This window comes from Agrobacterium sp. 6Ca8, from assembly GCF_055382765.1.
Map to the genome: position 1 here is coordinate 342456 of NZ_AP026434.1, position 227850 is coordinate 570305.

Annotated in this window: 217 protein-coding genes, 1 tRNA gene and 1 riboswitch (2 of these 219 running past the window's edge); of the genes, 111 read left to right on the top strand and 107 right to left on the bottom strand. The window is 58.9% G+C overall.

Annotated features, from left to right (window positions below; translation table 11 throughout):
- A protein-coding gene (locus ACZ5A6_RS15750; RefSeq protein ID WP_113048834.1) for a glycosyltransferase family 4 protein crosses the window boundary here: on the top strand, positions 1–956 show its 3' portion. It extends 262 nt beyond the left edge of the window; only the last 956 of its 1218 coding nucleotides appear in the window; its start codon lies beyond the left edge, outside the window; it ends in the stop codon at positions 954–956.
- A 54-nt stretch (positions 957–1010) separates the two neighbouring features.
- On the opposite strand, the gene ACZ5A6_RS15755 is transcribed toward ACZ5A6_RS15750, so the two are convergent.
- Positions 1011–1802 carry a metallophosphoesterase family protein gene (locus tag ACZ5A6_RS15755; protein ID WP_003511251.1) on the bottom strand — a complete coding sequence of 264 codons (792 nt, stop codon included), beginning with the start codon at positions 1800–1802 and terminating at the stop codon, positions 1011–1013.
- Positions 1803–2042: 240 nt separating this feature from the next.
- Complete coding sequence (locus tag ACZ5A6_RS15760) at positions 2043–2648, bottom strand: transglutaminase-like cysteine peptidase (protein WP_111801064.1); 606 nt, start codon at positions 2646–2648, stop codon at positions 2043–2045.
- Between the two features lie 772 nt (positions 2649–3420).
- Here ACZ5A6_RS15760 and ACZ5A6_RS15765 point away from each other — a divergent pair.
- Positions 3421–3978 carry an HNH endonuclease gene (locus tag ACZ5A6_RS15765; protein ID WP_111801065.1) on the top strand — a complete coding sequence of 186 codons (558 nt, stop codon included), beginning with the start codon at positions 3421–3423 and terminating at the stop codon, positions 3976–3978.
- A gap of 31 nt (positions 3979–4009) precedes the next feature.
- On the opposite strand, the gene ACZ5A6_RS15770 is transcribed toward ACZ5A6_RS15765, so the two are convergent.
- Positions 4010–4525: a disulfide bond formation protein B gene (locus ACZ5A6_RS15770; RefSeq protein ID WP_013761732.1), complete on the bottom strand. Its 516-nt coding sequence runs from the start codon at positions 4523–4525 to the stop codon at positions 4010–4012.
- Positions 4526–5172: 647 nt separating this feature from the next.
- Between ACZ5A6_RS15770 and ACZ5A6_RS15775 the strand changes: the two genes are divergently transcribed.
- From ACZ5A6_RS15775 to ACZ5A6_RS15800, 6 genes are all read left to right on the top strand, one after another.
- Positions 5173–6591: a hypothetical protein gene (locus ACZ5A6_RS15775; RefSeq protein ID WP_464111109.1), complete on the top strand. Its 1419-nt coding sequence runs from the start codon at positions 5173–5175 to the stop codon at positions 6589–6591.
- Positions 6592–6736: 145 nt separating this feature from the next.
- Positions 6737–6886 (top strand): hypothetical protein, encoded by a 150-nt coding sequence (locus tag ACZ5A6_RS15780; protein WP_464111110.1) that lies wholly within the window; start codon positions 6737–6739, stop codon positions 6884–6886.
- A 6-nt stretch (positions 6887–6892) separates the two neighbouring features.
- Entirely contained in the window at positions 6893–8257 is a 1365-nt protein-coding gene (dgt, locus tag ACZ5A6_RS15785) for a dGTP triphosphohydrolase (RefSeq protein WP_464111111.1), read from the top strand.
- A 162-nt stretch (positions 8258–8419) separates the two neighbouring features.
- A complete protein-coding gene (locus ACZ5A6_RS15790) occupies positions 8420–8947 on the top strand; it encodes a hypothetical protein (RefSeq protein ID WP_464111112.1) in 528 nt (175 codons plus the stop codon).
- A 207-nt stretch (positions 8948–9154) separates the two neighbouring features.
- Entirely contained in the window at positions 9155–10510 is a 1356-nt protein-coding gene (locus tag ACZ5A6_RS15795) for an SIR2 family protein (RefSeq protein ID WP_464111113.1), read from the top strand.
- The gene (locus ACZ5A6_RS15800; RefSeq protein ID WP_464111114.1) at positions 10507–12309 is read left to right on the top strand and encodes an ATP-binding protein; all 1803 of its coding nucleotides are present in this window, start codon (positions 10507–10509) and stop codon (positions 12307–12309) included. The genes ACZ5A6_RS15795 and ACZ5A6_RS15800 overlap by 4 nt, the downstream gene beginning before the upstream one ends.
- 84 nt (positions 12310–12393) lie before the next feature.
- Here ACZ5A6_RS15800 and ACZ5A6_RS15805 read toward each other — a convergent pair whose 3' ends face one another.
- The 8 genes from ACZ5A6_RS15805 to ACZ5A6_RS15840 all read right to left on the bottom strand — a co-directional run bounded on the left by ACZ5A6_RS15805 (position 12394) and on the right by ACZ5A6_RS15840 (position 17633).
- Complete coding sequence (locus ACZ5A6_RS15805; protein ID WP_464111115.1) at positions 12394–13815, bottom strand: hypothetical protein; 1422 nt, start codon at positions 13813–13815, stop codon at positions 12394–12396.
- A gap of 207 nt (positions 13816–14022) precedes the next feature.
- Entirely contained in the window at positions 14023–14346 is a 324-nt protein-coding gene (locus ACZ5A6_RS15810; protein WP_464111116.1) for a phage holin family protein, read from the bottom strand.
- Position 14347: 1 nt separating this feature from the next.
- The gene (locus ACZ5A6_RS15815; protein WP_464111426.1) at positions 14348–14542 is read right to left on the bottom strand and encodes a hypothetical protein; all 195 of its coding nucleotides are present in this window, start codon (positions 14540–14542) and stop codon (positions 14348–14350) included.
- A complete protein-coding gene (locus tag ACZ5A6_RS15820; RefSeq protein WP_464111437.1) occupies positions 14475–14723 on the bottom strand; it encodes a hypothetical protein in 249 nt (82 codons plus the stop codon). The genes ACZ5A6_RS15815 and ACZ5A6_RS15820 overlap by 68 nt, the downstream gene beginning before the upstream one ends.
- Entirely contained in the window at positions 14720–15628 is a 909-nt protein-coding gene (locus tag ACZ5A6_RS15825; RefSeq protein ID WP_464111117.1) for a glycoside hydrolase family 19 protein, read from the bottom strand. Before ACZ5A6_RS15825 ends, ACZ5A6_RS15820 begins: the two co-directional genes overlap by 4 nt.
- A 151-nt stretch (positions 15629–15779) precedes the next feature.
- Positions 15780–16946: a phage late control D family protein gene (locus ACZ5A6_RS15830; protein ID WP_464111118.1), complete on the bottom strand. Its 1167-nt coding sequence runs from the start codon at positions 16944–16946 to the stop codon at positions 15780–15782.
- A 3-nt stretch (positions 16947–16949) separates the two neighbouring features.
- Entirely contained in the window at positions 16950–17162 is a 213-nt protein-coding gene (locus ACZ5A6_RS15835) for a tail protein X (RefSeq protein ID WP_020811263.1), read from the bottom strand.
- 6 nt (positions 17163–17168) lie between these two features.
- Positions 17169–17633 carry a phage tail protein gene (locus ACZ5A6_RS15840; RefSeq protein WP_464111119.1) on the bottom strand — a complete coding sequence of 155 codons (465 nt, stop codon included), beginning with the start codon at positions 17631–17633 and terminating at the stop codon, positions 17169–17171.
- A gap of 44 nt (positions 17634–17677) precedes the next feature.
- Between ACZ5A6_RS15840 and ACZ5A6_RS15845 the strand changes: the two genes are divergently transcribed.
- Complete coding sequence (locus ACZ5A6_RS15845; protein WP_112157552.1) at positions 17678–18001, top strand: signal recognition particle; 324 nt, start codon at positions 17678–17680, stop codon at positions 17999–18001.
- Here the strand turns inward: ACZ5A6_RS15845 and ACZ5A6_RS15850 are convergent.
- From ACZ5A6_RS15850 to ACZ5A6_RS16010, 33 genes are all read right to left on the bottom strand, one after another.
- Complete coding sequence (locus ACZ5A6_RS15850; RefSeq protein ID WP_464111120.1) at positions 17998–20148, bottom strand: phage tail tape measure protein; 2151 nt, start codon at positions 20146–20148, stop codon at positions 17998–18000. The genes ACZ5A6_RS15845 and ACZ5A6_RS15850 overlap by 4 nt on opposite strands.
- A gap of 122 nt (positions 20149–20270) precedes the next feature.
- Complete coding sequence (locus ACZ5A6_RS15855; protein ID WP_464111121.1) at positions 20271–20576, bottom strand: phage tail assembly protein; 306 nt, start codon at positions 20574–20576, stop codon at positions 20271–20273.
- Positions 20577–20651: 75 nt separating this feature from the next.
- Positions 20652–21164 (bottom strand): phage major tail tube protein, encoded by a 513-nt coding sequence (locus ACZ5A6_RS15860; protein WP_464111122.1) that lies wholly within the window; start codon positions 21162–21164, stop codon positions 20652–20654.
- A gap of 13 nt (positions 21165–21177) precedes the next feature.
- Complete coding sequence (locus ACZ5A6_RS15865) at positions 21178–22647, bottom strand: phage tail sheath protein (protein ID WP_464111123.1); 1470 nt, start codon at positions 22645–22647, stop codon at positions 21178–21180.
- 120 nt (positions 22648–22767) lie between these two features.
- Entirely contained in the window at positions 22768–23403 is a 636-nt protein-coding gene (locus ACZ5A6_RS15870; protein WP_464111124.1) for an XkdW family protein, read from the bottom strand.
- Positions 23403–24380: a hypothetical protein gene (locus ACZ5A6_RS15875; RefSeq protein ID WP_464111125.1), complete on the bottom strand. Its 978-nt coding sequence runs from the start codon at positions 24378–24380 to the stop codon at positions 23403–23405. Before ACZ5A6_RS15875 ends, ACZ5A6_RS15870 begins: the two co-directional genes overlap by 1 nt.
- Positions 24381–24441: 61 nt before the next feature.
- On the bottom strand, positions 24442–24615 hold the full coding sequence (locus ACZ5A6_RS15880; RefSeq protein ID WP_269842234.1) for a hypothetical protein: 174 nt from the start codon (positions 24613–24615) through the stop codon (positions 24442–24444).
- 9 nt (positions 24616–24624) lie between these two features.
- The gene (locus tag ACZ5A6_RS15885; protein WP_464111126.1) at positions 24625–26889 is read right to left on the bottom strand and encodes a hypothetical protein; all 2265 of its coding nucleotides are present in this window, start codon (positions 26887–26889) and stop codon (positions 24625–24627) included.
- A gap of 11 nt (positions 26890–26900) precedes the next feature.
- Positions 26901–27566 carry a phage tail protein I gene (locus tag ACZ5A6_RS15890; RefSeq protein WP_464111127.1) on the bottom strand — a complete coding sequence of 222 codons (666 nt, stop codon included), beginning with the start codon at positions 27564–27566 and terminating at the stop codon, positions 26901–26903.
- Complete coding sequence (locus ACZ5A6_RS15895; protein ID WP_464111128.1) at positions 27563–28516, bottom strand: baseplate J/gp47 family protein; 954 nt, start codon at positions 28514–28516, stop codon at positions 27563–27565. The genes ACZ5A6_RS15890 and ACZ5A6_RS15895 overlap by 4 nt, the downstream gene beginning before the upstream one ends.
- Entirely contained in the window at positions 28513–28896 is a 384-nt protein-coding gene (locus tag ACZ5A6_RS15900) for a GPW/gp25 family protein (RefSeq protein ID WP_078053395.1), read from the bottom strand. Before ACZ5A6_RS15900 ends, ACZ5A6_RS15895 begins: the two co-directional genes overlap by 4 nt.
- Positions 28847–29047 (bottom strand): hypothetical protein, encoded by a 201-nt coding sequence (locus ACZ5A6_RS15905; protein ID WP_464111129.1) that lies wholly within the window; start codon positions 29045–29047, stop codon positions 28847–28849. Before ACZ5A6_RS15905 ends, ACZ5A6_RS15900 begins: the two co-directional genes overlap by 50 nt.
- 9 nt (positions 29048–29056) lie before the next feature.
- Entirely contained in the window at positions 29057–29617 is a 561-nt protein-coding gene (locus ACZ5A6_RS15910; RefSeq protein ID WP_464111130.1) for a phage baseplate assembly protein V, read from the bottom strand.
- A complete protein-coding gene (locus ACZ5A6_RS15915; RefSeq protein ID WP_464111131.1) occupies positions 29614–30366 on the bottom strand; it encodes a hypothetical protein in 753 nt (250 codons plus the stop codon). The genes ACZ5A6_RS15910 and ACZ5A6_RS15915 overlap by 4 nt, the downstream gene beginning before the upstream one ends.
- Positions 30367–30380: 14 nt before the next feature.
- Positions 30381–30674, bottom strand: coding sequence for a hypothetical protein (locus ACZ5A6_RS15920; protein ID WP_464111132.1), 294 nt, complete (start codon positions 30672–30674; stop codon positions 30381–30383).
- Positions 30675–30822: 148 nt separating this feature from the next.
- Positions 30823–31878 carry a major capsid protein gene (locus ACZ5A6_RS15925; RefSeq protein ID WP_464111133.1) on the bottom strand — a complete coding sequence of 352 codons (1056 nt, stop codon included), beginning with the start codon at positions 31876–31878 and terminating at the stop codon, positions 30823–30825.
- Between the two features lie 89 nt (positions 31879–31967).
- Positions 31968–32405, bottom strand: coding sequence for a head decoration protein (locus tag ACZ5A6_RS15930; RefSeq protein WP_464111134.1), 438 nt, complete (start codon positions 32403–32405; stop codon positions 31968–31970).
- A gap of 53 nt (positions 32406–32458) precedes the next feature.
- A complete protein-coding gene (locus ACZ5A6_RS15935; protein ID WP_464111135.1) occupies positions 32459–33502 on the bottom strand; it encodes a head maturation protease, ClpP-related in 1044 nt (347 codons plus the stop codon).
- An 11-nt stretch (positions 33503–33513) separates the two neighbouring features.
- Positions 33514–33771, bottom strand: a complete 258-nt coding sequence (locus ACZ5A6_RS15940) for a hypothetical protein (RefSeq protein WP_464111136.1) — start codon at positions 33769–33771, stop codon at positions 33514–33516.
- Positions 33771–35426, bottom strand: coding sequence for a phage portal protein (locus ACZ5A6_RS15945; protein ID WP_464111137.1), 1656 nt, complete (start codon positions 35424–35426; stop codon positions 33771–33773). Before ACZ5A6_RS15945 ends, ACZ5A6_RS15940 begins: the two co-directional genes overlap by 1 nt.
- A complete protein-coding gene (locus ACZ5A6_RS15950) occupies positions 35423–37537 on the bottom strand; it encodes a terminase gpA endonuclease subunit (protein ID WP_464111138.1) in 2115 nt (704 codons plus the stop codon). The genes ACZ5A6_RS15945 and ACZ5A6_RS15950 overlap by 4 nt, the downstream gene beginning before the upstream one ends.
- Before the next feature lie 17 nt (positions 37538–37554).
- Positions 37555–38157: a hypothetical protein gene (locus tag ACZ5A6_RS15955; protein WP_245316644.1), complete on the bottom strand. Its 603-nt coding sequence runs from the start codon at positions 38155–38157 to the stop codon at positions 37555–37557.
- A gap of 176 nt (positions 38158–38333) precedes the next feature.
- Complete coding sequence (locus ACZ5A6_RS15960) at positions 38334–38906, bottom strand: hypothetical protein (RefSeq protein ID WP_464111139.1); 573 nt, start codon at positions 38904–38906, stop codon at positions 38334–38336.
- 237 nt (positions 38907–39143) lie between these two features.
- A complete protein-coding gene (nusG, locus tag ACZ5A6_RS15965; RefSeq protein WP_464111140.1) occupies positions 39144–39830 on the bottom strand; it encodes a transcription termination/antitermination protein NusG in 687 nt (228 codons plus the stop codon).
- Positions 39820–41088 carry a helix-turn-helix domain-containing protein gene (locus ACZ5A6_RS15970; protein WP_464111427.1) on the bottom strand — a complete coding sequence of 423 codons (1269 nt, stop codon included), beginning with the start codon at positions 41086–41088 and terminating at the stop codon, positions 39820–39822. The genes nusG and ACZ5A6_RS15970 overlap by 11 nt, the downstream gene beginning before the upstream one ends.
- Positions 41088–41381, bottom strand: coding sequence for a hypothetical protein (locus ACZ5A6_RS15975; protein WP_464111141.1), 294 nt, complete (start codon positions 41379–41381; stop codon positions 41088–41090). The genes ACZ5A6_RS15970 and ACZ5A6_RS15975 overlap by 1 nt, the downstream gene beginning before the upstream one ends.
- The gene (locus ACZ5A6_RS15980) at positions 41378–42019 is read right to left on the bottom strand and encodes a hypothetical protein (protein ID WP_464111142.1); all 642 of its coding nucleotides are present in this window, start codon (positions 42017–42019) and stop codon (positions 41378–41380) included. Before ACZ5A6_RS15980 ends, ACZ5A6_RS15975 begins: the two co-directional genes overlap by 4 nt.
- Positions 42016–42582 (bottom strand): hypothetical protein, encoded by a 567-nt coding sequence (locus ACZ5A6_RS15985; protein ID WP_464111143.1) that lies wholly within the window; start codon positions 42580–42582, stop codon positions 42016–42018. The genes ACZ5A6_RS15980 and ACZ5A6_RS15985 overlap by 4 nt, the downstream gene beginning before the upstream one ends.
- Positions 42579–43325 (bottom strand): hypothetical protein, encoded by a 747-nt coding sequence (locus ACZ5A6_RS15990; protein ID WP_464111144.1) that lies wholly within the window; start codon positions 43323–43325, stop codon positions 42579–42581. Before ACZ5A6_RS15990 ends, ACZ5A6_RS15985 begins: the two co-directional genes overlap by 4 nt.
- Positions 43322–44707, bottom strand: a complete 1386-nt coding sequence (locus tag ACZ5A6_RS15995) for an SAM-dependent methyltransferase (protein WP_464111145.1) — start codon at positions 44705–44707, stop codon at positions 43322–43324. The genes ACZ5A6_RS15990 and ACZ5A6_RS15995 overlap by 4 nt, the downstream gene beginning before the upstream one ends.
- On the bottom strand, positions 44707–44952 hold the full coding sequence (locus ACZ5A6_RS16000) for a hypothetical protein (protein ID WP_464111146.1): 246 nt from the start codon (positions 44950–44952) through the stop codon (positions 44707–44709). The genes ACZ5A6_RS15995 and ACZ5A6_RS16000 overlap by 1 nt, the downstream gene beginning before the upstream one ends.
- Positions 44949–45446 (bottom strand): hypothetical protein, encoded by a 498-nt coding sequence (locus ACZ5A6_RS16005; RefSeq protein ID WP_113012651.1) that lies wholly within the window; start codon positions 45444–45446, stop codon positions 44949–44951. The genes ACZ5A6_RS16000 and ACZ5A6_RS16005 overlap by 4 nt, the downstream gene beginning before the upstream one ends.
- 209 nt (positions 45447–45655) lie before the next feature.
- On the bottom strand, positions 45656–45874 hold the full coding sequence (locus tag ACZ5A6_RS16010) for a helix-turn-helix domain-containing protein (protein ID WP_211379245.1): 219 nt from the start codon (positions 45872–45874) through the stop codon (positions 45656–45658).
- Between the two features lie 82 nt (positions 45875–45956).
- Between ACZ5A6_RS16010 and ACZ5A6_RS16015 the strand changes: the two genes are divergently transcribed.
- From ACZ5A6_RS16015 to ACZ5A6_RS16035, 5 genes are all read left to right on the top strand, one after another.
- Positions 45957–46538: a S24 family peptidase gene (locus ACZ5A6_RS16015; RefSeq protein ID WP_464111147.1), complete on the top strand. Its 582-nt coding sequence runs from the start codon at positions 45957–45959 to the stop codon at positions 46536–46538.
- A 189-nt stretch (positions 46539–46727) separates the two neighbouring features.
- On the top strand, positions 46728–46919 hold the full coding sequence (locus tag ACZ5A6_RS16020; protein WP_078053414.1) for a hypothetical protein: 192 nt from the start codon (positions 46728–46730) through the stop codon (positions 46917–46919).
- A 59-nt stretch (positions 46920–46978) separates the two neighbouring features.
- On the top strand, positions 46979–47206 hold the full coding sequence (locus tag ACZ5A6_RS16025) for a hypothetical protein (RefSeq protein WP_162728972.1): 228 nt from the start codon (positions 46979–46981) through the stop codon (positions 47204–47206).
- Positions 47203–47457: a helix-turn-helix transcriptional regulator gene (locus tag ACZ5A6_RS16030; RefSeq protein WP_112161850.1), complete on the top strand. Its 255-nt coding sequence runs from the start codon at positions 47203–47205 to the stop codon at positions 47455–47457. Before ACZ5A6_RS16025 ends, ACZ5A6_RS16030 begins: the two co-directional genes overlap by 4 nt.
- On the top strand, positions 47458–48546 hold the full coding sequence (locus ACZ5A6_RS16035) for a site-specific integrase (protein ID WP_464111148.1): 1089 nt from the start codon (positions 47458–47460) through the stop codon (positions 48544–48546).
- A 100-nt stretch (positions 48547–48646) separates the two neighbouring features.
- Here ACZ5A6_RS16035 and ACZ5A6_RS16040 read toward each other — a convergent pair.
- Positions 48647–48731 (bottom strand) — tRNA-Leu (locus ACZ5A6_RS16040).
- A gap of 296 nt (positions 48732–49027) precedes the next feature.
- On the opposite strand from ACZ5A6_RS16040, the gene uppQ reads away from it, so the two are divergent.
- Entirely contained in the window at positions 49028–49669 is a 642-nt protein-coding gene (uppQ, locus tag ACZ5A6_RS16045) for a polysaccharide biosynthesis GNAT family N-acetyltransferase UppQ (protein WP_003511246.1), read from the top strand.
- A gap of 63 nt (positions 49670–49732) precedes the next feature.
- Here the strand turns inward: uppQ and ACZ5A6_RS16050 are convergent, their stop codons facing one another.
- From ACZ5A6_RS16050 to secA, 5 genes are all read right to left on the bottom strand, one after another.
- Positions 49733–51004, bottom strand: a complete 1272-nt coding sequence (locus tag ACZ5A6_RS16050) for a GNAT family N-acetyltransferase (RefSeq protein WP_464111149.1) — start codon at positions 51002–51004, stop codon at positions 49733–49735.
- Between the two features lie 8 nt (positions 51005–51012).
- Positions 51013–52428 carry a Wzx-type polysaccharide biosynthesis protein UppV gene (uppV, locus tag ACZ5A6_RS16055; RefSeq protein ID WP_112292018.1) on the bottom strand — a complete coding sequence of 472 codons (1416 nt, stop codon included), beginning with the start codon at positions 52426–52428 and terminating at the stop codon, positions 51013–51015.
- 57 nt (positions 52429–52485) lie between these two features.
- On the bottom strand, positions 52486–53688 hold the full coding sequence (locus tag ACZ5A6_RS16060; protein WP_081308484.1) for an acyltransferase family protein: 1203 nt from the start codon (positions 53686–53688) through the stop codon (positions 52486–52488).
- 81 nt (positions 53689–53769) lie between these two features.
- The gene (locus ACZ5A6_RS16065) at positions 53770–54663 is read right to left on the bottom strand and encodes a DMT family transporter (protein ID WP_013761727.1); all 894 of its coding nucleotides are present in this window, start codon (positions 54661–54663) and stop codon (positions 53770–53772) included.
- Positions 54664–54812: 149 nt separating this feature from the next.
- Entirely contained in the window at positions 54813–57521 is a 2709-nt protein-coding gene (secA, locus tag ACZ5A6_RS16070) for a preprotein translocase subunit SecA (protein ID WP_464111150.1), read from the bottom strand.
- A gap of 243 nt (positions 57522–57764) precedes the next feature.
- Between secA and ACZ5A6_RS16075 the strand changes: the two genes are divergently transcribed.
- From ACZ5A6_RS16075 to ACZ5A6_RS16100, 6 genes are all read left to right on the top strand, one after another.
- Positions 57765–58628 (top strand): peptidylprolyl isomerase, encoded by an 864-nt coding sequence (locus ACZ5A6_RS16075; RefSeq protein ID WP_013761725.1) that lies wholly within the window; start codon positions 57765–57767, stop codon positions 58626–58628.
- Positions 58629–58720: 92 nt separating this feature from the next.
- Complete coding sequence (argJ, locus tag ACZ5A6_RS16080; RefSeq protein ID WP_003511237.1) at positions 58721–59962, top strand: bifunctional glutamate N-acetyltransferase/amino-acid acetyltransferase ArgJ; 1242 nt, start codon at positions 58721–58723, stop codon at positions 59960–59962.
- A gap of 18 nt (positions 59963–59980) precedes the next feature.
- Positions 59981–60757 (top strand): GNAT family N-acetyltransferase, encoded by a 777-nt coding sequence (locus tag ACZ5A6_RS16085; protein WP_113472754.1) that lies wholly within the window; start codon positions 59981–59983, stop codon positions 60755–60757.
- The gene (mutT, locus tag ACZ5A6_RS16090) at positions 60754–61167 is read left to right on the top strand and encodes an 8-oxo-dGTP diphosphatase MutT (protein ID WP_003511235.1); all 414 of its coding nucleotides are present in this window, start codon (positions 60754–60756) and stop codon (positions 61165–61167) included. Before ACZ5A6_RS16085 ends, mutT begins: the two co-directional genes overlap by 4 nt.
- A gap of 162 nt (positions 61168–61329) precedes the next feature.
- Entirely contained in the window at positions 61330–61644 is a 315-nt protein-coding gene (locus ACZ5A6_RS16095; protein ID WP_003511234.1) for a hypothetical protein, read from the top strand.
- A 94-nt stretch (positions 61645–61738) separates the two neighbouring features.
- A complete protein-coding gene (locus ACZ5A6_RS16100; protein WP_026330706.1) occupies positions 61739–61930 on the top strand; it encodes a Flp family type IVb pilin in 192 nt (63 codons plus the stop codon).
- 17 nt (positions 61931–61947) lie between these two features.
- Here the strand turns inward: ACZ5A6_RS16100 and ACZ5A6_RS16105 are convergent, their stop codons facing one another.
- The gene (locus ACZ5A6_RS16105) at positions 61948–62829 is read right to left on the bottom strand and encodes a methyltransferase domain-containing protein (protein WP_111803509.1); all 882 of its coding nucleotides are present in this window, start codon (positions 62827–62829) and stop codon (positions 61948–61950) included.
- Positions 62830–62973: 144 nt separating this feature from the next.
- Here ACZ5A6_RS16105 and ACZ5A6_RS16110 point away from each other — a divergent pair, with 144 nt between their 5' ends.
- The 4 genes from ACZ5A6_RS16110 to ACZ5A6_RS16125 are packed head-to-tail and all read left to right on the top strand — an operon-like array spanning position 62974 to position 65386.
- Positions 62974–63765: a ComF family protein gene (locus ACZ5A6_RS16110; RefSeq protein WP_111803431.1), complete on the top strand. Its 792-nt coding sequence runs from the start codon at positions 62974–62976 to the stop codon at positions 63763–63765.
- Between the two features lie 60 nt (positions 63766–63825).
- Positions 63826–64080, top strand: coding sequence for a glutaredoxin 3 (gene grxC, locus ACZ5A6_RS16115; protein WP_003511229.1), 255 nt, complete (start codon positions 63826–63828; stop codon positions 64078–64080).
- A gap of 29 nt (positions 64081–64109) precedes the next feature.
- On the top strand, positions 64110–64961 hold the full coding sequence (locus ACZ5A6_RS16120) for a carbon-nitrogen hydrolase family protein (protein ID WP_113472753.1): 852 nt from the start codon (positions 64110–64112) through the stop codon (positions 64959–64961).
- Positions 64958–65386: a DUF1178 family protein gene (locus ACZ5A6_RS16125; RefSeq protein ID WP_464111151.1), complete on the top strand. Its 429-nt coding sequence runs from the start codon at positions 64958–64960 to the stop codon at positions 65384–65386. Before ACZ5A6_RS16120 ends, ACZ5A6_RS16125 begins: the two co-directional genes overlap by 4 nt.
- 82 nt (positions 65387–65468) lie before the next feature.
- On the opposite strand, the gene ubiG is transcribed toward ACZ5A6_RS16125, so the two are convergent.
- On the bottom strand, positions 65469–66215 hold the full coding sequence (gene ubiG / locus ACZ5A6_RS16130; protein ID WP_026330704.1) for a bifunctional 2-polyprenyl-6-hydroxyphenol methylase/3-demethylubiquinol 3-O-methyltransferase UbiG: 747 nt from the start codon (positions 66213–66215) through the stop codon (positions 65469–65471).
- Between the two features lie 39 nt (positions 66216–66254).
- Between ubiG and ACZ5A6_RS16135 the strand changes: the two genes are divergently transcribed.
- The gene (locus tag ACZ5A6_RS16135; protein ID WP_127966124.1) at positions 66255–66473 is read left to right on the top strand and encodes a hypothetical protein; all 219 of its coding nucleotides are present in this window, start codon (positions 66255–66257) and stop codon (positions 66471–66473) included.
- Entirely contained in the window at positions 66474–67277 is an 804-nt protein-coding gene (locus ACZ5A6_RS16140) for an SH3 domain-containing protein (RefSeq protein WP_003511225.1), read from the top strand.
- 68 nt (positions 67278–67345) lie between these two features.
- On the opposite strand, the gene ACZ5A6_RS16145 is transcribed toward ACZ5A6_RS16140, so the two are convergent.
- Positions 67346–67597: a DUF2934 domain-containing protein gene (locus ACZ5A6_RS16145; RefSeq protein ID WP_003511224.1), complete on the bottom strand. Its 252-nt coding sequence runs from the start codon at positions 67595–67597 to the stop codon at positions 67346–67348.
- A gap of 281 nt (positions 67598–67878) precedes the next feature.
- Between ACZ5A6_RS16145 and ACZ5A6_RS16150 the strand changes: the two genes are divergently transcribed.
- From ACZ5A6_RS16150 to ACZ5A6_RS16170, 5 genes are all read left to right on the top strand, one after another.
- A complete protein-coding gene (locus tag ACZ5A6_RS16150) occupies positions 67879–68949 on the top strand; it encodes an enoyl-CoA hydratase/isomerase family protein (RefSeq protein ID WP_065659634.1) in 1071 nt (356 codons plus the stop codon).
- A gap of 173 nt (positions 68950–69122) precedes the next feature.
- Entirely contained in the window at positions 69123–70109 is a 987-nt protein-coding gene (gene cysP / locus ACZ5A6_RS16155; RefSeq protein WP_065659633.1) for a thiosulfate ABC transporter substrate-binding protein CysP, read from the top strand.
- 54 nt (positions 70110–70163) lie between these two features.
- Positions 70164–71006 (top strand): sulfate ABC transporter permease subunit CysT, encoded by an 843-nt coding sequence (cysT, locus tag ACZ5A6_RS16160; protein WP_013761717.1) that lies wholly within the window; start codon positions 70164–70166, stop codon positions 71004–71006.
- A 3-nt stretch (positions 71007–71009) separates the two neighbouring features.
- On the top strand, positions 71010–71897 hold the full coding sequence (gene cysW, locus ACZ5A6_RS16165) for a sulfate ABC transporter permease subunit CysW (RefSeq protein ID WP_003511217.1): 888 nt from the start codon (positions 71010–71012) through the stop codon (positions 71895–71897).
- A 5-nt stretch (positions 71898–71902) separates the two neighbouring features.
- Positions 71903–72928: a sulfate/molybdate ABC transporter ATP-binding protein gene (locus ACZ5A6_RS16170; protein WP_013761716.1), complete on the top strand. Its 1026-nt coding sequence runs from the start codon at positions 71903–71905 to the stop codon at positions 72926–72928.
- 18 nt (positions 72929–72946) lie between these two features.
- Here the strand turns inward: ACZ5A6_RS16170 and ACZ5A6_RS16175 are convergent, their stop codons facing one another.
- Together ACZ5A6_RS16175 and ACZ5A6_RS16180 are read right to left on the bottom strand one after the other, a co-directional pair.
- Positions 72947–74044 carry a DNA alkylation repair protein gene (locus ACZ5A6_RS16175; RefSeq protein WP_464111152.1) on the bottom strand — a complete coding sequence of 366 codons (1098 nt, stop codon included), beginning with the start codon at positions 74042–74044 and terminating at the stop codon, positions 72947–72949.
- 332 nt (positions 74045–74376) lie between these two features.
- Positions 74377–75813 (bottom strand): NAD-dependent succinate-semialdehyde dehydrogenase, encoded by a 1437-nt coding sequence (locus tag ACZ5A6_RS16180; protein ID WP_464111153.1) that lies wholly within the window; start codon positions 75811–75813, stop codon positions 74377–74379.
- A gap of 625 nt (positions 75814–76438) precedes the next feature.
- Here ACZ5A6_RS16180 and ACZ5A6_RS16185 point away from each other — a divergent pair.
- The 4 genes from ACZ5A6_RS16185 to ACZ5A6_RS16200 all read left to right on the top strand — a co-directional run bounded on the left by ACZ5A6_RS16185 (position 76439) and on the right by ACZ5A6_RS16200 (position 80921).
- On the top strand, positions 76439–76945 hold the full coding sequence (locus tag ACZ5A6_RS16185; RefSeq protein WP_003511212.1) for a putative pterin-binding protein: 507 nt from the start codon (positions 76439–76441) through the stop codon (positions 76943–76945).
- Between the two features lie 9 nt (positions 76946–76954).
- Complete coding sequence (locus tag ACZ5A6_RS16190; RefSeq protein WP_003511211.1) at positions 76955–78889, top strand: putative bifunctional diguanylate cyclase/phosphodiesterase; 1935 nt, start codon at positions 76955–76957, stop codon at positions 78887–78889.
- Between the two features lie 164 nt (positions 78890–79053).
- The gene (locus tag ACZ5A6_RS16195) at positions 79054–79749 is read left to right on the top strand and encodes an FkbM family methyltransferase (RefSeq protein ID WP_112391297.1); all 696 of its coding nucleotides are present in this window, start codon (positions 79054–79056) and stop codon (positions 79747–79749) included.
- 335 nt (positions 79750–80084) lie between these two features.
- Positions 80085–80921 carry an alpha/beta fold hydrolase gene (locus ACZ5A6_RS16200; RefSeq protein ID WP_065659631.1) on the top strand — a complete coding sequence of 279 codons (837 nt, stop codon included), beginning with the start codon at positions 80085–80087 and terminating at the stop codon, positions 80919–80921.
- Between the two features lie 55 nt (positions 80922–80976).
- On the opposite strand, the gene ACZ5A6_RS16205 is transcribed toward ACZ5A6_RS16200, so the two are convergent.
- From ACZ5A6_RS16205 to ACZ5A6_RS16235, 7 genes are all read right to left on the bottom strand, one after another.
- Positions 80977–82359, bottom strand: coding sequence for an FGGY-family carbohydrate kinase (locus tag ACZ5A6_RS16205; RefSeq protein ID WP_113472752.1), 1383 nt, complete (start codon positions 82357–82359; stop codon positions 80977–80979).
- On the bottom strand, positions 82356–82679 hold the full coding sequence (gene rhaM / locus ACZ5A6_RS16210; protein ID WP_003511206.1) for an L-rhamnose mutarotase: 324 nt from the start codon (positions 82677–82679) through the stop codon (positions 82356–82358). The genes ACZ5A6_RS16205 and rhaM overlap by 4 nt, the downstream gene beginning before the upstream one ends.
- A gap of 3 nt (positions 82680–82682) precedes the next feature.
- Positions 82683–83693: an ABC transporter permease gene (locus ACZ5A6_RS16215; RefSeq protein WP_003511205.1), complete on the bottom strand. Its 1011-nt coding sequence runs from the start codon at positions 83691–83693 to the stop codon at positions 82683–82685.
- The gene (locus ACZ5A6_RS16220) at positions 83690–84691 is read right to left on the bottom strand and encodes an ABC transporter permease (RefSeq protein ID WP_464111154.1); all 1002 of its coding nucleotides are present in this window, start codon (positions 84689–84691) and stop codon (positions 83690–83692) included. The genes ACZ5A6_RS16215 and ACZ5A6_RS16220 overlap by 4 nt, the downstream gene beginning before the upstream one ends.
- Positions 84692–84704: 13 nt before the next feature.
- Complete coding sequence (locus ACZ5A6_RS16225; protein ID WP_162760761.1) at positions 84705–86240, bottom strand: sugar ABC transporter ATP-binding protein; 1536 nt, start codon at positions 86238–86240, stop codon at positions 84705–84707.
- A gap of 209 nt (positions 86241–86449) precedes the next feature.
- A complete protein-coding gene (rhaS, locus tag ACZ5A6_RS16230) occupies positions 86450–87460 on the bottom strand; it encodes a rhamnose ABC transporter substrate-binding protein (RefSeq protein WP_003511200.1) in 1011 nt (336 codons plus the stop codon).
- A 48-nt stretch (positions 87461–87508) separates the two neighbouring features.
- Complete coding sequence (locus ACZ5A6_RS16235; RefSeq protein ID WP_464111155.1) at positions 87509–88339, bottom strand: DeoR/GlpR family DNA-binding transcription regulator; 831 nt, start codon at positions 88337–88339, stop codon at positions 87509–87511.
- Between the two features lie 201 nt (positions 88340–88540).
- On the opposite strand from ACZ5A6_RS16235, the gene ACZ5A6_RS16240 reads away from it, so the two are divergent.
- Both ACZ5A6_RS16240 and rhaI read left to right on the top strand, forming a co-directional pair.
- Positions 88541–90637 carry a bifunctional rhamnulose-1-phosphate aldolase/short-chain dehydrogenase gene (locus tag ACZ5A6_RS16240; protein ID WP_464111156.1) on the top strand — a complete coding sequence of 699 codons (2097 nt, stop codon included), beginning with the start codon at positions 88541–88543 and terminating at the stop codon, positions 90635–90637.
- A 100-nt stretch (positions 90638–90737) separates the two neighbouring features.
- Positions 90738–92030 carry an L-rhamnose catabolism isomerase gene (gene rhaI, locus ACZ5A6_RS16245; RefSeq protein ID WP_464111157.1) on the top strand — a complete coding sequence of 431 codons (1293 nt, stop codon included), beginning with the start codon at positions 90738–90740 and terminating at the stop codon, positions 92028–92030.
- Positions 92031–92224: 194 nt separating this feature from the next.
- Here the strand turns inward: rhaI and panB are convergent, their stop codons facing one another.
- The 8 genes from panB to ACZ5A6_RS16285 all read right to left on the bottom strand — a co-directional run bounded on the left by panB (position 92225) and on the right by ACZ5A6_RS16285 (position 101082).
- Positions 92225–93064, bottom strand: a complete 840-nt coding sequence (gene panB / locus ACZ5A6_RS16250) for a 3-methyl-2-oxobutanoate hydroxymethyltransferase (protein ID WP_464111158.1) — start codon at positions 93062–93064, stop codon at positions 92225–92227.
- On the bottom strand, positions 93061–93939 hold the full coding sequence (gene panC, locus ACZ5A6_RS16255) for a pantoate--beta-alanine ligase (protein ID WP_464111159.1): 879 nt from the start codon (positions 93937–93939) through the stop codon (positions 93061–93063). The genes panB and panC overlap by 4 nt, the downstream gene beginning before the upstream one ends.
- Before the next feature lie 118 nt (positions 93940–94057).
- Entirely contained in the window at positions 94058–94834 is a 777-nt protein-coding gene (locus ACZ5A6_RS16260; protein WP_019564791.1) for an enoyl-CoA hydratase-related protein, read from the bottom strand.
- Positions 94824–95750 (bottom strand): hydroxymethylglutaryl-CoA lyase, encoded by a 927-nt coding sequence (locus ACZ5A6_RS16265; RefSeq protein ID WP_019564790.1) that lies wholly within the window; start codon positions 95748–95750, stop codon positions 94824–94826. The genes ACZ5A6_RS16260 and ACZ5A6_RS16265 overlap by 11 nt, the downstream gene beginning before the upstream one ends.
- Before the next feature lies 1 nt (position 95751).
- Positions 95752–97737 (bottom strand): acetyl/propionyl/methylcrotonyl-CoA carboxylase subunit alpha, encoded by a 1986-nt coding sequence (locus ACZ5A6_RS16270; protein WP_464111160.1) that lies wholly within the window; start codon positions 97735–97737, stop codon positions 95752–95754.
- A gap of 7 nt (positions 97738–97744) precedes the next feature.
- On the bottom strand, positions 97745–99346 hold the full coding sequence (locus ACZ5A6_RS16275) for a carboxyl transferase domain-containing protein (RefSeq protein ID WP_464111161.1): 1602 nt from the start codon (positions 99344–99346) through the stop codon (positions 97745–97747).
- Between the two features lie 8 nt (positions 99347–99354).
- Entirely contained in the window at positions 99355–100527 is a 1173-nt protein-coding gene (locus ACZ5A6_RS16280) for an isovaleryl-CoA dehydrogenase (protein WP_464111162.1), read from the bottom strand.
- 81 nt (positions 100528–100608) lie between these two features.
- Complete coding sequence (locus tag ACZ5A6_RS16285; RefSeq protein WP_003500312.1) at positions 100609–101082, bottom strand: Lrp/AsnC family transcriptional regulator; 474 nt, start codon at positions 101080–101082, stop codon at positions 100609–100611.
- A 182-nt stretch (positions 101083–101264) separates the two neighbouring features.
- Here ACZ5A6_RS16285 and ACZ5A6_RS16290 point away from each other — a divergent pair, with 182 nt between their 5' ends.
- The 6 genes from ACZ5A6_RS16290 (at position 101265) to gpmI (ending at position 108854) form a co-directional block, all read left to right on the top strand.
- Positions 101265–102428: an acetyl-CoA C-acyltransferase gene (locus ACZ5A6_RS16290; RefSeq protein WP_464111163.1), complete on the top strand. Its 1164-nt coding sequence runs from the start codon at positions 101265–101267 to the stop codon at positions 102426–102428.
- Between the two features lie 12 nt (positions 102429–102440).
- Positions 102441–103568: an acyl-CoA dehydrogenase family protein gene (locus ACZ5A6_RS16295; RefSeq protein WP_003511179.1), complete on the top strand. Its 1128-nt coding sequence runs from the start codon at positions 102441–102443 to the stop codon at positions 103566–103568.
- Positions 103569–103612: 44 nt separating this feature from the next.
- Positions 103613–104851: a 3-methyl-2-oxobutanoate dehydrogenase (2-methylpropanoyl-transferring) subunit alpha gene (locus ACZ5A6_RS16300; RefSeq protein WP_003511177.1), complete on the top strand. Its 1239-nt coding sequence runs from the start codon at positions 103613–103615 to the stop codon at positions 104849–104851.
- Between the two features lie 3 nt (positions 104852–104854).
- Positions 104855–105868 (top strand): alpha-ketoacid dehydrogenase subunit beta, encoded by a 1014-nt coding sequence (locus tag ACZ5A6_RS16305; protein WP_080801423.1) that lies wholly within the window; start codon positions 104855–104857, stop codon positions 105866–105868.
- 2 nt (positions 105869–105870) lie between these two features.
- Positions 105871–107124: a dihydrolipoamide acetyltransferase family protein gene (locus ACZ5A6_RS16310; protein ID WP_464111164.1), complete on the top strand. Its 1254-nt coding sequence runs from the start codon at positions 105871–105873 to the stop codon at positions 107122–107124.
- A 212-nt stretch (positions 107125–107336) separates the two neighbouring features.
- Positions 107337–108854: a 2,3-bisphosphoglycerate-independent phosphoglycerate mutase gene (gene gpmI / locus ACZ5A6_RS16315; RefSeq protein ID WP_080801418.1), complete on the top strand. Its 1518-nt coding sequence runs from the start codon at positions 107337–107339 to the stop codon at positions 108852–108854.
- A gap of 60 nt (positions 108855–108914) precedes the next feature.
- Here gpmI and ACZ5A6_RS16320 read toward each other — a convergent pair whose 3' ends face one another.
- The 7 genes from ACZ5A6_RS16320 to ACZ5A6_RS16350 form a co-directional block, all read right to left on the bottom strand.
- Entirely contained in the window at positions 108915–109349 is a 435-nt protein-coding gene (locus tag ACZ5A6_RS16320; protein ID WP_013761694.1) for a YeeE/YedE family protein, read from the bottom strand.
- Positions 109346–109753: a YeeE/YedE family protein gene (locus ACZ5A6_RS16325; protein ID WP_003511172.1), complete on the bottom strand. Its 408-nt coding sequence runs from the start codon at positions 109751–109753 to the stop codon at positions 109346–109348. The genes ACZ5A6_RS16320 and ACZ5A6_RS16325 overlap by 4 nt, the downstream gene beginning before the upstream one ends.
- The gene (bigR, locus tag ACZ5A6_RS16330) at positions 109750–110103 is read right to left on the bottom strand and encodes a sulfite-sensing transcriptional repressor BigR (RefSeq protein ID WP_080801415.1); all 354 of its coding nucleotides are present in this window, start codon (positions 110101–110103) and stop codon (positions 109750–109752) included. Before bigR ends, ACZ5A6_RS16325 begins: the two co-directional genes overlap by 4 nt.
- Positions 110097–111392 carry a bifunctional sulfur transferase/dioxygenase Blh gene (gene blh, locus ACZ5A6_RS16335; RefSeq protein ID WP_112391286.1) on the bottom strand — a complete coding sequence of 432 codons (1296 nt, stop codon included), beginning with the start codon at positions 111390–111392 and terminating at the stop codon, positions 110097–110099. Before blh ends, bigR begins: the two co-directional genes overlap by 7 nt.
- Before the next feature lie 194 nt (positions 111393–111586).
- Positions 111587–112072: a hypothetical protein gene (locus tag ACZ5A6_RS16340; protein WP_003511169.1), complete on the bottom strand. Its 486-nt coding sequence runs from the start codon at positions 112070–112072 to the stop codon at positions 111587–111589.
- A gap of 13 nt (positions 112073–112085) precedes the next feature.
- Positions 112086–112877, bottom strand: coding sequence for an SDR family NAD(P)-dependent oxidoreductase (locus tag ACZ5A6_RS16345; RefSeq protein WP_464111165.1), 792 nt, complete (start codon positions 112875–112877; stop codon positions 112086–112088).
- 27 nt (positions 112878–112904) lie between these two features.
- Positions 112905–113732: an alpha/beta fold hydrolase gene (locus tag ACZ5A6_RS16350; protein ID WP_013761690.1), complete on the bottom strand. Its 828-nt coding sequence runs from the start codon at positions 113730–113732 to the stop codon at positions 112905–112907.
- A 129-nt stretch (positions 113733–113861) separates the two neighbouring features.
- Here ACZ5A6_RS16350 and ACZ5A6_RS16355 point away from each other — a divergent pair, with 129 nt between their 5' ends.
- Both ACZ5A6_RS16355 and ACZ5A6_RS16360 read left to right on the top strand, forming a co-directional pair.
- Positions 113862–114848 (top strand): GlxA family transcriptional regulator, encoded by a 987-nt coding sequence (locus ACZ5A6_RS16355; RefSeq protein WP_464111166.1) that lies wholly within the window; start codon positions 113862–113864, stop codon positions 114846–114848.
- Between the two features lie 121 nt (positions 114849–114969).
- Complete coding sequence (locus ACZ5A6_RS16360) at positions 114970–115701, top strand: FadR/GntR family transcriptional regulator (protein WP_003511162.1); 732 nt, start codon at positions 114970–114972, stop codon at positions 115699–115701.
- Positions 115702–115728: 27 nt separating this feature from the next.
- Here ACZ5A6_RS16360 and ACZ5A6_RS16365 read toward each other — a convergent pair whose 3' ends face one another.
- Positions 115729–116364 carry a LysE family translocator gene (locus ACZ5A6_RS16365; protein WP_464111167.1) on the bottom strand — a complete coding sequence of 212 codons (636 nt, stop codon included), beginning with the start codon at positions 116362–116364 and terminating at the stop codon, positions 115729–115731.
- Between the two features lie 331 nt (positions 116365–116695).
- Between ACZ5A6_RS16365 and ACZ5A6_RS16370 the strand changes: the two genes are divergently transcribed.
- From ACZ5A6_RS16370 to ACZ5A6_RS16385, 4 genes are read left to right on the top strand one after another with little or no spacing between them, the layout of a single operon-like run.
- Complete coding sequence (locus ACZ5A6_RS16370; protein WP_003500347.1) at positions 116696–117718, top strand: ABC transporter permease; 1023 nt, start codon at positions 116696–116698, stop codon at positions 117716–117718.
- Positions 117718–118605: an ABC transporter permease gene (locus ACZ5A6_RS16375; protein ID WP_003511156.1), complete on the top strand. Its 888-nt coding sequence runs from the start codon at positions 117718–117720 to the stop codon at positions 118603–118605. Before ACZ5A6_RS16370 ends, ACZ5A6_RS16375 begins: the two co-directional genes overlap by 1 nt.
- Positions 118606–118609: 4 nt before the next feature.
- Positions 118610–119446, top strand: coding sequence for an ABC transporter ATP-binding protein (locus ACZ5A6_RS16380; protein ID WP_080801408.1), 837 nt, complete (start codon positions 118610–118612; stop codon positions 119444–119446).
- On the top strand, positions 119446–120204 hold the full coding sequence (locus ACZ5A6_RS16385; protein WP_003511153.1) for an ABC transporter ATP-binding protein: 759 nt from the start codon (positions 119446–119448) through the stop codon (positions 120202–120204). The genes ACZ5A6_RS16380 and ACZ5A6_RS16385 overlap by 1 nt, the downstream gene beginning before the upstream one ends.
- Positions 120205–120487: 283 nt before the next feature.
- Here the strand turns inward: ACZ5A6_RS16385 and ACZ5A6_RS16390 are convergent, their stop codons facing one another.
- The 3 genes from ACZ5A6_RS16390 to ACZ5A6_RS16400 form a co-directional block, all read right to left on the bottom strand.
- Positions 120488–122086: an ABC transporter substrate-binding protein gene (locus ACZ5A6_RS16390; protein WP_003511152.1), complete on the bottom strand. Its 1599-nt coding sequence runs from the start codon at positions 122084–122086 to the stop codon at positions 120488–120490.
- 78 nt (positions 122087–122164) lie between these two features.
- A complete protein-coding gene (locus ACZ5A6_RS16395; protein WP_019564774.1) occupies positions 122165–122794 on the bottom strand; it encodes an SGNH/GDSL hydrolase family protein in 630 nt (209 codons plus the stop codon).
- 4 nt (positions 122795–122798) lie between these two features.
- A complete protein-coding gene (locus tag ACZ5A6_RS16400; protein ID WP_080801404.1) occupies positions 122799–123947 on the bottom strand; it encodes a mandelate racemase family protein in 1149 nt (382 codons plus the stop codon).
- A gap of 385 nt (positions 123948–124332) precedes the next feature.
- Here ACZ5A6_RS16400 and ACZ5A6_RS16405 point away from each other — a divergent pair, with 385 nt between their 5' ends.
- Positions 124333–125361 (top strand): LLM class flavin-dependent oxidoreductase, encoded by a 1029-nt coding sequence (locus ACZ5A6_RS16405; RefSeq protein WP_112650856.1) that lies wholly within the window; start codon positions 124333–124335, stop codon positions 125359–125361.
- Positions 125362–125422: 61 nt separating this feature from the next.
- On the opposite strand, the gene ACZ5A6_RS16410 is transcribed toward ACZ5A6_RS16405, so the two are convergent.
- A complete protein-coding gene (locus ACZ5A6_RS16410; RefSeq protein ID WP_035199544.1) occupies positions 125423–126730 on the bottom strand; it encodes an NtaA/DmoA family FMN-dependent monooxygenase in 1308 nt (435 codons plus the stop codon).
- A 359-nt stretch (positions 126731–127089) separates the two neighbouring features.
- On the opposite strand from ACZ5A6_RS16410, the gene ACZ5A6_RS16415 reads away from it, so the two are divergent.
- From ACZ5A6_RS16415 to ACZ5A6_RS16450, 8 genes are all read left to right on the top strand, one after another.
- Positions 127090–128145 (top strand): ABC transporter substrate-binding protein, encoded by a 1056-nt coding sequence (locus ACZ5A6_RS16415; protein WP_464111168.1) that lies wholly within the window; start codon positions 127090–127092, stop codon positions 128143–128145.
- A gap of 7 nt (positions 128146–128152) precedes the next feature.
- A complete protein-coding gene (locus tag ACZ5A6_RS16420) occupies positions 128153–129049 on the top strand; it encodes an NmrA family NAD(P)-binding protein (protein ID WP_464111169.1) in 897 nt (298 codons plus the stop codon).
- Complete coding sequence (locus ACZ5A6_RS16425) at positions 129040–130209, top strand: LLM class flavin-dependent oxidoreductase (RefSeq protein WP_464111170.1); 1170 nt, start codon at positions 129040–129042, stop codon at positions 130207–130209. Before ACZ5A6_RS16420 ends, ACZ5A6_RS16425 begins: the two co-directional genes overlap by 10 nt.
- A gap of 93 nt (positions 130210–130302) precedes the next feature.
- Complete coding sequence (locus ACZ5A6_RS16430; protein ID WP_333717361.1) at positions 130303–131502, top strand: M20 aminoacylase family protein; 1200 nt, start codon at positions 130303–130305, stop codon at positions 131500–131502.
- A 33-nt stretch (positions 131503–131535) separates the two neighbouring features.
- The gene (locus ACZ5A6_RS16435; protein WP_333717360.1) at positions 131536–133125 is read left to right on the top strand and encodes an ABC transporter substrate-binding protein; all 1590 of its coding nucleotides are present in this window, start codon (positions 131536–131538) and stop codon (positions 133123–133125) included.
- Positions 133126–133421: 296 nt separating this feature from the next.
- A complete protein-coding gene (locus tag ACZ5A6_RS16440; protein ID WP_026330699.1) occupies positions 133422–133760 on the top strand; it encodes a DUF3088 domain-containing protein in 339 nt (112 codons plus the stop codon).
- A 41-nt stretch (positions 133761–133801) separates the two neighbouring features.
- The gene (locus tag ACZ5A6_RS16445) at positions 133802–135397 is read left to right on the top strand and encodes an ABC transporter substrate-binding protein (RefSeq protein ID WP_333717359.1); all 1596 of its coding nucleotides are present in this window, start codon (positions 133802–133804) and stop codon (positions 135395–135397) included.
- Between the two features lie 55 nt (positions 135398–135452).
- Positions 135453–136805: an LLM class flavin-dependent oxidoreductase gene (locus ACZ5A6_RS16450; protein ID WP_333717358.1), complete on the top strand. Its 1353-nt coding sequence runs from the start codon at positions 135453–135455 to the stop codon at positions 136803–136805.
- Between the two features lie 16 nt (positions 136806–136821).
- Here the strand turns inward: ACZ5A6_RS16450 and ACZ5A6_RS16455 are convergent, their stop codons facing one another.
- The 7 genes from ACZ5A6_RS16455 to ACZ5A6_RS16485 form a co-directional block, all read right to left on the bottom strand.
- Positions 136822–137793, bottom strand: coding sequence for a LysR substrate-binding domain-containing protein (locus ACZ5A6_RS16455; RefSeq protein WP_464111171.1), 972 nt, complete (start codon positions 137791–137793; stop codon positions 136822–136824).
- A gap of 19 nt (positions 137794–137812) precedes the next feature.
- Positions 137813–139051: an acyl-CoA dehydrogenase family protein gene (locus tag ACZ5A6_RS16460; RefSeq protein ID WP_111801096.1), complete on the bottom strand. Its 1239-nt coding sequence runs from the start codon at positions 139049–139051 to the stop codon at positions 137813–137815.
- 70 nt (positions 139052–139121) lie between these two features.
- Positions 139122–140177 carry an aldo/keto reductase gene (locus ACZ5A6_RS16465; protein WP_003511118.1) on the bottom strand — a complete coding sequence of 352 codons (1056 nt, stop codon included), beginning with the start codon at positions 140175–140177 and terminating at the stop codon, positions 139122–139124.
- A gap of 18 nt (positions 140178–140195) precedes the next feature.
- Complete coding sequence (locus ACZ5A6_RS16470; RefSeq protein ID WP_003511116.1) at positions 140196–141131, bottom strand: ABC transporter ATP-binding protein; 936 nt, start codon at positions 141129–141131, stop codon at positions 140196–140198.
- Complete coding sequence (locus ACZ5A6_RS16475) at positions 141109–142107, bottom strand: ABC transporter ATP-binding protein (RefSeq protein WP_013761673.1); 999 nt, start codon at positions 142105–142107, stop codon at positions 141109–141111. The genes ACZ5A6_RS16470 and ACZ5A6_RS16475 overlap by 23 nt, the downstream gene beginning before the upstream one ends.
- The gene (locus ACZ5A6_RS16480) at positions 142104–143099 is read right to left on the bottom strand and encodes an ABC transporter permease (RefSeq protein WP_003511114.1); all 996 of its coding nucleotides are present in this window, start codon (positions 143097–143099) and stop codon (positions 142104–142106) included. Before ACZ5A6_RS16480 ends, ACZ5A6_RS16475 begins: the two co-directional genes overlap by 4 nt.
- Positions 143096–144085 (bottom strand): ABC transporter permease, encoded by a 990-nt coding sequence (locus ACZ5A6_RS16485; RefSeq protein WP_065687801.1) that lies wholly within the window; start codon positions 144083–144085, stop codon positions 143096–143098. Before ACZ5A6_RS16485 ends, ACZ5A6_RS16480 begins: the two co-directional genes overlap by 4 nt.
- 269 nt (positions 144086–144354) lie before the next feature.
- On the opposite strand from ACZ5A6_RS16485, the gene ACZ5A6_RS16490 reads away from it, so the two are divergent.
- From ACZ5A6_RS16490 to ACZ5A6_RS16500, 3 genes are all read left to right on the top strand, one after another.
- Positions 144355–145962 carry an ABC transporter substrate-binding protein gene (locus tag ACZ5A6_RS16490; protein WP_464111172.1) on the top strand — a complete coding sequence of 536 codons (1608 nt, stop codon included), beginning with the start codon at positions 144355–144357 and terminating at the stop codon, positions 145960–145962.
- Between the two features lie 112 nt (positions 145963–146074).
- Complete coding sequence (locus ACZ5A6_RS16495; protein ID WP_464111173.1) at positions 146075–147106, top strand: ABC transporter substrate-binding protein; 1032 nt, start codon at positions 146075–146077, stop codon at positions 147104–147106.
- Positions 147103–148278 (top strand): acyl-CoA dehydrogenase family protein, encoded by a 1176-nt coding sequence (locus tag ACZ5A6_RS16500; RefSeq protein WP_065659598.1) that lies wholly within the window; start codon positions 147103–147105, stop codon positions 148276–148278. Before ACZ5A6_RS16495 ends, ACZ5A6_RS16500 begins: the two co-directional genes overlap by 4 nt.
- A gap of 57 nt (positions 148279–148335) precedes the next feature.
- On the opposite strand, the gene ACZ5A6_RS16505 is transcribed toward ACZ5A6_RS16500, so the two are convergent.
- Entirely contained in the window at positions 148336–149406 is a 1071-nt protein-coding gene (locus ACZ5A6_RS16505; RefSeq protein ID WP_464111174.1) for an LLM class flavin-dependent oxidoreductase, read from the bottom strand.
- A gap of 399 nt (positions 149407–149805) precedes the next feature.
- Here ACZ5A6_RS16505 and ACZ5A6_RS16510 point away from each other — a divergent pair, with 399 nt between their 5' ends.
- The 5 genes from ACZ5A6_RS16510 to ACZ5A6_RS16530 all read left to right on the top strand — a co-directional run bounded on the left by ACZ5A6_RS16510 (position 149806) and on the right by ACZ5A6_RS16530 (position 153916).
- On the top strand, positions 149806–150423 hold the full coding sequence (locus ACZ5A6_RS16510; RefSeq protein ID WP_464111175.1) for an alpha/beta hydrolase: 618 nt from the start codon (positions 149806–149808) through the stop codon (positions 150421–150423).
- 217 nt (positions 150424–150640) lie between these two features.
- Positions 150641–150838, top strand: coding sequence for a hypothetical protein (locus tag ACZ5A6_RS16515; RefSeq protein ID WP_464111176.1), 198 nt, complete (start codon positions 150641–150643; stop codon positions 150836–150838).
- 171 nt (positions 150839–151009) lie between these two features.
- Positions 151010–152179, top strand: coding sequence for an FMNH2-dependent alkanesulfonate monooxygenase (ssuD, locus tag ACZ5A6_RS16520; RefSeq protein ID WP_003511099.1), 1170 nt, complete (start codon positions 151010–151012; stop codon positions 152177–152179).
- Between the two features lie 195 nt (positions 152180–152374).
- The gene (locus tag ACZ5A6_RS16525; RefSeq protein ID WP_174068852.1) at positions 152375–152920 is read left to right on the top strand and encodes a flavin reductase family protein; all 546 of its coding nucleotides are present in this window, start codon (positions 152375–152377) and stop codon (positions 152918–152920) included.
- Between the two features lie 51 nt (positions 152921–152971).
- The gene (locus ACZ5A6_RS16530; protein WP_464111177.1) at positions 152972–153916 is read left to right on the top strand and encodes an acyl-CoA dehydrogenase family protein; all 945 of its coding nucleotides are present in this window, start codon (positions 152972–152974) and stop codon (positions 153914–153916) included.
- A gap of 7 nt (positions 153917–153923) precedes the next feature.
- Here ACZ5A6_RS16530 and ACZ5A6_RS16535 read toward each other — a convergent pair whose 3' ends face one another.
- Positions 153924–154373 carry an RrF2 family transcriptional regulator gene (locus ACZ5A6_RS16535; protein WP_003511094.1) on the bottom strand — a complete coding sequence of 150 codons (450 nt, stop codon included), beginning with the start codon at positions 154371–154373 and terminating at the stop codon, positions 153924–153926.
- Positions 154374–154678: 305 nt separating this feature from the next.
- Here ACZ5A6_RS16535 and ACZ5A6_RS16540 point away from each other — a divergent pair, with 305 nt between their 5' ends.
- The 7 genes from ACZ5A6_RS16540 (at position 154679) to ACZ5A6_RS16570 (ending at position 162753) form a co-directional block, all read left to right on the top strand.
- Entirely contained in the window at positions 154679–155683 is a 1005-nt protein-coding gene (locus ACZ5A6_RS16540) for an LLM class flavin-dependent oxidoreductase (RefSeq protein ID WP_065687796.1), read from the top strand.
- Positions 155684–155706: 23 nt separating this feature from the next.
- Positions 155707–157047 carry an LLM class flavin-dependent oxidoreductase gene (locus ACZ5A6_RS16545; RefSeq protein ID WP_080801366.1) on the top strand — a complete coding sequence of 447 codons (1341 nt, stop codon included), beginning with the start codon at positions 155707–155709 and terminating at the stop codon, positions 157045–157047.
- An 85-nt stretch (positions 157048–157132) separates the two neighbouring features.
- Entirely contained in the window at positions 157133–158320 is a 1188-nt protein-coding gene (locus ACZ5A6_RS16550) for a M20 aminoacylase family protein (RefSeq protein WP_464111178.1), read from the top strand.
- Positions 158321–158343: 23 nt separating this feature from the next.
- A complete protein-coding gene (locus ACZ5A6_RS16555) occupies positions 158344–158901 on the top strand; it encodes a GNAT family N-acetyltransferase (RefSeq protein WP_464111179.1) in 558 nt (185 codons plus the stop codon).
- Positions 158902–158914: 13 nt separating this feature from the next.
- Positions 158915–160720, top strand: coding sequence for an amino acid ABC transporter permease/ATP-binding protein (locus ACZ5A6_RS16560; RefSeq protein ID WP_081308480.1), 1806 nt, complete (start codon positions 158915–158917; stop codon positions 160718–160720).
- Positions 160721–160745: 25 nt separating this feature from the next.
- Entirely contained in the window at positions 160746–161684 is a 939-nt protein-coding gene (locus ACZ5A6_RS16565; RefSeq protein WP_065662550.1) for an ABC transporter substrate-binding protein, read from the top strand.
- 133 nt (positions 161685–161817) lie between these two features.
- A complete protein-coding gene (locus ACZ5A6_RS16570) occupies positions 161818–162753 on the top strand; it encodes an ABC transporter substrate-binding protein (RefSeq protein ID WP_464111180.1) in 936 nt (311 codons plus the stop codon).
- A gap of 87 nt (positions 162754–162840) precedes the next feature.
- Here ACZ5A6_RS16570 and ACZ5A6_RS16575 read toward each other — a convergent pair whose 3' ends face one another.
- Positions 162841–164166, bottom strand: coding sequence for an NAD(P)/FAD-dependent oxidoreductase (locus ACZ5A6_RS16575; RefSeq protein WP_060642327.1), 1326 nt, complete (start codon positions 164164–164166; stop codon positions 162841–162843).
- Between the two features lie 231 nt (positions 164167–164397).
- Between ACZ5A6_RS16575 and ACZ5A6_RS16580 the strand changes: the two genes are divergently transcribed.
- The gene (locus ACZ5A6_RS16580; protein ID WP_013761655.1) at positions 164398–164874 is read left to right on the top strand and encodes an Lrp/AsnC family transcriptional regulator; all 477 of its coding nucleotides are present in this window, start codon (positions 164398–164400) and stop codon (positions 164872–164874) included.
- A gap of 103 nt (positions 164875–164977) precedes the next feature.
- Here ACZ5A6_RS16580 and ACZ5A6_RS16585 read toward each other — a convergent pair whose 3' ends face one another.
- From ACZ5A6_RS16585 to ACZ5A6_RS16615, 7 genes are all read right to left on the bottom strand, one after another.
- Complete coding sequence (locus tag ACZ5A6_RS16585) at positions 164978–166633, bottom strand: ABC transporter ATP-binding protein (RefSeq protein ID WP_464111181.1); 1656 nt, start codon at positions 166631–166633, stop codon at positions 164978–164980.
- Positions 166633–167484, bottom strand: coding sequence for an ABC transporter permease (locus tag ACZ5A6_RS16590; protein WP_013761653.1), 852 nt, complete (start codon positions 167482–167484; stop codon positions 166633–166635). The genes ACZ5A6_RS16585 and ACZ5A6_RS16590 overlap by 1 nt, the downstream gene beginning before the upstream one ends.
- Complete coding sequence (locus tag ACZ5A6_RS16595; RefSeq protein WP_003511075.1) at positions 167484–168434, bottom strand: ABC transporter permease; 951 nt, start codon at positions 168432–168434, stop codon at positions 167484–167486. Before ACZ5A6_RS16595 ends, ACZ5A6_RS16590 begins: the two co-directional genes overlap by 1 nt.
- A 198-nt stretch (positions 168435–168632) precedes the next feature.
- Positions 168633–170243, bottom strand: coding sequence for an ABC transporter substrate-binding protein (locus ACZ5A6_RS16600; protein ID WP_464111182.1), 1611 nt, complete (start codon positions 170241–170243; stop codon positions 168633–168635).
- 88 nt (positions 170244–170331) lie between these two features.
- Positions 170332–171045, bottom strand: coding sequence for an HAD-IA family hydrolase (locus ACZ5A6_RS16605; RefSeq protein WP_019564741.1), 714 nt, complete (start codon positions 171043–171045; stop codon positions 170332–170334).
- Positions 171046–171301: 256 nt separating this feature from the next.
- Positions 171302–172675, bottom strand: coding sequence for an aminotransferase class III-fold pyridoxal phosphate-dependent enzyme (locus ACZ5A6_RS16610; protein ID WP_464111183.1), 1374 nt, complete (start codon positions 172673–172675; stop codon positions 171302–171304).
- Between the two features lie 14 nt (positions 172676–172689).
- Positions 172690–173526, bottom strand: coding sequence for a GNAT family N-acetyltransferase (locus tag ACZ5A6_RS16615; protein WP_065687792.1), 837 nt, complete (start codon positions 173524–173526; stop codon positions 172690–172692).
- A 324-nt stretch (positions 173527–173850) separates the two neighbouring features.
- Between ACZ5A6_RS16615 and ACZ5A6_RS16620 the strand changes: the two genes are divergently transcribed.
- Both ACZ5A6_RS16620 and ACZ5A6_RS16625 read left to right on the top strand, forming a co-directional pair.
- Positions 173851–174519, top strand: a complete 669-nt coding sequence (locus ACZ5A6_RS16620) for a haloacid dehalogenase type II (protein ID WP_003511068.1) — start codon at positions 173851–173853, stop codon at positions 174517–174519.
- A gap of 14 nt (positions 174520–174533) precedes the next feature.
- The gene (locus ACZ5A6_RS16625; protein WP_464111184.1) at positions 174534–175808 is read left to right on the top strand and encodes an NAD(P)/FAD-dependent oxidoreductase; all 1275 of its coding nucleotides are present in this window, start codon (positions 174534–174536) and stop codon (positions 175806–175808) included.
- Positions 175809–176078: 270 nt separating this feature from the next.
- Here the strand turns inward: ACZ5A6_RS16625 and ACZ5A6_RS16630 are convergent, their stop codons facing one another.
- The 6 genes from ACZ5A6_RS16630 to argE all read right to left on the bottom strand — a co-directional run bounded on the left by ACZ5A6_RS16630 (position 176079) and on the right by argE (position 182835).
- Complete coding sequence (locus tag ACZ5A6_RS16630) at positions 176079–177536, bottom strand: NAD-dependent succinate-semialdehyde dehydrogenase (RefSeq protein ID WP_464111185.1); 1458 nt, start codon at positions 177534–177536, stop codon at positions 176079–176081.
- A 15-nt stretch (positions 177537–177551) separates the two neighbouring features.
- A complete protein-coding gene (locus ACZ5A6_RS16635) occupies positions 177552–178595 on the bottom strand; it encodes a tartrate dehydrogenase (protein ID WP_464111186.1) in 1044 nt (347 codons plus the stop codon).
- 13 nt (positions 178596–178608) lie between these two features.
- Entirely contained in the window at positions 178609–180072 is a 1464-nt protein-coding gene (locus ACZ5A6_RS16640; protein ID WP_112285798.1) for an aldehyde dehydrogenase family protein, read from the bottom strand.
- A 307-nt stretch (positions 180073–180379) separates the two neighbouring features.
- Positions 180380–180736 (bottom strand): cupin domain-containing protein, encoded by a 357-nt coding sequence (locus ACZ5A6_RS16645; protein ID WP_013761644.1) that lies wholly within the window; start codon positions 180734–180736, stop codon positions 180380–180382.
- A gap of 26 nt (positions 180737–180762) precedes the next feature.
- Entirely contained in the window at positions 180763–181686 is a 924-nt protein-coding gene (locus ACZ5A6_RS16650) for a 2-hydroxyacid dehydrogenase (protein WP_464111187.1), read from the bottom strand.
- 24 nt (positions 181687–181710) lie between these two features.
- Positions 181711–182835 (bottom strand): acetylornithine deacetylase, encoded by a 1125-nt coding sequence (argE, locus tag ACZ5A6_RS16655; RefSeq protein WP_464111188.1) that lies wholly within the window; start codon positions 182833–182835, stop codon positions 181711–181713.
- Positions 182836–183046: 211 nt separating this feature from the next.
- Between argE and ACZ5A6_RS16660 the strand changes: the two genes are divergently transcribed.
- The 5 genes from ACZ5A6_RS16660 (at position 183047) to ACZ5A6_RS16680 (ending at position 187698) form a co-directional block, all read left to right on the top strand.
- Entirely contained in the window at positions 183047–183925 is an 879-nt protein-coding gene (locus tag ACZ5A6_RS16660) for a GNAT family N-acetyltransferase (protein ID WP_464111189.1), read from the top strand.
- A gap of 39 nt (positions 183926–183964) precedes the next feature.
- Positions 183965–184200: riboswitch (cobalamin riboswitch) on the top strand.
- 165 nt (positions 184201–184365) lie between these two features.
- Positions 184366–185397 (top strand): ABC transporter substrate-binding protein, encoded by a 1032-nt coding sequence (locus ACZ5A6_RS16665; protein ID WP_019564729.1) that lies wholly within the window; start codon positions 184366–184368, stop codon positions 185395–185397.
- Complete coding sequence (locus ACZ5A6_RS16670; protein ID WP_003511052.1) at positions 185394–186422, top strand: FecCD family ABC transporter permease; 1029 nt, start codon at positions 185394–185396, stop codon at positions 186420–186422. The genes ACZ5A6_RS16665 and ACZ5A6_RS16670 overlap by 4 nt, the downstream gene beginning before the upstream one ends.
- Positions 186419–187219: an ABC transporter ATP-binding protein gene (locus tag ACZ5A6_RS16675; protein ID WP_013761639.1), complete on the top strand. Its 801-nt coding sequence runs from the start codon at positions 186419–186421 to the stop codon at positions 187217–187219. The genes ACZ5A6_RS16670 and ACZ5A6_RS16675 overlap by 4 nt, the downstream gene beginning before the upstream one ends.
- The gene (locus ACZ5A6_RS16680) at positions 187216–187698 is read left to right on the top strand and encodes a pseudoazurin (protein WP_035199502.1); all 483 of its coding nucleotides are present in this window, start codon (positions 187216–187218) and stop codon (positions 187696–187698) included. Before ACZ5A6_RS16675 ends, ACZ5A6_RS16680 begins: the two co-directional genes overlap by 4 nt.
- A 173-nt stretch (positions 187699–187871) precedes the next feature.
- Here ACZ5A6_RS16680 and ACZ5A6_RS16685 read toward each other — a convergent pair whose 3' ends face one another.
- Positions 187872–188696: a class I SAM-dependent methyltransferase gene (locus ACZ5A6_RS16685; RefSeq protein ID WP_013761637.1), complete on the bottom strand. Its 825-nt coding sequence runs from the start codon at positions 188694–188696 to the stop codon at positions 187872–187874.
- A gap of 113 nt (positions 188697–188809) precedes the next feature.
- Between ACZ5A6_RS16685 and ACZ5A6_RS16690 the strand changes: the two genes are divergently transcribed.
- The 10 genes from ACZ5A6_RS16690 to ACZ5A6_RS16735 all read left to right on the top strand — a co-directional run bounded on the left by ACZ5A6_RS16690 (position 188810) and on the right by ACZ5A6_RS16735 (position 201810).
- Positions 188810–189943: an ABC transporter substrate-binding protein gene (locus ACZ5A6_RS16690; protein WP_060642314.1), complete on the top strand. Its 1134-nt coding sequence runs from the start codon at positions 188810–188812 to the stop codon at positions 189941–189943.
- 94 nt (positions 189944–190037) lie between these two features.
- Positions 190038–191177, top strand: coding sequence for an ABC transporter substrate-binding protein (locus ACZ5A6_RS16695; protein ID WP_464111190.1), 1140 nt, complete (start codon positions 190038–190040; stop codon positions 191175–191177).
- Complete coding sequence (locus ACZ5A6_RS16700; protein ID WP_013761635.1) at positions 191174–192241, top strand: FecCD family ABC transporter permease; 1068 nt, start codon at positions 191174–191176, stop codon at positions 192239–192241. Before ACZ5A6_RS16695 ends, ACZ5A6_RS16700 begins: the two co-directional genes overlap by 4 nt.
- Positions 192235–192987: an ABC transporter ATP-binding protein gene (locus ACZ5A6_RS16705; protein WP_003511038.1), complete on the top strand. Its 753-nt coding sequence runs from the start codon at positions 192235–192237 to the stop codon at positions 192985–192987. Before ACZ5A6_RS16700 ends, ACZ5A6_RS16705 begins: the two co-directional genes overlap by 7 nt.
- Before the next feature lie 209 nt (positions 192988–193196).
- Entirely contained in the window at positions 193197–193697 is a 501-nt protein-coding gene (locus ACZ5A6_RS16710) for an RNA polymerase sigma factor (RefSeq protein ID WP_076845558.1), read from the top strand.
- 111 nt (positions 193698–193808) lie between these two features.
- Positions 193809–194804, top strand: coding sequence for a FecR family protein (locus ACZ5A6_RS16715; RefSeq protein ID WP_003511034.1), 996 nt, complete (start codon positions 193809–193811; stop codon positions 194802–194804).
- A gap of 148 nt (positions 194805–194952) precedes the next feature.
- Positions 194953–197787, top strand: a complete 2835-nt coding sequence (locus ACZ5A6_RS16720) for a TonB-dependent receptor (protein ID WP_464111191.1) — start codon at positions 194953–194955, stop codon at positions 197785–197787.
- Between the two features lie 105 nt (positions 197788–197892).
- Positions 197893–198648 (top strand): calcium-binding protein, encoded by a 756-nt coding sequence (locus ACZ5A6_RS16725; RefSeq protein WP_013761630.1) that lies wholly within the window; start codon positions 197893–197895, stop codon positions 198646–198648.
- 14 nt (positions 198649–198662) lie between these two features.
- Positions 198663–200510, top strand: coding sequence for a type I secretion system permease/ATPase (locus ACZ5A6_RS16730; protein ID WP_174060870.1), 1848 nt, complete (start codon positions 198663–198665; stop codon positions 200508–200510).
- On the top strand, positions 200497–201810 hold the full coding sequence (locus ACZ5A6_RS16735) for an HlyD family type I secretion periplasmic adaptor subunit (RefSeq protein WP_013761628.1): 1314 nt from the start codon (positions 200497–200499) through the stop codon (positions 201808–201810). Before ACZ5A6_RS16730 ends, ACZ5A6_RS16735 begins: the two co-directional genes overlap by 14 nt.
- A gap of 33 nt (positions 201811–201843) precedes the next feature.
- Here the strand turns inward: ACZ5A6_RS16735 and ACZ5A6_RS16740 are convergent, their stop codons facing one another.
- The gene (locus ACZ5A6_RS16740; RefSeq protein ID WP_065662569.1) at positions 201844–204195 is read right to left on the bottom strand and encodes a helix-turn-helix transcriptional regulator; all 2352 of its coding nucleotides are present in this window, start codon (positions 204193–204195) and stop codon (positions 201844–201846) included.
- Between the two features lie 136 nt (positions 204196–204331).
- On the opposite strand from ACZ5A6_RS16740, the gene ACZ5A6_RS16745 reads away from it, so the two are divergent.
- The 19 genes from ACZ5A6_RS16745 to ACZ5A6_RS16835 form a co-directional block, all read left to right on the top strand.
- On the top strand, positions 204332–205360 hold the full coding sequence (locus ACZ5A6_RS16745) for an ABC transporter permease (RefSeq protein ID WP_174068839.1): 1029 nt from the start codon (positions 204332–204334) through the stop codon (positions 205358–205360).
- The gene (locus ACZ5A6_RS16750; RefSeq protein WP_464111192.1) at positions 205360–206241 is read left to right on the top strand and encodes an ABC transporter permease; all 882 of its coding nucleotides are present in this window, start codon (positions 205360–205362) and stop codon (positions 206239–206241) included. Before ACZ5A6_RS16745 ends, ACZ5A6_RS16750 begins: the two co-directional genes overlap by 1 nt.
- Before the next feature lie 4 nt (positions 206242–206245).
- The gene (locus ACZ5A6_RS16755; RefSeq protein WP_174068838.1) at positions 206246–207892 is read left to right on the top strand and encodes an ATP-binding cassette domain-containing protein; all 1647 of its coding nucleotides are present in this window, start codon (positions 206246–206248) and stop codon (positions 207890–207892) included.
- A 17-nt stretch (positions 207893–207909) separates the two neighbouring features.
- Positions 207910–209466, top strand: coding sequence for a hydantoinase/oxoprolinase N-terminal domain-containing protein (locus ACZ5A6_RS16760; RefSeq protein WP_026330690.1), 1557 nt, complete (start codon positions 207910–207912; stop codon positions 209464–209466).
- Positions 209459–210592: a DUF917 domain-containing protein gene (locus tag ACZ5A6_RS16765; protein ID WP_013761623.1), complete on the top strand. Its 1134-nt coding sequence runs from the start codon at positions 209459–209461 to the stop codon at positions 210590–210592. The genes ACZ5A6_RS16760 and ACZ5A6_RS16765 overlap by 8 nt, the downstream gene beginning before the upstream one ends.
- A 43-nt stretch (positions 210593–210635) precedes the next feature.
- The gene (locus tag ACZ5A6_RS16770) at positions 210636–212231 is read left to right on the top strand and encodes an ABC transporter substrate-binding protein (protein WP_162696581.1); all 1596 of its coding nucleotides are present in this window, start codon (positions 210636–210638) and stop codon (positions 212229–212231) included.
- Positions 212232–212346: 115 nt separating this feature from the next.
- Positions 212347–213423: a DUF917 domain-containing protein gene (locus ACZ5A6_RS16775; protein WP_112292086.1), complete on the top strand. Its 1077-nt coding sequence runs from the start codon at positions 212347–212349 to the stop codon at positions 213421–213423.
- The gene (locus ACZ5A6_RS16780) at positions 213420–214958 is read left to right on the top strand and encodes a hydantoinase/oxoprolinase N-terminal domain-containing protein (protein WP_013761620.1); all 1539 of its coding nucleotides are present in this window, start codon (positions 213420–213422) and stop codon (positions 214956–214958) included. Before ACZ5A6_RS16775 ends, ACZ5A6_RS16780 begins: the two co-directional genes overlap by 4 nt.
- A 45-nt stretch (positions 214959–215003) precedes the next feature.
- Complete coding sequence (locus ACZ5A6_RS16785) at positions 215004–215948, top strand: isoaspartyl peptidase/L-asparaginase family protein (protein WP_112292088.1); 945 nt, start codon at positions 215004–215006, stop codon at positions 215946–215948.
- 117 nt (positions 215949–216065) lie between these two features.
- Complete coding sequence (locus ACZ5A6_RS16790) at positions 216066–216971, top strand: LysR family transcriptional regulator (protein ID WP_003511007.1); 906 nt, start codon at positions 216066–216068, stop codon at positions 216969–216971.
- Between the two features lie 180 nt (positions 216972–217151).
- Positions 217152–218096 (top strand): ABC transporter permease, encoded by a 945-nt coding sequence (locus ACZ5A6_RS16795; RefSeq protein WP_003511005.1) that lies wholly within the window; start codon positions 217152–217154, stop codon positions 218094–218096.
- Positions 218093–218911 carry an ABC transporter permease gene (locus tag ACZ5A6_RS16800; RefSeq protein WP_003511004.1) on the top strand — a complete coding sequence of 273 codons (819 nt, stop codon included), beginning with the start codon at positions 218093–218095 and terminating at the stop codon, positions 218909–218911. The genes ACZ5A6_RS16795 and ACZ5A6_RS16800 overlap by 4 nt, the downstream gene beginning before the upstream one ends.
- Positions 218908–220542 (top strand): ABC transporter ATP-binding protein, encoded by a 1635-nt coding sequence (locus ACZ5A6_RS16805; RefSeq protein WP_464111193.1) that lies wholly within the window; start codon positions 218908–218910, stop codon positions 220540–220542. The genes ACZ5A6_RS16800 and ACZ5A6_RS16805 overlap by 4 nt, the downstream gene beginning before the upstream one ends.
- Before the next feature lie 13 nt (positions 220543–220555).
- Positions 220556–221398 carry a serine hydrolase gene (locus ACZ5A6_RS16810; protein WP_026330689.1) on the top strand — a complete coding sequence of 281 codons (843 nt, stop codon included), beginning with the start codon at positions 220556–220558 and terminating at the stop codon, positions 221396–221398.
- Positions 221399–221427: 29 nt separating this feature from the next.
- The gene (locus ACZ5A6_RS16815) at positions 221428–222972 is read left to right on the top strand and encodes an ABC transporter substrate-binding protein (protein WP_026330688.1); all 1545 of its coding nucleotides are present in this window, start codon (positions 221428–221430) and stop codon (positions 222970–222972) included.
- Between the two features lie 127 nt (positions 222973–223099).
- Entirely contained in the window at positions 223100–224542 is a 1443-nt protein-coding gene (locus ACZ5A6_RS16820; RefSeq protein ID WP_112292091.1) for a M20 family metallopeptidase, read from the top strand.
- 362 nt (positions 224543–224904) lie between these two features.
- On the top strand, positions 224905–225834 hold the full coding sequence (locus ACZ5A6_RS16825; RefSeq protein WP_003510994.1) for a sugar ABC transporter substrate-binding protein: 930 nt from the start codon (positions 224905–224907) through the stop codon (positions 225832–225834).
- Between the two features lie 242 nt (positions 225835–226076).
- On the top strand, positions 226077–227618 hold the full coding sequence (locus ACZ5A6_RS16830; RefSeq protein ID WP_003510992.1) for a sugar ABC transporter ATP-binding protein: 1542 nt from the start codon (positions 226077–226079) through the stop codon (positions 227616–227618).
- A 32-nt stretch (positions 227619–227650) separates the two neighbouring features.
- Positions 227651–227850: the 5' end (the start) of an ABC transporter permease gene (locus tag ACZ5A6_RS16835; protein ID WP_003510990.1), read on the top strand. 832 nt of this gene lie beyond the right edge of the window; the window shows 200 of its 1032 coding nt (coding positions 1–200); the start codon lies at positions 227651–227653; its stop codon lies off the right edge, out of view.

The following is a 227850-nucleotide window of genomic DNA, read 5'->3' on the forward strand; positions in this document are numbered from 1 at the left end:
CCGCATTTCGAACCCGTCGGAAAATTCAACGGCTCCTTGGCCGCGACAGCGGTTTCTACAATTACCTCGACGAGTTCTATTATCCGGAAATAGGCAGGCAGGTTCTGGATCTTCAGCGTCGACTCGGGATTAACGCCGTTATCGTCGAATATGCCTTTCATTCGAGAGCTTTTCTTGGGCTGCCGGATGATGTGCTTCGCATTCTCGACACCCACGATTCCTTCGCCGATCGTCACAAGGCGTTCGTGAACACGGCCAACAGATTTGGGTACTGGTTCTCGGTTCCGCCGGACGTGGAATGCAAGGCATTCCGCCGCGCCGATGTCGTTGTCGCCATACAGGAAGAAGAGGAACGTTCGTTCAAGCAGCGGCTGGCAGGAGAGCCGCCGGTGGTTGAAACGGTGAGCCATATTCTGGATCTCGGCCAGAGAGTGGAAGACTTCACTTCCGCTGATTTTCTGTTTCTCGGTTCAGGCAACGACGCGAACGTCATTTCCCTCAATAGTTTCCTTCACAATGTCCTGCCTTTGGTGAGGGCGGCCCGTCCGGACATTCGCCTGGTGCTGGCAGGTAGCATATGTGGCAAGGTCGAGGACATGGAGGGGGTTCTCAAGCTTGGCCGGGTGGAGAATTTGAAGGATGCGTTCACACGCGCGCCACTTTCCATCAATCCAATCACGCTTGGCACGGGCATCAATATAAAACTGCTTGATGCTCTGGCTGCGGGTGTCCCAACGATCAGCACCCAGACGGGTGTGAGGGGGCTTTCAGAAGGATATCGTGGTGGCGTGATTGTCGTTGAAGATGGAGATAATCAGGCCTTTGCCAATGCCATTGTGCGGCTCTCTTCCAATCGGGAGCAGCGGCAGGCATTGGGAAACAATGCGTTCCTTGACGCTGTCGAATGGAACCGCCGGCAAATGACGGTGCTCGCCAATATTCTGAAGGGCAAATAAATCGCGATTGTGATGCTCCTGGCTGGTGCAACCTGATCCAACGATGGCAAGCCATCAGGCAATAAGTCGCGGCCCCGCATCCGTGAGCTTTAAAATGGTAAGCCTGCCCGTCGTAAACGCGCCGGTGTCAATGCCGATCCGTTGCGGACCTGTCTGTGGTTCCGGCGCCGGCGTATGGCCGTGGATGATGAGAAGGTCCAGTCCCGCCCCTTCCGACAGGAAGGGTTCCCTGATCCACAACATGTCCTCATCGGTCTGCGCCTCGAGCGGCACCCCGGGTTTAAGGCCGGCATGAACGAAAAAATAGGGTCCCATGCGGACGCAGATAGGCAGGCTGACTAGAAGTTGCCGATGGGCCTGCGGGATCGCGCCAATCAGCGCATCCCTGAACGGCTGGAGCCGCAGGCGGCCGTTGTTCATGAAGTAGCTGATATCGACCCCGTAGGATAAAAGCGTCTGGCGGCCGCCGAAATCCAGCCAGTGCATGTTGTCCTGCGGATTTTCGAGGAAATCGCTGAAGAGTTGTTCGTGATTGCCGCAAAGCGAGATGCGGCGCAGGGGCGCCGGCGGTGGTTGCAGCAGATGCTGGAGAACACCGCAGGAATCCCGGCCACGATCGACATAGTCGCCCAGAAGAATAACCAGAGCGGGGGATGGATTGCTTGCGAGATCGGCAAGAATTTTCTGTTCCGCCTGCAAAAGCAGATCGAGGCTGCCATGGACGTCGCCAATGGCATAGATCGGAAAAGACGGAGATTTGTCGCCGAGGTCTATTCTGCGCCGCCTCCGGTCGTCGCGGGGGGCTGGCTGTTTACGACCGCGAATCCAGTTGAGCACTTTAGGCATAGATGCCGATACTGTCTCTCTTGCACGAGGTCAAGAGTGTTGAAAGCCAATGCCACAGAGCCCGTAAAACCCGGGTCCATGCAACGGCTGCGGCATCCGCCAAAGCCCTGTCGGACAAAGCTATCCGGGGCAGGGAATTGCGAAAGCCGGTGTCGATTTTCGCAAGGCGCGCCGCGCCAATTGAAGAGGAACGGAGCGCCCCCTTCCTGTTCGAAGATGACTATCCTGTGCGAGATAGACCTAGAGTTTCAGCCAGACACGCGGGTTTTCGTGTGACTGGATCTTGATCCATTTCAGGTCAACCGCTTTCCAAGGTTTGACGACGTTGGTGCGGTTGTCCAGCACCAGATCGCCCTGGCTGGTGCTGACGACCAGAACGGCGTGGCCTATGCCGGTGGAGGTGCGGGCGGTGGCAATGCGCAGGGCGCCCGAGGGCCAGCCGGCGCGCAGAAGGCGTTGCCGCTTGGTCACCGCGTAGTCGTCACAGTCACCGCTTGCGGGGTTCAGATTCCATTCGTCCTGTCCGTCCGCTTCGCTTGTATAGATTATCGATGTGTTGATCTCGGCGTTGATGCGCTGGAGTTCCGTGCGCTTCTGCTTGGTTAGTTCGACCGTGTCGCGATCACCAATCCGGATACATTGGTCGGCGGCGTCGTCGCAAAATTTTGCGAAGGCGATTGGGGCAATTGTCGGGCGGCTTGTCGTCATGAACAGGCCGGGGCGCGATGCGGTCGGGTTCTGCGCCAGGCCCGCAAGCGGGGCGGCCGATGCCATTGTCGCGATGCTTGCCGCCACACTGACGGCAACTGCCAAAGTCTTTGCCAGACGGATTTGTCTCTTCGCCATGTCTCTGCCTCTGCCCGGTTGTTGTCTCTTGTGCATGGCAACATAGCGACCCTTCGTTGCGGGCCGTTTAAGTCGATAGATTGCTTTTTAGCGAAATCCAATTTTATTAAAGCGAGATAGAACAGCGGGGAAACCGGTGCGATTGCGCTTACTTGCAGCGGGTGCGGCCCTCGGCATCTATGATACATGTCTGCTGTGGCACAGCGTTTCGGTACTCACGCCGCGTATCGGTTGAGTTGCTCCGACTTGCCGGCGGCCGGTCGTAATTGCGGTAGACCTCGAAATTGCGCCCGCCGATCGTTCCCTGCGCACCGCCACGGCCATCCGGCGTGACTTCGAAATTCTGGTATTGCTAGGCAGAAGCGGAAGCGGGCAGGCCCATCAGCACGGCAAAGGCGCCAGCCGCCAGGCCCTTCCATAACGCTGCCGTTTGGTGCCTGCGCAAGATCATGGCCGTTTCCTTCCCTCGACAGAACGACAGATACGCATTCTGCTTTCCCAATCGTTCGTCGCGTTGACTATATCACTGATCTCGCATTGAGGGTGAGAACGAATATAGCGTTCGTCGGCAGGCGAATCGCTTCGGTACCGCTGGGGGCATCACCAGATAGTGGCCAGACGACTATCTCGCCGCCCGATTGTCCGGAACGCAAAAAAGACGTTTTTAGAGCTGAAAAATTAAGCTCTTCTCCGCTGCATTTATGGGCTTCACAATCCTGTAACAACGGACCTAATATACAAGTGCAGATGCCGAATCGATCAGGAGAAGCCCTTGACGATTGCAGTTTCACCACAGGCCCTGCCGGCGCTCGTTCTGAACGCAGACTACAGGCCACTGAGTTATTATCCCTTGTCGTTATGGTCCTGGCAGGACGCGATCAAGGCCGTCTTTCTAGACCGTGTGAACATCATTGCAGAATATGATCACGCGGTGTCGTCACCCAGCTTTTCCATGCGGTTGCCGAGCGTCGTCAGCCTCAAGACCTATGTCCAGCCCACCCGCAACCCCGCCTTCACACGCTTCAACGTGTTCCTTCGGGACAAGTTCGAATGCCAGTATTGTGGCACGCGGGACGACCTGACCTTCGATCACGTTATTCCCCGCGCCCATGGCGGCGAAACCACGTGGCACAATGTCGTGGCGGCCTGCTCTCCCTGCAATCTTAGAAAAGGCAGCAAACTTCCCACGCAGGCGGGCATGTTCCCTGCGCAGAAGCCCTTCCAGCCGACGGTTCAGGACTTGCACAATAACGGGCGGCTGTTCCCGCCCAACTACCTGCACGAAAGCTGGATGGACTATCTTTACTGGGATACCGAGCTGCAGCCCTGATCCTTTGAGGACTGCAACGCGGCTTTTCGGTTTAACGGCTTTTCCGGCTAGCGCCAAAAAAGGCAACCGCCGCAAGCGCAACGCTTGCAATGACATTCCAACCGGCAAACGAAAGGCCGAGCACCCGAAGTGCAGCGTCGTTGCAGGAGGGTGCCTTGATGGCATTCAGATTGCCAAGCAGGTCACCGGCATTGGTGGTGATGGATGGAGCACCTGTGGCGCAGGTGATAGGCCCCGCCCAGAAACCCCATTCCACACCAGCGTGATAAACACCAAGCCCGGCGCCGATCAGCATCGCCACGCCAATGAGGGCTAGAAGCAGCCGCGTGATCTGAACCGGCAGCTTGAAGATGCTGGTCGCTATGGCCAGAATACCCAACGGAATGGCGTAGTAGTAGGGATCGCGCTGCAAAAGGCACAATGCGCAGGGCGTATAACCGCCAATATGCTGGAAACCGAGGGCGGAGCCGACAGTAAAGATCATTCCCGCCGTTACGCCAAGAGCGGCGAGCGTGCGGCTGTTGTCGGCGGTTGTTGCAGTGGCCATGATGTTTTCCCCAAACTTCACGAAGAAGCAGATATCCCGAACGGGCTTTCAAAAAGGCGGGCGTGATGGCGAAATTAAGTCGCCGGTTCAACGGTGTATTCCCGGATTCGTCTAATCCAGTCCTTTGCATCTGGCAAATGAAAGCCCGGTAATATTCGAGGGGCGAATGAGCAAAGTTTCGTGAGTGTCTTGATGGCCGCGAAGCAATCGACAGGTCTTTTGTGAAGACCCGGATAAAGCGAAGAAAATCAATGCGGTTTTGGAAATGGTACCCCAAGCCGGGCCGCTGATTTTCAAATAAATCAGCGGCTTAGTTCATTTTCAGACTTTTCGTCTTCCTGTACGAACATTACGTTTTTTCCAAATGTGTCCAGCAGTGTATTGTTGCTTTCGAATGGTTCGCTGAATTCGATAGGTTCCGTGAGCGCAATAGCGCAATTCAAATCAACCAATATCTGGTTGCCTCGCTCAAATTCCGTTGATTGCCTGATGGTCGCAGCCTTGCCGGGTTTTCCTTTTTGATAGGGTCAGCTATTGAGCTGCACCGTCGCTTAGTTGCCCTAAATTTGCGTTCGTCGCAGATTGTCATTTGCAATTTGGGTTACGTGTGTGAAGGTGAACTTGATTGCAGAGAGGTGAAGTGCAACATGGCGAAAGGCGAATGGCTGGCTGTTCCGATGCCCTTTGAACTCGATGACGTCGATAGCTTCCGTAAAGATCAGAAACTTGATCGCCTTGCGGAACGTTTTAATGTTGCGCAGTTTGTGAGCTTCGCTCCATCTCCAACGGGACCGAAACAAGAATTTTCTAGACTCGCTAATTTTGAGCCAAACCTCAGGTTCGAAACGCCTGCTATCGCCGTTGCTCAACTCTTGAACCGGAGCGCTGATGGCGCGATCAACATACGCAGCTTTAGCAGGTTCCAATCTCAGAGCCGCGAATTTATTTACGGACTTCGGTCCGTCGATGACGCTTTGTCAGCTCTAGTGCGCATTTCCGCTGAGGGTGCTTTTACGATCGTTAACGAAACGGTAGACGTATCTGATGGCGGCGTGTCAGGTGTGGCAATGGGTGGCCTTGTGGAGTTTCGCCCGGATGCAACACCAAGAGGCGTCGAGAAGCAAGGCTTTGCATCTCTGCCTCTTGATCTGGCAAGCCGAGTTCTAAATGCTGTGTACGGGTTCGAAGTTGACCTGAAAGACAGCTGTAATGCCAGAATTGAGTTCAGCCTCCACCCGGTTCGGAGGGGTTGGAAGCAGAGCCACATTCTCTTCTGGGAATATGGAGAGCTCTCGGCATTGCCGCGGCCTGTATCTGTATCTTGGCCGAACGATTTTAGCAGGCTCTTAGGCGATAAAGTTTATGGGCTGCTAATCGCTCATTGTCTTGGCTTTAGGGTGCCTAAGACCGTTGTTATCAATCGACGCGTAGCACCGTTCACATTCGGGACCGATACAGGGCAGTACGATCACTGGATCAGGACAAGTCCAAATGTGCAGGTTCCAGGTAAGTTCACCACTGTCCACGGGTGGCGCGATCCCTTCAAGCTTGTCCAAGCTGAAGACTCGGGCGGAGAATTTTTATCTTCTATTCTCTCTCAGCAAGCTGTGTTTGCGCTTTTTTCAGGTGCCGCAATCGAGAGCGCTGATGGGGCTGTCATAATAGAAGGGACGCGTGGAGTTGGCGACCGCTTTATGGTTGGGGAGAAGCCCCCTGAGATCCTCCCACCTGACGTCACGGCCGCAGTGGAACGCTACTTCCATGCAATACGGGCAAAACTCGGCAGTATTCGGTTCGAGTGGGTATATGATGGCGATAGCGTCTGGATCGTCCAGCTCCACGTTGGGGCCTCTCACTCGCTAGGAGACGTCATAGTTCCGGGTGAGTCCACCAATTGGGTCGACTTCGACGTTACTAGTGGCTTGGAAGCCCTCCGTTCTTTAATAGAAAGCCTCGCTCCAGATTGCGGTATTTATCTGAGCGGAGCGGTGGGACTCACGAGTCATATCGCTGACGTAGTAAGAAAAGCAAATGTTCCAACGCGCATAAAAAAAGACCGGAACTAGACGATATGTTCATTCCTTTTACTGACAATGAGCGTCACCAAGTTCTTCCTGTAGATTACAAATAGTGAACATAACGGAAACAAAAAAGGTACAAATCAGGTCGCATTTGTGCTAGATACGCCCGATAAACTAAACGGAGGTCAAAATGGCTTACACAGCAGTACTCGAGGCACGCGCTATCGGAAAAAAAGATATGGAGGTGGTTCGCGAAGCAATAAAACTGCGCGAAGAACGAGCTAAGATCCAAGCCAAGGCCAGTGCGGCTGCCCAAACGCAGAAAAAGACCACTGAGTGAGGCCATATGTACGACAAGGGGGATTATGAGCGGCAAGTAATGTCGCAGTCAGATGGTCAGGCAAAAAAATGGAGGGACAAGTTCAAGCGTGACTACGGGCGAATTATACACAGTGCGAGTTTTAGGCGGCAACAAGGTAAGACCCAAGTCTTTCCGGGGCATGAGTCCGACTTCTTTAGAAATCGCCTAACTCATTCGCTGGAGGTGGCGCAAATTGCGGAAGGTATCGCCGACCGTATCAACTATGTATACGAGCTAGGGGAAGAGCGGTCGATTGATGAAAGGCTTTGCGCTACGGCTGGCCTGATCCATGATATTGGTCACCCTCCATTTGGTCACAATGGAGAGCGGGCACTTGATGAGAAGATGCGCGAATTTGGCGGCTTCGAAGGGAACGCGCAAACGCTCCGCATATTGTGCCGTATAGACAAGAAAACGCGTTATGACGAACCTCTCTGGGGTGACGATCGAGCCGGGATGAATCTTTGCTGGCGTACTTTGGCAGCAATTTTGAAATATGACCGCGTTATACCTGAAACTCGGCCGGCAGGCGCTAAGTTGGCGAAGGGATACTACGCCACAGAAAAGCCTATAGTAGACAAAATCAAAGAAAAAGTTCTGCGGGGCAAAGAAATACCCAGTGGCGAAATCAAGACTATCGAATGCGCAATAATGGATTTGGCAGACGATATTGCATATTCCGTTTATGATTTGGAAGATAGTCTGAAAGCAGGCTTTCTGACTCCAGCCGGCATCCTCTCGAAAGATCAGAAAATCTTTCTAGAGGTTGCCCAAGGAGTATCGGAGGAGATCGGACGCCCGGTGAGCAGCGCCGAGGTTATGAGTACATTTGTGGAGATTTTTGAAAACCTTGTCCCGGATAACAATCAAGGCGGAGGCGTTGAGGGTTTCATTGAGGCTACTAAAAGCTCCAATGCTCTGAGCGCTAATGGCTATCTTCGGACAAAGCTTTCTTCACAGTTGGTGCACGAGTTCATAAACGGCGTTGAGTTTGAGTATAACGACGAGTACCCAGCACTATCTCGAGCTAGCTTCAAGGCTGATACGAAGATGAAAGTCGAGGTGCTGAAACAATTTACCTACAAAGCCATTATCTCATCCTATAGGGTAAAATTGGGTGAATACAGGGGCACTGCATTGGTCGGCGATTTGTTCGATGTGCTGATGGAGAAGAGAGGTGACCTGTTGATGCCTGATGACGTTCGAGAAAGCTTCAATGTTGCTGAAGACAAAATCAAAAAGGCTCGAATCGTTAGCGACTTCATCGCCGGTATGACTGACCGATATGCGGTTGAGTTTTGGTCGAGGCTGAAGTCAGATACCGCTGAGAGCATCTTTAAATCGATATAACTTTAATAATGCGGAAGCCGCCGAATTAGATCAGCGGCTTCCCTTAGGGATATATTTCGGAATCCCAACAGTGCGATCTTTCCCGCGATAGTTATTCCGAGGCCTGTTTACCTCGTTGCAAGTGCAATTTGCTAGCCCGTATACGCACGCCGTACTTGTATAATGGAACTCAGCCTGCTCTTATCGGCCGGAGCGCTTCAGGAGTGGAGTGAGATGGACGGACATAGTTTCGAGCGGCTCAAAGAGCACATAGTGCCGCGCTCATTAGCCCGCGTATTTGAAGTAGCGCGTTTCGAATGGGACCTAGTCTATGTAGAGATCAGTGACCAACCTGATCACTGTCCGTGTGGACAACAAATCTTCGAGCACTGCTACATTCGAAACCGGTTGACGCATTCGGAAACCTATGTCGGGAACGTGTGCATTAATCGATTTCTCGGAATAAGCACTGGAAACCTTTTCGATGGATTGAAGCGCATCCGCGACGACCTTTCTGCCAATGCCAACGAGGCTGTGATAGATTATGCGCTGAAGAATGGCTTTCTTTACGAGAATGAATACAAGTTTCTTCAGAGTACAAAGCTGAAAAGAAAGCTCTCCGCCCGGCAAATTGCGTGGAAGATTAAGATCAATCGTCGAATTCTTGAAAGAACCGTAGTGTTTCGCCGGACAATCAAGCCGGTTGGTTAGTGTTGATTGCCCGAGGGCTTGAAGGCGCGCATAAGAAGCATTTGTAGAAAGCCTAGGGAGATCCGAGGTCCTGTAGATTTGAGATGACGACGAGAAGCGTCGAGCCGCTATCTGCAGTGTCTTTATGACATTGTGATTGCACTCAGTCCGCAATCCGGCGATAACTCAGTCTACAACCACATGTTGATTTGGTTTTCGGAGATTTAATTGGGCGATTACTGGACGGGGAAGACGGGTGACGCAAAATACCTCCGGCTTTTGGTCAAGAACGAAGGATGGTTGGCTTGGGAGGATAAGGAAGCGGACCCGACAGATGCCTCTTCCAGGCAAACTACTGGCGCTCGATCGCGGGTGACGGAAACTCTTCTCCAGTCAATCCATTCCACAAACCTTGTCGTAATTTTGGGTTCCGGAGCGTCATTTTGCGCGAAAAATGCGACGGGTTCAGGAGCACCAAGTATGGCTATGCTGTGGCATGCTGTGCGCGGAAAGTTCATCGAAGATGATCCGCTCGACGGCTCGGATGACTTTGACAACATGGTACAAGAAATCGTTGGGAAAGCGCCCACGAAGGACGCCGAGGGAAACGTTGAGGCTGGGGACATCGAGACTCTCCTCAGTCTCTGTAAGATGAAGCTTGAGCTCGTCACAGCAAGCGCGGCTGAAGCAGAAAAAAAAGAAACCAAGGGGCCGTTCCGCAAGCTGACGAATTTTATCCAGAAGGCGGAGAAAGCGATCCTTAGCAAGGTGGATTTCGTGAGCGGCAATACGGAGCTGACCACCCACAAATCAATAATTCAAAAACTCGCCAAACGCGCTGTTGAAAAACCGCGGGTCAAGCTGTTCACGACGAACTACGATCTCTGCCTAGAAGAGGCTGCATCGCGATTGGGAGTGATCCTCATCGATGGGTTTTCACACAGCGCAGAGCAGCGATTCAATCGTGACTACTTTCATCATGATCTGGTTAGGCGGCCAATCTCCGGGACGAGGGCCGATTATATCGACGGTGTATTCCATCTCTACAAGCTACATGGTTCTATCGACTGGCGACGTCGCGCGGACAGCGTAGTTATTCGCTCTCGATCGCCAGATAACTCCGTCCTGAAACCCGTATTGATTTATCCGCGGTCAACTAAGTATCAGGAAGCTTTCGAAACGCCGTACCTGGACATGTTTGCGGCCCTTCAGGGCGCGTTGAGAGAGCCAGACACAACTGTCATAGTAAGTGGTTTCGGCTTCGCTGACGACCATATCAGTTCGCCAATTTGGTCTGCGTTGGAGTCAAATCTCAGCCTTCGGTTCATCATGGTTGACCCGTCTTACATTCCGCCGCAGGAGCTAGATGCGATCGAGCCGGCACATTTTATCAAGGCCAACATTTCCGGGCAGAAGGCGTACCAAAATAAGATCATGAGGTTGGTACAAGAGGGTGACTCTAGGATCACAGTAATGAATGGCCGGTTCGAGGATTTGGTAGACGCGTTGCCAACGATAGCTGGAGAGACCGATCGCCAGCGCCTTGAAAACCGGCTCGATCAGATACGGGGATCTTCCGTATGATTGATCCAGCCGCATCACTGATCGATGTCGATAAACGCGTCGGTACCGTTACGCGTGTTAATGCCTCGTCACTAGAGCTAACTATCCCAAAAGCTTTGGCTGCTAGCGGTCAACGTGGGTTGGCGAGAGGAACCGCCGGCGATTTTATTTTTGTCGACTGTGATCAGGAATGCATCCTAGGTCGAATAACGGACGTCTCTATTCCTGAACGCCAGAGATCAAATTTAGAGCGTCAGTTGGAGCATGATGCGACAGCTGAACCTCAAGGTCGAGCCCAACTTTTAGCTACCATCAGCAAGTCGACGCACAAGGTGGTGCGTGGCATTAATATCAAGCCAAGAGTGGGCGATGGCGTTTACCTCGCCGACGGCGATTCACTCGCATCAGCAATCCGCGAAGCGCTGCAAGGTGAGTTGATTGAAGGTCGAGACGAAAGATTATTGATAAATTTGGGCAGGCTTTCCGGAATCGCAGATGCCACAATATCAATGCCACCCGAGAAACTATTCGGGAGGCACTGCGGGATATTCGGGGCCACGGGCGGCGGGAAAAGCTGGACATTATCGAAACTGCTGAATGAAGTTGTCAGGCTCGGTGGCAAATGCATCCTATTCGATCCAACGGGCGAATTTTCTGGAAAAGTATCTGGCGCTAAAGAGTTTTCGTTTTCGAAGGAAGGACGCGGCCAACCTTTAGCACGCTTTCCCTACCGACAATTGTCTGAGATTGATCTCTATGCCCTTCTGACGCCGTCGGCTCAAATGCAAGGACCAAACCTACGCAGCGCGATTAAAAGCCTCCGATTGGCGAAGTTGCTCCTTTCCGACCCTCATCGCTTCGCGTCGCGTCAGATGGAAGACGGTAGTAAGCGTTTTGACTTTGGGGGAAGAGGTGGCTTTGTGGACATTCGGCGAAAAGGTGTTCTCCGGAAGACACAGCGGAGTCGAGACGCTCACTCTGTCGCGCTAATTGAACTGGCATCCGAGCTAGACTCACATATGTGCGACTTTGACATTCGCCTACTGTCCGACCAGTTAAAAGAAGAGTGCGTCAAGCAACACAACAACCAGAACAAGGGGGCTTTCGGCGACGTTGATGATTTCGCCTTGAGCAGTTGTAACTCTCTGATGGTTAGGATTGAGAATTATCTTTCATCGCCTGAAATGGGATGCATATTTTCGGATAAAGGTGTCGACATCTGTGCGGAAATAGATGCCTTCATTCTAGATGACGAGCAACACGCGATGGTGCTATCGTTTGAACATGTCAGTTTCAAATATAACACTCGCGAGCTTCTGCTGAACACTCTCGGCCGTTATTTACTAGCACTTGCCCGATCAAACACTTTCCAAAATAGACCCTTGGTGACTTTCTTGGACGAAGCTCACCAATTTATTGGCCGAACCATCGGAGACGAAACCAACAATGTTTCATTAGATGCTTTCGGGCTTATCGCAAAAGAAGGTAGGAAATATGGACTGACCGCCGCAATCGCAACACAGCGACCACGGGACGTACCAACTGACGTTCTCAGTCAGCTTGGCACGCTTTTCGTTCATCGCTTGACTAATGAGCGTGATCGAGAGACCATTGAACGGGCGTGTGGCGATCTTGACCGTGATGCAGCTGCGTTCATCCCCACGCTCGCGCAAGGTGAGGTAATAGTTGTCGGGCCAGAGCTACCAGCGCCGTTACCTCTCATTATAGACGCCCCAGAAAAAGGGCAGCAGCCTGAGTCGCATGGACCAAGATACCAGAAGCATTGGGGTGGCGCCGGCTGCACGAAAATATCTAGCTAGTAGCCATGAGTTCAAAACTTCCTTGATTTTGCTGCCACGCGAGGCTGAGCCCTTACAGCGCAAAAAAACCTGCCTGCAGAACGCTTAGAGGGTCAACGCGAAATATAAGAGTCCCGATAATAGTATCAAAGGTAAGGAGACAATGGTGACGGGATGCTCTTCGAAATTTGCAAATCTGACCAGGGGCGTCGAAAATCGACCTGCTGCGAGCCAGAGCATCCTCAATATATATATAGATAAATAAAACATATAAATCACAAATGTGAGCGAAAGGGATGTAAAGAAGAAAGTGTATAAAGGCAACTTCCCGCCGATAACCGCTGCGCCTGCGAGCGTAGCGCTGAGTGCAGGAATATTAGAAGACAGCAGAACAAATCCATCTTCGCAAGTCGTATCATTTTTATCTCGCGCCGTTTGATCGCTGGGACACCAGCTTACAACGATGTCTCGAAGAGACAGCTCCGAGGCCCGCCGATTTGCATCATTCCGCAAGCTGTCGATCTTTTGAAAGCCCGGAGATAACCCAGCTACGGCGAAGAAATTATCTTGAACGTCGTCGGTCAAAAGGTAAGCGGCTGAGAACCATTGGCTCCAATATGTGAGCGGGCTCAAGTCGAACTCGATTTCGCCTCTAAAACTGTATTCGACTTTTGTATCCGGAAATTCGTCGTACGGTGTTAAGGTTCCGCTTTCTTGATGTAGGCTTACTGCGGAAGCTGGAAATTCCGACTTCAGAATACTATTGATTAAAGGGAATACTTGCGGTGGTCCCACTGGTTTCACAGCGAGAATGTAAGCGGTAGCGAGGCCGGAAAACGGTTTACCTTCTGCGTCTAACACTCGAAGTACGGAGACGCTTTTATATCGTTCTGGGTTGGAGAACTCTAACGACTTCATCATCTCGGAGATTTGGGGTGACGGTTTGCTTTCTTCAATGCTAACAAGAATATGAGTTCTCTCATGGAAATTTAGTAGAGTAGTTACTCCCACCACGAGGAAAAATGCGTATGCGAACGTGAATATATTTATGGAAGCAAGAAAATCCGTAAAAAGAAGAACTATAAGTGATCCTTTTGAATCTGTCTTATTGATGAGTCTAATTATAACCAAAGTCTGGGTGAAGGATAGATAGTCGACTATTATATTTGCGGCGATCATGTAGACAATAAAAGAAACATAAGTATTTATGTGGTCTCTCGATACGCCTGAAACTGTTTCAGAAAAGTCATAATTCAGCGCGAAGTATTGTATGTAAATAACCATTATGAAGGAGGCGACCGAGAATGCCCCCGATACCAAGGCAGATTTTAAACTAAATGGCTTTATTCGTTCAATAAAACCAATCGGATTATTGACGGCAGCCACATCGTATTTGCGACCAGTAATAAGGTTTTTGATCGAGTGCCCAAGCAGCTTTTTCGCGTCTTTATCCATGACTCTGTCGACTGCTGACACAAGGCCGATAAGTAACGCCATGAATCCAAGCGTTGGTATAAACTGCTGCAATTGGATTCTCCGATTTCACAATACTCGTTTTACGAGAAATATCGCACATACTAACTTCAAAAGGAAAAGGGCTTGGAGTCGTTACCCGTGTAGTTCTCCACTGTTTTTTGCGAACCTGCCGGTAATTGGCGGTACATCGATCGCACCCGCTACCCTGACGGACCGGCATGATGATTTTGCCGGTCCGTCTAGTTGGGGCGGGAATCGTCAGACTGCAGTGTTTCGGCTGATCCATTTTTGAAGTATAACCTCTGTCCCTCGAGGTCCGAGATAGGACAACACCGCAATCAAGCCGGTTGACGCTGGCTGGGGAACCCCGAAATACGAGGCGAAACCCTCACCGATAAACGCCATGCCGAAGGCAACCGGGATTTCCCATATCAGCTCAGGGCCGAAGAACCTGCGTCGGCCCTTGCGCGCCTCGTTGCCGTGCCACATGGCCCGGCCGAGGAAGGCGACGAACAGGGTGGCAAACGCCCCGCCGAACCATGTGCTTAGAACCTCATAAAGCGAGGTGTATTTTTCCGGCATGTCACTTTCCGTTCCCGTGTCTTGCGCATTCCGCGCGTGTCCAGATGCCGTCAACGGCGCAGATGCCGACCACGGTCAAATCGATCTTCCTTTGATCTTGAGGTGTTGCCCCGCGAGCGCCGATAAGGTCAGCGCCGACCACCCGGCGCAGGCCCGACACACTTGCGGGTGCCGTAGTGCCACACGCCGCCCCCATCGAGACAATCGCTAAAGCTGCTGCGGTCGCGATCCGATAAATCACCCGACGCATTGTTTTGCCTTTCGATGCTGGCCCGCACGCGATCCACGGCGTTACGGTCCACGATTAAAATAAAGGCGGCGACGAAACCCACCGCCGCCGCGACAAGGGCGAGATAAGGGCCGAACCGGGCAATCATGTCGTCTTGCTCCGATTGATCGTGATGCGGCCGGAACCGATCAGCCAGAACAGCACGCCGGCCGCTACGATGATGAAAACCAGACTGCCGAACGACCACGGATTGGAGATCGCACCGACCAGCGTTGCGCCACTATCGACAAAGCCTTTCGCGTCACCCATCGCGCCAAGGCCGAAGGCACCGAAGAAGCTGCCGATGATCGTCCAGAGCGAACGACTTTGCGCCACCGGCACGTTATCCGGCTGGGCATCGCGCTCGGCAACATCGTCCGGCAGGCCCTGATAATAGGCAAGGGTCGCCGCTTCCAAGGCGTCGAGGAAAGATTTGTAATAACCGGCGATCAACTTTGCCTTGTCCCTGCCGTTAACGACCGCGCGCGCGCCGACCGGATCATCCTTCTTGAGATTGAAGTAATCGGTCAGCTTCTTGCCGGTAAACAGGCCTTCAATCATGCCCACGATGGCAATCTCTGCGCTGATATCGAGATCGAGGGCGAGCGAAGGATTTCCAACCAGGTCAACACCGATCCGCTCGCCGAGGACTTTATAGTTTTCTTCGTGCGTGAGCTGGATATCGCCCCGGCCGAAATAGGCTTTACCGTTCGCGCCTTTGCGCCAGTAGGGCTTGCTGACCTGTCCGAGCCGGCCGGCTTTGTATGCCTTGTCCAAAGCAGCGATTGCGCCGGCGTCCGTCGAGGCGAAAGTTTCGCGCACCGGCACCATTCGGCCGCCCGTTTCGTGAAACACCGAAGCCAGAATGTAGGCGAGGTGGCGTTTATCCGGAGCGGGAATTTTATGAGAGTCCCAGCACCGGAACAGTGCATTCATGCCATCAATCTGGCCCTGCGTAAGACGGCCGCCAAAAGGCGCGCGCCTCGCATATGCGAAGAACGTTGTCGCATCCATAAGGATAACTCCGATTTTAATGAGGATTGCCCGAAGGCGAGGGGAGGGATTGAACCTTTGTGGTTCAAGCGCCCGGCAAGGCCGGACTTTGCCAAGTCACGCGATGCGACCAGACAGGAGAGGCCGACGCATCGCGCCGGCGATCAGTCATTTAGTTTTCGTCTGTACGCCCCAGCCGAGGCGTCAGGAAGTGGGCCGGCGTTGCGGGTGTACCAGGTGCACTGTCCGGCGCGACCTTGCCTCCACCTTCCGAACCGCCCTTCGAGCCGCCATCGCCGCCAGAGGAACCGCCGCCATCATCATCGTCGCCTTCTGTCGATGATTTGCCATCGTACAGCTTGCCGGAAATGTCGGTGGTGAAGGTGCCTTTCGCGACATATTTGTGCGTGGCCGTGTCGATGATGTAGGGCACGCCATCAAGGCCCGGCCGAATGCCGGCGTAGAGCAGGGGAGCGCCGGCGCAGATCGAGGTATCGCCAATCACCGTGACCGATGTGCTACCCTCGCCACGCTTCAGGCTTTTGGCTTTCGCCTGCGCCGCCTTGTCGGCCTCATCAGGCGAGGAAAACGGCTCCGGAATGCGGTAGACGCTTTCGCCATCCGCATCCGCGTCCGCTTCGATTTCGACGCGTTGCGCCTTGTCGCTGTCCTGATAGTAGGCAACCACCTTGTTGTATTTGGTGCGGTCACCAATATCGAATTTCAGGCTACCGAGCTGCACCATTTCAGGGGTGACGATGACACTACCGATATTGTTGCCGCTGGCCGATCTGCCCGAACCCAGCTTCGAGAACAGCAATCGGCCCTGCTTAATCGAGAACAGCCCGTTATGGCGCTGGGCGAGCCGGCGCAGGAAATGCAGATTGCTTTCATCCTGCTGTCCGATCCAATCATAGACGAACTTCGCCAGATCGGAATCAATCGCCGGCTTCAGGCCGCTCTCATCGGCGATCTGCGAGACGATATCGCCAAGGGATTTCTTATCCCATGCCCGCTCTTGCCGTTCCTTCAGCTTGCCGCTTCGGAAGTCCACGGCCTTTCCGGAGATCGACAGGCCATAGGGCAGACAAGAACCGTTGATCTTGTCGGCCGTGAAGGTGCCGAGCGAACCGAGGTTTTGGCCGTAGCCCATCCGGACCGCAATGATTGCACCCTTGCGGGGCAGGGCCAGAAAGTCGGGCGAGCCATCGTTCAACTCGATATCAACAGTATCGGATTTCAAGCCTTCCTTATCGGTCACTGTGATGGATTTCAGACGCTCATAGAACGTGCCGGCCACGGGCTGGCCGTCAATGGTGACTTCGACGCGTGGATGCATGGTTCAATCCCAAAGGCTGACGAGGCGCGGTTGCGTCGTGGTGGACGGCATGGCCGGCATGATGATCGTGGTGCCGAGCGGCAGCACCACGCCCAGCGCCGCGAGGCCCGGATTTGCTTCAAGCACGGCCTCGACGACTTTTTCAGTCCGGCCGTAATGTGCGAGGCAGGCGAGATCGACGGTTTCACCCTGCCGCGTGATGTATGTGTTCGACATGGAAAATCACCGGAGGAGATTGGAAAGAAAGCTTGTGGCGCGATCCAGAATGGAGCCACCGGGCAGAGGCATGGTGTCCGGCTGGCGCTTGAGCTTTATGGTGTAGGCGTTGCGCGCAGCCTCGCCACGCGCGTTGTGGTGGGACTTATCTTCCTCAATGCCCTGCACCGTGAAAATGCCTCGAATGACACCCTCGACCGCATCACCCGTCACCAGCATCATGGGCACGCCGGCGAGCGCTTCAGCGGCGATTCCATCGAGCTGCGATTGCCCGCCGAATTCTTCGGTGAAGATCACGCCGGCGATGGTGATTTCGTCTGACGTTGGGCCGGTCCATTGCTGGGGGTTGAGGGTTTGCCCCACGGCCACTTCAGTCCATTGGGTATTTAGGGAGCGTTTGACACCCTGATAGCCGAAGCCCAGCGCCTCGAAACCGAAGCCGCCGAGCATCATTGACGTGTAACCGGACATATTTTACCTCTGGCGACGCATGATGAATAAGAGGGGGAACAGCGGTGAAGCCAACGCTGATACTTGCACCGCTGCTGATATTCGCGACCGTCGCGCTCGCTGCACCTAAGAGGAATTCCACTCAGGTTGCGCTTGAGCTGGGAACGGTGCTGGCGGCCGAAGACTTTTGCGGCCTAAGCTACGATCAAGAGATGATCGCGTCATACATTGAGAAAAATGTCGCGGCCGACGACATGGGCTTTCCCTCGACACTTCAGCTTTTAACAGCGGGAAAGCAGTCGGAACACAAAGACATGTCGGCGACCGCGAAAGCGGCCCATTGCACACAGATACGCAGGGCCGCCAAGGCGAACGGTTTCATTCGCTAGTCGCTGAAAGCGCTCTCGACATTCTGCCGCACCTTTTCGCCTATCTGTGAGGCGGCAGCAATACCCGCCGCCTGCGGATCGGAAACGCCAGTGATACTGAACTGGTTGTTCACACTCACAACAACGGGCTGCTGGTTTGTGACTCTGACATCCTGCGTGCCGTTTGGCTTGATCATTTCGGCAATCGAGCCAGCGTCGATACGAGCCAAAACCGGCTGACCGGAGGCGCTTGCCGTGGCCGGCGCACCGCTCGCTGGTCCACCGACGCCAGAAATACCGGCGTGTTCGCGAAAGCTGAAGTCCGGTTTGGCTGCGTCGCCATACCAGAAGCGGTCCCAACCCGAGACGCCCGAAGCGTCCTTGTCAAGGCCGAAGAGCTTCTGCAAACCTTCCTTGTACTTTTGCTGGTTCTTGACCTGATCGTCAAACGTGTCGCCGGGGGTGTCGCCCAAACTCTGGACGGACAGGCCGAAGCCCAGCTGCGAACCGAAACCCTTCAGCCACTGGCCAGCTTGGCTGTACCATGGCAGAACGTCAGGGACATTGCCGCCCCCGCCTTTGGGGGCTTTCCCGCCCGGTTTTCCACCATCGCCACCCAGCCCCGGAAACTCACTCAGGGTTCCTATCGTCTTGAGGATTGAAAGCGCGGTACTCGCGCCGGAAAGAAGCATCAGCGCCCCCGCAAGCTTGCGAACCGTGCCGGCCAACATCGCTATGCCCGACGCATACAGAAAGAGCTGAAACCCGTAGCCGGACATTTCCGCTAGGAATTTGGCAAGCGGGTTATCCTTGATTGCGTCATTCAGTTCCCGGAGCGATGCGCCCCACTCTTTTGCCCTCATGAAAATGCTTCCGATGCGGTCGGCCGCATTTGGATCAACCGGTCCGACCAGCAAATCGCCCAAATCATTGACCAGTTCTTTTACACCGCCGTCATAGCCGAGGCCCTGCGCGAAGCCCCTTATCGACGCTTTCACCGTATCCAGAATTGTGACTCGATTCCCGAGAGTGTCGATGATTTCGCCGATGGCGAGCGCACCCTCATGTATCGACGGCAACATGCCGTCACCCATCTCGGAAAAGACATTAGAAATCTTGTTGCCCAAGAGATCGAGAACGTTACGCGTGGTGTTGGCGCGCTGGACATACTCGGCAAAGGCCGAGCCGGAATATTTCGTCCGGTCGGCCACGGATGCGAGGGCCTGGTCGAGCAGCTTGATATTCCCGACCAGCGGCATGAAGGCGCTGGCTTCGTCGCCGAAAAATTCAGACAGGAGCGCAGTCTGTTGATGCTTCGGAGCCTTGGCGATGGCCGTGAGAACCTTGCGCAAGGTGCCCTTCGCATCTTTCTGCATGTCTTTTGCGATGGTGGGCAAATGCAGGCCGAGGGCTTTTGCCGCGCCCTTTTGTGACCTCTTGGCAAAGTCGCCACGTGCCATTGCGCGGATAACGTTCTTCATCGCCGTGCCGGCCGTGCTGGCATCCGCGCCGGCCGCGATCATGGCGCTACCCATGGCTGCAACGTCTTCTTTCACAAAGCCGCTCATCTCGCCGATGGCGCCAACGCGCAGCATGAATTCGGTGACATCCTTGGCCTTGGACGCCATGTTGTTTGACAGATGGTTGATGGCGTCGGCCATATCGCCCGTTTCAGCGACATTCAATCCGAGCTGGGTTTTGAGCTTGGCTAGGCTTTCGCCGGCGTCGGCCGCCGTCATATCGAAGGCAACGCCGACACGCGCGGCCATTTCGGCAAAACTTTGTAGATCCTCAGTCGCCACGCCGGACTCGCCGGCCGCCGCGAACAGGGCTGCAATGTCGGTTGCGGCCAGAGGGATTTCGCCCGACATGCGCCGGATGCTACGGCGCATGTATTCAAACTGTTCGTCAGTCGCCTCGACAACCTTTTTCACGTCAGCGAAAGCGGTTTCGAACTCGATGGCAGCGCCGGCCGTCGCCGAGATACCTTCGGTCGCGCCGAGGTAGCCGGCACCCAGCGCGATGGCCTGCCCCATCAGCCCGCGCATCGGCGCGAACGCCTTCATCTGCTGGCCTTGCAGCCGGTCGAGAGTGCGGAAGATTGGCGCGGATTTTGCGACGACATCTTCCAGAAGGGAGATGCGCAGGGTGCTTTGCACGACAGACATTTACTGCCTCATGATCTGGTTCAGCTCGCCGACCTTCGTGTAATAGGCCAGCAACTTTTTCGGTGACCATCGCTCGATGGCGTCGAGCGATGTGTGGGCGAAGCGCGCGACAAAAACGGCGATTAGCCGCCAGTCGTGTCCTTCTTCTTCTCGTTTCCCAAGAGGCCGCTCGTTGCGGTGACGATCTTGGAAAAATCCTTTGCGCCAATCTTCTTGAACGCCGGCAGAGGCGTGTCAGAGATAGAGGCAAGGATGGCGGTCATCTTCGCAAGCTGGCCGGGGAACTGGTCGCCCACGATCAAATCGCCCACGGTAGGCTCGCGGAATGTCAGAACCGGATAACGGTCCTCACCGTGGGTGACAGGCTTGGACAGAGTAACGACAACGGTTTCGTTATCGGTGGCGGTATTGGTATCGGTATCGGTCATGGTGAAACCTCAAAGAAATGGCCCGCACGAAGCGGGCCTGATGAAGGAAGAATTTCGGGAGGGAGTGACGCGCCCTTAGAGCAAGAGCGCGCGTCGAATGTCGCCGTTCTGAAGAACGCCACCCACTCGGAATTCGAAGTCGGTCATCTCGTAGATTTCCTCCTCGTCAATTTCGAGTTTGTAATAGTTCACGTCCACGGCGTAGTCGTTTGCCGACAGATCGCCACCCTTCCAGGTGCCGGCATCGGGCTTGTAGAGCTTGCCGCGAATGGACATGACCGCGCTGTGCGTGGTGCCATCTTCATCGACGTGTGCGCCCGTGACGAGGAAAGGCGTGTCAGCGCCGGGCTTCAGGCCGAAGAGCTTCAGGATTTGCGGATCGAGACCCGGCATCTTGAAGCTGAATTCCAGCGCATTGTATCCAAGGTGAACGTTGCGTTCCTTGATCATGCCGGAATTGCGCATCCCCTCGCGCTTGGCTTCGGGAACAGGCGGCGTAATGTCGCCAATCTGGCCCAGCTTGCTTTCGCGGTCTGCCCACAGCATGCAGTCGCGAAGGATATATCGGGGTAAAGTATTTGCTGCCATTTCAGCCTACTCCTTAAGCGGCAATCGGTACCGGGAAGATTTCGATGGTCCCATTGTCGTTCGCCGCATTGAGCAAGAGGCGGTAGTAGACAATGTTACGATGCGTCGTGATGTGGATTTGCTCCATGATGCCGACCGGCTCGAATTCCACATCAAGGAAGATTTTGCCCTGCGCCATGAGGGTGGGGGTGTTGAGGTCAGGCAACCAGCAGCGACCGCCGAGCAGGTCTTCATTCAGGACGAAGGCGCGAATTGCTTCGTTACCATCCTCAAGCATCATCTTCAGGTTGGCCTTTGTGAATTTGCGATCCACGTACAGGAAGTAGATATCCTCCAGAGACTCGTTGACCATGTCAGCGGTCGCGCGGACGCTATCGAACTGCCAAAGCGGATCATCCGTCGCCAGACGGCTACCCCAGGTGCGGAAGCCGCCACGTTCGTTGATGATGGTGGCCACCTGATTTTCGTTCAGGTAGTTGGCATCATCCGGATACATGATCGAGCGGGCAACGCCGTCGATGGTGCGGATGATCTTGTTCGAAACAGAACCCGACACACCCTCGCTGGAAGCCACCACGCGGGAGCGCACGCCGGCGAACACAGCCGCGACCGGCTTTGTCACCGGAACGCCATTCACGTTCTTGATGACCTTGGGATCAATCGGCAGGATGCGACCGCCATTGATCGTGCGACGGAAACGCAACGCTTCCGCGCTGGTCGTATTCGGGCCGTTGATATAGGCGCGGGCGCGAATTTTGGGGGTGACGGTGTCCAGCGCCGACACAAACGGGTTTGCAACATCACCGACGTTCGCCGTCGCCTGCGGCAGCACTTTTGCCGCGTCCGTGCCGCCACCTTCAAAGGTGATCGCGGGCGGTTCCGAAAGCTTCTTGCCGGGTTTGACGACGCGGACAGCCACAACCTTATCCGCGTTCACGCCTTCACCCATGACGGCTTCCAGCGTTGGCAACTCCTTGCCCTGATCGTCTCCGCCGCCCGTCGCTTTTACAATTGGCGGCTCCGTCAGCTTGGAGCCTTCGGCAACAACGGAAATCGACACGACGCCGGCTTCTATCCACGCACCGGTATTGCCGGCCGTGATGATGACGCGCGGCTGATAACCGGTCAAAGCTTTTGCACGCAGAGCGGCATAAATGCCGGTCCGCGCGACCGGATCGCCAATCAGGTTCGCTTGAAGCTGTGCAGGATCGTCGCTGTGCTCAACACGATTGATGATGCACCACGATCCGCCCTCGCCGAAAATCGTCTGCACGTCTTCGAGAAGCGTGCCATCAGCACGAAGGCCGGCCGCCTGCGTCAGAGAGGTGACGAGCGTCGGATAGTTCAGCGGAAATGCGGCCGGATCGGCATCAGGTGCAGTACCGTTGACGAAGGTAATGCCTTGGCGCTGAACACGAAGAAGAGAGGGCGTCACCGCGCTTTCAACCAAGGTCACGCCATGCGCATAGGCCAGGTCAGCCATTTATAGACTCCTTTGAAAGTTTCAGATTTTGAAGGGGGGCAGGGTCCGGTTTCACGACCGGACAGGGAGATGCGTCCCGCCACGAATGGCGGGACGGAGTTTGTCAAAGCGTGAGAGGCGTCACGGCCAGTAAGCCGGCTCCGTTGCAAAGTCGGCAGGGATCGGGCTCATGTTCTTTAGCTCGCGAGCCGCCAGAATATGAGCCTGCTTGTGGCCGAGCGCGGCGTATCCGAAGCGCATGACGGTTTGAGCATCCATCGGCTGGGTCGTGTTGTCGGCCGCGATCCACCTGAATTCAGGTGGCGCATTAGGGTCTAGCAGGCGCTGCCATCCGAAATCACCGGGCGCAGCTCCGAGAGCAACCGCGTCTGTTGCGGCCTTAACCGCCCCGGCGATATTCTCACGGTCCTCCGGACGGGACTGGTAGAGAATTCCATCGAACACGAAACCCGCCTCAACGCGACGGTCGCGCTCGATATCGACATCGAGTGCGGTCACCCCGCGAAGCGCTACCAGCTCGGCGGCATATGTGGCCGCCAGTGCTTCGATTTCGGCGGGAGTTGGTTTTTCAGCCGCCAAATCCCATTTGACAATAATGGCCGTGCTGGTCCTGTCGGGGCTGTTTGGCTTCACCTTATGGGCACACCAGAAGTCCGCGCCGTGGATTGCCGCAGGATGAAGCTTGCGAATGAGGAAAGCCAGTTCGTCTGATGAGAGATCGTAGGGCAATCCTTCAGTGCTGTAAGGGTCGCTCATCAGTTATTCCTCAACAGTTCGGCACGCAGGTTGATGACATTCGTGCCGTTCGAGCTGCGCAGCCCGACCAGAACGTAAGGCGCTGGGGCATCGGTAGTGCGGGCGTTGTAATTCGGGTCAATGGAGCCGAACTCCCAAACACCCCCCTCTCGCTGAACGCGCGCGCCCCGATCCGCGAAGCGGTCGGACAGCCAACCGAGATAGGCCGTCCAGAGATTGCCATCGCTGTTGACGCGGAAAAGATGAACCCCGTTGCGAAGGAAATCGAATTCTGCGTTGTTCGGCTGTGCGATAATCCGCCAGTTGAAATCACCGCCGTAGCCGTTGGGCGAGAAGTCGATAAGGCATGCACCGCTCGCGGCAGCACGCATTTCCAGCATAGCCGCATTGGCTGAGGGCTGGATCGTGATCGAGCCATTGACGACACCGCCAATCAGCCGCAGATAACGCCCATCGAACAAGGCCGTCAGCGCGGCCTTGATGTTCCCCCATGTCGTCCGGAACATGGTGGACGTGCCGGATTTCACACCTGCGAAGGTGTCACCGTCATCTGGCGTTGCCAGTCCGTTTGCGCCTGCAATGGCCGCGCCCACCGTAGCGGTTGTGGTCAACGCGGGCAGGTTAGCCAACGGCACCTTGCCATCGACCCCAAGGGGAGCCACGCCTTCCGGCTGGTTCAGCAGGTCGTTGCGCATGTACTCGGAGAGGCTTGCCTGAAGGCTCTCCAAGCCTTCTGTAGTCGCATAGTAGGCCGGCAACTGCCCGCCAAACTTCAGCGTGTCGGGTGCCTTTCCGCCGACGATGATCTGGTCGATCTGTTCCTGCGCCAAAGTGATTTTGGTTTGCAGGGTGGCAATTTGTGGCGCGACATTGACCTGAATGTAATCGAGCGAGGCTTGAATGCCCCGCTCTTCGAGTTCTGTGAACGATGCTGCGCGCGCCTCAACTACCCGAAGGCGCTCATCGACATCCCCCATGGTAAAGTTCCACAGAATGCGGTCGATGAGTGTCTTGGGGTATGAGGGCACCTGATAGCCGTTAGACCTCTCTGGCATAGTCAAGCACCTCGTCGCCTTCCTGCGCGATGATTGCCGCCACCAGCTCACCGCGCATGTTGATTTCGTTCAGGGGGTAGAAGGTGAAACGCCCCCACTTCACGATGCGAGAGAGTTTCACATCGTAGGATTTCTCCGTGTCGATCTTGAAGGCCATGGGAGCTCCTTAAAGTGCGGCAATGAATGCGTCCTGCACGAAGGGCACGGTCGCAACATTGTTTGTGGTGGCAGCAGGGCGCATGCGGGCGGCTGTTGTCGACGCGCCGAGCATGTAGGTGGAAAGATACGTCCGGCGCGCAGGCATCTGCGGATCGATCGTGATTTCGGTTGTGGTTGGATTAACCACCGCGTTGCCCACCATGATGGCAGGCGTAAACGTGTGGCGGTCTGGATCGAAGCTATCCAGCGTGTATTGCGTCTGGATGCTTGTTGTCGCGAAACCGAACGGAAAGCTTTTCGTGACGGCTCGCATGGCGTTGCGATTGCGGGCAACCCGCGAAACCGCTTTCTGGTCGAGCTGGATCATCGGCTGCAAATCTGCCGTGCCCATCATGACCATGCGCAGCTCTACCGAGGCCGGCAGACCAACAAGCGGGTTTTTCGAAGGGTCGCCGTCATCAAGCTCCGTCCAGACTGCCGAGCCGGACGGCCGGATTTCCCATCCAAGCTTGCAGCCGCCAGGCACCCAACCGGCAAACAGCATGTCGATTTGCGTCATGCCGTCCGCAAGGTTCAAAGCCTGCATCGGAATAACCGTGCGCGGGCTGCGGTAGCGAGCTGCATTCAGCCGGAAGCAGATATCTGTTTCCGTTGACCCCTGCGCGAATGCGCCGTCCGTCGTCAGAAACTGCGTTCCACCCGTATACTTGTTCGCAGCGGAAACATGCAGCGCGTGCGCGCCTGTCGTCACCGTTATGAACGCATATCGCTTGCCGCTTTCGAGCAATGTGATCGGCAGGACAACCCTGTTCCAGCCGACGACTAGATCGGCGTGTTTCAATTTGCCCTGCGCCAGCACCGCATCGAAACGTGGCGCACCGCCAGTCGTGGTTTCCACGATGAACACATGCACATCACCGTCAGTATCGACGCGAGCGAATGACAGATCGAGACTCGTGATCTGCATCGGCTGAGCCACAAGGAAGGTTTGTCCGTAGATGGAGCCATTGATGCCCACATCCTCAGTCACGTACTCCCAATAAGGTTCGCTGTAGATTTCTTGGCGAATTTGCCGCACGCCATAGGTCTGGTGCCCCGGCCCATAGTTCGCATCGCGATAGACCACTTCGAAAGTTTCTCCGCCAACATTGAGCATCTGCCCGACGCGCGCATCGCCGCCGAGGCCAGCCCAACCCGCCGCGTTTTCGCAAGCGTGCATCGTCGGGCCGTAGGTGACCCGGATACGCGATACTTCCTTTCTGACGAGCGTGGTCTCCGTGTGCACCAACTGCGAGATATTGAGCGATCCATCCAGCGCCGTATTGGCTATGCGCGTCACCTCGTCAAAGGCCGGCACCATGCGGCGATCACGAAAGGCAATCTTCGGATCGTCTTCCGCCTGCACTTCGAGGCGGGCCTGCACTTCAGCAGCAAAGCCGAAGCGGATACCCTCCTCGACGCGCGCCAGCCAATCGACATGGGCCATGTCCCAACGGTCCTTGATCAGACCGTCATCGAAGACATAAGCGCGGGCCTCGTCAGGCAAATCGACTTTGAGCCGTGCAGCCCCGATATCGCGTTGCATCTGGCGGATCACTTCACGACGCGGAATTTGCGTCAGCTCGGCCGTGATATTGACGATCTGCGTTTCAATCGTCTCGGTCCTCATGAAGAGGCCATCGAGATCGACTTCCAGCGCCGTGACGCGGCCCTCTACTTCAAAGAGCGTTTTCACGCGCGAACTGTTGCCCGGTTCTATGGCGTCGATACCGGTCGATTTCAGCAGAACGAACGCAATACAGGCATCCGTGGAATCAACGAGCGGCTTGACCGGAACCGGGTTTGCTTCGCCCGGCTGCACAATCAGGTCAACGACGCGGCGGATGGTTTTAGGCGTTGTGCGGTTGACGATGACACTGGTTTCAGGATCGTCGGATGTTTCGAAGGGCCGCGTTGCAGTATCGGTGATTTCGCGGCCGCGCAGAAGGACGGCAACCCAGCGCTGGTCCGATGCAGCGGCGGGAATATGAAGCTGCAGATTCATATTGGCTGGCGCTTCGTGCGCGTAAACGATCTTGCCGGCGACATAGCGGCCGGCCGAAACCGTGATTTCCTGCGCGGATTTCTTCGCCACCGTGAAGGCGGCCCAATGAGCGGGATAGCCGATGGCATCAAGCCAAAGGTTGTCCGTGGCCTCCTGCCCCTGCAAACCGATGGCTTCGAAATCGGCGTGATCAGCGATTTCGGCTTCAGAAAAAGCGGTTCTCTGCATGTCTGTTTCCCTCAATCCAGCCGCTTGCGGTCCATGTAACCGCCGAGGGCATGGCTTCCGTCGATGAAGATGTTGTCGTCAAAGGTGATGCCGCGCCGCCATGCGAAGGAAACTGAGTAGAGCGTTTCCGGCGTTTTGGCGGTGGTCATGGCCAGCTTGGCGCGGCGGATGGGTTCAAGGTTGACCGGCGTCATTGCGGCCCGCCCGAAGGCGCTACGGCCGATCTGGAAGCGGTTCTTCGGGGCGGTCAGCGTGACGCGCACCAGGTAGTGCGCGACAAATGGCTTATGCGCGATGGGCGTTCGCCCGATCACCGCCCGGCCGAAGGTGAAACGGCTCGGATGTGCGATGCGATCCACAATCTCCGCATCGACAAAGGCGAGATAGCGTTTCAGTCCGGCGAGGGTGCCTTTCAGCGCCGCCAAAGGTGACGCCGGGTAAAGCGTGGAAACGCCGGCGCATTGCGCGATCATTTCCCGCTTTCGCTCTTCGGTCCAATCGTCAAACCAGAGATCGACCGAATGATGCACGGCAAGCCATGGGAGGAACCGCGCCGGCGTCTGGTATGGGTCCATCAGCACGGCGTAAGGGATCGGCAAGTCATCCGACATTGCGGCGGCAAGCGCCTTTTCGAATTCCTCCGACGATGGCGGAAGCAAAACGCCTACATCGCTCATGCCCGCACCTCAATCTGAACATCAAGGCTGGTCATGACGGGCACCTTGTACGGGTCAGGCTCGATGACAACGGGCGCAAGATCGCGCACCCGGATCACGCCATCGCCGAAGGCAGCGCCCGAAAGCAGGGCTTCCGGGACTTCGCCGCCAATCAGGATGCGGGAGGTTGCCGCCGCGATGATGCGCTTTTCCGCTTCCGCCTTGATGATGCCGGCGCTGGCGCGAGCGGCGACGATTTCGAGCGAGAGCGAAACCGCGTATTCAGTGCGGCCGGCCGCCATGACCGAAATGGCGACGGCTTCCGGCGCGCGGTCCGGATGTGTGACAGCAGCCCGGATAACGGCCAGCTCGGCATCTGTCGGAAGCCTGCCCATCGGACCCGCTATGACAACATCCGTATCACCGCGCCGGCCGTGGACCGCCCGGCCATTCACCCGCGCATCCCAAAGCCCAAGCGACTTGTCAGCGGATTGCGGCCACGCCGTCCAGGCATCGAAGAGATAGCGGCCGGCCGAACCAGCAGCCGGCAAATCGAAGGACAGGAGATAGCGGCGAAGCAAGGCGTCATCGCTTTCCATGATGGCGGGCGAGCTGGGCGTGGCAGGGGAAACGACCAGACGGACAATATTGCGGCCGGCTGTGATGGCTTCCAGATTGCTGCCCTTGGCATAGGCCGCCAGCAACGACCGAAAGACATCATTGACGCGCTGGCGATCCATCAGGCGCAGATAAGACCACGCTTCGCCGACAATGCCGGCAGGATCGGTTTCAAGGTTTTGCACGTCATAGACCGGCAAGGCCGGATTGATGGCGCGCATCTGGTTCCAGAATTCCAGAAACCGGACCTTGAAGGCCGAATAGAGGGTTTCGAAGTCCAGCGCCTCGATAGCATCCGGAGCCGGCAGGCGCGAAACGTCGATGGCGGCCGGCGCGTAAACAGCAAGTGTCATGATGATCTGCCCGCTATGACGACCCGCGTGCTTTGATCTTCCGCAATGGAATAATCGCCGCGATGGCCGAGAGGATAATAGACGCCGAAGATTTCCAGCGAGATTTTGCCGCTCGCATCGGCACGGCTGACTTTTCCGAACCGCATCCGGAAACGCGGTTCCCATTTCTGGATCGCGATTGCGGCCGAGGAATAGAGCGCCAGCACGTTGCGGCGTGTCATCTTCGCATCGACCAGGTCCGGCAGCTCCGAGCCGAAATCACGTCGCATGACGCGCGCGCCAATCGGCGTGTTGAGGATTTTGTCAATTGACTGCTGGGTGTGATCCCAATCAGTCAGGGGTGCGCCGGTTGCGGCGTTGACGCCTGTTGAGCTTGGCATCCTCTTTCCCCTTTTCATCGATTGGCGAGACGACATCGCCGAAGGGCGGCGTAAGCTCGCGGGCCTGATCGGCAGACAGTTGGATGGGTTCGCCGGCATTGCGCCAGCGCCCGGCAATCTCGCAGCCGGTACGAACCGTGTAATTTTTCATGGGGGTTCCTCAGTCTATCGCGAAGACTTTTCCCGAGCCTTCGACAATCGGCCATTTTCCGGAAGAAGAGCCGGACATGACGTGCACCAGGTCGCCGATCCGCGCGACCTTTTTGCCGCCGTCGCCGCCGAGCTGCACGTTGTCGGATTGCACAATGACCTTTTCGGCCGTCACTTTCACAAGGCCGCCCGTCGCCTCGATGACGGTGTCGCCGATCTTTACGTGAAACGGCGTGTCGCTGTTTTCGCGGGCGTTCTCGTCGCTATAGGTCGAGAAGTCGATCTGCGCGTCTGCGAGATCGCCGCTTTCTGACACCACGTCCACTTGCTCGCCGACGCTGTAAAGCACGTCGACCTTGACGCCACCGGCCGAAAGCGTGCGCGCCTTGATCCATGGTGTCACGTAGGGTTTCTCACCCTGCCGGGACAGCTCGACGCGATACCTGCTCTTGTCGTCGCTGATTTCGGCAATCTTGCCTTTGCGGCGACGGTTGCGCTCGCGGCGCTCGATATCGGCAATCCGATAATTCAGTTCCTCGATATGGTGGACTAGCCAGTCATCACCCTTCATGGCGCCCCCCCATCCGGAAGCGTCAGCAGCATGGCGTCCGCTTCGCTGTGTGTCATGCCATAGCGCCGCATCGCAGCTGCCAGCTCTTCATCCTCGCCGGCGATCTGCGCTTTCATGAGTGCGATCTTTTTGACCATGTCCGGCTCGCGGTGCACCAGGTCGCTTTCGCATTTCGCGAAGAATGCGGCCATCGGCGTTCCCGGCTTCAGGGGGTGGCCCGCGACCGGCTCGGCAATGGCGGCAACAGTCATTTTCATCTGATGCGCCGCCAACCGAACGCCGTTCGTGTCGCCGCTGATACGCGCGCGCTGGCATTTCTCGACCCGCAAAATCAAGCTGTTAAATATCGCAGCCCACTCATTGTCCGGATCGGCCAGCGCATCTGCAATCTGGCGAAGCGTCATATCGAGATAAAATTCGAAGTTGGCGTCGGCCGCAGGGAGGCCATTCATGATGACCTTTTCCTCCGTAAGCGGATCGGTCATCAGGTGCGGCGAAGCAACGCCGGCTTCAAAAACGAGATCGATTTCGCCGCTGGCGATCAGGGAGCGCAATTCAAGGCCGCTCACCTGCTTGCTGTCGTCGGTATAGACCGAAACGAATTGCTTTTCCTGCGGAGTTTTAAGCTCGCCGGCGGAGCTGGTTTCCAAAGCGCCAATCTCGCTATCGAGAACATTGTCGCCAACCAGAGTGCGGCCCTTGAAAGCTTGAACGGCGCAGATGCGGAGGGCAATACGAACAAGAGACATGGCACCTACCAGCGTCAGGCTTGATTAAGCCCGGCAATCAGCCGGGTGTGGCTACGGTCATCGACCGTGGAAACTTCAAAGACAGGTTCGCCGGGGCGATCCAAGGCGCGCAGCTTGTCTTTCTTGCGAAGGACGATATCGGGATATTCGGTGCGGTCGATGTAGAGAGCCGCCTTTCCCGCCGCGATCCGCGAGTGCAGGGAGCGGCCGCCGCTGACATCGAGCGGCCCGGCCGTTTCGTCGCCAGTCCGCAGAACCGCCATGATGACGACTTGCGGCCGGTCCGGATCGGCTTTCTCGTTTTTCATGGGCGACAGTCGAATGCGCTCCGCAAACCTTTGGTCGACTCCGGACACAACCGCATCGCGCGCGGCCCGAAAGGAAGAAGCAATCGGCATGGCAATCCCCATGGAGTGCGCCCGGCCGCCGAGCTGGCGACCGGACGATTGTTGATGATCAGTTGCTGGTTTTGAGCTGCACCAGGCAGTCAGGCTGCTTGCAGATGGCCAGCATGTTGGACTGAGATTTCATTTCGAGGCCGGTTCCGTGATCGAGAACCTTAGTCGAGATGAAGATCGAACCGTCTTCACCTTCCGTAGGCGCCTGATTGACACGGTCGATATGATAGGCCGGGCCGTCATACGTGCGGAACATGGATTGCGTGCCGGTCGGGTAGGCCGTGCCGCTGTTGTCATCAACGTTCTTGACCGTCGAGATAGCGCCATCGTTCGCTTTGACCGGCAGACCGCCCTTGTACTCGCGGAAGAGAATGTCGCCGAATTCGAAGACGCGGCCCCAGTTGCCGCCGAGGCGCTGGCGTTCGAGCGTTGCGTGAAGGCCTGAATTGTTCGCCTGCACCCAAAACTTTTCGACCTTGGCATGCGAGATCAGCTTGGAGAAGAATTTCGTATCGACCACGGCTTCCACCGCGCCGACCGTTTCGCCTCTGGCATTGCTGATGATGTGGTCGCTTGCTTCCTCGCACTTGGCGCGGACATCGGTAGCGGCCGTGCCGAGCGCGAAATCGATTTCCTTCTTTTCGACGCCGAACGTGTCGTAAAGATTGTAGAGCGTGCGAAGCTTGCCGTCCTTGATTTCGCCGCGGAGCATGCCCAGCCGCAGGAACTCGCGGGTAATAGCGTGGTTCTTACGGATGATGACAAGCTTGCGTTCAAGCTCGGCGTCGAGCGAGCGCTCGGTGATTTCGCCGTTGACCACTTCGAGCATGCCGTCGATATCGCCCACAAGGATGTTTTCGAAGTGGGTGAAATGGGGGATCGCAATGATCATGCCGTTCTGGTCATCATCGCCGGCAACCTCACCAGGCGCACCCGGCTCCTGATGCGAGAGAACGACGATCTGGCCGTCGCGGAAGTCGATGCGAACCATGCGCGAACGCTTCGGTTCGCTCGGCGCGATGTTGAGCGCGTTCAGGAGGCCGAAGGTATTCGGCAGTTTGTTGACCTCGTCAGTGAGTTCAACGTTGGAGTAAGGCAGCAAGATTTCAGGCATTGCCGATTGTTCCTTGTGAAGAAAAAGGCGCAGGACATCGCGTCCCGCGCGCGCAGGCTGAAAGGCCGGCTATTGATGGAAAGGGTGGATCAGGCGCGCAGGATCAGGCCGAGGCGATCTTCGATATCTGTGATGGCGGCGGCCTGCTGTTCGACAGTGACGCCAGCGGGCCAGACGATGTTGGCACGGTTGAGAACCGAGAAGCGACGGGAATAAAGCAGACCGTCAACGCGGTCCACGCCGTCCGGCGCTTCGCAGTCCTTCAGGCAAACGCCGTGCACGATCTGGCTACCGTCCGTCGCGGCCGGGTCCCATGCGACCAGCTTGCCGAGCTTGTCGCCGGCCGGCGCTTCTTCGGTTCCGGCGATCCGGCCGACGAGCTGGCCGAGCTTGACCAGGCGGGCGTTACCGCCAGTGCCGCCGAGCAGGGTGCCAACGGCACGCGAGATTTCGGGATCTACTTCCTTCTTCAGCAGCGTGGACATGCCGGGGGTCTGCTGGAATTTCATGACAGGCAAAGTGCCCATGGTTCTTTCCTTTCGAAAGGAATTGGAGTTTCAGGGGTGGCGCGCGGAGCCGATCAGCTCTTTTTCATCTTGGCGGCGCGGGCATCCATGCGGGCGGACAGACCGCCCTTGGCCTGCGGCTTGCCGTTCGGTTCGCGGTTGAGGTTTTCCGCATTCATCATGCGGCGCGGCGGCTGGTATTCTTCCTCGCCGGCGTCCGCTTTCGGCGCGACGGACAGTGTAGCCTTGGCGGCCTCAACAGTGTTGCCGGCGTTGAACAGATGTTCGGCAAGCGCCTCGCGGCCCTTGGCTTCATCCAGCGCCATGATGGCGGCGCGGCGGTCAAGCGCCTCTTTAACGGCGTCGTTCGCGGAGGCCGTCAGTTTCGCGACCTGTTCTTTCAGGCCATTGTTTTCCGTTTCAAGCAGCGCGGCGCGCTCTGCGTCGGTCATGGTGGTTTCCTTTGGAGGGTTTGGCGTTTGGGTCTTTGGTGGATGGCTGGATGCCATCGACCATTTCTTCGTTTTCGCCAGCGCGACCAGTTTTCTGGGCGCGTGCGCAAACAGGCTGTAATCGAAGGCCGCAACCGGCTTTGCCTTTGTGGTGGCCGTCGCATCGGCGAAGCCTTCGGCAACCGCTTCATCGGGGGTAAACCAGCGTTCTGCCTTCATGATTTCGCGGCAGTCTTCAGCGCTCTTGCCGGACTTTGCGGCGTAGACGCGCGCATAAGAGGTAGCTAAGGCTTCCAGCGCCTCGATTGTCTTGCTGTGTTCGCTGGAATTTCCGAAGGTGAAACCGCTCGGATCATGGATCATCATCACGGAGCCGGCCGTCATGGTGACGGTTGCGCCGGCCATGGCAATCAGCGAGGCGGCCGACGCGGCGATGCCTTCGATGACAATGTTCGTGATGCCGGGGCGAGCCGACAACAGCGCGTGGATTGCAGCGCCTTCCGTCGCGACGCCGCCGCCTGAGTTCAAATGAACGTCAAGTTCGGAATCGCCATCGATCTGTGAAAGCGCGACGATCACATCGGCAGACGTAAAACCGTCATCGTAGTAATACTCGCCGACATAGCCGGAAAGCCGAAGCTTTCCGTCTTCAAGGATTGCAGCCATTTGGGATTACCTCAGTAGGGCCGGAAACGACCGCTGATAGCGTGCCGCCGAATTTTGGGTTTCTCGTCGCGCGCAATCTGGCAATTGCGGAGGGCTTCATTCAAAGCGCGCTGCACCTGGTCGAGCGAGGCGGTGGAATAGCGCATCATGTCTTCGCCGAAGCGGCCTTCCGTCATCATCTCGCCGGTAAGCAACGCTTCCTCGACGCGGCGCAGTTTGACTGCGCGCGCGCACCAGTCGATCTTCAAAGGATCGTCATTATCGGCCATCAGGCGGCCTCCTTTGTTGGATCGCGGTTGCCTTCGGCAGCAGCCCCAAGCGGCCCGCCGCCCCCGCCTTGCGAGCGGCCAAACGGATGCGGAACCCCTTCAGCGTCGAACATCCTCTTTTCGATGCCGAGCTGGGCGATCTGTTCTTCGCCGTTCCTGCCAACGAGTGCGCATTCGTCATGGAAAGTGGAAATTCCCGTTTCCATACGAACCTTGGCAGCAAGCGCCGCCTTGTAATCGTCGGCAGATGGTGCAGCCGGCCCGCTCCATTCAGACTGGAAGACGCTTTCGCGGTCCCGGCTGAAGGCTGCATATCCGCCCTTGAATGGAATGATCTTGCGAAAGATCATCTCATCAAGCCAGCGCTCGAAAACACCCTGAAGGAACGGGGCAACGATCCGCGAGCGCCGACGCATGACGATAGGCCAGATGGTGGCAACGGCCATACGAACCGATGAATAGGAGGCGTTGGAATGATCCATCGCCAGCGCCTCGTATGTGATGCCGAGGCATCGGGCGATTTCCTTCAGGAGACTTTGGAAGAACGGGAGATACTGCGAACCCGGCGTTGCTGCCGAGTGCATCTCGAAAGTTTCGCCCGGCCCAAGATGGTTGATGCGGCCGGACTCGGACATCGAAATGCCCTTGTTCTTCAGGGCATCAATTCGATTGCCCCAAACGTCCATCAAGTCTTCCTGCAGGCCGCCGATGAATTCGTTCCAATCACCCTCATAACCTTCGGGCGCGTCCATGTCGGAAAGCGTCCGGATGGCGTCAAACGCGGATTCGCTGGGTTCGGGACTTTTGATAGTCGCGGCGAATATGGTCTGTATCAGGGCCGTGGCAAGCGTTGCATCCGCGAGCTGATCGGATTGTGCGATGACCTTCAGCGCCGGCGCAATGACCGAAATCCCGCGCGGGCTGTTGAGGTTCGCGGCGCGGTCCATGACATGGATAACGTCAGCGCCGTCAATGGTCCGATCGGTCTCGATACCGTTTTTGCGGACGCGGAACTTGTAGCCAATCGCCCGGTTGTGTTCGTCATGATAGACGCCCTGATCAAGCCCCTCGCTTTCGATGGTCGTGCGCGGGCAACGATGAGAAGCAAGAATGGAAACCTTCAGGCCGATTTTCAAGCCGAGGCGGCGTTGTTCATCCAAGGGCAGATGATCGAGAACCGCAAAGCCCTCGCCCGAGGCAAGAAAGCTCAACAACAGTGCTTCTGCCATATCTGCAATCGTCGCCTTGCCGGCGAGATCGCATTCCTTCGGGTTCCACGCAAAGCGCCGCCATGCCCGTTCAACCTTGCGGCACCACGCGGAGGCCTGCTTTTTGGTGTAGCCGAAGGCTTCGAGCTGGGAGCGAAGATTGAGTTTCAGTTCGTCGCCGATGGTGTCGGTGATGATCTGTTGAACCGCGCCCGATATCCAGCCGCTGTTCTGCATGAAGTCGAAGGCAAGCGCCGAGGCGCGTTCGGCCGACTCGCGAACATCGAGGCGGGCATCGCGCGTGACGGCGCGGCGCATGGCAAGGGTTCCTGCCGTGTCGCCGCGCAGATATCGCGCAGTCATCTTTCGCGCCAGCGGATTGTTTGCGGCCGGGGCAGTTACCCGAACCGAATTCGCCTTGACGCGATGGCGAGGTTTTTCACTCAAGAGTATGACCCCCAACGTTTGCGCTGACGCGACTTCTTGCCGGTTGCTGGCGCTGGTTTCTGTTTTTGCTTGCTGAAGGGGCTTTCATCGGCCAGGTCGAACAAGTCGTTTATCTGTTCCGTGTCCCCGTGAAGATCACGGATCAAATCGGCCCAGCGGTCCGTTGTCAGCCGGCGCTTGTTTTCGAGGTGCCAGCCAAGCGCATAGGCGTAAACGGTCACGTCAAACCAGTCATTCTGGCGACCGTTGATCTTCTTCCATTTGCGCCCAGCCTTCGGATTGACCAGTTTTCGCGAACCGCGCTTGAGGCTGGTTCGCGCCTCTTCTTCCTCGTCAACCAGCCTTTCGGCCGTCAGCTCCTTGGCGAAATCGTTGTCGCAAAGGTTGGCAGCAAAATGGATGGTGCCCCGTGGCCACTGGTTATCCTCGCCGACGCCCTGCACCAGGTTGGCGAGGGCGGCCGCAACGGCCGTTTTCACATCGTAGAGGCCGACCGGATAGAGCAGGACTTTCGCAATCACGCGGTTGCGATGATCCTTGATATCCTTCTTTTTCGGCGTTCCGAGCCATGGCAGGCCGATGGGTTCGCGACCATCGAGAGCAAGAACATTCGGCCGGCCGGCGCAGAACCGGTAAACCCGGTCCGTTGCCCAGCCGGTATCGACGCCGGAAATGTCCAAGCCCTTTTCCCTGCCGCTCGGCGTGATGTAGGTCCGAGAGAGCGCGTCAGAAAGCTTGATCCATGGTTCGTCCGACTTGTCGGGCGATCCCTCGAAAATCTCGCGGTCGATAAGGCAATATTGCCCGCGCGGCCCGATGGCATAGACACCCCACTTGATGCCGTAGCCCTGAACGTCAGCCGCTGAAACCAGCAGGGCCGCCCATTCCGGAATCACGTTGTTCGGTATGCCCTCGTCACGGGCCGCCTCGACGATCTTTTCATGATCGATTTCGACGCCGCCCGGATCGTATGGCAGGGCCAAATCCTGCTGATAAAACGCCTTCATTTTGGTGGTATCGCCTTGCGCGTCTTCCCACCGTTTCCAGATTTCGGCCCAGCGTTCGCGGGGCGCGTAGGCGGCCCAAAGGTGATAGCTCGGTTCCCATTCGCGGCACCTGCCCTCCTTTACGGAGCAAAGCCAATTCGCAAGATCGGCCGGCGCTATCGCCAGCGGTACCGGATCGTCACCCTCGTGGACGCGGCGCGCGATCCAGTGTGCCTGTTCCTCCATCTGGCGCTTGTGGCCGTCAAGGATCGGTTCGTCACAGCGGATGCAACGCATGTGCACCGGGAGGCCGCGCGCGGCGTCCGGCCCGCGCATCATGTCGAATTCGAGCGCCTGATAGGTGCCGCAATGCGGGCACGGCATATAGCGATATCGCTGATCGCCCGCCTCAAAATCTTCGGTTATCGCGCATTCGCCGGCGATGCCCGGCGTTGATCCCTGCCACTCCTTAGCAAGGTCGCCGTACATTTTCTGACGCGCCCGCGCCTGATCGCGAGGACTGCCGCGCCCGTCAACGTCTTTCGGGTAGCCCGTGACTTCGTCCATCGCCAGATACTTGATGGACACCATCTGCAAGCCCTTGGAAGAACCTGCATTGACGATCTGGCAGAAGCCACCGGCATAGCGCTTGAACGCGGACGTGCTGCCCTGTTCGTCACGGCTATTAACCGGCATCACCTTGTGAGCGATGCGGGGCGATACCTCGATTGTCGGCTGCAATTTGATGCGGTTGAACTTCGTCGCTTCTTCCAGCGTCGGCAGCACGATCATCATCGAGCCGGGCGCTTGATCCACGATGAAGCAAAACCAGTTTTCAATTGCGGTCGATTTGCCGAGCTGGGCGGCCCACCGGCATGTGACGCGCCGCGCCGGATGATCCGGATGCAGGCAATCTTGTGGCTCGCGCAGATATGGAACGCGGTCCGTCAGGAAGTCACCCGGCCACGGGGAACCCGATTCCGGCGACACCTTGCGATAAGCGTCAGAAAATTCGCTTATCGTCAGGTCTTCAGTCGGCCGGCTGGCGGCCGCCATGCCGCGAAACAGGACCAACGCCCCATGGACAAGCTCTGGAAATCGAGCGCGAACATCGTGAATGGTCACTGGTAAGCCCGCCCTGATCAATCTTGCTGAAGTAGCTCGCCCTCGGCTTGGCGCTTCAGCGCTTCAAGTTGCTTTGTCACCTGCTCGTTGAAGGTCGCCAGACCAAGTTTGACGAACCCTTTCAGCGCAAGGCGCACGGTTCGTTCGTCCCAGCCGAACTTGAGCGAGAGCGTTGCGGCTTCCGGCTCGATGGCGCGCTCGAATGCGCTTTGCATCAGGGCAACCGCATCGCGGCCGGCCTGATCGACCTCGTCAACGATGGTGAGTTCGCCCCGCCGTTTGGCGAGGTCCATTTCCTTCAGCTCGGCGTCAGCGAGCGCTTTGCGCGCGTTGCCATCGGCCTGCGTTTTGTTGCGATTGTGGACGCCACCCGAGGAAGGTGCCGGGCTGGCCACGCTGCTGAAGAGCGTGCCGGCCGGGGCGGAACGGATGCGAATGTTGCCGGATCGATGCTCGACCAGGGCGATGTAATCAACCTTGTTCGACTTTCCGTCTTCGCGAAGCGGCAACGCTTCCGCGTGCTGCTTGAGGTAACGGGAGAGCGTCGAGCGATCCACCTTGTCGCCGGATTGCGTCAATCGCGCCGCCGCTTCGGTGATGGAAATCCAGTCTTCGTCCATCAAATCCATCCGTGCAAGCGTGCGTGCATCGTGCGTGTATGCGTGTACCGCTTTTCGAAAGTGCAACTAGTGAAATCCCGCAGTACCCCTGTCCCGTATGGTCGATTTTCTTCGAATACGGTCCCTAAATGGGGGGGTGGGGGTGCCGCCCCTCAAAGGGGGGCAGGGTCGAAGGGTCACGGGACCAGCTTATCAAGCACCGCCGAAACGCGTTGATCGAGCAGCGGCGCGGCGATCCGATGGAAGGCGGCGGCCGTTGCGCCCATGGACATCTCCACCGGAATGATGACGCCCGACCGCGCAAAGGTGATTTTACTGCCCGACGAATTCAGCCGGTAGTAAACGTGCCCGTTGAACTTCGGAACCTCTTTGCGATCCGGGAACAAACCGCCCCGCATGAAAGTGCCGGGATAAAGCGTTGCCTTGCCGAACGGCCTTGCCACCACGCCAGCCGGAGTTTCCTTCGGCCGAAGATACTTGAGGCGGATGTTTCCGCCCCGCGTGGTCATATCGTAAATATACCGACCGGGCCGAGCTGCCGCAGGATTGCCAATCGCCTTGACGATAACCTGCCTTGGCAAGCCGGTCTGGTTCGTCAGCTCACGGATGACAACCGTTTTCGAGCGGTTGCCCACCTGGTTGACGATGCGGGGCAAGACTTTCGGGAATTGGGCATTCAGCGTTTGAAGCCGCTTGCCGTACTTGGCAAGATTTCTGTCGGCCCATTTGATCGTCAAAACACCAGACATGGCCCCGCCTCCGGGAAACAACCCTTATACAAACGCAAAAGGCGACCGGTTAAGGTCGCCTTCGCTCAAGTCCGCCGATGATATAGCTGTCGCACTGGCCTTGAATCGGTCTCTCTGGCGAGAGGGTCAAGGCAGGGTCCGCCCCGGCTTACCAGCGTGGAGGTTTTGGAACCCCACTCGCCGGTCGAAACCGGCGCACCTGCACAGGATCAGCAGATCATCCTGCGGTATGCATAGTCACAACTGTTCGAGCAATGCAAGAGGGGCTTCGATGGTCGAAACCTTGCCGAACACGTCCACTGCCACCACAGCGCCGGTAGCAACGCGCTCGCCGTCAACGGTCCGATCCTTGCGCAATTTCAGGATGGTGCCGCCGAAACTGGCGAAGGGGCCAAGCACGAAACGAACCTTATCGCCGCGCTTGAACCGTTCGCAGTGCTTCACATCCGGCGCAGCTTCGTCATCGCCGAAAGCCTTGAAACGATTCATTTCCTCGTCTGATACACGATGGGGCTGAACCATACCGCCGACGAAGCCCGCCACACCTTCCAGCCGGGCAATACCGCACACTGCCGCAGGCGAATACACGATGTTCACCAGCACATAGCCGGGCAGAAGAGGACGCGATACCGCAGGGATAATGCGACCGCGAACGACCGTTTCACCGATGGTTTCGAGCGGAAGAAAAACTTTCACGCCGGCTTTCCGAAGGGTATCTTCAACAGTTTTTTCGGCCTTGTGCTTCGTCTCCACCACAAACCATTCGTGTTTTCCCGGCTGATTCTCCGCCGCCATGGAAAGCATGGTGACGTTGAGTCGCTTCGTGTTCTGCATCTGGTCGAACAGAGACGCAAAGCGCGACAGGTCATAAAGCTCCGGGTTGACCGGCTTGCTGGCGGCATAAATCTTCACGTTATGCATCATTGGAGCGTCCCTCGCTGATGGTGGTAAGGAATTTGGAAAGCGCGGCCTCAACAGCCGCTTCGAGATCGACAGCCCCGTCATCGACCGGGGGGAAGTAGACCCATTCGGGCGGATGCTCGATAAAGGGCCAGCCGTTGCGCTCATGCAGGCGCTTCCAAGCCGCAAACACACCGCTGTCACGATGCACCTGCCGGAAATCCTGCACCAAGGGAATGAGCAACAGAGACGTTGTGAAAGGCTCACGGCGGCGGGCAAGGTCTCGCATCGAGTTGACGAGGGGCCAGCCATTGTCACGGCGCTTTTCGTAAACAAGCTGTTCGCGGGAAATCATGCCCTTGGCGATGCGGGTTTCGTCAAAGCTGGTCACATGCAGCAGTCCGGTCGGCTCTTTCGACAACGCCTCGAAGCGCGTTCCCATCCAGAGCTTGCCGCAGACCTTGGCGATGCCGTGCGTGTTGACCGGGTCCGCAAGGACATGTTCCGGCAGGTCGCGCCAGTGACGGTTTTTGAGATAGACCGCTGCGGCCATCAGGTCGGCAGGCTTGGCCCAACGAAGATAGGCGGGCGTCCGCTCCACGCACTCGGTCCGATCTTCCGAGGAAAGAGCGAACCATGCGTTGCGGGCATATTCGATATCGCCCTTCTTCCACGTCGCAAACCAGAGCGTGAAAGCGTGCTCTATCTTTTTTCGATCAACCTTTTTCAAAACTCCCTCTTCCGCGCCAGCGGCTGGAGAGTTTTCTGGAATGTTAGTTGGAAGATTCTTATCTTGGTGGAACTCCTCCACCACCTTCCGGTCGTCATTTCCACCACCTTCGGGAACGATTTCCACCGCCTTGGCGGCGGAACGCGGTGGAACTGCTCCACCACCTTGAAGGGTGCGCGCGTCGTCGGAACGTGGTGGAGGATTTCCACCACCTTCATCGTCTTCGTTGCTGGCTGCATTGCCAGAAAGGTCGCGGCCCGGCCAGCGCGCAACATACTCGTTCCGCTTCCATTTCTGGCCGCGAAAACCGTGTTGCGTGACGACGATCCAACCGCTCTCTTCGGCGATTTCGAGATGTTTCAGAACGGTTTTCTTGTCGAGGCCCGTCAGATCCACCAGTTCCGAGATCGGCGGATAGCAGGAACCGCCGGTCGCATCCATTTTCAGGCCAAGCGTATGCAGCACAAGGCGCGTGATAGGCGGCAGGCCGGATTTACCGACCGCGTGACGCCAAGACCATGCACGCGACATTGCGCCGTGATCCGGTTCCATCACTGTGCACCGCCTTTCCGCACCACGTCGCGCAGGAAAGAGCGCACGGCGTGGACGCCGAGAACCACCGTGTGCGGCAATCCGCCGTCCGGCAGGCGCGTGGCGTTGATGGCTGCAAATTCCACGTCCAGCGCGTCCACGCCTAGCGTGAAATGCGCCTCCTGCAAAACGCGGCGGATTGCGGTATGGTCGCGATAGATGACGCCTTGCGGCGCGCGCAAAAGCCAGTCTGCGCGTTCCGCATCGGTCCGGCAGTCAGCCAGAATTTCAACGATAGGCATTAGATCGGTCATCGGCTGATTTCCCGCTCTACCTTGCGCGCCAGAGCGCGGTAGCTGTCCATCGCCTTGCAGAGATCGCCATGCGCCCGGCGCTGGTCGCCAGCAGCCTTTTCGGCGCGTGCGGTCGCTTCCTCGCAGGCGACGAATGCGACTTCCACCAGCTTCGTCTCTTTCAGGAAATCATCATAAAGCGGATTCGAACCTGCCGGGCCGAAGAACTGGTCTCGGACCTGCGCCACCCAATCGCGCGGCACACCCAAATCCTTCGCCACGGCAGCATCCGTCCAGGGGGATTTATAGGCGTCCTTGGCGTAAACCTCGTCGAGCTTGTCATTGATAATGCGCCGGTCCTCGCGGCTCATTTCACGGGGCTTGTCTGCAATCGTCGCTACGGTGTCCACCATGGCTTTTTGTCCTTTACGCTTGGCCGGGGTGGCGTGGATCGGGCAGAAATCCTTGCGCGGACTGCTGCCGACCAACCATCCCTTGTTCTGAAAGTGCTGAGTTGCCGCGATTGGCGGCTTGCGATTGGTCCCGGTTTGATGCGGGAAATAGGCTACAGCGCCGCAGCAGGCGCATGTGATCTGCATGGCCTTTGTGGACTTGTCGCCGTATGGGATGGAAACTTCTGAAAAGATGCGGTCGCTCAAACGGAAACCCTCCTCGCCCATATGTCGAAGTCCGTGCGCAGGTCGATAAACGCCGCCTGCGCCCGCTCTTCGCGATTGAGTTGTGTTTTACTGGTGATGCCGATCAGCGTTTTCAGGACCGTGTCGGCGTGCTCCTTGTTGTGGATCGCGCGCGCTTGCGCCGGATGCTGCCTCCGCTCAAGAAAGCGATGAAACAGTGGGTCGGCGCACAGCATTGCGGCATTCGCGGCAAAATCGCCTTCTCTAAGGTGCTGGCGCTGTTGCGTGTCTGAAGACGCTGGATGACCGCTTTTCAGGGCAGCAATCGCCCTTCGGCGGAGGCTGAGGAAGAGAACGGCGTCGGATAATGCGCCGCTGATGAGGTCAACCTCATCAGGCAATGCATCCTCGAAAATCGTGCACAGAATCGCCCGGTCCCCAGTCGAACGGGTGGCAACCACGTGCGTTTGCTTGCCATCGACATCGATTTCCCACCTGTCGCCTGCGCACCTGTCTGCGATCATTGCAATGCGGGAAAGACGTGCCTTTTCGCGCTCGCGTTCGGCCTGCGCTGGAGTCGTCATCCGGCTACTCCGAGAGCATAACCACCCCACTGCAACGCGGCCGCATCCGCGATACCCGGATGGGTTTGCGACCGAATTTTCCACCGGTCAGCGCCCGGCGGAGCACGATGCACAATAGACCAGCGCTTATGCTCGTCTGTTCCCGGCTTCGGCGGAACAAGCCGGTTCGTTGCCACCAGCGGCGGTAAACCACGCAGATAGAAGGAAGTCGCCTTGAAGGAAGCGTCGCCAAAATGCCACGGCTGCACGGTTTGTGCCGCCTTGTGATAGTTGCGGATTCGCATTTTGGCATAGCGATGCATCACGGGATTTTCGACGGCGATGCGCTGAATCGGGGCATTCCAGCAATCGGAGAACAACGCAGCCCCTTCATCTAGGAGCCGCCACATAATCGCCAGCTTTTCATCGCGCGTCAGGAGCGCCCACGCCGCACGTTCCCCCTCCAGCGCCTCATTTGGCGCGTTTGTTGGCGGCTCTTTGAGCCACCGCACACCAGAATTGCAAAGTCGTGTGCAGGGCGGGTGCATCACCGCAAGCAAGTCCCACCCCTCATTTAGGAGGTCGCGGACATCACAAATGATATGGCGATTACTACCGTCATCGGCGGGCAGAAGATCGCAGGACCAAACGTCATGACCGAGCGCCGCAAAAGCGCGGCGGACTACGCCAGACGTTTCGCAACCAATTAGGACCTTGAGAGGCTTGGCGATCCTGAATTGTGAATTGGAAAAGGGAATACTCACGCCGCCTCACTTTCCGCCGCGATGGCGGGTTGCTGCGGCTGGAAATCCTTCCAGTCCACGCGGCGGACAATGGTGGCGCTGCCATAGTTTCCGGCCTCGTCACGTTCCCAAACGAACCACGCCGTATTCATGCGGCTGCTGGCCTTGTTTCCGTCCCATCCGTCGCGATGCATCATCGGGAGGCGTCGCTTAAAAACGTAGACGCGAGCGGGTGGGCAATCGTCCATCACGAAATTGCGGTCATCGTCCGCGAACCCGCAAAGGAAATTCAGGTTGAGCAAAAGGGCCATCTTGCGCGGCTTGTAGACCCGCAGGGCATGGGCCACGAAGGCGTTCAGCACGTCGCCGTAAGGCGGATTGGTGACGATATCGTAAGACCCGGCTTCGTCCGGCTGCGATGTCAAGAAGTCCTGCACCGCCTGCAATTCGCCGTTGCTGTCCGCCGTGCCGTGGTCGTTAATATCGGCCAGCACCACGGCGTAATGAAACGCTTCCAGCATACGGGATATCGCGCCGCGCCCGCAGGCTGGTTCCAAGACGCATGCGGTGAATTCTTCCAGCGCTAACAGCGTAAACATCGCTTCGGGCGGCGTCTCGTAGAGGTTCGCCCCGCGCTCTTCCTTCGTGGCGCTGGCCGTGCCGACCGCCGCACGAAGATTGGCCTTCGTCGGTTCCAGCCCGGCGGCAAGCCTCGCCTGAATAGCCCGTTCGACAATGCCGGGTTCACGATGCTCCGCCGCAGCGAGTTTGCGCGCTTCGTGGATTTCCTTGTAAGAAAGGCCTGTATCTTCAACAGTTAACCCCTTTCCATCGGAAAGGGGTTTTGGACGGCCTCCCTTTGAGACTTCACCTGCCGCTTTGGCCTCGTCCCATTTGTCGGCAATCAGGATTTTCGCGCGGGCTTCGATCAAGAGCGCGTCGGCCTGCATGCGTCGAGCTTTGGCGATCAGCTTTTCCGTTGCGCCGATCTGTTCAGCAAACTGCGCGGCGGTCTTTGCCTGATTATAGGCGACCGACGCGACAATGCGGGCGTTCATAACGTCGCCTTCATCCAGCAGCGCCCGCGCCCGTTCCACCGTGGCGACGAGACCGGAAGCATCCGCGACCGGCACCACGGCAGTCGCCGGTTCGCGTTCTGGCAAGTCACCGGGTTCCGCAATGCCTTCGAGCATCGCCAGCATTTCGCGGGCGCGGTCGGTCGGGTAATAGGTCTTGCCGTCCTTCTTATCCCGCGTCAGGTAACCGTTGCTGACGGACTTGTTCGCGCTGATGCCCTGCTGTTGCGATTCGACTGTCACTACACCATCGCGGACCGCGTTGGTGATGATCGCAAGAGCGTTCGGGCCGGGCTTGGGGAGCTTGACTTGCTTGTAAGGGGCCATCAGTGCGCCCTCATCAAACGGTCAAGAAATGCCTGTCCCAAGCCGGTCAGCTTGGCGGTCTCTCCATCGGCGGTAATGTGGACGTAACCACAGCCTCGGCACTCTTCGGCCAACCGCCGCCGAACGGGCGTATAAAGTGACAGCTTGCCGCGCTGGAGTTTGACCTCGCGCAAAAAGCCCCTTGCGCTATCTGACAAGGGGCTATTCATCAATTCGGCGGTAGCCGGGTCAGTGAGGCGCTTCATTCCGCACCCCCGACAACACTAAGCCCGACCTTCTCGCCGCCTTTGGCTTTAACGCTGGCGAGCGCCTTTCGGAGCGCAGCAATACCGGCTTCCAGTTCCGCCGCGTCCCGATCCATCTTCGTGGCTTCGGCTGGCGTAACCACCATATCGGCAATGGCGACTGCGCCACCGGAGATCAAATCCCCGGCCTTGCGCACCATATCGGAATAGGCCACGACGACACACTGTTCGGCTGCGCGCTCGCCTTCCGGGTCCGAGAGCCGCCGCCCGTTAAGTTCGGCCATTGCGGAGGTGACGACCGGAACACCGCATTCGCTTTCCAGCGCGTAAACGGCATGCAACGGCATCAATTCCGGGTCGGTCGCATTGTTCATGCGCCCGATATGGCTTTTCGAAATGGAGGAAATGTCCGCTGCACGCTCGATCCCGCCCACGAGGCGGATAAGGTCACGTTGGGCGGCTTTGATGCGGTGAAACCATGCGTTTGAAATCATGAGACAATACCTTTCCCGCGCCGGGAAAATCCCGGCGTTTTTCCCGTGGTGGGAATTGTTTGGAGATGAGAGTTTCAGGGCGTCAGGAAGTTACGGAGGCCCACATGAAAAACGACAGTTGCCCGCGCCGGGCGAGAAGAAGGAAAGCGCACCGGCGCGGGTCGCAGCAGGCCGGGAGGATTGGCCGCGCGAAAGCAAATGGGAGCCGTTCATTCGGCGGCCTCCTTCGGTATTTGAAAGAAATAGCTGTCATTCCACACGATCTCGCGCTCAAAAGCAGCGCTACGGATAGCGCGCATTTCTTCGAGAGAAGGCGCAACCCCGCCTTCCCAACGGGAGACAGTCGACTGCGCAACGCCCAAGATTGCAGCGAAGTCAGACTGACTGACAGCAAAGAGTGTCTTTCTAATATGCCGAATTTCGTTCATGCGCGCATATTATGCGCAAACAGATATTTTGCAACGCTGAAAATATCCGCAAACAGATTTTTGTCGGATGGTGTAATAGATTATGCGTAAACGCATGGACACAGCAAAACAAATTGCCGAACTCTTAGCGCTTAAACACTGGAACCAGATGAAGCTTGCTACGCACTTTGGTGTGTCGCAGTCCACCGTCCATCGTTGGAAGGCGGGCGCTGACCCCGAAGGCCCGCACCGTGATGCGATTCGAGAGTTGCACGCCAGAGAGTTTGCGGACCCAACGTTGCAGCCTAGCCGGCGCGTTCCCTTGAAAGGCAAAGTGGGGGCGGGACAAGAAGTCTATGCTATTGATGATGGTGGGCACGATTACGTTGAAGCCCCTGCCGGGTCTCGCCCGGAAACTATCGCTGTCGAAGTTTCAGGGCAGTCGATGTTCCCAGCGTATGAAGAGGGGACGCTATTGTATTACTCTAAGCTGTTGCCGCCCTCCGATATGGTTAATCGGCGAGCTGTCGTTCAACTCGCGGACGGTAGGATCTTCGTGAAGATTATCCGCCCTGGAAGTTCGCCAGACACATGGACGCTCAGCAGCATAAATGCGCTTTACCCTGATATGACTGACGAAATGGTCGAATGGGTAGCGCCCATCGACTGGATTAAACCAAGGTAGGATTTTATCATATCCGCGACAGCTATTATCTTTATGCTTTCGCGGATTTTTTATTTACATGTATATCCGTTTGCGCATATTATCCATCTGGTCTGGTCGTCATGCCCTTGATGGTTCGGACAGACGGCCGGGCAGCACACTCTCTAAATTCGAAGGTGCTGCCCGGCTCCCGATAGATGGAGACAAAGAATGCATATCAATACATCGAACGAAACCGAGCTGACGCACGCGATGGCGGAGGCTATTCAGCGCGTTGGCGAAGGCTGCACGAAAGCCGACCTGCGGGAATGGTTCACGGCAGAGGAAATCAATCGCTGCGGCGATGCAGCTATTGCGCGGTTCCACGACATGCGCGTTCAAGACGCACGCGTTGCAGCTTGAGACGTCCGCTCCGGTTTCCGCCTCGCCCGAGGCGGTTTCCAGAACGGATGGAGACAGCCTTGATCCAGATTTCACCCATGATTCCGGCAAAACGCCCGCAGCAGCCAACGCCGCCCTATGGTCGGTTCTTTCTGGCCTGTGTTTGCGCCGTCCTGATCCTCGCCATCATCGGCGGCGCGGCGCTTTGCGCCACGGACCAAGCAACTCACACCGCTCGCGAGCTTGAAGAAGCCATGAGGACTCTTGACCTTCAAGCCACCGAGCTTTTGACGGAGGGCATGCGATGACAGCCGCCGCCGAAGCGAGACCTACAGGCGCCTGCCCATTGCCGCCCGTTCTCGGGTTGAGCCGTGAACAGGCCGCTGCCTATATCGGCGTTTCCAAATCCCTGTTTGACGAAATGGTGGCCGATGGCAGAATGCCGAAGCCGAAGAAGGCTAATAGCCGTACCATTTGGGACAGGCGGTCACTCGAAAGAGCCTTTAGCCGCTTGCCCGGAGGGGAGGGCGATGAAAATGAGGAGTGGGATTTCGCGTAAATGCCCAAGAAATTCGCCAAGAAATATGTAGTCGAAGATCGAACCGGGGGCAGTCTCCGGTTTTATTTTCGGCGGAAAGGCCAACCGAAAATCCGATTGCCGGGTCTGCCCGGCACGGATGAATTCAACGCAGCTTATTACGCGGCGTTGGAAGGATTGCAGAAAGAGGAAGCCGCCGGTCCGAAGATGGCGGGGAAGGGGACATTCCGCTGGCTATGCCAACTCTATTTTCAGAGTGCGGAATACAAGCAACTGGACAGCAAGACCCGATATCGCCGCAAGCTGATTGTTGAGGCCATGTGGAAAGAGCCAATCAAGAAGGGCGATAAAAAGCTTTTTGAGGACGTGCCAGTGACTGCGTTCACGCCAAAAGCCGTTCGCGTTCTTCGGGACCGAAAGGCGGAGACGCCGGATGCCGCCAATAGCTGGCTTAAAGCGCTACGCGCGATATTCGCGTGGGCGACAATGCCCGCTGTGGAATTGTGTGCGGTTAATCCCGCCCGTGATATCCCGTACTTCAAAACCGGATCGGAAGGTTTTCACTCTTGGACTGAGGATGAGGTTGACCAGTTCATTGCGAAACACCCTATCGGAACGAAAGCTTATTTGGCTCTAATGCTGATGCTTTATACCAGCCAGCGCCGCAGCGATATCGTGCTGTTTGGAAAGCAGCATATGACAAAGGGCTGGCTCCGGTTCGTTCAGGAGAAAGACAAGAAGAGGAAACCCCGCAGATTGGAAATGCCGCTTCATCCAAATCTGGTGAAGGCTATCGAGGCTGGGCCGTGCGGCGATTTGACCTTGCTTGTCACAGAGTTTGATAAGCCCTTCACGTCAAATGGCTTTGGCAACTGGTTTCGTAAACGATGCGATGAAGCCGACCTTAAACACTGTAGCGCCCACGGGTTGAGAAAGGCCGCCGCTGCCCGGCTCGCAGATCGCGGCGCGACCGAACATCAGATTATGGCAATCACCGGTCATACAACATCGAAAGAGGTAATCCGCTATACCAAAGCGGCTCGCCAAAAAGTGCTCGCGAAGAGCGCCGTTAAGCTTATGGATCAAGCTGTGGACGATAGCGAGGACTGACCAAAAGCAGAACAAAAGTGTCCAACTTTTCTACGTAGTGTGAACTACTTGGACATTTCGGACCAGAAAGACTAGCAAAATCAATGTGATTTTTAGGTAATGGTACCCCAAGCCGGGATCGAACCAGCACTCCTTGCGGAACCGCATTTTGAGTGCGGCGCGTCTACCAATTCCGCCATTGGGGCAACGGTGGTAATGCCACGGCGTCTATCACGGCCAATGGCATGCGTGCAACCCCAAAGCTGATTTTTCCTGTCTAATGACGTGCGTTTGCAGCCTTCATTTCAGAGCTTTTACCGGGCGGGGAATGAAAGGAGAGTGGCGTTTGTCCGTCCCGTATCGGTACACCGACGGTTGTGGCGTTAAAGCAATATTAGATACCACTAATAAATTAGAATATACACAATTGCTAATTGAATTATGATGTTTGCGTGGAGTTTCCACGCGGGGCGGGAGAAGCCAGAACTCATAGGAGGAAATTATGAGGGCGCTTTCTCGCAATTTGTTACTGTCTGCCTGTCTGATTTTACCGGTCAACGCCCACGCGCTGGATATCGGGATTGGCGGTGAGAACGGGGTGAATGCCAGTGTGGGCGGCAATGGCAGCGGTGGGCTCGGTGTCGATGCTTCCGTTGGTGGCAGCAATGGCGTCAATGCCAGCGCTGATGTCGGCGGCAGAAGCAGTGGCGGACTGGGCGCAGATGTCAACGCGTCGGTCGGTGGCAGCAGCGGGGTCAATGCGGATGTCAACGCATCCGTCGGCGGCTCGAGCGGTGTCAGTGCGGGCGCCAATGCTTCGGTTGGCGGCTCCAGCGGCATCAATGCCAATGTTGGTGCGAATGTGGGCGGATCGAGTGGTCTTGGCCTTGGTGTCGGGCTTGGCATCGGCGGCTCCAGCTCGCCAGGCAATCCGGGGAACCCCGGTAATCCGGGCAATCCTGGAAACCCCGGCAACACGGGGCCGGTATCGCCCGGTGGCATGCGCAATGCCATACAGGCCTATAACGACATGTCGCGAAATGAGCAGATCAAGCTTGCCCGTCGTTGTGTCGATATTCTCGGCGGCGGATATGACGCCGCACTGACACAATTGTGCAAGATGATCCGGACGGCCTCGCGCTGACGCAGCGTCAGCCCCATGGATAGTCCGAGACCAAACCGAAGGATGCTGCGGCATCCTTCGGGATTAACTGTTCTTGCGCCCAAAGGAGAGGATTTTCTGGCGCAGGCTGCGGGCGAGGTTGCGGGTGTTGCGATACATGTCCACCTGCGTGGAAACCTGTCGCACGTCACGGTCGCTGTTCTGCGCAAGCCCGACGACCAGAGTGCCCATTTCCTGCCGTTCCTGCCAGAAGCGGCTCATGATCGGATGATCGGGCACTGCGCAGCTGTCGCTGCGCAGAATATTGGCGTCGTCCAACTGCCAGTCGGTCAGTTTCTGCACCAAAAGTTTGCCGGGTGAAAACCGCGAATAGGATTCGTCAAAGGCGGTCTTCCACGTATAGGCCTCGCCAGCCGTCATGAAGACGATCATGGAGGCGATGGCGCTGCCATTGAGATCGATGGTGTGAATGCGCACCGCATCCGCTTCAGCCAGATTTGTGATTGCCTCGCGGGCGAAGGCGGCGCGATAGCGGTCGTTCACCAGCGCGCTGCGTTTGCGGCCTTTCCAGCCACTCGCTTCCAGCGCCAGGAATTCCTCCATGCGGTAGCGTATGTCCTTCGGTTGCCGGGTAACGGTGTAGGAAAGGGCCCCGAGTTTTTCGAGCTGTCGCCACTGCCTGCGCATCTCCCGCAAATGATGCGGCGCAAGTGAATTACGCAGATAGGCTTCGCCGTCCAGAAGGCTCTCCAGCATCGGCCGCTGATAGTTACCAGTCGTCGTCACCGGCAGGTTGCGGCTGATTGCTATGGCCTTGAACATCCGGGCAAAAGGCCCTTCAAGCCGTACATCCGGCAGTACCAGAACATTCGGCAGGCGCATTTCCCGGTCGGAAAGCGCATCGAAAAGATTGTCGAGCGTCTCTGCGGCACCTTCGGTATCGACCAGCGGCGTGCCGAGAGGGCCGAAGGGGTTGGCCCAGCCACGGATGATGGAGGGACCGATGGAAAAACCCGGCTTTTCCACGGTGAATGGCATCAGAAAGCGCATGCGGCTTCTAGCGCCGTTCTCGTCGCGAATAAGGGCGAAGCGCACGGACTTGTCATCGATACGCGGCATGGCGGGTGCAAGAAGCCGCCCTGTGAAGAAGACATTTGCCTCCATGACGCGGTTGGACAGGAAGTCGAGTTCTTCCTGCATGTCGTAACCGAGCCGGCCAGGATAGATGCAGAATTCGCGGCCGTCGCGTCCCACGCGCCGGCTGCTGTCGGCCACGGGGCGGTCACGCTCCTTAGACGCCATCAGCGCAGCGATGCGCGGGTCCTGAAAATCCGGATTCTTTGGGTCGCTGGACATGCTTATCGTTACACCGCCTTCCCAGTGTCTTGACCCGCCCGGGGATCGTTGAAGGCAAAAAGGACGATCCCGAGTGTGCGGCGAATGGCAACATGCAATAGCACAGCTTCTATGCACATTGCTATCGCGACAGCTGCCGCAGCGCCTGTCAGACCATAGACCGGAATCAACACCATGTTGAGTATAATGTTACAACCGAAGATAATAATATAAAGAGCTACGCACAATTTTTGTTTGCCGGCCATATTCAGCAGCGTTTCTCCCGGGCCGATCAGTGCTTTTGCGAGGAAGCCGGCAAAGAGGAAGAACATCAGCTTGTAACCCTGTACGAAGCCGGGACCGAACAGGGACAGCAGAAACGGCCCTGCCAGAAGCACGAGACAGCCAACGGCAAGCGATGGCCAGAAGGCCCAGCGCGCCGCCTGGCTGGCGAACCCGGCCAGCCCCTGCCTGTCATTGGCAGCAATGAGCGCGGCCAGACGTGGGGCCGCAGCCGCCTGCACGGAAAAAAACACGAATTGCATCAGCACGATGGTTTTTGCCGCGGCAAAATAGATGCCGACCTGATCCGGCGGCAGATATAGACCGACGATTACCACATCTGAATTGGTCATCAAAAAACCGATGCCGTCGATCAGGAACATCGGAAAGGCAAACCGTATCCACGGACGGAAATGCACCCTGCGGGCAACGCTGCGGAAATGCCGGTTGAGCCGGCGGTTCATGAACACGAAGTGGAAAAGCGTGGTGACATAGGTGGCCAAAAGGGCCGCAAGCATCGCTGTCGTTGCGGTTTTTTCCGCGCCGAGAAGGATCGCCACCAGCATGAACAGCAGGATCAGCACCGGGCGGATGATATAGGTGGGGCTGAGGGCTGAAACCGCCCAGCCGTTGGCACGCGCGGTTCCGTTCAGCACATCGCCAAGCGCCACCATCGGCAGGGTGAAAAGCGCCAGCGAAACCGGAATGAGGTAATAGGCAGAGATGCGCTCGCCGAAGAAATACAGGAAGACGAAACCGAAAAATGCAAGCGCGCTGGCCGAAAGCATGGCGAAGAGGCGCGCTGTCGAGGTCAGACCCATGATCTTGTCATGGGCATCCTCCAGGCGGTAGCCGGGCAGAAAGCGGATGACGGTGGTGTGAAAGCCGAGACAGGAGAGGTTGCCGAACAGGATGACCAGAACCCAGACAAAGGCGAACAGGCCATATTCGAATTCGCCCATCAGGCGGGCAAGGATGATCTGGGAGATGAAAGCGATACCGGCGCTGATGATGCGCACCGCAAAGGCGACGAGCGCCATGCGCTGGGCCCGGGAGACATCGTCTCTGCCGGAAACGACGACGGCGATTTTTGCCCCCAGGGGCGCCAGTTTAGCGCGCAGGCCTGCGGGTAAGGCTTTTTCCGCCGTGTTGAGGATAGCCATAATCCACACGCCATCATTTCCAGTTGAGTAGGCAACTGGATTATAAGCACCTTATCATTAACGAAGGGTTTGGGAGACAGGCACCTGTGTGCCGATATTGGCCACCTGCCTCGGTTTGCGGATCCCGTTGAAGAGAAAAAGGGCAAGCGGACTACGGCGTATCGCCTGATGCAGCAGATAGGCCGTTATCGTGGTGGCGACGACGATGATGGCGAATTCCAGGATCGGAGGCAGCGAGATCAGGATGAAGAGGGTGCCGAAGGCATAAATCAGCGGGTGGTGAACCAGGTAGATGGTGAAGGAAGCGTCGGTCATTCTCCTGGCAAGCCGGCTTGGCCGGTCGAAAAAGCGGCAGGCGATATCGATCAGCAGGCGGCTTGCCGCCACGGCGGCGATTGTGGAGACGAGTATCAGCAGGGCCGAGTTCGAAAAAGGATATTCCAACCGCAGCGTAACCGCTGTCGCGATCCCGGCAAACGCGATGACGCCCGTGAGGATGCCCGTCTGGCGGAAGCGGTGAAAAAGAGCCCGGTCGCGATGAAGCAAAGCCCCGATAAGGAAGAACGGTACGTAACGCGCGTAAGGGTCGGAGGCCCGTTCATAGAGAACGAGAAGGCTGTTCCCATTTTTGCCAGCAAGCAGGCCCGAACCGTAAACCGTCAGCTCCCATAAAACAGGGAAGGCGCAGAGCGCTGCGAAAAACGCGGCTGGATATTGACCCCGCATCCTGCCGAACCAGTCTCTTGCATAGGCGAGGGGCGGGCGCCCCGCCAGAAATAGCAGGCCGGCAAGCAGACCCGAATACGCGATAAGGGCGGGTAGGAACCATAGATGCATGATCCATTGCTCACCCGGAAACAGCAAATCCGGCAGGTTCGCGAGCAGCCGGTCGGCGGGAATATCACCTTTGGCGATACCTGCCAGTTTCAGCAGGAAAAGCTGCGATGGCCCAAGCAGGAGCACGGCCACGATGAAAGGGACGCCAAGGCGAAGGAAGCGCTGTCTGAGCCATGGCATCTTGCCCTTCCTGCCGATGACCATGGTGGAAAAATAGCCGGCCACCAGAAAAAACGAAGGCATGCGGAAGGTGACGAGCGCTGCCCCAAGCGCGGTCAGGACTGGGCTGGTCTCGAAATCCTTGATGTCCCAGGGCAAAGCATAGCTGTAGAGCAGGGAGGCGTGATAGGGTATGCCGAGCAGCATGAGGAGTGCCCGCAACGGGTCCCAATAATGCTCATAGTCTGATTTGCCCGGTTGCATTTTCCCCTCGCGTGACGAACGCGATCCCGCCTGATCCGTAACGATCAACACGACTATTGGTGGAAAACGCTAATAAACCCTTCATGCACCCGACGGGGTGGGCGGGGCCTTTTTCTTGGGCATGAGGTCAAGCACCAGTGCGCAGCCCAGAATGATGATACCGGCACCGAACAGCTGGGGAAGCGACAGGGGTTCGTCGAGCACCAGGGCGCCAACAAGCACCGCCACGACGGTGACGGCAAATTCCACGCTGATCGCCTTCGTTGCGCCGATCGAGGAGACCAGCTTGAAATAGGTGATGTAGGTCAGGCCGCTCATGACGACCGCCTGTATCAGAAGATAACCGTAATCGACGAGATCGGGCGTTCCGGGCAAGGGCACAGCGAAAAGAAGCGGCAAGGTCATCAGGCCGCCTGTCAGGAAGGAACCGATGGTTATTTCCCAGGATCCAACCCCCTTGAGGTGCAGGCTCGCAAAATTGCTGCCATAGGCGGCACAGATGCAGGCGGCGACAGCGGCAGCACAGCCAATGACAAAGCCGGATGTGACAGGAACAGCGGGAAAACCAACGAGCAGGACGATGCCGGCAAAGCCGATGACGAGACCGGCAATACCCTGCCGCGTCAGGCGTTCCAGACCCCAAATCTGCGAGATCAGCATTGAAAAAAGCGGGATGGTCGCCACCAATATGGCTGCCATCGCAGTGCCGATCTGAGGCGTCGCGTAGGACAGGCCGATCAGTTGCCCGGCGACCGTCGTTGCGCCGACGATTGCGAAAGCGCGCCAGCTTGCGGAGAATGCCAGCTTCCGGCGTGCCGCACGCGCAATGAGAAAGAGTGCTACAGCGGTTATGAGCGAGCGAAGCGTGACTGCGCCAATCCAGCCGAAGGCTGCGACGACATGTAGAAGCAGCAGGAAAGACACGCCCCACGTAATCGCGAGAAAAATATAGGCGGCAAGATCGCGAGGGGCCATGAAAGCAGTTTCCGCAAGATGATCCGGCTCCCATAGGGAAAGTGCCGATACCAGTCAACACCCCGACCAGCAGCAATGATCCTGCCCAAACAAAATCGCCCGTAACGCAGGTTACGGGCGATCGATTGCTGGCATAAAGCCCTGGCCTTTTACGCCTGTTCGTAAACGCCGTGGCAGTGCTTGTACTTCTTGCCCGAGCCGCAGGGGCACATTTCGTTGCGGCCGATACGGCCCCAGGTGGCGGGGTTGTTCGGGTCGCGCTCCTCGGCCGGTACGAAAGCGACCGGCACGCCCTGCGCCATCTCGTCTTCCCCGGTGACGGGGTCGAGGTGATGCGCGGTCATTTCCGGCAGCTCCGGCTGCTGCGGTTCCTGCTGCACCAGTTCCACGCGCATCAGCTGGGCGGTGACGGCTTCACGCAGGTTGGTAAGCAGCGACTGGAACAGCTCGAAGGCTTCCGCCTTGTATTCCTGCAATGGATCGCGCTGGGCGTAACCGCGGAAACCGACGACGGAACGAAGGTGATCGAGGTTGACGATGTGTTCGCGCCACAGATGGTCGATTGTCTGAAGCACGACCGAGCGCTCGACATAGGTCATGATCTCCGAGCCGAAACGTTCCGCACGTTCAGCGGCGTATTTGTCCGCGGCCTCGGTAACGCGCTGAAGAATGTCGTCCTCGGCGATGCCTTCTTCCTTCGCCCATTCCTCCACCGGCAGGTCGAGGTTCAGGAACTGGGCGATACCGGCCTTGAGACCGGCGATATCCCACTGTTCGGCATAGGCATTTTCAGGAATATGCTTGGTGACGAGCGCTTCGATCACTTCGTGGCGCATGTCGGCTGCGGTTTCACCGATATTGTCGGATTCCATCAGCTCAAGGCGCTGCTCGAAGATGACCTTGCGCTGATCGTTCAGCACGTCGTCATATTTCAGCAGGTTCTTGCGGGTCTCGAAGTTACGGGCTTCGACCTTCTTCTGGGCACGTTCCAGCGCCTTGTTGATCCACGGATGGACGATGGCCTCGCCGTCCTTCAGGCCGAGCTTCTGCAGCATGCTGTCCATGCGCTCGGAACCGAAGATGCGCATCAGGTCGTCCTGGAGCGACAGATAGAACTTGGAGCGGCCGGGGTCGCCCTGACGGCCGGAACGGCCACGCAGCTGGTTGTCGATACGGCGGCTTTCGTGGCGCTCGGTCGCGATGACGTAGAGACCGCCGGCGGCAAGCGCCTTTTCCTTGAGAACCTTGATCTCGGCGCGGATGGCCGCTTCCTTCGCATCACGCTCCGGACCCGGCTCCATGCCTTCCAGCTCGCGCTCCAGACGCATCTCGACGTTGCCGCCGAGCTGGATGTCCGTACCACGACCGGCCATGTTGGTGGCGATGGTGACCGCACCGGGAACACCGGCCTGCGAAACGATATAGGCCTCCTGCTCGTGGTAACGGGCGTTCAGAACCTGGAAATCGGTAAAGCCGGACTGGCGCAGCATGTGGGCCAGAAGCTCGGATTTCTCGATGGAGGTCGTGCCGACGAGAACCGGCTGACCACGATCATGCGCCGCCTTGATCTCGGCGATGATGGCAAGGAACTTCTCTTCGCCGGTACGATAAACCTCGTCGTCCTCGTCGATACGCTGGATCGGCAGGTTGGTCGGCACCTCGATGACGTCGAGACCGTAGATGTTGCCGAACTCTTCCGCTTCCGTCGACGCCGTACCGGTCATGCCGGCAAGCTTTGCATACATGCGGAAGTAGTTCTGGAAGGTGACGGAAGACAGCGTCTGGTTTTCCGGCTGGATCTGCACCTTTTCCTTGGCTTCCAGCGCCTGGTGCTGGCCTTCGGAATAACGGCGGCCCGGCATCATGCGGCCGGTGAATTCGTCGATGATGACGATCTCGTCGTTGCGGACGATGTAGTCCTTGTCGCGGGTGAAGAGCTTGTGGGCCTTCAGCGCATTGTTGATGTGGTGAACGATGGCGACGTTTTCGATGTCGTAAAGCGATTCGCCCTTGAGCAGGCCCGCCTGCCGCAGCAGGTTTTCAAGCTTCTCGGTGCCGTCTTCGGAGAAGTTGGCCGAACGCTGCTTCTCATCGATTTCGTAATCTTCCGGCGACAGAAGCGGAATGAAGGCGTCGATGGTGTTATAGAGATCGGAGCGGTCGTCCAGCGGGCCGGAGATGATAAGCGGCGTGCGCGCCTCATCGACCAGAATGCTGTCCACTTCGTCGACGATTGCGTAGTTGTGGCCGCGCTGCACCATCTGGGCGCGATCATATTTCATGTTGTCGCGCAGATAATCGAAGCCAAGCTCGTTATTCGTGGCGTAGGTGATGTCGCAGCCATAGGCCTCGCGGCGCTGGTCGTCATCTAGCCCGTGTACGATCACACCGGTCGTCAGACCGAGGAAACGGTAGAGCTTGCTCATCGTGGCCGCGTCGCGCTGGGCGAGGTAGTCGTTGACGGTAACGACATGCACGCCCTTGCCGGCCAGCGCATTGAGGTAGACCGCAAGGGTCGCCACCAGCGTCTTGCCTTCACCGGTCTTCATTTCGGCGATGGCGCCCTGGTGCAGGATCATGGCACCGGTCAGCTGCACATCAAAGGGTCGCATGTGTAGAACACGGCGCGACGCCTCGCGGGCGACGGCAAAAGCCGGGATCAGCAGATCGTCCAGCGATTTGCCGTCCGCAAGCTGCTGGCGGAACTCCGCCGTCTTTGCCGCCAGCGCGTCGTCGGAAAGAGCCTTGGTGGCTTCCTCCAGCGCATTGATGGCTGCGATCTTGCTTTTATAGGAGCGGACGCGGCGTTCATTTGCCGAACCGAACAATTTGCGGGCTATTCCGCCGAGGCTGACCATCTTACTGGCCCTTTCTGAAATTCCGTTTTCGCAGGCGGTTTTTTCCATCACGCCGATTTCGGCAACAAATGACGGACTTCGCCCTTCAACGTATCTGGACGCGAGGTTGCGTGACAGATAAGAGGGGGGGCAAATGATGTCAACGGTTCTGCCCGTTACAGAATGGCCACAATCCGGTGTTTGGAAGTTTTTTCAGAGCCGGAAACCATGTCTGGAGCCGGCATTGTCCCCGAAAGGTTCAAAATGTTGCGCTATAATAAAATTGCGGCTGCGGTGATTGTGGCCACGCTCGGCCTCCAGTTTCCTGCCTTTGCACAGGAAGACAAGGTTGTCGCCAAGGTCGGCGATCTGGAAATCCACCAGTCCGAACTCGACCTTGCCATGGGCAATCTCGATCCGCAGCTCGCACAGCTTCCCGACGAGCAGAAAAAGGTCGCAGCCCTTTCCGGCGCGATCGACGTCAAGCTCCTCGTGAAGAATGCCAGCGCCGAAGGTCTGGAAAAGACCGAAGACTTCAAGAAGCGCATGGAGTTCATTCAGGACCGTGAGCTGCACAACGCCTATTTCCGCAAGCATGTGGTTGATGCTGTCACCAATGAAGAGGTGAAGGCGCGCTACGACAAGGAAGTTGCAGCCTTGCCGAAGGAAGAAGAAATCAAGGCAGCCCATATTCTGGTTGCAAGCGAAGACGAAGCCAAGGACGTCATCAAGCAGCTTGATGCGGGCAAGGATTTCGCAGCACTCGCCAAGGAAAAGTCGACCGACTCCAACAAGGATGATGGCGGCGATCTCGGCTGGTTCGGCAAGGGCCGCATGGTTCCGGAATTCGAAGAGGCCGCTTTCGGTCTCGAAAAGGGTGCCTACACCAAGACGCCTGTCAAGACGCAGTTCGGCTTCCACGTCATCAAGCTGGAAGACAAGCGCATCGCACCGCCGCCGGCTTTCGAGCAGGTCGAGCCGCAGGTTCGTCAGCTTGTCATGCGTGACAAGTACGTTGCCCTCATCGAGAAGGCAAAGGCTGACCAGAAGATCGAAATCATGGATGAGACGCTGAAGAAGGGCTACGACGAAGCCACGAAGGAACAGCAGGCACAGCCGCAGCAGTAATAAAACCGTGTTACGGGGCGGCCACAGGCCGCCCCGCTTCATCTCAGGCACTTTCAAATCTTCCCCGTTTCCAGAATCTCAGGCGCTTTCCCATGTCCGTTGCCGTTTCCCCGCTCGCTCCGAAATCCTATCCCGACATGCCCGCGCTGCGTGGTGTTCGCATGGCGACGGCTGCCGCCGGCATCAAGTACAAGAACCGGACCGACGTTCTGTTGATGGTGTTCGACAAGCCGGCAAGCGTGGCTGGCGTTTTCACGAAATCGAAATGCCCCTCGGCCCCCGTTGATTTCTGCCGCGCCAATCTCGGCGGCGGCGTGGCGCGCGCCGTGGTGGTCAATTCCGGTAACGCAAACGCCTTTACCGGCGTCAAAGGCAAGGCCGCGACCGAGTTGACGGCGAAATCCGCAGCCGCTGCCGTCGGCTGCTCTGAAAATGAAGTGTTTCTGGCATCGACCGGCGTAATCGGCGAACCGCTCGATGCCACCAAGTTTGCCGGGGTTCTGGGCGACATGCAGGGCATGGCTGAAGCCGATTTCTGGCAGGAAGCCGCCAAGGCAATCATGACGACCGACACTTATCCCAAGGTCGCGACCCGCACCGCTGAAATCGGCGGTGTCGTGGTCACCATAAACGGTATCGCCAAGGGTGCCGGCATGATCGCTCCCGATATGGCGACGATGCTTTCCTTCGTGGTGACAGATGCCGATATTGATCCGGCCGCGCTGCAATCGCTGCTTTCCGCCGGTGTCGGCCCGACCTTCAATTCCGTGACTGTTGACAGCGACACCTCCACCTCCGATACGCTGATGTTGTTTGCGACAGGTGCGGCGGCTGAGGACGGTCAGGTCAAGGTGACGCGCGCCGATGACGAGCGGCTTTCCTCCTTCCGCGCCGCCTTGAACGATCTCCTGAAAGATCTGGCCCTGCAGGTGGTTCGCGATGGCGAAGGCGCACGCAAGATGGTCGAAGTCACCGTTACCGGCGCGGAAAACGATGTCGCTGCCAAGAAGATCGCCCTTTCGATTGCCAATTCACCGCTGGTGAAGACTGCGGTTGCCGGCGAAGATGCTAATTGGGGTCGCGTCGTGATGGCTGTGGGCAAATCCGGTGAAATGGCCGACCGTGATCGCCTTGCCATCTGGTTCGGCGGCGTGCGCGTTGCCGTCAATGGCGAACGCGATCCGGATTATTCGGAAGCGGAGACCACCGCCGTGATGCGGCTGGAAGACATTCCGGTGAAGGTTGACATCGGTCTCGGTGAGGGCAAGGCCACCGTATGGACGTGCGACCTGACCAAGGAATATGTTGCGATCAACGGCGACTACCGGAGCTGACCGTTGGAGCCGAAGAGAATGCAGGACAATAAAATCGTCAATCTGCCGCTGGTTCGCCGTCTGGAAGCAGTCAGCTTTCGGGCATGGCCGGCCTCGTCGGTGATTTATGACGGTAGCTGGCAAATCCGCCTGACGGGGTCGCATCCATCCAAACGCATCAATTGCGTGGTGCCGCTCGATCCTTCCGATTATGGAAACTGCGCGGTGCGGCTGGAAAAGGCGCGCAAGCGCTTCGAGGATTTCGGCCGTCCGCTGGTGGTGCGCGAAACGACGCTGATGCCGCCGCAACTCAAGGATTTTCTGGTAACGGACGGCTGGTCGATGGTTGAGGAGGTCAAGGTCATGACGGCCGATCTCGCTGGCATGGAACTGCCGGAAACGCTGGTCAGCCTGCCGAGCCACGATATTGGCCGTTTTGTCGAGGCAAGCATCAAGGTCAGCGATGGCGACCCGACCCTGCGCCCGGCGATCGCTGAAATCCTCAGTTCGATCAAGCCGACCCTTGGCCTGTTCATCAACGAAGAAGCAGGGGGCAGCGCACTTGCCACCGTTATCTGCGTGCAGGATAACGATCTTGCCGGCATTCTTTCCCTCGATGTCGAGAAGTCGCAGCGGAAAAAGGGCCTCGGCACGCAGCTGCTGGCGTCAGCACTGCGCTGGGCCCGCATCAGCGGCGCCAAAAGCGCCTGGTTGCAGGTCGTCTCCACAAATGCGCCGGCGATTGCACTTTATGAAAAATTCGGCTTCACCGAGGCCTATTCTTATCGCTACTGGCGCAAGGCTGGTGAAGAATGAGCGAAGCGGGCAAAAAAATCCTGCTGGTTGCCGCCTGCGCCCTTCTTGATCAGGACGGCCGTATTCTTCTGGCGCAACGACCTGAGGGCAAGTCGCTCGCCGGCCTGTGGGAATTTCCAGGCGGCAAGGTGGAACAAGGCGAAACACCGGAGGAGACCCTCGTCCGCGAGCTGGACGAGGAGCTGGGTATCAAGACCAAGATAGCCTGCCTCGCGCCGCTGACGTTCGCCAGCCATACCTACGAGACTTTTCACCTGCTGATGCCGCTTTACGTGTGCCGTCGTTATGAAGGCATGGCCCATGGGCGCGAAGGACAGGCAATTAAATGGGTAAAGCCGCAGGCTCTGCGTGATTATCCGATGCCGCCGGCCGACGAGCCGCTCATCCCCTTCCTTCAGGATTTGCTTTAAAGCGACCTACCTGGCGGGTTCGATCCCCTCGCGCAGCCTGTTGAAAACATCCCATAACTCCGCTTTACCGTGCCAAAACGAGGCTGTGTTAACAGATCGTTCAGCACCCTCTGGCAGATTGTTAAGCTAAAGAAGCGGTAAACTGCGCGTATGAGGTTGGCTATGAACGAGGATTTCTGGAAGACGGTGGAAGGTCGTCAGTCTTACTCCAACAAATCCCGTCGCACCGGCGTTCTTAATGTCGCGCTGCTTTTCGGGACGGCTGTGATTGCTCTTTCCCTGATCGTCACCCCCATGCTTGCCGGAAAATCATCAACGCGCGTCGCGCAGTTCTCCGACAATTACGACATGATAAGCACCGGCTCCATCAAGAAGACCGATGCTGGCAAGACCTATTCCATCCGCCGCAGCATAACCCAGCCGATGCCCGAGATGCCCTGTGTCGTGACGGGCTATAGCAGCGAGAGCGGTTGCTGATCGTTTACCATCATCGGTAACGGATTACTCATGCCCGTGGCATAGTATAAATTCGATTTTAGCAATATATAATGCCGGTTAGCGTAAGCACCGGATGGCGGATGGAGAATATCCCGTGCTGCATTGTTTTATTCGTTTCTTTAAAGACGAAAACGGCGCGACCGCAGTCGAATACGGCCTGATCGTCGGCGTTATTTCCGCCGCCATCATCGGTGGCGGAACCACCATCGGCAGCACCATCAATGCTGTATTCCAGTTCCTCGCCGATACTTTTGCCAACATCTGAGGCCTGCGCTACGCCTATCAGGAAAGCTTGACTTCGGTCGTCTTCAGGGCATCGGCAAGGCGCATTTTGGCGGAACCAGGTTTCAGCGGTTTCTGCTGGCTCTCGTGCGGTGCCCAGCCTGAGACATAGATGATGGAAAACGTGGCTCTGATCCGCCCGTCCGGATCGGAATAACGTTCGGCGTAAAGCTCCGCTGCCCGCAGGAAAAAAGCGCGGTTGAGCGGTTTTCTGCTGCGGCTTGCCAGCGGATTGGCCATGCCCATGGCGCGCAGATCGCGCATCAGGGGAAAAATCGAGTCGTAACGCACCGTATAAGTTTCCGCGTCGGTGACGGGAAGCGCAAAACCGGCACGCTGCAACAGTGCGCCAACATCGCGCACGTCGGCAAAGGGAATGACGCGCGGGCTGGCGCCGCCGGTCAACTCGGCTTCTGCCGTCAACAGCACATCGCGCAGTTCCTGCAATGTGCCGCTGCCGGGGATGGCTCCGAGAAACAGCCCGTCCGGCTTTAGCGCCCGCCTTATCTGGATCAACGCACCGGGGGTGTCGTTGGTGAGGTGGAGGGCAAGCGGGGAAACAATGAGATTGGCGGAGGCTTCTTCGAGCGGCAGATGCTCCATGGAGGCCACCTGCGGCACATTCCCATCCGTCGCAAAGGAGGTATCCGTCTCGATACGACGGATAGCATCCACCTTGCCCGTCTCAGTCACACGCCGGGCGGTGATGCCCGTCCCGCCGTGCAGTTCGATTGCGGTCTCGAAACGGCGCTCGACGATGGCGAGCCTGTCGGCAAACTCGTCGGCGGCCATGTCGAGAAGAAACAGGGCCTTGTCGTCACGCCGGTTCCACGCCCGGCGGCGATTTTGTTCGATCAGGGCCTGGTCAAAGAGAATATCCATCGTCGTGCCTGCTCGGCCTGTAGCGCCTTTGGGATCGGCGGGCCGCATCGTTGCTGTCATGCCGCTTCGGGCATTGTTTTTCCGGTCAGAGGCCGAAACATATCTCTCTCGCAAAGGCACCCGTTCGGCGCTAAAGTCAACCTCATGGGCGCTGGTGAAGATCTGTTTTCGGGATTGCTGTCGAAGTCCGCGACGGTGTCGGTGGCGGCACGCAGCGTGTTGCACTCGGCCTTTCGCATGGTCTATCCGCCCACTTGCGCAGGGTGTTCCCGCATGACCGGCGGCGAGGGTGCCCTGTGTGCTGATTGCTGGCGGGATGTGGCCTTTATCGATCGGCCTTTTTGTGAGGTTCTGGGCATTCCCTTCGCCCGGGATCACGGCGCGGGCACTGTAAGCGCACAAGCCATCGCCGACCCACCGCCTTTCGACCGTCTGCGTGCTGTTGCCAGCCATGAGGGAACCGCGCGTAAACTCGTACACCGGCTGAAATATCAGGACCGGACCGATCTTGCGCGTTTCATGGCGCTGTGGATGCTGCGGGCAAGCGACGGAACGGTTGATAGGTGCGACTGTATCGTGCCGGTTCCGCTGCATCGCCACCGCTTCTGGCGTCGCCGTTTCAACCAGTCCGCTGAGCTCGCACGGCATCTGGCAAAAGCCACCGGCAAACCGCTGCTTGCCGGCACGCTGTTGCGCGTGAAGCCGACCGAGCGGCAGGTGGGGCTTTCAGCGCTTGCCCGGCAGGACAATGTGCGGGGTGCTTTTGCAATAGCGCCCGGCCGAAAAACCGATGTTTATGGCAAGCGAGTGGTGCTGGTGGATGATGTTTATACCACTGGTGCAACGGTGGGCGCGGCAAGTCGCGTCTTGCGGAAGGCGGGTGCTACGGATGTGACCGTTTTGACCTTTGCAATGGCCATTTCCGGCCCTATATGAAGCCTGAATGAAACGAGGATATCGTGCGTTTCAGCACACGTTTGCGAGGCTTCGAAATACATGGCACCGGTAACGATCTATACACGGGATTTTTGTGGTTATTGCGCGCGCGCCAAGGCGTTGCTGGACAGCAAGGGCGTCGATTACGCCGAATATAACGCGACGACGACGCCGGAGTACCGGCAGGAAATGATCGAGAAATCCGGCGGAACCACCTTCCCGCAAATCTTCATCAACGGCCAGCATATCGGCGGTTGCGACGATCTGCATGCACTGGAGCGTGCTGGCAAACTCGACGTTATGCTGGCCGCTTAATCGGCTCGATTTTCGATACGGAGGACGTGATGATTTTCAAGGCTGCCGCCATTCAGATGCGCTCGGGTGTCGATGCGGTGAAAAACGCCGCCGATATGGAGCGCCTGGTACGTGTTGCTGCGGCTGCGGGAGCTGTCTATGTTCAGACGCCGGAAATGACCGGCGCTCTCCAGAAGGACAGGCAGGCGCTTCGCGCCCAGCTGCGTGACGACGATGGCGATATCATCGTTGCGACCGCCGCGCGGCTGGCACGCGAACTCGGCATCCATGTCCATGTCGGCTCGACAGCGATTGCCCGCCCGGATGGCAAGATTGCCAATCGCGGTTTTCTGTTTGCGCCTGACGGTTCGCGTATCTGCAGCTATGACAAGATCCATATGTTCGATGTCGATCTCGACAATGGCGAAAGCTGGCGCGAAAGTGCGGCTTACGAACCCGGCGCTGTCGCTCGCGTTGCCGAACTGCCGCTGGGGAAATTCGGCTTTGCGATCTGCTACGATGTGCGCTTCCCGCAGCTTTTCCGGGCGGAGGCACTCGCCGGCGCCGAGGTTCTGACGGTTCCGGCCGCCTTTACCCGCCAGACGGGTGAAGCCCACTGGGAAATTCTGCTGCGTGCCCGCGCCATTGAAAACGGCGCTTTCGTCATTGCCGCCGCACAAGCCGGCCTGCATGAGGACGGGCGGGTCACGTTCGGCCATTCCATCATCATCGACCCCTGGGGCAAGGTGCTGGCAATGGCCGGTGGCGCCGGGGAAGAGATCATTTTCGCAGAGATCGACACGTCTCTCGTAGCTGCCGCGCGCGGAAAAATCCCGAATCTGCGCAATGCCCGCGAGTTCGGACTGGACACGGTTCTTCCTGCTGGAGGTGAGGCGGCGTGATCCGTTATGCGCTGGCCTGTGAAAAGGGCCATGAGTTCGAAGGCTGGTTTTCCGGGAGCGACGATTTCGATAATCAGTTGCAGCGCGGCTTCTTGTCCTGCCCGATGTGCAATTCTCCGCAGGTTTCCAAACTTCTGATGGCGCCTTCGGTCTCCACCGCCCGCAAAAAAGACGAACGTCAGTCGCTCGCCATGGACACGGCCAGAAAAGAGGCTATCGCAAAAATCCGCGAGGCGGTCGCCAATATCCGCGCGAATGCGGAAGACGTCGGCGATAACTTCCCCGAAGAAGCCCGCAAGATCCACTATGGCGAGGCCGACGAACGCGGCATCATCGGCCACGCGTCTGCCCAGGACGCGAAGGCCTTGATTGACGAGGGCATCGAGATTGCACCGTTGCCAGTGCTGCCCGATGATGTGAATTGAGTTTGCCTACGATTTTGATGACGTCTACCACTTGGGGTGACGTCATCCGTCGTTCATGACCGGAGAATTGGGTGCGCTAGCTTTACGCGGGTCTTTTCGCCAGCATCATGTAGTTGACTTCCATGTCCGGCGAGAGGTTCCAGCGGTCCTGCAATACGTTGTAGAAGACGCCGGTACGGTGGACGATATCCATGCCGCTGGCCACCAGCGGCCGTTCAAGCTCATCCGGGCGAACCAGCTTCTCATATTGGTGGGTGCCGCGCGGCAGCCAGCGCAATACGTTTTCGGCGGCGAAGATCGCAAGCGCGCGGGCTTTCAGCGTGCGGTTGATGGTGGCGGCGAACATCAGCCCGCCGGGACGCACCATTTTCGCGCAGGTGGTGACGAAGAGATCGACATTGGCCACATGCTCGACAACTTCCATGTTGAGGACGACGTCGAAGGTTTCGCCCGCCTCCAGCAACTGTTCGGCGGTCACGGCGCGGTAGTCGACGCTGACACCGCTTTCACGGGCGTGGGTGGAGGCGATGCCGATATTCTTTTCTGAAGGGTCGGCGCCCACCACGTCCGCGCCCATGCGCGCCACGGGTTCGGAAAGCAGGCCGCCGCCGCAGCCGATATCTAGCACACGCAGCCCTTCAAGCGGGCGGTGCGCCTTCGGGTCGCGGCCGAAATTATCGCAGATGCGGTTGCGGATATATTCAAGCCGCACCGGGTTGAATTTGTGCAGCGGCCGGAACTTGCCCGTCGGGCTCCACCATTCCGCAGCCATCGCGGAGAAGCGATCCACTTCGCTCTGGTCGACGGTCGTCTGTGCGGTTTCGCTCATGGTTCTGCTCCATATTGCTGTTGCATTGAAGTCGGATGATTGATCCCCGAAGTCAAGACCGGCGGCACATTCCGGCGGCAAATTCCCGGGTGCTTCATTGCCGCAGGTGGAACTGAAACGGGCTGCGATTTGTTTCATGCTGCGTTCATGGAACGCGGCGTATTTTCCAGCCATGGCAGTATGTGGAACGCATGCTCGTCCATCGAAATTGGTGGACGCCGACAAGGGCAAAGCGGGCTTTTGCTTGAGGAGAAGTAAGTGAAGAAAAAACTGTTTGGCGCAATTGCGCTGGTGGCCATGCTCGCCGCGCCGGCTCTTGCCGAAGCTGCGACTCGCGGCTTTGCCACCGCGAATGTGAATATGCGCTCCGGTCCGAGCACAGCCTATCCGGCCGTGGTCGTGATCCCGGTCGGCGCACCATTGACGGTACATGGCTGCCTGTCCGATACGCCGTGGTGCGACGTCTCTTTCGTCAGCGGTCGTGGTTGGGTCGCCGGTCGTTACATCCAGACGACGTTCAGGCAGAACCGGGTCTACGTTGAACCGCGTTATTACCGCGATCTCGGCGTTCCCGTGATCACCTTCGAAGCCGGTCGTTATTGGGACCGTTATTATCGTGACCGTGACTTCTACCGCGAGCGTGACCGCTGGCGTCGTCCGCCGCCATCAGGCGGTTACTGGAATGCTGCGCCTCCGCCGCCGCGCGGTGACTGGGAACGCCCGCGTCCGCGCGACGAATGGCGTGATGGCCGCCGGGATGAATGGCGCGATCCGCGTCAGGGCGGTGGACCGAATGACGGCCGCTGGGAGCGCCGTTATGGCGACTGGAACCAGGGTGACAGAAACCGGGGCGACGGAAACCAGGACAGGCCGCGTCGAGATGGTGACCGTCCTCGGTTCGAGGAAGAAAACCGCGACCGCAATCGCGATCGCCAGCCAAATCAGGACGAAGGCCAGCGTCGTCCGGAGCGCCGCCAGTGGGATGATCCACGCCGCGCCCCCGCCTCGGAAAACTTTCAGGGCGGTTGCCGGGTCGGTGATCCCGGTTGCGATCCGCGATAAACAGACAAAGCCCGGCGAGATTTCGTCGGGCTTTTCATTTGCCGGTTCAAATTATCACGAGAGTACTTTTATTTCGCGGTTGCTGCCTTGCGTGCACGGGCCTTGGGTTTTGCGGGGGCTTCTGCCTCCGGCTCCGCAGCAGCGGTCTTCGGCGCTGCTTTCTTGCGCTGGGCAGGCTTTGTCGCCTCCGATGTCTTCAGCAGCGAAAATTCATGCTTTGCCTGTTCCCAATGGTCCGCGTCACGGCCATGTGGATGGCCTTCCTTTTCCCAAAGTGTATAGGCCCGTTTGCTGATCCACTCTTGTTCCGAAACCTGCATGCTCGTCTCCCGTTGCTGTTGACAACGCCTTTGACAAGGCGACATTCCGCTTGGTCCGGCACACGCTCGACAGGAATCAATGCCGGCATTTCAAACTCCATTACATGCCATGATTTTCCGGGCGTCAAGCAAACATGCTGCATTGCGAAAGCGGATTTCAGGCATTTTACGCGGGTGAAAGCGGTTTGAGCGAAAGACGTTCCTGAAGGACAAGATCAACGTTGCGTGATCGCGCCCGGACCTCCAAGATGGGCTGGTGAACGGTAGCGGAGGAGGCGACCTTGGAAGTTGCAACGGAAGCGGAGACGCAGGTCGTCATCGAGAGACGGGTAGGGGCGGGCATCATCCACCTGAACCGTCCGAAAGCCATCAACAGCCTGACGCTGCCGATGGTTCGTGCCATGCTCCAGGCGCTTCACCGTTTCGAGGATGACCCTGACGTTTCCTGCGTGGTGTTGACAGGAGAAGGCGACAGGGGGCTCTGTGCGGGGGGTGACGTTCGCATCATTCACGATCTCGGCAAAGCGGGCGATCCGCAGGTGCTGGATTTCTGGCGCGAAGAGTTTCCGCTGAATTATCACATTGCCCGCTTTGGTAAACCTTATGTCGCGTTGATGGACGGCATCGTCATGGGTGGCGGCGTCGGCATTTCCGCCCATGCCAGCCACCGCATCGTCACCGAGCGGACGAAGCTTGCCATGCCGGAAACCGGTATCGGCTATTTCCCTGACGTCGGCGGTTCCTGGCTTTTGCCCAGAGCGCCGGGCGAATGCGGCACCTGGTTGGGGCTGACAGGCAATGCGGTCACTGCTGCCGATGCGATCTACGCCGGTTTTGCCGATTATTTCGTCCCTTCTGCGCGCCTTACAGATTTGGTGGAGAATCTATCACAAGCGCTCGATCCTGATGGTGTCGAGGCGGTAGTCGGCACTTATGCCGTCGAAGCTGGTGAGGGCGTCCTGTCGGAACACCGTGAGATCATCGACGCGGCATTCCGTTTCGACACCGTCGAGGAGATTTTCGCAGCACTTTCGGAGCGTGACGATACGTTTTCGCGCGACAGTCTGGAAATTCTCAAAAAACGCTCCCCTACCAGTCTCAAACTAACCCTGAAGCTGCTGCGCCTGGGGCGGGAAAGCGCCAGCCTCATCGAATGCCTCGAACGGGAATTTGCCGCCGGCACGGAGATATTGCGGGGCCATGATTTTTATGAGGGCGTGCGTGCGGCCCTGGTCGACAAGGACCGCAATCCGCGCTGGCGACCGGCACAGCTGGAGGATGTGCGTGAAGAAGACCTTCTGCCATATTTTACCAAACATTCCGGTAATCTCTTTCCCGAGCACCGCCTATAGATTGCTCAACGCAAAAGAAATCCGGCTTGCGGACATATATGAAATCATCGCCTTTTGAATTGCTGTTGCTTGGGTGAAATTTCTAATACGCTTCTGCTTAACGCACGGCTGTTGCTCGCAGGCGTTGTCGCCCCCCGTTATGTTGACGACCATTCGATTTTCCGGGGGTATTCATGAAACGTCTTCTCATCATCGGCACTGCCATTGCCGCTCTCTTTGCAGGTGCGGCGCAGGCGCAGTCTCCGACCACCATTCTCAACGCCTCCTACGATGTTGCCCGTGAGGTTTTCGCAGCCGAGAACGAGGCTTTCATCAAGCTGCATCCGGGTATCACGGTTGATCAGTCGCACGCCGGCACCTCCAAGCAGGCGCGTGCCATCGTTGAGGGTCTGGAAGCTGATGTCGTCACCTTCAACCAGGTAACGGATGTCGATTTTCTGGTGAAGCAGGGTTTCGTTTCCGCCGACTGGCAGAAGGATTTCGCAAACGACGCCTCGCCGTTCTATTCCTTCCCTTCCTTCCTCGTGCGTGCCGGTAATCCCAAGCACATCAAGGACTGGGACGATCTTGCCCGTGACGACGTGAAGGTGGTTTTCCCCAATCCGAAGACCTCGGGTAACGCCCGTTACACCTATCTTGCCGCCACGGCCTATGCCAAGGAGAAGTTCAACGGCGACGAGAAGAAGGTTCAGGAATTCGTCAAGAAAATCTTCGACAACACCCCTGTTTTCGACACCGGAGGCCGCGCCGCCACCACCACCTTCGTGGAACGTGAAATCGGCGACGTGCTGATCACCTTCGAAGCCGAGACCCGCGGCATTGCCAAGCAATATGGCGCCGACAAGGTTGAGGGCGTGGTGCCTTCCGTCAGCCTGCTCGCCGAATTCCCGGTCGCCGTGGTGGACAAGGTGGTCGACAAGCGCGGCTCGCGCGATCTGGCGAAGAGCTACCTCGATTTCCTCTACACCGAAGAGGGCCAGCGCATTGCTGCCGAATTCGGCCATCGCGTTCACAACGAAAAGGTTGTCGGCGAGTTCAAGGACAAGTTCCCGGCCATTCGCCTCGTCAACGTCAATGACGTTTTCGGCGGCTGGAATAAAATCCAGAAAGAGCATTTTGCGTCCGGCGCGACGCTTGATACGCTCTACGGCAGCCGTTAATCACGACGATATGCAACAGGTAAAAGACCCGGCGGGAAACTGCCGGGTCGCTTTATGATGAAATGGGGGCGGGGTTTGAAGCGGAATGTTCTGCCGGGGCTTAAATTGTCCCTCGGCGTTACCCTCACTTACGTCGCCATCATCGTGCTTCTGCCGCTCTCGGCGCTGGTGTTCAAGGCGGCGAGCCTCGGGCCAGCCGAATATTGGGCCATTATCTCTTCGCCGCGCGCTGTTGCGAGCTATCGCGTCACGGTGCTCTGCGCTCTCGCCGCGACCTTGTTCAACGTCGTTTTCGGACTGGCGCTCGCCTGGGTGCTGACGCGTTACCGCTTTCCCGGCTGGCGCCTTGTCGATGCAATTGTCGATCTGCCTTTTGCGCTTCCCACCGCCGTTGCCGGCATTGCGCTGACGACGCTGTTTGCGGGTAACGGCTGGTTCGGCTCGGTGCTTGCGCAATTCGGCATCAAGGTTGCCTATACGCCGCTCGGCATCATGGTGGCGATGGCCTTTACCAGTCTACCCTTCATCGTGCGCACCGTGCAGCCGGTGCTCGAAGACCTCGATCCGGCATTGGAGGAGGCGGCGCAATCGCTCGGCGGTTCCGATCTCGAAATCTTCCGCAAGGTCATCCTGCCGCTTCTGACGCCAGCTCTGCTGGCCGGTCTCTCGCTCTCTTTCGCGCGCAGCCTCGGTGAGTTCGGCGCCATCATCTTCATTGCCGGCAACCAGCCGTTTTCAACGGAAATTACGGCACTGCTGATCTTCATCCGGCTGGAGGAATATGATTATCAGGCCGCCGCCGCCATCGCCTCCGTGCTGCTCATCGCGGCCTTCGTGATGCTGGCGGTGACCAATTACCTGCAGGCGCGTGCGCTTCGTTATACGGTGAGGAGCTGAGACATGAGCGCCATTTCCTCGCATCGCAAGCCACCGCGCGTCGGTGACGCGCCCTGGGTTCGTCGTAGCCTGATCGCTTTTGTGCTCGTCATCGGCGCGTTCCTGGTTGTCGCTCCTCTGACCATCATCGGGGTCGAGGCTTTTTCGCAGGGCTGGAAGGTTTACTCAGCCACCATCACCCACCCCGATACCCGCCACGCCATCATGCTGACGGTGCTGACGGCGCTGATTGCGGTGCCGATCAACACGGCCTTCGGCGTCGCGGCCGCATGGGCGATCACCAAATTCGATTTTCCCGGCCGGCGCTTCCTGCTGGTGCTTATCGAGATACCCTTCTCCATCTCGCCGATCGTCGCCGGTGTCGCCTATCTCTTCGTTTACGGGCTGCAGGGGCTGTTTGGGCCGTTCCTCGATGCGCACAATATCAAGATACTCTTTGCACTACCCGGCATCGTCATCGCGTCGATGTTCGTCACGGCACCCTTTGTGGCGCGCGAGCTGATCCCATTGATGCAGGCGCAGGGCCGCGATCTGGAGGAGGCGGCCACCTCGCTTGGCGCATCCGGCTGGCGCACCTTCTTTTCGGTGACGCTACCGAATATCAAATGGGCACTGCTCTACGGCGTCGTTCTGTGCAACGCCCGCGTCATGGGTGAATTTGGCGCGGTGTCGGTCGTGTCAGGCAATATTCGCGGCCAGACCAACACGCTGCCGCTGCATATCGAGCTGCTCTACCATGATTACCAGACGGCCGGCGCCTTTGCGTCGGCCTCCATCCTCGCTCTGCTCGCCGTCGTCACCATCATCGCCAAGGTGGCGCTGGAAGGGCGTGGTGCGGGGCGCGGGGCCAAGAAGACCAGCGGCGGTGCCGCCATCGCCACGGAGACCTGATTCCCATGAAAATCCGCCTCGAAAATGTGGTGAAGACCTTCGATACATTCCGCGCGGTGCGCGATGTCTCGCTCGATATTGAAAGTGGCGAGCTTCTGGCGCTGCTCGGCCCCTCGGGTTCAGGCAAAACCACGATTTTGCGCATGGTCGCGGGTCTCGAATATAGCGATGGCGGCCGCATCTTTTTTGGAGACGAAGACGCCACCAATATTCCGGTGCGCGATCGCGGCGTCGGTTTCGTGTTCCAGCACTACGCACTTTTTCCGCATATGACGCTGCATGAAAACATCGCGTTCGGCATGAAGGTGTCGAAGGTGAAGCGCGACAAAGCCGCGATCGATGCGCGGGTCGGGGAACTGTTGAACCTGGTCAAGCTTGACGGTCTGGGCGACCGGTTCCCGGCGCAGATTTCCGGTGGGCAGCGGCAGCGTGTGGCTCTGGCCCGTGCGCTTTCGGTCGATCCCAAAGTGCTTCTACTGGATGAGCCCTTCGGCGCGCTGGATGCCAATGTGCGCCGCGACCTGCGCCGCTGGCTGCGTGAAATTCACGGCGCGCTGGGCATTACCACGATTTTCGTGACGCATGATCAGGAAGAGGCACTGGATCTCGCTGACCGCGTCGTCATCCTCAATCAGGGCGAGATCGTGCAACAGGGCACGCCGAAGGAAGTCTGCCGCCAGCCGAACAGCGCCTTCGTCATGCGCTTTCTCGGCGATGCCAACCGTGTGTCCGGCGTGGCGCGCGGCGGCAAGGTCTATGTCGGTGACAACGAACTACCTTTCTCCTACGGTCAGGCGGATGGCGCCGTCGAGATTTATGCCCGTCCGTCCGACCTGGAATGGGAAGATCTGCACGAGGGCATTCCAGCCTCGGTTTCGCGGGTTCTCGACCGGGCAGGCGAGCGGCGGGTGATCGCCAGCACAGATGGCGGCGATCTCCTGGAATTCGACGTGCCGCCGGAAAATGATGTCGCGGCAGGCGATCGCGGTTCCGTCATCATCCGCCGTGCGAAGATTTTCCCGGCGGCTTGAGGGACGCTCTCGCCAGCCTCATATCAGCAGTTCGAAAGAGGCCTCGGCCGCCAGCCTGCCATTGACCATCAGGTCAACCTTGTGAACACCCGCATAGTGCTTGCGGGTGGTGAAATCGCGCATGGCGCGGCTTATCGAGAGCGCGCATGTTTCGCCCGGCTGCAACTCGATTTCTTTCCACTTGAAGACTTTCGCGGAGGCGTCACCGCTCTTTTTCACGTAATGCACGGCATAATCGATCACCAGCTTCTGCGGGCTTTCTGCCGTCGAGGTGAAAGAAGCTGAAATCCGCACCGGATTACCAAGAGCGACCTTTTCAGGAGAAACCTGAAACGCCGAAAGCGCAATCTGAGCCTCCTTATGGGCGCCGAAATGGGCGAGTGCGGCAGCGTCGCCTTTCTTGACCAGAGTGCGCAAGGCCTGCCGCACGATCCAGCGTGTATGCGGGTTTTCCTTCGGCCATGTGTCGATGAGTGCCAGCACGAAAGCGGGATTGTCCTTGGTGATGTCGTTCAGATGATTGGCGACGGATTTGCGCACGTAAAGCGCCTCGTCAGCTTTCATGGCATCAAGGATCGCGGTGACCGGTGAGGGATCATCGATCAGGGCTTTGAGCTGGAACGACCAAGGCAGGCGCGGCCGGCAGCCTTCGCTCGCCAGCCTTCGCACATGCTCGTTGTCATGTCGCGACCATGTTTCCATCACGGCAAGTGTTCGGGCCAGATCCCTTTGCAGGAAATGGCGGATGGCAAATTCCGAGGAGCCGAAACGGGTGAAATATTGCAGCGCCTGTATGGAAAGATCAAAATCGTCGAGACCGTAAAGCGCCACATATTCCGGCAGCGAAATGGATGCGAAACCGTTGCCTATCCCGGGTGCTGCGACTGTCAGAATTTCGATGTTGCGGGCATAGTCGCCGGGAAGCGTGGCGTGCAGGCTGGTTGCCACCTGCCGCATGCGCTGCATGATGCCCAGCGCTTCGAGATTTGTCGTGGCAAGCGCCATGAAGCCGGGAACATCGAAAGGCGCATGAACGGCTTTGGTCTGATCGGCGATGTGTCGCAGTTTTTCGTGGTTGAAGATTTCCTTCAACGCGGGTGCCGCTGTCTCGCTCATAGGGCCTCTCTAAGTTCACTTTTTGTTCTTTTAGGGCATGATGAGGACGGAGGCAAGGGAAGGCGGTACTACCGAAGAAAAGACATAGCAGATCTTGCTTCTTCACAGATTGACGAAGGTCTTTCACTCCGTCATTCCGGGCTTGATCCGGCATCCGGCATCCGGCATCCGGCCACTGGGCGCCTGCGCGGTGAATAGTCTTTTGCGGTCAATGACTTGATCGCGCTGGACCCCGGATCTAGTCCGGAGTGACGATGCGTGGAGATTCCGAGTTCGCCAAATTCAGGTTCAGGGCGGATATTGTCATCCGCCCTGAGCTTGCATCCAAAGCTTCAGCTCATCTGGCTGACGAATTTCGTCTCCAGATAGGCTTGAACCGCCTCCGAACCGCCCTCCGTGCCATAACCGGAATCCTTGACGCCGCCGAAGGGGACTTCGGGAAGCGCAAGGCCGTTGTGGTTGATGGTCAGCATGCCCGCCTCGACCTGGTGGCCGAGCGCATGCGCTGTCTTGACCGAGCTGGTAAAGGCGTAGGAGGCAAGGCCGAAAGGCAGGCGGTTCGCTTCGTTGATGGCATCATCGAATGTCGAGAAGCGGTTGATGATGGCGACGGGACCGAAGGGCTCGTCGTTCATGATCTTGGCTGTCACGGGCACGTTGGCGAGCACCGTGGGCTCGAAGAAATTGCCCTTGTTGCCGATGCGGCGGCCACCGGTCTTCAGTTCCGCGCCATGGGAAACGGCGTCGTTGATGAGACCTTCCAGCGCTGGGATGCGGCGCTCATTGGCGAGCGGCCCCATGACGACACCTTCTTTCAGGCCGTTGCCGACCTTGATCGCCTTCGTGGCTTCCACGAAACCTTCAAGGAAGCGATCCGCCACACCCTCCTGCACGAGGAAGCGGGTGGGAGCGACGCAGACCTGACCGGCATTGCGGAACTTGGCAAGCGAGGTCACCTCGATCGCTTTTTCGATATCGGCATCGTCAAAGATCATCACTGGCGCATGACCGCCGAGTTCCATCGTGGCGCGCTTCATGTGCTTGCCGGCAAGGGCTGCCAGATGTTTGCCGATCGGCGTGGAGCCGGTGAAGGAAATCTTGCGGATGACCGGATGCGGGATCAGATATTCCGAAATCTCGGATGGCACGCCGTAAACGAGACCGATGACACCCGCCGGCACGCCCGCATCCACAAACGCTCGAATCAGTTCCGCCGGCGATGCCGGTGTTTCTTCCGGGGCCTTGACGATGATGGAGCAGCCCGTGGCAAGGGCAGCCGAAAGCTTGCGGACGATCTGGTTGATCGGGAAGTTCCATGGCGTAAACGCCGCGACGGGACCAACCGGCAGCTTGATGGCAAGCTGGGAAACGCCGGTTGCGCGCGCCGGGATGACCTGGCCGTAGGTGCGACGTGCTTCTTCGGCGAACCAGTCGATGGTATCGGCGGCGCCCATGATTTCGGTTGCCGATTGCGACAGCGGCTTGCCCTGCTCGCGGGTCATTATATAGGCGATCTTGTCCTTGCGCTCGCGCAGGATATCGGCTGCCCTGCGCATGATCTTGGAACGCTCGAAAGGCGAGGTGTCGCGCCAGACCTTGAAGCCACGCTCGGCGGCGGCAAGTGCCAGATCGAGGTCCGCCTTTTCGGCATGAGCGATCGCGCCGATGATTTCGTCGGTCGCAGGGTCGGATACGGCGATCGTCTTGCCGGAAACGGCGTCTCGCCATTCGCCATCAATGAGAAGTTTGATGTCGGGATAGGTGTGCATAGGGACTACCTTCATGATGCGGCCGATACGGCAGGGTGCCGTCCAGCCCGGAGACGTGAACAGAATTTTCCTGACCGGAATATATCCGGTATCGCCGCTTGCGCTGCGCGGAACGGGCGTCTGGGCATTTCCGGCAAGAGGAAGCTGAAAATGCCGGAAACGGAAATGACAGCTCTTATATTAAGTTGCGTACGGTATGTTTCAACCGTTCGCTCTGGCAATCGCCATGATTTTTCTGTGATGCGAAACTTGTCTCTCGGCTTTCCTGCCTGACAGGCAGGCGGATGCCGAACGCGCATTGGTCTTGTCCGATACGCGCGAATCATGTGTTGCTGTTGTTAAGCAATCACGCATATGCCGCAATTTGGCCTTTGTCGCACCAGACGGATTGATACGAAGACGTAACTTGTAGTGTTGCTTGCGTCATAACAGGGCGTGAAGTGTAAAAAAGTACAATAAGACGGAAAAATTATCCAAACGGTTTACTCAAAACCTAGAGAAAATACGGATAAAATCTCACTAAGGATATAACATTCATTCCTGATATATATTGCGAGCGTCGGTTCCCTTGACCCTCAGAGGTTGGCGAAAACCCCTCGACCTGAACGCTAGATGGAGAAAGAGTATGAGTTTCGCCCGGGTACTTCTCAGTGCGTTTCTGTCGCTCATGTGGCTTTCCTGTGCCGAGGCCGGGACAATCGCCAAGCCGCAAGGCAAGCCGATATTGACCATCTCCGGAAACATCACCAACACCAATGCCGATGGCGCTGCGGTATTCGATCGCGACATGCTGGAGGGATTGGGCATGGTGACGGTGGAGACCACGACGCCCTGGCACGATGGCCGCGTTCGTTTTGACGGCGTGTCACTGGCAAAGTTGATGGATCTCGTCGGTGCAAAAGGCACCAGCGTAACGGCAGTTGCACTCAACGATTATGTGAGCACCATACCGGTTGAGGATTTTAAGAAATTTAACGTTATCCTCGCGATCAAGCTGGATGGCAACTACATGACAGTTCGCGAAAAGGGTCCGCTGTTTGTCATCTATCCCTATGATAGCGACCCGGAATTGCAGAAGCAGACCTATTATTCGCGGTCCGCATGGCAAGTTGCCAAATTGATAGTGGAATAAAGGTGCCGTTTGCGAAAACTTGTGGCGGTGATCATCTGTTGCTTCGTCCTGGCAACGGGCTATATCGCTTTCGTCATTGCCGAGCGTCAGACCGCTCTGCAGAAATTTGCCCGCTATAACGATTCGTGGGCGGTCAGTCAGACCGTGGCGGAGTATCTCCGCCTTCAGAACAAATTGGCCGTTTTTGCGCTCAGTCCCGGTGTCATAGACCGGGACGAATTGCAGCTGCGCATGGACATCATGCTAAGCCGCCTGGAGCTCTTGAAGCAGGGTAACCTCGGCGCTTTCATCAATGAAAAACAGCAATGGCGGGATCTCGTAACCCGCCTTGACGCGGTTCTGGCCCGCCTGGAACAGCAGATGAACACCCTGGAGCCAAGGGATGTTCCGGATCTGCTCTCCGAGATGAGCTCGCTCGATGCGCCGATGACGACGCTGGCTTCGTCGTCGGTCGCCTATGACGTCAATCTGATCGATACGGCCCATGAAGACGTGCGCAAGCTGCATATCGTCTACACCGCGCTTGCGGGCGGGTTAATCCTGTGCGGCATCGCGCTGGTGATATTGCTGCTTCGTCAGAACGATCTGTTGAACCGCGCGCAGAAAAGCATGCGCGGGCTGACGGACGACCTGCGCGCCGCCACGCTTGAATTGCAGGCCAAGAACGTCCGGCTTGAGCATGATGCCTATCATGATGCGCTGACGGGCCTTCCGAACCGCTCGCTGTTCCGGCAGGAACTTATCGAGCGGTTGCGCCGCTCTTTCGGCGGCAATGGAACGACGGCCATTCTTCTGCTTGATCTCGATGGGTTCAAGGACGTCAACGACACGCTTGGCCACGATTCGGGCGACGCCTTGCTTCAGGCCGTGGCACAGCGCCTTTCGGGGATCGGCGGTGATTACGACATGGTTTGCCGCCTTGGCGGCGATGAATTCGCTGTCGTGTCCGATGATCTCAATGAGGACACGGCGCGCCGTCTCGCCTCCAAGCTTATCGAGCAGATCAGCCGGACCTACCAGCTCGGCGAGCAGGAGGTGAAAATCGGCACCTGCATCGGCATCGCCATATCGCATGGTACCGTCGATGCGGATGAATTGTTCAAGCGCGCGGATCTGGCGCTTTATGAAGCCAAGGCCATCGGCCCTGGCCGGGCGAGTGTTTTCAAGGTCCGCATGCAAAAGCAGCTGACCGAAAAGAAATCCTTCGAGGCCGATCTGCAGACGGCGCTGCAGAACGACGAGATGGAGGTCTATTACCAGCCGCAGGTGGCGACGCAGACCCGCAAGCTTTGTGGCTTCGAGGCACTTTTGCGCTGGAAACATCCAGTGCGCGGCGATGTTCCGCCCAGCGTGTTCATTCCCGTTGCGGAACGAACCGGCCTTATCCATTCGCTCGGAAAATGGGTGATGGAGACTGCCTGCCGCGAGGCGATGCGATGGGATGAGGACATGAAGGTGGCGGTCAATCTCTCGCCGGTTCAGTTCCACAGTACCAACCTCATTCAGAACGTGATGGGTGCCCTTGATAAAAGCGGGCTGGAGCCGAGCCGGCTCGAGCTTGAGATCACCGAATCGATCCTGCTGAACAAGAGCGACCAGACGATCAACACGCTGACGCGGCTGAAGGCCGTCGGCATCCAGATCGCCATGGACGATTTCGGCACCGGTTACTCCTCGCTTGCGAATTTGCGCGGCGTGCCGTTCGACAAGATCAAGATCGACCGGTCATTCCTGCGCGATATCACCAGCGACCGCGACGCGCTGGCGATCGTCGAATTCGTGGTCGGCGTCGGGCGCAGCCTCCGAATGACCACCATCGCCGAAGGCATCGAGACGGAGGAGCAATATGAGCTGGTCAAACGTCTGGGATGCGATCTGGTACAGGGCTATCTGATCAGCAGGCCGTTGCCGGCCAAGGAGCTTGTGGCCTGGAGTTCCGTTTGAACGGGTTTGCTTTCGAACAGGGCAAGCCATGTTAAATTTCAGTGGGATACATCATTGACGGCGAAAACCAGTACCGGTTGTCGCACCGATACTGTAGAGCATTCGCGGTCTATGCGGGATCGTTCTTTTGACGAGACCGGGTTTTGAGAAAGGGCTTGGGAAATATGGAAATTCTGGATGTGCATGGAGTAGCCCTGCCTCTTTCTTCCGATGAGGTATCGCCCGTCATATGGCAGGCGCTGACCGACGGCAGCTATGAGGCGAAAGAGGCCCGCAGCGTCCTGAAAGCCATCAAGCCCGGCGACCGCGTATTGGAACTGGGGTCCGGCATCGGCATCATAACCTCGATCATTGCCGGTATTCAGGATGTTTCCGTTTGGGCATTCGAGGCCAATCCGTCCACAGCGGCACTGGCGGAACGGGTGATCAAGGCAAATTGCCGTGGCAATGTCGTGTTTTCCCAAGGACTTCTCACGGCCGACGAGCCGCGTACCTATCCATTCTATGTCCGCAAGGATCTCTGGATGTCGTCCATGGACGAAAATCAGGGTCCTTATGAAAGGCGCATCGAAATCTCGTCCGAGAATATCGATGCGTTTGTCGCCAGCCGGGGCATCACGGCGCTCGTGATGGATATCGAGGGCGCGGAACGCGATCTGCTCGGCAATGCCGAGCTTGCTGGCGTGGAGCGGATATTCGTCGAGCTGCACGATCACCTTTATGGCCTCGAAGGTGTTCGCGACATCATGCAGGCACTGACCGCCAAGGGATACGCCTATGATCCGCGCGGTTCACGCGGCCCTTGCGTGTTGTTTTCCAAGGACGTCAGCCCGAGGGAATACGATCCCGACGTGGATTGAGAGTTCGAACAACTTAGCGAGTTTCGTTTCCGGCGGTGTGCAGTCGCGACCGCGCCCTTCCGCCGTTGATTACAATTTAAAACGCAACTTATCCGGTTGGTTATTTCAATCCGTTTGCATCTTCTGTCGCAACTTTTCGGTCGCGGTGCCGTTTAGCGCCGGTACCGGGGCGTAAGACAGCGGGCGGCACGGCCATTATTGCCAGATCAGCAATTCATTCAGAATTATTGTTGCAATTGTTGCGGATGTTTTCCTGCGTCATCATCCCTCCATCAAACCGGCGCACAACATAGATCGCACCGGAAGATGCCAACGCAACCGAAGGAGAAACGATCATGGGCTTTGTTAAGACGACAGATGGAACAGACATCTTCTACAAGGACTGGGGCCCGAAGGATGCTCAGCCCATCGTGTTTCACCACGGCTGGCCACTCAGCTCCGACGACTGGGATGGACAGATGCTGTTTTTCCTCTCGAAAGGGTATCGTGTCGTCGCCCATGATCGCCGTGGTCACGGCCGCTCCGCGCAGGTTTCCGAAGGTCACGATATGGACCATTATGCCGCAGACGCCTTTGCCGTTGCGGAAGCGCTGGACTTGAAAAACGCCGTGCATATCGGCCATTCCACCGGCGGTGGCGAAGTGGCGCGTTATGTTGCCAGACACGGTGAACCCGCAGGCCGCGTCGCGAAGGCCGTTCTGGTTTCCGCCGTGCCGCCGCTGATGCTCAAGACCGAGGCCAACCCCGAGGGCCTGCCGATGGAGGTTTTTGACGGCTTCCGTTCAGCACTTGCCGCAAACCGCGCGCAGTTCTTCCGCGATGTGCCCTCCGGCCCGTTCTACGGCTTCAACCGCGATGGAGCGACCGTTCAGGAAGGCGTGATCCAGAACTGGTGGCGGCAGGGTATGATGGGCAGTGCCAAGGCGCATTACGATGGCATCAAGGCATTCTCGGAAACCGACCAGACCGAAGACCTGAAGGCCATCAGCGTGCCTACACTCGTGCTGCACGGTGAAGATGACCAGATCGTGCCGATTGCGGACTCTGCGCTGAAATCGGTGAAGCTCCTGAAAAACGGTACGCTGAAGACCTATCCCGGCTTCTCGCACGGCATGCTGACCATCAATGCAGACGTGCTCAACGCCGATCTCCTGGCCTTCATCAAGGCTTGATCCTTTTGCAAAACGGAATGCGGCTGGATACCCGGCCGCATTTTGTCGTCCTGCGTCAAGCCAGACGGGCCTGCCATTCGCTGCGATAGGCGGGAAGCCCTGCAATGGCATCGGGAGCGAAATGGCGCTCGCGACCGGCAAGTGGTTTGATACCGGTGAGGAGTGCTGCCCCGGCACTGGTGCCTGTGGAACCGCTGACGGCGATGACCTCAGTTTCGGCAAAACCTGCCAGCGCCTTGAGATAAAGCGCATTGCTGGCGAATGGCCCTTCGACCAGTATCGGGCCTTTCTGCCCGATGAGCGATAGGCTGAACTCCGTCATCAGGGCGAGATAAAGCGCCGCTGCCGCGTGCCGTTCAGCAACAGTGGCATTGTCGTCGGCAATCCAGCGCGCTGTTTTGCCGGGGAAGGGGCCGGAACCGCTGACGACGCTGGGCAACAGCATCATGCCTCTGGTGAGCACGCCGCCGAGAGCGGCTTCGGTTTCTTCGTCCGGAGCAGGCCCGAATTGGTGCGTCAGCATTTCATATTCCCTGCCGCCCATGAAGCGGGAGGAGGGAACGGGACGCCCGAGGGCATCGACATTCAAAAGCGTATCACGGGCGGGATCCAGCGTCTCCGCCGTACCGCCGATGGCGAAATTCACCACCCAGGTGCCGGTGGAGACGACCGAAAAATCACCCTGCCGCCGCAGCAGATGCGGCAGCAGCGAGGCGTTGGAATCATGGATGCCGCAATAGACCGATATATCCGCCGAAAGCCCGGTTTCCAGCGCCACCGATTCGCGGACTGGCCCGAGTACATCGAAGGCGGAGCGCACCGGCGCCATCAATTGCGCAATGCCCAAGCGCTCGACCAGCGATGAAAACGCCTTCAGCCGCGGATTCCACAAATCCGTATGGCAACCGAGCGAGGTCGTCTCGGTGGCCTGAACGCCGGTCAGCCGCCCTGCCCAATATTGCGCGTAGGTGACGATGCTGCGCACCCCAGCGAATTCCTGCGGAAAGGCGGTTTTCTGGAAATGGATTTGTGCGCCAAGGTTCAATCCGGCTGGAAGCGAGGGCGAGCCGGTTTCAGCAAAATCTGGCCTGATGCGGAGATAGGCTTCCGCAACGCTTGCGGGGTAGCTGTGCTCGTAATCCAGCACAGGCATGGCAAGATCGCCGTTTTCGTCAAGAAGTGCGGCAGACGCGCCATGGGTAGTGATGGAAATCGCGTCGAAACCCGGCTCTTCCGCGAACCGCCGCAGAGAGGCGAGAATGAAGCTCCAGAGCATCTCCACATCGTAATGCGGATAGATGCCGTCACGAAGGACAGGGTTGGAACGTCTGTCACCGGTTATCTCTTCGCCGCTTCGGGTGTCGATGACAACGACCTTGGCATTGGTCTTGCCTATATCGATGACCGCGACGCGGCGTGGCTTTGTCATGTCATTCATGGCAGGTGGAACACCGTCACAAGGTCAGTCGCGACAGGCGAATTATCGGGGTTGCTTTCCATGATGTCAGCCATATGCGCCCACCATTTCTTCATCACGGGATGCTCGGGCAATGCTGCCATGCCGTGGTTCTTCGGGCGGGTCAGCACGCCGAACAGGATGTCGGTTTCCGGGTCGAGGTGGATTGAATAGTCGCTCACACCCGCTTCGTGCAGTAGAGCAACCAGTTCCGGCCATATCTCGTCATGGCGCCGTCTATATTCGGCTTGCTTGCCGGCGAAGAGTTTCATCTTGAAAGCGTGTTTTTCTAATTCCGGCATGGCTTAGCCTCTGATGGCGCGAAGGCGGCGCACAACGATGGGTATGGCGATGGTGATGATCAAAAGCAGGCCGACGAAGATCGACATGACGATGCCAGGCACGTTCAGAAGACCGAGGCCGAAGGTGACGAGGCCCATGACGAAGGCAGCGATGACGACACCTGCAATGGTGCCGGAGCCGCCGAGAATGGACACGCCGCCGAGCACCACCATGGTCACGACTTCAAGCTCCCAGCCTTGAGCAATCGAGGGGCGGGTGGAACCGAGCCGCGAGGTGAGGCAGACGGCGGCGATGCCGCTCATCAGGCCGGTCAAAAGGAAGAGGATGAATTTCACCCGCTCGACGGGAATACCGGAAAAACGGGCGGCAAACGGATTGTTGCCGATCACGTAGACCTGCCGGCCGAAATTGGTGGCGTGCAGCAGAATGGCGAAGATGACGGCCATGGCGAGGAACAGCACGAATTCGAAGGAGATGACCGAGTATACGTAACCCTGACCGAAATAGGCGAAATCCGCCGGATATTTGCCATAGGCCTGGTCACCCAGCACCATATAGGAAATACCGCGAAACAGGCTCATCGTGCCGATGGTGACGACGATGGATGGCAGTTTGAGGCCAGCGACGAGAAAGCCGTTGAACGCCCCGCAGAGTAGCCCGGTTCCGATGCCGATGGCGACGAGCCCCGGTGTGCCGACACCCATCTGCACCGCCGCACCCATTGCGGTGGAGGCGAGAGCGATGATGGCGGCCACTGATAGATCAATCTCGCCAGCGATGATCAGAAGCGCCATCGCAAAGGCGATGATCGCCTTTTCGGTGAAGTTGAACGTCGCGTCGGACAGGTTCCAGGCATTGAGGAAATAGGGTGAGGCAAACGAATTGGCGATGAAGATGAGGATCGCGACGCCGAGCAGCAGCACTTCCCAGCTTGCCAGGAGACGGCGCAACGGCGTGCCGAGCTTGTCTGGAATGATGCGCGGCTTCTGCGCCGGTTGAGAATTCGTACTCATGCTGCGGCCTCCTTGGCCTGATCGCTTGCCGCCCGGTCGCGCAGGATGATGCGCCCTTTTCGAGCTTCGGCGCGGGCGTTGAAGACGACGGCGAGCACGATAACCACGCCGGAAATCGCCATTTGCGCGAAGGGAGAAATGCCGATGACGGGCAGGGCGTTCTTGATGACGCCGAGAAACAGTGCGCCGAGCACAGCGCCTGCCACCGAGCCAATGCCGCCGGCAATGGAGATGCCGCCAATCACATTTGCCGCCACGCTATCGAGTTCGAAACCTGCGGCGATATCCACATAGGCGACGGCATAACGCGATACCCAGAGATAGCTTGCAAGTCCTGCCAGTGCACCCGACAGAACGAAAGCCAGAAAGCGCGTGCGGCCGACATCGATGCCGGCATAGACCGCAGCGCCCGGATTACCGCCGGAAGCGTAGGCGGAGCGGCCGAAAGAGGTCCGGCTGAGCACCAGCCAGGCGCCGGCGATGATGAGGATGGCGACCCAGGATAAAACCGGCATACCGAGGATCATGGTGCGCGGCACGTTGAGGAAGGTCGGCGAAAGCTGATGCGCATTCACCCAGCCGCCGCCCGACAGCACGAAGGTCATGCCGCGATAGATGGTGAGCGTGCCGAGCGTGACGACGATGGGCGGAATGCCGAGCCACCAGACGAGAATGCCGTTGATCGATCCCAGAAACGCGCCGATGCCGACCGCCATGGCGATGAGAAGCGGCAGTGGAATTCCCGGGAAGGCGGCATTGGTCATCGCCACTGCCATGCCGGTGAAGGCGAGGTTGGCGGCAACCGAAAGATCGATGGATTTGGTGAGAATGACCGCCATCTGGCCAAGCGCCAGGATGATGAGGATGGAGGTATCGTTGAAGATATTGACGAGATTGGCCGGCTTGCCGAAACCGGGCGCGCGCAGCGCAAAGCCTGCGATCATGATGACGATGATGCCCGCCAGCAGCCATTCGCGATTTTTGAGAAAACGTTGCATGGTTTTGCCCCTCTCAGGCGTTGCCGGTGGCGGCGCGCACCAGCTTTTCCGGAGAAAAATCGGCGCGTTCGAACAGACCTGCCATCAGGCCTTCGCGCATAACGATGGCGCGGTCGGACATGCCGAGAATTTCGGGAAGTTCAGATGAAATCATGATGATGGAGAGACCTTCGGCCGCCAGCTCGCTGATGAAGCCGTGCACGGCGGCCTTGGAGCCGATATCGATGCCCTTGGTGGGTTCATCGAGAATAATGACTTTCGGCTGCGTGGCGAGCCATTTGCCGATCACCACCTTCTGCTGGTTGCCGCCGGAAAGCGTGCCGACGGGCACGGACAGGGCGGCGGCGCGCAGGTCGAGGCGTGAGGCATATTTGCGCGCCAGAACAAATTCGTTTGCGGCGGCGAGAAAGCCCTTGCGAGAGGTGCGGGCAAGAGAGGGCAGCGACATGTTCTGGTAGATCGGCATGTCCAGCGCCAGCCCATGCCGTCCACGCTCTTCCGGCACATAAACGATACCGGCGCGGATCGCATCCTCCGGCGAACGGATAACGAGCGGTTCGCCGTTGAGGGTAACCTGTCCTGAGGCTGGGCGGGTGATGCCGAAAAGCGACTGGCACAGTTCCGACCGCCCGGCGCCGATCAGCCCATAAAGGCCAAGAATTTCGCCTTTGCGCAGATCGAGAGAAATATCGCGAAATTCGGTCTGGTGTGAATAATCTTGCACCGAAAGAACCGTCGGGCCGAGTGTGACCGCCTGTTTCGGAAAGGCGTTCGTGACGTCGCGGCCAACCATCAGGCGTACGATCTCATCCTGCGGGGTGTCGGCGAGATTACCCGCGCCGACCATCTTTCCGTCCCGGAATACGGCGTAATTTTCAGCGATTTCATATACTTCATCGAACTTGTGGCTGATGAACAGGATGGCCTTGCCCTGCCGCTTCAGGTTTTCAACGATGCGGAACAGATCATCGATTTCCTTGCGGGAAAGGGCGGCTGTCGGTTCGTCCATGATGACGATACGTGCCTCGACGGAAAGCGCTCTGGCGATTGCCACGAGGTGGCGCTGCGCGATGGAAAGGTCCTTCAGCCGAATGGACGGATCGATGGTGCTTTCGAGCTGTTCAAGCAGGACCCCGGCACGCGCATTGATGGTCTTCCAGTCAATGAGGCCGAAACGGCCTTTGGGCGCATGACCGAGGAAGATGTTTTCGCCCACGGAAAGCTCGTCGAACAGCACGGTTTCCTGATGAATGGCGGTCACGCCGGCATCGATGGCATCCTGTGCGCCGTGAAAGGTGACAGGCCGGCCATCGAGAAGGATTTCCCCTTCATTCGGGCGGTAGATTCCGGTGAGAATTTTGACGAGCGTGGATTTTCCAGCACCGTTCTCGCCGATCAGCGCCGTGACCTTGCCGGGATAAAGCGCGATATCGACGCCATCCAGCGCCTTCACGCCGGGGAATATCTGGCTGATGCCGCGCATTTCCAGAATGGGCGTCGCGCTGGAAGTCTCGGTAACGTCTAAGATTTTGGTTTCAGCACGCATCATTCCGTCTTACCGGTTGGTTTTGAGTGTAGCGGCGAGAGGCACCCCCCTCTGCCCTGCCGGGCATCTCCCCCCAAGAGGGGGGAGATCGGCAAGCGGATACACCCTGCCTATGGAACGAGCGGGTGCGGCATATCGATCTCCCGCCTTGAGGGGGAGATGCCCGGCAGGACAGAGGGGGTTAGCCTCCGCACTGCCGGAAATTATTCAGATCAGAAAATCTTCGAGAACTGATCGATGTTCTTGGCGTCATAAATGAAGGGATCGGCCATGGCCGCTTCGCTATTTTCGCCGACCTTGATCTTGCCCATGCGACCGGCTTCGATTTCCGAGCCCGGCTTGCCGTCTGCTTCACCCTTCACAAGGCGGTAGGCAATCTGGGTGGCGGAATAACCGAGGTCGATCGGGTTCCAGATGGCGAATTCCTTGGTTGCGCCTGATTTGATGGCGCCAGCCATCTCCGAGGGCAGGCCAAGGCCCGTCACAAAGACCTTGCCGATCTTGCCCGCATCCTTCACGGCCTGAGAGGCCGCAAGAACGCCAACCGTCGTCGGTGCGACGATGACCTTTACATCAGGATGGGAGGAAAGCAGGCCCTGTGCTTCGCGGTAGCTCTTGTCGGCAAGGTCGTCACCATACACGGTGGTAACGAGGTTGAGGCCGGGGAAGTCCTTCAACTGCTTCTTCATCTCATCGATCCAGATATTCTGGTTCGTGGAGGTGGTGGTGGCAGAAAGGATGGCGAAATCGCCCTTGCCGCCTTCCAGGTGCGATGCGGCAAGCTGCAGGCACATCTTGCCGATCAGCGCGTTGGACGAGGGGTTGAGCTGCAGAATGCGGCCTTCAGGTGCCACGCCGGAATCCCAGGAGATGACCTTGATGCCGCGCTGCGCCGCCTTTTTCAGCGCCGGAACTACGGCGTCCGGGTCATTGGCGGAAATAGCGATGGCATCCACGCCCTGCGCGATCAGCGAATTGATGACCTCGATCTGGCCTTCCGCAGTGGTGCTGGTCGGGCCCGTATAGATGATCTCGACGCCACCGAGGTCTTTTGCAGCCTCCTGCGCGCCCTTGTTGGCGGCTTCGAAAAAGCCGTTGCCAAGTGATTTGACCACCAGCGCGATCTTCACATCGGCTGCCTGGGCAACGCCGCCAAGACCCGCGACGGAGAGCGCCGCGCTAAGTGCCAGGACGCTCGTCAATGTTCTGCGTGTAAGTTTCATGTTCCTTTTCCTCCCGTTTTTGAACCTGTTCCTCTCTTCGGTGCTTCCTCAAGCGACCGAAGAGGAATCCTCCTCAACAGGCGGGTTGGCTATCTTGCCATCCCCCGCTGCGCCGGCGATCAGCAATTCGACGCCGGCATTTTCAACCATCCGCGCCGCCTCATCCGAAATCCCGTCATCGGTGATGATGGTCGAGACGTTTTCGAGTGGGCATAAAATCAGGCTGGATCGTTTTTTGAATTTCGAGGAATCGACCATCACGATCAGCTCTTCCGCCTGCCGCATCAGCTTCTGCTCGCTCTGGATCACCAGCGCGTCCGATTCCATGATGCCGAGTGCGCCGATGCCCTGCGCGCCGAGAAAAATTCGCCTTGCGTAAAAATTGCGGATGGCATCGTTTTCGAAGGGCGACAGGATGAGGCTTTGATCGCGATAGATCGCGCCACCAGGCACGCTGACATTGCATTTGGAATTTTTGACCAGATGCTCCGCAATCGCGAAGGAATTGGTCATCACCTGCAGCCGTCGCGCCGCCATGTAGTGCACCATCTGGAATGTGGTCGTGCCACCATTCAGGATGATCGCATCACCATCATTACAGAGATCAACCGCCTTGCGCGCAATTGCGCGTTTCTTGTCGATGTTGACCGATTCGGACACGCGGAACGGTCGCGCGGCCAGATTACCCAACTGCGGTGGATGCACCGCTTCGGCACCGCCACGCACGCGCCTCAACTTTCCCTGAACATGCAGGGACGCGATATCCCGGCGGATCGTTGCTTCCGACGCATCCGTCAGTTCGGCAATATCCTGCACCGTCACGACAGCTTTTTCCTGTGTGGCGCTCAAGATGATGCGATGGCGTTCGCGTTCGTGCATGTGGTCCTCCTGATTGTGATTATTCGCAATCTCTTTACGTTGTCAATCAAGAACGATCAAATTAATCAATATCGCGGTGCAACATGAAAATTTATGATCGTTTTTGATTGACATTACGCTTTTGTATGCGCGATATCTGCCGTCAACGGAGGCGGACCGATCTCGGCACCCGCGAATGCAGACTTGACTTGGGAGGAAGACATGACGGGAAAATCCCGCCTTCTCGAAAGCCGTTGGGACGATGCCTATGCCAAAACGCTCGATGAGCCTGGCAAGCTGCTTTATCGCTCCAATCTGCTTGGCGCCGACAAGCGCATCACCAATTACGGCGGCGGAAACACATCCGCGAAGGTGCTCGAAACCGATCCGCTGACGGGCGAGAAAGTCCGCGTCATGTGGGTTAAAGGGTCAGGCGGCGATGTCGGTACCATCAAGCTCGATGGCTTTGCGACGCTTTATCTCGACAAGCTGGAAGCGCTAAAGGGCATTTACAAGGGTGTCGAGGATGAGGACCGCATGGTCGGCTTCCTGCCGCATTGCACTTTCAACCTCAACCCACGCGCCGCCTCCATCGATACGCCGCTGCACGGCTTCGTGCCTTTTGATCATGTCGATCATATGCATCCGGATGCGATCATCGCGATTGCCGCCTCCAAAAATTCGAAAGAACTGACGCAGCAGATCTTTGGCGATGACATCGGCTGGCTTCCCTGGCGCCGTCCCGGTTTCCAACTGGGTCTCGATCTCGAGGCTTTTGTAAAAGCCAACCCCGAGGCCAAGGGCGTTGTGCTGGAAAGCCACGGTCTGTTCACCTGGGATAACGACGCCAAGACATGTTACGAACTGACGCTCGCCATCATCAACAAGGCGATCGAATGGTTTGCGGCCAAGACCGAAGGCAGTACGATTTTCGGCGGTGCCGTTGCCAGGAGCCTGCCACTTCCCGAACGCCGCGCGATTGCTGCGCGGTTGATGCCGGAAATCCGTGGTCGGATCGGCCGCAAGGAGCGCAAGCTCGGCCATTTCGATGATCAGGACGCGGTTCTGGAATTCGTCAATTCGAAGGATCTGAAGCCGCTCGGAAATCTCGGCACCTCCTGCCCGGATCATTTCCTGCGCACGAAAATCCGCCCGCTGATCCTCGATCTCGATACGGCAAATCCCGATGTGGATGCGCTGACAGCCGCTCTCGACAAGGCGCTAGAGGCCTACCGCGCCGACTACGTCAGATATTATGAGGCGTGCCGCCATGATAATTCGCCTGATATGCGCGACCCGAACCCGGTGATTTTCCTGATCCCCGGTGTCGGCATGCTGTCCTTCGCCAAGGACAAGGCGACCGCCCGTATCGCCGGTGAATTTTACGTCAACGCCATCAACGTCATGCGCGGCGCTTCCACCGTGTCCGAATATCAGGGCCTACCCGAACAGGAAGCCTTCGATATCGAATATTGGCTGCTGGAAGAGGCAAAGCTGCAGCGCATGCCGAAGCCGAAAAGCCTTGCCGGACGCGTGGCCTTTGTCACCGGTGGCGCTGGCGGCATCGGCCGGGCGACGGCGGAAAGGCTGGCAGCGGAGGGCGCCTGCGTTGTTCTCGCCGATATTGACGAGGCGGCGCTGGAAGCGGCCAAGGGCGATTTCGCGAAGCGCTACAGTGCTGATGCGGTGCGCAGCGTCAAGCTGGATGTGACGCAGGAAGACGCGGTCATTTCCGCCTTTGCGGAAGCGAGCGTGGAATTTGGCGGCGTGGATATTCTCGTCTCCAATGCCGGCATCGCCTCGTCTGCACCGGTGGAAGACACGACGCTTGCCATGTGGAACAAGAATATCGATATTCTCGCGACGGGTTATTTCCTCGTGTCTCGGGAAGCATTCCGGCTACTCAGGCGTCAAAATCTCGGCGGCAACGTGGTGTTCGTCGCCTCTAAAAACGGTCTTGCCTCTTCGCCCAATGCTTCTGCCTATTGCACGGCCAAGGCGGCGGAAATCCATCTTGCCCGTTGCCTTGCTCTGGAAGGGGCGGAAGCCGGCATTCGCGTCAACACCGTCAATCCCGATGCCGTTCTGCGCGGTTCGAAGATCTGGAACGGCGAGTGGCGCGAGCAGCGCGCGGCCTCGTCCAAGATCGAGGTGACCGATCTGGAGGAACATTACCGCAAGCGCTCGATGCTGAAGCTCAATGTGTTCCCGGAAGACATCGCCGAAGCGATCTACTTCCTGGCGTCCGACGCGTCGGCCAAATCAACCGGCAATATCATCAATGTCGATGCCGGCAATGCGCAGAGCTTTACGCGGTAGGAATTTCGGCACGTCTCACCTCCGTCATCCCGGCTGAATGCCGGAATGACGGAGGGGGCGATGATCGAGCATGCACTGGACCGATTCCGGGGAGGAAGAGATGACCGACACCAAAATCGCCGCTGATGTGATCGCGGCCGAAAACGACAAGCGCGCCGCCGCGCTGAAGGACGACTACGATGCGCTGGGCAACCAGCTTGCGCGCCGCAACATCGATATTGATGCTGTCACCGCCAAGGTCGCGGAATTCTTCGTCGCTGTTCCATCCTGGGGCGTCGGCACCGGCGGCACCCGTTTCGCCCGCTTTCCGGGCGAAGGTGAGCCCCGCGGCATTTTTGACAAGCTGGATGATTGCGCCGTCATCAACCAGCTGACACGGGCGACCCCGAATGTCTCCCTGCATATTCCGTGGGACAAGCAGGACCCGAAGCGTTTGAAGGACCATGCCGACACGCTGGGTCTCGGCTTCGACGCCATGAATTCCAATACCTTCTCGGATGCACCGGATCAGAGCCATTCCTACAAATACGGTTCGCTCAGCCACACCGATGCCGCAACGCGGGGCCAAGCCGTGGAGCACAACATCGAATGTATCGAGATCGGTAAAGCCATTGGTTCCAAGGCGCTGACGGTTTGGGTTGGCGATGGTTCCAACTTCCCCGGCCAGAGCAATTTCACCAGAAGTTTCGAGCGCTATCTCGCGGCCATGGCCGATATCTACAAGGCGCTGCCGGATGACTGGCGCATCTTTTCCGAACACAAGATGTTCGAGCCGGCTTTCTATTCCACCGTCGTGCAGGATTGGGGCACCAACTACCTCATCGCCAATACGCTCGGTGAAAAGGCGTTCTGCCTCGTTGATCTCGGTCACCATGCGCCGAACACCAATATCGAGATGATCGTCTCCCGGCTCATCCAGTTCGGCAAGCTCGGTGGTTTCCACTTCAACGATTCGAAATATGGCGATGACGATCTGGATGCCGGCTCCATCGAGCCTTACCGCCTGTTCCTCGTCTTCAACGAGCTGGTAGATGCCGAACATCGTGGCGTGAAGGGCTTCCATCCCGCCCATATGATCGACCAGTCGCACAATGTGACCGACCCAATCGAAAGCCTGATTTCCAGTGCCAACGAAATCCGCCGCGCCTATGCGCAGGCGCTGCTGGTGGATCGCGCGGCTTTGGATGGCTACCAGCAAGACAACGATGCGTTGATGGCCTCCGATACGCTGAAACGGGCCTATCGCACCGATGTCGAGCCGGTTCTCGCTAAAGTAAGGCAGTTGGCGGGCGGCGCGATCGATCCTGTTGCCACCTACCGGGCGAGTGGTTATCGCAAACGGGTTGCGGCGGAACGCCCGGCTTCGGTCGGTGGCAGCGGCGGGATTGTCTAGGGTTTGAGGGGCTAGGCGGAGAAGCCGAGCCTGCTTACAAACCTTGCCGCAAACGCGACGTCACCCTCGGCCTTGTGCCGAGGATCTGCCGACATTTCACAAAATAGATAGGTAGCAGATGCTCGGTACGAGCCCGAGCGTGACGAAGGTGAAGGTGTCCGTCACCACCTCACCACCTCCTCTGCGCCGTTCCCTCACTCCGCCGAAGGCGATTGCCTGCGGACCTGAAACGTATGCTCCGGCCCCGGAAACGCACCGGAGCGCACCTCTTCGGCATAACCTGCCGCTGCATGTGAAACGGTCGCACCCAGATCGGCGAAACGTTTGACGAATTTCGGTTTGAAATCGGTGAAGAGACCGAGCATGTCGTCGGAAACCAGCACCTGCCCATCGCAGGCCGGTGATGCGCCGATGCCGACAGTCGGGACGGAGAGTTTTTCGGTCAATTCGCGCGCAAGCGGCTCGACGGTACCTTCCACGACAATGGCGAAAGCACCGGCCTGATCGACCGCAATCGCATCGCGCCAGATTTTCTGCGTTTCCGCATCTGAATGCCCAAGAGAGCGGAAACCTCCGGCGGTGTGGACCAGCTGCGGCATCAGCCCGACATGGCCGAACACCGGAATGCCGCGCGCCACGAGAAAGGCGATGGTTTCGGCCATTTCCTCACCACCTTCCAGCTTCACGCCATCACAGCCGGTTTCCTGCATCAGCCGCACGGCGTTGCGGAACGCCTGTTCCTTTGATTCCTGATAGGTCCCGAAGGGGAGATCGACGATGACGCAGGCGTGTTCCACACCACGCATGACGGCGCGGCCATGGGCGATCATCATATCCAGGGTGACGCCGACCGTCGTGTCCATGCCATAAAGCACCATGCCGACTGAATCGCCAACCAGCAGCAGGTCGCAATGCGGATCGAGCAGGCGGGCAATCGGCGTCGTATAGGCGGTGAGGCAGACGATGCGCGCACCGCCTTTCATTTGCGTGATGGAGGCTGTCGTCAGCCGCTTCTGTTTCGCGTGCGTGCTCATCGTGCAGCCTCCTGTTTGCCGGTTTTATCACGTCCGATGACGCGGTTGTCGAGAAGGCGGGTGTTGCCGACCCGCACGAACAGTGCCACCAGCACAGGCTCCGCCTGCAGCGAAGCCACGGGGGCCAGCGTGTCGGGATCGCGCACCGCCACGACTTCGGGCAACGCCAGCTTCTCCTTGGCGATGAATTTTTCTATCGCCGCTTCTAAAGTGGCCGGGTCGTCGCAGCCCTCATCGTACAGCCGCTCGGCCTCATCAAGCGCGCGCGGCACAATTACGGCGGCGGCACGCTCTTCAAGGCTCAGGTAGACATTGCGCGAGGAGCAGGCGAGCCCATCCGCCTCACGTACGGTGGCGACGGGAACGACGCGGACTGGCTGGGCGAGATCGTCCACCATGCGCCGGATCAGCGTTACCTGCTGGTAGTCCTTTTCACCGAAATAGGCGGCACCCGGCTGCACGAGATTAAAAAGCTTGGTGACAACAGTCGTAACCCCGGCAAAATGCCCCGGCCGTACCGCACCTTCCAACTGGCTTCCCAGTTCCGGCACATCCACCACGGTCTGCATCGGGCGCGGATACATCTCCGTAACCTCGGGTGCGAAAAGAATGTCGACACCTGCCTCTTCCAGCAGCGCGCTATCGCGGGCGAGATCGCGGGGGTAACGGGCAAGATCCTCATTGGCTCCAAATTGCAGCGGATTGACGAAGATCGAGACCACCGTCACGTCGTTCTCCGCTTTCGCCCTGGCAACCAGCGTCAGATGGCCGATATGCAAAAAACCCATGGTTGGCACGAAGCCGACGGTCTTGCCATCGCGACGAAACGTGGCGGTCAGACCGCGCAACTCGGCGACGGTTTTTACAAGGCGCATAGGTTCTCCTCCAGCTCCCCGATCGCCCTCCGGCGAAAGGTGGTGGATAGAACTCGATTTGCCGAACGGGGTCAACGCGGCTGTGGGCATTATATCGATTAAGACCTTGAGCGGTGGTTCAGGACCCGCCAGCCCAAATCGGCGGGCGTTTTCCAGCGAAGGCGTCTCTGCCTTCGCGCGCCTCCTCGCTGCTGCTGATCTTCGCTATGACGCTTTCGGCAAAGGCGAGCCGTTCACTGGCCGGCAAGTCGCGCATCGTCAGCAGCGCTGCCTTTCCGGCGGCGACTGCGCCTGGCGCGTTCTGCCGCAAGCGGGCGAGTACCCCCTCGATCACGCCATCGAGTTCGGCACGTGGCGCCGTGCGGTTGATGAGGCCGATGCCTTCGGCCTCTGCGGCGGTGACCGGTTGCCCCAGATAGGCCATCTCGTGGAGGCGGCTCAGCGGTATTTTGGCCAGAAGTTTCGCCGCCACCATGGCCGGGAAAAGCCCGACGCGAACTTCCGGCAAGCCGAACTCCGTATGATCGGCGGCATAAGCGAGATCGCAGGCCGCGATAAGGCCTAGCCCACCCGCCAGCACCCGGCCATTGACGCGGGCGATGACGATTTTGTTGCAGGTCTCGATAGCGCGCATCACATTGGCGATGGGGTTCGTTCCGTCTCGCGAGAGGAACATGCCACCAGCGCTTTCCTTCAGATCGGCCCCTGAGCAGAAGCTGCGGTCGCCCGCTGCCGTTATCACAACCGCACGCAGGTCGCCGTCGCTGGAGGCCGTCCGGATCGCATGCGTCAAGGCGTCCGTCATCGCGGCGTTCATGGCGTTGTGGACGTCCGGCCGGTTAAGCGTCAGCCACAGAACGTCCTTGCGCTTCTCGCTCAACAGCTCACCCACCATGTGCATTATCCTCCATCTTTACGGCAAGAAGTGCCTTACCGGCGCGTGACGCATTTGCCCTGCCTAGATGGCGACTTATCCAGTCTCCCGTTCTCGCCACCGTCATCAGGTCGATGCCGGTTTTGATGCCAAGCCCGTGCAGCAGATAAACAACGTCTTCGGTGGCGACATTGCCGCTTGCGCCCGGCGCAAAGGGGCAACCGCCGAGCCCGGCCACGGAACTGTCGAACACACAAATACCTTCCTCAAGCGAAGCCAGCACATTGGCGACGCCCTGCCCGTAGGTGTCGTGGAAATGCATGGCGAGTTTTTCGCGCGGGATGCGGGTCGATACATGTTGGATGAGCTTGCGGATTTGCCCGGCCGTGCCGACACCAATCGTATCGCCGAGCGAGATTTCGTAGCATCCCATGGCGACAAGCGCTTCGGCCATCGCCGCCACATCTTCGGGTGCGACCGCGCCGTCATAGGGGCAACCCGCGATGCAGGAGACATAGCCGCGCATGCGGATGTTACGGCTGGCCGCTGCCTCCGAAACATCGCGCAGGCGCTCGAGGCTTTCGGCGCGCGAACAGGCGATATTGTGCTGGCTGAAGCCTTCGGATGCGGACACGAAAACGGCTATCTCCGTCACACCGGCTTCAACGGCGGCCTCGAAACCCTTGATATTGGGAACGAGCGCCGGATAGGCGGTATTGGGATGTCGTTTGAGGCCTAGAAGCACCTCCTTCGACCCTGCCATTTGCGGAACTTTTTTTGGCGAAACGAAGGCTCCTGCCTCCACCGCCGCCAATCCGGCCGCAGCCAGCCGCTCGATCAACCTGATCTTGATGGCGGTGGGAACCTCTGCAGTTTCGTTTTGCAGGCCATCACGTGCGCCGACCTCGACGATCTTGACGGTTTTGGGTAAGGCCATCTCATGCGCCCTCCGGTTCGAAATCCACCAGCATGGCGCCGGCTTCGACCATATTACCTTCGGCGCAGTTAATGGCGGTGACGGTGCCTTTTGCTGGCGCACGGATAGTGTGCTCCATTTTCATCGCCTCCATAACCACAAGCGCGTCACCGGCCTCAACCGCTGCGCCCTGCTTGCTTAGAATGGCGCGGATGACGCCGGGCATCGGGGCTTCCAGACCGCCGGTATGGGTGGAGGTATCCGCTACATCGACCGGGTCGGGCTGGCTGATGCGATAGTGCTCGCCATCCAGAAAAAGCGCGTGGCCGTTATCGCTGGCAAAGAAACGGCACTTCCTTTGCCTGCCATCGACGGTCGCCCGCAGTGTGCCGTCTTGTGAGATGCTGCCATGAGCGCGGATAGCCCGCGTGCCGATCTCCAGTGAAAAACCATCTGGCTCATGTGTAACGGCGACATCGACCGGCTGTTGATCCAGGACGAAACGCAGGGTTTCCCTCGCTGGCGCATTGAGGCGGAAAGAGTTCGTATTGTTCCAAGGGCTATAAGGATCGGCCTGCGGCTTGGCCCCGTTCCGGCGTGAGAGAAGCAGGCCGAGCGTGGACAAAGCTATTTCGTTCTCGCTCGTGGCTCCGGGGGCAAAAAGCGCCGCTTCGTTGCGGGCTATGAAGCCGGTATCGAGTTCGGCGGCGGCGAAAGCATCCAGCCCCGCAAGCCGTGTCAGAAAGGCGGCATTGCTGGTGACGCCGCAAATCGCCAGTTTTTCGAGTGTGAGACGCAGACGCCGCACGGCAGACGGACGGTCGTAGTCCCAGACGATCAGCTTAGCGATCATCGGATCATAGTGCACGCTGATGGCGTCGCCGGTGCGTATGCCGCTATCTATCCTAAGGTGAGGTCCTTCTTCCGGAAAGGCGAGGTGGCTGACCGTGCCGATTGACGGCAGAAAATCATGCGCCGGGTCTTCGGCGTAAATCCGTGCCTCGATGGCATGGCCGTTGATGCGCAGATTGCCCCAGTCGTCCGGCAGCGCCTCTCCATTCGCAACACGGATCTGCCATTCGACCAGATCGAGCCCGGTAATATATTCCGTGACCGGATGCTCGACCTGAAGCCTGGTGTTCATTTCCATGAAATAGAACGCGCCGGACGGGTCGAGCAGGAACTCCACCGTTCCAGCCCCGCGATAGTCGATGGCGCGGGCGGCGGCGACCGCCGCGTTGTACATGCGTTGCCTGAGCGTATCGGGCAGGCCGGGGGCAGGGGCCTCCTCTATGACTTTCTGGTGCCGGCGCTGGATCGAGCAATCGCGCTCGAAAAGCGAAAGACAATTGCCATGGCCATCGGCAAAGACCTGCACCTCCACATGTCGCGGCCGTTCCAGATATTTCTCGATCAGCATACGGTCATTGCCGAAGGCGGCGAGCGCTTCGCGTTTTGCGCCGGCGAGCTCTGCCGCAAATTCACGCTTTTCACGGACAATGCGCATGCCCTTGCCACCGCCGCCAGCTGAAGCCTTGAGTAAAACCGGATAGCCGATGGCTTCTGCCTCGCCGGCAAGCTTTTCGTCGGCCTGATCCTCGCCGTGATAGCCGGGCACCACGGGAACGCCCGCCTGCGCCATAAGCGCCTTCGCCTCGCTTTTTCCGCCCATGGCGCGAATAGCATCGGGTGTCGGGCCGATGAAGATGAGGCCGGCAGAGGCGCAGGCTTCGGCGAAACCGGCATTCTCCGAGAGAAAACCGTAACCGGGATGAATGGCTTGCGCGCCGCTTGCCTGTGCGGCGGCGATGATCTTTTCAGCATCGAGATACGACGAGCGGGCAGGTGCAGGACCGATCGCAATGGCCTCGTCGGCCAGCGCCACATGCATGGCGTCGCGGTCGGCATCCGAATAGACCGCGACGGTGCGGATGCCCATCTTGCGGGCGGTGCGGATGATCCGGCAGGCGATTTCGCCGCGGTTGGCGATCAGTATTTTTGAGAACATCGTCGCCTCACATCCTGAATATGCCGAAACGGGTGGGTTCAATCGGCGCGTTCAGCGCGGCCGACAGGCCAAGGCCGAGCACGAGGCGGGTGTCCTTCGGGTCGATGATGCCATCGTCCCACAGTCTTGCACTGGCATAATAGGGGTGACCTTCCCGCTCGTATTTTTCCCGGATCGGCTGTTTGAACGCCTCCTCGCCCTCCTTGGACCAGTGGCGGCCATCCGCCTCGATGCCGTCGCGCCGGATTTGCGCCAGAACAGATGCCGCCTGCTCGCCGCCCATGACGGAAATGCGCGCATTCGGCCACATCCATAAAAAGCGCGGCGAATAGGCGCGCCCGCACATGCCGTAATTGCCCGCACCGAAGGAGCCGCCGATAATGACGGTGAATTTCGGCACTTTGGCCGATGCAACGGCCGTAACGAGCTTGGCGCCATCCTTCGCGATACCATCAGCCTCATAGGCCTTGCCGACCATGAAGCCGGTGATGTTCTGCAGGAAAACCAGCGGAATGCCGCGCTGGCAGCAGAGTTCGATGAAATGCGCGCCCTTGAGCGCCGATTCCGAAAACAGAATGCCGTTATTGGCGACGATGCCGACGGGATAACCGTGGATATGGGCGAAACCACAGACCAGCGTCGTGCCGTAAAGCGCCTTGAACTCGTCGAATTCGGAACCATCCACCAGACGCGCGATGATCTCGCGCACCTCGAAAGGCTTGCGCGTATCGGTGGGCACGATGCCGTAAAGCTCCTCCGATGGATAAAGCGGTTCTGCGGGTTCGCGAATATCCAGCTCCACGCGTTTGCGGCGATTGAGGGTGGAGACGATCCTTCGGGTCAGCGAAAGCGCGTGGCGGTCATCGTGGGCATAGTGATCAGTCACGCCGGATTGCCGCGAATGCACATCCGCGCCGCCCAGTTCTTCCGCACTCACCACTTCGCCCGTTGCGGCCTTCACCAGCGGCGGGCCGCCGAGGAAGATCGTGCCCTGATTTTTGACGATCACGGACTGGTCGCTCATAGCAGGCACATAGGCCCCGCCAGCCGTACAGCTTCCCATCACCACGGCGATCTGGGCGATGCCTGCCGCCGACATATTGGCCTGATTGTAAAAGATGCGGCCGAAATGATCGCGGTCGGGAAAAACCTCGTCCTGATTGGGAAGGTTCGCACCGCCGCAATCGACCAGATAAATGCAGGGCAGGTGGCTGTCGGCAGCGATCTCTTGCGCGCGCAGATGTTTCTTGACCGTCAGCGGATAATAGGTGCCGCCTTTCACCGTCGCGTCATTGGCCACGATGACGCATTCACGGCCTGCGACGCGACCGATGCCGGTGACGATGCCGGCGGCCGGAACGGGTTCGTCATAGACCTCGTATGCTGCGAATTGCGAGAATTCGAGAAACGGACTGCCGGGATCGAGCAGTGCTTCTATCCGGTCGCGCGCAAGCAATTTGCCGCGTGACAGATGCCGTTCGCGCGCCTTGTCGCCGCCGCCCTTGGAGATTTTTTCGACATGCTGCCGCAGGTCATCCACCAGGCCCGACATGAACGTGACGTTGGCGGAAAAGGTGGGATCGCGGTTCAGACTGGACGTAAGCTTCATCGCATTCCTCACCCATTGCCTTTGACCAGTTCGCGGCCGATCAGCATCCGGCGGATTTCGCTGGTGCCCGCGCCGATTTCATAAAGCTTGGCGTCCCGAAGCAGCCGCCCGGCCGGACTTTCATTGACATAGCCGGAACCGCCGAGAAGCTGGATTGCATCCAGTGCAACTCGCGTCGCCCGCTCGGCGGCAAACAGGATCGCACCTGCCGCATCCTGCCTTGTGATGCGGCCATTGTCGCAAGCGCGCGCCACGGCATAGACATAGGCGCGGGAGGCGTTCATGGCCGAATAGATATCGGCAAGCTTTCCCTGCACCAGCTGGAATTCGCCGATCGGCTTGCCGAATTGCTTGCGCTCGCGCGCATAGGGTAGCACCAGATCGATAGCCGCCTGCATGATACCAACAGGGCCGGCAGCCAGCACCGCGCGTTCGTAATCAAGCCCGCTCATCAATACCGTCACGCCGTCGTTCAAACGCCCGAGGATGTTTTCCTCCGGGACCTCGCAATCCGTAAACACCAGTTCGGAGGTGGGTGAGCCGCGCATGCCAAGCTTGTCGAGTTTTTGTGCGGGGCGAAAACCCTTGAAGCCTTTTTCGATCAGAAAGGCCGTGATGCCACGCGCACCGGCGGAGATGTCCGTCTTGGCGTAGACAACCAGCGTGTCTGCCTCGTGACCGTTGGTGATCCACATCTTTGTGCCGTTCAGCAAATAGACGTCGCCCTTACGTTCCGCCTTCAACCGCATCGAGACGACATCCGAGCCGGCTTCCGTCTCGCTCATGGCGAGCGAACCGACATGCTCGCCCGACACCAGCTTCGGCAGATATCGCCGCTTCTGCTCTTCCGTTCCCCAGCGATGAATCTGGTTGATGCAGAGGTTGGAATGGGCGCCATAGGACAGGCCGATGGACGCGGAAGCGCGGCTTATCTCCTCCATCGCCACGCAATGAGCGAGATAGCCCATGTCAGCACCGCCGAATTCCTCCGAAACGGTAATACCGTGCAGACCGAGTTCACCCATCCGCGGCCAGAGCTGGCGCGGAAACTGATCGTTGCGATCGATTTCTGCTGCGAGCGGCGCTATTTCATCGTCGGCGAATGCTCTTGCGCTGTCGCGCAATGCTGCGATTTCCGGGCCGAGATCGGCATCGAAAATGGCGGCGAGGTTCAAACTCATCGCTTCTCCTCCTCCGGACGGCCGTTTATCTCCGTCCCTCTCGTCAGCGGCCAGCACCTCCTCCGTGCTGGCAACTCTCATTTATGGCGCGTCACCTCCGGTGAAGGCGGCGGAACGGCGCACGAATGTCTTGATGGCGAAATTGGACTGGATGCGCGACACACCGGGAACCGTGGTCAGGAAATCCAGAAGCTGCTGATAATGCGGTAGATCCCGCACCATGGCATGAATGAGATAGTCGGAACTGCCGCTCGTCTGGTAGCCGCCCACCACTTCCGGAATGGAGGCGACATGGTGCTCGAACGTCGTCAGCGCTTCCTTGATCTGCCGTTCCAGCGTGACGGAAATGAAGACGCCCATATTGCCGAGCAACCGGTTCTCATCGAACACGGCGGTATAACCGCGAATGATGCCTTCTTCTTCCAGCTTGCGCACGCGGCGCAGTGTGGGCGTGAAGGAAAGCCCGATCCGGGCCGCCAGATCGCGCCAGCTCACACGCCCGTCATCGCCAAGCACATGGAGAATCTTCTGGTCGAAACTGTCGAGCTCAATCATGGATCATTTGCTCTATGATATGACTAATTGTTGGATCAAAGATATCGCCAATCAAAAAACTGTCAATCAAAATAGCTTTGAAATGAATTCGAGATAGTGATAGCGTTCACGTCAGTCGCGGTCTGGAGGAGATTGCGATGACGGTCGTTCTCTCGGTGGGAGGATGACCAAGGGAGGTGAATTTGGCTGTGCATGACCCTGTCGTTATCGTCGGGGCCGCCCGTACTGCTATGGGTGGGTTCCAGGGCGAATTCAAATCGGTGGCGGCGTCCGATCTTGGGGCGGCGGCGATCCGCGCGGCCGTCGAACGGGCTGCAATTTCTTCCGCTGACATTGACGATGTACTGATGGGCTGCGTGCTCTCAGCCGGGCAGGGACAGGCTCCTGCCAGACAGGCAGCGATTGCCGCCGCCATTCCCAACTCGGTTGGCGCAACAACAATCAACAAGATGTGTGGCTCGGGCATGAAAGCGATCATGCTGGCACATGACCAGCTTGCGGCGGGAAGCTCTTCCATCGTGCTTGCCGGTGGCATGGAAAGCATGAGCAACGCCCCCTATCTGCTGGACCGCGCCCGCAACGGCTATCGTCTTGGCCACGGCAAGCTCACCGACCACATGTTTCTCGACGGTCTAGAAGACGCCTATGACAAGGGCAGGCTGATGGGGACTTTTGCTGAAGATTGCGCGCAAGAGTATCAATTCACTCGCGCGATGCAGGATGATTTTGCGCTCGCCTCACTGGAACGGGCACGACGCGCCATAGAGGAAGGTGCGTTCGAAGCGGAAATCGCGCCTGTTGGCGATGATGGCGTGGACGAGTTGCCGGGGAAGGCAAAGCCGGAAAAGATACCGCAGCTTAAGCCCGCCTTTCGCGACGGCGGAACGGTGACGGCGGCGAATTCCAGTTCTATCTCGGATGGTGCAGCCGCTCTCGTTCTCACGCGCCGTTCCGAAGCGGAAAGACGAGGCCTTTCACCGCTGGCGACCATTATCGGTCAGGCATCCCATGCGGATGCACCCGCCAGATATCCGACGGCTCCCATCGGCGCGATAACAAAGCTGTTCGAAAAAACCGGCTGGTCGGCAAAGGATGTCGATCTGTTCGAAATCAACGAGGCTTTCGCGGTTGTGGTGATGGCGGCCATGCGTGATCTCGATCTGCCACATGAGAAGGTGAATGTGCATGGCGGCGCCTGCGCGCTCGGCCATCCCATCGGGGCTTCCGGTGCACGCATCGTCGTCACGTTGCTGGCCGCTTTGCAGCGTCACGGACTGAAACGCGGCGTTGCCGCCGTCTGCATCGGCGGCGGCGAGGCGACTGCGCTTGCGGTCGAGCGGCACTGAAGGGAGGCGGAGATGATCCTGAACGAAGCTCAGCAACAGATCAGGGACATGGCCCGCGATTTCGCCCGCGAGCGGCTCGCCCCCGGCGCTTCCGCGCGCGACCGGGAAAGCCGGTTCCCGAAAGACGAGCTGAAAGAAATGGGTGAACTCGGCTTTCTCGGCATGCTGGTCTCGGAGGACTATGGCGGGTCGGAAACCGGTGCTGTCGCCTACGCCCTGGCGCTGGAGGAAATCGCTGCCGGTGACGGCGCCTGTTCCACCATCATGAGCGTCCACAATTCGGTTGGCTGCGTGCCGATCCTGAAATTCGGCACGGAAGAGCAGAAGCAGCGCTTCCTCCCCAAGCTCGCCTCCGGCGAATGGATCGGCGGTTTTGCGCTGACCGAACCGCAGGCCGGTTCCGACGCCTCCAATCTGAAGACAAAAGCGCGGCGCGATGGCGACCGCTATATCATCGACGGCGCAAAGCAGTTCATCACGTCGGGCAAGAATGGCGATGTCGTCATCGTCTTCGCCGTCACTGATCCTGCTGCTGGCAAAAAAGGTATCACGGCCTTCATCGTGCCGACAGATACGCCCGGTTACGAGGTAATCAGGGTCGAGGAAAAACTCGGTCTGCATTCTTCGGATACCTGCCAGATTGCCTTTACCGATATGGCGGTCCCAGCCGAATTGCGGCTCGGTGAAGAGGGGCAGGGGTATCGCATCGCGCTCGCCAATCTGGAAGGCGGTCGTATCGGCATTGCCGCACAGGCGGTTGGCATGGCGCAGGCGGCTTTCGAGGCGGCGCGGGATTATGCCCGCGAGCGCAAGGCCTTCGGGCAAGCCATCATCGAGCATCAGGCCGTGGCGTTCAGGCTTGCGGATATGGCAACGCGCATAACGGCGGCGCGGCAACTGGTGCTGCATGCAGCGGCGCTGAAGGAAGCGGGCGAGCCCTGCCTTTCGGAGGCCTCGATGGCCAAGCTCTTTGCCTCGGAAATGGCGGAGCGTGTCTGCTCGGACGCCATCCAGATTCACGGCGGTTACGGCTACATGGCGGATTATCCGGTGGAACGGATCTATCGCGATGTGCGCATCTGCCAGATTTACGAGGGAACCAGCGATGTCCAGCGCATGGTCATCGCGCGAAACCTCTGAAAATTGTTTCGTCGTCTGGAGGAGATGGCGATGGGAGGAGTAGAATGGATATTACCGAAACCACGCATCTCAGCCTGCATGTTCCCGAACCAGCGGTGCGGCCAGGCGACCAGCCGGATTTCTCCAATGTGAAGATACCCAAGGCCGGCTCCGTGCCGCGCCCGGAGGTGGACGCAGCACCTGAAGACATGCGCGATCTGGCCTATTCCATAATCCGCGTCCTCAATCATCAGGGTGAGGCTGTCGGCCCGTGGGCCGGGCTGCTTTCGGATGAGGATTTGCTCGTCGGCCTGAAGAACATGATGCGGCTGCGGGCTTTCGATGCCCGCATGCTGATGGCACAGCGGCAGGGCAAGACCTCCTTTTACATGCAGCATCTGGGTGAGGAAGCGGTCAGTTGCGCCTTCCGCAAGGCGCTCTCCAAAGGCGACATGAATTTCCCGACCTACCGGCAGGCGGGTCTGCTGATCGCCGACGATTACCCGCTCGTCACCATGATGAACCAGATCTATTCCAACGAACTGGACCCGCTGCATGGGCGGCAATTGCCGGTTCTTTACTCCTCGAAGGAGCATGGCTTCTTCACCGTGTCCGGCAATCTTGCTACGCAATATGTGCAGGCGGTCGGCTGGGCGATGGCATCTGCCATCAAGGGCGATACGAAGATCGCGGCAGCATGGATCGGTGACGGCTCAACGGCGGAATCGGATTTCCACTCGGCGCTGGTCTTCGCCTCCACCTACAAGGCACCGGTCATCCTCAACATCGTCAACAACCAATGGGCCATTTCCACCTTTCAGGGTATCGCGCGCGGCGGTTCCGGCACCTTTGCGGCCAGAGGCCTGGGCTTCGGCATTCCGGCGCTCCGGGTCGACGGCAACGATTATCTCGCCGTTTATGCCGTGGCACGCTGGGCGGTGGAGCGGGCGCGGCGCAATCTCGGACCGACGCTGATCGAATATGTGACCTACCGTGTCGGCGCGCATTCCACTTCCGACGATCCGAGCGCTTATCGCCCCAAGACCGAGTCCGAAGCATGGCCACTGGGTGACCCGGTTCTGCGGTTGAAGAAACATCTCATCCTGCGCGGCGTCTGGTCGGAGGAGCGGCACCGGCAGGCGGAAGCGGAAATTGCTGACGAGGTGCTTGAGGCGCAGCGTGAGGCGGAAAGCCACGGTACGCTGCATGAGGGCCGCAAGCCGCCAAAGAAGGATATTTTCGAGGGCGTTTACGCCGAGATGCCGCCGCATCTCGCCCGCCAGCGCCAGAAGGCAGGGTGGTGAGACATGACAAGAATGACGATGATCGAAGCCGTCCGCAGCGCCATGGATGTGTCCATGGAGCGCAGCGACGATGTGGTGGTTTTCGGTGAGGATGTGGGCTATTTCGGCGGCGTGTTTCGTGCGACGCAGGGCTTGCAGAGCAAATATGGCAAGACCCGCTGTTTCGACGCGCCGATCAGCGAATCCGGTATTGTCGGCACGGCCATCGGCATGGCCGCTTATGGCCTGCGCCCCTGTGTCGAAATCCAGTTCGCGGATTACATGTACCCGGCCTATGACCAGATCACCCAAGAAGCGGCGCGCATTCGTTATCGCTCCAATGGCGATTTCACCTGCCCCATAGTCCTGCGCATGCCGACCGGCGGCGGCATTTTTGGCGGGCAGACGCATAGTCAGAGCCCGGAGGCGCTTTTTACCCATGTCTGCGGGCTAAAGGTGGTGGTTCCCTCCAATCCTTACGACGCCAAGGGGTTGCTGATCGCCTCGATCGAAGACCCGGATCCGGTGATGTTTCTGGAGCCGAAGCGGCTTTATAACGGCCCCTTCGACGGCCATCACGACCGGCCGGTAACGCCATGGTCGAAGCACGAGATGGGCGAGGTGCCGGAAGGACATTACACCATTCCGATCGGCAAGGCCGAAATCCGCCGCGCCGGGCAGGATGTCACTGTCGTCGCTTACGGCACCATGGTGCATGTGGCGCTCGCCGCAGCGGAAGAAACGGGCGTGGATGCCGAGATCATCGATCTGCGCAGCCTTTTGCCACTCGACCTGGACACCATCGTGAAATCCGTTTCCAAGACCGGCCGCTGCGTCATGGTGCATGAGGCAACGCTCACGTCAGGCTTCGGTGCGGAAGTCGTGTCGCTGGTGCAGGAACACTGCTTTTATCATCTGGAAGCACCGGTCGTCCGTGTGGCTGGTTGGGATACGCCTTATCCCCACGCGCAGGAGTGGGATTATTTTCCGGGGCCGGCCCGCGTCGGGCGCGCCCTCGTCGAAGTCATGGAGGCCTGAAGATGGCGGAATTTGTTATCACTATGCCTGATGTCGGCGAAGGTGTGGCGGAAGCCGAACTGGTGGAATGGAATGTCAAACCCGGCGATCCCGTGCACGAGGATATGGTGCTGGCCGCTGTGATGACCGACAAGGCGACGGTTGAAATCCCCTCGCCGGTTGCGGGCGTCGTCACATGGTTGGCAGCGGAGGTGGGTGATACGGTGGCGGTTAAGGCACCGCTGGTGCGCATCGAAACCAATGCCTCCGCTGTTGTTGCTGCCCCCGCGGATGTGACCGAGCCGGAAGCGCCATCCGACATGACGGAAGAGCCGCCAGCGGCTGAAATCCAGCCCGCCCGCGAAATACAGGATGCGCCGCCTTCCCCTGAGGTAGAACACCATAAACCTCTGGCGTCGCCAGCCGTTCGCCAGCGCGCCGACGATCTCGATATCGATCTCGGACAAGTGAGGGGAACAGGGCCGGACGGGCATATCACCCACGCCGATCTCGATACATTTCTGACCGCACGGTCGCAATCTGAGCGGCCCGCTGCGCCGATAGCTTCCCGCGATAGCGCTGTCGAAGAGGTGAAGGTGACAGGGCTGAGGCGCAAGATCGCCGAGAAGATGACGCTTTCCGTCTCCCGCATTCCCCACATCACCTATGTCGAGGAAATCGACGTGACCGATCTGGAGGATTTGCGCACGACCATGAATGGCAACCGCCGGTCAGGACAGCCGAAACTGACGATCCTGCCGTTCCTGATGCGCGCACTTGTGAAAACGGTCGCCGATCATCCCGGCATGAATGCCACCTTCGATGACGAAAAAGGGGTCGTCAGTCACTACGAAGCGGTGCATATCGGCATAGCCACGCAGACACCTACAGGGCTGATGGTCCCGGTCGTTCGCCACACGGAAGCGCTCGGCCTTTGGGATTGTGCTGCTGAAGTTGTGCGCGTGGCCGAGGCGGCGCGCACCGGCGCCGCGCAACGGGACGAGTTGACCGGCTCCACCATCACCATCAGCTCGCTTGGCCCCCTTGGCGGTATCGTTTCGACGCCCATCATCAATCACCCGGAGGTGGCGATCATCGGCGTGAACAAGATCGTGACGCGACCGGTCTGGGATGGCAGCGGTTTCGTGCCGCGCAAGATGATGAACCTCTCCTCCAGCTTCGATCACCGGGTCGTCGACGGCTGGGATGCCGCCGTCTTCATTCAGGCTATCAAGGCGCTGCTGGAAAAGCCGGCGCTGATCTTCATCGACGGCTGAGCTTCGTTCGAAAAGGATTTTCTTCCGTGAAGCACTTCAGCTTCACGGAACTGTTTCGGTGTCGGTATAGGCTTGCGTTCGCGATCTTCGAGTATAGAAGAGAAAGAACGAGAAGCGTGTTTTCTCATCATGATCATAGTGGCGGACGGGGGCGCTCCGGTGCCCAGCGCTTCGCTGTTCATCGGCAACCGAATGAAGAAGAAGGTCCTTTCATGAGCACTCCCAAACCCGTTGTCCTGACTATTCTCGATGGCTGGGGACTGAGCGAGGACACGTCCAGCAATGCGCCGGTACTGGCAAACACGCCCACCATGGATCGGCTTTTCGCGACCTGCCCGAATGCGCGGCTGACCACCTTCGGCCCGAATGTCGGCCTGCCCACCGGGCAAATGGGCAATTCGGAAGTTGGGCACACCAATATCGGCGCCGGTCGCATCGTCGCCATGGATCTTGGCCAGATCGATCTGGCTATCGAAGACGGCAGCTTTTTCAGGAATGCTGCGATGCTCGATTTCGCCGCCAAGGTGAAGGCTGCGGGCGGCGTGGCGCATGTGATGTGCGTCGTTTCCGATGGCGGCGTTCACGGCCACATCGTCCACGGTCGGGCGGCGGTGAAGCTGCTGACCGATCTGGGTTTGAAGGTCGTCGTGCACGCCATCACCGATGGTCGCGATGTCGCGCCGCAGTCCGCAGAGGGCTTCGTCGCCGCATTTGCGGCAAGCCTGCCGGAAGGCGCCAGCATCGGCACGGTGATCGGCCGTTATTATGCGATGGACCGCGATAATCGCTGGGAGCGTGTTGAAAAGGCCTATGACGCCATGGTTCTCGGCCGGGGCGAACATGCGCCGGACGCGGTGAGCGCCGTTGCCGCAAGCTACAAAAATGATGTTACGGACGAATTCATCCTGCCAACGGTCATCGGTGGTTACGAAGGCTTCAAATCCGGCGACGGTCTCTTCTGCCTGAATTTCCGTGCCGACCGCGCTCGTGAAATCCTGCTTGCCATCGGTGCGGACGATTTCGACGGGTTTGTCCGTGAAAAGCCTGTGCTTTCGGCACTGCTTGGCATGGTGGAATATTCGACCAAACATGCGACCTTCATGACGACGGCTTACCCTAAGCGCGATATCGAAAATACGTTGGGCGCCTGGGTTGCCAAGCAGGGTCTGCGGCAGTTTCGTCTGGCCGAGACGGAAAAATATCCGCATGTCACTTTCTTCCTGAATGGTGGCAAGGAAGAACCTGAAGTGGGGGAAGACCGCTTCATGCCGAAGTCTCCCAAGGTTGCGACCTACGATCTGCAGCCGGAAATGAGCGCGCCTGAGGTGACGGAGAAATTCGTCGAGGCGATCGGCAAGGGTTACGATCTCATCGTCACCAATTACGCCAATCCCGACATGGTGGGCCATACCGGCGATCTGCAAGCCGCGATCAAGGCTTGCGAAGCCGTGGACCGGGGGCTCGCCGCAGTCGTTGCCGCTCTGGAAAAGGTTGGCGGCGCCATGCTGGTGATTGCCGACCACGGTAATTGTGAAACCATGGTCGACCCGGTAACCGGTGGCCCGCACACCGCGCACACCACCAATCCGGTGCCGGTGATCCTGTTCGGCGGACCTGAAGGCGCGAAGCTGCATGACGGTATCCTCGCCGATGTCGCTCCCACGCTGCTGCAATTGATGAATGTGCCGCTGCCTGCGGAAATGACGGGCAAAAGCCTGATCGACCTGTAATCCAGCGACGATGCGCGAGAGCCTGCTGCTCTCGCGCATGTCCAGGCAAGGCGGAAATGCCTACCGTTTGGCGTAGATTCGGTCGTGAACGAGCATGCCGGCGATCATGGCGCAAACGAAGAGAATGACCGGCATTAGGCCGAGAGCAAGCGCCGATATCGCCGGGCCGGGGCAGAAACCGGCAAACCCCCAGCCTGCGCCGAAAATAGCCGAGCCCACAACCAACGGCGCGTCGACCCGAGTTTTGGCGGCAAGGTGAAATTCCGCACTGAGAACTGGTTTGGCAAGGAAACGGCACAACAGAACGCCCGGCACGGCGACCAAAACCGCACCGCCGAGAACGAACATCAGGCTCGGATCCCAATGGCCGCTTGCCACGTCAAGAAAGCCTGAAACGCGGGCAGGATCGATCATGCCGGACAGGGAGAGGCCAAATCCGAACAGTGCCCCGGCCGCAAGTGCCACCACGAAACGCGCCATGACCTGATTTTTCATGACAGCGCTCCGGTTATCGTCGCGGCAAGGATACCGGTGATCAGGAAGATGGCAGTGGCGGTGATGGAGCGCCGGGAAAATCGCGCAAGACCCATGATGCCATGGCCGGATGTGCAGCCGGATCCCATGCGCGTACCGAACCCCACCAGCAGCCCAGCAATGACGATCAGCGGCCAGGGTGCAGATATGGTGAGCGCGGGAAAGCGGCCGAATGCGGCGGCGTAAAGATACGGGCCTGTCAGCAAACCTGCGACGAAGGCCACATCCGTCAAGCGCCGTTCCTTGCCGAGCACATTGCCCAGGATGCCGCTGATACCGGCGATGCGGCCGTTAAAGAGAAACAGAAGAATACTCGCGAGGCCGAGCAGCATACCGCCGAATAGAGAGGGCCAATAGGCTGTCACGGGTTTTCCTCCGGCGCACAGAAGATGGTATAGAGAGCCTCGATCAGCTGCGCCGCTTTTTCCTCGGTTAACCGGTAGAAGATCTGTTTGGCCTCGCGCCGCGTTTCAACAACGCCCGCCTCACGCAAAACCCCAAGTTGCTGGGAAAGTGTGGGCTGGCGGATATCCAGCTTGGCTTCCAGCTCGCCAACGGAAAACTCCCCTTGCGCCAGCGTGCAGGCGAGCATCAGCCGCGCGGGATGGGCAAGTGTCTTCAAGAGTATGGCGACCTCGACTGCGCGTTCCTCCATCTCGGCAAGCGGGATTTCGGTGATATCAGGTATCTGTTTCCGCACGTTTTCCTTTACCATGTGCTGCCCTCCAGCACGTCGAGCGGGAATTTCAGATAACGTTTGCCATTGGCCTCCGGCTCAGGCAGGCGCCCGCCACGGATATTGACCTGCAAGGCGTGCAGAATGAGCTTCGGCATCGGCAAGGTGCGATCCCGCGCCTCGCGCAGCTGGATGAAGCCTTCCTCTGTCATGCCAGCCAGATGCGGATTGCCGCGTTTCTGTTCTCCAACAGTGCTTTCCCATTTGGGCGCGCGGCCACCGGGTTGATAGTCGTGGCCGGTGAAAAGCCGCGTTTCGTCGGGGAGGGCGAGGATGTCCTGAATGGATGCCCAGAGCTCTCTGGCGCTGCCGCCTGGAAAATCGGCGCGCGCCGTGCCGGAATCAGGCATGAAAAGAGTGTCATGCACGAATGCGGCGTCGCCCACCACGTAGGTTACGGAGGCAAGCGTATGTCCGGGTGAAAACAGCACGCGAGCTTCCAGCGAGCCGATGTTGAACCGGTCTCCCGCTTCAAACAGCCGGTCCCATTGCGAGCCGTCTGTTTCAAGATCGGGCCAGTTATATTTCTCCTGCCACAGCCGCTGCACACCGGTGACCTTGGCGCCGATTGCCGTTTTCGCGCCGGTTCTTTGGCTGAGATAGTGCGCGGCGGAAAAATGGTCGGCATGCGGATGCGTGTCCAGAACCCATTCCACCGACAGGCCTTGCTCCTTGACATAGGCCAGAATGGCATCGGCATTCACCGTGCCGGTCGCCCCCGATTTCTCGTCGAAATCGTAGACCGGATCGATGATGGCGCAGCGCCGGGTTGCGGGGTCGGAAACGACATATTGCACGCTCGATGTGCTCGGATCGAAGAAAGCCTTGACGTGCGGCTTTGCCGCAGCCTGCCGCTCCAGCCAGCGGACGGCGCCGGAAAGATCGAAACCATGCTGTTGGCCGAAAGTCGTGATCTCGCTTTGTTTCATGCGCCCGTCCAGCGCTTCGCCAAGCACATAAAGCGTCAGCGCCCGAGCTCCACCCTTGCAATGGGCAAATACGGGGCCTTTGGCCTCGGTCATTGTCTGCTGAAAGGCACGAATATCGGCTTCGGTAATAGTCGGGCCATTGACCGGAATGAAACTGTAGGCAAGACCCGCAGCATTGGCGGCGCTTTTTTCATGTTCATTGCCCGGCTGGCCGGGCTCTTCGCCATCCGGCCGGGCATTGATGATGCTTTTGTAGCCCTGATCGGAAAGCGATGAAAAGTCGGAGATATCCGGCTGGCCTGCGACCGTCAGACGTTCGTTGATCCTCACGGCACTCATCGGTTTCTCCTGTTGTTCTAAATTAATATACGTTATCATATAATGTATATTGTTCGGTGGCAACAGACGGAAGAGAAAATTTCAGAGGTGGCGATTTCCTGTGTTCACGACGAAATCACAAGCTTGCCCGAAGGGGATCGAGCAAGTGTGCTTTTCCGGGAAGCCCGCAGGTGAGTGTGGGCGGGGGGCTGGCTTCAGGCTAAAAGCTTGCGGCGCGTCGCTTTCCAGCCAAGACAGATTGCCGCAACAAGCAGGGCGAGTTGAGCGACAAGGAATGGTGGTTCGTTGCCGTTCGGAGCCAGTGCGTTCAGTGCCTCGACCTTGAGAAAGGACTGAACGATCAGCACGAACATATTCAGATAAAGGCCCATCGTGGCGGTGATCGAATAAACAGTTCGCGCCCTGCCATTGAGTCCGTATCCGTAAAGCGCGACCAGCGCGACCGCCAGAATGATGGTCGAGATGATGCCGACGCCGAGTGCCGGTGTGAAGTTGCCGATTGGAAAAAGGAAGCCGGTGAGCGTTGTGGCGAGCGTGGTGACGAGAAACAGCGCCATCATGCGCGGCATCCATCGCCCTGCCGCATAAGCGGGCAGGGCGATCAACCCGGTTACGATGCCTATGAGGCTCAAGGCAACGTGCAATGTCGTGAATTGGGGAATGGTCAGTCCGAGGATCATGATGCGTCTCCCTCTATTCAGTTTGGGTTGCACCATACCGGCTGGCGGCATGTGCATGCGATAGATTGGGCCTCAATGCAGCGCGGGCCGCAAGGAAATTTTCAAGGTCTGCCGTATCCGGCAGGGAAGGAATGGTCAGCGTCTCGCCCAGATCAAGACCGGCCAGGGCTGCATCCACCATCTCGTGAGCATCCATGACCATGGCGGCGGGAATGGCGTCGAGACGTTCCTCTTCCCAGATGGCCGTGCGGGTGATGCCCGGCAGGACACCCTGAACCCGCACGCCGGAAGGGGAAAGCTGCGCGTGCAGCGCCTCGGTGAAGGCAAGCACAAAGGCTTTGGTCGCCGGATAAACGGCGGTAAATGCCGCCGGCATCAAGGCCGTGACCGAGGTGATATTGATGATCGTGCCCTTTCCATCTGCTGCAAGACGCGGTGCGATCGCCGCTGCAAGCCGGGTGACGGCAAGGATATTGAGATTGATCATCGTCGTGACATGGGCCGGGTCCAGTTCCGTGATAGCGCCGTCTCCGGCAATACCGGCATTGTTGACGAGACCGGTGATCCGCCGGTCCTCGCGCAGCCGTGCCTCTACCCTTTCGAGGTCTTCCGCCAGTGAAAGGTCTGCTGCCAGAACCTTGACAGCGATCTGGTGACCCTTCTCCAGCCGCTCGGCCAGCGTCTTAAGCTTTTCGGCGCGTCGCGCCACGAGGATAAGATCGTGGCCGCGTTTTGCCAGGCGCTCGGCATAAACAGCGCCAATGCCATCGGACGCGCCGGTGATGAGAAACGTATTCTGTGTCATGTCACATGTTTCCTTTGTCTGATGGTTTCAGGCGTTGATGAAAGCAAGAAGGTCGGCGTTGAACCGGTCCTGATGGGTCTGTGTCAGTCCATGGTCGGCGCCCTCATAGACCTTGAGGGTCGCATGTTTGACGATCTTGACCGTGGAGAGCGCCGAAGCGCCGATCGGCACGATCTGGTCGTCGTCGCCGTGCAGTACGAGCGTTGGCTTGTCGAAAGCCTTCAGGTCCTGATGGAAATCGCTTTCCGAAAAGGCGCGGATGCTGTCTAGCTGGCCCTTGAGGCCGCCCATCATGCCCTGCCGCCAGAACTCGTCGCGAATACCTTCAGAAATCACAGCACCTTCACGGTTGTAGCCGTAGAAGGGAATGGTCAGATCCCTGAAGAACTGGCTGCGATTGTCGTAGGTACCCTTGCGGATGCCGTCGAAAACATCGATCGGCAGGCCGATGGCATTGCTTTCCGTCTTCAGCATCAGTGGCGGTACTGCGCCGATGAGGGCGATCCTGGCGACGCGGGCCGTACCATGGCGGCCAATATAGCGCGTCACCTCGCCGCCGCCGGTGGAATGGCCGACGAGAATGATGTCGTGAAGATCGAGCTGTTCGATTAGCTCGGCCAGATCGTCAGCATATTGATCCATGGTGTTGTTGTGCCAGACCTGGTCGGAGCGGCCGTGGCTGCGGCGATCATGGGCGATGGTGCGGAAACCGTTATTGGCAAAGAATACCATCTGCGCGTCCCATGCATCGGCACTGAGCGGCCAGCCGTGGGAAAAGATGATGGGCTGGCCGTCTTTCGAACCCCAGTCCTTGTAGAAGATGTGCGTTCCGTCTCTGGTGACTATCGTTGTCATGGCTCTCTCTCCTGTTGCGGGTGGTTTGCTTGCGTCCTGTGGGAATAGAGATACTCTGGAGACAGCCGGGGCTGGATTGGCGCTTCTGACAGAAAACGAGCCGAAACTGACAAAACGGGGATGTGGGGCATGGCGGGTGTTGCGGGAAGTGCGCTGGAAGTCGGTCTGGTTCTCTACCGGGACTGTCAGGTCGCCATGGTGCACGGCATCACCGATCTTTTTGCCATCGCGTCGGTCTTCTCAGAGGATCGTGGTGGGCCGAAACTGCGCGTCAGCCACTGGAGCATGGGTGAGGGCGGTGAGTTTTCCCGTTGTCATGACACCGAGCCGGGCAGGGCGGGGCATCCCGATATCTTCGTCGTACCCGGCCGGCTGACCGGGCCAGCCGAAATCGATGAGGCTGCGCCCTATGCCCGCTGGCTGCTAGACCGGCATGCGCAGGGCGCGACGCTGGCCGCCAGTTGCGGCGGTTCCTTCATCATCGCTGCGACAGGTCTTCTGGCCGGCCGCCCCGCCACGACCCACTGGCTGTTTGCGGAACGGTTTCGCGAGCGCTTTCCCGATATCCGCCTGGAGATAGACAAGATCGTCATCGAAGACGGCGATATCATCACGGCGGGTGGGCTAATGGCATGGACCGATCTTGGTCTGCGCATTGTTGACCGGCTGCTTGGGCCTTCGGTGATGATCGAGACCGGTAAGTTCTTGCTGATCGACCCCGCCGGTCGGGAGCAACGACATTACAGCAGTTTTGCGCCGCGGTTGACGCATGGCGACGAGCCGATCCTGAAGGTACAGCACTGGCTGCAAGCGCGCGCCGGGCGGGCGACCAGTGTCTCCGATATGGCCGCACATGCCGGGCTTGAGGAGCGAACCTTCCTTCGCCGTTTCAAGGCCGCCACCGGTATGAAGCCTATCGAATATGTCCAGCATCTTCGTGTCGGCAAGGCGCGGGAACTGCTGGAATTCACCCGTCGTTCGGTAGACCAGATTGCCTGGTCGGTGGGATACGAGGATGCCGCTGCCTTCCGTCGTGTATTTCACCGTATTCTCGGCCTCTCGCCGGGCGAGTACAGAAACCGCTTTTCCAGCGGTTCGGCCATGGTGGCCGCCTGAGGGCAAATCCCGCTGTTGCGACATTGCCGCTTCGCAACGAGGTTGGTGCGAGAAGCGCGGCCCTTGCAATGTGGCGGGTGTTTGCTAACATGCCAGACAAGTTTAAAACAGGTGGGCCGGAATGGACGTTGAGAGCAGCACGAAGCCGGGAATATCGCTCGCGGCGAAAATCAGCTCCGCATTGCGGCGGGATTTATCTGAAGGCGTGTTCCGTCCTGGCGACCGTCTCCCGAGTGAGAGCGCGCTGACACGTGAATATTCCGTCAGCCGCACCGTGGTGCGGGAGGCCATCGCCATTCTGCGCGCGGATGGTCTCGTTGAGGCCCGCAAGGGAGCGGGCGTTTTTGCCATTGAGGTGAAGCCGGCCAAGGAAGTGCCTTTCAATGATCTCGCCGTGGGGCGGATCTCCTCGGTAATCGAACTGCTGGAATTGCGCACCGTCTTCGAAGTTGAGTCCGCCGGGCTTGCGGCATCGCGCCGTTCCGCCGTGCAGGTGGAGTCGATTGTCGATGCGCATCGGCGCGTTGGCGACTGTCTCGCCGCCGGGTTGCCGACGCGGGATGCCGATTTCGAGTTCCATCTGGCCATTGCACAGGCGACGCAGAACAGGCGATTCCCCGAGTTTCTTCAACTCATCCGCTCCGGCATCATCCCGCGTGGCGAATTACAGGGGGCGGCGCCCGGTTCCCGTCCGAAGGACTACAATCTTCATCTCCAGGAGGAGCATGCGAAGATCGTTGACGCCATCATCGAAGGCGATGCCGATGCTGCCCGCCAATATATGGCGGCGCATCTGCGCGGTAGTCTTGAGCGCTACAAGGTGCTTTTGCGCTCCCGTACAGCCGCTGAATAACTAGGAAATTTCAGCTTTCTCAGCAGGTTAAGCGCTCGCCCGTCGGCAGAAAGCCAGAGAGGCGGCAAGCGTCAAAAGTGCGCCGCCGCAAATGCGGTCGAGCCATAACGCCCTTGACTTCCGCAACAGTCTGACGGCTTGCGAGCCCAGCAGGGCATATCCGAACATGACGATGAAATCGATGCCGGCAAAAACCAGCGCAAGCACTGCATATTGCTGAATCTGCGGTGCTGCCGGATCGATGAATTGCGGCAGGAAAGCCGAAAAGAACAGATATCCCTTGGGGTTGGTTACGGCCACAAGGAAGCTTTTGAGGAAAATCGAGCGGGCGGAAGTGGCCCCGGAAGTGTCTGCCGATTGAAGAGCGCCATCGAGCGAGCCTCTGGAGCGCAAAAGCATGACGCCCAGGAAGGCGAGATAACAAACGCCGACCCATTTGACGACGCCGAACCAGAACTCCGAGGCGGCGAGCAATGCTCCCAATCCCAGTGCAACCGCGCCGATCAGGACGAAATCTGACAGCACCGCACCAGCCATACCTGTCAAGGCGCGGCGAACCCCGAAACGCGAGCCATTCGCAAGCGCCAGCAAAACCGTCGGGCCAGGTGTGGCAATACCGATAAAGGCAACTATCGCAAATGCCAGAAGTGTCATTTCCGCCATGTCTTCCTCCCCCTTGAAGCAGGAGATATGCCGGTGCCAGACCGGCATCTCCACAGGCAGTTCGAAGCGAAGAATACAGGCTTTTGTCATCGCGGCAATATGTGTGATTCCTTTCTCCGGCAAAGCAAAGAACCGCTGGTTTTCGGATGAAATCTCGGTCTTGAAAGGCAGCGTTGTTGCCTGCTTCAGTCATCTTCCAAGCCTGCCGCAGGACCAATTTTATCGGCATATGCTTGACAGCTCTCCACACCTGTGACAACTTGCGAATAGTTGTCAGACAGGATTGCGCCTTTGTTATTTTGTGCAATCGACTTCTGGCAAGGGAGGAACCATGCCAAAAAGACGCCTTTCGCTGTATGGCCTGTCCGGCCAGATCGGAAGTATTGCGGTCACGCTGCTCGGATTGCTGCTGCTGACCTTTTTCATCGGCCGCCTGATGCCCGCTGATCCCGTGCGGGCCATTGTCGGCGAGGACGCGACCCGCGAAACCTATGAGCAGGTTTACCATGCGCTCGGTTTCGACCGTCCGCTCTGGCAACAATTCATCTATTATCTCGGCGACGTGTTCACCGGCGATTTCGGAACCTCGATCCGCACGGGCCAGCCCGTCATCCAGGATATCATACGCGTCATGCCGGCGACGATGGAGCTCGCGACCTTCGCGATCCTGATCGGTGCCGGCCTCGGGATTCCCATGGGGGTTTATGCCGCCGTCAAGAAAGACCGCTGGCAGGACCATTTGGTCCGGGTGCTCAGCCTGTTCGGCCATTCCATGCCGATTTTCTGGACCGGTATGATTGCGCTGATCGTTTTTTACGCTCATCTCGGGCTTGTCGGCGGCGGTGGCCGCATGGACCAGTTCTATATCGGTCTCGTGGAGGAACGAACGGGCTTCCTCCTCATCGACAGCCTGCTGGCGGGCGATATGGAAGTCTTCTGGTCGGCCATCAATCACCTCATCCTGCCCGCCGCTCTGCTTGGTTATTCATCGTCGGCCTATATCACCCGTATGACGCGCAGCTTCATGCTCGACCAGTTGGGCCAGGAATATGTGACGACTGCGCGCGTCAAAGGCCTGTCGCAACGCCAGACGGTGTGGCTGCATGCTTTCGGCAATATCCGCGTGCAGCTCGTCACCATCATTGCCCTTGCTTACGGCTCACTGCTGGAAGGCGCTGTCCTTATCGAGACCGTCTTCGCCTGGCCGGGCTTCGGCCAATATCTCACCAGCAATCTTATCATCGGCGACATGAATGCCGTGATGACCTGCGTACTTATTGTCGGCGTCATCTTCATCGGGCTCAATCTCCTGTCCGACATTCTGTACCGCTTTTTCGATCCGAGGACCCGCTGATGACGGCTCGTGCAGAAACTTCCTTGCGTCTTCCCGTGCCTTTGAACGCGCTGAAGAACATCATTGTCTTCCTGCTGAAAAGCCCGACATCGGCCTTCGGCCTGGTGATATTGCTGCTTCTCGTCATCGCGGCGATTTTCGCGCCCTGGCTTGCGACGCATGATCCTTACGTGCAGGATCTCGCCAAGACGCTGCAGCCGCCCGGTAACGGCCATTTCTTCGGCACGGACGAGCTTGGACGCGATATTTACAGTCGCCTTCTGTGGGGCGCGCGCATCACTCTCACCATCATCTCGCTGGTGTCGATCATCGTCGGTCCGGTCGGTCTGCTGGTCGGCACGGCCTCCGGTTATCTCGGCGGCAAGTTCGATACGGTGATGATGCGCATCACGGATATTTTCCTGTCTTTCCCGAGCCTCATCCTGTCGCTCGCCTTCGTGGCCGCGCTCGGACCCAGCCTCAACAATGCGATCATCGCGATCGCGCTCACCTCATGGCCGCCGATCGCGCGGCTCGCACGCGCCGAAGCGATGACATTCCGCAAGGCGGACTACATTGCCGCCGCAAGGCTTCAGGGTGCTTCGCCGCTGCGTATCATCATAAAATCGATCATGCCCATGTGCCTGCCTTCGGTCCTGATCCGTCTGACGCTGAATATGGCGACCGTCATTCTGACCGCCGCAGGCCTCGGCTTCCTAGGCCTTGGCGCGCAGCCGCCCCTGCCGGAATGGGGCGCGATGATCGCGACCGGACGCCGTTACATGCTCGACAGCTGGTGGCTCGTCACTTTCCCCGGCGTTGCGATCCTTTCCGTCAGCCTCGCCTTCAACCTTCTGGGTGACGGCCTGCGGGATGCGCTCGATCCGAAGCAGATGAACCGGAAATAGGGCCATGGAAAAACCAATCCTCGACGTCGAAAATCTTCGCATCCGTTATGGCGGTTCGCCCACCGAGGCCGTGCGCGGCATCTCCTTCACCCTTGGCCGGGAGCGTCTCGGCATTGTCGGCGAAAGCGGCTCGGGCAAGTCCACCGTCGGCCGGGCTTTGCTGCGCCTCCTGCCATCGGCGACGATAACGGCCGACAAGCTTGATTTTGATGGCGTCGATCTTCTGTCGCTCAGTGAGAAGGAGATGCTGAAGGTTCGCGGACGGCGCATGTCGATGATCCTTCAGGATCCAAAATTCTCTCTCAATCCCATCCGCCGTGTCGGCGATCAGGTGACGGAGACCTATCTGCGCCATTTCAAGGCGTCGAAATCGGAAGCCCGGGAAAAGGCGCTCGCCATGCTCGATGCGGTGAAAATCCGCGACGCCGTGCGCGTCTACGAGCAATATCCGCACGAAATTTCCGGTGGCATGGGCCAGCGCGTCATGATTGCGATGATGCTGCTTGCCGATCCTGATCTGGTCATTGCCGACGAGCCGACCTCTGCGCTGGATGTGACGGTGCGGCTGCAGGTTCTGAATATTCTCGATGGCCTCGTTCGGGATAAAGGCATCGGTCTCATCATGATCAGCCACGACCTCAATCTCGTGCGCAATTTCTGCGACCGGGTACTCATCATGTATGCCGGCCGGGTGGTGGAAACGCTTGCCGCGCGCGACCTCGATCAAGCGCAGCACCCCTACACGCGCGGCCTGCTCGCGGCGCAGCCGCGGATTGGCGGCACGCGTGCGCCACTTGCGGTGCTGGATCGCCGCCCCGAATGGCTGGAGGAGAAAGTATAATGGCCGTTTCCGTTGAAACCCGCGATCTCTCCATCACCTTCGGCAGCGGCCACACGGCGCTGAAAGTGCTGCCTTCGGTGTCCTTTCGCGTCGAGCCGGGCGAGTGTTTCGGTCTGGTCGGTGAAAGCGGTTCGGGCAAATCAACAGTGTTGCGCTGCGTGTCGATGCTGAATGATTTCTGGAGCGGCGAAATCCTCATCAATGGAAAGTCGGTTCGCGACATGCCGCTGATCGAGCGATGCCGCACGTTGCAGATGGTGTTTCAGGATCCCTATGGTTCGCTGCATCCGCGCCAGTCGGTGCGCACCGTTCTCGGAGAATCGCTTGCCATCCATAAACTGGGCGATCGTGAAGAGCGCATGCGCAAGGTAATTACGGATGTCGGTCTGCCCGTGTCGTTCCTGGACCGCTTCCCGCATCAGCTTTCCGGCGGCCAGCGGCAGCGCGTGGCGATTGCGCGTGCGCTGATCCTTGAACCGTCGCTGCTCCTGCTCGACGAGCCGACCTCGGCGCTCGATGTTTCGGTGCAGGCCGAAATCCTCAACCTGTTGCAGCGCCTGCGCGAAGAGCGCGGCTTCACCTATATCATGGTGACGCACGATCTCGCCGTGGTCGACCACATGTGCGATCGCTTCGCCGTGATGCTGCGCGGCGAAATCACCGAAATCCTGCCGCGTGAGGCCATCGCCGGCAATGGTGCGACCCATCCCTATGCGCGCGAACTGATCGGCGCCTCGCTGGAATATGAAGGCGCATGACACCTTCCAAAGCGTGATCGTCCTCCTCCGGGGCATCACGAATAATAAAATCCTCCTTCCTTGCCCGGCCTTCAGTGCCGGGCAATTTTTTTTGGATGGCTACGGCGGGAGGGCGGGCCGCCAACTGCGCTTAGGCTGCTCACACAAGACCCCGGATCTCGTCCGGCGTTACGGAGTGCGGAGGCTTCGCTTGCGCCTAACACATTGGGTGAATGGAGCTTCATTACAGCAAAAAGGCGCGGGGTTAGCCGCGCCTTCTCCTACTTGCAGATATGGCAGCCGATCAGCGCTCCTTGCTCACCTCTTCAAAGCGCGAGAGCCAGGGGCTGACGATCATACCCTTGATGTCGCTGCGGAAAGCGGCGGTGTCGACGACTTCGGAGAATGGTTGAATGGACATGACGATTTCGTCCATATAGGCCTGAAGGTCCTCGTAGAGCTTCGTCTGTTTCGCCACGTCGCGCTCGACAAGGGCTTCCTCGATCATCTTGTTCAGCTTTTCATCGAAGAAGCTAGTGCGCCAGCTTTGATAGTTGGTGAGCTTGGCGTCGTCCGCATTGTTCGGATTATAGGCGATGGAGCGCAGGTTGTTGTCCGGATGCGGCTGCTGACCGCCGCCGCCGCGGCCGAGAAGCAGTTCGAAGTTGCGCTCGCGCATGGCGCCGTAAATCTGGTCGCCGGAACCGCTGATCAGTTCGGCCTGGATGCCGGCCTGGGCCAGTGTGTTCTGGATGGCCGTTGCCGCTTTCATGAAGGGGTCTTCCGAGAGCACGCGCAACGTCGTCTTGAAACCGTTTGGATAACCGGCTTCAGCCAGAAGCGCCTTGGCTTTTGCGATATCGAGCTTGTAGCCCTGATCCGGCAGCGCGCCCATCACACCGGTGCTGAGAGAGCGCTGATGCAGCTTGCCGTAATAGGGCATGACCGCCTTGTCGAGGCCGTCGTAGTCGATCAGGTAACGCAGGGCTTCGCGCACTTTCTTGTTCGCAAAGCGCTCGTCTTTCATCGAAACGCTGAGGTAATAAAAACCGGAGCCGGGTGTGGATTCGATGGCGATGGTCTTGTCGGCTTCGAGCGACTTCAGGTCCGGCGCCTGCAGGGAGTAGGCGACATCGATATCGCCCTTTTCCAGCATCAGCCGCTGCGATTGCGATTCCGGCAGATGGCGCATCAGGACGCGCTTCATCTTGGCTTTTTCACCCCAGTAATCGTCGTTGCGGGTGAGGATGATATATTCGTTGGATTTCCACTGGGTCAGCTTGAACGGGCCGGAGCCCGCCGAATTGAGCGTCAGCCACGCGCCACCAAGATCGCCGTCCTTTTCGTTGGCAAGCGCCGTCTGGCTGTCGATGATCGAGCCGGGCCCATTCTGTGCAAGAATCATCAGCAGCAGGTTGGGATCATCAGGCTTCGGAATATTAAGCACGAAGGTCTGGTCATTTTCGGCGACGAAAAGCTTGTCGGCATCCTCCAGCTTGAAACCGCGTGTTTTGAGGAAAGACGATTGCGCCAGATTGCGGGCGAGCAGACGTTTCAGGCTCCATGCCACGTCCTTTGCCGTCACGGCGTTGCCGGACGCGAACTTGGCGTCGGCCCGCAGGTGGAAGCGGATCGATTTCCGATCCTCGCCGATTTCCCAACGTTCGGCAAGGCGGGGCTGGACGCTGCGATCTTTGGGCGAAAGCACGACCAGCGTGTCGTAGATATTATTCAGAACCTGCACCGTCTCGCGGCCGGTAATGGCGGCTGGATCAAGGGTCAGGATATTGCTCATGGTCGTGGCGACGATGAGCTGGTCCTTCGGCGTTTCGGCAAAGACGCTGAGCGGCACGGCGCCGATCAGCAGTGCACCGAGGGCTGCGGTTGCAAGAAAATGTCTCATTTTTCCTCCCATACGGCCGGTTCATACGGCCTTCCACGTTTCGATCCGCGCGCCTGTTCCTCCACAGGCTTCGTGTGATCAGCCAAGAATGTCTCTGACCGGAGCGGCGAGCGCCCGGCCGATTGCAGCCGTTGCCGGCGCTTCCAGATGCACGCCATCCACTGGCGAGGCGCTGGCGACCGATCCGGCATCAAAGAAGTGATGCCCAAGTTCGGCGGCGAGTTTGTGATAGAGCGGCGCAAGCCGTAGTGATTGTCCGATATCGCGACCGCCTGCGGGCTCTCCACCCGGGCCGGCGACGCAGGGCGGCGGCGCGACGATCAGAAGCTTAGGCACTGCATCTCGCGGCTTGTAGATGAAGGTCTCGACGATTTGCGCCAGCCGCCGCATGCCCGAAACGGCGGCTTCCGCGCGACCGCCATGCACCGGCTTGATGTCGTTGGTGCCGAGCATGACGATGACGAGATCAAGCGGCATGTGGCACGAAAGCGCGACTTCAAGCGCTCGCGCGCCATTGCGGCAGGCCGGGCCGGCATGGTCGTCATAACAGGTGGTGCGTCCGCCTAGCCCTTCGGCATGAACCTTCGCCATTCCGGAAAGCTCGGCCTCCAGCACCTCCGGCCAGCGATGCTCAGGCCGGTGGCGGAGACCCGTTGCCGGGTCTGCGCCCCAGGTGAGGCTGTCTCCAAAGGCGAGCACGGTTTTCATAGCCTTATCTCACCCGGTTGTTGTCGATGAAATCGAAATCGATATCCTCGCCAAGGCCCGGCCGGTCGGGAACGTGAACGAACCCATCGCGGTCCATCGGGTCGGACAAAGACTTCAGATAGTCGTGGCCGTCATCATATTCGAGGAAGGGATGCAGGAGGCCACGCTCGTACCAGCGGCAATTCTTGGTGGCGGCGACCACATGCAGGTTCATGGCCGTATTGCCATGCACCTCGCATTCCATACCGAAGGCTTCGGCGAGATGCATGGTCTTGAGCGCCGGCGTGATGCCGCCTACATCGTTGACGCCGGTGCGAAGAATATCGCAGGCGCCGGCCTTGATCCATTCTGCGCGGTGCCAGTGCTTGCCAGCTGCACTTTCCGGGCCGACGACGGGAATATCGAGATTGTCGGCGAGCCACTTGTAGGAGGAGAGCGACTGCTCATCCATCGGCTCCTCGATCCAGTCGAAGCCGAGCTTTTCAAGGCCACGTCCCAATGCCAGCGCATCGGTGCGGGAATACCAGTGAAAGGCGTCGATCATCAGGCGGATATCGGGCCCGACCGCTTCGCGCACGGCCGCGCAGGCCTTGAGGTCCATCTTCACATCCGGCGCCCAGCTGACGGGCGGCATCCAGGTGTGAAGCTTGATGCCCTTGTAACCGCGCTTCACCAGCGTTTCGGCGAACCGGCCGTAGTCTTCAGGCGTTGCAAGGCCGCCTTCCAGCTCGTCCCCACACATGATCGAGCCATAGGCGAGCACCTTGTCGCGATAACCGCCGATCAACTTGTATACAGGTTGTCCGAGGCTGCGACCGGCAAGGTCCCAGAGCGCGCAGTCCACCACCGCCAGCGTGCGGTCCGTCAGCTGCGCCGCCGAGCCGCGTTGCCAGTGAGCAAGGTCCTGCCAAAGGCGTTCCCGGTCGCGATGATCCTCGCCGATCAGCACCTTCTTGACGAATTTTTCGATGACATGCGGGCGAACGATTTCCGGCGCTGTGAAGGAATGGCCTTCTTGCCCGTCTTCCGTGCGGATGGTCAGCATGGCCTGTTCCACCTGATGCGCCGGACCCGGATGTGCGTGACCGGCACTGTCCGAGTGCCGACGGGTCGTCGTGCGGAAAACACGGACCTCGACGTCGGTGATGATCATAATTCCTCCCTCATGCAGGTATCGCAGCGTTCGTGGTGGCTGCAATGTCATACATGTATGCATTATTTGTCAACATGTATGATAATCTGTATTACATGTTGGGGAGGAAAATCAAGGGCATTCGCGCGGCGCTCGATACGTCGGCGTATTTAAAAGGATGGAGAGGGGACAAAGCGACCGCTCCTTGAGGATTAATCTATAATTTTAGTAGACTAATGAATCGCGCAACGATCTTTCAAAAATCGCCGGGACTATAAAAGACCATGCCGCGCCAGCGATGCCGGTCATCGTGCATTCTGCTTGGGTATGCGCGGTACAGGATGATGGCCGCACCTGCGCTGTCTGAGCTTCATCATGCCTCAACAAACATTCCCGGATGTACACCATGCCTATTTCCCGTATCTCGCATTTTGCTTTTCTGGTTCCCGGCAACTATCACGATGATGATCCTGCGCAGGGGCTGGAGGAAACTCTGCAGCTTTTCGAAGTCGGCGAGGCGCTGGGTTATGATAGCGCCTGGGTCCGCCAGCGCCATCTGGAACGCGGCGTGTCCTCGGCCGCCACCTTTCTCGCGGCGGCGTCGCAGCGCACCAAGCGGATTGGCCTCGGCACCGCCGTCATTCAACTGGGTTATGAAAACCCTTTCAGGCTGGCGGAAGATCTCGCCACCGTGGATGTGCTGTCACACGGACGGTTGAATGTCGGCGTCTCTGTCGGCGCGCCGCCCTTCGCCCATCTGATTTCGGATTATGTCGATACGGCGCCCGATGCGGATTACAGCCATGCCCGCGCCGAGAAGCTCGCCAGGGCCTTGAGATCAGAACCGCTGTCCAGCGAAACGGAGGCGGGCAATGCAGCGGGCGCGCAGGTGCCGCGCCTTCGGCCCTTCGCCAAGGGGTTGACCGACCGGCTGTGGTATGGCGGCGGATCGCAGAATTCCGCTCGCTGGGCGGGGAAGGCGGGATTCAATCTGCTGACCGGCAATATCGTCAGCGGTGAAAATACCGATGATTTTCTGACGGCGCAGGCGGCCCTCGTTGCTCGGTTCCGGCAGGAATGGGCGCATGAGCGCCAGCCGCGCGTCGCCCTTGGCCGCGTGATTTTGCCGACGGACAGTGCCAGCCCGGCGACACGCCGCCGTTATGCGGAGTTTGCGGCCGAGCGCGACAAGCGCACGCATACGCCGCATGGTGCGCGCCGCACGCTTTTTCTGCCTGATATTGTCGGGACGACGGATGAAATTCTGGAGAAGCTGTCGCGCGACCCCGTTCTGCCGTTTGTCTCGGAATTCCGTCTGGAACTGCCCTATGAATTCCAGCCGGAAGATTATCGCCAGATCGTGACGGATTTCGCCTCTGTGCTGCCGCAGCTTTCCGGCGAAAGGCCGGTTTTGAAAGTGGCAACAGCTCAATAGTGCGTTCACAACGCCGCCATTCCTGCGCCGAGCGTGGGAATGGCGAACGAGGCGAACAGCGTCAGTCCGGTTGAGGCAGGCCGTATCTTTCGCGGATGGTCGTGCCTTCGTATTCGCGCGGATAAACGCCGCGGTCTTGCAGCACCGGCACGACTTGTTCGACGAATTCGGCGATATCGTCAGGGGCACGGGGCGGCTGCAATGTGTAGCCGTCAACCGTTCCGTCCTGCCAGAGATCGATGATGCCGTCCGCCACCTCTTCCGCTGTGCCGAGCAGTAGTCGGTGATGCCCCTCCGAGCGCCGCACGGCCTCGCGGGCGGTGAGCTTTTCATGGGTCAGCAGTTCGGAAAGGCCAAGCCCCATGCCGACAGCCCATTGCCGGTTCTGGTCGGGAATGAAGCGCTCGCCATCCAGTTTCGCATCGGGATCGAAATCGCGGGGATCGATACCGTTTTCCTTGGCGAAGCGTGCCAGAAGACCGTCTTCCGAGCCGGTTCCGCTGTAGAGTTCGTGTTTGCGCAGCGCTTCCTCGCGCGTCTCGCCGAGAATGACGACGAGGCCGGGAACGATGCGGATGCCGGAGGGATCGCGGCCGAAAGACACTGCGCGGTCACGGACCTTTTTGCCAAAGGCCTGGCCAGCGGGACGGGACAATATGTTGCAATAGATAATCTCGCCATGACGTGCCGCCAGATCGATGCCGCCCTCGGAAGCGCCCGCCTGGGCGATGACGGGGTGCCCCTGCGGTCCACGAGGGACGTTGAGCGGGCCTTTAACATGAAAATATTGCCCCTCGTGATCGATGGTCTCGGCCGTCGCCGCATCCCAGAAGCGGTCTTCCGGTATCTCGCCTTCGCGGCGCGGATCCCAGCTCGACCAGAGCTTTTTCGCGACATCGAGAAATTCCGTGGCCTTGGCATATCGCTCATTGCGCGGCGGCAGCGGGTCGTTGCCGAAATTGGCGGCGACGTTCGGATTGAAGGAGGAGACGATGTTGACGATCAACCGACCGCCCGTGACGATATCGATGGATTGCGTTCGTCTCGCAAAATTATAGGGCGAGTTATAGGTGGAGGACACCGTCGCCACGAATCCGATGTCCGGCACCTGTGCGGCAAGCGATGTGGAAAGGATGAGCGGATCGATGGTGTGAAACGGCCGGCTTGTCGGGTCGGTCAGCAATGCCGGGTGATCCGAAAGGAAAACGGCGTCGAACCGGCCTTTGTGAGCCAGTTCCGTCAGTCGCCGGTAATAGCCGATATCGTTGATATCGTGCCGGTCTCCGCTCCTGTATTTCCAGGCATTGGCGAGGTATCCGGTGGTATTGATGCCGACATTGAGATTGAGCCGGCGTTTGTTCGTGCTCATGCTGCCACTTTTTCTTTCAGGTCTGTTGGATTGCCGGCTTGCGGGTCCGACACAATTGCGGGGAAGCGTAACAGCCGGGGTTCCGGTCGCGAGTTAAAAATCCTTGCTGTCAGGAGAAGAAAAACTTCTGAGACATGGCCGACTCCCGCAAGGAAATGCTCACATCGCGTGCCGCTCTCCGCCGAAGTATCGCTCGAGGATGACGCCATTTCCGAAAGGATATTTTACCGGAAGTACGAAGCCATGATGATATGGAAACGAATTTCCTCAATGGCCTCTCAAATAGTACACTTTATCTATAGAAAATATTTTATGGCGTGTAGCGTGTCGTAGAGATCGCAATTGAGAGGACGAACGCCATGGCTGATGCGGCCCTTCGCCAGATAACCCACCCTGAAACCGTCTGGTACACGCGCTGCCCGGCGCCGACGCCGCTTTCCATCGCGGTGCAGCTTGGCTGGATCGAGGAGAGTTTCGCCGGCCACGGCATTACTGTGTCCTCAATTCGCGATGCGGCGGATCCGGCCATTCGCCAGAGCCATTTCGATCACCGTCTGGACTGGTCATTCCGTCAGGGCGGTAATATTCCGCCTATCTGGGCAAAATCCGGCGGACGCCAGACGCGTCTTGTCGGTTTGACCAGGACCGACGAGTTTCAGGCGGTCATAGCGCTGCCAGCCAGTGGTATAACAAAGGGCGGCGAGCTGAAGGGCCGGCGCATCGGGCTGCCGAAACGACCGAACGAAACCATCGACTTCCAGCGCGCCACATCGCTCAAGGGCATCGTGTCGGCACTGACCGTTTCCGGCCTTTCCGTGGCGGAGGTCGAGCTGGTCGATCTCACCGCAACCGAGCCGGTGCTGCTCGGACCGGCTGACGACAGGTTCCATGGCCTGCGCCGACGGCTGCCCTATGGGGAGGAGATCGCGGCATTGCATCGCGGAAAGATCGATGCGTTTTTTGTCAAAGGAGCGGAGGGCGTCACCGTTGCCAATCTCATTGGCGCGCGCGTCGTCGTGTCGACTGGGTTTCACCCCGATCCGAAAATCCGCATCAATAACGGCACGCCACGTCCTTTGACCGTGGATGCCACCTTTGCCGATGAAAGGCCCGATCTCGTCGCCGACCTCGTGGCCACGGTACAGCGGGTTGCCGGCTGGGCGAACGCCAATCCGGCGGAAGCGGTGCGTTTCATCGCCCGCGAGATCGGTGTCAGCGAGGAAGCGGTTATCGCCGCCAACGGGGCGGATGTGTACCGTAACCTGAGGCTCGATCTCGATCCGGCGGAGCTGGATGCGCTCAGCCACTTCAAGGATTTCCTGCTGGAATGGAAATTCATCCCTGACGATTTCGATGTGAACGACTGGGCCGATCCGCGCGCCCTTTCTTTACTGCAACAGGCTGCGGCGAAGTGAGGGCGTCATGACAGCAACCATTCTTGTAACGGGTGCAACCGGCAAGCTCGGCCAACGCGTCGTCAGCCGCCTTTTACAGAAAGAGGCGAAGGTTAGGGTGCTGACCCGCCGGGGTGAGGACGCGCTCAAGCTTTGGGGCGACAGGGTGGATATTTCGGAGGGGAATTTCTCCGATCCGGCCAGCCTGAAAGAGGCCTCACGCGCGATAGACACGGTGTTCCTGCTTTCCCCAATCGGTGAAACGCTGGCGGCGGACCAGAACGCGGTCATCGATGCCGCTCTCTCCGCCAGCGTATCGCGGATCGTGAAAATATCCGGCTCCGACTGGACCATCGCCAATGCCGCACGCTCCATCTCGGGTGCCGCCCATGCCGAGGTCGAAAAACATCTAGCCGGGAGCGGCATTGCGCATACGGTGCTGCGGCCGAATGCCTGGATGCAGGTGGCGCTGGAACCCGTCGTCGCAGCACTACGCCAGGGGGAGGATGTGCCCACCCGTTTCGGCGATGCGGCCGTTTCCTTCATTGATGCCGACGATATAGCCGATGTGGCGGTTCACGCCTTGACTGCGAGCACGTCTGTTTCCGGCGCCTTGGTGCTAACCGGCGGTGAAGCCTTGACGGCACTGGAAATCGCCCGCATCGCGGCCCGTATCCTGCATCGCCCCGTGGGGATATCGCATCATTCCGCTTCCGTTTTTCCACCGCATATCGGAGCTTTCGAACAGAAGGCGATTGGTGAATTCGGCCAACTTATCCGCGAGGGCCTCGCGGCCCCCGTCAACGACAACATCGAGCGGATTACCGGTCGTCAGCCCCGCAGCGTGGAGGCCTATTTGCGCGCCCGGCTGGCAGCGACCACCCCGCAGGGTAATCATTCCGAGGGAGAAAAGACATGGCGCTGACTGTTTCACTGCCTGAAGGTCCTGAACTGAAATGCCCCACTGATTTCGAAGACAGCCCGCTCAGCCGCGCGGCGAAACAGCCACTGATGCTGGGGCTGTTCCTCAATCTGCAGGACATCAACTTCTCCAGCCTCCCAACCAGCAATAGCTGGACCTTCGATTATAACGCGGAGCTGGTGAAGCGCGCGGAGGAGCTTGGTTTCGAAATCGCGTTCAGCCGCACGCAATGGCTGCCCAAGGGCGGTTATGACGGCGAATCCTCGCTCGACAGTTTCATCGCACTCGGCGCCATGGCGGCGGTCACGAAGAGTATTCTTCTAATCTCCACCATCCATGTGCTTTACGGGCCCCTGCATCCGCTTCATCTCGCAAAATATGGCGCAACGCTGGATCATATCGCCAGGGGACGATGGGGCATCAACATCGTCACCGGCCATCGCGCCATAGAGCATGAAATGTTCGGCTGGCAGCGGATCGACCATGACAAGCGCTACGACATGGCGGGCGAGTTGTTCGATGTGCTGCATCGCCTGTGGGGAGAAACCGAAAACTTCTCCTACGAGGGCAAGCTTAACCCCTGGGCCATCAACAACGGCTGGATAACGCCAAAGCCCGCCTTTGGCCGCCCGCCGCTGGTGACGGCGACCGGCTCGCCGGCCGGTATCGATTTCGCCGCCCGCCATTCCGATCTGGTTTTCGTTACCTCGCCCGGCGGCGCGCATATCGACAGCGCGCTGGAAACGCTTCCCGATCATATCGCCACCATCAAGAACCGCGCCAGGGCCTATGGCCGTCATGTGAAGACGCTCATCAATCCGATCATCGTCAGCCGCGATACGGAGAGGCAAGCGATCGCCTATGCCGACGCCATCGAGGCGGGAAAACCGCAGCCCGGCACCCGTGCCTTTGCGACCAACAATTACGACAGCGACGCCCATGCCTGGCGGGGTCGCGGCGATGCACGCCACAAGCAGGGGCGCAATCTCGGCGGCAATATCGAAATCATCGGCTCGCCGGAGCAGGTGGTCGAGCAGCTTGTCGGCTTGAAAAAGGCTGGCATCGATGGCGTGCAGCTGAATTTCTACGATTTCCGCGAAGATCTCGAATATTTCGCTGAGCGCATTCTGCCCTTGATGAAGGAGGCTGGCCTGAGGCTCTGACGCCTCTCCCGCCTCAGATTTCCAGTTCTGAAGCTTAGCACTTCGCAATCACAGAGATTGCGAGAACGATCTTTTTTGCCCTGAGGAGATACCGTGAATATTGCCGTCGATCCCGTCAAAACGCCCGCGCCGAAAGTCATAGACCGGATCGGGACCTATGTTCCCGAACTCGTCTCCATCCGCCACGATCTGCACCAGCATCCGGAAATCGGTTTCGAAGAGGTGCGCACCTCTGGCATCGTCGCCGAGAAGCTCACCTCCTGGGGCATCGAGGTGCATCGCGGTTATGGCAAGACCGGCGTGGTCGGCGTGCTGCGTGGCCGTCATGCTGGCAACCGTTCAATCGGGTTGAGGGCGGATATGGATGCCCTGCCGATGCCGGAAGAAACAGGGCTGCCTTATGCATCGGTCTATCCCGGTAAGTTCCACGGCTGCGGGCATGATGTGCACACCACCATATTGCTTGGCACCGCCCGTTATCTGGCGGAAACCCGTGATTTCGCCGGCACGGTGATTTTCATTTTCCAGCCCGCCGAAGAAGGACTGGGTGGCGCACGCGCCATGATCGCCGATGGGTTGTTCAAGGATTTCCCCGTCGATGAAATTTACGGGCTGCACAATTCCTCCCATGCAGCACCCAACCATCTGAAGGTTTCGCCCGGCACCATTCTGGCAGGCGCCGATTTCTTCGATATCCGACTGAAGGGCAGGGGCGCGCATGCGGCTCACCCGGATGTCTCGCGTGATCCGGTGCCGGCGACGGGTGAACTCATCCAGGCATTGCAGACCATCGTCAGCCGCAATGTGCCGCCGACCGATCCGGCCGTCTTGTCGATCACCCGTATCGAGGCGGGATCTGCCTATAACGTCATCCCCGAAACGGCCTCGATTGCAGGCACGGTGCGGGCCTTCTCCGACAGCGTGCGTGAAACGATCCGCGGCCGTATCCGCACCATCTCGGATCATGTTGCCGCGGCTCACGGCCTGACCGCCGAGGTGGATATTCGCGACATATTCTCGGTTCTGACCAATCACGACGCGTCGGTGGAGATTGTGGCCGGGGTGGCGCGCGAAGTTCTCGGAGACGAGCGCGTTTCCACCGAGCCCAGCCGCTTCATGGGCAGCGAGGATTTCGCCGACCTCCTGAAACATGCGCCCGGTGCGTTTTTCACCCTCGGTCATTCCGGCACCGTGCCGGCCCATAATCCCGGTTTCATTGTCGACGATGCCATCCTGCCGGTCGGCGCCACCTTGTTTGCCCGACTGGTCGAAACCCGGCTGAAGCCTGCCTGAAATTTGAAAACAAGCCTGCAAGAGGAAACATCCATGGATATTACAAGACGTAAGACATTGCTTTTGAGTGCTGCGATAGGTGCGGCCATGCTGCTGCCATCCGTGCCGGTGCTGGCGGCAGAAACGCCGAAAAAGGGCGGTATTGTCACCCTTGCGGGTCTCGGTGAGCCGACGACGCTTGTGCCGCTTTCCGATTCCAATACGCGAACGCGCGCGATTTCCACCAAGATCCTGGAAGGGTTGGTACGCTTCGACAGCGAGTTCAAGCCGCATCCGGTTCTCGCCGAAAGCTGGGAAACCTCCGCCGACGGGCTGCGCTACACCTTCAAGCTGCGCAAGGGCGTCAAATGGCATGATGGCAAGGATTTCACTGCACAGGATGTGAAATTTTCCCTGCTTGCCTTCAAGAAGGTTGGCCCACGCGGCCGTATCACTTTCGCCAATGTTGCCGATATCGAAACGCCCGATCCGCTGACGGCGGTAGTGGTGCTTTCCAAACCTGCACCCTATCTTCTGCGGGCGCTGACCGGTGGCGAAACGCCCATTTTGCCGGCCCATGCCTATGCTTCGGAAAACTACAATGAGAGCCCGAACGGCAACGCGCCCGTTGGCACCGGCCCCTTTGTGTTTGAGGAATGGAAACGCGGCAGCTATGTGAAGCTCAGGAAGAACCCGAACTACTGGCAGGCCGATCTTCCCTATCTCGATGGCTTCGTGGCGCGGTTCGTCGCTGACGCGGCCTCCACCACCATCTCGGTGGAAACGGGCGAGGCGGATTATACCGCCGATGTCTCCTACAGCGATCTGGAGCGTTTGCGGCAGAATCCCAAGCTTGCGGTGGAGGTCTATACCGACTCCTATCTCAATAACGCCGCCGTATTCGAGTTCAATCTGGAGAACCCGATCCTCGCGAAAAAGGAGGTGCGGCACGCGCTGGCACATGCCATCGACCGCAATTTCATCAACGACGCGATCTTTTTCGGCACGGCGAAACCCGCCGGTTCGAACATTCCAGCGGTATTCACCGCCTATAATGACGAGAAGCCCTTTACCTATCCCTTCGATCTGGCCAAAGCGAATGAGCTGCTGGACAAGGCGGGGTATCCGAGGGGTGCGGATGGCACGCGTTTTTCGCTGCGGCTGGCCTTCCTGCCCTCCGACGTTTTCCGCAAAACCTCCGAATATCTACGCTCGTCCTTCGGCAAGCTCGGCGTGAAGGTGGATATCGTCGAAGGCGATCTCGCGACCTTCATCAAGCGCGTCTATACGGAGCGCGGTTTTGACCTGACGGTGAACGGCATCAGCCGGTTGTTTGATCCGACAGCGGGCGTGCAGCGGCTCTACTGGTCCGATGGCATCAAGAAACCCGCGCCATACGTCAATGCCGCCCACTACAACAATCCCAGGGTGGATGATCTTTTCCGCGCCGCTGCGATTGAAGTGGATGAAACGAAACGGGCGGGGCAGTTCCACGATATCCAGAAAATCACCGGTGACGAATTGCCGAATTTCTCTATCGTCGCCCTGCCGACCGTCATTCTGCGCAACACCAGCCTGCAGTCTCTCGTCACCACAATCGACATTGCCTATGGCGATCTGTCGACGGCCTGGAAGAACGAGTGAGCGTTTTGCATATGGCAATAAAAAACCCGGCAATTTTGCCGGGTTTTTTATTGCTGAAAACGGCCCTCCGGCCTTTTTTCACTATCGCGGGATAACGGCTTTTTCGGGAAAAACGTTGCCTTTGGAACAGGCGGGCAGGAACGGTGATGCCAATTATCGGAACTCTAAAAAAATCAATTTCTTCAATAATTTAGGGCGAAGGAATTCTTCGTTTTGCGGGAAGAATAGCTTTCTGGACCTCTGATTTCTCTGCCTGCACTGTGTCCATGAAATCTCACCCGCACACGATGGATGCCATGGCCAAGGATACGCTTTTTTTGATCGCCCCCGGTTTTGAAGACCCCAAGCACCCCGGTGTCCGGTTCGTCTGCCCGCATTGTAACCAGATCGAAGGCCTGCTTGCCGCCTTTCCGGACCTTGCCGCCGGGATTGATATCCACCGGGTCGGTTTTCAGCGTCCGCGCGAAGCGGTCATCGCCGTCGTGGGTGAGGAAAACCAGTCGTTGCCGCTGTTCGTCTTTACCGGCGATGCACCAGCCGATGCGACGACCAAAGGCGACACGCACTTCATTCAGGACACGAAACGCATTTTGCAAATCCTCGCCGAGCGTCACGGGTTCCCGCAACTGCACTGAGATGCCGCACCCCGCACATCGGATTTTTATCGGAGATAGACATGACCTTTTCCAGACGCCAGTTTCATAAAATTGCACTCGCCGCCGGCGCTTTCGTGGCGCTGCCAGGTGGTTCTTTCGCTGCTGCTGAAGAGCCCGTTTCGGGCGGTACGCTCAAGATCGTCTATTTTCCCGAGCCGACGCAGCTCGTGGCAATCAATACCAGTGCGGGCGGTCCGCAGTTCATCGGATCGAAGATTTATGACGGGCTTTTGACGTACGATTACGAACTTTCGCCCAAGCCGAGCCTTGCCAAAGAATGGAGCGTTTCCGCCGACGGGCTGGAATATATCTTTCATCTGCAGCCGAATGCGAAGTTCCATGACGGCAAGCCGGTGACATCGGCAGATGTGGAGTTCTCGATCCTGCGGCTGAAGGAAGCCCATCCGCGCGGCCGGGCGACTTTCTCGCATGTTGAAAGCGTCGATACTTCCGATCCGCTGGTCGCGAAGGTGAAGCTTTCCAAGCCGGCGCCGGGATTGATAACCGCGCTCGCCTCGTCGGAATCGCCTGTTGTGCCAAAGCACATCTTCGAGACCTTCAAGCCGACTGACAATCCAAAACCCGCCCAGATCATCGGCAGCGGTCCCTTCGTCCTGAAGGAATGGGTGCCGGGAAGCCATATTCTTCTGGAAAAGAATGCCGACTACTGGGACGCGTCAGGTCCTTATCTCGACCGCGTCATCATTCGCCTCATCAATGATGCGGGCGCTCGCGCGGCGGCGCTGGAAACCGGAGAGGGCGACATTGGCCCGAACCCGGTGGCGCTTGCCGATCTGGAACGGCTGAAATCCATTCCGACGCTGAAGGTGGATGACCGCATCTACGCCTATGCCGGCCAGCAGAACCAGCTCGTCATCAACCTTGAGAACGAATATCTCAAGGAATTGAAGGTGAGGCAGGCTATTGCCCACGCGATCGACGTTCCGGCGCTGATCGATACCGTGCTTTACGGTTACGCCGTGCCATCGCCCACGCCGATCAGCCCCGGCCTTGCGAAGTTCCACAATCCGGATATCGGTTTTGCCAAATTCGACGTCGCGCTGGCGGAAAAGCTGCTGGATGAGGCGGGCTTTCCGCGCAAGGATGGCGGCAAGCGCTTCAAGCTCAGGGTCACCACCAACCCGTTCAACCCGCAGACCTATTCGGATTTCATAGCGCAGGCGCTTTCCAAGATCGGCATCGAGGCGGATATCCAGAAATTCGATTTCGGCACCTATGTGAAGGTCGTTTATACCGATCGCGCCTGGGACCTTTCAGTCGAATCCCTCTCCAATACCTTCGATCCGACGGCCGGCGTGCAGCGTGTCTACTGGAGCAAGAACTTCAAGATCGGCCTGCCGTTCTCAAACGCCAGCCACTACGCCAATCCGGAAGTGGACCGGCTGCTGGAAGCGGCCGCGGTGGAGCCGGATATCGAAAAGCGCGCAGCCTTCTTCAAGGAGTTTCAGGTCGTCGTCGCCAAGGATCTTCCCGTCATCAATCTCGTTTCGCCAATCCAGCCGGTCGTCGGCAGCGTCCGCATCAAGGATTACGCGACAGGGGCGGAGGGGCTCAGCGGCAATCTCGCCAAAGCGTGGGTGACGAAGGAGGCGTAAGCGCATCCTCACCTCTCGTTTAAAGCCGCGTCAAAGTTGAAAAGGGTTCATCGCCATGAGCAGAAAATCCGAGAAGCTGGTCCTCAATGCGTTCATCTATCCGGGTGGACACCATGAAGCAGCCTGGCGCCACCCCGAGTCGGAGCCACTGCGCATCACGGATATAAGGCTCTACCAGGATATCGCCCGCAAGGCCGAGGCGGCAAAGCTGGATGCCATTTTCTTTGCCGATGCGCCGGTGCTGGACGCTAATATCCGCTATGCCGCCCGGCACCGGCTGGAACCGATCACCATGCTGGCGGCCTTGGCGGCCGTCACCGAAAAGATCGGCTTCATTGCGACGGCCTCCACCACCTATTACGAGCCTTACAATCTCGCGCGGCTGTTCGCCTCGGTCGATCATATCAGCGGCGGCCGGGTGGGCTGGAACATCGTGACGACCTCGGCCGATGCGGCGGCCGGAAACTTCAATCTCCAGCAGCATCCGCCGCATGCCGACCGTTACCGGCAGGCGACTGAGTTCGTCGATGTGGTGACGAAGCTCTGGGACAGCTGGGAAGACGATGCCATCGTCGCCGACAAGGAGAGCGGTCTTTTCGCCGATACCGACCGCATCCATCCTGCCAGTCACGAGGGCGAGTTCTACCGGGTGCGGGGCTCGCTTAACCTGCCACGCTCGCCGCAGGGCAGGCCGGTCTATGTGCAGGCCGGCTCTTCGGAGGACGGCCGTGGCTTTGCTGCCCGTTATGCCGAGGCAATCTTTACCGCGCATCAAACTCTGGAGAGTGCGCGGTCTTTTTATTCCGACATCAAGAGGCGCGTGGCGGCCACGGGGCGCAATCCCGCCCATGTGAAAATCCTGCCGGGGATCAGCCCCTTCATCGCCTCCACCGAAGAGGAGGCGCGAAAGCTCGAGGCGAGTTTCAACAATCTCATCCAGCCGGCCTTTTCGCTTGGGCAGTTGCAGCGCATTACAGGCATTGATCTCTCATCGGCCGATCTCGATCAGCCGTTGCCGAAGGAGGCGGTGGAAGCGACGCGCGCGCAGGCGGATAGCAGCCGGCATCAACTGGTTCTCGATGTCATCGATCGGGAAAATCCGACGATCCGGCAATTGTTGCACCGGCTTGCCGGCGGGCGCGGCCACAAGGTGATTTCGGGAACGCCGGAACAGGTGGCAGACTGGATAGAGACCTGGTTCCGTGAAGGTGCTGCCGACGGCTTCAACATCATGCCACCATGGCTGAATGGCGGGTTCGATATTTTCGTCGACGAGGTCGTGCCGATCCTCAAACAGCGCCGGCTGTTCCGCGAGGACTACGAGGGCAACACGCTGCGTGATCATTACGGCCTGCCCCGGCCGGAAAACATCCATACGACCAGGGAGTTGCAAAGGGAACGCGCCTGATGTGGGACGGGCGTGCTCAGGCGGCGGCTTCGAGTGAGCGTGTATTCTCGCGCAACAAGGCGAGTAGAGATGCGATTTCCGGCAGCCGCCGCCTGTCAGGACTGGTCAGAAGATGATACCGGCTGGCGGTCGGCTGAGGTGCGCCGAAAGGTGCGATCAGACGGCCGGTTCGAAGCTCTTCGGAAATGAGCGAGTGGCGCGCAAGGCCGATGCCGTGGCTGGACAAGAGTGCCTCTATCAGCGCGGTCTGACGCGAAAAGCGCGGTCCGGTTGCGGAAAGCCGAAGCGGAATGCGGCAGGCGCGCAGCCAATTTGCCCATTCGAAGGCAGCATCGGCGCCATTGCCGCGCAACATCGCAAAAGAGATATCCCGAAGCCGCTCGGGTTTACCATTAAGCTGGTGGCGGGTCGCAAAATCCGGGGTGCAGACGGCACTGACGGTGTCGGCAAAAAGCGGTTCGTGAATGAAACCGGGGATTTGTCCGTGGGTGGCGACGATCGCGCAATCGGCATCGAAATGCGTGAGGTCGATGGCGTCGCCCTCGAGAGATTCAATCGAGATATCTACGTCTCCAAGGGCTGGAACGATGGTTCCCAACCGCGGCGCCAGCCATCGGGCCGCAAAACAGCCTTCCGCCAGAACCTTCACCTGCCGCCGGCCGCCGGAGGCCATGAGATCGGAAAGGCTGCCGATCATAGTCTCGAAAGCGTCCGCAAGGCCGGGGTAAAGCGTGCTGCCGGCCTCGGTCAGCACCAGCTCGCCGCGCTGGCGGCTGAAGAGTGTTTGCCCGAGATGGGTTTCCAGACTGCGCACCTGCTGGCCGATTGCGGCAGTCGAGACATGCAGTTCTTCCGCGGCCCGCGAGAAGCTGGCGTGACGCGCGGCCACGACAAATGCGCGCAGGGCCGTCAGCGGCGGCAGCCGGGAAAGCGTCGGCAACCGGAAAGCCGCTCTTGCGACCGAAGGAGGGATGAATTCCGTTCTCATGGCCGTTTTCCCTTCATGGCTAGAATACCCGGCCTTCCCTGAGGTGCGTCGTGGTGCCGTTGAGATAGTAGTCGCCGATGACACGCGCCTTGTGGGCAAGCGGATTGTGGTTGTAGACCGTGCGGATGTTGCGCCAGTGGCGGTCGAAATTCCGCTCGCTGGACGTCGCCGATCCGCCGCCGAGTTCGTAAAGGTTGGTGGCGACCGTCAGCGAAAGCTGCGATGCGATGATCTGGGTACGGGCGGTGGCGAGAGAACCTTCCAGCAAAGCCGCTTCTATCGCCTCTTCGTCGCCGCTGGAAAAGGCGGCGGCGGTCCTGTCGAGCGTTCTTGCCGCCTCGCGGATCAGCGTCTTGACGGCGAAGGCACCGGCGCTGATCTCGCCGAGCATCTTTTGCACAAAGGGGTCCTGATTGGCGGTTTCGGCGCTGCTGTGGAGAGTGGTGCGCGCCTGGCGCAGAACATAGTCGATGCCGTCGTTGAGTGCACCCTGAACGGCACCGGCGGCAGAGGCAGCGAGATGCAACTGTCGCATGGCCGAGCTGTGGCGCCCGATCTGGCTGCCGAGCTTGCGGGTCGTCAGCTCATGCGGGAGCACCTCGACATTTTCAAGCAAAACGCCGCCGCTTGCCGTCATGCGCTGGCCCATGCTGTCCCAGTCGTCGAGAATGGTGATCCCGGGCCGATCAAGCGGAATGAGGACGCCGATCGGCTGTTCGTCGTCGCCGACAGCGCTGAAGGTGCCGAAATCTGCGAAGGCGGTACCGGTCGCATACCATTTGCGGCCGTTCAGACGATAACGGTCGCCATCGGCGCTGAGGCGCGTGGTGATTTCGCCGGGGCGTTTGGTCCCCTGTTCCGTGCTGGCGCCCGCAAAGAGCTTGCCGGTGAGGACATTTTCGAGGTGCCGCCGATCCTCAAGCTCGATCGGTGTGAGAGCGAGGTTTTCGGTGAAATTGAAATGGCTTCGGAGTGCGTGCGGAATATTGCTGTCGGCTTCCCCGAGGATCATCAGGACTTCTATATAGTCCGCAATCGAGCCTCCCGGCCCGCCTTTGGCCTCGGGGATGCGCAGCGTGCCGATCTTGGCTTCTTTGATCAGGCCGAAGATTTCGAAGGGAAGTTCCCGCTGACGCTCACGGCGAGCGGCATCCTTGGCGGCAACAGCCGCAATGTCCCTGGCGCGGGCCAGAATGTCGTCTCGGCTCGGCACGCTGGAATTATCGGTGGTTGCGGTCTGTATTTTAGGATTGGACATTGCGGATTTTCCCTGAGCGGATGTGATGACCTGCGGCACGGTCGCGCCGCAGGCATTTTCTTCTGGACGATCAGGCGACCGCGCGCGGCTTGACGACCGGGCGGGGAGCCGGTTCGATATTGCGCGGCACGCGGCCTTCGACGGGATGGCTCGGATCGTTGAAGCCGGGTGTCGAGGGATGGCCTGTCGTCACAAGGCTGTCGACCAGCGCCTCGTCTTCCGCATCGATCTTCACATCGAGGGCGCGGACGTAACCGTCCCAATGGTCTTCAGTGCGCGGGCCGGTGATCGCGGCGGTGACGAACTTGTTGTTCAGCACCCAGGCGAGCGCAAAATCCGCTGCCGAAACACCCTTTGATGCGGCGTGCGCCGCAACCTTCTGGGCGATTTCGACCGACTCGGGGCGCCATTCGGTTTCCAGAACCCGCTTGTCGCCACGGCCGACACGGGTATCTGCGCCCGGCTGCTCACCCGGCTGATATTTGCCGGTCAGCACGCCACGTGCCAGCGGCGAATAGGAAACGACGCCCAGCCCGTAATTATGTGCCGCGGGCAGCTGCTCGGCTTCGGCTGTGCGGTTGACGATGTTGTAAAGCGGCTGGCTGGCGATAGGCCGGTCGATGCCGAGCTGATCGGCCAAATGCGAAATTTCGGCAATGCGCCAGCCCCGGAAGTTGGAAACGCCGAAATAGCGCAGCTTGCCGGCACGGATGAGATCGGCAATGGCGCGTACCGGTTCTTCCAGCGGCGCGTCGAAGACGGCGCGGTGGAAATAGAGGATATCGATGTAGTCGGTGTTGAGACGGCGAAGCGAATTCTCGACGGTCTCGATCACCCATTTGCGCGAATGGCCGCCAAGGTTCGGACCCTTGGTGTGGGAATTGACGAATTTCGTTGCCAGAACCCAGTGATCGCGACTGGCCTTGATACCGCGACCAACGACTTCTTCCGACTTGCCGTCGTGATAGACATCGGCAGTGTCGATGAAGTTGATGCCCTGCTCGCGTGCCTTGTCGATGATGCGGAAGGCCACGTCATCCGGCGTCGGGCCTCCGAACATCATCGTGCCGAGGCTCAGCGGTGAAACTTTCAGCGCGCTGCGTCCGAGATAGCGATAGTCGACCATTATGGTTGCTCCTTCAGTTTATTGGGCATGGTGGCAAGCCACGGCGTGGTTCTTGCCGAAAAGGGTGTAATCCGGCGCTTTTTCGCGACAGAGATCGGTGGCGAGCGGGCAGCGGGTGTGAAACCGGCAGCCGGATGGCGGGTTGTGGGGGCTCGGCAGGTCGCCGGAAATGGGCGCTGCCTGCTTGCGGCGCGCGGGATCGGGAACGGCTGCGAGAAGCGCACGGGTATAGGGGTGTTTCGGCGAGGCCCAAAGCTCCGCGGTCGGCGCGCTTTCCACGATCTTGCCGAGATACATGACGAGAACGCGATCGGAAAAATAGCGTACGACCGAAAGGTCGTGGGATACGAAGAGATAGGACAACGAAAGCCGTTTCTTCATCTCCACCAGAAGGTTGAGGATCTGCGCCTGTATGGAAAGATCGAGCGCCGAGACAGGCTCGTCGCAGACGACCAGTTCCGGCTCGAGAACGAGCGCCCGGGCAATGCCGATGCGCTGGCGCTGGCCGCCGGAAAACTCGTGCGGATAGCGGTCGAGTGCATCCGGTGGCAGACCCACCTGCGCGACGATCGCCTCGACGATCTCCCGCTGTTGCGCCCTGTCGCCAATGCCGTGCACCTTCAACGGCCCGGTAAGGATGGTTCGCACCGTCTGGCGCGGATTGAGCGACGCGAATGGGTCCTGAAAGATCATCTGGATGCGGCGGCGGATGCCGCGCAGCTGCGACGACGACATCGCCGTGACATCGGCGCCCTTGAAGGTGATCCTGCCAGAAGTGGGCTCCACCAGCCGCATCAGCGACTTGCCGAGCGAGGATTTGCCGCAGCCTGATTCACCCACCAGCGCCACGGTCTCGCCCGCCTCGATGTCGAGCGACACATCGTCGACGGCGCGGACTGTTCCGCGTCCTCCCGAATAGTGGGTGGAAAGACTATGCACTGACAAGAGCGTCATCAGATACCTCTTGGGATGTGGGGGATACGAAGGGGCAGGCGGCGTAGCGGCCTTCCGAGACGAGCCTCAGCGGCGGTACGAACTGCCCGCAGAAACCGCGGGCGCTCGGACAGCGTGGCCGGAAGGCGCAGCCGCGCTCGCCCGTAGCGGAAACGATTGAACCCGGAATTTCGATGAGTGGCCCGTCGCGATAATGCTGGCCGTCTTCGGCGCGCGGAGAGGCAGCCAGCAGGCCGCGCGTATAGGGGTGGTAAGGATTGGAGAAAACCGGTTCAGGCAATCCTTCTTCCACCTTGCGGCCGGCATACATTACCATCACCCGGTCGGCCCATTGCGCCACAATGCCAAGATCGTGGGTGATGAGGATGACGGCCATGTTGAGATCGCGGCGCAGATTGTCGAGCAGCTGCAGGATCTGCGCCTGTATCGTCACGTCGAGCGCGGTCGTCGCCTCATCGGCGATCAGTAGTTTGGGATTGCAGGCAACGCCGATGGCGATCATGACGCGCTGGCGCATGCCGCCGGAAAGCTGGTGTGGATAATCGTCCACGCGGCGCTGGGCGTCGGGAATATTTACGAGGTCCAGAAGCTCGATGGCGCGTTTGCGCGCCTGGTGCCTGTCGATCCTTTCATGGATGCGCAGCACCTCGATGATCTGTTCGCCCACCGTCAGGACCGGGTTCAGCGACGTCATCGGTTCCTGAAAGATCATGCCGATATCGCGGCCGCGAATGCCTCGCCATTGCCGCTCGGAAAGCGGCAGGAGATCGCGGCCTTCGAGCAGAACACGCCCGCCGGTTTTTGCATGCGACGGCAACAGGCCGATCAGGCCGAGCGCAGTCAGCGATTTTCCCGAGCCGCTTTCGCCGACGATTGCAAGCATTTCGCCGGACTGCACATCGAAGCTGACGCCCTTGACCGGTTGTGCTGAGCCGAAGCTGACGGAGAGATCGTGGACTTCGATAAGTTTGCTCATCGGCGTTCCTCCGAAAAACGGGGGTTGAGCGCATCGTTGAGACCGTCGCTGATGAGGTTCAGCGAAATGACGGTGAAGACGATGGCGAGGCCGGGAAGGGCGGTCAGATACCAGGCGGTGCGAATGACGTCGCGTCCCGACCCGATCATCGAACCCCAGGAAACACGGTTGGGGTCGCCAAGTCCCATGAAGGAAAGGGCTGCTTCCATGAGGATCGCACCCGCCACCATGACGGAGGAGGTGACGATGATCGGCGGCAGGGCGTTGGGCAGAATTTCCTGAAACACGATACGCGCATGGCCATAACCGAGGCTTCGTGCGGCAAGCACATAGTCCTTCTCGCGGATGGCGCGGAATTCGGCGCGGGTCAGGCGCGCAACAAGTGGCCAGGTAATGATGCCGATTGCCGAGGTTACCGTGGTGACCGAAGGCTGGGCGATAGCGACGAGCACCACCAGCAGCACGAAGTTCGGCAATGTCTGGAAGATTTCGATGATCTTCACGAGAATATCGTCGATGACGCCACCGAAATAACCGGCGAAAGCACCGATTGTTATGCCGATCGTCAGCCCGATCAGGGTGGCGACGACACCGACGGTGAGCGAGATGCGTGCGCCATGCACGATGCCCGCCAGCACATCACGACCCATGGAATCGGTGCCGAGCGGATAGGCTGGATTCTGGCCGGGCCAGAGGAAGGGGCGGGCCACCATTTCCAGCGGATCGCCCGGATAGATCAGCGGGGCCGTGACAGCGGCGATGAGGACGGTGGCAAGAAACAGCAGCCCAACGATGGCGTTGGGATTGGTCAGGAAAATCTTCAGTTCCCGCCGCAAGCCGCGCCGCGGCACGGAGACGGAGCGGGCTGAAAGCGCGTCCGGCGCATGGATATAGGGCCAGACTTTTTCTTCAGGTTTTTTAGGTTTGGGATTGCTCTCTTCGGCACTGAGTTCGGCCGCGTCGAGAACTGCTGATGTCTGGGAGGAATTCATCGGCTTTCTCCGATGCGGGGGTCGAGCCATGCCTGCAACAGGTCCACGGCGGCATTGACAATGATGACGACAAGGGAAGACAGAAGCAGAATGCCGAGCAGCACGCTGAAATCGCGGGCCATGACGGCCTCGAAAGCAAGACGGCCAAGGCCTGGCCAGCTGAAGACGGTCTCGACCACGACCGCACCGCCCAGCAGGCCACCAATATGCATGCCGGCCATGGTGGTGATTGGGATGAGTGCGTTGCGCAGAATATGGCGTGTGGTGAGCCGGAAGGGTGAAACGCCTTTTGCCCGTGCCGTGCGCACATAGTCCTGGGATTTGACTTCCAGCATCGCCGCGCGGGTGAGGCGGGCATAAATCGCTAGAAAATAAAGCGCCAGCGAAAGGGCGGGGAGAACGATATAGCGCAGCCTGTCCAGAAGGGCGTCGAGGCCGGTGAGGCTGCTGCCGATGGTGCTGTCGCCGCCAGACGGAAGCCAGCCGAGCTTGACCGAGAAGGTGAGGATAAGCATCAGGCCGATCCAGAAGCCCGGCACGGAATAAAAGATTAGCGAGCCAATCGAAATGATCCGGTCCGGCAGCTTGCCGGAAAAGAGCGCCATGATGGAGCCGAGGAAAACGCCGACGAAAATCGCAATGCCAAGTGCTGCTCCCATCAGCGCCAGCGTGCCGGGCAACCGCTGGCCGATAAGATCGGCGACCGGCATGCCGTAGCGGGGTGAAAAGCCGAGGCTGAACTGGGCCAGATTGCCGAGATAGTTCATGAGCTGATGGACGACCGGCAGGTCGAGCCCGAAGCGTGAGCGAATTTCGGCCATGGTCTCGACGGTCGCCGAACCCGCTTCCGCGGCCAGCACGTCAGCCGCATCACCAGGCGCCAGCTGCAGCAGGAAGAAGTTCAGGATGACGATACCGAGAACCGTCGGGACGGCCTGAATGGCCACCCGCCTTGCCTGCGATAAAATCCGTTTCGAATTCGACATCGGCTCCAGTCCATTCGCTTGAAAACATGAAATCGGCCCGTAAAGGCGTTGGTATTAGTTGACTAATTTTATGGAATTTGTCAAAGAGTAATAGAATTATTTTCTGAAATTTACGGAAAAATGCGCCATAAAGAAAAGATAATTCCTATTTATGAGAATGGTTGGTGCTTCATGCCAATCTCACTCTCGTCTGCGGAACAAACTTCTTCCCAAGCGCGGCCGTTCAGTTTTGCCGGTTTTTCGCCGGTTCAATTAAGGAGATGTATCGCATGACTGTTTTCAACCAGACGACGCGCCGCGGATTTCTGCTGGCGTCGGTGGCGCTTGGCGTGGTGTCGTTGCCGGGGCTGAGGCTCAACGCAGCAGAGCCGGCAAGCGGCGGAACGGCCACTTTGCTCATCTCATCGGAGCCGCCGGTTCTGACGACGATCGCGCACACGGCCTATAATTCCGTCTACATATCGCCCAAGGTCACTGAAGGGCTGCTGACCTATGATTTCGACCTCAATCCCAAGCCGCTCCTGGCCAAATCATGGGATGTCAGCGGCGATGGCCTGCGTTACACCTTCAATCTGAGACCCGGTGTAAAATGGCATGACGGCCAGCCTTTCACATCTGCCGATGTGGCGTTCTCCATCAACACCATCAATGAAGTGCATCCGCGCGGGCGCAATACCTTCCTGAACCTCACCAGTGTCGAGACCCCGGATGATCTGACGGCCGTGCTGGTTCTTTCCAAGCCTGCGCCGTATCTGATAACGGCGCTTGCCGCTGCTGAAACGCCTATCGTGCCCAAGCATCTTTATGAAGGCACGAAAGTTACCGAAAATCCCATCAATCTCGCACCTGTTGGCACCGGCCCGTTCAAGTTCAAGGAGTGGGTGCGGGGCAGTCATATCGTTTTCGAGCGTAATGCCGATTATTGGGATGCGCCGCGCCCCTATCTCGACAAGCTGATTGTTCGCTTCATTCCTGATGCTTCGGCCCGGGCGATTGCCATCGAAACCGGTGAAATCGATCTCGCGCCCAGCACGCCGGTCGCCTATAGCGATCTCGACCGGCTGAAGGAGCTGCCGAGCCTCGGCTTCGAGACCAATGGCTATCAATATACCAATTCGATCAGCCGCGTGGAGTTCAACCTCGAGAAGGACGTGTTCAAGGATGTCCGCGTCCGCCGTGCCTTCGCGCATGTGATCGACCGCAAAGTCATCTTCAACACGGTCAATTATGGCTATGGCGCGACAATCACCGGCCCGATCAATCCGAAGCTGACGAAATGGTTTGTCGAGGATCTGAAGACCTATCCGATCGATCTGAAGGCGGCCGAAGCGCTGCTGGACGAGGCGGGATACAAGCGCGGCGCGGATGGTATCCGTTTCAAGCTCAATCTGGACTATGTGCCGAGCACCGAGGCCTATCCGCGTGGCGCGGACTACATTCGCCAGGCACTGGCAAAGGTTGGCGTGGATGTGACGGTGCGGACGCAGGATTTCGCCACCTACACGAAGCGCATCTATACGGATCGTGATTTCGACTTTGCCTATGAGGGCATGAGCAATCTCTTCGACCCGACAGTCGGTGTGCAGCGGCTCTACTGGTCCAAGAACTTCAAGAAGGGTGTGCCCTTCTCCAATGGCGCCGCCTACAGCAATCCCAAGGTGGATGCGCTGCTGGAAGCTGCCGCTGTCGAGATCGATCCGGACAAGCGCGTCGCGCAATGGAAGGAAATACAGCAGATCCTCGTTGATGACGTTCCTGCCATCGACATCGTTGCGGCACCTGAAATCACCATCTTCAACAAGCGCATTGCCGATCACACGATCGGTGCAGAAGGCGTCGCGGGCAGCCTGGCCTTCGCGCATATTGCGGCATCCTGATCGTCTCGCCAGACCCTGCCCACCGTTTGTGGCGGGCAGGGACATCTCCCTTTCGTCGACGGGCACCGCAGCATCGCTTTCTGGTGTCATCGTTTTCATCGAGGCCAAAGCCATGAGCACGACACTTTCTGAAATCTGGTACACACGTTGCCCGGTGCCCACGCCCGTAGGGCTTGCGGCGCAGCTCGGTTATCTCGCACAGACCTTCGAGGATGTCGGCATATCGCTGAAATCCATCATCGATTCACCGGATCGTTCTGTGCGGCAGAGCCACTTCAACCACACGCTGGAATGGTCCTTCCGCCACGGCGGTAATGTGCCCCCTATCCGCGCCCGCTCGGAAGGGCGCAATACGCGTCTTATCGGCATCACTTGGACCGATGAGTTCCAGGCGATCATCACCCTTCCGGAAAACGGTATCCGCTCGCTTGCCGATCTCGTCGGCCGCCGTTTCGGTGTGCCGCGCAGACCTGATGGGATTGTCGATTTCATGCGAGCGACAGCATTGAAGGGCATCGTTTCGGCGCTTTCGCTGGAGGGCCTTAAGGTCGAGGATATCGAGCTGAAGGATATCGTGATCAAGGATTCCGTGCTGGCGACACAGGAGGGACCATCCCTTTTCGGCCTGAAGCGGCGACAATCCTTCGGTGAGGAGATCATCGCGCTGTTGCGGGGTGAGGTCGATGCGATTTTCGTCAAGGGTACTGCCGGTATCGCCGCCGCGAACCTGATCGGCGCCGTGCAGGTGGCGGAATTCGGTTTTCACCCCGACCCGAAGATACGCATCAACTCCGGCTCTCCCCGCGTGCTGACAGTCGACGGACGACTTGCCGATGAGCGCCCCGATCTGGTGGAGCGGTTGGTCGCCGCCATTGCCAAAGCCTCGCTCTGGGCGGAGCAGCATCCGGAAGAGACCCGCCGTTTTATCGCGCGCGAGGCGGGTGCGACCGAAGAGCAGGTTCTGGCCGCCAACGGCCCGGATGTCCACCGCCATCTAGGTCTTGGCCTCGATGCAGACCTCGTCGCCGCCGTCGGCCATTACAAGGATTTCCTGCATCAATGGGGTTTCCTTGAAAACGACTTCGATCTCGCTGCGTGGATCGATGACCGTTTCGTCACGGCCAGTGAAAGGGCGGTGGCATGAGCGGCGCTTTATCCGCCGTTCCAAGCCCGGAGCAGCACTTGAATCCCGTCGCCATCGCAACCGCGCTCGCCGAAGATTTCAGCCTGACTGCGGCGGAGTATGACAAAAGCGGCGAATTCGCCGCCGGTAATTTCGAGGCGCTTTTCAAGTCTGGCCTGCTTGGTCTCGTGACGGCTGAAAAGGACGGTGGCTGGGGGGAGGGCATGGAAACCGCGCATGCCGTCATCGCCGCCATTGCCAAGGGTGATCCGTCAACCGCCCTCATCCTTGCCATGCATTACAGCGTTCATGCTGCCATCCGGCGCGGCAGGTGGCCGGCAGATCTCGCGGCAAAAGTGCTGGCCGCCAATAACAGGGAGCGGGCGCTTCTGAACAATGCGCAGGCAGAGCCGGGGATCGGTTCCCCGGCCCATGGCGGACTGCCGGAAACGACGGCGCGGATCGAGGGCGATTTCTGGGTGGTCAATGGCCGCAAGAGCTTCGTCACCGGCCTGCCGGGTCTGAAATGGGCGATTGTACTTGCCGTCACGACGGAAGAGGTGCCGCGCCTGATCCAGCTTCTGGTCCCGCTCGATGCGCCGGGCATCGGCCGGGAAAAGGCATGGGAAGCGACCGGAATGTATGCCACCGCCAGTGACGATCTCCTGCTTGAGAATGTGAGGGTGCCGCTCGCCGATATCGTTGCCGAACAGCCGGCGGACGAGCCGTTGCGGCGGGATGAGGCGGACGGTTACAATTTCTTCGTGCTGCTGGCCTCCGTCTATCACGGTGTCGCGCTTTCGGCGCGTGACGCCCTCTTGCGCCATCTGACAGGCCATGTTCCGGCAAGCCTCGGCGCGCCGCTGTCATCCATTCCCCGTATTCAGGAAGGTCTGGGCGAGATCGAGGTGCTTCTTGCGGCCAACAGGCGCCTGCTCCGCTCCGTCGCGCGTGATATCGATGCGGGTGATAAGGTAGGCACGGATGCGCTCGCCGTTCGTCATGTGGTGATCGACAATGCGGTGGCGGTGACGGATCTGGCGCTGGAGCTTGGCGGCAATCGCGGCCTTCGCCGGGATTATAATCTCGAGCGGCATCACCGCGACGCCATAACGGCAAGGGCGCATGCGCCGCAAAGCCACATGATCCGAACTATCCTCGGCCGTCAGAGCATCAAGGCTGTCGGCGGCTGACCGTAGAAGACATGGGCGGCTTTGTTCGGCAGGCCGCCCATGTTGACGCCGCTCGCATCAGTCCCGGAGTAGCGGCAACAGCTTGTCGCCCTGCCGTTCAATTTCCTGAAGATAGGGCGTGTCGGAAAGCACGAAATGGGTGATGCCAAGCGCGCGGTATTTGCGCAGCGACGCGGCGACGTCTTCCGCCGAACCGACGAGCCATGTCGTTGCGGCACCGCCTCCGCCAAATTTGCCGGGTGCGGTATAAAGATTGTCGTCCAGCACATCGCTCTGCGTGTGCAGATCCAGCAGGCGGCGCTGGCCGACCGCGACACCTTGCAGATGATCGTTCCAGCGCACGCCATTGTTCGCAGCCATCTCCGCCACCTTTGCTTCCGCATCGCGCCAAGCCTCAGCCGTGGTTTCGCGCACCAGCGTGGTGATCCGTAGACCGAATTGCAGCGGCGGCAGGTCACGGCCGAGGGTCTCACTGAAATGTCTGAGACGTTCGATCCTTTCGCGCACGCCGGCGAGCGGTTCGCCCCAGAAGAGCTGGACATCGGCTTCAGTTGCGGCAACCTGTTCGGCGGCCTCGGACGCGCCGCCGAAATAAAGTTTGGGATGTGGCCGGCCGGCACTCTCGCTGATGCGCGGCGAGACGGTGGAGTTCTTGACCCGGAAATGCTCGCCATCGAAAGTGACGTTTTCCTCAGTCCAGAGCCGCCGCACCAGCCGCATGAACTCCTTCGTGCGCGCATAACGCTGCGCCTGATCGCCTTCTTCGTCGCCATAGGCAGAAAGCTCGTCCCTGCCGGAAACGACATTGATTCGTACCCGGCCACCAGAAAGCTGATCGAGCGTGGCGGCGGCCGATGCGAGATTGGCCGGCTTCCAGTAGCCGGGGCGGATAGCGATCAGTGGCTCGAAAGTGGTGGTACGCGCGGTAAGCGACGCCGCAACCGTAAAGGTATCCGGACGCCCCCAGCCGGTGCCGATCAACGCGCCCTTCCAGCCATGGTTTTCCAGCGCCCTGGCATGGGTAGTTAAAGTATCGAGGCTGTTGTGGTTTTCGCTGACGGCGTCGCCCCGATGTCCGGGTTTGACGTCATTGGGGATGTACCAGAGAAATTCGCTCGTGCTGCTCACATTATCCGCCTGAATTTTCGCTTTATGTCGCGGTGGAATGGCCCTGCCGAGACTCGGCATCTGCCATTTTGGGGTTCGGGAGGTTGAGGTCTCCGATAGTGCGAGAATGACAAACCGGCGGCGGCACGGCCAAGCAGCGGCGTTTCTTTTGGAATGCGGCAGAGGAAAAGCTTTCCGCGCGGTTTGCTCGATTAGAACATATTTTCTATGGAAAATATTTTAGGCAATGATTCCACATGCGCAGTGCCAAGGCTGCTGCCGAGAACGTATTTTTTGCCGCAACGGAATTGTCTGGATCGATTTTTCTCGAGTTCGGAAAAGCTGAGCAAGGCAATAGTCGACTAAAATTGCGAAATTCACCATTCTTGGCACACCCCGCCCGCAAACCACGGAGTAGGCATGTGTACCACCTTGATTGTCCCCGGCCTCAACGGTTCGGATGAGGGGCATTGGCAGCGGCACTGGCTGCTGGAAGATTCGGAGGCGCAGCTGGTCGATCAGCAGAATTGGGAATGCCCGGTTCTTGAAGACTGGCTTGAGCGTCTGGAAGCGGCGCTCGCCGCAACCGAAAGCGCCTATATTGTCGCCCACAGCCTGGGTTGCCTGCTTGTCGCCAATATGGCGACACGACCCGTGGCCAGCAAAATCAGGGGTGCGCTTCTGGTGGCGCCCGCCCATCTCGACAGAGTGGAGGCAATGCATCCATGCATCGTCCGCTTCGGCGCATTTCCTCGGTCGCCGCTCGCCTTCCCCAGTCTCGTCGTAGGTAGCATGAACGACCCCTATATGAATCCGGACGAATTAGCCCGCACCGCTGCTGACTGGGGAAGCGATATCGTCAATCTCGGCTCCGTTGGACACATCAATATTGCCGCCGGTTTCGGCCGGTGGTCCGAGGGCTATGCTCTTTTCGCACGCCTGAAAGCGGCGTCCGAAATCAAGGCCAGCAGATCGAGGAAGCGCGGATCACCCGTTCTGCAAGGTGCGCTGCTGCAGGGTGATGCCGGCGCTCTATAGTCTTTTCGTCCCAAGTCCGTGCTTTGAGCGGCCATCGTGTCGGTGCCATTGCGATGACCCCTTTATTGGCGGTTCGAAACGGAATTTTTCCCGCTGCCGCAACCTTAGTCCACGTTTGCCGGCAATCCGCCAATTATAGAATAGTAATTTTATGGAAAATATTGACCAATCTGGGCGCTCGCCGGAGGATAGAGCGAATTGACCAAAGGAGGCGCACATGCCGCAGGGACTTCATGCGTTTACTGTCGATCTGTTCGGTCTGGCCAGGCGTAGGCCGCGAGGGGATGATCAGCGCAGGCTCCAGCCGCTGGATCATTCCGGTCGTATCAAGCGGGAAAAGAGCGATCTCGACCTTGAGCGGGAAGAGATTTACGAAATGAATTTCGCGATGCTCGGACTTTATCCGGTCCTCTGACACAGGGAGGCGAAAGGTTTGTTTTCGCTTCCCAGACCCATTTCCCAGCGGAGATAAACTCTCCTTGCGGCACGGAAATTGGAACAAAATTTCTTAAAAGCGGCGGGGAATTGGCTACCCTTTTAGTACCCAGCCGAATTGCCCGATGGGCGGATTGCAAAGGACCTGTCGATGAGCACAGCTGACAAACCACTCGATTTTCTGTGGTTCATACCCACCTCAGGCGACGGCAGCTATCTTGGCTCCGACGATCTGTCACGTCCCGCCGATCCCGGCTATTTTCGGGAAATAGCGCAGGCTGCGGATCGGCTCGGTTATTCCGGGGTGCTTATTCCTACCGGCGTCGCCTGCGAGGAATCCTTCATCCTCGCGGCCAATCTCGCCGCCTATACCGAGAAACTGAAATTCCTCGTCGCCATCCGTCCGGGCGTTGCCTCGCCGGCCTATTATGCGCGGCTGGCCTCCACGCTGGACCGTGTTTCCCATGGTCGGCTGCTTCTCAACATCGTCGTTGGCGGCAGCGCGCAGGAGCTGGCTGGTGATGGCATCTTCCTGCCGCACGACGAGCGTTACGACCACGCTGACGAGTTCTTCCAAGTGTTCAATTCGTTGATCGAAACTGGCAAGGGAGATCTCGACGGCAAATATATCAAGGCACAGGGTGCCAGGCTCGGCCTGCCACCGGTGCAGGAACCGCGTCCGCCGCTTTATTTCGGCGGCTCCTCCGATGCCGGGATCGAGTTCTCGGCCGGTATCACCGACAAGTATCTGACCTGGGGTGAGCCGCCGGCACAGGTGGCGGAAAAAATCGCCAAGGTTCGCGCCGCCGCAGCGAAAAAAGGGCGAGAAGTGACATTCGGCATTCGCCTGCATTTCATCGTGCGCGAAACCGATGAGGAGGCCTGGGCCGATGCGGACAAACTGATTTCCAAGCTTTCCGACGAAACCATCGCTTCCGCTCAAGAGGCCTTCTTAAAGGCGTCGGATTCGGTCGGTCAGGCAAGGATGCGGGCGCTGCATAATGGCCGGCGTGACCAGCTTGAAGTCTCTCCGAACTTGTGGGCGGGAATCGGTCTTGTCCGCTCTGGCGCCGGCACCGCGCTGGTGGGTTCGCCGAAGACAGTTGCGGCGCGGCTGCGGGAGTATCAGGCGCTGGGCATCGATACCGTCATCGCATCGGGCTATCCGCATCTGGAGGAAGCCTACCGTCTATCCGAATTGCTGTTTCCGGAAATCGGGCTTGATGGGCCACGTAATCAGATCCGTTCGTCTTTCGGCACGAAACAGGTTTTCGGCGGCGGCGGCCACGGCGGTAACGTCAAGCTGGTATCCGGCTCGTGATCAATCGCCGGAAGGCGGTCGGCCCCGTCTTCCGGTTAGCCTTTCCTATGGGCGTCATTCGGCGGAGCGTTCACGGGAGAGCGGCATATAAAACATTATTTCCATAGAATATAAGTATTATGGAAAACGATGTCTATTTCACGCCCCGCCGCCGCTGCTAACTATTGAGCAACAAGCTGTTTTCAGGAGCGATCGATGACATTGCAATATGCGGCCAAGGATCAACAGTTCATCAATCTCCGCGATCCCGTCTCTGGCAAGGCGCCGGATGCCGATAGCCTTAAGGCGGCGCTCAGGACGCTGGGCGGCGGTGTCAGCGTCATTACGGCGGGCGAGGGTGATGCGCGCACGGGTGCTACGGTAACATCCGCCACCGCCCTGTCGGTCGATCCGCCAAGAATTCTGGTTGCGCTCAACCGCTCCTCCTCCACATGGCCTGTGGTGCAGCGCTTCGGCCATCTGGCGGTGAATATTGTCGGCCCGAACCATCAGTTCATCGCCAACCAGTTTGCCGGTGTTGGCGGTCTGAAAGGTGTGGACCGTTATCGCGGCGCGGAATGGACCCGTCTGGCGAGCGGCGCGCCCATCCTCGAGGACGCCGTTGCCGCGATCGATTGCACTATCGAGGAGGCGATCGAGCGCCACAGCCACGTCATCATCATCGGCAAGGTGGAGGCGATCCGCATCGGATCGGGTTACTCGCTGGTCTATCAAAACGGCCGTTATCATTCGCTGGACTGAGCTCCGGCCTTTCCGGCGCTTTCACTGGGTCATTCTTTGAGGGAGTTGAGCATGGGATCTGTCACGCCGCTCGGCGAAAGAATTCGTTTCGTGTCCCCGCGTCTCGGCGCGGATGGGGATGTACTGACCGTTGCCCGGACGATTGCCGAAAAATGCGCGGTGGAAAGTGCCGCACAAATCCACGCGCGGATTGCCCGTTCCGGCCTTCTCGCCCTCTCCGTTCCAAACGATCTGGGCGGGGCGGACATCACAAACGACGTTCTCTCGCAAGCTCTCTCGATTATTTCCGCGGCTGATGCGGAGGCTGCGCATGCGCTTGCCGAACACTTCACGGCGCTTGAATTCATCAGGAACGCCGGTAGCGAAGAGCAGCGCAAGACCCTCTTCGCCCGCCTCGATCTTGGCGAGACTTTTGCGCTTGCCTCATCTGACGCCGGCGTGGATCAGGCGGTTCTGTTGATTGGCGATGACTATGGCTTGCGGCTGCCCGCTGACATTGCCCGATCTGTTACCTCAGATGCAGACTGGATCGTTGTCCCGGCAGTCAACACGGCAGGGCAGGCCGTGCTCGTTGTTCTTCGCAATCGCCCGGATACATCATGGGACGGCCTGCTGCGCGCCGATCAGGTCGCGTTTCTTGCCCAGGGCGCTGGAAATCTGGCAGCCTCCGTTTTCACCCTTCTGAAGGCCGCCGTGGCTCTGGGTGAGAAACAGCGTGAGCTTTCAGCGTTGCTGATTGACAGATTGGCCGAGGAAGGTGATGCGCGCCCCCTTATCGGCGAAATATTTCTCGCAATCGAATTGCTGAAGGCACAGATTTCCCGCCTCGCGGCCAATATCGATGCGGCGCAGGTGGGGGCGGAAAGCGTGACCTTTCGCTCTGTCCGCAACAATGCCATCACGCTGGAAATTCTAATGGCCCGTCTCGGCCTTATCGATGGTGCAAGCGAATCCGGGCTGATTGCGACCCTGGGAGACGATCTGCGCCGGCAGTAAACGGCGCTTATTCGCCTGCCGGAATAAATTGCGCGTCTTGTCCGCCTTTTGCCACGAATTGTGCGAGCGTCATATTGTCCAGGATTGTTGCGATGGCGTCCCGCACGTCCGTCATCGAAACCCTGACCTGACAGGTCTCGGGATCGTCGCAGTCGTCGCAGGCTTCAAAAGCGGTGCGGCTGGCACAGCGGATGGGGGCCAAGGGCCCGTCCAGCGTTCGGATGACCTGCCCGATCATGATTTCCGATGGCATTTTCGACAGCGAATAACCGCCATTCGGTCCCTTCTTGGAACGCAGAATGCCGCTGTTGCGCAGTTCCAGAAGAATAGTATCCAGAAATTTTTTCGGAATATTGTTGCGGGTTGCAATCTCGGTCACAAAGGCGGTCTCGCCCTGGGGCAACCGCGCCAGATCGACAAGAGCCTTTAGTCCGTATTTGCCTTTTTTGGTCAACATCGCATGATCCGCAAAGAGGGCCAGCACCTTCTGAGTGCCGGGTTATGGTGTTCTCAACTTACTAAGTAGTTTTTACCGAATTCCCGCGCAAGTCCGTTTCGTCCCGGCTCGATGCACAAAGCGGCTTTACACCATCGTTTTTTCGCCCTGTTTCCTCATCGTTTCGGATTGCTTTGCCAAAGACGCCTGCCGAAACCATAGCGGGAAATAATATTTTCTCTGATCGCGTCGCAACGTGGAACGAACGTCCTTTATTACTATATAAAATCAGTAGACAAAGTATGCATCAAAAGACGTGCGAGGTGATGATGTATACTCTCAGTTTGCTGGACAAGAGCCCTGTTCCAACGGGTGAGAACGCGGCAAGCGCGTTCCGCGACACGATCAATCTCGCCAAACGCGCCGAAGAACTGGGCTATCGCCGATTCTGGGTGGCAGAACATCACAATTCGCCGGAGCTTGCCGGTTCCGCGCCGGAAGCGCTGGTTGCATGGATTCTGGCGAAGACCTCTCGTATCCGCGTCGGCTCGGGCGGTGTCATGCTGCAGCATTACAGCCCCTACAAGGTCGCCGAGGTTTTCAACGTGTTGTCGTCGCTCGCCCCCGGTCGGGTCGATCTCGGCGTCGGCAAGACACCGGGCGGGCTGCCGCTTGCGACGTCTGCCCTACAGCAGGCCTATGATCCCGCCCGCAAGCCGGATTTCGAAACGGCTTTTGGTGAACTTACCACGTTTCTCTCCGGTGCCGCGCCGCAGGGGCATGCGCAGGCCGGGTTGCAGGCAACACCGGTGCCGCCGGTTGCGGTGGAACGGTTTCTGCTCGGTGCCAGCCCGGAAAGCGCAAGGCTTGCAGCTTCCAAAGGATGGAATTTCGTCTTTGCCGGCCACCTCAATGGTGATCCGGAGGTTCTTCGCAGCAGCCTCTCGGCTTTCCGTGAGGAGAGCGGCGGCAGGGCGCCGATCCTTGCCCTCTCCGTCTTTGCCGCCAGTGATCCCGACCATGCGGCGCGGCAGGTGGAAGGTCAGCGCATCTACCGGGTGTTCCTCAGCGACGGCAAGGCGTTCAACCTTGGCCGCCGTGAACAGGCGGAAGAATTCGCCCGCCAGTCCGGCGATACCGATTATCGCATCGAGGAGCGTAAGCCCAACGTCCTGCATGGCGGGCCGGATGATATTCACAAGGCGCTGCGCGCGCTTTCCGATGAGCACGGTATCGAGGAATTCATCGTTGAGCCGCCGCATGTGGGGGCCGATCAGAGGCTCGCCTCGATCGAATTGCTGGCCACACACCGCCTTTCCAGGGCCGCGTGAACTTGTCCTCAGGAGGAAATGACATGACGAAAAAGACAATCCGTTTCGGCATCATGCTCCAGGGCCCCGGCGGGCACATGAACGCCTGGCGGCACCCGAAAAGCCCTGTTGATGCCAGCGTCAACTTCGATTTCTTCAGGAAGAACGCGCTGAAGGCAGAAGCCGCCGGCATCGCCTTCGCCTTCGTTGCCGACGGGCTTTACATCAACGACAAGTCCATTCCGCACTTCCTCAACCGGTTCGAGCCTTTGACCATCCTTTCGGCGCTCGCCTCCGTCACCTCGAAGATCGGTCTTGCCGGCACGGTTTCGACCTCCTACAGCGAGCCCTTCACCATCGCGCGCCAGTTCGCCTCGCTTGATCTTCTGAGCGGTGGCAGGGCCGGCTGGAATGCAGTGACGACGCCACTCGAAGGTACGGCGAAGAACTACAGCCGCAACCATCCCGAACATGCGCTGCGCTACGAGATCGCCGATGAATATCTGGAGGTGATCAAGGGCCTGTGGGACAGCTGGGACGACGATGCCTTCGTGCGTAACCGCGAGACAGGACAGTTCTTCGACAGGCAAAAACTCCACACGCTCGGCCACAAGGGTCGCTTCTTCCAGGTGGAAGGTCCGCTGAACATCCAGCGTTCGCCGCAGGGGCAGCCGGTGATTTTCCAGGCGGGTTCTTCGGATGCCGGTATCGGGCTTGCGGGTAAACATGCCGACGCCGTTTTTACTAATTCTGCATCGCTCGAGGAAAACCAGACATTCCTCAAGCGCGTGAAGCAGAGTGCTGTCGCGCAGGGCAGGTCCGCTGCCGACGTGAAGATTTTCCCTGGCATCGGGCCGATTGTGGGCGAGACGCAGGAGGAGGCGGAAGCGAAATACGACATCATCCGCAACCTCATCACCATCGAGGATGCGCTCGCCTATCTCGGCCGTTTCTTCGACCACCACGACTTCAGTGTCTATCCGCTGGATGAGCCTTTCCCCGAACTTGGCGAGATCGGCAAGAACAGCTTCCGTTCGACGACCGACCGCATCAAGCGCCGTGCGAAGGAAAAGAGCCAGACGTTGCGCGAAGCGGCGCTGGAGGCGGCGACCCCGCGCGAAGGTTTCATCGGAACTCCGGACAAGGTGGCGGACGAGATCATCCGCTGGGTGGAGCACGATGCGGCCGACGGTTTCATTCTGGGCTTCCCGGTGATTGCCGAAGGGCTGGATGATTTCATCCGCCTCGTCATACCGGTGCTGCAACGGCGCGGATATTTCGAACCGCATCTGGAAGGCACAACGCTGCGTGAGCATCTCGGCCTGCCTTTCAAGGACAGCATCTATTCCCACGCTGAAAGCGGTTCCAGCAAGGCGATCGCATAAAAGCGGGGTCTGGCGGCAGCCATTGCCGCCCGGAGAGAATTTCAAGGTGCTGTGCGGGTAAAGCGCAGCGCAGGAGACCAGAACCATGAATATCCGCATTGACGGCGCGCGTCCGCAGGACGACGCCGAACGGGGAATCCTTGCCTTCATCGAGGAAAGCATCGCCATCCGGCACGATCTTCACCGACATCCGGAGCTTTCGCTTGGGGAAAAGCGCACGGCGGCGCTCGTTGCCCGTTATCTCCTCTCCATCGGATATGAGGTGACCGAGGGTGTCGGGGGCCATGGCGTCGTCGCCACCTTGAAACGTGGTCATGGTGACAAGCGTCTGGGTATCCGCGCCGATATCGACGCCCTGCCCATCGTCGAGGAAACCGGTCTTGCCTATGCCAGCCAGACACAGGGCGTCATGCATGCCTGCGGTCATGACGGTCACACGACTATCCTGCTCGCCGCTGCCCGTTATCTAGCTGAAACATCGAGTTTTTCCGGCACGCTGACGCTGATTTTCCAGCCAGCCGAGGAAATCGGTGCGGGTGCTAGAGCGATGATAAAGGACAGGCTTTTCGAGCGGTTTCCCGTCGATGCCGTGTTCGGACTGCACAATTGGCCGGGTGTCGAAACCGGACAATTCGGCTTTGTCGAAGGGCCTGCCATGGCCTCCGTCGACAAGGCGAAGGTTCGGATCATCGGCAAGGGCGGGCACGGGGCGGCGCCGCATGAAACGGTTGATCCGGTTCTTGCCTCGGCAAGCTTCGTCACCGCCTTGCAGAGCATCGTCTCGCGCAATGTCGACCCGCGAGACATGGCGGTGCTGACGGTAGGCTCCATCCATGGCGGAACTGCTTCCAACGTCATTCCCGAGAGTGTCGAACTGCAGATTACCGCGCGGGCCTTTTCGCCCGCCGTGCGCGACAGACTGGAGGAGCGGCTTCCCGCCCTTGCCAAAGCACAGGCGGAAAGCTTCGGCGCAAGCGCCGATGTCACCTACTCCCGTGGCTTCCCGCCCGTCATCAATCACATCAGGCAGACAGCTTTTGCCCGCGACGTCGCCAAACGGCATTTTCCAGCCGAACAGGTTGCCGAAAGCTTTCAGCCGCGAACGGCGAGCGAGGATTTCGCCTTCATGCTTCTGGAGCGGCCGGGCTCCTATCTCTTCGTCGGCAATGGCGACAGCGCGCCACTGCACAGCCCTCACTACGATTTCAACGATGCGATCATTGCGCCTGCGGCACGCTTCTGGGTGCGTCTGGCCGAAGCATACCTCTCCTGATGCAACGAGTTTAGGACAATGAGATGAGCGACAGTTTTCTCTACACATCGGTCAAGGATCCGCTCGCAACCCCGCTTCTGGAGGAGTTGCTGTTCGAATATGACAGCCGCTACGGCACATATTTCAACGCGGAAGGCGCCAAGGCGGAACTTAACAAATATCCGCCGGAGGCTTTCAGCCCGCCGTCGGGCAATTTCCTGCTGCTCTTGCGTGGCGGCAAGGCGATCGCCGGCGGTGCTTTCATGCGCTACGACGAGGAAACCGCCGAGTTCAAGCGGGTCTGGACCCATTCGGCCCACCGCCGGCAGGGGCTTGCCAAAATAGTTCTTCAGGAGCTGGAGCGGCAGGCGATCCGGCAGGGTTACGCCCGTGTCTATCTGACCACGGGCTTCCGCCAGCCGGAAGCGGTCGGCCTATATCTCACCAACGGTTATCGCGCGTTGTTCGATACGTCGGCCGATCCTGAAACGATCAGGTCGCTGCCTTTCGAAAAATGGCTTGCCGATAGCGCCTCCGCCTCCGTTGCGGAAGGCGCTTCGATACTGGCGGCCCGGCCGCATTCTTCCCCGGCCCACCCGTGAAAGGCTTTTTCAGATGACGATAGCCTCTGATTTTCCGCATGTTGCATTGAACGACCAGAAGGGTGAACCGATCAAGGGTGGGTATTCCCATTTCCGCATCGTGCCGGCCCGCTACCCCTTGCGGACCGTGGGAACAGTCTTCTCCGTACTCATCATTGCGGCCGTTCTGCATTCCGTTTTCGGCAATCCGCGCTGGGGCTGGGATGTCTTTGCGGAATGGTTTTTCGCTGAACCGGTGTTGGTCGGCTTAGGACGGACGCTGCTGCTGACCGCGCTCGGTGCGGTGCTCGGCTTCGCGCTGGGAACGCTGCTGGCGCTTGCCCGCGTTTCACGCTCGCCACTGCTGGTTGCCGTATCCTGGACCTATATCTGGATTTTTCGATCCATTCCGCTGATCGTGCTTTTGCTGATCCTCAACAACCTCGGTTATCTCTATGAGACCGTGACGATCGGTGTGCCCTATACGGGCATCAACTTCTTCAGCTGGAATACCACGCAGCTGATGACGCCGTTTGCGGCCGCCGTTCTGGGGCTGACGCTCAATCAGGCCGCCTTCGCATCCGAAATCGTCCGTGGCGGCATTCTCTCGGTTGATCAGGGGCAGCTTGAGGCTGCCGCAGCACTCGGCCTTCCCCGGCGGCGGCAGGCGTCCCGCATTGTTCTGCCGCAGGCGATGCGCTCCATCTTGCCCACCGCCTTCAACGACATCATCGGCCTCGCCAAGGGGACTTCGCAGGTCTATATCCTTGCCCTGCCGGAGCTGTTCTACACGATCCAGATCATCTATCGCCGAAATCTGGAAGTGATCCCGCTGCTGATGGTCGCGACCGTCTGGTATCTGGTGATACTGACGGCGCTTTCGATCGTGCAGCACCATATCGAGCGGCATTTTTCACGCGGTGCACTGCGCAATCCGCCGTCGTCACTGTTCGCCACGATTTACCGCACCTTCCTGCCGCGCAAACCCTTGCCTGAAGCCGTGGAAACGGTGGCCACGACAGCCGTAAGGCCCGAGCGTTCGGTGCCTGCCCGTGCCGTGAGCTTTCAGCTCGGAAATCGTGGCGGGTCGGTCAATATTCATGGCGTTTCGAAATCCTTCGGGTCGCTGAAGGTGCTTGATGATATCAGCCTTTCCATTCCGGCAGGCAGTGTTACCACCATTCTCGGCCAATCCGGCTCCGGCAAGTCCACATTGCTGCGCTCCATCAACCATCTCGAGCGTGTCGATGACGGTTTTATCGCCATAGACGGTGAATTGGTCGGTTATCGTCAAAAGGGCGATACGCTTTATGAGCTGAAGGAACGGGAAATCCTCAAGCGCCGCGCCGAAGTGGGCATGGTGTTTCAGAGCTTCAACCTGTTCCCGCATCTGACCGCGCTTGAAAACATCATCGAAGCACCCATAGCCGTTCGTGGCATATCGAAAGAGCAGGCGCAGACCGAGGCGCGCGATCTTCTGGCTCGCGTCGGCCTTGCCGAAAAAGCTGGCGCTTATCCCCGTCAGCTTTCCGGCGGTCAGCAGCAACGCGTGGCGATCGCCCGGGCGCTGGCGTTGCGGCCGAAGGTGTTGCTGTTCGATGAGCCGACATCCGCGCTCGATCCTGAACTCGTCAACGAAGTGCTTGATGTTATCAAGGAGCTTTCCCGCTCCGGCGTCACGCTCATCATCGTTACCCATGAAATCGGTTTTGCCCGTGAAGTCTCCGACAGGGTCGTCTTCATGGAACAGGGCCGCATCATCGAAACAGGCACGCCGGACCAGGTGTTCAACAGCCCGGAACATCCCCGCACCGCCGAATTCCTCGCAAAAGTTCTCTAATCAAAACAACAAAGGAAACACTCGCATGGCTTTTTCATCGAAATTATTGTCGTTGCTTGCAGGCGGTCTTTTCACCGCTACCACCGCGCTGATACCGGCTGCGCATGCGCAGGAAATCGACCTGTCGCCGGAGCAGAAGGGGCGAGTGCGCGCCGAGAAGGTGGAAGAAGCGATCAAGCTTCTGCCCGCTGGCCACAAGTTCGTCGCGGATGGAAAGTTGACGGTCGCGACCGTGCCGTTTCGGCTGCCGCTGGTCGATTATGCCAGCGATACGAAAACGCCTATTGGCGTGGAGCCGGATATCGCCCAGCTGGTTGCTGACAGTCTTGGCCTTGAACTTCAGCTAGTTCCCATCGCCTGGGCCGATTGGCCGCTGGGCCTCACCTCCGGCAAATATGATGCCGTCACCTCCAACATCACGGTGACGGAAGCCCGTAAGGAAAAATTCGACTTCTCCAGCTACCGCAACGACCTGCTCGGCTTTTACGTGGGCAGCAACAGCAAGGTGACGAGCATCAGCAAGCCCGAGGATGTTGCCGGGTTGAAGGTTATCGTCGGCGCTGCCACCAATCAGGAGCAGATCCTGCTGAAATGGATCAAGGACAACAAGGCCAAGGGTCTGGCCGACACCGATGTGCAATATTACGACGATCAGGCCGTGCTCGATGTCGCCCTGCAATCCGGCCGCGCGGACGCCTATCTCGGCCCCAATGCGACGTCAGCCTTCCAGGCAGCAAGCCAGAAGAAGACCAAGCTCGTTGGTACCTTCTCCGGCGGTTGGCCCGAAGCGGCGGAAATCGCCGTTGCCTCCAAAAAGGATGCCGGAATTGCCGCAGCCATCACGGCGGCACTGAACGCCCAGATCAAGAACGGCAATTACGGCAAGGTTCTCGCCCGCTGGAACCTCGGTTCGGAAGCCATCACCGAATCCCGGACCAATCCGCCCGGTCTGCCCAAGAGCTGAGTGCTGGTTTGCTGCCAGAAAGCTGAGTTTCCACAAAGCTGAGTTGAAGGTGGGACATCACTCAGCCGGTAGCGCGGGCCTCCTCCCGTCCGCGCTACCTCCGTCCCGCAATCCATTTTATCGGGGAGCCAGAATGGCACTCACCTCTCGTCTTGCCACAGTCACGTTCGGCGTTTTTCTCTCTATCGCCGCTTTCGGGTCGGCTTTCGCAACTGATGTCTTCGATCTTTCGCCAGACCAGCCTGGCCGGATCAGGGTAGAAAAAGACCCCGCAGCGATTGCCGCCATCCCGAAAGATTTCAAGTTCATCACCCCGGGCAAACTCACGGTCGCGGTTGCACCTGGCGGACCACCGCTCGCGACCTATGCGACGGACGCCAAGACCGTGGTGGGTGCCGATCCGGACTATGCGCTTGCGGTGGCTGATAGTCTCGGCCTTGAGCTTGAGCTGGTTGCTGTCGCCTGGGCCGACTGGCCGCTGGGGCTTGCCTCCGGCAAATACGATGCTGTCATCTCCAATGTCGGGGTGACCGAGCAGCGCAAGGAGAAGTTCGACTTCTCCACCTATCGTCAGGGCCTGCACGGCTTTTTCGTGAAGTCCGACAGCGGCATCACCGCCATAAATGAGCCGAAGGATGCGGCGGGCCTGAAGATCATCGTCGGCGCTGGCACCAATCAGGAGCGTATTCTGCTGAAATGGAATGACGAGAATGTAGCCGCCGGTTTAAAGCCGCTCGAGCTGCAATATTATGACGACGAGGCCACCCGGCTTGTCGCGCTTTCTGCCGGGCGGGCCGATGTGATCGTCCAGCCGCATGCGCAGCTGGTCTTCATCGCTGCGCGTGACAAGACCATCAAACGTGTCGGAACACTCTCCGCCGGCTGGCCGGAACGTTCGGATGTCGCCATCACCACCCGCAAGGGTTCGGGATTGGCCGATGCGCTGACGCTCGCCACCAACGATCTGATTAAGAGCGGCGCTTACGCGAAGATACTGGAACGCTGGCAGCTCTCGGAAGAGGCCTTGACGGAATCGAGAACCAACCCACCCGGCCTGCCGAAAAGCTGACCGGTCGAATAAATGCGGTGGACGGCAGCACCTGCAGGTCATGCCTGCGGGTGCTGTTTTATTTGTCTGTTGGCCTGCGCAGAACAATCAGAAATCCGCGACCTTGCCCCATGACGAGTCAAGGAAACGGCTGGGATGATACGGGGCCGGGTCAACGATCGGGGTTGAACCCGTCACGATATCGGCGATCAGGTGGCCAGCGCCGGGGCCGATGCCGAAACCGTGGCCGCTGAAACCGGCGGCGAGGATGAAGCCGGGCAATTCGCTGGTCTCGCCGATGGCGGGCACACCATCCGGCGTGCTGTCGATGAAGCCGGCCCAGGCAGCGGATATCTGGGTTTTGCGGAGTGCAGGCAGAAGTTCCAGCGCCCTTTTGTGGGTCTCACGGATGGCGGCGGCATTCGGTTTCGGATCGAGAATACGAACCCGCTCCATCGGCGTCGGCGCATCGAGCCGCCAGTGTTTCAGCGTTTCGTGCCCACCGCGAATCCCTTCCAATCCACCCGGTCGCAGGCTGCGCCAGCGCTTGAGGAACATCGGAACGAATTCGCGTGCAAACCGCATTTGCTGCGCGGTCGGGTCGATGCGACCGAGGCCGCTGATGGCGAGCGTGTAACCGCCGTTGCTCCGGCGTGTTACAGAAACGGCTTTTGTATGCAGCGCATCCGGCAGTCCTTCCGCACCTGCTGTGACGGACAGGATTGAGGAGCGGACAGCGGCTTGCGGAAAACGAATTCCGAGCTGGCGGCAGAAGGACGAGGCCCAGGCGCCGCCGGACATGATGGCGGTTTTGGTGCGGATCGTGCCTTTTTCGGTAACGACGGCGCTAACGCGACCACCTTCCGTCTCCAGACCGCGCGCGGCGCAATTCTGGTGCACCGTTCCGCCCAGTTTCATGAGGGCACGCGCGACGGCCGGCGCCGCCATCGAGGGATCGGCGGTGCCGTCCGTTGGCGAAAAGACGCCACCCTTCCAGCGTTTCCCAGTCGCGCGTCCGCGGTTGCTCGCCTCATCCGCGCTCAACATATGCGTCGTCACGCCTGCGGTGATGGCAAAGTCGCGCCAGCGCGCCCAGCCGGCAATTTCAGCTTCGTTGTCGCTCAGGTAGAACAATCCGCAGCGGCGGAAACCGGTGTCTTCGCCGCTTTCTGCGGCAAACCGTTCCCAGAGCGTCAGGCTCTGCGTTGAAATCGGCAATTCGCGGGCGTCGCGGTTCTGCTGCCGGCACCAACCCCAGTTGCGGCTGGATTGCTCCGCGCCAACAAGACCTTTTTCGACAAGAGCCACTTTCAGGCCACGCCGGGCGAGGTAATAGGCTGCGAACACGCCGACGATACCGCCGCCAATAATGACGGCGTCCGCCGATTTCGGCAGTTCCGGTGATGTCGTGATCTGTTGCAGCGGCGCAGGCATGGTGGGGCTCCTTGTATTCGTCTTAATTTACCTTGGTCGCCGGGTAAACGCTGCCAGACTGCGCCGATTGCCGGAATCTCCTGCTGTTCGTAGCCATGTCTGCAACTCTTTATGCTGGATGAAAAAAACATCCCCGCGTCGACAGGGCACGCTCATGTGATAATATTTCCATGGCCGCGTCAGAATTTTATGCCGCGTGCACGAAAAAATATAAAAGGGGTTCCGCACGTGATGAAACTTGACCGGATCGACATCAAGATCCTTTACGAACTCCAGAAAAATGGTCGCATCACCAATGTCGAGCTGGCGGAGCTTGTCAATCTCTCGCCAAGCCCCTGCCTGATGCGCGTCAAGAAGCTTCAGGCCGAGGGCTATATCGAAGGTTATTCGGCACAGATCAACATCAACAAGCTCGGCCAGACACTGACGGTATTTACCGAGATCACGCTCAAGAACCACCGCCAGATCGACTTCGCCCGTTTTCTCGGCGTTATCGAAAAGATCGATCAGGTGGTAGAATGCCACCTCGTTTCAGGCGGTTACGATTACCTCCTGAAATTCGTCACCTCCGGCATCGTCGAATATCAGTCGATCATGGAGCGGCTGACGGACATGGATGTCGGTATCGACAAATATTTCAGCTTCGTTGTGCTGAAATCGCCGATCATCAAATCGCATATGCCGCTGACCAGCCTGTTTCCGCTTTGAGGTCGAAGACGTCCCTTTGCAGGGGCGCCAGAATGTCGAGACGTGTCGCTTCATACTCAACGTCATCCTGGGGACAAGCCCGAGGATGACGAAACTGATGTTGTCACCTCTTGGAAAACGCCCGCACCAACTCTGCATCCTGCTGAAGATTGTCTAGCCATTTCGGGTCGAGCTTCGGTACCGAGGAGAACAGGAGCTTCGAATAGGGATGGGTCGGCGACTTGATCGCTTCCGTTGCCAGATGCTCCACTTTCTGCCCGCCATACATCACGACGATTTCGTCGCAGATGGTTTCCACCACAGAGAGATCGTGGCTGATGAAGATGTAGGAGAGGTTCAGCTCTCGCTGGAGTTCGCCGAGCAAGTCGATGATCGCGGCTGCGACGACCGTATCAAGCGCCGAGGTAATTTCATCGCAAATGATGAGCGATGGTTCTGCTGCGAGCGCGCGGGCGAAGTTGACGCGTTGCTTCTGTCCGCCCGACAGACCGGAAGGATGGCGGTGGCGAACCGAGCGCGGCAGCTTCACCATATCCAGCAACTGGTCGATCCGGGCGTCGCGCGCCTTGCCTCTCATGCCGTGATAAAAGGTCAGCGGCCGGCCGAGAATATCCTCGATGGATTTGGCCGGGTTGAGCGCCGTATCGGCATATTGGAAGACGATCTGCATGCGACGCAATTGATCGCTGGTGCGTTGGCGGGCATCGGCATCCAACTGCCGACCTTCGAAGATGACATGACCGCTGGCGGCGGGCAGAATGCCGGCAATGGCGCGCGCCAGCGTCGATTTTCCGCAACCGGATTCGCCGATGATGCCGAGATTGCGTCCGGGATAGACTGCAAGGCTGACGGAATCGACCGCACGCACCAGCGGCATATGGTCGTCACCTTTCGTTCCATATCCGGCGATCAGCTTCTCGATATCCAGCAGCGGCTTCGCGTCACTTTGTTTTAGCGGCGCTACGGTGCGTACCTTGTCATTAAAAGCGGTGAGCAACTCCCGCGTATAAGGATGCTGGGCATTCTCGAGAATATCCGTGGTCGTACCGGTTTCCTGTATCTCGCCGCCTTTCAGCACCACGATCCGGTCGGCAATCTGGGCGACGACTGCGAGATCGTGCGAAACGTAAACGCCGCCGATACCGCCCTTGCGCATCGCTGATTTGAAGGCGCGGAGAACCTCGATCTGTGTCGTCACATCGAGTGCCGTGGTCGGTTCGTCGAAAATGACCAGGTCCGGGTTGCCGATCAGCGCCATGGCTGCGGAGAGACGCTGAAGCTGGCCGCCGGAAACCTGGTGCGGATAACGGTCGCCGATGGTTTCGGGATTGGGCAGCGACAATGCCTTGAACAGTTCCACCGCTCTTTGGCGCGCCTCCTGCGGCGGCATCAGATCGTGGATGCGGGTGACCTCTATGACCTGGTCGATAATCTTTTGAGCCGGATTGAAGGCGGCTGCGGCGCTTTGAGGGACGTAGGAGATTTTCGTACCGCGGATCTTCGCCCGTTCCATTTCGGAAAGCTGTACCATGTCGCGGCCTGCCACCGTGACGCTGCCGCCGGAAATACGGCAGCCTGGGCGGGCATATCCCATCAATGTCAGTGCAATGGTGGTCTTGCCGGAGCCGCTTTCGCCGATCAATGCGACTATCTCGCCATCGGCGATATCGATGTCTACACCCCTGATGATTTGGATGCGGCGGCCGGAATCGGTGGTCGCCTCGACTTTAAGTCCTCGGATTTTAACAAGATTTGTCATTATTCGCTCCTGTCGCGGATTTTCTGCGGCAGATTGTCGATCAGCAGATTGACGCTGATCGTCAGGCTGGCAATCGCCAACGACGGAAAGATCACGGCTGGCGCAGCAAAGGGCAGGCCGCCGATGTTTTCACGCACCAGCGCACCCCAGTCTGCATTCGGCGGCTGTAGGCCAAGACCGAGAAAGGAAAGGCCCGACAGAAGCAGCACGATGAATACAAAGCGCACGCCGAGATCGGCCAGCACGGGACGGATGATGTTGGGCAGGATTTCGGAGCTGATGAGGTGCAAGAGGCTCTCGCCGCGCACGCGGGCCACGGTGACGAAATCCATGGTGTTGACATTGACGGCGAGCGCCCGGGCAAAGCGATAGGCGCCCGGCGTATAGATTACCGACAGGGTGACGATCAGCACAGGAATGGAGGAGCCGACGGCAGCGACAACCACAAGCCCGAAAAGCTTGCTTGGAATGGAGTTCACCGCATCGAGAAAACGGCTGAGGGCCGCATCGAACCAGCCGCCGACCACGGCAGCGCTCATGCCGAGAACGACGCCCGACACGCAGGCGATCGTGACGGCCGCAAGTGAAATGCCGACCGTGAAACGCGCGCCCATGAGAATGCGGGAAAACACGTCGCGGCCGAGATAGTCGGAGCCGAGCCAGAGATCGGAGGTCATCGGACCGAAATAATCGAGATCGACGATTTCACCGACGGGATGCGGGATGAGATAGGGCGCAAAGATCGCAACCATGGCCCAGAGAAAAATGACGAGAAAGCCGAAAACGCCGACGACGTTGATTTTGTAACCCAAGCGCGAGGTCCCCGAAGTTGTTTTGATATTGTCGGTCATCAGCGCAGCCTCGGATTGGACATGATGGCGATGATATCGGCGGTTGTGATGAGGAGGAGATAACCGACGCAGAAAATCATTGCGCAGCTCTGGATCAGTGGCAGATCACGGGTCGCGACGCCATCAACCATCAGCTTGGCGATGCCTGGATAATTGAAGATAGTCTCGACGATGATGACGCCGCCGACGAGATAGGAGAGCGAAAGGGCCACCGCATTGACGATGGGACCAAGCGCATTGGGAAGTGCGTGGCGCAGGACGATGCGCATGCGCGGTGCGCCCTTCAGGAGCGCCATTTCCACATAGGGCGTATCGAGCGTCTCGATGACGGCGGCGCGGCTCATGCGGATCATCTGTGCCGACACGACGAAGGTGAGCGTGATGACCGGCATGGCGTAAACCCGCAGCACATCGAACACTGTATGCACCTCGCTGACCAGCGACAGGGCTGGCAGCCACTTCAGATATACGGCGAACAGCAGAACCGCGAGCGTCGCGATCATGAATTCCGGCACGGAAATGACACCGATGGTCAGGATGGTGACGGCGCGATCATAAAGCGTTCCACGCAGCATGGCGGAGCTGATGCCGAGCGTCAGGGCCAGCGGCACGGCGATAACAGTGGTGATGCCGGCAAGCTTCATGGAGTTGACGAAACGTGGGCCTATGAGGTCGGCGATGGCCATATTGTTGGCGTAGGACGTGCCGAGTTCGCCGTGCAGCAGGCCAAAAAGCCAGCGGACAAAACGCAGAAGGGCCGGGTCGTCGAGATGCATGGCGGTGCGCAGACCGGCCACGGCCTCCGGCGTTGCCGACTGGCCAAGAAGGATCGTTGCCGTGTCGCCGGGCAGCAGGCTGGTGGCGGAAAAGACGATAAACGATACGATAAGCAGCGTCGTCAGCATGACGACCAGCCGCCTGGCGATAAGGGAGAGTATCCGGCTGTTCATTTACATGCTCCTGCGACCTGCCTGGATCATGATGATTTCAGGCCCGATCGACCTGAAATCATCATGATCCAAATTATATAGCTGTAGCGAGATATCAGGCGAAAACCGCTTGTTTTTCAAAGTGTCGCTCCAGCTGTGGAGGCTTCCCGCACCGGCGGAAAGGTTGCCGGGCGCATCGGCGCCCGGCCCCTTGGTCTATCAGGCTTCGAGCCAGACGTATTCAGCAAACGCGTAACCCATCATGCCGCCGAGCGGATTGGCTTCCAGACCCTTCAGCTTGGAGGTGATGGCGTCGACATTGGTGATATAGGCGGGAATGATGGTGCCGGCTTCGTCGGCGATCATCTTTTCCATTTCGAAGTAGATCTGCTTGCGCTTGTCCATGTCCAGCATGCCGCGTGCTTCGAGCATCATCTTGTCGAACTTCGGCGACTTGTACTGGCTTTCGTTCCACGGCGCGTCGGAGGCGTAAAGCAGCGAGAACAGAATATCCGGGGTCGGGCGCGGGTTGATATTGCCGAAGTGAATAGGCGCCTTGAGCCAGTAATTGCTCCAGTAACCGTCCGAGGGAACGCGCTGCACATCCAGCTTTACACCGATTTCTGCGGCCGACGCCTGGATGATCATCGCCATGTCCACGGCAGAGTTTGCAGCATCCGAGGTGATGACGGGGATAGACTGACCGATAAGACCCGCTTTTTCAAAGTGGAACTTCGCTTTATCAGGATCGAAGGCCTTCGGCTTGAGGTCCGGATTGTGGTAGGGACTCATTGGCGGCACGGGCTGGTCGTTACCGACCTCGCCGAGGCCACGCAAAGCCGCCTTGACGATCTGCTCGCGGTTGACGATCGACTTCATGCCGGCGATGAAATCGGCATTGTTGCCGGGCGTCTGGTCCAGCCGCATATTGAGGTTGGTGTAGTTGCCGGACGTTCCCTTGGACAGAACGATGCCTTCCTGCTTGTCGAGCAGGCGCAGCGAACGCGGATTGATAGCCGCTGCGAGGTGGATATCGCCCGAAATGAGGGCGTTAACGCGGGCATTGTCTTCGGCAATCGCGAAGAATTCGAAGCTATCGACGTGCGGACCACCCTGTTTCCAGTAATTGGTGTTTTTCGACATGATCGAGCGGACGCCGGGTTCGAATTTCTCCAGCTTGAAGGCACCGGTGCCGTTCCCCTTGGAGAAATCGGTCGCGCCATCGGCAACGATCATGAAGTGATGCAATGCCAGGATGGCCGGCAGGTCTGCATTTGCGTTTGCCAGCGTGATCTCGACGGTGCTCTTATCGCTCGCCTTGAAGCCGGTCATCTGGGCGGCGATCTTGGCGACCTTCGAACCGACGGCCGGGTCAAGGTGACGCTTCAGCGAATAGACCACGTCATCAGCGGTCAGTGCCTTGCCGTCGTGGAAGGTGACGCCGGAACGCAGCTTCACGGTCCAGGTCTTGGCGTCCTTCGTTTCGATGGATTCGGCCAGCTCCATCTGGGGCGTGCCGGAAACATCGAGGAAGCTCAGCCGGTTATAGAGCGCGCAGCAACGAACGTAATCCGTCGAAAGCGAGGCTTTTGCGGGATCGAGCGTGTCGGCCGTGGAGGAGGACCAGCCGGCCGCCTTCAGCGTGCCGCCGGAAACGGGAGTGGCCGCCAGCGCCTGCGAGGCGCGGCCGAGAATGGCCGAACCGGCGGAAAGTGCTACGCCGCCGGCCAGCATCATGTGAAGCAGCTCTCGCCGCGTCGCGCCGCGACGGATAGCCTGTTCAACGGCGGCATCGTCAGAGCGGGTCCAATTTGTAATCCTGTCACTCATGGTCTTCCCCTTTTGTATGATTTGTTGAAATGGCATCTGCAGTAATTTTCGGCATCCACGCCCGAGTGCGCGTCATGCCACAGGCGGTTCAGCGGCCCGAGTGTCTCGTGGCCTCGGCAAGGCCGGCCATCGAGGTGAAGTGGTAGTCCGGTTCGGTAAAGTTCTCCGGCTCGATGGTGCCGCCATATCCCTTCTGGGCGTGGCGGCGCTCTATCCAGCAATTGGTCATCCCGAGTTTCCGTGAAATGCCGATATCGTGGTACTGGCTCTGCGCAACGTGCAGAATGTCGTCCTTCGATGCGCCTTCGCTTTCAACGAAGGCGAAAACCTTCTCGAAGAATGCGGGATCCGGCTTTTCCGTGCCGGTATCATCCGCTGTGAAAGCGGCGTAAAAGGGACTACCGAGTTCCTTCGAGAAATACTCGAAGGCCCAGCGCTGGGCGTTGGTCATGGCAATGAGACGATGCGTCTTTGCAAGCTCGGCCATCGCGGCACGACTGTCTTCAAAGCCTTTCCAGTTTTTTGCCGCGTCGCGCAGGCGCTCACCTAGAGCGCGCTCCGCCGGCAAACCGAGTTCCGGAGCGATGATCAGGTAGACGCGGACGAGATCGTCCGGAAACAGATCGGTGGCGTCGGAGTAACGCGCCGCGCGGTAAAGGCTAAGCGCCTTTTCACCGTCGACCTCAACGCCGTTTTCAGCGCCGATCTGGATCAGGGTCGATTTCAAGCCACCTTCGAAATCGATGAGAGTTCCCACCACGTCGAAGCTCATATATTTGAAGTCGCTCAGTTTCTTGGGCAATGTCGGTCTCCGCTTTGCCGCGCAGAGCCCTTGGGAAGGCTGCGGCATTTTATTCTGTTCCCGGACGGGATCCTTGCCCCGTTCCCATTCTTGCTAACGCCCTTTTTTATGGCGTTTAGTGCTTTTTCTGTTGATAGTTTGGCAGTTCCAGCGCGCCGGATTCTCCGAAAAGGATCGGGTCTTCGGCAGAATATTGCGAATATGTGCGGCGTTGCGACATTTCGAGAAGGTGCCGCAACGCCATCCACTGTTCGCCTCAGGCCATGGCGGCCCGCACTGCCGGGTCCTCGAGCGTCTGGTCGAGGGTTTTCCGCGTCCGCTCTATAATGGCGTCGATCTCGTCATCGATGCAACACAGCGGCGGCGCGTAGCCGAGGATGCCGTTGGCGAAGGCGCGCACGATGAGGCCGTTTTCCCAGGCGCGGTCAAAAACCTTGCGTGCAGGGGCCGCTGCAGCCGGCAGCGGGGTTTTCTTCTCTTTGTCGGTCACGAGTTCGATAGCGGCAAGCATGCCCCGGCCACGTACATCGCCAACCAGCGGATGGCTTCTCAATCCTTCCAGCCCGGCCATCAGCCGCTGACCGGCGCGCCGGCCGTTTTCCAGCAGCCCGCCCTCGTAAAGTTTCAGCACTTCGAGACCAACGGCGGCACTGACGGGATGGGCGGAATAGGTATAACCGTGCCCGACCGCGGCATCGCCGGCGAAGTCGGCTATTGTATCATAAACATGGTCGGCCATGAAGACGGCGCCCATCGGAACATAGCCCGAAGTGAGACCCTTGGCGGCCGTGATGAAGTCCGGCACGATATCTTCGTCGGCACAGGCAAACAGTGGTCCCGTGCGGCCGAAGCCGGTGATGACTTCGTCGGCAACGAAGAGAATGCCGTAGGAACGGCAGAGTTCTCGCATGGCCTTGATCCAGCCAGGCGGCGGCACCAGAACGCCACCGGAGCCCTGAATGGGCTCTGCATAAAAGGCGGCGACCCGCTCCGGGCCGATAGCCTCGATCTTGTCCTTCAGGATTTGCAGGGAAGAGGCGATGATGGCGGCGGGGTCGCTGCCGACCGGATTGCGATAGGCATAGTGAGACGGAATTTTGTGCTGCCAGTCGTAAGGCACGCCGAAACCTGCATGGAAGGCAGGCAGCGCAGTCAAGCCTGAACCGGCGGTGGTGGAGCCGTGATAACCCTGTTCGATGGAAATGAACTGGTCGCGCTGCGGCTGGCCTTTGGCGTGCCAGTAATAGCGGATGAAGCGGATGGTGCTGTCCACCGCGTCGGATCCGCCAAGCGTGAAATAGACGTGGTTGAGTTCGCCGGGCGCGCGGTCGGCGAGTTCGGAGGCGAGGCGGATGGCGGGTTCGCTGCCAATGTCGAAATAGGCAGTGGCATAGGGCAGTTCACGCATCTGCTTTGCCGCCGCTTCCACGATGCTGTCATGGCCATAGCCTGCATTGACGCACCAGAGGCCGGCAAAACCGTCGATCAGCTGGTGGCCGGTCATGTCGGTAATCGTGGCACCCTTTGCCGATTTCAGCACGCGAACGCCAAGCTTTTCATGGCCGCGGAAGGAAGAGACAGGGTGCACCAGATGGGCGCGGTCGAGCTCGGTCAGTGAATTGCTTAACATGGGTCTCTCCGGATTCAGCCCAGCGCCTGGCTGGTCAACGCGAATGTTTTCAGTTTTTTGTCGGCAGAGGTTTCCGCCTTCGGCCGGCGCATAGCGATGCCGCCACCGACATGGGCAAGACCGTATTCGGCAAGCCAGGGACCTAGGCCCGTCTCGGTGGTGGTGTCTACGCGCAGGAATGCGCCGGGGCGCTCGGAAACTACGAAGGCAATCAAATCCTTTGCGATTTCAGCAGTTTCCGCCACAATCGGGCCGATGACTTCACCACGGCCAAAGGCGCGAAGGCCTGCAAAACCCATGATGGCGCCATGCTGTTGAACCACCGCAAACCGTGCCCTATCTGCAAGCTCGGTAAAGAGTGCCGTACGATCCGCACCGAATGCCTGCGCGTCGAGTGCGGCTAGCTCGGCCGGTACAATCGTTTCTGCCCATGCCACGTTATCGGGCTTATCGGCGGCTGTAGGAATTCCCTGGTGCTGACGCACCTCGCCGCATGCGACGAACCCCATCTTCTCATATAGGGGGAGGCCTTCAGCGGTGGCGGTCAGACGGCACTCGCGATTTTCCGCAGCATCGACGACCGCCTGCATCAGCTTGCGTCCGAGACCACGGCCGCGCATGGCCTCGTCCACGATCACCATGTTGACGGTGGCGCAGGTGTCTCCGAGAAGCGTGGCCATTGCGGTTCCGACGACGCGACCGTTTTCGATAGCGACGAAACCCTTGCTCAGTGAAAGGACGAGCGCCCAGTCTTCCCGGCGGTGTGGCCAACCGGCCTGGCGGGAAAGCTCGACGGCGGCGTCGAGGTGTTGCGGCTCAAATTTCTGGATATCGATGAGGCTGGCTTGCATGGCCCAACTCCGTTTTATTCTTCATGTTCATTGATAGACCGACGGCAAAAGAACATTGTCCCGACGAATGGCAAGGTTCGATATGTTTCACTGTTGCTTTTACCCGCCGCCGCATCTTATGCCGCACATCATCTGCTTCCATCCGCAGAACGGGGGTGGGCGGCGGCTTCCGGTTTTGTCGCACGCAACTCTCTGCCAAACTGGCGGCTGCATACGCAACAATCTGCTTTCGCGAATGGCAATTGCAGTGCGTCGACCGGGCAAAGGCCTCTATGATCTTGTTATTGCAGCCACCACCCATCCCCAAGCAAGGACGACGACGACATGACCATCTTCCGCCCGAAATACATCACTTTCGATTGCCACGGTACGCTGATTCATTTCCAGATGGCAGAAGCTGCCCGCGATCTCTATGGTGATCGTTTGGGCGAGGCCGAGATGCAGCAATTCATCAAGGACTTCTCTGCCTATCGCCTGGACGAGGTCATGCATGACTGGAAGCCTTACGCCGAAGTTGTCCATAACGCCCTGTCGCGCACCTGCAAGCGCAACGGTGTGGCCTTCAAGGACGAAGATGCGGTAATGGTGTATGAGCGCGTTCCGACATGGGGTCCGCATGCGGACGTTCCGGCCGGTCTGGCGAAGGTTGCCAAGGAAATTCCGCTGGTCATTTTGTCTAACGCCATGAATTCGCAGATCATGTCGAATGTGGCAAAGCTTGGCGCGCCGTTCCATGCTGTCTATACCGCCGAACAGGCGCAGGCCTACAAGCCGCATTTCAAGGCTTTCGAATATTTGTTCGACATGCTCGGCTGCGGCCCGGAAGATATTCTGCATGTCTCGTCCTCCTTCCGCTACGACCTGATGTCCGCGCACGATCTTGGCATCAAGAACAAGGTCTGGGTCAACCGCGGCCACGAACCGGCAAACCCCTATTACGGTTATACGGAGATCTCCGATATTTCCGGTCTCGCGGGCGTCGTTGGACTGTAAGGAAGGACCGGATCATGAAGCTCGTCTCCTATTGGCACGACACGGCGCCCCTGTTTGCGGGGGCGGCGCAAGGTCCTGTCGAAGGCCATTACGATGTGGCCGTCATTGGTGGCGGCTTCACGGGTCTGGGTGCTGCGCGCCAGCTGGCAAAAGCGGGCGCGCGCGTGGTTGTTCTTGAAGGACAGCGCGTCGGCTGGGGTGCTTCCGGGCGCAATGGCGGTCACCTCAACAACGGGCTGGCCCACTCCTACCTCTCCGCCAAGGCGGAACTCGGTAAAGAGCGCGCCATCGCGCTCTACAAGGCGCTGGATGCCTCGATCGACACGCTGGAAAGCCTGATCGCCGAGGAAGGGATCGACTGTAATTTCCGCCGGGCCGGCAAGCTGAAAATGGCTTCGAAACCGCAGCATTTCGAAAGTCTGGCAAAGAATTTCGAGGCTGTTCATGCCGAGGTGGATCCCGACACGGCGCTTCTGTCGGTTGACGATCTCAAGGCGGAAATCGACTCTCCCTTTTATGGCGCCATGCTGTCCAAGAAGAGCGCCATGATGCATATGGGCCGCTATGTGGCCGGCCTTGCGCAGGCTGCCAGCCGCCATGGTGCGGTGATCTTTGAAAATGCGGCGGTGACGAAACAAACTCAGAACGGCAAGACACACACGCTGGAAACGGCGCGCGGCAAGGTCACCGCGGATAATGTTCTTGTGGCAACCGGCGCCTACACGCCCTCCGGCTTCGGCTATTTCCGCCGCCGCATCATCGCGGTCGGCAGTTTCATCATCGCCACGCGGCCGTTGACGGATGCCGAGATCAAGGCGTCCGTCCCGGGTAACCGCACCTACGTCAATACCATGAATATCGGCAATTATTTCCGCCTCGCACCGGACAACCGGTTGATCTTCGGCGGCCGCGCGCGCTTTTCCACGACATCGGACCAGCGTTCGGATGCCAAAAGTGGCGCGATCCTGATGGACAGCCTTCACCGCATATTCCCGCAGCTTGCGCATGTGCCGATCGATTATTGCTGGGGCGGACTGGTTGATATGACCAAGGACCGTTATCCCCGCGCCGGTTTCCATGACGGCGTCTGGTACGCCATGGGCTATTCCGGCCACGGCGCCCAGCTTTCCACCCATCTGGGCATGATCATGGCTGACGCCATTCTGGGCCGCCCGGACAAAAACCCGCTGAAGGGGATGGACTGGCCGGCGGTGCCTGGCCATTTCGGCAAGCCCTGGTTTCTTCCCTTGGTGGGGCTTTATTACAAGATGCTGGATAAGATTCAGTAGCGCGTTAGTTCATTTCTTCATCATGCCGGACTTGATCTGGCATCCAGCCACTGCGTGCCTGCACGGTGAATAGTCTTTTACGATCAATGACGTGATCGCGATGGACCCCGGATCTATTCGGAGGTCACGACACGTGAATGCCGTGGCTTTGCCAAACCAATTCATGCCTCCGGATTTTTCTTCCACCCCTGGAAATGCTGCTTTTTCAATTTCGCACCAAAAAAGAAGGGCCGCAGAGCGGCCCTTTAGGCGGGGAGAAAGAAACAGTCTTCAGGCAAGTCCACCGATGTGGAACGTCTTCATTTCCAGATATTCCTCGATGCCGACCTGTGCGCCTTCGCGGCCGAGGCCAGATTGCTTGACGCCGCCGAAGGGGGCGACTTCGGTGGAGATCGCCCCGGTATTGAGGCCGACCATGCCGAACTCCAGCGCCTCGCCCACGCGCCAGGCGCGTTTGAGGCTTTCAGTGTAGAAATAGGCGGCAAGGCCGAAGGGCGTGCCGTTGGCGATCGCAATCGCCTCCTCTTCCGTCTCGAAGCGGAAGAGCGGGGCGACTGGCCCGAAGGTCTCTTCGCTCGCCAGCCGCATGGCGGTTGTTGCGCCCGTCAGCACCACCGGTGCGGTAAATTGCGAACCTTCAGGCAGATCGTGAGGCTTGGTAATGATCTCGGCGCCCTTGGAAACGGCGTCATCGATATGCGCGCGGATTTTGGCGATTGCCGGCTCGTTGATCATCGGACCGATGGAAACACCTAGTTCCGTTCCGGGTCCGACACGCATGGCATCGACGCGATCAGCCAGTTTTTTCGCAAACGCATCGTAAACGCTCGCCTGAACGAGAATGCGGTTGGCGCAGACGCAGGTCTGACCGCCATTGCGGAATTTCGAAACGAGCGCGCCTTCGATGGCGAGATCGAGATCGGCATCGTCGAATACGATGAAAGGGGCATTGCCGCCGAGTTCCAGCGACAGTCGTTTTACACTGTCGGCCGCACCGCGCATCAGCAGCGAACCGACACGGGTAGAGCCCGTGAAGGAAATTTTCCGCACCGTCTCATTGGCCATGATCTCGTTGCCGATCTCCGTCGGCATGCCGGTGACGATGTTGATGACGCCAGCCGGAATGCCTGCACGTTCGGCGAGAACGCCGAGCGCTAGGGCCGAATAGGGCGTGAATTCCGAGGGCTTGATGACCACGGTGCAGCCAGCCGCCAGTGCAGGTGCGACCTTGCGGGTGATCATGGCGTTCGGGAAATTCCACGGTGTGATGATGCCGCAGACACCGACCGGCTCCTTCAGCACCACGATACGGCGATCCGGCGTCGGAGAGGGAATGGTGCCGCCGCTGATGCGTCGGCCTTCTTCCGCAAACCACTTGACGAAGGATGCTCCGTAACGGATTTCGCCCTTGGCCTCTTCAAGTGGCTTGCCCTGTTCGATGGTCAACATCAGGCCGAGATCGTCGATGTGTTCGATCATCAACGCGAACCATTTTTCCAGAAGCGCCGCGCGCTCCGCGTGCGTTTTCTTCTTCCACGGCACGAAGGCAGCGTTGGCGGCTTCGATGGCCGCGCGGGTTTCCACGCTGCCCATATCCGGCACGGTGCCGATCACCGCCTGCGTCGCCGGGTCGATCACGTCGACCGTCTTGCCTGATGCGGCCGCTTTCCATTCCCCGCCGATCAAACCCATTTGGCGAAAGAGTCCCTTGTCCTTCAAGCCCTGCATTATCTGTCTCCGAAATCAGTCGAGAGCCGCAAGAACTGCGGCAGTTATTACGTCTGTCTTGTCCTTGCCCGGCACGGTGCCAATGCCCTGGCCGGTCGCCTTTTCCAGCGCCGCCATGACCCGCCTGGCCGTATCCGCCTCACCCAGATGCTCCAGCATCATGGCGCCGGACCAGATGGCGGCGATGGGGTTGGCAATGCCGAGATGGGCGATGTCAGGGGCCGAACCGTGCACCGGCTCGAACATGGAGGGTGCCGTGCGGTTGGGATTGATATTGGCGGAGGCGGCAAAACCCAGGCCGCCCTGAATGGCTGCGCCGAGATCGGTCAGGATATCGCCGAAGAGGTTTGAGGCGACCACGACATCAAGGCTTTCCGGCGCCATCACCATGCGCGCCGCCATGGCGTCGATATGGTAACTGGAAACTTCAACATCCGGATATTCGGCGGCGAGCTTTTGCGTCACCTCGTCCCAGAACACCATCGAATATTTCTGGGCGTTGGATTTGGTGACGGAAGCCAACTTGCCGCGACGCTTTTGCGCCTGCTCGAAGCCGAAGCGCAGGATGCGGCCCACGCCCTTGCGGGTGAAGATGGAGGTTTCGACAGCGACCTCGTCTTCGGTGCCCTGATGCACGCGTCCGCCGGCACCGGAATATTCACCTTCGGTATTTTCGCGGATGCAGAGAATGTCGAATCCATCCGCTTTCAACGGTCCCTGCACGCCGGGCAGAAGCCGGTGCGGGCGGATATTGGCGTATTGCACAAAAGCCTTGCGGATCGGCAGAAGCAGGCCGTGCAACGATACCGAATCCGGCACCTCCGCTGGCCAGCCGACCGCGCCCAGCAGAATGGCGTCGAAGCCGCGCAGGGTCTCGATGCCATCCTTCGGCATCATCGCGCCGGTCTCCTTGTAGAAGGCGCAGGACCAGGGGAATTCGGTGCCTTCAAGCGCAAAACCGGAGCTTTTTGCTGCGGTGTTGAGAACCTGCCAGGCGGCATCAGTCACGCTTTTGCCGATGCCGTCTCCGGGAATGAGTGCGATGCGATGCGTTTTCAAGATGCTTCCCCTGTTACAGTCCGATCAGGACGCTTTTGCTCTTGCGGTTGGCGAGATAGGCCTCCCGTCCGAGATCCTTGCCGATGCCGGAGCGTTTGTAACCGCCGGTCGGCAGGATATGGTCGCGGGAGCGGCCATAACGGTTGACCCAGATCGTTCCTGCCTGGATGGCGCGAGACAGGCGCATGACGCGCGAGATATCGCGGCTGAAAAGACCCGCGGCAAGACCGTAGGTCGGATGATCGGCGAGCGCCAGCGCCTCTTCTTCCGTCTTGAAGGTTTGCAGGGTCAGCACCGGCCCGAATATCTCCTCTGTGACAGCAGGGGAGGTCTGGTCGACATTTGCGATCAAGGTCGGCTGGTAGAAATAACCCGGACCGTCCATGATCGCGCCGCCCGTCAGGCATTCGCCGCCATGGGCGACAGCCGCCTGCACGATGCCGTCAATGCGCTGGCGCTGCACTTCGGAGATGATCGGCGAATACTGTGTTGCTTCGTCCCAGGTCGGGCCGGGCTTCACCGTCTTCATGCGGGCGACTATTGCGGCGGAAAGCGCCTCTGCGACACTCTCTTCAACGATGATGCGCGAGCCGGCAACGCAGGCCTGCCCGGCATTGGACAGAATGTTGCCGGCGATCGCGGCGGCGGCTTTTTCGATATCGGCATCTGCAAAAACCAGCTGCGGACTTTTGCCGCCCAGTTCCAGCGTCATGGGCTTGACGCCGGTACGCGCGATATTTGCCATGATGGCCGAACCTGCTGCCGTCGATCCGGTGAAGCTGACCTTGGAAATTTCGGGATGGCCGGTGATGGCATTGCCTGTCACTGGCCCGTCACCCAGCACGATGTTGATAAGCCCGGCGGGCAGCCCTGCCTTGATGGCGAGTTGCGCCATGAAAATGCTGGAGAAGGGCGTCATTTCCGATGGTTTCAGCACTACGGCATTGCCGGCTGCGAGTGCCGGGCCAAGCTTCCAGCCCGCCATGGACACCGGAAAATTCCAGGGCGTAATGGCGCCCACGACGCCATAGGGCTCGGTCATGATCATGCCGACGCTTGTATCGTCGGTCGGCACGAGATCACCGCCCTCCTTGTCCGCAAATTCGGCAAAGAAGCGGATCTGTTCGGCAGTGACGGCGATATCGCCGGCAATCAGGTGGCCCACGGGCCGGGTTGAGGAGAGCGCCTCGATTTTCGCCAGCGTCTCGGCTTCCTGCTCGATCAGGTCTGCCCAGCGTTGCAGCACCCTGGTGCGCTCACGCGGGCGCACGCCGGCCCAGTTACTGCTCTTCAGTGCGGCTTTGGCGGTTTGCACCGCCTCATCGACAAGTGCCGCATCCGCCTTGGGGCAACCGGCATATTCGATGCCGTCCGAAGGACGATGCATGTCGATGCCGTTTTTAGCCGGGATCAGCCGGTCGCCGATGAAATGGCCGATCGGCAGGGACAGGCTGTCTGGATCGAAGCTGAGCGTCATGGATGATCCTCTGTGGATATGCGCCAAAGCTACTCCCTGATGGCAAGCAGCATCGACCGACTGCGGCGGGGGCGGTGAACGAAAATCCTGTTTTGCTGGTGGCCCACAGCGCAATCTTCGGCGGGCATGAAGACCGCGCCGAAAACTTTGCGGCGGGTCCGATCGAGGGCCGTAAATCCGGTCGAAAGGCATCCGGGCAGGATACCCATGTAAACCATGGCTGGCATCCACCTGCGGATTGCCAGCCATCGCTTTTCTCAAAAATGCCTCTGCATCAGCCGGGATGCCAGGCATGCTGTTCGGCAAATCATCCGTTCACGGTCACATAGATCTTGCGTACGGTTTCGATTGTCTTCCAGACGCCAACGAAACCGGGCTTCATGACGAAGCTGTCGCCCGCCGTGTAACGCAGTGGCGCGCCGCCCTCCGGTGTGATCTCGATAACGCCTTCGAGAATGTGGCAGAACTCGAATGTCTCGCCCTTGATCGAGCGGCTTTCGCCGGGGGTCGCTTCCCAGATGCCGGTATGCACGGTGCCATCACGGGCTTCATCTAGCGGCCAGGTTTTGAACGACGGGTCGCCGGCGATGAGGCGTTCGGGCAGGGCCTTGGAGGCTTTCGGTTCAAAGGCGGGATTGGTGTCGATGGTCTTGAGGAGAGACATGGGTGTCCTTTCTTGGAACGGTAGGATCAATATCCGCGGCTACGGTCAACGAGGCCGAGCGGTTCGAGACCGGATTCGTATCGTTTGATATTTTCGACGACGGTGCGGGCAGCGGAATGGGGCTGGGTGACGCTGGCAATATGCGGCGTCAGGAGAATTTTCGGATGGGTCCAGAAGCGGTGGTCTTTGGGCAGGGGCTCCGGATCGGTAACGTCAATCACCGCACCTGAAAGCCTGTCGCTGTTGAGTGCATCGAGCAAAGCGTCATGATCGAGCTGTTTGCCGCGCCCGGCGTGAACCAGAGCAGCCCCTTCGGGAAGCATCCCCAGACGCTCGGCGTTCAGAAGCCCCGTGGTCTCGTCGGTGAGAGGCAGCAGGCAGACGAGAATATCGCTGGTGGAGAGAAGGGATTTGAGGCCGTCGTCGCCATGATGGCAGGTGACGCCATCGATCTGACGCTGTGAGCGGCTCCAGCCGGAAAGCGGAAAGCCGAAAGGTTTCAGCCGCTCGAGCGCCGCAACGCCCAGCATGCCGAGGCCGAGAACGCCCACCCGGCAATCTTCCGCCTGACGCTGGGGCAGGGCATTCCACAGTTGCTGGCGCTGCTGGTTTAAATAGACCGGCAGGTTGCGGTGGAGGGAAAGTACGCCGAGGCAGATATATTCCTGCATCATGCGGATGATGCCCTCATCCACCATGCGTACAACCTTTACCGTCTCAGGGATCGCCTCGATGTGAAACTGGTCGACACCCGCGCCGATCGAAAACAGGACTTCGAGATTGCGATACCGGGCAATGTCCTGTGGTACCGTCCAGGTGATGAGGTAACGGACTGCGTCGGGATCGACGGTTGATGCATCCATCGAAAACGGCAGATCGGGCAGTGCTGCAGCTAGAGCCTGCCGGAAAATCTCGCCGCGCTTGGCGTCGGAATTGAAGAGAAAAGTCATCTGAAATCTATGCTTCCCGAAGGTTCAAGCCGTACAGCGGCTTGCGAGTGTTTCCAGCATCGACCGGCAGGCCGAAATTTCGCCCGTCGTTATGAACTCGTCCGGCTTGTGGGCGCGGCCGATATCCCCTGGTCCGCAGATGATGGCGTCGATGCCCGCCGCCTGGAACAGCCCCGCCTCCGTGCCGTAGCTGACGGCGGCGAGACAGGGGGTGCAGGTCAATTCCTCCAGAAGCAGAACAAGCGGAGCATTGGCTGCAAGCGAAAGCGCCGGATAATCGCTCATAGGCGTCCATTCGATATCGACACCCTTTGCTGCAAGAGCCTCGACGCTTGCGCGAACCGGCCCGAGCAGTTCAAGCGGCGATGTGCCGGAAATCGCCCGCGCTTCCAGCTCGATGGCCGAGAAATCGGGGATGATGTTGATCGCCTGGCCGCCCTTCATCGTGCCGATCTGCAGCGAGGAGTAGGGTGGCTCGAAAGTCGCTTCAAAGGGGCCTTTCGTCAGCTCATGTGCCGTCTCCACGGCCTTTGCCATGATGCCGGTCATCAGGTGAATGGCATTCACCCCCTGATCAGGGCGGGACGAATGGCCGGAACGGCCACGGATGGTAATGCGAGCTGCTGCTTTGCCCTTGTGTGCACGAACCGCCCGCATATTGCTCGGTTCGCCGATAATTGCGCCCGCCGGCTGGGCGCACAGTTCAGGCAATCTGGCGAGAAGATGCGGAACGCCACGGCAACCCGCCTCCTCGTCGTAGGAAAAGGCGATATGCACGGGACGTTTCAGCGCCATGCGCGAAAATGCAGGCGCCGCGGCGAGAACCGTGGCCAGAAAACCCTTCATGTCGGTGGTTCCGCGCCCGTAGAGACGATCATTTTCCGCCCGCAGTGTAAAGGGATCGGAAGACCATTCCGGCTCGCTGGCGGGTACGACATCCATATGGCCGGACAAAACATAGCCGGCGCGATCGGCCGGGCCGAAGGTGGCGAAGAGATTGGCGCGGTCGCCCTCCGGTCCCGCAAGCAGCGATACTTTCGCGCCGTGGCTTTCAAGATAATCGGCGATCCAGCCGGCAATATCGCCATTGGCGGTTCCAACGACCGACGGGAAACCGACGAGACGCTCAAGGATTTCGATTGCGTTCAATGGTCGTCTCCGCTGACCGGATTGTCATCCCGAAAGCTTAGAATGGACTGCGACGTTTATCTGCTGAAATGCGAATGATTTCGGTAGATTGTTGTGACCTTCCAGTGCTTTCAGAAAATTCGTGCTGGCGTAACCGGCTACCGTCGGATGTCGTGGGCTAGGCCGGGACCGGATGAAGGTTCTGAGCCGTAGGGGATGAGGGCCGTTGGTTATGGACCTGCTCAAAGTCGATAGTTTCGAGCTGCGGACCGTGGATATCGCGGACGTGGATGCCGATCATCTGCATGCACTCTCCATGGCCGTCGGATGGCGATATCACGCGAATGAATGGTGTTTTCTGCGGCAATGCGGCGTGGGTCTCGCTGCGCTCGATGAGATCGACCGTGTTGTCGCAACCGCGATGCTCTTTCCCTATGATCAGGGGTTTGCGACGCTCGGCATGGTCATTGTTTCGCCCCGTTTGCAGGGGCAGGGCGTAGCACCATGGCTGGTGCAGAAACTTGTCGCGAAATTCCCCACGGTCTCCCTGCGGTTGAACGCGACGGGAGCGTCGCGGCGGTTGTTTTCAAGGTTGGGTTTTGCCGGCGATGCGGAAAAAGTATATCTGTTCCGGGGAAGGGCGAATTGCCTTTTCGAGATACCGCCGCCCGGCAGAAAACAACGAATAGAGCCGTTATCCGCAGGTCATCTGACTGATGTTGTGGAACTAGACCGGTCGGCTTTTGGCGTTTCGCGCCGGAACGTTTTACAGCGACTTTTGACGCAGAATGCGGGTTACGGTGTGTTTGAGGCGGACCGTCTTACCGCTTTTGCGCTGCGCCGTGCGGCGGGGCGGGGCCACATTATCGGTCCGGTCGTTGCGGGTGCGGACATGGATGCGATTGCGCTTGTGAGGCGGCATTTTACCGATCTTGACGATGAGCTGGTGCGGCTCGACACCATCAGCGACAACAATCTCTTTATTGATTTTATTGCGCAATCCGGGCTGGTGGTGATTGAAAGCCTTACCACCATGTCCAAAGACGCGCCGCAACCGGCGCCTTCCGGCGCTACAAAAATTTTCGCGTTGGCGGGTCCGTCTTTGTGCTGAGCTGCAGCACTATCGCAATTGACGCCCCGGCGCTTGCCCCTTATGTCAGAAAGTGACGGTTCCTGAAGCCGAAGGGCAAAGGGATTAATAGGGAACATGGTGCGGGTGATTTCTATCGCCCAATGCCGTGGCTGCCCCCGCAACTGTAAGCGGATTGCCGCTCATCCTCGTGACGCCTGAAAAGCGTCATGCCACTGCACCCTTCAAGGTGCGGGAAGGCAGATGAACGGCGCATATTCGCGAGCCAGGAGACCTGCCGTCATAATATTGACCATCGTTACGGGCGGGGATGCCCGGAAGAGGAGCTGATTATGACCTTTCCGTCCGCGGAAACGTATTTAGAGTCCCGTTCTCCATCTCCACACTTGTTGTCGCTCTGTCACTACGCGTTTTGACGCGCGGCCTGCGGATCACGCCACTTTATTTAGACTGGAGAACATATGTTTCATTTCAAACGCCTGCCGGTTTCCGCCGGTCTTCTGGCTGTCGCATTAGCGGCCTTGCCCGCCGGTGCCGCTCAGGCTGCCGAAACCACCTATCCGCTGACGATCAATAGCTGCGGCCACGAAATCACCTTCAAGCAGGCGCCCGCCCGCACAGTATCGGTCGGCCAGAGCACGACCGAGGTTCTCTATCTGCTCGGCGTGGCCGACAAGGTGGTAGGCACGGCGCTGTGGATCGGCCCGGTTCTGAAGGGTTACGAAGACGCCAATGCCAAGGTGGAGCGGCTTGCCGACAATGATCCGAGCTTCGAGGCGGTGGTTGGCAAGAGGCCGGACCTCGTGACGACGCAGTTCCAGTGGCAGATCGGTCCCGAAGGCGTTGTCGGAACACCGGAGCAATTCGCCGAACTCGGTATTCCCGTTTATACCTCCCCTGCCGATTGCATGGGCAAGGACAATTCCGGCGGCGGCGACGGCGTGCGCAAGTCCGTTTTCACCATGGACCTGATCTACCAGGAGGTCCGCGACCTTGCTAAAATTTTCAACGTGCAGGATCGCGGCGAGGAAGTCGTTGCCGACCTGAAAAAGCGTGAGGAAGCCGCCCGCGCCAAGATCGCTTCGGCGAATGGCAAGATTTCAGCAGTATTCTGGTTCTCCAGCGCCGAGCTGGATATCGATCCTTACGTGGCGGGCCGCAATGGTGCGCCGGGTTACATCATGTCCGCGCTCGGACTGAAGAACGTTATCGAAAGCGATGAGGAATGGCCGACTGTTGGCTGGGAAACCATCGCCAAGGCCAATCCGTCCGTGATCGTTGCCGGCAAGATGGACCGCCGGCGTTTCCCCGCCGATGACGTCGCCGTCAAGCTCAAGTTCCTTGCTACCGATCCGGTTGCCAGCATCATGCCCGCCGTCAAGGCGGCCCATGTCTTCGAAATGGACGCGCAGGCGATGAACCCGACCATCCGCACGATCGAAGGCATTGAAACGCTGGCCGAGGCGATTTCCACAGCCGGTCTCGCCAAGTGAACGGTCTTTCCGTCAATCTTGGCAGGGCGGGTCTGGCTTTTGCCGCACTCGCCCTGCTGCTCGTCGCGCTGATGGCCGGTGCGGCCATCGGCGAGACTGCCATTCCGTTCGACGTCGTGGCAAAAACCATTGCCAATCGTGTCTTCCATGCGGGTTATCCGCTGGAGCCGCTGGATGAGGGCATCGTCTGGAGCTACCGCCTCAGCCGCGCCGTCGTTGCCGCGTGCTGTGGCGCCTCGCTGGCGCTGGCCGGTGCGGTGCTTCAATCACTCCTGCGCAACCCGCTCGCCGATCCCTATATCCTCGGTATTTCCGCAGGCGCCTCAACCGGGGCCGTGGCCGTGGCGCTTCTGGGCTTCGGGGCGGGGTTCCTGACGATGCCGGCCGGCGCCCTTATCGGAGCTTTTGTGGCTTTTTCGCTTGTCAGCCTTCTGGCGGTGCGGGCAGGGCACGGCAACAGCGCCATCATCCTGGCGGGGGTCGCCGGTTCGCAACTGTTCAACGCCATGACGTCGTTCATCGTCACCAAATCCGCCAATGCCGAACAGGCGCGCGGCATCATGTTCTGGCTGCTGGGTAATCTTTCGGGCGTGCGCTGGCCGGATGTCTGGCTGGCTTTGCCGGTCAGTATTGCGGGTCTTGGGGTGTGCCTCTGGTACGCACGCGCGCTTGATGCTTTCGCTTTCGGCGGTCAGGCAGCAGCTTCGCTCGGTATTCCAGTGCGCCGGGTATATGCGGTGCTGATCTCGGTTTCGGCGGTCATGACGGCAGTCATGGTGTCGCTGGTCGGTTCTATCGGCTTCGTCGGTCTCGTCATCCCGCATGCGGCGCGCATCTTCGTTGGCGTTCGCCACGGCATGTTGCTGCCGGTGACGGCGCTGACCGGTGCAATTTTCATGATCATCGCAGATATTCTCTCGCGCACCGTCATTCCGGGGCAGGTGCTGCCGATCGGCGTGATTACTGCGCTGGTCGGCGCGCCCGCCTTCGCCTTTATTCTCGGGCAGAAGAGAGGCCGGTCATGAAATTATCCGCCCACGATCTGCATTTCCATGCCGGCAATCTCGACATCGTGCGCGGTGTTTCGCTGGAGGTCGCCCCGGGCGAGTTTCTGGGTATCATCGGGCCGAACGGCTCGGGCAAAAGCACGTTGCTTTCCATGCTGGCCGGCATTCGCATGCCGCGTCGGGGTCATGTCATGCTTGGTGAGGAACGGCTTGCCACATTCGGGCGGCGCGAACTTGCCCGCAGGCTGGCCTTTGTGGAGCAGCAGGCCGAAACCACCGAGCGCATCAGCGCGCGACAGGCCGTGGAACTGGGGCGCACGCCCTATCTCGGCCCGCTTTCCGCATGGTCGCCAAAGGACGATGCCATCGTCGATGCAGCGCTCGGAAATGTCGATATGGCGGACAAGGCCGAGCGAAACTGGCATCACCTTTCCGGCGGCGAACGCCAGCGCCTGCACATTGCCCGCGCATTGGCGCAGGAGCCGCATATTCTGCTGCTGGACGAGCCGACCAACCATCTCGATATCGGCCACCAGATCGGCCTGCTCGATCTGGTGCGCAGGCAGGGACTGACGGTTGTGGCGGCGCTGCATGATCTCAATCACGCCGCCATGTTCTGCGACCGCGTCGCCATCATGCATCGCGGTGAAATGATCGCTGTCGGCCCACCGCGCGAGGTCCTCACCTCTTCGACCATCGCCGATGTGTTCGGGGTGCAATCCGTCGTCACCACGGATGAAAGCGGATTTTCACATATTCGTTTTCTGCCGGCCCACGGTGCGGCCGATCACGCAAGGAAAGCAACGGCACGATGATGAAATTGAAAAGACTTGCAAATCTCCGCTTTTGCGCCCGACAGCTTTGCGTTTCCGCGGGACTTGCCATGGTTGTGGCCACAGGGTTTTCCATTCAAGCCGGAGCCGAGACCTTCGAGGTGAAGATGCTGAACCGTGGCGAAAAGGGCTCCATGGTGTTCGAGCCCGATTTTCTGGAGATCGCTCCTGGCGACCGCGTGCGCTTCGTGCCGAGCCACAAGAGCCATAATGCCGCGACGATCGATGGTATGGTTCCCGAAGATATTGAAGGTTTCAAAAGCCGGATCAACGACGAATTCGAGACCGGTTTCGAAAAGCCAGGCTTTTACGGCATCAAATGCTCGCCGCATTACGGCATGGGCATGGTCATGCTGATCAAGGTGGGGGACGCGGTTTTGCCGCAGAGCTACAGGACGGTAGAGGTCCCCGGCCGGGCGAAGCCGCGCTTTGAGGAGCTATTCGAGCGGGCGGAAAAATGACGTCCCTGCGTCGCGTTTTCATGCGTCATGCCGGACTAGATCCGGCATCCAGCCAAGGCGCGTCTGCACCGTGAGAAACTATTATTCCGCGATCAAGGACTTGGTCGCACTGGACCCCGGATCACATCCGGGGTGACGGTGAGCTGGGCGGCAGCTTGGGGCCTTTGGTCGCCCTATCCCTTGCCGGACGTGTGCGGCTTCACGGCGCATACTGCATAACGGTGCTGCAATCCCCGCAAAATGCCTTTCAGCAGACTGAAATTTTTTGCCTGGGCACGATGAATGGCCTGAAGTTCCTGATCGATGGCAACGGGCTCGAAGCCGGTTTCACGCAACAGCGCCGCGACGTCATCAGCTCTTGCACCCTTTGAAAAATAGACCCGCGATAGAATGCTGTTGAAGGTGTTTTCCGGATCCGCCGGCTTGTGCGGCTGGTCCGGCTTCACAAGGCCGATGCTTTCCAGACCCGCCGCCAGCTTCTTGACTAGTCGTTCGCGCCAGCCGGTGTTTACGAAATCGCCATCGACGATCAGCAGGCGTCCGCCGGGTTTCAAGACACGGAACCATTCGGCAAAGCTCGCCTTCGGGTCCACCAGCGTCCAGACCAGATGGCGGGTGATGATGACGTCGGCGCTTTCGTCCGGCTCCATCGTGTTTTCGGCGTCGCCGACAAAAAAGCGGATATTGCGCCCGCGGGTTTTCGCCTTCGCCCTTGCAAGCTCCAGCATGGTTTCCGACCAATCCATGCCGGTGACCTGAAAACCGAGATCGTCCATCAGGTGCGAGATAACGCCGGTGCCGCTGGCCAGATCCAGCGCCTTGCGGCCTTCTCCCTGGCCCAGATGCTTCAAAACCAGCGCGTGCCAGGCCTTGCGCTCTTCTTCGGAGAAAATCTCATGACCCGGGGAAAGGTCGAAAGTCGCGGCGCGGCCGGACCAATAGGTTTTGATTTCGTCTCTCAGGCTGTCGTTTTTGCCATAGTGGATAGTGTCGATCATCGGTCTTCAGCTCACATACCGCTCAGTTAAGAATGGCTCTAAAACATAAAACTTGACTAGTATAGTCAGAAAATAATACAGCCGCGCCAGTCAACACTGGAGAGCAATATCCGATGCGCATCTCAGCCAAATCCGCGGCACTTGCCCTTGGCCTTCTCGTATCCGCAGCGTGGCCTGCATTGGCCGAAAAGGTTACCGTCAAGGATGTGACCGGCCGCGACGTGGAAGTCAATGTGCCCGTTTCGCATGTGATCCTCGGCGAAGGCCGTCAGATCTACTTCCTGGCGGCGCTCGACAAGGAAAACCCTTTCCAGCACGTTGTCGGCTGGCGCGACGACCTGGCGAAAGCCGACCCGGAAACCTATGCGGCCTATCTCGCCAAGTACCCTGATATTGCCAAGCTGCCGACCTTTGGCGGCATGAAAGACGGCACCTTCGACATCGAGCAGGCCATTTCGCTGAAGCCAGACGTGATCCTGATGAACATCGACGCGAAGACCGCGACGCAGGAGGCCGGTTACATCGAGAAGCTCGAAAAGGTCGGCATCCCGCTTGTTTACGTCGACTTCCGCGAAAAGCCGATGGAAAACACCGAGCCGAGCATGCGTCTGATGGGCCAGCTGACCGGCAAGGAAAAGATCGCCGAGGACTTCATCAAGTTCCGCGCGGACGCCATCGCCAAGGTCACCGATACGCTCGAAAAGGCCAATCCGAAGAAGCCCGTCGTGTTCGTCGAACGCGCCGGCGGTTATTCCGACGATTGCTGCATGTCCTTCGGAAACGAGAATTTCGGCAAGATGGTCGAACTCGCCGGCGGCATCAACATGGCCAAGGACATCATTCCCGGCACGTTCGGCAACGTCAATCCGGAACAGATCATCGCCTCCAATCCGGAACAGATCATCATCACGGGTGGCAACTGGAACGGTTATGTTCCCGGCGGCAACTGGGTCGGTGTCGGTTATGGCGCGGATATGAAGGAAGCCCACCGCAAGCTTGAAAACCTGACCAAGCGCCCGGCTTTCACCGGGGTACAGGCGGTCAAGAACGGCAATGTCCACGCCATCTGGCACCAGTTCTACAACAACCCGTATCAGTTCGTGGCCATTCAGGAAATCGCCAAGTGGCTGCACCCGGACCTCTTTAAGGATCTCGACCCCGAGGCGACCTTCAAGGAGCTGCATGCCCGCTTCCTGCCGCTCGACTACAAGCCCGGTTACTTTGTGTCGCTGAAGGACACGAAATAAGACAGGGACGGTGAAGGGGAGCGCCGTCCGATCGATGGATGAAGCCGCAGCCATGCGGCTTCATCATTTTCTTTTGGAAATAAGAGGATTTCTCATGCGGCTTAACGCTCTCAGGCATCTTGCGGTGCTGGCTTTGTCTCTTCTCGCTTTGCCGGCTTATGCCGGAGAAATCACCGATGTCACCGGACGCAAGGTCGAGCTGGACCTGCCGGTCAAACGTGTCATCGTCGGTGAGGCGCGCCAGATCCACGTCATCGCGGCGCTCAAGGGCGACCAGACCTTCGACACCATTGTCGGCTGGCGTGACGATCTCCTCAAGAAGGACCCTGACAGCTACGCCGCCTATGTCGAGCGCTTTCCGCAGATCGAAAAACTGCCGCGCTTCGGTTATGTGCCGCAGGGCGATTTCAGTCTGGAAACGGCCATTACCCTTTCGCCTGACGTGATCACCCTCAATCTGGAAGCGGAAAAATCCGCCAAGGAAAGTGGTTTCGAAGAGAAGGCCGCCGCCGCCGGAATCAAGATCGTCTATCTCGATTTTCGTATCGATCCCGAAAAGAACAGCGAAGCCTCGATTGAAATTCTCGGGAAAATGTTTGGCGCGCAAGAGCGTGCAAAGGAATTCATCGCCTATCGCCTTGCAGAAATCGCCCGCGTGACCGACCGGCTCGCCAGCGTCAAGGACCTGAAGCGTCCCGGCGTCTTCATCGAGCGCGCGCCCGGCATTTCCGGTGAGGACAATTGCTGCCGCACCTTCGGCCCGGTCAATTTCGGCGCAATGGTCGATCTCGCTGGCGGCCATAATATTGCCGACGGCATCATCAAGACGACGTTCGGCGATCTCAATCCCGAGCAGCTCGTCGTTGCCGATCCGGATCATGTCATCGTCACCGGCTCAAACTGGGCGGCTGAATCCGACATCAACCAGTTCGTTCCCGTTGGACGCGGAGCCGACATGGCTCTTTCCCGGAAAAGACTGACAAACCTGATGAAGCGCACGCCGTTTCCGGAACTGAAGGCTGTCAAACAAGGCAATGTCCATGCCGTGTGGCACCAGTTCTACGGCGCGCCCTACGAGTTCTTTCCGATTCAGCAATTCGCCAAGTGGTTCCATCCCGAGCTCTTCGCCGATCTCGATCCCGAGAAGAATTTTGAGGACTTTCACCGGAAATTCCTGCCCGTCACCTACAAGCCGGGCTACTTCGCATCCCTCGAAAAAGGTTCGAATGAATGAGTTCGTTGAATGAAAGCGCCGTTGGCGTGAGTGGGCGCGATCAATATCGCGCCCTTGCCGCACGAAGGATCGTTATTCTCTTCGGGCTTTTCATCGCCCTTTGTTTCAGTATGGCTGCCGACATGGCACTTGGTCCGGCGCGCTACACGATATCAGAAGTTCTGGCGACGATTGCCGATCCGGCTGCTGCTGCAAACCAGCTTCGGGTGGTGATATGGGATATCCGCATGCCGATTGCGCTGATGGCGGTCACCGTCGGCGCGTCGCTTTCGGTTGCGGGCGCACAGATGCAGACCATCCTGTCCAACCCTCTCGCCAGCCCGTTTACGCTCGGCATTTCGGCCGCCGCCAGTTTCGGCGCCGCGCTGGCCCTTGTTGGCGGCGTTGCGATCTTTCCCGGTGCCGTCCAGTACATGGTGCCGATCAACGCCTTCATCATGGCGATGATTGCCGCCCTGTTCATCCATTTTGCCTCGACGATGCGCGGCGTAACCGTGGAGACTATCGTCCTTCTCGGCATCGCGCTGGTGTTCACCTTCAATGCCGCATTGTCGCTGCTTGAATATCTGGCTTCCGAACAGGCGCTCGCCGCCGTCGTTTTCTGGACCATGGGCAGCCTGACCAAGGCCACGTGGGAAAAGGTCTATATCACCGGTGGTATTCTTCTCGTTACGGTGCCGATGTTCATGCGCAACGCATGGGCGCTGACGGCGCTTCGGCTGGGTGACGACAAGGCAGCCAGCATGGGCATCAATGTGCGTCGGCTGCGGCTGCAGACCATGCTGACGGTCAGCCTTCTGGCCGCGATTCCGGTTTCTTTCGTTGGTACCATCGGTTTCGTCGGGCTGGTCGGCCCGCACATAGCCCGCATGGTGGTGGGCGAAGATCAGCGCTTCTTCCTGCCGGGCTCGGTGATCTGCGGTGCGCTGCTGTTGTCGGCAACCTCTGTTATCAGCAAGATACTCATTCCCGGCGCAATTCTGCCAATCGGCGTCATCACGGCGCTGGTTGGCGTACCGTTCTTTTTCGCGCTCATTTTCGGCAACAGGAGACGCGCATGGTAGCGCTCGCACTGAAGGATGTCGGCGCTGCCTACGGCCGCACGACTGTTCTCTCCAAGGTCGGCATTGATACGCTGGAAAGCGGCAGTGTCACGGCGGTCATTGGCCCGAACGCTGCCGGCAAGTCAACGCTTTTCAAGCGCATCGCCAGCCTGATCTCCGGTCCCGGGCTTGTCGAGTTGTCAGATACGGCACGCGGCAACCGGGCCATCTGCTACATGCCGCAGGACACCGGCGCCAACGCCGTGCTGACGGTTTACGAATCCGTGCTTCTGTCCGCCAAGCAGGGCGGCGGCTGGCGTGTTCACGACGATGAGCTGTTTGAGATCGACGCCATTCTCAAGGCGCTGAAAATCCACGATCTCGCCTTCCGGGGGCTCGGCGAATTGTCTGGCGGTCAGCGGCAGCTTGTGTCCCTGGCGCAGGCGCTGGCCCGCAAGCCTGAGGTGCTGTTGATGGACGAGCCGACATCTGCTCTCGACCTCCACCGGCAGGTCGAGGTTCTGGGGTTTGTGACCGACCTTGCCCAGAAGACTGGCATGATCGTGCTGATCGCCCTGCACGACCTCAATCATGCGCTTCGTTATTGCGAGAATACGATGGTGATCGCGCGCGGCGAAATGGTGGTGAGCGGCAGCACCGAGACGGTGATAACCCCGGCCATGCTGCGCGATATCTACCGCATCGATGCGCGCATCGAACCCTGTTCGCAGGGCAGGCCGATGGTAATAGTCGACGGCGCTATCTGACGCTATCACAGGACCCGGCTGCGCCTGCCGCCGGGTCTGCGAGTCTCTGGCTGTTGCAGGACCCGCGACCGCACAAATTCTTGATAATAATAGTCATGAAATAGCTGTTCGGTCGAGAGTTTGGGTGCTAGAGGTTTAGACGGGAAAACTGCTTTGTCGTTTGGGGGCTTGCAGTTTCGTTTATCCTTGAAATTTCTCTCGGTTGAGACATGGGCATACGGGAAGATGACAAGCGTTATAACGCTTACGTCGCGCACAGGGTTGACCTGATCAAATACGCCGCGCTTATTTTAGGGTCGCGGGCGGACGCGGAGGACGTGGTTCAGGAGGCATTCCTGAAATTCGTTCCCGAAGGTTCCGGCAATCCTTCCAACCTCAAATCCTATCTTTTCCGCATCGTCCGCAACCTCGCCCTCGATAGTCGCCGCCGCAACCGGCAGGACCTGCGGGAGCGGCCCGACGATACCCCGTTCTGGGGCATACCGCAGGGTCACGGCACACCAGAAGAGCATGCCCTGTTCTGCGACGAGGTCCGGCAGATGCAGATTATTTTGGCCTCTCTGCCGGTTCAGGCGCGTGTGGCATTGGAAATGCATAGATTTGGCGGCTACAATATGGAAGAGATCGCCCGTCACCTCGGCGTATCCGTGGCTAGCGCCCACCGTCTGATTAAGAGTAGTATTGCCGCCATTACCAAAGAAATGCAGTAAAATAGCCTTTATTGTTTCATCTTGTGAAAAAAAGTTCTCCCTCAAACGTCTTTAAAGCAACACGGAAGACGAGGCATCTCCTCCGCCCAGTCAAAGGAACTGACCGGCTCAATGACAATTGATCCCGATAAAAAAATAACATTGCCGACCGGGAAGGCGGAAGAGGCTGCCGACTGGCTGATACGCCTGCAGACGGGTTCGGCGGAACCGCGGCTGAAGGCGGAATTTGATCGATGGTTGGCTGCTTCGCCGGCAAATCGTCTGGCCTGGGAGCGGACATGCAAGACTTGGCGGAATCTCGGTCTGGTTGAGCCGGGTTTAAAGAGCCTCTGGGAAGACGCGCCGCACCTTCCTGGCGTTGCCGGAAAACAGGCATCGCGACGGCGCTGGTCCTTGCGACATTATGCCGGCATGGCGGTGGCAGCGGTGTCTCTCTGTCTTGCGGTGCTGTTCGTTCCCACGCTTTTCGTCCATATCAAGGCCGAATATCAGACCAGTACCGCAGAGAGCCGCACCATAACCCTCGAAGACGGCAGCAGGGTGCAGCTTGCCGCGGCAAGTGCGCTTACCACTGATTTTGCCAATGGCCGCCGTAATGTGAAGGTGCTGAAGGGCGAAGCTTTTTTTGATGTCGTGCCGGATAGCGACCGTCCCTTTGTCGTGGAGGCGAAAAACCTGACCGTCCAAGTGCTTGGCACGGCTTTCGATGTCGACATGACGGATGGCGTGACGCAAGTCGCGCTTGCGCATGGTTCCGTGGAAGCTTCCTTCCGCAACGCGCCACCAACGCGGCTGGTGCCGGGTGAGATGCTGGTTGTCGACGCCTCCGGTGCAATCCGGAAAGAGACCGTTCCCGTCGAGGATATTGGTGGCTGGCGCAACGGCGAGCTTTACGTTGTGGATGCGACGATCGGTTCTGTCGTCGAGCAAATCCAGCGGTATCATCCCGCATGGCTGACGATGGCGGACAAGACGCTTGCAGAGCAGCGTGTGACTGGCTTCTACAATCTTCGCGATCCGGACCGTGCGCTGGAAGCATTGGTGGAACCCTATAAGGGCAAGGTGCATGCAATTGCCAATACCGCCCGCATCATCACCCGTTTCTGAAGCGCCATAAAACAAAAAATCGTATTTATTTTCAGTCGTTTATAAAAAATTCTCCGAAACCCTGAAAAAAACTGCCGAGGCAATCGTCTTTTTGTTGAGTAATCCGGTCAAGATATAGCCGGAGCGAAGACAGGAAGACAAAAGCAGTATGCGCCTCCAGATACGTATGAACGGTTCAGGGAAAAACGCGGCAAAGCCGGCACGTATGACGGTGCTTTTGGCGACAACGGCGGTGGTCGTTTCAATGTCGGTACCGGCTTTTGCGCAGAGCGGACCGAATGCCGCCAATGGTCAGCGCTCCGGTGGCGAGCAGGGTGCAACGCGGCCTTTTAATATTCCCGCCCAGCCGCTGTCCTCCGTTGTCGGCGTTTTCGGGCGGCAATCCGGTCTGCAGGTTACGCTTGCCACACCGTCCGCCGGCAATGTGCGCACCAATGCCGTTACCGGCAGTTTTACGGTGCGGGATGCGCTGTCACGGCTTCTGGCAGGCACGGGCGTGAATTTCCGGTTTACCGGAAATGGCAGAACCGTTGTCATTGGCTCGGGGCAGGCCGCTGCCGATCTTTCCGGGCCAGAAGGCACCACCATTCTGGAAGAAATTACCGTGACGGGAAAAACCGGACGCAATTCCATTGCCGGCAACGGTTATCAGGGAACGCCCGACTGGGTTTATGAAACACCCGCCAGTGTCAGCGTCGTCAGCCGCGAGGCGATACAGTCAGCCGGCGTGCGCAACACGCGCGATGTCTTCAACCGCGTCTCCGGCGTCTATGCCGGTGAGGGCAACGGCAGCTTCCCGACCGTTTCGCCCAATATACGTGGCTTGCAGGAAAGCGGCCGCGTGGTCGTCTCCATCGATGGTGCGCGGCAGAATGCGCAGCGTGGCGCAGCTTTCGGCGGGGCCACGAGTTACACCGCGAGCGCCGGGCAGGGTTACGTCGATGTCGCCTTTATCCGTGCTGTCGAGGTCGAGAAAATAACCAATGCGAGGTCGGGTAACGCGGGTTCGCTAGGCGGGAAGGTCGAGTTCCGTACCGTCAGCGCCGCCGATCTGATCCCCGAGGGTGCGAACAAGGGGGCTGAGGTGAATGTCTCCCGTGGCACCAATGGTTACGATTTTCAGGGTTCGGTTCTGGCCGCAGTTCGTGAGCCGAATGGCCCTCTCTCCTTTGTTGCCGGTTACAGCCGCACGATCATGGATGAATACAAGATCGGAACCAAGGGTGAGGCCCGAAGCACCGCTTTGACGATGAAGGACCTGCTCGGCAGGGACGGTTGGTCGACCTTTTTCAAGGGCGAAGGTGACTTCGGGGATGTGCAGACTTCGTTGTCATGGATGCATCAGCAGAATGATTTTGTTCAGGGTGCGTCCACCGTGGTCGACAGGGAAAGTGTACGCAACGACAGCGTCGTCGCGAAGCTGGATTGGGACCCCGAAAGCGAACTAATCGATTTCAAATCGTCGTTGTGGCTGAACGACAATATGACGCACGAACTGCGTGCAGAGCGTATTGGGTATGCCGCTGAGACGAATCTTGACATGGGCTTACGCAGTTTTGGCGTCAGTGTCGAAAACACCAGTCGCTTCGATACAAAAGCGGGTGCGTTAAGTTTGAATTATGGTGGGGAAGCATTTCGGGATATTGCATCGTCGATTGCCACCAGTTCCGCAATTAGCGAGAATCCCTCGTTCGCGAGTAGCTACACGGCTTTCAGTCCTGCCGGACGGCGTGATGTTGCCAGTCTGTTTGTAAACGGTGAATTAGAGCCCGCCGATTGGATCAAGCTGAGTGGCGGCGTGCGTTATGACTGGTCACGTCTGAAGGGATCGGCGACTTACTACAATCAGGTAACGGTTGCGACGGGTTCAAACCGTGTTGTAGGCGCGATAGACAATTATCTCACCTATGTATCGCAATACTCGCGGCCGACTTACGATCGTGTCTACGCGATCTGCACCACGGGTGTATTTGGTGGTCGCACTTTCACTGCGACACAGAGGACAGGTTCCTGCAACACTCTGAACAACGTCTGGCCTGCAACCAGGGGTGAAATCATCAACGGCCAATGGCGGGATGCTGGAACTACGTATTTTGATACGACTTATTCGACGGAGTATCCCTCTTACGACGTGGAAATAGACCGTACCTACAGTGCCTGGCTGCCGTCCGCTACGATAGAACTGAAACCCGTTGACTGGTTCCGGCCTTACGCTAGCTATTCCCAGAGCCTGCGACCGCCGACAATTCTTGAGGCTTTTTTTGCCGGCGCACGCCCTGGAGATTCGGCCGGCTACGAATACGCCCCGAACCAGTCCCTGCGCGCGGAAAAAGCGACGACCTACGAAATCGGCGCGAATATGAGCTTTGACGGCGTGCTGCTGGACAACGATTCCGTCCGCATCAAAATGGCCGCCTTTCGCCGTGAGGTTAAGGATTATATCGCTCTCGGTTATCTCGTTACGGATCAGGTGGCGGATCGGACTTATACCAGCTTCGTCAATCTCGACGGCACGACCTATATGCGCGGCCTTGAATTCGAGGGCAATTACGATGCGCGAAGCTTCTGGCTTGGTGGCTCAGCGACGCTGCTGAAGACCGACTGGCCGGACAACACGCAGGTATTTTCCAACGGCACCACCACGACAAGCGGCGAGATTGTCGCATGGCCAGGCGATGTTGCGCCCAAGGTGAAGCTTACGTTCGATGGCGGCATGCGTTTCTTCGACGAAAAATTCTCTCTGGGTGCGCGGCTCAACCATGTCACGCCGACACAATCGCGGACGCTCGATACGGAGGGGAATCTGCGGGAGGTAACCGATCCCTACACGACGGTGGACCTATACGGCTCCTATGCCTTCAACGAAAAGGCGACGCTTCGTTTCGCGGTCAACAACCTGACCGACCGCAAATACATCCCGGCAGCCAGTGCCTATACCGCACCGGGCCGCACTTTTGTCGCGACGATGAACGTGAAGTTCTGATGCGCGGAAGAAATTCTCCGGGCTGGGGTTGCAGCCCGTCCCGGAGATGAAACGCCTTCGTCACATGACAAAGGTATCCCTATTGGCCAGCAAAGGAGTACACCTATGGCTACCACAATTCAACTGACGCAGTCTTCCTCCGACTTGATCGGTTACCTCAACGGTTGGACGAGCGGTTTCGGTTCGACCTATGGTGCGTTCTACGACGCTCAGACCAGCTCTCTCGCCACCACCACTATCGATCCGAACACGACCTATGAGGCGTGGGGCGATGGCAGCAACGGTGGCAAGGGCATTGTCATGAGCGGTGCCCTGCAATACTCCCAGGGCAACCTGACAGGTTCGGTCGACAGCATCGTTCTCGGCACCGGCTACAGCCAGTCCACCAGCGGCATCGCCGTCAGCCAGCAGGAACTGCTGATCGATCCCGACGGCTCCTACTCGCTCGCAGGCGCGCGCGATCTTCTCGATCTCGCCGTTTACCAGCTTGCCCGTTTTGGCTCGCTGGCTGGCTTCTATGACTACTTCGCGGCTACCGGCACTGTGATCGAAGACACTGCTTCCTCTAACACCCTTACGGGTTTTGCTGGTAATGATACGTTCGTTTTCTCTGGCGGCAGTGATGTTGTACAGGCTGGCCCGACCGGAACATACGGTTATCAGGACGGCACCGACAAACTGGATATTTCCGCTTGGGGCGCCGGAAGCATCGATGACGTCATTGTGGGCAGCAATGCAAACGGAGACGCAGTTATTGAAAACATCTTTGGCGGCGACAGCATCACTCTCGTTGGTGTAGATTCCAGCGTACTCGACGCATCGGACTTCATTTTCGCCAGCGCATCGGCGCTTGCCGCTTAAAGGAAAATCAGGCTGTGGGCTTTCAAAACCACCAGCAGACACCGCCGCAGTCCCTCACTGCGGCGGTTGTTTCGCCCCTTAAAAGCACGTTTTTCGGTGTGGCGCTCGTCAGCGGTGTGGTCAACATCCTGGCGCTGACGTCGCCCCTGTTCATGCTTCAGGTTTACGACCGGGTGCTGGCCAGCGGCAGTCTGCCGACACTGGTCGGGATCGCCAGTCTTGCGCTCGGCCTCTACGGCTTCCAGTGCCTGCTCGACATCATCCGCGCCCGGGTCCTGATCCGTATCGGCGAGGACTTCGACATGCGCTATTCCGGCAAGGTGCATGATGCGGTGGTGCGCCTGCCGCTCGTCAACCGTATGCCGGGGGACGGCCTGCAGCCGCTGCGCGATCTCGACAACGTGCGCGGTTTTCTGTCTGGCACGGGGCCCACCGCCTTTTTCGATCTGCCTTGGATGCCGCTCTACCTTGGCATATGTTTTCTGTTCCATTTCTGGATCGGCGTGACGGCTCTTGCCGGTGCCGTTCTGCTCATATCCCTCACCATCTTGACCAATATGTTCTCGCAGAAGCCGATCCGCGACACCATGGTCGAAAACATGGCGCGCAACCGGCAGCTGGAAGCCTCGCGCCGCAACGCCGAAGTCGTGCAGGCCATGGGGCTCGGCGGCCGGCTTGGCAAACGCTGGCAAATCTCCAACGAGGCTTATCTCGCCGCCAACCGCAAGGCGGGCGACGTGGCCGGCGGCCTCGGCAATATCGCAAAATCCCTGCGGATCGTGCTGCAATCGGCCATTTTGGCGGTCGGCGCATGGCTGGTCATTCAGCAGGAGGCCTCAGGCGGCGTGATGATCGCCAGTTCGATCATGATGGGTCGGGCTTTGGCGCCCGTCGATCTTGCCATATCCAACTGGAAGTCCTTCGTTGCCGCCCGCCAGAGCTGGGCGCGGCTAAGGGAGCTTTTTGCGCAGATGCCGGTAACGGCGACCGCAATGGCACTGCCGAAGCCTGAGAGAGAATTGAAAGTCGAAAACGTCACCATCATTCCGCCGGGAGAGAGAAAACCGACCGTCGCGGGCCTTGGTTTCGTCATGACCGCCGGGAATGCGCTCGGTGTCATCGGCCCGTCCGGCTCGGGAAAATCCACCCTCTCGCGCATTCTCACCGGAGCCTGGATGCCCGCCGCCGGCAAGGTGCGGCTTGATGGTGCGAGCTTCGATCAATGGGATCGCGAAGCCCTCGGCCGCCATATCGGTTATCTGCCGCAGGGCGTGGAGCTTTTCGACGGCACGATCGGCGAAAACATTTCCCGTTTCGAGGACAATCCCGATCCCGACGCAATCATTGCCGCTGCGAAAGCCGCCGGAGCGCACGAACTGATCCTGCGCTTCGAAAAGGGGTATGACAGCGATATAGGTGAGGCCGGTTCCGCGCTTTCGGCAGGACAACGCCAGCGTATCGGTCTCGCGCGTGCGCTTTATGGCGATCCCTTCATCGTCGTGCTGGACGAGCCGAATGCCAATCTCGATGCGGAGGGCGAAGCCGCCGTTGTCAGGGCGATTGCGTCGGTCAAGGCGCGCAACGGTATCGCCATCGTCGTTGCGCATCGGCCCAGCGCGATCGGTGCCGTTGATTTCATTCTGATGATGGAGGAGGGGCGGATGAAGGCCTTCGGTCCGCGCGACGAGGTTCTCTCGAAAGTGCTGCGCACTCCGAATGCTCAAGCGGCGAAAGGTTTCACTGCATCCGCGCACACGGTTTCACCATTGCGTGTCGTCGCGAATACCCAACCTAAGACGGTGGCGCTGCAAGAGAGTGGCGAAGAGAACAGGCAGGAAGGAGATACGGATGTCAAAAATTGACCAGCGCACGCAGGTGTCCCGCTCCATCCGCAAACATCTTCTTGCCGGTCTTGCCGCAAGTGTAGCACTGCTGGCCGGCGTCGGCGGATGGGCAGCGACGACAAATCTTGCTGGCGCGGTCGTGGCGTCCGGTCATCTTGTGGTCGATTCCTATATCAAGAAGGTCCAGCACCCCAAGGGTGGCGTCGTCGGTGAAATTCTGGTGAGCGAAGGTGGCAGGGTAAAGGCCGGCGACGTCGTCATGCGTCTCGACGCCACCCAGACCCGCGCTAATCTCGCCATAGTGACCAAGCGGCTGGATGAGCTGAGCGCGCGCATGGCAAGGCTGGAGGCCGAACGGGACGATCTGCCGGAACTCGTTTTTCCACAGGCTCTGGTGGCGCGCAAGGACGATCCCGATGTCGCTTCCGCCATGCGCAGCGAAACCAGGCTGTTCGAATTTCGCAAATCCTATCGCGAGGGGCGCAAAGCACAGCTTGTGGAGCGTATCACCCAGTTCGAACATGAAATCGAAGGGTTGAGGGCACAGGAAGTCGCCTACGACAACGGGCTTGCGGTTTTGCAGGCTGAGATAACCTCGCAGAAATCCTTGCGGGAGCAGGGCATCGTGTCCGTGCAGCGGCTGAACAGCCTGCAGACCCAGGCCGCGACATTTGGCGGTGAGCGTGGCGAAAAAATCGCCTATCAGGCGCAGACGGCGGGCAGGATCACCGAAACGAAACTGCAGATCCTGCAGATCGATCAGGAACTGCGCACCGAAGTGGGCCGGGAACTGCGCGAGATACAGGCGCAGACGGGTGAATATGTCGAGCGGAAGGTCGCTGCGGAGGACGAGCTGAAGCGCATCGATATCATCGCGCCGCAATCCGGCATGGTGCATGAAATGGCGGTGCATACCGTGGGCGGCGTGGTGACGCCGGCCGACCCGATCATGCTCATCGTGCCTGATGGGGACGAACTGGCACTCGAGGTGCAGATCGTGCCGAAGGATATAGACCAGTTGCAGGTAGGGCAAAAAGCGATGCTGCGGATGACCGCGTTCAACCAGCGTGTCACGCCGGAACTGGAAGGCCATGTCAGTCGCATCGCCGCCGATATCACCACCGATCAGAGGACCGGCCTCTCCTATTATCTGGCGCGGATTTCCATACCGGTTGCCGAGCGGGAAAAGCTGAACACTGCGCCGCTGATGCCGGGCATGCCTGCCGAGGCCTTCATCCAGACCAGCGAGCGCACCGCGCTCTCCTATATCGCCAAGCCGCTGACGGACCAGATCAACCGCGCCTTCCGGGAAGAATAGCGGGCTTTTCTGATTGGCAGTCACGACTTGAGATCAAAGCCAGCCCAGCGCTTTCGCTGCGCGGATCGCTTCCGCGCGGCGTTTGCAATCCAGCTTGCGGAACAGGTTTCCGAGATGGAATTTTACCGTCACTTCCGAGATGTTGAGGGTCTGGGCAATCTTCTTGTTCGACATGCCGCTGGCTAGCAATTGCAGCATCTGTGCTTCCCGCTGTGAAAGCCCGCCATGCAGGGCGCGTGCCTGCGGCGAGTTGACCGAGGCGGCGAAAATCGACAGCGCGTTCCGGACATCGGAAGAGGTTTCGATGAAACCGCGGATACGGCGATTGTTCAGAAGCGGCGACAGGAATATGCGCTCCTCCGACAGGACGCCGTTGCAGCCAAGGCGCGTCGCCGATTCAAGTGCGTTGAGGATATGGGCGCGGGCGCCGGCACTGTCACGACGCTGGTGTGCGGCATAGCTCTGCCATATTCTGAGCGCGACCTTTTCGCGGTTGGTGACCTTGGGGTTGGCGATCATTGCATCCATCTGCCGGGCGAGATAGGCGCGCGGCGTGAAAAGATGTACCGCGTCGCGGAGCCAGGCCATCACATAGGCGATTTCGTCGCGCCGCGTGAGCCGGGCAAGGTCCTCATTCGCGCTCTCCACCCAGTTGCGACCCATCGGCATGCGAATTGCCGATAGCGTCGCTGCCGCATCCGCCCAGCGGTTGGCGTTCTGGTAGGCGATGGCCGTTCTGATCTCCATCATCGCATGGAATTGCAGCCCTTCCGAAAGGTGAATCCACAGGCCGTCGAGAAAGCCCGGACGAACGGTCATCGGAAAATGATCGATCAGCACCTGCGAGGCATAATGCAGGGCAAACTGCATCAGGCTCGGCCATATCTCGGCGGCGGCGAAGTGGTCGAATTCATGCTCGACGAAGTGCAACAGGTCGCGTGGTTTTCCCGCCTCATAGGCAAGGCAGGCTTCCGCCAGCCGCAGCATTCGGAACTCCTGCGCGGCGTCGTGTGGCACCTGTTCCAACCTCGTGCGCGCATCCTGTGCCGCGCGACGGGCCAAGAGCACATCACCGCTCATCAGTCGCAGGACGATCTGGTGCAGATGGATGAAGAATTCGAGCAGCGGTTGCCCGCCCATCTTGCGCAGATAGATAAGCGCGCGGGCGGCGGCGGCCTCGGCCTCGCGAAAATTACGGCGGCGGATTTCGAATTCCAGCAGCGCATTGTAATAGGCGGCCCATTTGCCGTGATCGTCCATGGGGTAATCGGCCATGAATTCCCCGAGGCGCGTTATCACAGCGTCATTGGGGGTCAGGTCCTCGGCAATCATCAGGTTCAGCCGGAAGGTGCGGGCGGCAAAGGAAAAACGCGAACCGCGGGCAAGCACCTTGAGTGGATCGAGATAATCCGAACCGAGGCTCTTGCCAAGCAGATGGCGCACGCGTTGCAATTCGCCCTGTTTCAGCAATGCGCGAGTGACGGCGAAGAGGACTGTTTCATTCGCCGCGATCATGTCCTGCGAAAACCGCATGATGATCTCGCGAAACCTGTCGACGCTGCTTCGGTAGATCAGTTCGCGCCCATGGGCGCGTTCTAGGATTTGCGCAGCGTGGGTCTCATAACCGCGGTCAAGCAACATGGCCATTGCCGCAAGCGCCCGCCCTTCCTTCTCGAATGCGGAAGCGACCTCTACCACTGCCCTGCCAGCCTGTAATGTGGCGAGACGTTCTCCCGCTGCCACGGTCAGAAGCCTTATCAGTGTGTCGTGTTTTTCCGGGTTTGCGATCAGGAAGGGCGGCAGAAGTTCTGCCCATTCAGCGTCGGGTTCTGCCGAGGGATTTTCCAGCCAGAGCGAAAGCGCGACCGTCTGGGCCGGTGACAGATGCGGCAGATAATTTTCCCGCAGATAGTCGACGCATAGTTTTTCGTCGGCGAGGCGAGCGAGAGACAGAAAGGCCGGCCACCCCGCATAATCATCGAGCGCCAGACGCTTCTGTTCTGTTGGAAGGCCCGCGGTCTCATCTTGGCCAAAGGCCAGTTCATTTGCTCCGATCGTCAGCGAACCACGATGCAATATTTGCCGCGCCAGCCCGCTGATACGTTGATCCGGACGGCAGGCGATGACCACGAAACGCACGGTTTCCAGAATAGGGGCGGGCATGCGGACCGCGCGTGCGAAGACCGGCACATCCCATAGCAGCCAGCCTTTTGCCGCCTCATCACTTCTGGGCTGGTGCGTCCGGCATACCTCGGTCCCCAGCTCTTGTGCCAGCAAGTCCATAAGAACGCTTTTCCCGGCGCCCGCCGGCGCGCGCAGAAAGATCACGCCTGCGGTTTCGCTGGCGATACGGCGGCAGAGTGTGGTGCGCGGCAGAAGCGTCATTCAGACAGGGATAGGAGATCTGAACTCAAAAACCTATACTCATTTATCAAAAAACTATACCTTTCTGCGATTGTTCAAAAGGACATGTGGTGAAAACTTGTGCTCAGGAAACTGATGCACAAGGAACGGTCCACCGATGCAGCAACATCCGCTGGTCGCGATTTTGAACAGACTCGGCGCTTTCGTACTGGTCATGATCGCCCTGTCCATCATGATTTTTGCTCTAGCCCGTGTGGTGCCGGGTGATCCCGCCCGCATGGCGCTCGGCCCTGCGGCAACACAGGAACAAGTTGATGCGCTGCGCGGCGAGATGGGTCTCGATAAGCCGCTCGCCGCCCAATACCTCGACTATATCGGCAACGCCCTGCACGGTGACCTGGGCTTCTCGCTGGTTTCCCAGCGCCCCGTCACCACCGATCTGGCCCAGACCGTTCCTGCGACCGTCGAACTGGTTCTGGTCTCAGTGATCTTCATGTTTGCCGTCGCCATCCCGCTCGGCGTCATCACGGCGCATTACCGCGACCGTCCGCTCGACCATATCGGCCGTATCCTCTCGCTCACCGGCGTGACGATCCCGAGCTTTCTGTTTGCCATCACGCTGCAACTGCTGGCCGCTCGCTTTCTCTCCGGGTGGCCGATCATCGGTAGGATCGATCATTCACTTGGCTGGCAGGGTGGCCCGACGGGCTTCATCCTGATCGACGGTACGCTTGCCGGACGGTTCGATGTGGTGCTGGATGCGCTGAAGCACCTTGCGCTGCCGGCCTTTGCGCTCTCCGTGGCCGGTATCGGCCAGATCACCCGCATCACGCGTTCCTCGATGATCGAGAACCAGCGCAAGGATCACGTGCTCACCCTGCAAAGCTTCGGCGTGCCGGAGCGGGTCATCATCTTCCGTTATCTGCTGAAGCTTTCCTCCATCGCGCCGCTGACGATCATGGGGCTCGAATTCGCCTCGCTGATCGGCAATGCCTTCGTGATCGAAATGGTCTTCGCCTGGGGCGGATTCGCATCCTACGGGCTGAACGCCATCCTTCAGAAAGACCTCAATGCCGTGACTGCCGTGGTGCTGGTGGCCGGCCTGTTCTTCATCGTTGCGAACCTGATCGTTGATGTCCTGATCTCGATCATCGACCCGCGCCTGCGCCGCAAGGAGGCTCGCTGATGGCTGATATGAAAATGCTCGAACCCACCGATCGGGGCTTAAGCGCCGGTTACATGATGTGGTACCGCTTCAGCCGCAATTCGGCAGCGGTCATCGGTTCGCTGATCCTGTTGTCGGTGCTGGTTCTGGCGATCTTTGCGCCCTGGCTTACACCCTATCCCAAACATATCGGCGCGGTCGTCGATTTCCGTGCCCGCCACATGCCGCCGGATCTGGAGCACTGGTTCGGAACCGACAAGGCCGGACGCGACATCTTTTCCCGCACTGTCTTCGGGCTCAGGGTCTCGCTTCTTCTCGTCATCGGCGTGCTCGGCATCTCGGTCCCGGTCGGTACCGTGCTTGGCCTGGTCGCCGGTTATTTCGGCGGCTGGACCGAGAAAATCATCAGCGGCCTGACGAATGTGATGCTGGCCATGCCGCCCCTCGTCATGGCGCTGGCGGTCTCCAACCTGCTGGAACCCACCTTGATGAACGCCATGATCGCGATCACGCTTCTATGGTGGACCTGGCATGCGCGGCTGATCTATTCGGTGTCGAAATCCATCGCATCCGAGGACTACATCGAAGCGGCACGTCTTGCAGGTGCGGGTCCGCTGCACATTCTCTTTCGCGAAATTCTGCCCAATTGCGTCTCGGTCATATCAGTCAAGACGACGCTGGATGCGGCATTCGTCATCCTCTTTGGCGCGACGCTGAGTTTCCTCGGTTTCGGCGTCAAACCGCCAACTCCCGATCTCGGCTCAATGGTTGCCGATGGGCGCCAGTTCATGCCGGATTTCTGGTGGGAAGTCCTCTGCCCCGGCGCGGCCGTGCTTTACGTGACGCTGGGTTTCAATCTGCTGGGCGACGGCCTGCGTGACATGTTCGACGTGGAAAGCTAGAGCCATGACTGAACCGCTTCTCAAAGTCGAAAACCTCAACGTCAACTTCACCAACTACGGTCGCACGCGCCAGGTGCTGCGCGATGTCGCCTTCACAGTCTCAGCCGGCGAGCGGGTGGCGCTGATCGGCGAAACCGGATCGGGTAAATCGGTCACCGCCAAGGCGATCATCGGCACTTTGCCGAAGAATGCCACTATTGCCTCCGGCGCCATTGTCATCGACGGGCGGGATGTGCTCGCCATGCCGCGAAGGGAACGCGAGGCGCTTAAGGGAACGGCGTTTTCGCTGATCATGCAGGACCCGCTGTCTTCCTTCAATCCGGTCTTCAAGATCGGCACGCATCTCGATGATGTCATGCGCTTTGCCGACAAGCGCAACGGCATCAACTCGTCCAAAACAGAGCGCCGCACCCGTATCGCAGCGGTTCTGCGCCGCGTGCAGCTTGGCGATACCGAGCGGGTCATGAATGCCTATCCGTCCGAGCTTTCGGGCGGCATGCGCCAGCGCGTGTTGATCGGGCTTGCGCTGCTGCATCAGCCGAAGCTCCTCATCGCGGATGAGCCCGGCACGGCGCTCGACGTCACCACGCAGGATGAAATTCTCAATCTCATCAACCAGCTGGTTGCCGAAGAAAATATGGCGCTGCTGATGATAACCCATAATCTCGGTGTCGTACGTAAGGTGGCGGATCGGGTCGTGGTTATGCACCATGGCGACATCGTCGAGACCGGTCCCTGCACGCAAATCCTGCACGCTCCCGCTGCGGACTACACGCGTTCGCTGCTGGATGCGGTGCCGCCGCTCTACGGTCCGCGTGTCGCCGATCTGGCGCAGAGCACACGCTCGCCGATCGTTACCATCGAGGGCCTGAACAAGATTTACGGCAGACGCAACGGTTACCACGCCGTGCGCGACGTGAACCTGACGCTGAAGGACGGCGAAATTTTCGGTCTTGCGGGCGAGTCCGGTTCTGGAAAAACCTCGGTCGCCCGGATGATCATGGGACTTTCGCGCCCGACCTCCGGCAATCTTGTCATCGACGCCCCATCTCCCGGGCGTGGCAAGCGGCTGACGCAGATCGTCTATCAAAATCCGGGCACTTCCCTAAATCCGAAGCGCACGGTCAGGCAGACGCTTACCCTACCGTTGAAATCCATCGGTATGGACGGTGAGGCGCGCGAACGCCGGATGCAGGAACTGATGGGGCTGGTGCGATTGCCGCAATCCTATCTCGGTAAATATCCGCATGAACTTTCCGGCGGACAGAAGCAGCGTGTCGCCATTGCCCGTGCACTCGCGGCTGAACCGAAGATCCTCATCCTCGACGAGCCGACGGCGGCGCTTGATGTCTCCGTGCAGAAGACCGTTATCGACCTTCTGCTGCAGCTGCGGGAAGAGCTTGGCCTGACCTATCTGATGATCTCGCACGACCTCTCGCTGATGCGCAATTTCTGTTCGCGCATCGCCATCATGCTGCGTGGCGAGATCGTCGAGGAAGGGGTGACGTCTGCGGTTTTCACCGAGCCGAAGCATCCCTACACCCGCGCCCTTATCGCGGCGATCCCCGTCGTCACCGACGAGGAAGAGCGCCTGAAACCCACCGTGACAGAGGAAGAGCGTATGCGCTTCCTCGTAAAAACGACCGATTGATAAAAGAGGAGCCTGACGTGTATCGCGTTGGAATTGACGTCGGCGGCACAAATACCGATGCCGTTGTGTTACAGGAAAAGACTGTTCTGGCGGGGGTGAAAGCCTCCACCACCGAAGATGTGACGTCCGGTGTCATCGAAGCCCTTGAAAAGGTGATCGAGGCGTCGGGCATCGACAGGGCACACATCGGTGCCGTGATGATCGGCACCACGCATTTTACCAATGCGGTGATCGAGCGGCGGCATATGGACGAGGTCGCCGCCATCCGGATCGGCCTGCCGTCCGGCGCCGGCCTGCCGCCGATGGTCGACTGGCCGGATGACCTCCGGGAAATCGTTGGTAACCACGGTTATCAGGTCCGCGGCGGATATGAATTCGACGGTCGCGAAATCTCAGCCCTCGATGAGGACGAAATCGTCCGCATCGCCGCCGATATCCGCGCAAAGGGCCTGAAGGCCGCGGCCGTCACCTGCGTCTTCAGCGGCATCAATGATGCGATGGAAGTGCGGGCGAAGGATATCCTGCAGGAGCGCTGCCCCGGCCTGCCGGTGGTTATGTCCAAGGATATCGGACGGCATGGTCTGCTCGCCCGCGAAAGTGCTGCGATCATGAATGCCAGCCTTCTTTCGCTTGCGGACCGCACCGTTGCCGCTTTCGGCGAGGCGCTGAAGGCAGCGGGCATAACCTGCCCGTTCTACATCACCCAGAACGACGGCACGCTGATGGCGGCGGATGTGGTGCGCGGCTTCCCTGTGCTCACCTTCGCCTCCGGCCCGACGAATTCCATGCGCGGCGCTGCTTTCCTCACCGGCCTCAAGGATGCCGTGGTCGTGGATGTCGGCGGCACCACCTCCGATGTCGGCTCGCTGTCGCACGGCTTTCCGCGCCAGGCGTCCACGACGGTGGATATTGGTGGCGTGCGCACCAATTTCCGCATGCCGGATGTGTTCTCGATCGGTCTCGGTGGCGGCTCGCTGGTGGTCAATGGCGAACATGGCCTCACCGTTGGCCCGAAATCAGTTGGTTACCGCGTCCGCCGTGAGGCGCTCTGCTTCGGCGGCACGACCCTGACTGCAACCGATATCGCTGTCGCCTCCGGCAAGGCGGACGTGGGCGAGAAGGCTCTGGTTTCCACTCTGGACAAGCGGCTGGTGGATGCCGCAGTCAAAAAGATCAACGACATGCTCGAGTCCTGTGTGGAGCGCAGCCGCATCTCGTCATCGCCGGTGCCGGTGATCGCCGTTGGCGGCGGCTCCATTCTCATGCCTGACCGTATCGGTGATCTGGATGTCATCCGCCCCGAGAATTTCGCGGTGGCGAATGCCGTGGGTGCAGCGATCGCGCAGATTAGCGGCGAGACGGACCGCGTCTTCTCGCTGATCGAGGGGCGCACGCGTGAAAGCGCGCTTGCGGAGGCGGAGGCCGAGGCACGCGAAAAGGCGATTGCGGCTGGCGCAGTGGCCGAAACGCTGGAAGTCATCGAGCGCGAGGATATGCCGCTTGCCTATCTGCCCGGCAATGCCACCCGCATTCATGTGAAAGTCGTTGGAGAAATGGGAGCCAATCATGGCTGAGACGCGCAAGCTGAAATATGACGAAGCGGCATTGCGTACGCTGACGAGGGAAGATCTCGACGCGCTGGAAATCGGTGCGGGCATTCTCGGCACCGGCGGCGGCGGCAATCCCTATCTGGGCAAGCTGCTTGCACTCGAGGCCATGAAAGCCGGTTACGAGATGAAGATCCTTGCGACAGACGCCATCGAGCCAGACGCGCTTTGCATGTCCATCGGCGGCATTGGCGCCCCCGTTGTCGGCGTGGAGCGCATTCGCGAGGGCCGTGAGGGTCTGCGTTGCCTGCGCGCCATGGAAGAGCTGATCCGCACGCCGGTAGACGCCATCGTCTGCGAGGAAATCGGTGGCTCGAACTCCATGAACCCGCTGGTGACGGCGGCGCTTGGTGGCCTGCCGATCCTCGATTGCGACGGCATGGGCCGGGCTTTCCCAGAGATGCAGATGACGACCTTCTCCATCTACGGCCACAGTTCGACGCCATCGGTGATGTGCGACCTGCACGGCAATGCCGTGATCTTCAGCCACGCCGTTTCCGAAGTCTGGCACGAGCGCATGGCCCGCGCCTGCGTCGTTTCTCAGGGCGGCGGCGCAATGCTGGCGACCGCGCCGATGCAGGCGCACTACGTGCACCAGTATGGTATTCCGAAAACCTACACCAAGGCGATCGCGCTCGGCGAGGCGGTGATCCGTGCCCGCAAGCAGCAGGAAGACCCGATTGCGGCAGTCTGCGCGCTTGAAGGCGGACGGCGCATCTTCAACGGCAAGATCACCGATCTGAAACGCCATCTGCGCGGCGGTTTCGCCGTGGGCGATGTCGAGCTTTCCGGCTTCGACGATTGTTCGGGCCAGACGGCGAGCGTGGCGATCCAGAACGAATTCCTGCTGTTCCGCCGTGACGGCAAGGTGGAAGTGACCGTCCCTGATCTGATCGTCTTGCTCGATGTCGATACCGGTTACCCGATCACCACCGAAGTCCTGCGTTACGGCCAGCGCGTGGCCGTCGTCGCGATCCCCTGCCACGATCTGCTGCGCAGCGCCCGCGCGCTCGAAGTCGTTGGACCGGCGGCTTTCGGTTACCCGGACATTCCTTTCTCACCGCTGCCCGTCCCGGTCGGCAAGGCTGCCTAACCATAAGCGGGGCAAATGACCCGCAATAAAGAGGAGAACGACAATGAAAATGCCAGGACTTCCTTCCCGCCTTGCCGTGCTTGCGCTCGGCACGGCAATCGCGTTGCCGCTTGTTTCTTCCGCTGCTTTTGCAGAGGACAAGGTTTCGGTCGCGGTCAACACGATGCAGATATTCAGCTCGCTCGACCCGGCGAAAGTGACTGACTATACCGGCTACATGGCCATCGTGAACATGTATGACGGCCTGACCACGGTGAATGCCAAGGGCGAAATCGTGCCGCATCTGGCAAAGTCCTGGGATATTTCTGCAGACGGCCTGACCTATACCTTCCATCTGCGCGACGATGCGAAGTTCCAGGATGGCACGGCGGTGAAGGCTGCCGATCTCGTCTGGTCGGTGCAGCGCCTGCTCGGCATTAACAAGGGGCCGTCGAACCTCATCGTCGGCGTACTGAAGCCCGAAAACGTCAGCGCGCCTGATGATGCGACGCTCGTCATGAAGATCGAGCGTCAGTTTTCGCCCTTCATGGCCTCCACGCCGCTGATGATGGCGTTGAACAAGACGTTGATCGAAGCCAATGCCAAGCCCGAAGACAAGTGGGGCGAGGCCTATGTGGGCGAACATTCCGCCGGTTCCGGCCCATACAAGCTCGTCAGCTACAACCGTTCTGCCGATATGGTCATTGCCCGCAATGCGGACTATTTCCTTGGCTGGACCAAGGGCAAGCCGATCGACGAAGTACGCTTTGTCCAGACGAGCGACGACGCTACCGTCAAGGCGCTGGCTGAAAAGGGCGAACTTGGCCTTTCCTCGCACGGCCTTGGCAACGACACCTATGAATCCATCGGCCGGATGAAGGGTTACAAGCTCATCCAGACCCGCACCGCTGGTGGTTTCGTCATCAAGCTCAACACCAAGGTTTACCCGACAGACGACGTTCACGTTCGTCGCGCCATTGCCTATGCGACGGATTACAAGACGATCCAGGAAGTGATCTATCCCGGTTTCGACATGCAGGGGCCGCTATCCGACGCTTTCAAGGACGCGCATAACGGCGATATTCAGCCCGGCGTCTACGATCTGGAAAAGGCGAAGGAAGAACTGGCGAAGTCGAAATATGCCGGCCAGAAGATCACGCTGGTCAACAGCTATGTCGCTTCGCTGGCCTTCGAGGCGGAAGTGGCGCTGCTTTTGCAATCCAGCCTCGAGCAAATCGGTATTACGCTCGATATCAAGCCAGAGCCTTGGAACCGTATCGTCGAGCTTTCCTCCAAGCCTGAAACGACGCCTGCGTCGACGCAGGTGAATATCTCGCCGACCTATCCGTCTCCGGATGCGATGTTCTACAACCAGTATCACACCAAGGCATCAGGCACATGGATGTCGATGGAATGGCTGCAGAACGCGGAAATCGACGGGCTGATCGACAAGGTCCGTGCCACGACCGATACCAGCGAACAGAACGCAACCTACAAGGAACTGCAGACCAAGATCGCCGATCTTCAACCGGATGTGTGGGCGGTTGCGCCGAACCGCCGTTATGCGGCGAACAAGTGCCTTCAGGGTTACGAGTTCATTCCCATGCAGAGCTGGGACCTGAACTTCTCCAACTTCCATTGGGACTGCAAGGCGGAGTGATCTCCGTCCCATGAAAAGCGGTCCCGCCGCAGGGCGGGGCCGATGAGACTTGGAACGATAAAGGGAAGGAGCATCGCTTGCGCCGGAAAGGCTGCGGCATGCCCGAGGATGACGCATGATCCAGGAATTTTCCGAAGACGACATCGAACCTCTTGCCACCGGCGCCTGGATTCTGGGAACGGGCGGTGGAGGCAATCCCTATATCTCGACGCTCAATCTGCGCCGTCTTTATGCCGAAGGCAGCCGGGTGAAGGTCATGGACCCCATGGCGCTTGCTGATGACGACATGGTTGCGGTCGTCTCCAAGATGGGTGCACCGCTTGTTGGTCAGGAACGGCTGGGAGACCCCGTTCATCTTGCCCGCGCGGTCGAGGTCATGGAGGATTATCTCGGCAAGCCTTTCCGGGCGATCATGAGCGTGGAAATCGGCGGCTCGAATGCGCTGTCTTCTTTTCTCGCCGCCGCCATGCTCGACCGGCCCGTCGTCAATGCCGATGCCATGGGACGTGCTTATCCCGAAGCGCAGATGACCTCATTCGCCATCGGCAATCTGCCGATGTTTCCGCTGTCGCTGGTCGATGTACGCGACAATGAGGTGATCGTGACGCGCGCTGCATCGTGGAAATGGATGGAGCGCATCTCGCGCAAGGTCTGCACCGAAGTCGGTTCCACCGCCGCCACCTGCAAGGCGCCGCGCACCGGCAAGGAAGTGAAGGAATGGGGCATTCATTACACCGTCACAAAGGCGACCGAACTCGGGCGCGCGGTGATGGAGGCGCGTGCACGCCATGATGACCCGGTTCAGGCGGTTCTCAACCATGAGGGTGGCAAACAGCTGTTCCGCGGCAAGGTGGTGGATGTCGCCCGCGAGACCACCGGTGGCTTTCTGCGCGGCAGTACGACCATTGAAGGCATCGACGCCGATCGCGGCTCACGCATGGAACTTGCCTTCCAGAACGAGTGGGCGGTCGCCTTCCGCGACGGCCAGCCGGTCGCCATGACGCCGGATTTGATCTGCCTTCTCGACACTGTTTCGGGCAGCGCCATCGGCACGGAATCGGTGCGCTATGGCCAGCGTGTCACGGTTATCGCCCTGCCGGCGCCGGAACTCTTGACGACGCCTGCCGGCATTGCTGCCGTTGGCCCGCGTGCCTTCGGTTATGACATTGATTTCAGATCGGTATTCCCATGAAACGCATCGGTATTGACGTTGGCGGCACCAATACGGATGCCGTTCTGATCGATGGAGACGCCATCGTTGCCTCGATCAAGGTTCCGACCACGCAGGATGTCCTGTCCGGCGTGAAGGCGGCCCTCGCTCACGTGTCTGGCCATGTCGGCGCGGCAGATCGCCCGATCGATGCGGTCATGATCGGCACCACCCATTTCACCAACGCTGTCGTGGAGCGAGCCCGGCTGGAGCGGGTTGCGGCCATCCGCATCGCGCTGCCGACCGGTTCTTCACTGCCGCCCATGTGCGACTGGCCGAAGGATCTCTACGAGGCTGTCGATCCGCTGATCTTCATGGTTCATGGTGGCCATGAATACGATGGCAGTCCGCTGGTGCCGATGATCCCGGATGAAATCCGTGAAGCTGCGATGAAAATCCGCGATGCAGGCATTACCTCGATCGCCATTTCGGCAACCTTTTCGCCGCTGACCACGGAGTGCGAGGTGAGGGCGGCGGAGATTGTCCGTTCGGTGATCCCCGATGCACGCATCACGCTTTCCCACACGTTGGGCCGTATCGGGCTTCTGGAGCGCGAAAACGTCGCACTTCTGAATGCCGCCTTGCAGACGCTTGGCAGGACCACGGTACAGGCATTTTCGGATGCGCTGCGCGAAGCAGGTGTAAAGGCGCCGTTTTATCTTACACAGAATGACGGCACCGTCGCGCTTGCGGACGTAGCTGCCGCAAACCCCGTGCACAGCTTCGCTTCCGGCCCGACCAATTCGATGCGTGGTGCGGCTTTTCTCACCGGGCTTTCCGATGCCATGGTGGTGGATGTCGGCGGCACTACCTCCGATATTGGTTGCCTTGTCGGTGGTTTTCCGCGTGAGGCAAATAATATTGTCCATATTGGTGGGGTCCGCACCCTGTTCCGCATGCCCGATCTTCTACCTGTAGCACTGGGCGGCGGCACCATTGTCGATCCGCAGACAGGCAAGATCGGCCCGCGCTCGGTTGGGTATCGCATCCTGACCGAAGCCCGCGTTTTCGGCGGTGAGACACTGACGGCATCGGATATCGCCGTTGCGGCAGGCCTGATTGAGATGGGCGACAGGGATCGTGTGAAGGGCCTCGATCCAGCATTCGTGCAGGCGACGCTCGGCCGTATCCGCGACATGGTGGCCGACAGTTTCGACCAGATGAAGACATCAGCCGAAGACGTACCGCTGGTTGCGGTCGGCGGCGGCGCATTCCTGATACCGGAGCAGGTGCCGGGCGCATCCGAGGTGCTGCGTGTGGAAAATGCAGGCGTTGCCAATGCGCTCGGCGCAGCGATGGCGCAGGTGTCCGGTGAGGTGGATCAGGTCTTTTCCGGGTTGAGCCGCGACGAAGCCCTTGCGAAAGCCGAGACCGAAGCGCAGAACGCAGCGGTCGCTTCGGGAGCGGAGCGCGCGAGCCTCAAGACGCTTGAGGTGGAGGATATTCCCATCGCCTATCTGCCTGGCGGCGCTCGCAGGGTCCGCGTGCGTGTTATCGGCGATATCGCCTTTCATTGATGGTAAGAGGCCCTGCCTGCGGCGGGGCAACAGTGGAGTGAGGATATGACGAAGATCGCACTGGCCATTCACGGTGGTTGCGGGGTTATGCCGGAAGACAGCATGACTCCGGAGGAATGGGAAGCGGCGCGCCACGATCTGGCGGCGGCACTGCGCGCCGGTTATGGTGTGCTCAAGGCTGGCGGAACTGCGCTGGAAGCGGTTGAGGCGGCAGTCGTCGTTATGGAGGACAGCCCGCATTTCAACGCAGGCCATGGGGCGGCGCTCAACGAGAATGGCATTCACGAACTCGACGCGTCGATCATGGATGGCAAGACCCTTGCCGCAGGCGCAATCAGCGCCTCCCGCGCCATCCGCAACCCGGTGAAGGCGGCCCGGGTGCTAATGGAGGATGAACGCGCAGTCTATCTCACCGGTGAAGCGGCTGACCGGTTTGCGCAGGAGAAGGGGCTTGCCACGGAGCCTCAATCCTATTTCACCACTCAAAAGCGTGTCGAGGCGCTGGCGGCCATGAAGGCCCATGCCACCGCAGGTACGGAAGCGACGGAAAACGAAAAACACGGAACCGTCGGTGCCGTGGCACTCGATGCTGCTGGGCATCTCGCAGCCGCGACATCCACCGGCGGCTACACCAACAAGCCTGACGGCCGGGTGGGTGACAGCCCGGTGATCGGGGCGGGCACCTATGCACGCGACGGCGCCTGCGCCGTTTCCGGCACCGGCAAGGGTGAATTTTTCATCCGTTACGTCGTCGGCCATGAGATCGCGTCCCGTGTCGCCTATCTCGGGCAGGATCTGGAAACCGCCGCCGGCAACCTCGTCCACAAGGATCTGGCGCCCTACGATATCGGTGCGGGTCTTGTCGCCATCGATGCCGAAGGCAGCATTGCCGCACCCTATAATACGCCCGGCATGTTCCGGGGCTGGGTGACTCCATCAGGAAAGGCCCGTGTTGCCACCCACGACAGGGTCTATGACGTGGAATTGTAACCGGCGACCGACCGGGCCGAATGACAGTGCGAAAAAAACCGGTGACATGAAGGCCTATCGGCGGCAAAAGGTCTGAACCGAAACCGGCTCGTCTTTTCATCCCATGGTGCTGGCCTCATGAATATCAAGCAGCTCGAAGTCCTTCGCACGCTTCTTTCCACCGGCTCGACCATCGCCACCGCCAAGGCCATGGGGCTAAGCCAGTCCGGTATCAGCCGGCTTCTGGCTCAGCTCGAGGCGGACCTGTCGCTGACGCTGTTTGCCCGTGACAAGGGGCGGCTGATCCCGACGCCGGAGGCAGCGCTTCTCGCGCGTGACGCGGAAAATGTGCTGCTTGCTGTCGATCGCATGTCCGGCCACGCCGAAGATCTGCGCAATGGTGCGGCCGGTCCGGAAATCGTCCGCATCGGCCTGCCGAGCAGCATGTGGGAGAACTTCGCGCCCGCCATGCTGATAGACTATGTCAGGGATTTCCCCGGCGTGCGCATCGAGACTTTTTTTGAAACGACCACCGCCATCAACAGGCTGGTTGGCGAGCGGGTGATCGACCTCGGTTTCCTGCGCATGGAAGGTGAGATTGGACCGGGCATTGATGTCGAGCGCGTCGCCACCGGCAAAAGCGTCTGCGTGGTCCGTCAGGATCACCCTTTAGCCGAGCTTACCGAGATAACGGTGAAGGACCTGCGCAACATTCCGCTCATTCTGATCGGCCGGCAGCGGCCGAACCGCATGGCGCTCGAGCAGGTCTTCAAGAAGGCGGGCGTCAAGCCCATGGTGAAGATCGAGACCCACACCAACAGTTCCGCATGTGCCTATGTCGCGCATGGTCTGGGCGTTACGATCATCAGCAGTTTTTATGCTAACCTCTACAGGCACCTTCCCGTCGTGGCGCTGCCCTTCATTCCGCAATCAACCCAGGAGTTCGGTCTTGCCCGGGCCTCGGGCGCACCGCTGTCCATCGCGGCGCAGGCACTCAGCGACGCCTTGAAGCAACAAATCCAGCTTTCGCAAAAAATCGACTGAAAACAGGGTTTTTCGCGAGAAATCTCATTGTCCCTGTCAGGATGAAACGTGCCACCATTCTGCATAGGTATATGACGTTTATGCATAATATTGCGCGTTATTTATCAATCCGTCATAGTCATTCGCAACGAAACCGATAGAGGCGGGAGCACGTTCCCGGCCATCAATCGTGGGGAACCGATGATAAGATTCATACTGAGCCGTCTTTTGATGGCGCTGCCGACGATCGCCTTTGTGTCGATCACGGTCTTTGCGCTCATCCGCTTCATTCCGGGTGATCCGGCCGCCCTGATGCTGGGCGACATGGCGCAACCGGAACAGATCGAGGCGATGAGAACAGAGCTTGGTCTCGACAAGTCCATGCCGCAACAGTTCGTCATCTGGGCGGGCAATGTGGTGCAGGGCGATTTCGGCCGGTCCATCGTCAACGACGAGGCAGTATTGCCGCTGGTCGTGTCGCGGTTCCTCGTCAGTGCTGAGATCGTCGTCGTCGCCGTTCTGCTGGCCAGCCTGATTGCGGTTCCGGCAGGTGTGATCGCCGCCTGGAAACAGAACAGCCTGACCGATCTTGCACTGGTTGGAACGGCAACCCTGCTTTTGTCCATACCGACATTCTGGCTCGGGCTTCTGCTTCTGCTGTTCTTCGGTCTAAAGCTCGGCTGGCTGCCGGTACTGGGATACGTATCGATCAGCGACAATCTCGTTGGCGGCATGCTCTATCTTGTCCTGCCTGTCATGACGCTGGTGATCCACGAAATGGGTGTCTTGATCCGCATGGCCCGCGCCTCCACGCTTGAAGTGCTGCGGCTGGATTACATTACCCATGCCCGCGCCAAGGGACTTTCGGAGAGTGCCGTCCTCTGGCGGCATGCCTTCAAGAATGCCTTTGGTCCGACATGGACAATGATCGGCCTCATCCTCGGGAATCTTCTCGGCGGCATCGCCGTCATCGAGACGGTCTTTACCATTCCGGGGCTCGGGCGGCTGATGGTCGACAGTATCTTTGCGCGTGACTACCCCGTCATACAGGGCTGCCTGCTGTTCGTTTCCTTGTCCTACGTGCTGGTCAATCTCTTCGTCGACCTTCTTTATCCCCTCTTCGATCCGCGTGTGGTTGCCGAATGAAAAAGTTCACACTCAACGGGCTTATCGGCGGCGTTCTCATCGGCCTCCTGCTCATCACCGCCATTACCGGCCTGTTCTGGACGCCCTATGATCCGATGAAGCTCGGTTTCGCCTCGCGGCTGGCCGCGCCCGGTCCCAGCCATCTTCTCGGCACCGACGAATTCGGGCGCGATGTTCTCAGCCGCCTGATGGTCGGCGCGCGTGCCAGCGTCTGGATCGGCTTCCTGACTGTCAGCTTCGCCACGATCTGCGGCACTCTGATCGGTCTTGTCAGCGGTTATGCGCGCGGCTGGGTTGATGGCGTCATCATGGCCATCAACAATGCGCTTCTCGCTTTTCCCGGCATTCTCCTGGCGCTTGGCCTTCTCGCGGTCTTTGGTGCCAACCAGTACGGCATCATCTTTGCGCTTGGCATCGCCTACACGCCATCAATGGCCCGCGTGGTGCGTGGCGCCGTGTTGTCGCTGCGTGAGCGCGAGTTCATCGAGGCATCGCTGGTGATGGGCAATGGCGAGATCTACACCATGTTCCGCCACATCCTGCCCAATTGCATCGCGCCGATCACGGTGCTTGCCACATCCATGTTCGGCTGGGCAATCCTCTCGGAAAGCGCACTGTCCTTCCTCGGCCTTGGCGTGCCACCGCCGGCCCCCACCTGGGGCAACATGCTGGCCGCTGGCCGGCCCTTCATCCAGCAGGCCGTCTGGCTCGGGCTTTTCCCCGGTCTCTGCATCGCGCTGACACTGCTCGGCATCAATCTTCTGGGCGATGCCCTTCGCGACAGGCTTGACCCGCGCATGAGAGGTCTCAAATGACGGACAATACTCTTCTTACCGTGCGCGGCCTTTCGCTGGAGGTCGCGGGAAGCGGCCACCGGGTAGTCAAGGATGTTTCCTTCGATATTGCGCCTGGCGAAATCTTCGGCATCGTCGGTGAAAGCGGATCGGGAAAGACGCTGGCCACCCGCGCGCTCATCTCGCTTCTGCCCCCGGCAATTGCCGTCACCGGCGGATCGGTCATCTACAAGGGAAGGGACGTGATGTCCCTGCCGGCAAGGGAACTTCGCCGCCTGCGCGGCGCGGAAATCGGCGTCGTTTTCCAGGAGCCGATGACCTCTCTCAATCCGTCGATGACGATTGGCCGGCAGTTGGAAGAAGGCCTGATCCTTCACACCAAGTTTTCGCCGGAAGAGCGCCGCGAGAAAATTCTCGAGATGCTGAGACGGGTCGGTATCCGCGATCCCGAAGGGGCGCTTGCTGCCTATCCGCATGAGTTTTCCGGCGGCATGCGCCAGCGCATCATGCTGGCCTCGGTCATGCTCCTGAAACCGGCGCTGCTGATCGCCGACGAGCCGACGACGGCGCTCGATGCCGTCATCCAGCGCGACGTCATGGAGCTGATGGTCGAACTGACACGGGCGGAGGGAACAGCCGTCCTTCTCATCAGCCATGACCTGCCGATGGTGGCCCGCTATACGAGCCGTATCGTGGTCATGGAGAAGGGCGCGATTGTCGAACAGGGGCGAACCGAAGACCTGCTCGATGCGCCGCAGCATCCCTATACGAAAAAGCTGCTTTCCTCTTTGCCCTTCCGGGGCGAGCCGCGTGTCGTCGACACCAGCAAGGCGCCGATGATTTCAGCCCGAAACATTGTTGTCGATTATGCCGGACGCAAGTCACTGCTGAAGAAAGCCAAGCCGAAGCGGGCGCTGCATGGGGTCAGCATCGATATTCACGAGGGTGAAGTCGTGGCACTGGTCGGTGGCTCCGGCTCCGGCAAGACCACGCTTGGCCGCACCATTGCCGGTCTCGTAAAGGAAAGCGAAGGGCAGATCCAGTTTCAGGGGCGGGAACGCAAAGAGGACTGGAACGACTATCGCCTGAATTGCCAGATGGTGTTTCAGGATCCCTATTCCTCGCTCGATCCGCGAATGACCATTCAGGCGCTGGTGGAGGAGGCGTTGCGTCTCGTCCCCGGCCTGGATCAGGCCGCCAAGCGCAAGCGGGCGCTGGAAACGCTGGAAGAGGTGGGGCTTGGCGCAGACTATGCCAGCCGTTATCCGCACGAGCTTTCCGGCGGCCAACGCCAGCGCGTGGCGATTGCTCGTGCCATTGCCCGCCGTCCGCGGTTCCTGATCGCCGACGAACCGGTTTCCGCCCTTGACGTGACGGTGCGGGCGCAGGTGCTCGATCTCTTTTCCGATCTGCAGAAACGTTACGGCTTTTCCTGCCTGTTCATCAGCCACGATCTCGGCGTGGTCGAACAGGTGGCCGACCGTGTCGTCGTCATGCAGGACGGCCGTATCATCGAAGAGGGCGACCGCGACACGATTTTCGACAGCCCGAAAGAGGCCTACACACGCCGACTCCTCTCGGCCATTCCCGCCCTCGACCAGAATGAAAAGGGCGGTGTGACACTCAAATGGCGTCTGGAAGAAGAAGTTTAACAGGAACATGACAATGACTGTGGCTGCCCAACTGAATGCTATCTGTGATGCACAGCCTTTTGTGACGCGCTTCATGGTGCGCAATCTCCTGACCGGCGAAGAGATCGGACGGGGAGAAAACGAGGAGACCCCGTCGGGCAGCACCCGCAAGACGTCGATCATGATGGCCGTGCTCAAGGCTGCCAGCGAAGGGCGGCTCGATCTCGACCAGCCGGTCACCTACGAGAAGAGGCTGGCGGAAGAGGTGGCCAGCGGCATGTTCCGCTATCTGACGCCGGGCATCGTCATTTCCCTGCGCGATGCACTCGCCGGCATGATGGTGCTGAGCGACAATGTCTGCACCAAGATGGTGCTGGAGCGGCTGACGCTTGAGGAGGTGGACAGCTATTGCAAGACGCTCGGCATGGCTAATACCCACCACCGTTTCCTCATTCCACCGTTGGCGCTGGCGGCCGATCATCCGCTGAAGACCGTCACCACCACCTCGGCGGCGGACCAGGTGCTGCTGCTTCAGACCATTCTTGATGCCCAGTCCTCGCCAGAGGCGCAGGCAAAGCTCGGCTGCAGCCCGCAATTGTGCGGCTGGGCAATGCAGACGCTGAAAAACCAGATATTGCGCTACGGAATCCGCTCCCGCCTGCCATTCGAGGCTGTGGTGGCGAGCAAGAGCGGACGCGGCAAGCGCGGGCGTATGGACGCCGGCATCGTCTACAGAAACGGCGCGCCGTCTTTCATCATCACCGCCTATACCGATGAAGTGCCGCAGGTGATGCCTGACGGCACGCCGGGATACACCATCGCGCTCGAAACGATCGGCCGGCTGGCGCAGGCCTGCTGGGACGGCTTTCAACAATGATAATCAACGACAACAAAGAGGGTAGAACAGTGAACAAACTTCTTCTCGCAGGCGCGGCCCTGCTCGTAACAGCCAATATCGCGGCGGCTCGCGACATCACCATCGCGCAGAGCTCCGATCTGCGCAGCAGCAATCCCGGCGTCAATCGTGACGGCAATACGGACGGGGTGATCCTGCACATCGTCGAAGGCCTCGTCGGTTACAACAATGGCGGCGAAGTAAAGCCGCTGCTTGCCGAGAGCTTCGAGGTTTCGCCAGATGGCCTCACCTATACGTTCAAGCTGCGCGCGGATGTGAAATTCCATAACGGCAAGCCGCTCACCGCAGAAGATGTCGTCTGGAACTGGACGCGCTATCTGAAGCCCGAAACCAAATGGGCCTGCCTGAATGATTTCGTGGAAGGCGGTGCCGCGCATGTCACCGGCGTCAAGGCCACGGACGCCTCCACAGTTCAGATCACGCTTGAAAAGCCGTCAGCCGTTTTCCTCGGCCTGATGTCGCGGCCCGAATGCGGTTATACCGGCATGATCTCGCCGGAATCTGTTGCCGCTGACGGCAGCTTCGTCAAGCCCATCGGCACCGGTCCGTTCCAGTGGAACGAATGGAAGAAGGGTGAATATATCCGCCTCACCAAATTCGCGGATTATGTTTCGCCTGTGAACGACGGCAAGCCGGATGGCATGGTCGGCTCCAAGCGGCCGCTGGCCGACGGCATCAAGTTCATGGTTATTCCGGACGCCTCGACCGTGAAGGCGGGCCTCGAATCCGGCGTGCTCGACACCGCCGAGATTTCTCCCGATCTCATTCCGGAGTTCAAGACGAATGAGAAGATGCAGCTCATTGTTGCCCGCAACAACGGCAAGAACCTTTTCTATATTCAGACCCGCGACAAGGTGCTGAGCAATCCAGGCGTGCGCCGCGCCATGGCGATGGCGCTTGATCTAGATGAACTGGTCGCCGCCGCATCGAACGGTACGGGCGAAGCCAACGGCTCGATGGTTTCGCAGGACTCGGTCTATTTCGATGAGACCCAGAAGAAGCGTCCGGCCTATGACATCGAGGCAGCCAAGAAGGAACTGGAGGCAGCCGGTTACAAGGGCGAGCCGATCTCTATCATCGCCAACAAGCGCGGCAATGTGCCGAGTTTTCCGGCAGCCGTCATGGCGCAGGCCATGATGCAGCAGGCGGGTCTGAACGTACAGATCGAGGTGCTGGACTATGCCACGCAGGTGGATCGTCGCCGTTCCGGCAATTATCAGGTGATCTCGCAGTCTGTCGCGCCGCGTCTCGATCCGGCCCTGATGTATGCATTCTACGTCGGTAACAAGGACAAGAACGCCTCCCTGATGTGGGATGATCCGAAGGCGATCGAGCTGATGAAGGCTGCCTATGTTGAGGCCGACCAGGCGAAGCGCCAGAAGATTTTCGACGAGTTTCACGAACTGATGCTGAAGGAAATGCCCGGCATCTTCCTTTACGACATGGTCGATGTCTGGGGCGCGACCAAGAAGCTCAAGGGTCAGCCGGTCTGGCAGTCGAACGCCCGCCTCTGGGAAGTCTCGGTCGACAACTGATCCAATATTGCCCGCGCCGGAAGCAAAGCCCGGCGCGGGCATTTTCCATCATGACCGTAATGATTTGGCGGCCCCCCGCCGAAGCGTTTGGGTGCGCCCTTAAAGGGCAGGAATGCGAGGACAAGCCATGAACCGTGAAGCCGTGATGTCGATTGCCGCCGAAATCGAGTCAATGAAGCCACATTTCACCACTTTGAGCGACAGCATCTGGGATTTTGCCGAACTCAAATTCGAGGAGAGGCAATCTGCCGGGGTTCTAGCAAACGCGCTTGAGGAGAACGGCTTTGTGGTCCGCCGCGGTGTAGCTGGCATGGACACGGCCTTCATCGGTGAATTCGGCCACGGCAAGCCGGTTATTGCCTTCCTCGGCGAATTTGACGCGCTTGCTGGCATGAGCCAGATGGCCGGCGTGGCCGAGGCAAAACCGCTTCAACCCGACGCCTCTGGCCATGGCTGCGGCCACAATCTGCTCGGCGTCGGCTCGCTGATGGCCGCCATCGCACTTGCCCGACATCTGAAAGCCAACAACCTGCCCGGCACGGTGCGTTATTATGGCTGCCCCGGCGAAGAGGGCGGTTCCGGCAAGACTTTCATGGTGCGCGCCGGTCTGTTTGACGATGTCGATGCGGCTTTGACATGGCATCCCGCGCCCTTCAACGGCGTGCGCTCCACCAACAATCTCGCGGTGCTGGAATATTTTTATCGTTTCAAGGGCGTTGCTTCCCATGCCTCCAACGCCGCCCATCTTGGTCGCTCGGCGCTCGATGCCGTTGAACTGATGAATGTCGGCGTCAATTTCCTGCGCGAACACATGCCGCAGGATTGCCGGGTGCATTATGCGATCACCGATGCCGGTGGCAAAGCGGCAAATGTGGTGCAGGCAAAGGCCGAAGTGCTCTATCTGATCCGCGCACCTGAAATGCGCCAGGCGCTCGATCTCGCAGCCCGTGTGGACAAGGTCGCGCGTGGTGCGGCCATGATGACCGAAACAGAGGTGGAGATCGTCTTCGATACCGCCTCCACCAATCTCCTGCCCAACATCACACTCGAAACGGCGATGCATGAAAACATGGTGGCGCTTGGACCCATAGCATTCGACGATGCCGATCAGGCCTTCGCCAAGGTCATTCAGGACACGTTCACGGAAGAGGCGATCAAAAGCAGCATCCGGCTCTACCAGATCAAGGGCGACGTCTTTTCCAACGGTAAGATCGACGGGTCGACGCCGCTGCATCTCGGCCTGCGCGAGTTCGAGGGGCAGTCGCATTTTCGTGCCGGATCGACCGATGTCGGTGATGTCAGTTGGGTGACGCCGACAGCGCAATGCTGGACGCCCGCATGGGCAATCGGGACCAATCCGCATACATGGCAGGTGGTGGCGCAGGGCAAAAGCCCGGCCGCCCACAAAGCCATGGCACACGCCGCCAAGACGCTCGCATCGACAGGTCTTTCGCTGATGACCTCGCCCGAGCTGCTTGAAAGTGTCAAAAAAGAATGGCTGGAGAAAACCGAGGGCAGTGATTATGTCTGCCCCATTCCGGCGGATGTGATGCCCGGTTTTCACGATTAAGACGTGGCGCGTCTTTTGCGCCCGTCCAACTCTTCCATTTGTCCGTGATGTTTTATCGCAGGCAGCCCAGCGACTTCCGCGAAAGTGCTCAGCAAGCGCATGAGCCCCCTCCGCCCACGCCAGGGCGGAGGGGGCTATCCCCGTTTTCTCTGAAAACTCCTGGTCATCACCGCCTTGTGTGCCGTCTCGTTTCACGGCCACGAAGAAAGCATTGACGTTCGAACCAAAAATGGAATAAATATATCGAACAACAGAAATTCGGTTTCATTATTCCGTTTTCTGGATGTGAGGAGTTAGCGGCGGGCTCTCGGGTCCGTTTCCGGCTGGGAGAGGTGGCGCTGGACACCGAGGAGGAGAAAACAATGAAAAAGCTTATTATCAGTGCGGCTATGTCTGTGCTTTTGGGCACGGCGGCACATGCCGAGACCGTCGGTGTTTCGATGGCCCTGTTCGACGACAACTTCCTGACCGTGCTGCGCAACGGCATGCAGGATTATTCCAAGGAGCTGAAGGGCGTCACCCTGCAAGTTGAGGACGCGCAGAACGACGTTGCCAAGCAGCAGAGCCAGATCCAGAATTTCATCGCCTCCAAGGTCGATGCGATCATCGTCAATCCGGTTGATACGGATGCGACGGCGGCCATGTCGAAACTTGCTGCTGAAGCCAAGATTCCGCTGGTTTACGTCAACCGCCAGCCGGTAAATGTGGATTCCCTGCCAGACGGCCAGGCCTTCGTGGCATCGGAAGAAACTGTGGCCGGCACGCTTGAAACCAAGGAAGTCTGCCGCCTTCTCGGTGGCAAGGGCAAGGCCGTGATCATGATGGGCGAGTTGTCCAATCAGGGCGCGCGCATGCGCACGCAGGCCGTTCACGATGTTCTGAAAACCGATGAATGCAAGGGCATTTCCGTGGTTGAAGAGCAGACGGCCAATTGGCAGCGCACGCAGGGTTCCGACCTCGTCACCAACTGGCTGTCCGGCGGTATCGAGTTCAATGCCGTCATTGCCAATAACGATGAAATGGCGATCGGCGCTATCCAGGCTCTGAAGGCCGCGGGCAAGGACATGAAGGAATATGTCGTTGCCGGTGTGGACGCCACGCAAGACGCTCTTGCCGCCATGCAGGCAGGCGATCTCGACGTGACGGTCTTCCAGGATGCAGCTGGCCAGGGCAAGGGTGCTCTCGATGCCGCACTGAAGCTCGTCAAGGGCGACAAGGTTGACAAGAAGGTCTACATTCCCTTCCAGCTCGTTACCCCGGAAAACGTCAAGGACTACGTAGCCAAGAACTGACGACCCTTTACCGGCATTTGCGACCGTTTCAAGCAATATCGGAAGCAAATGCCGGTTCTGGACGGCAGTCGGCGTCTCAGAGGCCGAGTTAAACCAGGCTAGAATAGTATTTCAGTGAATTCAAAGTTTTACAGCGCTTATGTGTGTCTTGATCGGCACGGCGCTGTAGGCCTCCCCGGAGGATGGGCGCCTTTTGGCGAAACCTCTTCCCCCGGTCATTTTTGTCTATCGTGGAGGATAAGATGGTCGTCAGCCCATCGACAATGGCCGCCGTGCGCGCCAGCGGCGCCGTGCCCAATGCAGAATATCTTCTCGCAGCGGACGGCATACGCAAGGAATTTCCAGGCGTTGTCGCGCTGGATGACGTTTCGTTCCACCTCAAGCGCGGCACCGTGCATGCGCTGATGGGTGAGAATGGCGCCGGTAAATCGACGCTGATGAAGATTCTGGCAGGTATCTACCAGCCGGATGTCGGAGAAATTCGGCTTAAGGGCGCTGCGATACGCCTCGATTCACCGCTTGATGCGCTCGAAAACGGCATTGCGATGATCCATCAGGAACTCAACCTGATGGCCTATATGACGGTGGCGGAAAATATATGGATTCGCCGAGAGCCGAAAAACCGACTGGGCTTTATCGACCATGGCGAAATGTATCGCCGCACCCAGACATTGCTCGAAAGGCTCGGTATCGATCTCGATCCGGAAATGCGTGTCGGCGAACTATCGGTTGCAAGCCGGCAGATGGTCGAAATCGCCAAGGCGGTTTCCTACGACTCCGACGTTCTCATCATGGACGAACCGACGTCAGCGTTGACTGAGCGCGAGGTGGAACATCTGTTCCGCATCATCCGCGACCTCAGGGACCGCGGTATCGGCATCGTCTACATCACTCACAAGATGAATGAGCTTTTCGAGATCGCCGATGAGTTTTCCGTCTTTCGCGACGGCAAATATATCGGCACCCACGCGTCCACCGATGTGACGCGAGACGACATCATCCGCATGATGGTGGGGCGCGAAATTACCCAGATGTTCCCGAAGGAAGAGGTTCCGATCGGCGATGTGGTGCTGTCGGTCAAAAATCTGACGCTGAACGGCGTCTTCCATGACGTGTCATTTGATGTTCGCGCCGGGGAAATTCTAGGTGTCGCCGGCCTTGTCGGTTCTGGCCGCTCGAACGTGGCGGAAACGGTGTTCGGCGTTACGCCGGCGTCTTCGGGCACTGTGGAAATCAACGGCAAGCCTGTGTCGATCGCAAGTCCGACAGAGGCGATCCGTCACCGCATGGCGTTCCTGACGGAAGACCGCAAGGATACCGGCTGCCTGCTGATCCTCAATATTCTTGAGAACATGCAGATCGCGGTTCTACAGGACAAATATGTCGCCAACGGCTTCGTGCAGGAAAAGACGCTTTCGGAAGCCTGCGACGACATGTGCCGCAAGCTCCGGGTCAAGACGCCCAATCTTTACGAGCGCATTGAAAACCTGTCGGGCGGCAATCAGCAGAAGGTGTTGATCGGGCGCTGGATGCTGACACAGCCACGCATCCTCATTCTGGATGAGCCGACGCGCGGGATCGATGTTGGCGCAAAGGCCGAAATCCACAAGCTGGTTGGCGAGATGGCGCGCAATGGCGTCGCCGTCATCATGATTTCCTCCGAAATGCCGGAGGTTCTGGGCATGAGCGACCGTATCATGGTCATGCATGAAGGTCGCGTGACGGGCTTCCTTGACAGAAGTGAAGCCACACAGGTGAAAGTGATGGATCTCGCATCGCGGTGAGGCGCGCCGGGATTTCTCGAGGAGGAATGACTATGAATACGAACGCCGCCGCCAACGCAGAGTTGGATGCAAAATCCGGACGCAAGCCGCACAGGCGCATACCGCCCGAAGCAAATATATTTTTCGTGCTGATTGGCATCGCGCTGGTTTACGAAATTCTTGGCTGGATTTTCATCGGCCAGAGCTTTCTGATGAACCAGCAGCGCCTGACGATCATGATCCTGCAGGTGTC

What these genes read in the sequence shown, in the direction of transcription:
- ACZ5A6_RS16825 (WP_003510994.1), top strand. Translation starts at nt 224,905, where the DNA reads ATGAAAAAGCTTATTATCAGTGCGGCTATGTCTGTGCTTTTGGGCACG.
- ACZ5A6_RS15770 (WP_013761732.1), bottom strand. Translation starts at nt 4,525, where the DNA reads ATGGCCACTGCAACAACCGCCGACAACAGCCGCACGCTCGCCGCTCTT.
- ACZ5A6_RS16770 (WP_162696581.1), top strand. Translation starts at nt 210,636, where the DNA reads ATGAAAATGCCAGGACTTCCTTCCCGCCTTGCCGTGCTTGCGCTCGGC.
- ACZ5A6_RS15755 (WP_003511251.1), bottom strand. Translation starts at nt 1,802, where the DNA reads ATGCCTAAAGTGCTCAACTGGATTCGCGGTCGTAAACAGCCAGCCCCC.
- ACZ5A6_RS16660 (WP_464111189.1), top strand. Translation starts at nt 183,047, where the DNA reads ATGGACCTGCTCAAAGTCGATAGTTTCGAGCTGCGGACCGTGGATATC.
- ACZ5A6_RS16370 (WP_003500347.1), top strand. Translation starts at nt 116,696, where the DNA reads ATGCCAAAAAGACGCCTTTCGCTGTATGGCCTGTCCGGCCAGATCGGA.
- ACZ5A6_RS16645 (WP_013761644.1), bottom strand. Translation starts at nt 180,736, where the DNA reads ATGTCTCTCCTCAAGACCATCGACACCAATCCCGCCTTTGAACCGAAA.
- ACZ5A6_RS16100 (WP_026330706.1), top strand. Translation starts at nt 61,739, where the DNA reads ATGGCGGATGGAGAATATCCCGTGCTGCATTGTTTTATTCGTTTCTTT.
- ACZ5A6_RS16085 (WP_113472754.1), top strand. Translation starts at nt 59,981, where the DNA reads ATGCAGGACAATAAAATCGTCAATCTGCCGCTGGTTCGCCGTCTGGAA.
- ACZ5A6_RS16745 (WP_174068839.1), top strand. Translation starts at nt 204,332, where the DNA reads ATGCAGCAACATCCGCTGGTCGCGATTTTGAACAGACTCGGCGCTTTC.
- gpmI (WP_080801418.1), top strand. Translation starts at nt 107,337, where the DNA reads ATGAGCACTCCCAAACCCGTTGTCCTGACTATTCTCGATGGCTGGGGA.
- ACZ5A6_RS15905 (WP_464111129.1), bottom strand. Translation starts at nt 29,047, where the DNA reads ATGAAAAATTACACGGTTCGTACCGGCTGCGAGATTGCCGGGCGCTGG.
- ACZ5A6_RS16570 (WP_464111180.1), top strand. Translation starts at nt 161,818, where the DNA reads ATGGCACTCACCTCTCGTCTTGCCACAGTCACGTTCGGCGTTTTTCTC.
- ACZ5A6_RS16560 (WP_081308480.1), top strand. Translation starts at nt 158,915, where the DNA reads ATGACGATAGCCTCTGATTTTCCGCATGTTGCATTGAACGACCAGAAG.
- ACZ5A6_RS15760 (WP_111801064.1), bottom strand. Translation starts at nt 2,648, where the DNA reads ATGGCGAAGAGACAAATCCGTCTGGCAAAGACTTTGGCAGTTGCCGTC.
- ACZ5A6_RS16615 (WP_065687792.1), bottom strand. Translation starts at nt 173,526, where the DNA reads ATGCAAGCCAGCCTCATCGATATCCAGAAATTTGAGCCGCAACACCTC.
- ACZ5A6_RS16795 (WP_003511005.1), top strand. Translation starts at nt 217,152, where the DNA reads ATGATAAGATTCATACTGAGCCGTCTTTTGATGGCGCTGCCGACGATC.
- ACZ5A6_RS16350 (WP_013761690.1), bottom strand. Translation starts at nt 113,732, where the DNA reads ATGACAACGATAGTCACCAGAGACGGAACGCACATCTTCTACAAGGAC.
- ACZ5A6_RS16600 (WP_464111182.1), bottom strand. Translation starts at nt 170,243, where the DNA reads ATGAGTGACAGGATTACAAATTGGACCCGCTCTGACGATGCCGCCGTT.
- ACZ5A6_RS16260 (WP_019564791.1), bottom strand. Translation starts at nt 94,834, where the DNA reads ATGGTGGGTGAGCTGTTGAGCGAGAAGCGCAAGGACGTTCTGTGGCTG.
- ACZ5A6_RS16495 (WP_464111173.1), top strand. Translation starts at nt 146,075, where the DNA reads ATGAGCACGACACTTTCTGAAATCTGGTACACACGTTGCCCGGTGCCC.
- ACZ5A6_RS16800 (WP_003511004.1), top strand. Translation starts at nt 218,093, where the DNA reads ATGAAAAAGTTCACACTCAACGGGCTTATCGGCGGCGTTCTCATCGGC.
- bigR (WP_080801415.1), bottom strand. Translation starts at nt 110,103, where the DNA reads ATGGTAAAGGAAAACGTGCGGAAACAGATACCTGATATCACCGAAATC.
- ACZ5A6_RS15880 (WP_269842234.1), bottom strand. Translation starts at nt 24,615, where the DNA reads ATGGCCTTCAAGATCGACACGGAGAAATCCTACGATGTGAAACTCTCT.
- rhaM (WP_003511206.1), bottom strand. Translation starts at nt 82,679, where the DNA reads ATGCCGGAATTAGAAAAACACGCTTTCAAGATGAAACTCTTCGCCGGC.
- panC (WP_464111159.1), bottom strand. Translation starts at nt 93,939, where the DNA reads ATGCGCCTTGTAAAAACCGTCGCCGAGTTGCGCGGTCTGACCGCCACG.
- ACZ5A6_RS16790 (WP_003511007.1), top strand. Translation starts at nt 216,066, where the DNA reads ATGAATATCAAGCAGCTCGAAGTCCTTCGCACGCTTCTTTCCACCGGC.
- ACZ5A6_RS15890 (WP_464111127.1), bottom strand. Translation starts at nt 27,566, where the DNA reads ATGAGCGATGTAGGCGTTTTGCTTCCGCCATCGTCGGAGGAATTCGAA.
- ACZ5A6_RS16665 (WP_019564729.1), top strand. Translation starts at nt 184,366, where the DNA reads ATGTTTCATTTCAAACGCCTGCCGGTTTCCGCCGGTCTTCTGGCTGTC.
- ACZ5A6_RS16295 (WP_003511179.1), top strand. Translation starts at nt 102,441, where the DNA reads ATGATCCTGAACGAAGCTCAGCAACAGATCAGGGACATGGCCCGCGAT.
- ACZ5A6_RS16415 (WP_464111168.1), top strand. Translation starts at nt 127,090, where the DNA reads ATGGCTGATGCGGCCCTTCGCCAGATAACCCACCCTGAAACCGTCTGG.
- ACZ5A6_RS16030 (WP_112161850.1), top strand. Translation starts at nt 47,203, where the DNA reads ATGACAGCCGCCGCCGAAGCGAGACCTACAGGCGCCTGCCCATTGCCG.
- secA (WP_464111150.1), bottom strand. Translation starts at nt 57,521, where the DNA reads ATGGTCAGCCTCGGCGGAATAGCCCGCAAATTGTTCGGTTCGGCAAAT.
- ACZ5A6_RS16470 (WP_003511116.1), bottom strand. Translation starts at nt 141,131, where the DNA reads ATGACGCTCTTGTCAGTGCATAGTCTTTCCACCCACTATTCGGGAGGA.
- ACZ5A6_RS16340 (WP_003511169.1), bottom strand. Translation starts at nt 112,072, where the DNA reads ATGATCCTCGGACTGACCATTCCCCAATTCACGACATTGCACGTTGCC.
- ACZ5A6_RS16225 (WP_162760761.1), bottom strand. Translation starts at nt 86,240, where the DNA reads ATGATGCGTGCTGAAACCAAAATCTTAGACGTTACCGAGACTTCCAGC.
- ACZ5A6_RS16235 (WP_464111155.1), bottom strand. Translation starts at nt 88,339, where the DNA reads ATGCACGAACGCGAACGCCATCGCATCATCTTGAGCGCCACACAGGAA.
- ACZ5A6_RS15835 (WP_020811263.1), bottom strand. Translation starts at nt 17,162, where the DNA reads ATGTCGAACACATACATCACGCGGCAGGGTGAAACCGTCGATCTCGCC.
- ACZ5A6_RS15920 (WP_464111132.1), bottom strand. Translation starts at nt 30,674, where the DNA reads ATGAAAAACGAGAAAGCCGATCCGGACCGGCCGCAAGTCGTCATCATG.
- ACZ5A6_RS16445 (WP_333717359.1), top strand. Translation starts at nt 133,802, where the DNA reads ATGACCTTTTCCAGACGCCAGTTTCATAAAATTGCACTCGCCGCCGGC.
- ACZ5A6_RS16145 (WP_003511224.1), bottom strand. Translation starts at nt 67,597, where the DNA reads ATGCAGGTTTCGGAACAAGAGTGGATCAGCAAACGGGCCTATACACTT.
- ACZ5A6_RS16485 (WP_065687801.1), bottom strand. Translation starts at nt 144,085, where the DNA reads ATGTCGAATTCGAAACGGATTTTATCGCAGGCAAGGCGGGTGGCCATT.
- ACZ5A6_RS15870 (WP_464111124.1), bottom strand. Translation starts at nt 23,403, where the DNA reads ATGAGCGACCCTTACAGCACTGAAGGATTGCCCTACGATCTCTCATCA.
- ACZ5A6_RS15910 (WP_464111130.1), bottom strand. Translation starts at nt 29,617, where the DNA reads ATGAAGGGTGATGACTGGCTAGTCCACCATATCGAGGAACTGAATTAT.
- ACZ5A6_RS16020 (WP_078053414.1), top strand. Translation starts at nt 46,728, where the DNA reads ATGCATATCAATACATCGAACGAAACCGAGCTGACGCACGCGATGGCG.
- blh (WP_112391286.1), bottom strand. Translation starts at nt 111,392, where the DNA reads ATGAGTGCCGTGAGGATCAACGAACGTCTGACGGTCGCAGGCCAGCCG.
- ACZ5A6_RS15925 (WP_464111133.1), bottom strand. Translation starts at nt 31,878, where the DNA reads ATGCCTGAAATCTTGCTGCCTTACTCCAACGTTGAACTCACTGACGAG.
- ACZ5A6_RS16280 (WP_464111162.1), bottom strand. Translation starts at nt 100,527, where the DNA reads ATGAGTTTGAACCTCGCCGCCATTTTCGATGCCGATCTCGGCCCGGAA.
- ACZ5A6_RS16715 (WP_003511034.1), top strand. Translation starts at nt 193,809, where the DNA reads ATGACAATTGATCCCGATAAAAAAATAACATTGCCGACCGGGAAGGCG.
- ACZ5A6_RS15815 (WP_464111426.1), bottom strand. Translation starts at nt 14,542, where the DNA reads ATGGGGGCGGCGTGTGGCACTACGGCACCCGCAAGTGTGTCGGGCCTG.
- ACZ5A6_RS16270 (WP_464111160.1), bottom strand. Translation starts at nt 97,737, where the DNA reads ATGTTCTCAAAAATACTGATCGCCAACCGCGGCGAAATCGCCTGCCGG.
- ACZ5A6_RS16265 (WP_019564790.1), bottom strand. Translation starts at nt 95,750, where the DNA reads ATGGCCTTACCCAAAACCGTCAAGATCGTCGAGGTCGGCGCACGTGAT.
- ACZ5A6_RS16185 (WP_003511212.1), top strand. Translation starts at nt 76,439, where the DNA reads ATGAGTTTCGCCCGGGTACTTCTCAGTGCGTTTCTGTCGCTCATGTGG.
- ACZ5A6_RS16475 (WP_013761673.1), bottom strand. Translation starts at nt 142,107, where the DNA reads ATGAGCAAACTTATCGAAGTCCACGATCTCTCCGTCAGCTTCGGCTCA.
- ACZ5A6_RS16810 (WP_026330689.1), top strand. Translation starts at nt 220,556, where the DNA reads ATGACTGTGGCTGCCCAACTGAATGCTATCTGTGATGCACAGCCTTTT.
- ACZ5A6_RS16440 (WP_026330699.1), top strand. Translation starts at nt 133,422, where the DNA reads ATGGCCAAGGATACGCTTTTTTTGATCGCCCCCGGTTTTGAAGACCCC.
- ACZ5A6_RS15865 (WP_464111123.1), bottom strand. Translation starts at nt 22,647, where the DNA reads ATGGCTGACCTGGCCTATGCGCATGGCGTGACCTTGGTTGAAAGCGCG.
- ACZ5A6_RS16535 (WP_003511094.1), bottom strand. Translation starts at nt 154,373, where the DNA reads ATGTTGACCAAAAAAGGCAAATACGGACTAAAGGCTCTTGTCGATCTG.
- ACZ5A6_RS16375 (WP_003511156.1), top strand. Translation starts at nt 117,718, where the DNA reads ATGACGGCTCGTGCAGAAACTTCCTTGCGTCTTCCCGTGCCTTTGAAC.
- ACZ5A6_RS16435 (WP_333717360.1), top strand. Translation starts at nt 131,536, where the DNA reads ATGGATATTACAAGACGTAAGACATTGCTTTTGAGTGCTGCGATAGGT.
- ACZ5A6_RS16755 (WP_174068838.1), top strand. Translation starts at nt 206,246, where the DNA reads ATGACTGAACCGCTTCTCAAAGTCGAAAACCTCAACGTCAACTTCACC.
- dgt (WP_464111111.1), top strand. Translation starts at nt 6,893, where the DNA reads ATGTACGACAAGGGGGATTATGAGCGGCAAGTAATGTCGCAGTCAGAT.
- panB (WP_464111158.1), bottom strand. Translation starts at nt 93,064, where the DNA reads ATGAGCACGCACGCGAAACAGAAGCGGCTGACGACAGCCTCCATCACG.
- ACZ5A6_RS16510 (WP_464111175.1), top strand. Translation starts at nt 149,806, where the DNA reads ATGTGTACCACCTTGATTGTCCCCGGCCTCAACGGTTCGGATGAGGGG.
- ACZ5A6_RS16195 (WP_112391297.1), top strand. Translation starts at nt 79,054, where the DNA reads ATGGAAATTCTGGATGTGCATGGAGTAGCCCTGCCTCTTTCTTCCGAT.
- ACZ5A6_RS15800 (WP_464111114.1), top strand. Translation starts at nt 10,507, where the DNA reads ATGATTGATCCAGCCGCATCACTGATCGATGTCGATAAACGCGTCGGT.
- ACZ5A6_RS16625 (WP_464111184.1), top strand. Translation starts at nt 174,534, where the DNA reads ATGAAGCTCGTCTCCTATTGGCACGACACGGCGCCCCTGTTTGCGGGG.
- ACZ5A6_RS16620 (WP_003511068.1), top strand. Translation starts at nt 173,851, where the DNA reads ATGACCATCTTCCGCCCGAAATACATCACTTTCGATTGCCACGGTACG.
- ACZ5A6_RS16460 (WP_111801096.1), bottom strand. Translation starts at nt 139,051, where the DNA reads ATGTCCAATCCTAAAATACAGACCGCAACCACCGATAATTCCAGCGTG.
- ACZ5A6_RS16555 (WP_464111179.1), top strand. Translation starts at nt 158,344, where the DNA reads ATGAGCGACAGTTTTCTCTACACATCGGTCAAGGATCCGCTCGCAACC.
- ACZ5A6_RS16525 (WP_174068852.1), top strand. Translation starts at nt 152,375, where the DNA reads ATGACATTGCAATATGCGGCCAAGGATCAACAGTTCATCAATCTCCGC.
- ACZ5A6_RS15935 (WP_464111135.1), bottom strand. Translation starts at nt 33,502, where the DNA reads ATGGCTGCAATCCTTGAAGACGGAAAGCTTCGGCTTTCCGGCTATGTC.
- ACZ5A6_RS15895 (WP_464111128.1), bottom strand. Translation starts at nt 28,516, where the DNA reads ATGACACTTGCTGTTTACGCGCCGGCCGCCATCGACGTTTCGCGCCTG.
- ACZ5A6_RS16735 (WP_013761628.1), top strand. Translation starts at nt 200,497, where the DNA reads ATGTCAAAAATTGACCAGCGCACGCAGGTGTCCCGCTCCATCCGCAAA.
- ubiG (WP_026330704.1), bottom strand. Translation starts at nt 66,215, where the DNA reads ATGAGCGAAACCGCACAGACGACCGTCGACCAGAGCGAAGTGGATCGC.
- argJ (WP_003511237.1), top strand. Translation starts at nt 58,721, where the DNA reads ATGTCCGTTGCCGTTTCCCCGCTCGCTCCGAAATCCTATCCCGACATG.
- ACZ5A6_RS15820 (WP_464111437.1), bottom strand. Translation starts at nt 14,723, where the DNA reads ATGATTGCCCGGTTCGGCCCTTATCTCGCCCTTGTCGCGGCGGCGGTG.
- mutT (WP_003511235.1), top strand. Translation starts at nt 60,754, where the DNA reads ATGAGCGAAGCGGGCAAAAAAATCCTGCTGGTTGCCGCCTGCGCCCTT.
- ACZ5A6_RS15955 (WP_245316644.1), bottom strand. Translation starts at nt 38,157, where the DNA reads ATGGACGAAGACTGGATTTCCATCACCGAAGCGGCGGCGCGATTGACG.
- ACZ5A6_RS16530 (WP_464111177.1), top strand. Translation starts at nt 152,972, where the DNA reads ATGGGATCTGTCACGCCGCTCGGCGAAAGAATTCGTTTCGTGTCCCCG.
- ACZ5A6_RS15885 (WP_464111126.1), bottom strand. Translation starts at nt 26,889, where the DNA reads ATGCAGAGAACCGCTTTTTCTGAAGCCGAAATCGCTGATCACGCCGAT.
- ACZ5A6_RS16360 (WP_003511162.1), top strand. Translation starts at nt 114,970, where the DNA reads ATGGACGTTGAGAGCAGCACGAAGCCGGGAATATCGCTCGCGGCGAAA.
- ACZ5A6_RS16680 (WP_035199502.1), top strand. Translation starts at nt 187,216, where the DNA reads ATGATGAAATTGAAAAGACTTGCAAATCTCCGCTTTTGCGCCCGACAG.
- ACZ5A6_RS16170 (WP_013761716.1), top strand. Translation starts at nt 71,903, where the DNA reads ATGAAAATCCGCCTCGAAAATGTGGTGAAGACCTTCGATACATTCCGC.
- ACZ5A6_RS16240 (WP_464111156.1), top strand. Translation starts at nt 88,541, where the DNA reads ATGACGGGAAAATCCCGCCTTCTCGAAAGCCGTTGGGACGATGCCTAT.
- ACZ5A6_RS16710 (WP_076845558.1), top strand. Translation starts at nt 193,197, where the DNA reads ATGGGCATACGGGAAGATGACAAGCGTTATAACGCTTACGTCGCGCAC.
- ACZ5A6_RS16120 (WP_113472753.1), top strand. Translation starts at nt 64,110, where the DNA reads ATGATTTTCAAGGCTGCCGCCATTCAGATGCGCTCGGGTGTCGATGCG.
- ACZ5A6_RS16650 (WP_464111187.1), bottom strand. Translation starts at nt 181,686, where the DNA reads ATGACTTTTCTCTTCAATTCCGACGCCAAGCGCGGCGAGATTTTCCGG.
- ACZ5A6_RS16205 (WP_113472752.1), bottom strand. Translation starts at nt 82,359, where the DNA reads ATGAATGACATGACAAAGCCACGCCGCGTCGCGGTCATCGATATAGGC.
- ACZ5A6_RS15860 (WP_464111122.1), bottom strand. Translation starts at nt 21,164, where the DNA reads ATGGCAGCAAATACTTTACCCCGATATATCCTTCGCGACTGCATGCTG.
- ACZ5A6_RS15960 (WP_464111139.1), bottom strand. Translation starts at nt 38,906, where the DNA reads ATGTCTGGTGTTTTGACGATCAAATGGGCCGACAGAAATCTTGCCAAG.
- cysT (WP_013761717.1), top strand. Translation starts at nt 70,164, where the DNA reads ATGATGAAATGGGGGCGGGGTTTGAAGCGGAATGTTCTGCCGGGGCTT.
- ACZ5A6_RS16765 (WP_013761623.1), top strand. Translation starts at nt 209,459, where the DNA reads ATGGCTGAGACGCGCAAGCTGAAATATGACGAAGCGGCATTGCGTACG.
- ACZ5A6_RS16400 (WP_080801404.1), bottom strand. Translation starts at nt 123,947, where the DNA reads ATGATCATCACCGACGTCGAGGTCCGTGTTTTCCGCACGACGACCCGT.
- ACZ5A6_RS16465 (WP_003511118.1), bottom strand. Translation starts at nt 140,177, where the DNA reads ATGGTCGACTATCGCTATCTCGGACGCAGCGCGCTGAAAGTTTCACCG.
- ACZ5A6_RS15825 (WP_464111117.1), bottom strand. Translation starts at nt 15,628, where the DNA reads ATGGATGCGACAACGTTCTTCGCATATGCGAGGCGCGCGCCTTTTGGC.
- ACZ5A6_RS15970 (WP_464111427.1), bottom strand. Translation starts at nt 41,088, where the DNA reads ATGGAACCGGATCACGGCGCAATGTCGCGTGCATGGTCTTGGCGTCAC.
- ACZ5A6_RS16550 (WP_464111178.1), top strand. Translation starts at nt 157,133, where the DNA reads ATGAATATCCGCATTGACGGCGCGCGTCCGCAGGACGACGCCGAACGG.
- ACZ5A6_RS16565 (WP_065662550.1), top strand. Translation starts at nt 160,746, where the DNA reads ATGGCTTTTTCATCGAAATTATTGTCGTTGCTTGCAGGCGGTCTTTTC.
- ACZ5A6_RS16410 (WP_035199544.1), bottom strand. Translation starts at nt 126,730, where the DNA reads ATGAGCACGAACAAACGCCGGCTCAATCTCAATGTCGGCATCAATACC.
- ACZ5A6_RS16630 (WP_464111185.1), bottom strand. Translation starts at nt 177,536, where the DNA reads ATGCAGGGCTTGAAGGACAAGGGACTCTTTCGCCAAATGGGTTTGATC.
- ACZ5A6_RS16805 (WP_464111193.1), top strand. Translation starts at nt 218,908, where the DNA reads ATGACGGACAATACTCTTCTTACCGTGCGCGGCCTTTCGCTGGAGGTC.
- ACZ5A6_RS16515 (WP_464111176.1), top strand. Translation starts at nt 150,641, where the DNA reads ATGCCGCAGGGACTTCATGCGTTTACTGTCGATCTGTTCGGTCTGGCC.
- ACZ5A6_RS15830 (WP_464111118.1), bottom strand. Translation starts at nt 16,946, where the DNA reads ATGCATCCACGCGTCGAAGTCACCATTGACGGCCAGCCCGTGGCCGGC.
- ACZ5A6_RS16380 (WP_080801408.1), top strand. Translation starts at nt 118,610, where the DNA reads ATGGAAAAACCAATCCTCGACGTCGAAAATCTTCGCATCCGTTATGGC.
- rhaS (WP_003511200.1), bottom strand. Translation starts at nt 87,460, where the DNA reads ATGAAACTTACACGCAGAACATTGACGAGCGTCCTGGCACTTAGCGCG.
- ACZ5A6_RS16010 (WP_211379245.1), bottom strand. Translation starts at nt 45,874, where the DNA reads ATGAACGAAATTCGGCATATTAGAAAGACACTCTTTGCTGTCAGTCAG.
- ACZ5A6_RS16175 (WP_464111152.1), bottom strand. Translation starts at nt 74,044, where the DNA reads ATGAGCGAGACAGCGGCACCCGCGTTGAAGGAAATCTTCAACCACGAA.
- ACZ5A6_RS16740 (WP_065662569.1), bottom strand. Translation starts at nt 204,195, where the DNA reads ATGACGCTTCTGCCGCGCACCACACTCTGCCGCCGTATCGCCAGCGAA.
- ACZ5A6_RS16050 (WP_464111149.1), bottom strand. Translation starts at nt 51,004, where the DNA reads ATGTCCAGCGACCCAAAGAATCCGGATTTTCAGGACCCGCGCATCGCT.
- ACZ5A6_RS16345 (WP_464111165.1), bottom strand. Translation starts at nt 112,877, where the DNA reads ATGACACAGAATACGTTTCTCATCACCGGCGCGTCCGATGGCATTGGC.
- uppV (WP_112292018.1), bottom strand. Translation starts at nt 52,428, where the DNA reads ATGGCTATCCTCAACACGGCGGAAAAAGCCTTACCCGCAGGCCTGCGC.
- ACZ5A6_RS16640 (WP_112285798.1), bottom strand. Translation starts at nt 180,072, where the DNA reads ATGACGCTCAGCTTCGATCCAGACAGCCTGTCCCTGCCGATCGGCCAT.
- ACZ5A6_RS15875 (WP_464111125.1), bottom strand. Translation starts at nt 24,380, where the DNA reads ATGGGGGATGTCGATGAGCGCCTTCGGGTAGTTGAGGCGCGCGCAGCA.
- ACZ5A6_RS15975 (WP_464111141.1), bottom strand. Translation starts at nt 41,381, where the DNA reads ATGACCGATCTAATGCCTATCGTTGAAATTCTGGCTGACTGCCGGACC.
- ACZ5A6_RS16455 (WP_464111171.1), bottom strand. Translation starts at nt 137,793, where the DNA reads ATGAGAACGGAATTCATCCCTCCTTCGGTCGCAAGAGCGGCTTTCCGG.
- ACZ5A6_RS16480 (WP_003511114.1), bottom strand. Translation starts at nt 143,099, where the DNA reads ATGAATTCCTCCCAGACATCAGCAGTTCTCGACGCGGCCGAACTCAGT.
- ACZ5A6_RS16490 (WP_464111172.1), top strand. Translation starts at nt 144,355, where the DNA reads ATGACTGTTTTCAACCAGACGACGCGCCGCGGATTTCTGCTGGCGTCG.
- ACZ5A6_RS16700 (WP_013761635.1), top strand. Translation starts at nt 191,174, where the DNA reads ATGAGTTCGTTGAATGAAAGCGCCGTTGGCGTGAGTGGGCGCGATCAA.
- ACZ5A6_RS16385 (WP_003511153.1), top strand. Translation starts at nt 119,446, where the DNA reads ATGGCCGTTTCCGTTGAAACCCGCGATCTCTCCATCACCTTCGGCAGC.
- ACZ5A6_RS16685 (WP_013761637.1), bottom strand. Translation starts at nt 188,696, where the DNA reads ATGATCGACACTATCCACTATGGCAAAAACGACAGCCTGAGAGACGAA.
- ACZ5A6_RS15840 (WP_464111119.1), bottom strand. Translation starts at nt 17,633, where the DNA reads ATGTCCGGTTACACGTCAATGATGCTCGGCGGCTTCGGTTTCGAGGCG.
- ACZ5A6_RS16310 (WP_464111164.1), top strand. Translation starts at nt 105,871, where the DNA reads ATGGCGGAATTTGTTATCACTATGCCTGATGTCGGCGAAGGTGTGGCG.
- ACZ5A6_RS16590 (WP_013761653.1), bottom strand. Translation starts at nt 167,484, where the DNA reads ATGACCGACAATATCAAAACAACTTCGGGGACCTCGCGCTTGGGTTAC.
- ACZ5A6_RS15775 (WP_464111109.1), top strand. Translation starts at nt 5,173, where the DNA reads ATGGCGAAAGGCGAATGGCTGGCTGTTCCGATGCCCTTTGAACTCGAT.
- ACZ5A6_RS16060 (WP_081308484.1), bottom strand. Translation starts at nt 53,688, where the DNA reads ATGCAACCGGGCAAATCAGACTATGAGCATTATTGGGACCCGTTGCGG.
- ACZ5A6_RS16450 (WP_333717358.1), top strand. Translation starts at nt 135,453, where the DNA reads ATGAGCAGAAAATCCGAGAAGCTGGTCCTCAATGCGTTCATCTATCCG.
- ACZ5A6_RS15900 (WP_078053395.1), bottom strand. Translation starts at nt 28,896, where the DNA reads ATGCCAAGCTCAACAGGCGTCAACGCCGCAACCGGCGCACCCCTGACT.
- ACZ5A6_RS16200 (WP_065659631.1), top strand. Translation starts at nt 80,085, where the DNA reads ATGGGCTTTGTTAAGACGACAGATGGAACAGACATCTTCTACAAGGAC.
- ACZ5A6_RS16285 (WP_003500312.1), bottom strand. Translation starts at nt 101,082, where the DNA reads ATGATTGAGCTCGACAGTTTCGACCAGAAGATTCTCCATGTGCTTGGC.
- ACZ5A6_RS16365 (WP_464111167.1), bottom strand. Translation starts at nt 116,364, where the DNA reads ATGGCGGAAATGACACTTCTGGCATTTGCGATAGTTGCCTTTATCGGT.
- ACZ5A6_RS16690 (WP_060642314.1), top strand. Translation starts at nt 188,810, where the DNA reads ATGCGCATCTCAGCCAAATCCGCGGCACTTGCCCTTGGCCTTCTCGTA.
- ACZ5A6_RS16750 (WP_464111192.1), top strand. Translation starts at nt 205,360, where the DNA reads ATGGCTGATATGAAAATGCTCGAACCCACCGATCGGGGCTTAAGCGCC.
- ACZ5A6_RS16015 (WP_464111147.1), top strand. Translation starts at nt 45,957, where the DNA reads ATGCGTAAACGCATGGACACAGCAAAACAAATTGCCGAACTCTTAGCG.
- ACZ5A6_RS16180 (WP_464111153.1), bottom strand. Translation starts at nt 75,813, where the DNA reads ATGCACACCTATCCCGACATCAAACTTCTCATTGATGGCGAATGGCGA.
- ACZ5A6_RS16355 (WP_464111166.1), top strand. Translation starts at nt 113,862, where the DNA reads ATGGCGGGTGTTGCGGGAAGTGCGCTGGAAGTCGGTCTGGTTCTCTAC.
- ACZ5A6_RS15940 (WP_464111136.1), bottom strand. Translation starts at nt 33,771, where the DNA reads ATGGCCGATAATGACGATCCTTTGAAGATCGACTGGTGCGCGCGCGCA.
- ACZ5A6_RS16500 (WP_065659598.1), top strand. Translation starts at nt 147,103, where the DNA reads ATGAGCGGCGCTTTATCCGCCGTTCCAAGCCCGGAGCAGCACTTGAAT.
- ACZ5A6_RS16405 (WP_112650856.1), top strand. Translation starts at nt 124,333, where the DNA reads ATGCCTATTTCCCGTATCTCGCATTTTGCTTTTCTGGTTCCCGGCAAC.
- grxC (WP_003511229.1), top strand. Translation starts at nt 63,826, where the DNA reads ATGGCACCGGTAACGATCTATACACGGGATTTTTGTGGTTATTGCGCG.
- ACZ5A6_RS16395 (WP_019564774.1), bottom strand. Translation starts at nt 122,794, where the DNA reads ATGAAAACCGTGCTCGCCTTTGGAGACAGCCTCACCTGGGGCGCAGAC.
- ACZ5A6_RS16035 (WP_464111148.1), top strand. Translation starts at nt 47,458, where the DNA reads ATGCCCAAGAAATTCGCCAAGAAATATGTAGTCGAAGATCGAACCGGG.
- ACZ5A6_RS16305 (WP_080801423.1), top strand. Translation starts at nt 104,855, where the DNA reads ATGACAAGAATGACGATGATCGAAGCCGTCCGCAGCGCCATGGATGTG.
- ACZ5A6_RS16110 (WP_111803431.1), top strand. Translation starts at nt 62,974, where the DNA reads ATGGGCGCTGGTGAAGATCTGTTTTCGGGATTGCTGTCGAAGTCCGCG.
- ACZ5A6_RS16705 (WP_003511038.1), top strand. Translation starts at nt 192,235, where the DNA reads ATGGTAGCGCTCGCACTGAAGGATGTCGGCGCTGCCTACGGCCGCACG.
- ACZ5A6_RS16095 (WP_003511234.1), top strand. Translation starts at nt 61,330, where the DNA reads ATGAACGAGGATTTCTGGAAGACGGTGGAAGGTCGTCAGTCTTACTCC.
- ACZ5A6_RS16065 (WP_013761727.1), bottom strand. Translation starts at nt 54,663, where the DNA reads ATGGCCCCTCGCGATCTTGCCGCCTATATTTTTCTCGCGATTACGTGG.
- ACZ5A6_RS16320 (WP_013761694.1), bottom strand. Translation starts at nt 109,349, where the DNA reads ATGAAAAATCAGGTCATGGCGCGTTTCGTGGTGGCACTTGCGGCCGGG.
- nusG (WP_464111140.1), bottom strand. Translation starts at nt 39,830, where the DNA reads ATGATGCATAACGTGAAGATTTATGCCGCCAGCAAGCCGGTCAACCCG.
- ACZ5A6_RS16775 (WP_112292086.1), top strand. Translation starts at nt 212,347, where the DNA reads ATGATCCAGGAATTTTCCGAAGACGACATCGAACCTCTTGCCACCGGC.
- ACZ5A6_RS16420 (WP_464111169.1), top strand. Translation starts at nt 128,153, where the DNA reads ATGACAGCAACCATTCTTGTAACGGGTGCAACCGGCAAGCTCGGCCAA.
- ACZ5A6_RS16610 (WP_464111183.1), bottom strand. Translation starts at nt 172,675, where the DNA reads ATGTTAAGCAATTCACTGACCGAGCTCGACCGCGCCCATCTGGTGCAC.
- ACZ5A6_RS16425 (WP_464111170.1), top strand. Translation starts at nt 129,040, where the DNA reads ATGGCGCTGACTGTTTCACTGCCTGAAGGTCCTGAACTGAAATGCCCC.
- ACZ5A6_RS16675 (WP_013761639.1), top strand. Translation starts at nt 186,419, where the DNA reads ATGAAATTATCCGCCCACGATCTGCATTTCCATGCCGGCAATCTCGAC.
- ACZ5A6_RS16215 (WP_003511205.1), bottom strand. Translation starts at nt 83,693, where the DNA reads ATGAGTACGAATTCTCAACCGGCGCAGAAGCCGCGCATCATTCCAGAC.
- ACZ5A6_RS16575 (WP_060642327.1), bottom strand. Translation starts at nt 164,166, where the DNA reads ATGCCTGCGCCGCTGCAACAGATCACGACATCACCGGAACTGCCGAAA.
- ACZ5A6_RS15810 (WP_464111116.1), bottom strand. Translation starts at nt 14,346, where the DNA reads ATGCCGGAAAAATACACCTCGCTTTATGAGGTTCTAAGCACATGGTTC.
- ACZ5A6_RS16540 (WP_065687796.1), top strand. Translation starts at nt 154,679, where the DNA reads ATGATGTATACTCTCAGTTTGCTGGACAAGAGCCCTGTTCCAACGGGT.
- ACZ5A6_RS16005 (WP_113012651.1), bottom strand. Translation starts at nt 45,446, where the DNA reads ATGATTTCAAACGCATGGTTTCACCGCATCAAAGCCGCCCAACGTGAC.
- ACZ5A6_RS15930 (WP_464111134.1), bottom strand. Translation starts at nt 32,405, where the DNA reads ATGGGCACTTTGCCTGTCATGAAATTCCAGCAGACCCCCGGCATGTCC.
- ACZ5A6_RS16580 (WP_013761655.1), top strand. Translation starts at nt 164,398, where the DNA reads ATGAAACTTGACCGGATCGACATCAAGATCCTTTACGAACTCCAGAAA.
- ACZ5A6_RS15790 (WP_464111112.1), top strand. Translation starts at nt 8,420, where the DNA reads ATGGAACTCAGCCTGCTCTTATCGGCCGGAGCGCTTCAGGAGTGGAGT.
- ACZ5A6_RS16785 (WP_112292088.1), top strand. Translation starts at nt 215,004, where the DNA reads ATGACGAAGATCGCACTGGCCATTCACGGTGGTTGCGGGGTTATGCCG.
- ACZ5A6_RS16075 (WP_013761725.1), top strand. Translation starts at nt 57,765, where the DNA reads ATGTTGCGCTATAATAAAATTGCGGCTGCGGTGATTGTGGCCACGCTC.
- ACZ5A6_RS15855 (WP_464111121.1), bottom strand. Translation starts at nt 20,576, where the DNA reads ATGACCGATACCGATACCAATACCGCCACCGATAACGAAACCGTTGTC.
- ACZ5A6_RS15995 (WP_464111145.1), bottom strand. Translation starts at nt 44,707, where the DNA reads ATGGCCCCTTACAAGCAAGTCAAGCTCCCCAAGCCCGGCCCGAACGCT.
- ACZ5A6_RS16105 (WP_111803509.1), bottom strand. Translation starts at nt 62,829, where the DNA reads ATGGATATTCTCTTTGACCAGGCCCTGATCGAACAAAATCGCCGCCGG.
- rhaI (WP_464111157.1), top strand. Translation starts at nt 90,738, where the DNA reads ATGACCGACACCAAAATCGCCGCTGATGTGATCGCGGCCGAAAACGAC.
- ACZ5A6_RS15915 (WP_464111131.1), bottom strand. Translation starts at nt 30,366, where the DNA reads ATGTCTCTTGTTCGTATTGCCCTCCGCATCTGCGCCGTTCAAGCTTTC.
- ACZ5A6_RS16390 (WP_003511152.1), bottom strand. Translation starts at nt 122,086, where the DNA reads ATGAGACATTTTCTTGCAACCGCAGCCCTCGGTGCACTGCTGATCGGC.
- ACZ5A6_RS16725 (WP_013761630.1), top strand. Translation starts at nt 197,893, where the DNA reads ATGGCTACCACAATTCAACTGACGCAGTCTTCCTCCGACTTGATCGGT.
- ACZ5A6_RS16830 (WP_003510992.1), top strand. Translation starts at nt 226,077, where the DNA reads ATGGTCGTCAGCCCATCGACAATGGCCGCCGTGCGCGCCAGCGGCGCC.
- ACZ5A6_RS16220 (WP_464111154.1), bottom strand. Translation starts at nt 84,691, where the DNA reads ATGCAACGTTTTCTCAAAAATCGCGAATGGCTGCTGGCGGGCATCATC.
- cysW (WP_003511217.1), top strand. Translation starts at nt 71,010, where the DNA reads ATGAGCGCCATTTCCTCGCATCGCAAGCCACCGCGCGTCGGTGACGCG.
- ACZ5A6_RS16275 (WP_464111161.1), bottom strand. Translation starts at nt 99,346, where the DNA reads ATGAAGCTTACGTCCAGTCTGAACCGCGATCCCACCTTTTCCGCCAAC.
- ACZ5A6_RS16720 (WP_464111191.1), top strand. Translation starts at nt 194,953, where the DNA reads ATGCGCCTCCAGATACGTATGAACGGTTCAGGGAAAAACGCGGCAAAG.
- ACZ5A6_RS15985 (WP_464111143.1), bottom strand. Translation starts at nt 42,582, where the DNA reads ATGACGACTCCAGCGCAGGCCGAACGCGAGCGCGAAAAGGCACGTCTT.
- ACZ5A6_RS16780 (WP_013761620.1), top strand. Translation starts at nt 213,420, where the DNA reads ATGAAACGCATCGGTATTGACGTTGGCGGCACCAATACGGATGCCGTT.
- ACZ5A6_RS16820 (WP_112292091.1), top strand. Translation starts at nt 223,100, where the DNA reads ATGAACCGTGAAGCCGTGATGTCGATTGCCGCCGAAATCGAGTCAATG.
- ssuD (WP_003511099.1), top strand. Translation starts at nt 151,010, where the DNA reads ATGAGCACAGCTGACAAACCACTCGATTTTCTGTGGTTCATACCCACC.
- ACZ5A6_RS16695 (WP_464111190.1), top strand. Translation starts at nt 190,038, where the DNA reads ATGCGGCTTAACGCTCTCAGGCATCTTGCGGTGCTGGCTTTGTCTCTT.
- ACZ5A6_RS15850 (WP_464111120.1), bottom strand. Translation starts at nt 20,148, where the DNA reads ATGTCTGTCGTGCAAAGCACCCTGCGCATCTCCCTTCTGGAAGATGTC.
- cysP (WP_065659633.1), top strand. Translation starts at nt 69,123, where the DNA reads ATGAAACGTCTTCTCATCATCGGCACTGCCATTGCCGCTCTCTTTGCA.
- ACZ5A6_RS16000 (WP_464111146.1), bottom strand. Translation starts at nt 44,952, where the DNA reads ATGAAGCGCCTCACTGACCCGGCTACCGCCGAATTGATGAATAGCCCC.
- ACZ5A6_RS16585 (WP_464111181.1), bottom strand. Translation starts at nt 166,633, where the DNA reads ATGACAAATCTTGTTAAAATCCGAGGACTTAAAGTCGAGGCGACCACC.
- uppQ (WP_003511246.1), top strand. Translation starts at nt 49,028, where the DNA reads ATGAGGGCGCTTTCTCGCAATTTGTTACTGTCTGCCTGTCTGATTTTA.
- ACZ5A6_RS15780 (WP_464111110.1), top strand. Translation starts at nt 6,737, where the DNA reads ATGGCTTACACAGCAGTACTCGAGGCACGCGCTATCGGAAAAAAAGAT.
- ACZ5A6_RS16545 (WP_080801366.1), top strand. Translation starts at nt 155,707, where the DNA reads ATGACGAAAAAGACAATCCGTTTCGGCATCATGCTCCAGGGCCCCGGC.
- ACZ5A6_RS16300 (WP_003511177.1), top strand. Translation starts at nt 103,613, where the DNA reads ATGGATATTACCGAAACCACGCATCTCAGCCTGCATGTTCCCGAACCA.
- ACZ5A6_RS16595 (WP_003511075.1), bottom strand. Translation starts at nt 168,434, where the DNA reads ATGAACAGCCGGATACTCTCCCTTATCGCCAGGCGGCTGGTCGTCATG.